General features: G+C 59.1%; 235 protein-coding genes, 2 tRNA genes, 1 other RNA gene, 1 pseudogene and 1 riboswitch (1 of these 240 cut by a window edge). Of the genes and pseudogenes, 113 read left to right on the top strand and 126 right to left on the bottom strand.

All coding sequences use genetic code 11. From position 1 onward, the window contains the following. A protein-coding gene (gene rplI / locus ACFSAG_RS09330) for a 50S ribosomal protein L9 (protein WP_381513903.1) crosses the window boundary here: on the top strand, positions 1-216 show its end. The gene continues 456 nt to the left of window position 1, outside the view; the window shows 216 of its 672 coding nt (coding positions 457-672); its start codon lies beyond the left edge, outside the window; its stop codon occupies positions 214-216. Between the two features lie 145 nt (positions 217-361). On the opposite strand, the gene ACFSAG_RS09325 is transcribed toward rplI, so the two are convergent. From ACFSAG_RS09325 to ACFSAG_RS09295, 7 genes are all read right to left on the bottom strand, one after another. Beyond that, positions 362-2,602 (bottom strand): YadA-like family protein, encoded by a 2,241-nt coding sequence (locus ACFSAG_RS09325; protein ID WP_381513900.1) that lies wholly within the window; start codon positions 2,600-2,602, stop codon positions 362-364. 120 nt (positions 2,603-2,722) lie between these two features. Further along, positions 2,723-3,877 (bottom strand): helix-turn-helix transcriptional regulator, encoded by a 1,155-nt coding sequence (locus ACFSAG_RS09320; protein WP_381513898.1) that lies wholly within the window; start codon positions 3,875-3,877, stop codon positions 2,723-2,725. A gap of 108 nt (positions 3,878-3,985) precedes the next feature. Continuing rightward, entirely contained in the window at positions 3,986-4,417 is a 432-nt protein-coding gene (locus ACFSAG_RS09315; protein ID WP_374613752.1) for a potassium channel family protein, read from the bottom strand. Continuing rightward, positions 4,410-5,810: a TrkH family potassium uptake protein gene (locus ACFSAG_RS09310; RefSeq protein WP_381513894.1), complete on the bottom strand. Its 1,401-nt coding sequence runs from the start codon at positions 5,808-5,810 to the stop codon at positions 4,410-4,412. Before ACFSAG_RS09310 ends, ACFSAG_RS09315 begins: the two co-directional genes overlap by 8 nt. A gap of 54 nt (positions 5,811-5,864) precedes the next feature. Next, positions 5,865-6,485, bottom strand: a complete 621-nt coding sequence (gene folE, locus ACFSAG_RS09305; protein ID WP_374613894.1) for a GTP cyclohydrolase I FolE — start codon at positions 6,483-6,485, stop codon at positions 5,865-5,867. Between the two features lie 108 nt (positions 6,486-6,593). Then, positions 6,594-7,247 (bottom strand): fructose-6-phosphate aldolase, encoded by a 654-nt coding sequence (gene fsa, locus ACFSAG_RS09300; RefSeq protein ID WP_374613756.1) that lies wholly within the window; start codon positions 7,245-7,247, stop codon positions 6,594-6,596. A 93-nt stretch (positions 7,248-7,340) separates the two neighbouring features. Next, complete coding sequence (locus ACFSAG_RS09295; RefSeq protein WP_381513890.1) at positions 7,341-8,018, bottom strand: DUF4197 domain-containing protein; 678 nt, start codon at positions 8,016-8,018, stop codon at positions 7,341-7,343. Between the two features lie 117 nt (positions 8,019-8,135). On the opposite strand from ACFSAG_RS09295, the gene ACFSAG_RS09290 reads away from it, so the two are divergent. The 22 genes from ACFSAG_RS09290 to ACFSAG_RS09185 all read left to right on the top strand — a co-directional run bounded on the left by ACFSAG_RS09290 (position 8,136) and on the right by ACFSAG_RS09185 (position 30,362). Then, entirely contained in the window at positions 8,136-10,322 is a 2,187-nt protein-coding gene (locus ACFSAG_RS09290) for a primosomal protein N' (protein ID WP_381513887.1), read from the top strand. A 52-nt stretch (positions 10,323-10,374) separates the two neighbouring features. Further along, complete coding sequence (locus tag ACFSAG_RS09285) at positions 10,375-12,483, top strand: transglycosylase domain-containing protein (RefSeq protein WP_381513884.1); 2,109 nt, start codon at positions 10,375-10,377, stop codon at positions 12,481-12,483. Between the two features lie 74 nt (positions 12,484-12,557). Then, positions 12,558-14,081 (top strand): S1C family serine protease, encoded by a 1,524-nt coding sequence (locus tag ACFSAG_RS09280; RefSeq protein WP_381513881.1) that lies wholly within the window; start codon positions 12,558-12,560, stop codon positions 14,079-14,081. Between the two features lie 44 nt (positions 14,082-14,125). Next, positions 14,126-15,940, top strand: coding sequence for a cobaltochelatase subunit CobT (cobT, locus tag ACFSAG_RS09275; protein ID WP_381513878.1), 1,815 nt, complete (start codon positions 14,126-14,128; stop codon positions 15,938-15,940). A gap of 64 nt (positions 15,941-16,004) precedes the next feature. Next, entirely contained in the window at positions 16,005-16,676 is a 672-nt protein-coding gene (locus ACFSAG_RS09270) for a nitroreductase (protein ID WP_374613767.1), read from the top strand. Between the two features lie 68 nt (positions 16,677-16,744). After that, positions 16,745-18,175: a cysteine--tRNA ligase gene (gene cysS / locus ACFSAG_RS09265; protein ID WP_381513875.1), complete on the top strand. Its 1,431-nt coding sequence runs from the start codon at positions 16,745-16,747 to the stop codon at positions 18,173-18,175. A gap of 36 nt (positions 18,176-18,211) precedes the next feature. Continuing rightward, on the top strand, positions 18,212-19,156 hold the full coding sequence (locus ACFSAG_RS09260; protein WP_381513873.1) for a D-2-hydroxyacid dehydrogenase: 945 nt from the start codon (positions 18,212-18,214) through the stop codon (positions 19,154-19,156). An 88-nt stretch (positions 19,157-19,244) separates the two neighbouring features. Next, positions 19,245-19,637 carry a nuclear transport factor 2 family protein gene (locus tag ACFSAG_RS09255; protein WP_381513871.1) on the top strand — a complete coding sequence of 131 codons (393 nt, stop codon included), beginning with the start codon at positions 19,245-19,247 and terminating at the stop codon, positions 19,635-19,637. Next, the gene (locus tag ACFSAG_RS09250; protein ID WP_381513868.1) at positions 19,637-20,335 is read left to right on the top strand and encodes an HPP family protein; all 699 of its coding nucleotides are present in this window, start codon (positions 19,637-19,639) and stop codon (positions 20,333-20,335) included. Before ACFSAG_RS09255 ends, ACFSAG_RS09250 begins: the two co-directional genes overlap by 1 nt. A 188-nt stretch (positions 20,336-20,523) precedes the next feature. Beyond that, on the top strand, positions 20,524-21,513 hold the full coding sequence (locus ACFSAG_RS09245) for a TerC family protein (RefSeq protein ID WP_374613775.1): 990 nt from the start codon (positions 20,524-20,526) through the stop codon (positions 21,511-21,513). 12 nt (positions 21,514-21,525) lie between these two features. Next, the gene (locus ACFSAG_RS09240) at positions 21,526-22,308 is read left to right on the top strand and encodes a universal stress protein (RefSeq protein WP_381513865.1); all 783 of its coding nucleotides are present in this window, start codon (positions 21,526-21,528) and stop codon (positions 22,306-22,308) included. 128 nt (positions 22,309-22,436) lie between these two features. Further along, complete coding sequence (locus ACFSAG_RS09235) at positions 22,437-23,012, top strand: NifU family protein (protein ID WP_381513862.1); 576 nt, start codon at positions 22,437-22,439, stop codon at positions 23,010-23,012. Positions 23,013-23,034: 22 nt separating this feature from the next. Continuing rightward, on the top strand, positions 23,035-23,631 hold the full coding sequence (locus ACFSAG_RS09230) for a malonic semialdehyde reductase (RefSeq protein WP_381513860.1): 597 nt from the start codon (positions 23,035-23,037) through the stop codon (positions 23,629-23,631). Between the two features lie 18 nt (positions 23,632-23,649). Further along, complete coding sequence (tsaB, locus tag ACFSAG_RS09225; RefSeq protein ID WP_381513857.1) at positions 23,650-24,267, top strand: tRNA (adenosine(37)-N6)-threonylcarbamoyltransferase complex dimerization subunit type 1 TsaB; 618 nt, start codon at positions 23,650-23,652, stop codon at positions 24,265-24,267. Then, positions 24,264-24,725 (top strand): ribosomal protein S18-alanine N-acetyltransferase, encoded by a 462-nt coding sequence (rimI, locus tag ACFSAG_RS09220; protein WP_381513853.1) that lies wholly within the window; start codon positions 24,264-24,266, stop codon positions 24,723-24,725. Before tsaB ends, rimI begins: the two co-directional genes overlap by 4 nt. Positions 24,726-24,889: 164 nt before the next feature. After that, entirely contained in the window at positions 24,890-25,294 is a 405-nt protein-coding gene (locus ACFSAG_RS09215; protein WP_374613898.1) for a Ros/MucR family transcriptional regulator, read from the top strand. 90 nt (positions 25,295-25,384) lie between these two features. Then, positions 25,385-25,807 (top strand): Fur family transcriptional regulator, encoded by a 423-nt coding sequence (locus ACFSAG_RS09210; RefSeq protein WP_298597898.1) that lies wholly within the window; start codon positions 25,385-25,387, stop codon positions 25,805-25,807. Between the two features lie 37 nt (positions 25,808-25,844). Then, positions 25,845-26,579 carry a lysophospholipid acyltransferase family protein gene (locus ACFSAG_RS09205; protein WP_381513848.1) on the top strand — a complete coding sequence of 245 codons (735 nt, stop codon included), beginning with the start codon at positions 25,845-25,847 and terminating at the stop codon, positions 26,577-26,579. 9 nt (positions 26,580-26,588) lie between these two features. Beyond that, on the top strand, positions 26,589-27,905 hold the full coding sequence (miaB, locus tag ACFSAG_RS09200; protein WP_381513845.1) for a tRNA (N6-isopentenyl adenosine(37)-C2)-methylthiotransferase MiaB: 1,317 nt from the start codon (positions 26,589-26,591) through the stop codon (positions 27,903-27,905). A gap of 33 nt (positions 27,906-27,938) precedes the next feature. Continuing rightward, positions 27,939-28,901, top strand: a complete 963-nt coding sequence (locus ACFSAG_RS09195; RefSeq protein WP_381513843.1) for a PhoH family protein — start codon at positions 27,939-27,941, stop codon at positions 28,899-28,901. Then, on the top strand, positions 28,894-29,397 hold the full coding sequence (gene ybeY / locus ACFSAG_RS09190; protein WP_381513841.1) for an rRNA maturation RNase YbeY: 504 nt from the start codon (positions 28,894-28,896) through the stop codon (positions 29,395-29,397). The genes ACFSAG_RS09195 and ybeY overlap by 8 nt, the downstream gene beginning before the upstream one ends. A gap of 29 nt (positions 29,398-29,426) precedes the next feature. Next, entirely contained in the window at positions 29,427-30,362 is a 936-nt protein-coding gene (locus ACFSAG_RS09185) for a hemolysin family protein (protein ID WP_374613785.1), read from the top strand. Here ACFSAG_RS09185 and msrA read toward each other — a convergent pair whose 3' ends face one another. Together msrA and ACFSAG_RS09175 are read right to left on the bottom strand one after the other, a co-directional pair. Next, positions 30,363-30,956, bottom strand: a complete 594-nt coding sequence (msrA, locus tag ACFSAG_RS09180) for a peptide-methionine (S)-S-oxide reductase MsrA (RefSeq protein ID WP_381513838.1) — start codon at positions 30,954-30,956, stop codon at positions 30,363-30,365. 54 nt (positions 30,957-31,010) lie between these two features. Further along, positions 31,011-31,694, bottom strand: a complete 684-nt coding sequence (locus tag ACFSAG_RS09175) for an MOSC domain-containing protein (protein ID WP_381513836.1) — start codon at positions 31,692-31,694, stop codon at positions 31,011-31,013. A 71-nt stretch (positions 31,695-31,765) separates the two neighbouring features. On the opposite strand from ACFSAG_RS09175, the gene ACFSAG_RS09170 reads away from it, so the two are divergent. From ACFSAG_RS09170 to ACFSAG_RS09160, 3 genes are read left to right on the top strand one after another with little or no spacing between them, the layout of a single operon-like run. Then, a complete protein-coding gene (locus ACFSAG_RS09170; RefSeq protein WP_381513834.1) occupies positions 31,766-32,929 on the top strand; it encodes a glycosyltransferase family 4 protein in 1,164 nt (387 codons plus the stop codon). Continuing rightward, a complete protein-coding gene (locus ACFSAG_RS09165; protein WP_381513831.1) occupies positions 32,926-34,248 on the top strand; it encodes a replication-associated recombination protein A in 1,323 nt (440 codons plus the stop codon). Before ACFSAG_RS09170 ends, ACFSAG_RS09165 begins: the two co-directional genes overlap by 4 nt. Then, positions 34,245-35,231 carry an NADPH:quinone oxidoreductase family protein gene (locus ACFSAG_RS09160; protein ID WP_381513828.1) on the top strand — a complete coding sequence of 329 codons (987 nt, stop codon included), beginning with the start codon at positions 34,245-34,247 and terminating at the stop codon, positions 35,229-35,231. The genes ACFSAG_RS09165 and ACFSAG_RS09160 overlap by 4 nt, the downstream gene beginning before the upstream one ends. A 77-nt stretch (positions 35,232-35,308) precedes the next feature. Here ACFSAG_RS09160 and ACFSAG_RS09155 read toward each other — a convergent pair whose 3' ends face one another. Further along, positions 35,309-35,764 carry a hypothetical protein gene (locus ACFSAG_RS09155; protein ID WP_381513825.1) on the bottom strand — a complete coding sequence of 152 codons (456 nt, stop codon included), beginning with the start codon at positions 35,762-35,764 and terminating at the stop codon, positions 35,309-35,311. A 120-nt stretch (positions 35,765-35,884) separates the two neighbouring features. Here ACFSAG_RS09155 and ACFSAG_RS09150 point away from each other — a divergent pair, with 120 nt between their 5' ends. The 7 genes and pseudogenes from ACFSAG_RS09150 to ACFSAG_RS09120 form a co-directional block, all read left to right on the top strand. Beyond that, a complete protein-coding gene (locus tag ACFSAG_RS09150) occupies positions 35,885-36,478 on the top strand; it encodes a TetR/AcrR family transcriptional regulator (RefSeq protein ID WP_381513822.1) in 594 nt (197 codons plus the stop codon). Between the two features lie 135 nt (positions 36,479-36,613). Next, the gene (locus ACFSAG_RS09145; protein ID WP_381513819.1) at positions 36,614-37,870 is read left to right on the top strand and encodes a mechanosensitive ion channel; all 1,257 of its coding nucleotides are present in this window, start codon (positions 36,614-36,616) and stop codon (positions 37,868-37,870) included. Positions 37,871-37,966: 96 nt separating this feature from the next. Continuing rightward, entirely contained in the window at positions 37,967-38,839 is an 873-nt protein-coding gene (locus tag ACFSAG_RS09140) for a hypothetical protein (protein ID WP_381513816.1), read from the top strand. A 24-nt stretch (positions 38,840-38,863) separates the two neighbouring features. Next, positions 38,864-38,939: transfer RNA gene (locus ACFSAG_RS09135), tRNA-Thr, on the top strand. A 180-nt stretch (positions 38,940-39,119) separates the two neighbouring features. After that, positions 39,120-39,602 carry a (2Fe-2S)-binding protein gene (locus ACFSAG_RS09130; protein WP_374613840.1) on the top strand — a complete coding sequence of 161 codons (483 nt, stop codon included), beginning with the start codon at positions 39,120-39,122 and terminating at the stop codon, positions 39,600-39,602. After that, positions 39,602-41,851, top strand: coding sequence for a xanthine dehydrogenase family protein molybdopterin-binding subunit (locus ACFSAG_RS09125; RefSeq protein WP_381513811.1), 2,250 nt, complete (start codon positions 39,602-39,604; stop codon positions 41,849-41,851). Before ACFSAG_RS09130 ends, ACFSAG_RS09125 begins: the two co-directional genes overlap by 1 nt. Then, positions 41,848-42,351: pseudogene (locus tag ACFSAG_RS09120) on the top strand (nucleotidyltransferase family protein); the annotation flags it as partial. The gene ACFSAG_RS09125 and the pseudogene ACFSAG_RS09120, both read left to right, overlap by 4 nt. 26 nt (positions 42,352-42,377) lie before the next feature. Here ACFSAG_RS09120 and ACFSAG_RS09115 read toward each other — a convergent pair. The 3 genes from ACFSAG_RS09115 to ACFSAG_RS09105 all read right to left on the bottom strand — a co-directional run bounded on the left by ACFSAG_RS09115 (position 42,378) and on the right by ACFSAG_RS09105 (position 44,867). Then, positions 42,378-43,379, bottom strand: a complete 1,002-nt coding sequence (locus tag ACFSAG_RS09115) for an XdhC family protein (RefSeq protein ID WP_381513808.1) — start codon at positions 43,377-43,379, stop codon at positions 42,378-42,380. 200 nt (positions 43,380-43,579) lie between these two features. Then, the gene (locus ACFSAG_RS09110; protein ID WP_381513805.1) at positions 43,580-44,350 is read right to left on the bottom strand and encodes a hypothetical protein; all 771 of its coding nucleotides are present in this window, start codon (positions 44,348-44,350) and stop codon (positions 43,580-43,582) included. Between the two features lie 91 nt (positions 44,351-44,441). Further along, on the bottom strand, positions 44,442-44,867 hold the full coding sequence (locus ACFSAG_RS09105; RefSeq protein WP_381513802.1) for a hypothetical protein: 426 nt from the start codon (positions 44,865-44,867) through the stop codon (positions 44,442-44,444). Between the two features lie 252 nt (positions 44,868-45,119). Between ACFSAG_RS09105 and ACFSAG_RS09100 the strand changes: the two genes are divergently transcribed. The 8 genes from ACFSAG_RS09100 to ACFSAG_RS09065 are packed head-to-tail and all read left to right on the top strand — an operon-like array spanning position 45,120 to position 53,954. Continuing rightward, complete coding sequence (locus ACFSAG_RS09100) at positions 45,120-46,028, top strand: SDR family NAD(P)-dependent oxidoreductase (protein WP_381514131.1); 909 nt, start codon at positions 45,120-45,122, stop codon at positions 46,026-46,028. Positions 46,029-46,038: 10 nt separating this feature from the next. Further along, entirely contained in the window at positions 46,039-47,232 is a 1,194-nt protein-coding gene (locus ACFSAG_RS09095; RefSeq protein ID WP_374613849.1) for an acyl-CoA dehydrogenase family protein, read from the top strand. Between the two features lie 9 nt (positions 47,233-47,241). After that, positions 47,242-48,438 (top strand): CoA transferase, encoded by a 1,197-nt coding sequence (locus ACFSAG_RS09090; protein WP_381513799.1) that lies wholly within the window; start codon positions 47,242-47,244, stop codon positions 48,436-48,438. Further along, complete coding sequence (locus tag ACFSAG_RS09085; RefSeq protein WP_381513797.1) at positions 48,435-50,000, top strand: acyl-CoA dehydrogenase family protein; 1,566 nt, start codon at positions 48,435-48,437, stop codon at positions 49,998-50,000. Before ACFSAG_RS09090 ends, ACFSAG_RS09085 begins: the two co-directional genes overlap by 4 nt. Positions 50,001-50,015: 15 nt before the next feature. After that, the gene (locus tag ACFSAG_RS09080; RefSeq protein WP_381513794.1) at positions 50,016-51,227 is read left to right on the top strand and encodes an acetyl-CoA C-acetyltransferase; all 1,212 of its coding nucleotides are present in this window, start codon (positions 50,016-50,018) and stop codon (positions 51,225-51,227) included. A gap of 5 nt (positions 51,228-51,232) precedes the next feature. Beyond that, positions 51,233-52,384 carry an acyl-CoA dehydrogenase family protein gene (locus ACFSAG_RS09075; protein ID WP_381513791.1) on the top strand — a complete coding sequence of 384 codons (1,152 nt, stop codon included), beginning with the start codon at positions 51,233-51,235 and terminating at the stop codon, positions 52,382-52,384. Next, positions 52,384-53,223, top strand: a complete 840-nt coding sequence (locus ACFSAG_RS09070; RefSeq protein ID WP_381513789.1) for an HTD2 family dehydratase — start codon at positions 52,384-52,386, stop codon at positions 53,221-53,223. Before ACFSAG_RS09075 ends, ACFSAG_RS09070 begins: the two co-directional genes overlap by 1 nt. Beyond that, positions 53,220-53,954 (top strand): enoyl-CoA hydratase/isomerase family protein, encoded by a 735-nt coding sequence (locus tag ACFSAG_RS09065; RefSeq protein WP_381513785.1) that lies wholly within the window; start codon positions 53,220-53,222, stop codon positions 53,952-53,954. Before ACFSAG_RS09070 ends, ACFSAG_RS09065 begins: the two co-directional genes overlap by 4 nt. Positions 53,955-53,961: 7 nt before the next feature. On the opposite strand, the gene ACFSAG_RS09060 is transcribed toward ACFSAG_RS09065, so the two are convergent. Both ACFSAG_RS09060 and ACFSAG_RS09055 read right to left on the bottom strand, forming a co-directional pair. Further along, positions 53,962-55,092 carry a zinc-binding dehydrogenase gene (locus ACFSAG_RS09060; protein WP_381513783.1) on the bottom strand — a complete coding sequence of 377 codons (1,131 nt, stop codon included), beginning with the start codon at positions 55,090-55,092 and terminating at the stop codon, positions 53,962-53,964. A gap of 96 nt (positions 55,093-55,188) precedes the next feature. Next, a complete protein-coding gene (locus tag ACFSAG_RS09055) occupies positions 55,189-55,404 on the bottom strand; it encodes a hypothetical protein (RefSeq protein ID WP_381513781.1) in 216 nt (71 codons plus the stop codon). A 76-nt stretch (positions 55,405-55,480) separates the two neighbouring features. Between ACFSAG_RS09055 and ACFSAG_RS09050 the strand changes: the two genes are divergently transcribed. Beyond that, positions 55,481-56,410 carry a DMT family transporter gene (locus ACFSAG_RS09050; RefSeq protein ID WP_381513778.1) on the top strand — a complete coding sequence of 310 codons (930 nt, stop codon included), beginning with the start codon at positions 55,481-55,483 and terminating at the stop codon, positions 56,408-56,410. On the opposite strand, the gene ACFSAG_RS09045 is transcribed toward ACFSAG_RS09050, so the two are convergent. Then, positions 56,379-57,194, bottom strand: coding sequence for a carbon-nitrogen hydrolase family protein (locus tag ACFSAG_RS09045; protein WP_381513774.1), 816 nt, complete (start codon positions 57,192-57,194; stop codon positions 56,379-56,381). The genes ACFSAG_RS09050 and ACFSAG_RS09045 overlap by 32 nt on opposite strands. A gap of 268 nt (positions 57,195-57,462) precedes the next feature. Here ACFSAG_RS09045 and ACFSAG_RS09040 point away from each other — a divergent pair, with 268 nt between their 5' ends. From ACFSAG_RS09040 to ACFSAG_RS09020, 5 genes are all read left to right on the top strand, one after another. Continuing rightward, positions 57,463-57,711, top strand: coding sequence for a hypothetical protein (locus tag ACFSAG_RS09040; RefSeq protein WP_374544208.1), 249 nt, complete (start codon positions 57,463-57,465; stop codon positions 57,709-57,711). 138 nt (positions 57,712-57,849) lie between these two features. Next, the gene (gene galE, locus ACFSAG_RS09035; protein ID WP_381513770.1) at positions 57,850-58,848 is read left to right on the top strand and encodes a UDP-glucose 4-epimerase GalE; all 999 of its coding nucleotides are present in this window, start codon (positions 57,850-57,852) and stop codon (positions 58,846-58,848) included. Between the two features lie 38 nt (positions 58,849-58,886). Further along, a complete protein-coding gene (gene hslV, locus ACFSAG_RS09030; protein ID WP_374613870.1) occupies positions 58,887-59,453 on the top strand; it encodes an ATP-dependent protease subunit HslV in 567 nt (188 codons plus the stop codon). A gap of 19 nt (positions 59,454-59,472) precedes the next feature. Further along, positions 59,473-60,771 carry an ATP-dependent protease ATPase subunit HslU gene (gene hslU, locus ACFSAG_RS09025; protein WP_381513766.1) on the top strand — a complete coding sequence of 433 codons (1,299 nt, stop codon included), beginning with the start codon at positions 59,473-59,475 and terminating at the stop codon, positions 60,769-60,771. Between the two features lie 49 nt (positions 60,772-60,820). Beyond that, positions 60,821-61,219: a GFA family protein gene (locus ACFSAG_RS09020; protein WP_381513763.1), complete on the top strand. Its 399-nt coding sequence runs from the start codon at positions 60,821-60,823 to the stop codon at positions 61,217-61,219. A 34-nt stretch (positions 61,220-61,253) separates the two neighbouring features. On the opposite strand, the gene ACFSAG_RS09015 is transcribed toward ACFSAG_RS09020, so the two are convergent. Beyond that, a complete protein-coding gene (locus ACFSAG_RS09015) occupies positions 61,254-64,124 on the bottom strand; it encodes a M16 family metallopeptidase (RefSeq protein ID WP_381513760.1) in 2,871 nt (956 codons plus the stop codon). Positions 64,125-64,172: 48 nt separating this feature from the next. Further along, entirely contained in the window at positions 64,173-64,931 is a 759-nt protein-coding gene (locus ACFSAG_RS09010; RefSeq protein WP_374613877.1) for a competence/damage-inducible protein A, read from the bottom strand. A gap of 64 nt (positions 64,932-64,995) precedes the next feature. Between ACFSAG_RS09010 and map the strand changes: the two genes are divergently transcribed. Further along, entirely contained in the window at positions 64,996-65,823 is an 828-nt protein-coding gene (gene map, locus ACFSAG_RS09005; protein WP_381513757.1) for a type I methionyl aminopeptidase, read from the top strand. A 27-nt stretch (positions 65,824-65,850) separates the two neighbouring features. Here map and argC read toward each other — a convergent pair whose 3' ends face one another. The 3 genes from argC to ACFSAG_RS08990 are packed head-to-tail and all read right to left on the bottom strand — an operon-like array spanning position 65,851 to position 69,098. Further along, the gene (gene argC / locus ACFSAG_RS09000) at positions 65,851-66,786 is read right to left on the bottom strand and encodes an N-acetyl-gamma-glutamyl-phosphate reductase (RefSeq protein ID WP_381513754.1); all 936 of its coding nucleotides are present in this window, start codon (positions 66,784-66,786) and stop codon (positions 65,851-65,853) included. Then, on the bottom strand, positions 66,783-67,670 hold the full coding sequence (locus ACFSAG_RS08995) for a C40 family peptidase (RefSeq protein ID WP_381514128.1): 888 nt from the start codon (positions 67,668-67,670) through the stop codon (positions 66,783-66,785). Before ACFSAG_RS08995 ends, argC begins: the two co-directional genes overlap by 4 nt. 36 nt (positions 67,671-67,706) lie before the next feature. Then, a complete protein-coding gene (locus ACFSAG_RS08990) occupies positions 67,707-69,098 on the bottom strand; it encodes a leucyl aminopeptidase family protein (RefSeq protein WP_381513752.1) in 1,392 nt (463 codons plus the stop codon). A gap of 40 nt (positions 69,099-69,138) precedes the next feature. Here ACFSAG_RS08990 and ACFSAG_RS08985 point away from each other — a divergent pair, with 40 nt between their 5' ends. Continuing rightward, the gene (locus ACFSAG_RS08985) at positions 69,139-69,765 is read left to right on the top strand and encodes a hypothetical protein (RefSeq protein WP_381513749.1); all 627 of its coding nucleotides are present in this window, start codon (positions 69,139-69,141) and stop codon (positions 69,763-69,765) included. Between the two features lie 6 nt (positions 69,766-69,771). Here ACFSAG_RS08985 and ACFSAG_RS08980 read toward each other — a convergent pair whose 3' ends face one another. Together ACFSAG_RS08980 and rimO are read right to left on the bottom strand one after the other, a co-directional pair. Next, positions 69,772-71,304, bottom strand: coding sequence for a flavin-containing monooxygenase (locus tag ACFSAG_RS08980; RefSeq protein WP_381513746.1), 1,533 nt, complete (start codon positions 71,302-71,304; stop codon positions 69,772-69,774). Between the two features lie 82 nt (positions 71,305-71,386). After that, positions 71,387-72,772 carry a 30S ribosomal protein S12 methylthiotransferase RimO gene (gene rimO, locus ACFSAG_RS08975; protein ID WP_381513743.1) on the bottom strand — a complete coding sequence of 462 codons (1,386 nt, stop codon included), beginning with the start codon at positions 72,770-72,772 and terminating at the stop codon, positions 71,387-71,389. Positions 72,773-72,838: 66 nt separating this feature from the next. On the opposite strand from rimO, the gene ACFSAG_RS08970 reads away from it, so the two are divergent. Then, on the top strand, positions 72,839-73,240 hold the full coding sequence (locus ACFSAG_RS08970) for a DUF1761 domain-containing protein (RefSeq protein WP_381513740.1): 402 nt from the start codon (positions 72,839-72,841) through the stop codon (positions 73,238-73,240). Positions 73,241-73,249: 9 nt separating this feature from the next. On the opposite strand, the gene surE is transcribed toward ACFSAG_RS08970, so the two are convergent. Continuing rightward, positions 73,250-74,014, bottom strand: a complete 765-nt coding sequence (gene surE, locus ACFSAG_RS08965) for a 5'/3'-nucleotidase SurE (RefSeq protein ID WP_381513737.1) — start codon at positions 74,012-74,014, stop codon at positions 73,250-73,252. A gap of 93 nt (positions 74,015-74,107) precedes the next feature. Beyond that, positions 74,108-75,385: a serine--tRNA ligase gene (serS, locus tag ACFSAG_RS08960; protein WP_381513734.1), complete on the bottom strand. Its 1,278-nt coding sequence runs from the start codon at positions 75,383-75,385 to the stop codon at positions 74,108-74,110. A gap of 148 nt (positions 75,386-75,533) precedes the next feature. Between serS and ACFSAG_RS08955 the strand changes: the two genes are divergently transcribed. The 3 genes from ACFSAG_RS08955 to dksA all read left to right on the top strand — a co-directional run bounded on the left by ACFSAG_RS08955 (position 75,534) and on the right by dksA (position 77,599). Beyond that, positions 75,534-76,493, top strand: a complete 960-nt coding sequence (locus ACFSAG_RS08955; RefSeq protein ID WP_381513731.1) for a hypothetical protein — start codon at positions 75,534-75,536, stop codon at positions 76,491-76,493. A 107-nt stretch (positions 76,494-76,600) separates the two neighbouring features. Then, on the top strand, positions 76,601-76,729 hold the full coding sequence (locus tag ACFSAG_RS08950; protein ID WP_381513728.1) for a hypothetical protein: 129 nt from the start codon (positions 76,601-76,603) through the stop codon (positions 76,727-76,729). Positions 76,730-77,134: 405 nt separating this feature from the next. After that, positions 77,135-77,599 carry an RNA polymerase-binding protein DksA gene (dksA, locus tag ACFSAG_RS08945; RefSeq protein WP_374615220.1) on the top strand — a complete coding sequence of 155 codons (465 nt, stop codon included), beginning with the start codon at positions 77,135-77,137 and terminating at the stop codon, positions 77,597-77,599. 46 nt (positions 77,600-77,645) lie between these two features. On the opposite strand, the gene ACFSAG_RS08940 is transcribed toward dksA, so the two are convergent. The 5 genes from ACFSAG_RS08940 to ACFSAG_RS08920 all read right to left on the bottom strand — a co-directional run bounded on the left by ACFSAG_RS08940 (position 77,646) and on the right by ACFSAG_RS08920 (position 83,158). After that, complete coding sequence (locus ACFSAG_RS08940) at positions 77,646-79,136, bottom strand: M48 family metalloprotease (protein WP_381513724.1); 1,491 nt, start codon at positions 79,134-79,136, stop codon at positions 77,646-77,648. 101 nt (positions 79,137-79,237) lie between these two features. Next, positions 79,238-80,185: an acetyl-CoA carboxylase carboxyltransferase subunit alpha gene (locus ACFSAG_RS08935; protein ID WP_381513721.1), complete on the bottom strand. Its 948-nt coding sequence runs from the start codon at positions 80,183-80,185 to the stop codon at positions 79,238-79,240. A gap of 31 nt (positions 80,186-80,216) precedes the next feature. After that, entirely contained in the window at positions 80,217-81,155 is a 939-nt protein-coding gene (locus ACFSAG_RS08930) for a tyrosine recombinase (RefSeq protein WP_381513718.1), read from the bottom strand. A 7-nt stretch (positions 81,156-81,162) separates the two neighbouring features. Then, positions 81,163-82,980, bottom strand: coding sequence for a hypothetical protein (locus tag ACFSAG_RS08925; protein ID WP_381513715.1), 1,818 nt, complete (start codon positions 82,978-82,980; stop codon positions 81,163-81,165). A gap of 1 nt (position 82,981) precedes the next feature. Further along, complete coding sequence (locus tag ACFSAG_RS08920) at positions 82,982-83,158, bottom strand: hypothetical protein (protein ID WP_381513712.1); 177 nt, start codon at positions 83,156-83,158, stop codon at positions 82,982-82,984. Between the two features lie 72 nt (positions 83,159-83,230). Here ACFSAG_RS08920 and ACFSAG_RS08915 point away from each other — a divergent pair, with 72 nt between their 5' ends. Continuing rightward, the gene (locus tag ACFSAG_RS08915) at positions 83,231-83,776 is read left to right on the top strand and encodes a shikimate kinase (protein ID WP_374615214.1); all 546 of its coding nucleotides are present in this window, start codon (positions 83,231-83,233) and stop codon (positions 83,774-83,776) included. After that, positions 83,776-84,882 carry a 3-dehydroquinate synthase gene (aroB, locus tag ACFSAG_RS08910; protein WP_381513708.1) on the top strand — a complete coding sequence of 369 codons (1,107 nt, stop codon included), beginning with the start codon at positions 83,776-83,778 and terminating at the stop codon, positions 84,880-84,882. Before ACFSAG_RS08915 ends, aroB begins: the two co-directional genes overlap by 1 nt. Here the strand turns inward: aroB and ACFSAG_RS08905 are convergent. Genes ACFSAG_RS08905 through ACFSAG_RS08885 form a run of 5 tightly spaced genes read right to left on the bottom strand, consistent with a single transcriptional unit; the run spans position 84,879 to position 89,707 of the window. Beyond that, positions 84,879-86,660, bottom strand: coding sequence for a monovalent cation:proton antiporter-2 (CPA2) family protein (locus ACFSAG_RS08905; protein ID WP_381513705.1), 1,782 nt, complete (start codon positions 86,658-86,660; stop codon positions 84,879-84,881). The genes aroB and ACFSAG_RS08905 overlap by 4 nt on opposite strands. Beyond that, positions 86,660-87,103 (bottom strand): iron-sulfur cluster assembly scaffold protein, encoded by a 444-nt coding sequence (locus ACFSAG_RS08900; RefSeq protein WP_381513702.1) that lies wholly within the window; start codon positions 87,101-87,103, stop codon positions 86,660-86,662. Before ACFSAG_RS08900 ends, ACFSAG_RS08905 begins: the two co-directional genes overlap by 1 nt. A gap of 1 nt (position 87,104) precedes the next feature. After that, the gene (locus tag ACFSAG_RS08895; RefSeq protein ID WP_381513698.1) at positions 87,105-87,629 is read right to left on the bottom strand and encodes a CvpA family protein; all 525 of its coding nucleotides are present in this window, start codon (positions 87,627-87,629) and stop codon (positions 87,105-87,107) included. Positions 87,630-87,638: 9 nt separating this feature from the next. Continuing rightward, positions 87,639-89,003, bottom strand: a complete 1,365-nt coding sequence (gene radA / locus ACFSAG_RS08890; protein WP_374615209.1) for a DNA repair protein RadA — start codon at positions 89,001-89,003, stop codon at positions 87,639-87,641. Between the two features lie 44 nt (positions 89,004-89,047). Beyond that, positions 89,048-89,707, bottom strand: coding sequence for a nitroreductase (locus ACFSAG_RS08885; RefSeq protein ID WP_374615208.1), 660 nt, complete (start codon positions 89,705-89,707; stop codon positions 89,048-89,050). Between the two features lie 197 nt (positions 89,708-89,904). Here ACFSAG_RS08885 and ACFSAG_RS08880 point away from each other — a divergent pair, with 197 nt between their 5' ends. Beyond that, positions 89,905-92,247, top strand: a complete 2,343-nt coding sequence (locus tag ACFSAG_RS08880; protein WP_381513690.1) for a patatin-like protein — start codon at positions 89,905-89,907, stop codon at positions 92,245-92,247. On the opposite strand, the gene ACFSAG_RS08875 is transcribed toward ACFSAG_RS08880, so the two are convergent. The 3 genes from ACFSAG_RS08875 to dnaK all read right to left on the bottom strand — a co-directional run bounded on the left by ACFSAG_RS08875 (position 92,234) and on the right by dnaK (position 96,289). Beyond that, positions 92,234-93,127, bottom strand: a complete 894-nt coding sequence (locus ACFSAG_RS08875) for an MBL fold metallo-hydrolase (RefSeq protein ID WP_381513688.1) — start codon at positions 93,125-93,127, stop codon at positions 92,234-92,236. The genes ACFSAG_RS08880 and ACFSAG_RS08875 overlap by 14 nt on opposite strands. 65 nt (positions 93,128-93,192) lie before the next feature. After that, positions 93,193-94,317 (bottom strand): molecular chaperone DnaJ, encoded by a 1,125-nt coding sequence (dnaJ, locus tag ACFSAG_RS08870; RefSeq protein ID WP_381513685.1) that lies wholly within the window; start codon positions 94,315-94,317, stop codon positions 93,193-93,195. A 67-nt stretch (positions 94,318-94,384) separates the two neighbouring features. After that, a complete protein-coding gene (dnaK, locus tag ACFSAG_RS08865) occupies positions 94,385-96,289 on the bottom strand; it encodes a molecular chaperone DnaK (RefSeq protein WP_374615203.1) in 1,905 nt (634 codons plus the stop codon). A gap of 190 nt (positions 96,290-96,479) precedes the next feature. On the opposite strand from dnaK, the gene ACFSAG_RS08860 reads away from it, so the two are divergent. The 4 genes from ACFSAG_RS08860 (at position 96,480) to ACFSAG_RS08845 (ending at position 99,276) form a co-directional block, all read left to right on the top strand. Next, positions 96,480-96,965 carry a copper chaperone PCu(A)C gene (locus ACFSAG_RS08860; protein WP_374615202.1) on the top strand — a complete coding sequence of 162 codons (486 nt, stop codon included), beginning with the start codon at positions 96,480-96,482 and terminating at the stop codon, positions 96,963-96,965. Beyond that, the gene (locus ACFSAG_RS08855) at positions 96,965-97,447 is read left to right on the top strand and encodes a vgr related protein (protein WP_381513682.1); all 483 of its coding nucleotides are present in this window, start codon (positions 96,965-96,967) and stop codon (positions 97,445-97,447) included. Before ACFSAG_RS08860 ends, ACFSAG_RS08855 begins: the two co-directional genes overlap by 1 nt. Further along, positions 97,447-98,025: a hypothetical protein gene (locus ACFSAG_RS08850; RefSeq protein ID WP_374615200.1), complete on the top strand. Its 579-nt coding sequence runs from the start codon at positions 97,447-97,449 to the stop codon at positions 98,023-98,025. Before ACFSAG_RS08855 ends, ACFSAG_RS08850 begins: the two co-directional genes overlap by 1 nt. 93 nt (positions 98,026-98,118) lie before the next feature. Beyond that, on the top strand, positions 98,119-99,276 hold the full coding sequence (locus tag ACFSAG_RS08845; RefSeq protein ID WP_381513679.1) for a PrnB family protein: 1,158 nt from the start codon (positions 98,119-98,121) through the stop codon (positions 99,274-99,276). Here the strand turns inward: ACFSAG_RS08845 and ACFSAG_RS08840 are convergent. Next, positions 99,273-100,667 carry an MATE family efflux transporter gene (locus ACFSAG_RS08840; protein ID WP_381513676.1) on the bottom strand — a complete coding sequence of 465 codons (1,395 nt, stop codon included), beginning with the start codon at positions 100,665-100,667 and terminating at the stop codon, positions 99,273-99,275. The two genes, ACFSAG_RS08845 and ACFSAG_RS08840, sit on opposite strands and share 4 nt — an antisense overlap. 129 nt (positions 100,668-100,796) lie before the next feature. Between ACFSAG_RS08840 and ACFSAG_RS08835 the strand changes: the two genes are divergently transcribed. Both ACFSAG_RS08835 and ACFSAG_RS08830 read left to right on the top strand, forming a co-directional pair. Continuing rightward, positions 100,797-101,465 (top strand): CDP-alcohol phosphatidyltransferase family protein, encoded by a 669-nt coding sequence (locus ACFSAG_RS08835; protein ID WP_381513673.1) that lies wholly within the window; start codon positions 100,797-100,799, stop codon positions 101,463-101,465. A 46-nt stretch (positions 101,466-101,511) separates the two neighbouring features. Continuing rightward, entirely contained in the window at positions 101,512-101,976 is a 465-nt protein-coding gene (locus tag ACFSAG_RS08830) for a hypothetical protein (RefSeq protein ID WP_381513670.1), read from the top strand. Here the strand turns inward: ACFSAG_RS08830 and grpE are convergent. Beyond that, positions 101,973-102,575 (bottom strand): nucleotide exchange factor GrpE, encoded by a 603-nt coding sequence (grpE, locus tag ACFSAG_RS08825; protein WP_381513667.1) that lies wholly within the window; start codon positions 102,573-102,575, stop codon positions 101,973-101,975. The genes ACFSAG_RS08830 and grpE overlap by 4 nt on opposite strands. Before the next feature lie 13 nt (positions 102,576-102,588). After that, a complete protein-coding gene (gene hrcA, locus ACFSAG_RS08820) occupies positions 102,589-103,629 on the bottom strand; it encodes a heat-inducible transcriptional repressor HrcA (protein ID WP_381513664.1) in 1,041 nt (346 codons plus the stop codon). A gap of 81 nt (positions 103,630-103,710) precedes the next feature. On the opposite strand from hrcA, the gene rph reads away from it, so the two are divergent. Genes rph through ACFSAG_RS08800 form a run of 4 tightly spaced genes read left to right on the top strand, consistent with a single transcriptional unit; the run spans position 103,711 to position 107,120 of the window. Continuing rightward, complete coding sequence (gene rph, locus ACFSAG_RS08815; protein ID WP_381513661.1) at positions 103,711-104,424, top strand: ribonuclease PH; 714 nt, start codon at positions 103,711-103,713, stop codon at positions 104,422-104,424. Next, positions 104,421-105,059 (top strand): RdgB/HAM1 family non-canonical purine NTP pyrophosphatase, encoded by a 639-nt coding sequence (rdgB, locus tag ACFSAG_RS08810; protein WP_381513658.1) that lies wholly within the window; start codon positions 104,421-104,423, stop codon positions 105,057-105,059. Before rph ends, rdgB begins: the two co-directional genes overlap by 4 nt. Next, positions 105,056-106,216 carry a radical SAM family heme chaperone HemW gene (gene hemW / locus ACFSAG_RS08805; RefSeq protein ID WP_381513655.1) on the top strand — a complete coding sequence of 387 codons (1,161 nt, stop codon included), beginning with the start codon at positions 105,056-105,058 and terminating at the stop codon, positions 106,214-106,216. Before rdgB ends, hemW begins: the two co-directional genes overlap by 4 nt. A 13-nt stretch (positions 106,217-106,229) precedes the next feature. Next, positions 106,230-107,120, top strand: coding sequence for a tyrosine recombinase XerC (locus ACFSAG_RS08800; RefSeq protein ID WP_381513652.1), 891 nt, complete (start codon positions 106,230-106,232; stop codon positions 107,118-107,120). Here ACFSAG_RS08800 and ACFSAG_RS08795 read toward each other — a convergent pair. Genes ACFSAG_RS08795 through rsmI form a run of 4 tightly spaced genes read right to left on the bottom strand, consistent with a single transcriptional unit; the run spans position 107,077 to position 109,937 of the window. Next, positions 107,077-107,709 (bottom strand): DedA family protein, encoded by a 633-nt coding sequence (locus tag ACFSAG_RS08795; protein ID WP_381513649.1) that lies wholly within the window; start codon positions 107,707-107,709, stop codon positions 107,077-107,079. The genes ACFSAG_RS08800 and ACFSAG_RS08795 overlap by 44 nt on opposite strands. Before the next feature lie 6 nt (positions 107,710-107,715). After that, positions 107,716-108,684 carry a glutathione synthase gene (gene gshB / locus ACFSAG_RS08790; protein ID WP_381513646.1) on the bottom strand — a complete coding sequence of 323 codons (969 nt, stop codon included), beginning with the start codon at positions 108,682-108,684 and terminating at the stop codon, positions 107,716-107,718. A gap of 18 nt (positions 108,685-108,702) precedes the next feature. Continuing rightward, a complete protein-coding gene (locus ACFSAG_RS08785) occupies positions 108,703-109,059 on the bottom strand; it encodes a YraN family protein (protein ID WP_381513643.1) in 357 nt (118 codons plus the stop codon). Further along, positions 109,056-109,937, bottom strand: a complete 882-nt coding sequence (gene rsmI / locus ACFSAG_RS08780; RefSeq protein WP_381513640.1) for a 16S rRNA (cytidine(1402)-2'-O)-methyltransferase — start codon at positions 109,935-109,937, stop codon at positions 109,056-109,058. Before rsmI ends, ACFSAG_RS08785 begins: the two co-directional genes overlap by 4 nt. 4 nt (positions 109,938-109,941) lie before the next feature. On the opposite strand from rsmI, the gene ACFSAG_RS08775 reads away from it, so the two are divergent. Together ACFSAG_RS08775 and tadA are read left to right on the top strand one after the other, a co-directional pair. Further along, a complete protein-coding gene (locus ACFSAG_RS08775; RefSeq protein WP_381513637.1) occupies positions 109,942-111,153 on the top strand; it encodes a penicillin-binding protein activator in 1,212 nt (403 codons plus the stop codon). 11 nt (positions 111,154-111,164) lie between these two features. Continuing rightward, positions 111,165-111,620 carry a tRNA adenosine(34) deaminase TadA gene (gene tadA, locus ACFSAG_RS08770; protein WP_381513634.1) on the top strand — a complete coding sequence of 152 codons (456 nt, stop codon included), beginning with the start codon at positions 111,165-111,167 and terminating at the stop codon, positions 111,618-111,620. On the opposite strand, the gene yghX is transcribed toward tadA, so the two are convergent. The 7 genes from yghX to ACFSAG_RS08735 all read right to left on the bottom strand — a co-directional run bounded on the left by yghX (position 111,617) and on the right by ACFSAG_RS08735 (position 118,258). Continuing rightward, the gene (gene yghX, locus ACFSAG_RS08765; protein ID WP_381513631.1) at positions 111,617-112,507 is read right to left on the bottom strand and encodes a YghX family hydrolase; all 891 of its coding nucleotides are present in this window, start codon (positions 112,505-112,507) and stop codon (positions 111,617-111,619) included. The two genes, tadA and yghX, sit on opposite strands and share 4 nt — an antisense overlap. A gap of 2 nt (positions 112,508-112,509) precedes the next feature. Then, complete coding sequence (locus ACFSAG_RS08760) at positions 112,510-113,310, bottom strand: LytR/AlgR family response regulator transcription factor (protein ID WP_374615182.1); 801 nt, start codon at positions 113,308-113,310, stop codon at positions 112,510-112,512. Further along, positions 113,307-114,461, bottom strand: coding sequence for a sensor histidine kinase (locus ACFSAG_RS08755; RefSeq protein ID WP_381513626.1), 1,155 nt, complete (start codon positions 114,459-114,461; stop codon positions 113,307-113,309). Before ACFSAG_RS08755 ends, ACFSAG_RS08760 begins: the two co-directional genes overlap by 4 nt. Positions 114,462-114,647: 186 nt before the next feature. After that, the gene (locus ACFSAG_RS08750; protein WP_374615180.1) at positions 114,648-115,070 is read right to left on the bottom strand and encodes a DUF3617 domain-containing protein; all 423 of its coding nucleotides are present in this window, start codon (positions 115,068-115,070) and stop codon (positions 114,648-114,650) included. A gap of 157 nt (positions 115,071-115,227) precedes the next feature. After that, positions 115,228-116,148, bottom strand: coding sequence for an Hsp33 family molecular chaperone HslO (gene hslO, locus ACFSAG_RS08745; RefSeq protein ID WP_381513622.1), 921 nt, complete (start codon positions 116,146-116,148; stop codon positions 115,228-115,230). Next, positions 116,148-117,074 (bottom strand): ornithine carbamoyltransferase, encoded by a 927-nt coding sequence (gene argF / locus ACFSAG_RS08740; protein WP_381513619.1) that lies wholly within the window; start codon positions 117,072-117,074, stop codon positions 116,148-116,150. The genes hslO and argF overlap by 1 nt, the downstream gene beginning before the upstream one ends. Continuing rightward, positions 117,071-118,258: an aspartate aminotransferase family protein gene (locus ACFSAG_RS08735; protein ID WP_374615177.1), complete on the bottom strand. Its 1,188-nt coding sequence runs from the start codon at positions 118,256-118,258 to the stop codon at positions 117,071-117,073. Before ACFSAG_RS08735 ends, argF begins: the two co-directional genes overlap by 4 nt. Positions 118,259-118,493: 235 nt before the next feature. Here ACFSAG_RS08735 and ACFSAG_RS08730 point away from each other — a divergent pair, with 235 nt between their 5' ends. Further along, entirely contained in the window at positions 118,494-120,272 is a 1,779-nt protein-coding gene (locus ACFSAG_RS08730) for a hypothetical protein (protein ID WP_381513614.1), read from the top strand. A gap of 6 nt (positions 120,273-120,278) precedes the next feature. Here the strand turns inward: ACFSAG_RS08730 and ACFSAG_RS08725 are convergent, their stop codons facing one another. The 4 genes from ACFSAG_RS08725 to ACFSAG_RS08710 are packed head-to-tail and all read right to left on the bottom strand — an operon-like array spanning position 120,279 to position 121,845. Continuing rightward, positions 120,279-120,698: an OsmC family protein gene (locus ACFSAG_RS08725; RefSeq protein ID WP_381513610.1), complete on the bottom strand. Its 420-nt coding sequence runs from the start codon at positions 120,696-120,698 to the stop codon at positions 120,279-120,281. Beyond that, positions 120,688-120,810 carry a hypothetical protein gene (locus ACFSAG_RS08720; RefSeq protein ID WP_374615329.1) on the bottom strand — a complete coding sequence of 41 codons (123 nt, stop codon included), beginning with the start codon at positions 120,808-120,810 and terminating at the stop codon, positions 120,688-120,690. Before ACFSAG_RS08720 ends, ACFSAG_RS08725 begins: the two co-directional genes overlap by 11 nt. A gap of 15 nt (positions 120,811-120,825) precedes the next feature. Next, positions 120,826-121,452 carry a glutathione S-transferase family protein gene (locus ACFSAG_RS08715; protein ID WP_381513605.1) on the bottom strand — a complete coding sequence of 209 codons (627 nt, stop codon included), beginning with the start codon at positions 121,450-121,452 and terminating at the stop codon, positions 120,826-120,828. 9 nt (positions 121,453-121,461) lie between these two features. Next, positions 121,462-121,845 (bottom strand): GFA family protein, encoded by a 384-nt coding sequence (locus ACFSAG_RS08710; RefSeq protein ID WP_381513603.1) that lies wholly within the window; start codon positions 121,843-121,845, stop codon positions 121,462-121,464. 97 nt (positions 121,846-121,942) lie between these two features. Between ACFSAG_RS08710 and ACFSAG_RS08705 the strand changes: the two genes are divergently transcribed. Further along, complete coding sequence (locus tag ACFSAG_RS08705; RefSeq protein WP_381513600.1) at positions 121,943-122,152, top strand: hypothetical protein; 210 nt, start codon at positions 121,943-121,945, stop codon at positions 122,150-122,152. 21 nt (positions 122,153-122,173) lie between these two features. Here the strand turns inward: ACFSAG_RS08705 and ACFSAG_RS08700 are convergent, their stop codons facing one another. Further along, positions 122,174-123,001, bottom strand: a complete 828-nt coding sequence (locus tag ACFSAG_RS08700; RefSeq protein WP_381513597.1) for a division plane positioning ATPase MipZ — start codon at positions 122,999-123,001, stop codon at positions 122,174-122,176. Between ACFSAG_RS08700 and ACFSAG_RS08695 the strand changes: the two genes are divergently transcribed. Further along, complete coding sequence (locus ACFSAG_RS08695) at positions 122,964-123,212, top strand: hypothetical protein (RefSeq protein WP_381513594.1); 249 nt, start codon at positions 122,964-122,966, stop codon at positions 123,210-123,212. The two genes, ACFSAG_RS08700 and ACFSAG_RS08695, sit on opposite strands and share 38 nt — an antisense overlap. A gap of 25 nt (positions 123,213-123,237) precedes the next feature. Here ACFSAG_RS08695 and ACFSAG_RS08690 read toward each other — a convergent pair whose 3' ends face one another. The 5 genes from ACFSAG_RS08690 to glmU form a co-directional block, all read right to left on the bottom strand. Beyond that, the gene (locus tag ACFSAG_RS08690; RefSeq protein WP_381513591.1) at positions 123,238-124,848 is read right to left on the bottom strand and encodes a flavin-containing monooxygenase; all 1,611 of its coding nucleotides are present in this window, start codon (positions 124,846-124,848) and stop codon (positions 123,238-123,240) included. A 96-nt stretch (positions 124,849-124,944) separates the two neighbouring features. After that, a complete protein-coding gene (glmS, locus tag ACFSAG_RS08685) occupies positions 124,945-126,768 on the bottom strand; it encodes a glutamine--fructose-6-phosphate transaminase (isomerizing) (protein ID WP_374615320.1) in 1,824 nt (607 codons plus the stop codon). Continuing rightward, positions 126,769-127,203: a type II toxin-antitoxin system VapC family toxin gene (locus tag ACFSAG_RS08680; RefSeq protein WP_381513587.1), complete on the bottom strand. Its 435-nt coding sequence runs from the start codon at positions 127,201-127,203 to the stop codon at positions 126,769-126,771. After that, positions 127,149-127,421, bottom strand: a complete 273-nt coding sequence (locus ACFSAG_RS08675; protein WP_374615318.1) for a ribbon-helix-helix domain-containing protein — start codon at positions 127,419-127,421, stop codon at positions 127,149-127,151. Before ACFSAG_RS08675 ends, ACFSAG_RS08680 begins: the two co-directional genes overlap by 55 nt. 42 nt (positions 127,422-127,463) lie before the next feature. Continuing rightward, positions 127,464-128,807 (bottom strand): bifunctional UDP-N-acetylglucosamine diphosphorylase/glucosamine-1-phosphate N-acetyltransferase GlmU, encoded by a 1,344-nt coding sequence (glmU, locus tag ACFSAG_RS08670; RefSeq protein WP_381513582.1) that lies wholly within the window; start codon positions 128,805-128,807, stop codon positions 127,464-127,466. Between the two features lie 62 nt (positions 128,808-128,869). Here glmU and ACFSAG_RS08665 point away from each other — a divergent pair, with 62 nt between their 5' ends. Then, positions 128,870-129,541: an HAD family hydrolase gene (locus ACFSAG_RS08665; protein ID WP_381513579.1), complete on the top strand. Its 672-nt coding sequence runs from the start codon at positions 128,870-128,872 to the stop codon at positions 129,539-129,541. Here ACFSAG_RS08665 and ACFSAG_RS08660 read toward each other — a convergent pair. The 6 genes from ACFSAG_RS08660 to ACFSAG_RS08635 all read right to left on the bottom strand — a co-directional run bounded on the left by ACFSAG_RS08660 (position 129,538) and on the right by ACFSAG_RS08635 (position 134,662). Further along, on the bottom strand, positions 129,538-130,635 hold the full coding sequence (locus ACFSAG_RS08660) for a nucleotidyltransferase domain-containing protein (RefSeq protein ID WP_381513576.1): 1,098 nt from the start codon (positions 130,633-130,635) through the stop codon (positions 129,538-129,540). The genes ACFSAG_RS08665 and ACFSAG_RS08660 overlap by 4 nt on opposite strands. Further along, complete coding sequence (locus ACFSAG_RS08655) at positions 130,632-131,486, bottom strand: HprK-related kinase A (RefSeq protein WP_381513573.1); 855 nt, start codon at positions 131,484-131,486, stop codon at positions 130,632-130,634. Before ACFSAG_RS08655 ends, ACFSAG_RS08660 begins: the two co-directional genes overlap by 4 nt. Next, positions 131,479-131,775: an HPr-rel-A system PqqD family peptide chaperone gene (locus tag ACFSAG_RS08650; protein ID WP_381513570.1), complete on the bottom strand. Its 297-nt coding sequence runs from the start codon at positions 131,773-131,775 to the stop codon at positions 131,479-131,481. The genes ACFSAG_RS08655 and ACFSAG_RS08650 overlap by 8 nt, the downstream gene beginning before the upstream one ends. Positions 131,776-131,817: 42 nt before the next feature. After that, positions 131,818-132,222 carry a hypothetical protein gene (locus ACFSAG_RS08645; protein WP_381514125.1) on the bottom strand — a complete coding sequence of 135 codons (405 nt, stop codon included), beginning with the start codon at positions 132,220-132,222 and terminating at the stop codon, positions 131,818-131,820. 143 nt (positions 132,223-132,365) lie between these two features. Then, positions 132,366-132,968, bottom strand: a complete 603-nt coding sequence (locus ACFSAG_RS08640) for a hypothetical protein (protein WP_381513569.1) — start codon at positions 132,966-132,968, stop codon at positions 132,366-132,368. A gap of 128 nt (positions 132,969-133,096) precedes the next feature. Further along, positions 133,097-134,662 (bottom strand): OprO/OprP family phosphate-selective porin, encoded by a 1,566-nt coding sequence (locus ACFSAG_RS08635; protein ID WP_381513566.1) that lies wholly within the window; start codon positions 134,660-134,662, stop codon positions 133,097-133,099. A 217-nt stretch (positions 134,663-134,879) separates the two neighbouring features. Here ACFSAG_RS08635 and ACFSAG_RS08630 point away from each other — a divergent pair, with 217 nt between their 5' ends. After that, positions 134,880-135,785, top strand: coding sequence for an SDR family NAD(P)-dependent oxidoreductase (locus ACFSAG_RS08630; RefSeq protein WP_381513563.1), 906 nt, complete (start codon positions 134,880-134,882; stop codon positions 135,783-135,785). Here the strand turns inward: ACFSAG_RS08630 and ACFSAG_RS08625 are convergent. Continuing rightward, complete coding sequence (locus ACFSAG_RS08625; protein ID WP_381513560.1) at positions 135,782-136,351, bottom strand: TetR/AcrR family transcriptional regulator; 570 nt, start codon at positions 136,349-136,351, stop codon at positions 135,782-135,784. The two genes, ACFSAG_RS08630 and ACFSAG_RS08625, sit on opposite strands and share 4 nt — an antisense overlap. A 138-nt stretch (positions 136,352-136,489) precedes the next feature. Between ACFSAG_RS08625 and ACFSAG_RS08620 the strand changes: the two genes are divergently transcribed. From ACFSAG_RS08620 to ACFSAG_RS08610, 3 genes are read left to right on the top strand one after another with little or no spacing between them, the layout of a single operon-like run. Further along, entirely contained in the window at positions 136,490-136,774 is a 285-nt protein-coding gene (locus tag ACFSAG_RS08620) for a c-type cytochrome (RefSeq protein ID WP_381513558.1), read from the top strand. Next, on the top strand, positions 136,771-138,168 hold the full coding sequence (locus ACFSAG_RS08615) for a D-arabinono-1,4-lactone oxidase (protein WP_381513555.1): 1,398 nt from the start codon (positions 136,771-136,773) through the stop codon (positions 138,166-138,168). Before ACFSAG_RS08620 ends, ACFSAG_RS08615 begins: the two co-directional genes overlap by 4 nt. Next, the gene (locus ACFSAG_RS08610) at positions 138,165-139,415 is read left to right on the top strand and encodes an alanine racemase (RefSeq protein ID WP_381513552.1); all 1,251 of its coding nucleotides are present in this window, start codon (positions 138,165-138,167) and stop codon (positions 139,413-139,415) included. The genes ACFSAG_RS08615 and ACFSAG_RS08610 overlap by 4 nt, the downstream gene beginning before the upstream one ends. On the opposite strand, the gene ACFSAG_RS08605 is transcribed toward ACFSAG_RS08610, so the two are convergent. Then, a complete protein-coding gene (locus ACFSAG_RS08605) occupies positions 139,412-139,756 on the bottom strand; it encodes a DUF2794 domain-containing protein (protein ID WP_374614890.1) in 345 nt (114 codons plus the stop codon). The genes ACFSAG_RS08610 and ACFSAG_RS08605 overlap by 4 nt on opposite strands. Further along, on the bottom strand, positions 139,753-140,469 hold the full coding sequence (gene epsC, locus ACFSAG_RS08600) for a serine O-acetyltransferase EpsC (protein ID WP_374614888.1): 717 nt from the start codon (positions 140,467-140,469) through the stop codon (positions 139,753-139,755). The genes ACFSAG_RS08605 and epsC overlap by 4 nt, the downstream gene beginning before the upstream one ends. 185 nt (positions 140,470-140,654) lie before the next feature. On the opposite strand from epsC, the gene ACFSAG_RS08595 reads away from it, so the two are divergent. Further along, positions 140,655-141,560 carry a hydrogen peroxide-inducible genes activator gene (locus ACFSAG_RS08595; RefSeq protein ID WP_381513547.1) on the top strand — a complete coding sequence of 302 codons (906 nt, stop codon included), beginning with the start codon at positions 140,655-140,657 and terminating at the stop codon, positions 141,558-141,560. Here the strand turns inward: ACFSAG_RS08595 and ACFSAG_RS08590 are convergent. Genes ACFSAG_RS08590 through recF form a run of 5 tightly spaced genes read right to left on the bottom strand, consistent with a single transcriptional unit; the run spans position 141,557 to position 145,586 of the window. After that, positions 141,557-141,994 (bottom strand): molybdenum cofactor biosynthesis protein MoaE, encoded by a 438-nt coding sequence (locus ACFSAG_RS08590; protein WP_381513544.1) that lies wholly within the window; start codon positions 141,992-141,994, stop codon positions 141,557-141,559. The two genes, ACFSAG_RS08595 and ACFSAG_RS08590, sit on opposite strands and share 4 nt — an antisense overlap. Continuing rightward, positions 141,991-142,242 carry a molybdopterin converting factor subunit 1 gene (moaD, locus tag ACFSAG_RS08585; RefSeq protein WP_381513541.1) on the bottom strand — a complete coding sequence of 84 codons (252 nt, stop codon included), beginning with the start codon at positions 142,240-142,242 and terminating at the stop codon, positions 141,991-141,993. Before moaD ends, ACFSAG_RS08590 begins: the two co-directional genes overlap by 4 nt. Before the next feature lie 2 nt (positions 142,243-142,244). Beyond that, positions 142,245-142,817 (bottom strand): CDP-diacylglycerol--glycerol-3-phosphate 3-phosphatidyltransferase, encoded by a 573-nt coding sequence (gene pgsA, locus ACFSAG_RS08580; protein WP_374614883.1) that lies wholly within the window; start codon positions 142,815-142,817, stop codon positions 142,245-142,247. A gap of 40 nt (positions 142,818-142,857) precedes the next feature. Next, positions 142,858-144,492 carry a tetratricopeptide repeat-containing sulfotransferase family protein gene (locus ACFSAG_RS08575; protein WP_381513538.1) on the bottom strand — a complete coding sequence of 545 codons (1,635 nt, stop codon included), beginning with the start codon at positions 144,490-144,492 and terminating at the stop codon, positions 142,858-142,860. A gap of 11 nt (positions 144,493-144,503) precedes the next feature. Next, a complete protein-coding gene (gene recF, locus ACFSAG_RS08570; RefSeq protein WP_381513535.1) occupies positions 144,504-145,586 on the bottom strand; it encodes a DNA replication/repair protein RecF in 1,083 nt (360 codons plus the stop codon). Positions 145,587-146,159: 573 nt separating this feature from the next. Between recF and ACFSAG_RS08565 the strand changes: the two genes are divergently transcribed. Further along, a complete protein-coding gene (locus ACFSAG_RS08565) occupies positions 146,160-146,336 on the top strand; it encodes a PspC domain-containing protein (RefSeq protein WP_374614880.1) in 177 nt (58 codons plus the stop codon). Positions 146,337-146,481: 145 nt separating this feature from the next. After that, complete coding sequence (locus ACFSAG_RS08560) at positions 146,482-146,817, top strand: PilZ domain-containing protein (RefSeq protein WP_381513532.1); 336 nt, start codon at positions 146,482-146,484, stop codon at positions 146,815-146,817. A gap of 8 nt (positions 146,818-146,825) precedes the next feature. Here ACFSAG_RS08560 and ACFSAG_RS08555 read toward each other — a convergent pair whose 3' ends face one another. The 4 genes from ACFSAG_RS08555 to ACFSAG_RS08540 are packed head-to-tail and all read right to left on the bottom strand — an operon-like array spanning position 146,826 to position 149,845. Further along, positions 146,826-147,722, bottom strand: a complete 897-nt coding sequence (locus tag ACFSAG_RS08555) for a carbon-nitrogen hydrolase family protein (RefSeq protein WP_381513529.1) — start codon at positions 147,720-147,722, stop codon at positions 146,826-146,828. Continuing rightward, complete coding sequence (locus ACFSAG_RS08550; protein ID WP_381513526.1) at positions 147,719-148,306, bottom strand: GNAT family N-acetyltransferase; 588 nt, start codon at positions 148,304-148,306, stop codon at positions 147,719-147,721. Before ACFSAG_RS08550 ends, ACFSAG_RS08555 begins: the two co-directional genes overlap by 4 nt. Before the next feature lies 1 nt (position 148,307). Then, positions 148,308-148,718, bottom strand: coding sequence for a ketosteroid isomerase-related protein (locus ACFSAG_RS08545; RefSeq protein ID WP_343904024.1), 411 nt, complete (start codon positions 148,716-148,718; stop codon positions 148,308-148,310). Further along, a complete protein-coding gene (locus ACFSAG_RS08540; RefSeq protein WP_381513520.1) occupies positions 148,715-149,845 on the bottom strand; it encodes a beta-ketoacyl-ACP synthase III in 1,131 nt (376 codons plus the stop codon). The genes ACFSAG_RS08545 and ACFSAG_RS08540 overlap by 4 nt, the downstream gene beginning before the upstream one ends. Positions 149,846-149,968: 123 nt before the next feature. Here ACFSAG_RS08540 and ACFSAG_RS08535 point away from each other — a divergent pair, with 123 nt between their 5' ends. Further along, complete coding sequence (locus ACFSAG_RS08535) at positions 149,969-150,574, top strand: lysophospholipid acyltransferase family protein (RefSeq protein WP_381513517.1); 606 nt, start codon at positions 149,969-149,971, stop codon at positions 150,572-150,574. Next, complete coding sequence (locus ACFSAG_RS08530; protein ID WP_381513514.1) at positions 150,571-151,377, top strand: DUF1295 domain-containing protein; 807 nt, start codon at positions 150,571-150,573, stop codon at positions 151,375-151,377. Before ACFSAG_RS08535 ends, ACFSAG_RS08530 begins: the two co-directional genes overlap by 4 nt. A gap of 21 nt (positions 151,378-151,398) precedes the next feature. Here the strand turns inward: ACFSAG_RS08530 and ACFSAG_RS08525 are convergent, their stop codons facing one another. Further along, a complete protein-coding gene (locus ACFSAG_RS08525) occupies positions 151,399-152,682 on the bottom strand; it encodes a cytochrome P450 (RefSeq protein ID WP_381513511.1) in 1,284 nt (427 codons plus the stop codon). Positions 152,683-152,765: 83 nt separating this feature from the next. Here ACFSAG_RS08525 and ACFSAG_RS08520 point away from each other — a divergent pair, with 83 nt between their 5' ends. Then, a complete protein-coding gene (locus ACFSAG_RS08520; protein WP_381513509.1) occupies positions 152,766-153,188 on the top strand; it encodes an ion channel in 423 nt (140 codons plus the stop codon). Here ACFSAG_RS08520 and ACFSAG_RS08515 read toward each other — a convergent pair whose 3' ends face one another. Beyond that, entirely contained in the window at positions 153,189-154,025 is an 837-nt protein-coding gene (locus ACFSAG_RS08515; RefSeq protein WP_381513506.1) for a hypothetical protein, read from the bottom strand. It abuts the gene before it with no gap. An 81-nt stretch (positions 154,026-154,106) separates the two neighbouring features. Here ACFSAG_RS08515 and ACFSAG_RS08510 point away from each other — a divergent pair, with 81 nt between their 5' ends. The 3 genes from ACFSAG_RS08510 to ACFSAG_RS08500 all read left to right on the top strand — a co-directional run bounded on the left by ACFSAG_RS08510 (position 154,107) and on the right by ACFSAG_RS08500 (position 155,442). Then, positions 154,107-154,463 (top strand): hypothetical protein, encoded by a 357-nt coding sequence (locus ACFSAG_RS08510; RefSeq protein ID WP_381513503.1) that lies wholly within the window; start codon positions 154,107-154,109, stop codon positions 154,461-154,463. A gap of 62 nt (positions 154,464-154,525) precedes the next feature. After that, positions 154,526-154,828, top strand: coding sequence for an alkylphosphonate utilization protein (locus tag ACFSAG_RS08505; RefSeq protein WP_374614868.1), 303 nt, complete (start codon positions 154,526-154,528; stop codon positions 154,826-154,828). Continuing rightward, positions 154,828-155,442, top strand: coding sequence for a hypothetical protein (locus ACFSAG_RS08500; RefSeq protein ID WP_381513501.1), 615 nt, complete (start codon positions 154,828-154,830; stop codon positions 155,440-155,442). The genes ACFSAG_RS08505 and ACFSAG_RS08500 overlap by 1 nt, the downstream gene beginning before the upstream one ends. Positions 155,443-155,452: 10 nt before the next feature. Here ACFSAG_RS08500 and ACFSAG_RS08495 read toward each other — a convergent pair whose 3' ends face one another. From ACFSAG_RS08495 to ACFSAG_RS08480, 4 genes are read right to left on the bottom strand one after another with little or no spacing between them, the layout of a single operon-like run. Further along, a complete protein-coding gene (locus ACFSAG_RS08495; RefSeq protein ID WP_381513498.1) occupies positions 155,453-155,833 on the bottom strand; it encodes a VOC family protein in 381 nt (126 codons plus the stop codon). A 38-nt stretch (positions 155,834-155,871) separates the two neighbouring features. Further along, complete coding sequence (locus ACFSAG_RS08490) at positions 155,872-157,212, bottom strand: amidase family protein (RefSeq protein WP_381513496.1); 1,341 nt, start codon at positions 157,210-157,212, stop codon at positions 155,872-155,874. 12 nt (positions 157,213-157,224) lie between these two features. Next, the gene (locus ACFSAG_RS08485; protein WP_381513494.1) at positions 157,225-157,662 is read right to left on the bottom strand and encodes a hypothetical protein; all 438 of its coding nucleotides are present in this window, start codon (positions 157,660-157,662) and stop codon (positions 157,225-157,227) included. A gap of 55 nt (positions 157,663-157,717) precedes the next feature. Beyond that, entirely contained in the window at positions 157,718-158,083 is a 366-nt protein-coding gene (locus tag ACFSAG_RS08480) for a hypothetical protein (RefSeq protein ID WP_381513492.1), read from the bottom strand. A gap of 157 nt (positions 158,084-158,240) precedes the next feature. Between ACFSAG_RS08480 and ACFSAG_RS08475 the strand changes: the two genes are divergently transcribed. After that, positions 158,241-158,372: a hypothetical protein gene (locus ACFSAG_RS08475; RefSeq protein WP_374614862.1), complete on the top strand. Its 132-nt coding sequence runs from the start codon at positions 158,241-158,243 to the stop codon at positions 158,370-158,372. Positions 158,373-158,403: 31 nt separating this feature from the next. Here ACFSAG_RS08475 and ACFSAG_RS08470 read toward each other — a convergent pair whose 3' ends face one another. Both ACFSAG_RS08470 and ACFSAG_RS08465 read right to left on the bottom strand, forming a co-directional pair. Beyond that, positions 158,404-159,612 carry an MFS transporter gene (locus ACFSAG_RS08470; RefSeq protein WP_381514123.1) on the bottom strand — a complete coding sequence of 403 codons (1,209 nt, stop codon included), beginning with the start codon at positions 159,610-159,612 and terminating at the stop codon, positions 158,404-158,406. Continuing rightward, complete coding sequence (locus tag ACFSAG_RS08465) at positions 159,567-160,496, bottom strand: hypothetical protein (RefSeq protein WP_381513488.1); 930 nt, start codon at positions 160,494-160,496, stop codon at positions 159,567-159,569. The genes ACFSAG_RS08470 and ACFSAG_RS08465 overlap by 46 nt, the downstream gene beginning before the upstream one ends. 128 nt (positions 160,497-160,624) lie before the next feature. On the opposite strand from ACFSAG_RS08465, the gene ACFSAG_RS08460 reads away from it, so the two are divergent. The 3 genes from ACFSAG_RS08460 to ACFSAG_RS08450 all read left to right on the top strand — a co-directional run bounded on the left by ACFSAG_RS08460 (position 160,625) and on the right by ACFSAG_RS08450 (position 163,256). Continuing rightward, the gene (locus tag ACFSAG_RS08460) at positions 160,625-161,272 is read left to right on the top strand and encodes a DUF2726 domain-containing protein (RefSeq protein WP_381513486.1); all 648 of its coding nucleotides are present in this window, start codon (positions 160,625-160,627) and stop codon (positions 161,270-161,272) included. Between the two features lie 92 nt (positions 161,273-161,364). Then, positions 161,365-162,411: a hypothetical protein gene (locus ACFSAG_RS08455; protein WP_381513483.1), complete on the top strand. Its 1,047-nt coding sequence runs from the start codon at positions 161,365-161,367 to the stop codon at positions 162,409-162,411. 110 nt (positions 162,412-162,521) lie between these two features. After that, a complete protein-coding gene (locus ACFSAG_RS08450) occupies positions 162,522-163,256 on the top strand; it encodes a GGDEF domain-containing protein (RefSeq protein WP_381513480.1) in 735 nt (244 codons plus the stop codon). Positions 163,257-163,293: 37 nt separating this feature from the next. Here the strand turns inward: ACFSAG_RS08450 and thiC are convergent, their stop codons facing one another. Continuing rightward, positions 163,294-165,156: a phosphomethylpyrimidine synthase ThiC gene (thiC, locus tag ACFSAG_RS08445; protein ID WP_381513477.1), complete on the bottom strand. Its 1,863-nt coding sequence runs from the start codon at positions 165,154-165,156 to the stop codon at positions 163,294-163,296. 36 nt (positions 165,157-165,192) lie between these two features. Next, a riboswitch (TPP riboswitch) is annotated at positions 165,193-165,301 on the bottom strand. Between the two features lie 32 nt (positions 165,302-165,333). Between thiC and ACFSAG_RS08440 the strand changes: the two genes are divergently transcribed. Next, on the top strand, positions 165,334-165,603 hold the full coding sequence (locus ACFSAG_RS08440; protein WP_381513474.1) for a DUF167 domain-containing protein: 270 nt from the start codon (positions 165,334-165,336) through the stop codon (positions 165,601-165,603). Here the strand turns inward: ACFSAG_RS08440 and ACFSAG_RS08435 are convergent. From ACFSAG_RS08435 to ACFSAG_RS08405, 7 genes are all read right to left on the bottom strand, one after another. Further along, entirely contained in the window at positions 165,600-167,813 is a 2,214-nt protein-coding gene (locus tag ACFSAG_RS08435; protein WP_381513472.1) for a putative bifunctional diguanylate cyclase/phosphodiesterase, read from the bottom strand. The genes ACFSAG_RS08440 and ACFSAG_RS08435 overlap by 4 nt on opposite strands. A gap of 88 nt (positions 167,814-167,901) precedes the next feature. Continuing rightward, on the bottom strand, positions 167,902-168,897 hold the full coding sequence (locus tag ACFSAG_RS08430; protein ID WP_381513469.1) for an alpha/beta hydrolase: 996 nt from the start codon (positions 168,895-168,897) through the stop codon (positions 167,902-167,904). 27 nt (positions 168,898-168,924) lie between these two features. Continuing rightward, positions 168,925-169,671, bottom strand: a complete 747-nt coding sequence (locus ACFSAG_RS08425) for an META domain-containing protein (protein ID WP_381513466.1) — start codon at positions 169,669-169,671, stop codon at positions 168,925-168,927. A 66-nt stretch (positions 169,672-169,737) separates the two neighbouring features. Next, on the bottom strand, positions 169,738-170,532 hold the full coding sequence (locus ACFSAG_RS08420; protein ID WP_374614851.1) for a class II aldolase/adducin family protein: 795 nt from the start codon (positions 170,530-170,532) through the stop codon (positions 169,738-169,740). A 23-nt stretch (positions 170,533-170,555) separates the two neighbouring features. Further along, positions 170,556-171,143 (bottom strand): HD domain-containing protein, encoded by a 588-nt coding sequence (locus tag ACFSAG_RS08415; protein ID WP_374614850.1) that lies wholly within the window; start codon positions 171,141-171,143, stop codon positions 170,556-170,558. Between the two features lie 77 nt (positions 171,144-171,220). Continuing rightward, on the bottom strand, positions 171,221-171,913 hold the full coding sequence (locus tag ACFSAG_RS08410) for a hypothetical protein (protein ID WP_381513463.1): 693 nt from the start codon (positions 171,911-171,913) through the stop codon (positions 171,221-171,223). After that, positions 171,913-172,185: a hypothetical protein gene (locus tag ACFSAG_RS08405; protein WP_381513461.1), complete on the bottom strand. Its 273-nt coding sequence runs from the start codon at positions 172,183-172,185 to the stop codon at positions 171,913-171,915. Before ACFSAG_RS08405 ends, ACFSAG_RS08410 begins: the two co-directional genes overlap by 1 nt. Positions 172,186-172,325: 140 nt before the next feature. Between ACFSAG_RS08405 and ACFSAG_RS08400 the strand changes: the two genes are divergently transcribed. Continuing rightward, positions 172,326-172,493 (top strand): hypothetical protein, encoded by a 168-nt coding sequence (locus ACFSAG_RS08400; protein WP_381513458.1) that lies wholly within the window; start codon positions 172,326-172,328, stop codon positions 172,491-172,493. A 494-nt stretch (positions 172,494-172,987) separates the two neighbouring features. Here the strand turns inward: ACFSAG_RS08400 and ACFSAG_RS08395 are convergent, their stop codons facing one another. Beyond that, on the bottom strand, positions 172,988-173,617 hold the full coding sequence (locus ACFSAG_RS08395) for an SOS response-associated peptidase family protein (protein ID WP_381513455.1): 630 nt from the start codon (positions 173,615-173,617) through the stop codon (positions 172,988-172,990). Positions 173,618-173,856: 239 nt separating this feature from the next. On the opposite strand from ACFSAG_RS08395, the gene acnA reads away from it, so the two are divergent. Continuing rightward, positions 173,857-176,535, top strand: a complete 2,679-nt coding sequence (acnA, locus tag ACFSAG_RS08390) for an aconitate hydratase AcnA (RefSeq protein ID WP_381513453.1) — start codon at positions 173,857-173,859, stop codon at positions 176,533-176,535. Between the two features lie 56 nt (positions 176,536-176,591). Here acnA and ACFSAG_RS08385 read toward each other — a convergent pair whose 3' ends face one another. From ACFSAG_RS08385 to ACFSAG_RS08360, 6 genes are all read right to left on the bottom strand, one after another. After that, positions 176,592-178,448 carry an acetyl/propionyl/methylcrotonyl-CoA carboxylase subunit alpha gene (locus tag ACFSAG_RS08385; protein WP_381513451.1) on the bottom strand — a complete coding sequence of 619 codons (1,857 nt, stop codon included), beginning with the start codon at positions 178,446-178,448 and terminating at the stop codon, positions 176,592-176,594. A gap of 5 nt (positions 178,449-178,453) precedes the next feature. Beyond that, positions 178,454-180,106, bottom strand: a complete 1,653-nt coding sequence (locus tag ACFSAG_RS08380; protein ID WP_381513448.1) for a carboxyl transferase domain-containing protein — start codon at positions 180,104-180,106, stop codon at positions 178,454-178,456. Between the two features lie 53 nt (positions 180,107-180,159). After that, positions 180,160-181,764, bottom strand: coding sequence for an AbgT family transporter (locus ACFSAG_RS08375; protein ID WP_381513445.1), 1,605 nt, complete (start codon positions 181,762-181,764; stop codon positions 180,160-180,162). A gap of 74 nt (positions 181,765-181,838) precedes the next feature. Then, entirely contained in the window at positions 181,839-182,258 is a 420-nt protein-coding gene (gene ribH / locus ACFSAG_RS08370) for a 6,7-dimethyl-8-ribityllumazine synthase (protein WP_374614841.1), read from the bottom strand. A 5-nt stretch (positions 182,259-182,263) separates the two neighbouring features. Beyond that, on the bottom strand, positions 182,264-183,532 hold the full coding sequence (gene ribB, locus ACFSAG_RS08365; protein ID WP_381513441.1) for a 3,4-dihydroxy-2-butanone-4-phosphate synthase: 1,269 nt from the start codon (positions 183,530-183,532) through the stop codon (positions 182,264-182,266). Between the two features lie 97 nt (positions 183,533-183,629). Continuing rightward, the gene (locus ACFSAG_RS08360) at positions 183,630-184,247 is read right to left on the bottom strand and encodes a TetR/AcrR family transcriptional regulator (protein WP_381513438.1); all 618 of its coding nucleotides are present in this window, start codon (positions 184,245-184,247) and stop codon (positions 183,630-183,632) included. Positions 184,248-184,299: 52 nt separating this feature from the next. On the opposite strand from ACFSAG_RS08360, the gene ACFSAG_RS08355 reads away from it, so the two are divergent. After that, positions 184,300-185,736: an 8'-apo-carotenoid 13,14-cleaving dioxygenase gene (locus ACFSAG_RS08355; RefSeq protein WP_381513435.1), complete on the top strand. Its 1,437-nt coding sequence runs from the start codon at positions 184,300-184,302 to the stop codon at positions 185,734-185,736. 18 nt (positions 185,737-185,754) lie between these two features. After that, positions 185,755-185,997: a hypothetical protein gene (locus ACFSAG_RS08350; protein WP_374614837.1), complete on the top strand. Its 243-nt coding sequence runs from the start codon at positions 185,755-185,757 to the stop codon at positions 185,995-185,997. Between the two features lie 8 nt (positions 185,998-186,005). On the opposite strand, the gene ffs is transcribed toward ACFSAG_RS08350, so the two are convergent. Beyond that, positions 186,006-186,100, bottom strand: an RNA gene (ffs, locus tag ACFSAG_RS08345) — signal recognition particle sRNA small type. A gap of 166 nt (positions 186,101-186,266) precedes the next feature. On the opposite strand from ffs, the gene ACFSAG_RS08340 reads away from it, so the two are divergent. Next, entirely contained in the window at positions 186,267-186,611 is a 345-nt protein-coding gene (locus tag ACFSAG_RS08340; RefSeq protein WP_374614836.1) for a PilZ domain-containing protein, read from the top strand. A gap of 6 nt (positions 186,612-186,617) precedes the next feature. On the opposite strand, the gene ACFSAG_RS08335 is transcribed toward ACFSAG_RS08340, so the two are convergent. Together ACFSAG_RS08335 and ACFSAG_RS08330 are read right to left on the bottom strand one after the other, a co-directional pair. Beyond that, positions 186,618-187,628: an inorganic phosphate transporter gene (locus ACFSAG_RS08335; protein ID WP_381513430.1), complete on the bottom strand. Its 1,011-nt coding sequence runs from the start codon at positions 187,626-187,628 to the stop codon at positions 186,618-186,620. 14 nt (positions 187,629-187,642) lie between these two features. Beyond that, positions 187,643-188,287, bottom strand: coding sequence for a DUF47 domain-containing protein (locus tag ACFSAG_RS08330; RefSeq protein WP_374614834.1), 645 nt, complete (start codon positions 188,285-188,287; stop codon positions 187,643-187,645). 188 nt (positions 188,288-188,475) lie between these two features. Here ACFSAG_RS08330 and ACFSAG_RS08325 point away from each other — a divergent pair, with 188 nt between their 5' ends. The 7 genes from ACFSAG_RS08325 (at position 188,476) to phoB (ending at position 195,015) form a co-directional block, all read left to right on the top strand. Further along, positions 188,476-189,465, top strand: coding sequence for a sensor histidine kinase (locus ACFSAG_RS08325; protein ID WP_381513427.1), 990 nt, complete (start codon positions 188,476-188,478; stop codon positions 189,463-189,465). Positions 189,466-189,530: 65 nt separating this feature from the next. Next, complete coding sequence (locus ACFSAG_RS08320; protein WP_381513424.1) at positions 189,531-190,580, top strand: substrate-binding domain-containing protein; 1,050 nt, start codon at positions 189,531-189,533, stop codon at positions 190,578-190,580. Positions 190,581-190,598: 18 nt separating this feature from the next. Further along, positions 190,599-191,981, top strand: coding sequence for a phosphate ABC transporter permease subunit PstC (gene pstC / locus ACFSAG_RS08315; protein WP_381513421.1), 1,383 nt, complete (start codon positions 190,599-190,601; stop codon positions 191,979-191,981). Continuing rightward, positions 191,974-192,855, top strand: a complete 882-nt coding sequence (pstA, locus tag ACFSAG_RS08310; RefSeq protein WP_381513418.1) for a phosphate ABC transporter permease PstA — start codon at positions 191,974-191,976, stop codon at positions 192,853-192,855. The genes pstC and pstA overlap by 8 nt, the downstream gene beginning before the upstream one ends. Positions 192,856-192,859: 4 nt before the next feature. Continuing rightward, positions 192,860-193,630, top strand: coding sequence for a phosphate ABC transporter ATP-binding protein PstB (gene pstB, locus ACFSAG_RS08305; protein ID WP_374614829.1), 771 nt, complete (start codon positions 192,860-192,862; stop codon positions 193,628-193,630). Between the two features lie 9 nt (positions 193,631-193,639). Continuing rightward, positions 193,640-194,335, top strand: coding sequence for a phosphate signaling complex protein PhoU (gene phoU / locus ACFSAG_RS08300; RefSeq protein WP_374614828.1), 696 nt, complete (start codon positions 193,640-193,642; stop codon positions 194,333-194,335). Further along, positions 194,332-195,015 (top strand): phosphate regulon transcriptional regulator PhoB, encoded by a 684-nt coding sequence (gene phoB / locus ACFSAG_RS08295; protein WP_374614827.1) that lies wholly within the window; start codon positions 194,332-194,334, stop codon positions 195,013-195,015. The genes phoU and phoB overlap by 4 nt, the downstream gene beginning before the upstream one ends. 3 nt (positions 195,016-195,018) lie before the next feature. Here the strand turns inward: phoB and ACFSAG_RS08290 are convergent, their stop codons facing one another. The 3 genes from ACFSAG_RS08290 to groES all read right to left on the bottom strand — a co-directional run bounded on the left by ACFSAG_RS08290 (position 195,019) and on the right by groES (position 197,624). Further along, a complete protein-coding gene (locus ACFSAG_RS08290; protein ID WP_381513413.1) occupies positions 195,019-195,567 on the bottom strand; it encodes a pseudouridine synthase in 549 nt (182 codons plus the stop codon). A 93-nt stretch (positions 195,568-195,660) separates the two neighbouring features. Further along, a complete protein-coding gene (groL, locus tag ACFSAG_RS08285; protein ID WP_381513411.1) occupies positions 195,661-197,304 on the bottom strand; it encodes a chaperonin GroEL in 1,644 nt (547 codons plus the stop codon). A gap of 32 nt (positions 197,305-197,336) precedes the next feature. Then, positions 197,337-197,624, bottom strand: coding sequence for a co-chaperone GroES (groES, locus tag ACFSAG_RS08280; RefSeq protein WP_374615346.1), 288 nt, complete (start codon positions 197,622-197,624; stop codon positions 197,337-197,339). A 272-nt stretch (positions 197,625-197,896) separates the two neighbouring features. Here groES and ACFSAG_RS08275 point away from each other — a divergent pair, with 272 nt between their 5' ends. Genes ACFSAG_RS08275 through ACFSAG_RS08250 form a run of 6 tightly spaced genes read left to right on the top strand, consistent with a single transcriptional unit; the run spans position 197,897 to position 201,448 of the window. Then, positions 197,897-198,187 carry a BufA1 family periplasmic bufferin-type metallophore gene (locus ACFSAG_RS08275; protein ID WP_381513408.1) on the top strand — a complete coding sequence of 97 codons (291 nt, stop codon included), beginning with the start codon at positions 197,897-197,899 and terminating at the stop codon, positions 198,185-198,187. An 18-nt stretch (positions 198,188-198,205) separates the two neighbouring features. Continuing rightward, positions 198,206-199,108 (top strand): MNIO family bufferin maturase, encoded by a 903-nt coding sequence (gene bufB / locus ACFSAG_RS08270; RefSeq protein WP_381513406.1) that lies wholly within the window; start codon positions 198,206-198,208, stop codon positions 199,106-199,108. Then, the gene (locus ACFSAG_RS08265) at positions 199,092-199,820 is read left to right on the top strand and encodes an HvfC/BufC family peptide modification chaperone (protein WP_381513403.1); all 729 of its coding nucleotides are present in this window, start codon (positions 199,092-199,094) and stop codon (positions 199,818-199,820) included. The genes bufB and ACFSAG_RS08265 overlap by 17 nt, the downstream gene beginning before the upstream one ends. Positions 199,821-199,822: 2 nt before the next feature. Continuing rightward, positions 199,823-200,287, top strand: a complete 465-nt coding sequence (locus ACFSAG_RS08260; RefSeq protein ID WP_381513401.1) for a DoxX family protein — start codon at positions 199,823-199,825, stop codon at positions 200,285-200,287. Between the two features lie 29 nt (positions 200,288-200,316). After that, positions 200,317-200,811 carry a sigma-70 family RNA polymerase sigma factor gene (locus ACFSAG_RS08255; RefSeq protein WP_381513398.1) on the top strand — a complete coding sequence of 165 codons (495 nt, stop codon included), beginning with the start codon at positions 200,317-200,319 and terminating at the stop codon, positions 200,809-200,811. A gap of 1 nt (position 200,812) precedes the next feature. After that, entirely contained in the window at positions 200,813-201,448 is a 636-nt protein-coding gene (locus tag ACFSAG_RS08250; RefSeq protein WP_381513395.1) for an NrsF family protein, read from the top strand. On the opposite strand, the gene hisF is transcribed toward ACFSAG_RS08250, so the two are convergent. The 4 genes from hisF to hisB form a co-directional block, all read right to left on the bottom strand. Beyond that, the gene (hisF, locus tag ACFSAG_RS08245; RefSeq protein WP_381513392.1) at positions 201,449-202,216 is read right to left on the bottom strand and encodes an imidazole glycerol phosphate synthase subunit HisF; all 768 of its coding nucleotides are present in this window, start codon (positions 202,214-202,216) and stop codon (positions 201,449-201,451) included. A 118-nt stretch (positions 202,217-202,334) separates the two neighbouring features. Beyond that, the gene (gene hisA, locus ACFSAG_RS08240) at positions 202,335-203,063 is read right to left on the bottom strand and encodes a 1-(5-phosphoribosyl)-5-[(5-phosphoribosylamino)methylideneamino]imidazole-4-carboxamide isomerase (RefSeq protein ID WP_381513389.1); all 729 of its coding nucleotides are present in this window, start codon (positions 203,061-203,063) and stop codon (positions 202,335-202,337) included. 13 nt (positions 203,064-203,076) lie between these two features. Next, positions 203,077-203,694, bottom strand: a complete 618-nt coding sequence (gene hisH, locus ACFSAG_RS08235; protein WP_381513386.1) for an imidazole glycerol phosphate synthase subunit HisH — start codon at positions 203,692-203,694, stop codon at positions 203,077-203,079. Then, on the bottom strand, positions 203,687-204,280 hold the full coding sequence (gene hisB, locus ACFSAG_RS08230) for an imidazoleglycerol-phosphate dehydratase HisB (RefSeq protein ID WP_381513383.1): 594 nt from the start codon (positions 204,278-204,280) through the stop codon (positions 203,687-203,689). Before hisB ends, hisH begins: the two co-directional genes overlap by 8 nt. A 104-nt stretch (positions 204,281-204,384) precedes the next feature. Between hisB and ACFSAG_RS08225 the strand changes: the two genes are divergently transcribed. The 4 genes from ACFSAG_RS08225 to gmk all read left to right on the top strand — a co-directional run bounded on the left by ACFSAG_RS08225 (position 204,385) and on the right by gmk (position 207,223). Next, complete coding sequence (locus ACFSAG_RS08225) at positions 204,385-204,858, top strand: SspB family protein (RefSeq protein ID WP_374614693.1); 474 nt, start codon at positions 204,385-204,387, stop codon at positions 204,856-204,858. Beyond that, positions 204,855-206,246, top strand: a complete 1,392-nt coding sequence (gene fumC / locus ACFSAG_RS08220) for a class II fumarate hydratase (RefSeq protein ID WP_381513381.1) — start codon at positions 204,855-204,857, stop codon at positions 206,244-206,246. The genes ACFSAG_RS08225 and fumC overlap by 4 nt, the downstream gene beginning before the upstream one ends. 37 nt (positions 206,247-206,283) lie before the next feature. After that, positions 206,284-206,481 carry a hypothetical protein gene (locus ACFSAG_RS08215; RefSeq protein WP_374614691.1) on the top strand — a complete coding sequence of 66 codons (198 nt, stop codon included), beginning with the start codon at positions 206,284-206,286 and terminating at the stop codon, positions 206,479-206,481. 100 nt (positions 206,482-206,581) lie between these two features. Beyond that, positions 206,582-207,223, top strand: a complete 642-nt coding sequence (gmk, locus tag ACFSAG_RS08210; protein WP_374614690.1) for a guanylate kinase — start codon at positions 206,582-206,584, stop codon at positions 207,221-207,223. Here gmk and ACFSAG_RS08205 read toward each other — a convergent pair. The 13 genes from ACFSAG_RS08205 to ACFSAG_RS08145 all read right to left on the bottom strand — a co-directional run bounded on the left by ACFSAG_RS08205 (position 207,220) and on the right by ACFSAG_RS08145 (position 218,492). Continuing rightward, on the bottom strand, positions 207,220-207,753 hold the full coding sequence (locus tag ACFSAG_RS08205) for a hypothetical protein (RefSeq protein ID WP_381513377.1): 534 nt from the start codon (positions 207,751-207,753) through the stop codon (positions 207,220-207,222). The genes gmk and ACFSAG_RS08205 overlap by 4 nt on opposite strands. A gap of 51 nt (positions 207,754-207,804) precedes the next feature. Beyond that, a complete protein-coding gene (locus ACFSAG_RS08200; RefSeq protein ID WP_381513374.1) occupies positions 207,805-208,500 on the bottom strand; it encodes an ATP12 family chaperone protein in 696 nt (231 codons plus the stop codon). A 2-nt stretch (positions 208,501-208,502) separates the two neighbouring features. Beyond that, positions 208,503-208,739 carry a hypothetical protein gene (locus tag ACFSAG_RS08195; RefSeq protein ID WP_374614687.1) on the bottom strand — a complete coding sequence of 79 codons (237 nt, stop codon included), beginning with the start codon at positions 208,737-208,739 and terminating at the stop codon, positions 208,503-208,505. After that, positions 208,736-209,401, bottom strand: coding sequence for an HAD-IA family hydrolase (locus ACFSAG_RS08190; RefSeq protein ID WP_374614686.1), 666 nt, complete (start codon positions 209,399-209,401; stop codon positions 208,736-208,738). The genes ACFSAG_RS08195 and ACFSAG_RS08190 overlap by 4 nt, the downstream gene beginning before the upstream one ends. Then, entirely contained in the window at positions 209,398-210,015 is a 618-nt protein-coding gene (locus ACFSAG_RS08185; RefSeq protein WP_381513368.1) for an FMN-binding negative transcriptional regulator, read from the bottom strand. The genes ACFSAG_RS08190 and ACFSAG_RS08185 overlap by 4 nt, the downstream gene beginning before the upstream one ends. Further along, complete coding sequence (locus ACFSAG_RS08180) at positions 210,015-211,163, bottom strand: RluA family pseudouridine synthase (protein WP_381513365.1); 1,149 nt, start codon at positions 211,161-211,163, stop codon at positions 210,015-210,017. Before ACFSAG_RS08180 ends, ACFSAG_RS08185 begins: the two co-directional genes overlap by 1 nt. Further along, positions 211,160-211,537 (bottom strand): fluoride efflux transporter FluC, encoded by a 378-nt coding sequence (locus ACFSAG_RS08175; RefSeq protein WP_381513362.1) that lies wholly within the window; start codon positions 211,535-211,537, stop codon positions 211,160-211,162. Before ACFSAG_RS08175 ends, ACFSAG_RS08180 begins: the two co-directional genes overlap by 4 nt. A 54-nt stretch (positions 211,538-211,591) precedes the next feature. Further along, positions 211,592-212,107: a hypothetical protein gene (locus ACFSAG_RS08170; protein WP_381513359.1), complete on the bottom strand. Its 516-nt coding sequence runs from the start codon at positions 212,105-212,107 to the stop codon at positions 211,592-211,594. A 130-nt stretch (positions 212,108-212,237) separates the two neighbouring features. After that, positions 212,238-213,023 carry a hypothetical protein gene (locus ACFSAG_RS08165; protein WP_381513357.1) on the bottom strand — a complete coding sequence of 262 codons (786 nt, stop codon included), beginning with the start codon at positions 213,021-213,023 and terminating at the stop codon, positions 212,238-212,240. Between the two features lie 179 nt (positions 213,024-213,202). Then, on the bottom strand, positions 213,203-213,742 hold the full coding sequence (locus ACFSAG_RS08160; protein ID WP_381513354.1) for a hypothetical protein: 540 nt from the start codon (positions 213,740-213,742) through the stop codon (positions 213,203-213,205). Between the two features lie 115 nt (positions 213,743-213,857). Continuing rightward, positions 213,858-216,368 (bottom strand): penicillin-binding protein 1A, encoded by a 2,511-nt coding sequence (locus ACFSAG_RS08155; RefSeq protein ID WP_381513352.1) that lies wholly within the window; start codon positions 216,366-216,368, stop codon positions 213,858-213,860. 64 nt (positions 216,369-216,432) lie between these two features. Further along, positions 216,433-217,218, bottom strand: coding sequence for a TIGR03084 family metal-binding protein (locus ACFSAG_RS08150; RefSeq protein WP_381513349.1), 786 nt, complete (start codon positions 217,216-217,218; stop codon positions 216,433-216,435). Further along, on the bottom strand, positions 217,218-218,492 hold the full coding sequence (locus tag ACFSAG_RS08145) for an acyl-CoA dehydrogenase family protein (protein WP_374614677.1): 1,275 nt from the start codon (positions 218,490-218,492) through the stop codon (positions 217,218-217,220). Before ACFSAG_RS08145 ends, ACFSAG_RS08150 begins: the two co-directional genes overlap by 1 nt. A 198-nt stretch (positions 218,493-218,690) precedes the next feature. Here ACFSAG_RS08145 and ACFSAG_RS08140 point away from each other — a divergent pair. Continuing rightward, positions 218,691-218,767, top strand: a tRNA-Arg gene (locus ACFSAG_RS08140). Positions 218,768-218,830: the final 63 nt, after the last annotated feature.

The following is a 218,830-nucleotide window of genomic DNA, read 5'->3' as shown; positions in this document are numbered from 1 at the left end:
CTGCAGAAGGATGGCGTCAACGTTATCGATCAGATGTTCGAAGACGAACAGGCTGAACTTGCGGCACAGGCTATCGAAATGGCTGAAGCTCGTGAAGCTGCTGCTGACGAAGCTGACGCTGCAGAAGCTGCGCGTATCGAAAAGCTGAAGGCTGACCAGGAAGCTGCCAAGGCTGCCGAAGGCCTTTCGGCTGACGCAGGCGAAGACGAAGCCTGATAGCTTTTCAAAAGCCAAACAAAAGGCCGCCCCGTCGCAAGACCGGGCGGCCTTTTTGTTTGCGGGCCGGAACTGTCGCGCCGGCCCGCACAGTTCGGGAACACCCCGGGAGACTGCTTGGAGATACCCCGAACTTTGCGCTTGGCTAAAATTCCCCAGTGAAGCCGACGCGTGCCGCGGTGCTTTTCCCGCCCGAGTAGGAAACTCCTCCGGTAATCGCGAACGGGTTTTCCATATTAGCCCGCAAGGCAACCGAAACACCGATGGCCTGCTCGCCTCGATACGTCGCCGCGTGGACGCTGTAGCTGAACTTTCCAACCTCGGTCGGCATCGGAGCGGCAACCAGCGCGACCGCAGCCGCAGTTCCCCGACGGGCGTCGCGCCGATCGCGGTCAGACAGTGCGAACAACTCCCCTATCTGCGCGCTGTGCGTCGCGGTGATGGACTGCAGGGCGGGAATTGCGCCGATGCTAAGCGACTCCAGAGCTGTCAGGCGGCTGTTCTGGTTGGTGTTGACGACTTGGATCGCCGCGATTTGCGTATCTTGGACCGTGTTTTGTGCCGCTGCCGCATTGGCGACCGTCAGCGCATTATTGGCAGTCGTTTGCGCTGTGCCAGCATTGGCAAGCGCCGTATTGGCAGTAGCCTGTGCCGTGGCGGCATTTGCGAGAGCCGTATTTGCAGTAGCCTGCGCCGTCGCAGCACCGGCCGAAGCACCGCCGACAGCAGCATTCAACTGCGAAACATTGACCGCATCGGTAGCCGCCGTTCCCGCTGCAACATTGACAACCCGCCGTTCCGACCCGGCCGCACCGACCGAAACGGTGTTGGCCTGATCGGCTATAGAACCAAGACCCAAAGCAACGGAATTATCCGCAGATGCCGTTCCACCTAGTGCGACAGAACTGACCCCACTCGCATTTCCCTGGACGGCTAGCGAATTTGCTCCCGATGCGGATGAGAAACCACCGATGGCGATTGAAAAGCTGCCCGTTGCCTGTGCGTTCGGGCCCAGCGCAATGTTGCTAGCCTGATTGGCGAATGCACCTGTACCCACGGCAACGGCGTCAACACCCTGTGCCAATGCTCCGCCCACCGCAACGGAGCCCTGCCCGCGGGCTGTCGCCGCCTGCCCCAATGCCGTTGCATTAGCGCCGATGGCACGGCTTGCACTGCCCAGGCTGGTAGCACCGACCCCCGATGCCTGCGCTGTGGCACCAAGGGCTACGCCGTTATTCGATACTGCAATCGCGCTATAGCCCGCTGCCAGTGCGTTTGCGCCTGACGCAACGGAAAGCGGGCCCAAAGCAGAAGAGAATTCCCCCTCCGCCAGCGAACCGTCGCCATAGGCGACCGACGACGTTCCAAGTGACTGCGATCGTGGGCCAATGGCAGCGGAATTGGGGCCAATCGACTGCGCAGTGAAACCTACTGCGATGATTTGATCGCCGGCCGCCCCGGAATTATTGCCGACTGCCACTGATTTGACGCCAGCGGCTATCGAAAGAGTGCCGACTGCAGTCGATTCAGTCACGCGGGCTTGTGCACCAGCACCGACTGCAGTTGCTAGAACTCCGGTAGCTCTTGCTCCCCTGCCGAGCGCGGTTGCGTCAACGGCATTGGCGTTGGAAAAGCCTCCTAAAGCGACAGCACCTTGGCCAGTCGCCTGCGCCACCGTGCCCATAGCAACCGAGTTGCCACCATTAGCTGTGGTTTGAGTCGGTGTGCCGACCGGCGCAGCGATACCGAAAACGGACTGATAGCTGGAGCCGATGGCAATATTGCCATTGGTATTGTTGGTGGTCAAACCGTCCGTTCCACCTGCCAATGCCGCCGAGCCGGTGGCAATATCTCCATTGCCGAATGCTCTGCTGCTGAACCCGTTCGCTACGCTGACAAGCCCGGCCGCCCGGCTGAATGTCCCGGTAGCAGTGCTACTGTTGCCGCTGGCTTCACTGGCAAAGCCGTTGGCTGTGCTGAGCTCCCCACTGGCCGTGCTTGTGTAGCCGTTTGCCGTTGCGCCTTCGGCGCTGGCTGCCGCACCGAAACCTGTTGCTGTTGTATAGTTCGCTGTTGCAAAACTCGAGCTGCCAGTTGCAGTGCTCGCCGTTCCAGTTGCCGCACTGCCGCCGCCCGTCGCGGTACTGGAAATTCCGCTTGCGGTGCTGTTCGTACCCGTGGCGGTGCTGAAACCGCCGCTGGCGTTTGTGCCATTGCCGGTCGCTGTTGCGCCGATGCCGGTTGCCGACGAATTGCTTCCGCACTCGGTCGATAACGGATTTGGCCCATCATTACATTCCGGTGTCGCATCCGCCCATGCTGGCGTTGTCATTCCCACACCCATGACCGCCGTCGAAAGCGTAAGGATCAGTTTTAGATTTTTCATGGTCAGTCTCCCGTTCAGAAAACGGCGGAGAGGATGAACGGGTCGGATCATGCCTCTCGCGCCGATGGATGGAGACTATTTTCCACCGACGTGCATCTCGCTGCCCAAATGGGTAGGAAATCAGACTGTTGTCACAAAATTATCGATCGGGCTTTGCCATTCGAGGGGCGCTTCGTGCAACAAAGCGGCAAGCTCTGCCTGCCTGCCCACTCCGGTCTTGGCGAATACGCCTTTGATCAGGAAACGCGCGGCATTGATCGACACACCCCTGTCGTTCGCATATTCCTCCAGCGTCCTGCCGTCAGCGATATATGCGGCGATCTTTGCCTCCGAAGGGGTCAGGTCAAACCAGTCTCGCAGCCGCTCGACAATCTCGACCGAGACGTCGCGCCGTCCACCGCCGACCAGCAACAATGCAGCGCCCCCGTTCGCTCCGGCAAGATCGTTTGCGACATTGGGTTCGACCCGCATCGCAACCAGAAACGTCGTGCGAGATTCATCGGTAATGGCAACCGTTTCAGTCCGTTTCGCTCCGTGACCCTTGGCCAGTTTTTCCAGCCGTGATCGAACTTGGCGGTCGGCAAAATGCAATCGGTGCTGAATTTGACGTACACCTTGCGTTCGCTCCAACCATTTCTGTGCTCTGGGGTTTGCGTGCAGCAGTTCCATATCAGGACCGAGCGTCAGGATGATCGACGGCGAAGCGTCTAGCCCTGCTTCGGCGTTGGCTGCACGCAAATCCGCTTCGCCGATCCGTCGACTGATCCGGGAAGCGCGCTGGATATGTGGCACCAGCCGCGTCACCGCATGGCGCAATATCGATGTATCGCCCACATCGGGCGCTGGCATGCACAGGCCCAAATGGTCCTGCCCGTGGCGATCAAGCGACGCGATAATCGCAACCTCATCCTCCCAGTTGGCAAGAAAATTGGTATAGAAATCGTGCTGTTTGAATAGCTCGCGCGGGACGATTTCATCGCTGTGCACAACCTTGCCAACCGGAAGGGCGTGGCCGTTTACGCTCCAAGGCTGGCGGCCGGCGAACATCGCGATATACCCGGCGCGAGCGAACTCATTGACACCCGCCGCTCCGATAAACCGCCCTGTGGCAGGATGCAGCCTCTCCCACACCAACATGGCGACATCCCAACGGGGCGGGCTGAAATGGCTGATCAGCGAGGTAAGGGCAACATCCCAGTGCGATGGCACCAGTGCCGCTTCATAAACATCGGATACGACGGCATCAAAGGCCGCCAGCAACTTCTGTTCGCCCATGACCATAAGTTTATCACTGAGCAGCCCAGTTGGATAGCGACAAATCCGTTGAATTTCGAAAGAGTTAGTGGCGAGATGTGCCCGTCAATGCCTCTGGTAAATGTCCGATCACGCTCCGCAAAGCTGTTCCGCCAAAGCATGACCCATATCGGCCTCGGGAAAGACGACTTTGGAAACACCCAACCGCGTCAATATCAATCCATGCTGCCGGGTCGAGGCTTTGGCCCAGATATCCTTTATGCCCAATTCTTGCAGTGCGAGAACCGATAGGACGCTGCCCTCTAGGCTGGCTCCGATAGCAACCACGGCATAGTCCACCTCGTTCACACCAAGGACGCGTAGCGCTTCTGAGTCGGTGGAATCGGCCTGGACCACATGTGGCAGGTCATCTGCCAGTTTTTGGACAATCTCCGCATTCTCATCGATGCCAATCACCTCATGCCCCAGTTCGACAAGGCGCAGCGCAACGGCTTCGCCGAAGCGGCCAAGGCCGATCACTGCGACATTCTTTTTCTCTGCCGACTTTGCGCGCTTAGCCAATGAGGACCTCCTCTTTCGGATAGTGATAATATACAGGCTTGCTGCGCGATGCGAGCGCAGCGAACAAGGTGATTGGCCCGACACGACCTACGAACATCAGGAAAATGATCAGATATTTGCCGGGATCGGTGAATTGGGCTGTGATGCCGGTGGAAAGACCCGTTGTCGAAAAGGCCGAAATCGCCTCAAACATCACGTCGCGCGATGGCAGATGGGGTGATACCGCTACAAGCAGATATCCCAGCCCCATTACCAATATGGCGCCCAAAATGACCACGGATATCGCCCGCCGCTGATTATGCTCGCCAATGCGGCGTCCAAAGGCCTCGACATCGGGTTTGCCGCGTATTTCAGACCAGACGATCAGCAAGACAATCATCGCCGTCCCCACTTTGATGCCGCCCCCGGTGCCCGCACTGCCCCCTCCGATAAACATCAGGAAACTTACGAGCATCAGCGATTGATCGGAAAGCGATGCAGTATCGATTGTGTTGAAGCCGGCGGTTCGCGAGGTCACCGACAGGAAAATTCCGTTCAATACATGGGCGTGCGGCGCCATTGCGCCCATTGTCGCCTCATTATCCCACTCCAGAATGATGAACAATATTGCGCCGCCAATCAGCAAGATTGCGAAACCGAGTACAGTCAGGCGCCCGTGCAGGCTGATCCTGCGCCAGCCGCGTTGTGTCCAAAGATCGCGGAATACCGGATAGCCGATGCTGCCGGCAATGATTGTCGCCATGACCGGAATCAGGAAGAACCAGTCAGCTTGGAAGCGGACAAGATTGTCAGGCCACAATGTCATCCCCGCGTTGTTGAACGAGGCGATAGCCATGAACAGCGCGTGGCGTATCGCCTCCTCCAGCCCATAATCATGGCCTGCCACAAGCCAGAAGAGCAACCACATCGCAAGGATCGCCTCTACCGCTATGGTGAAACCGATGATCAGCCGCAGCAACGGGCGGACGTTACCCGGCGTGATCCCGCTATTCTCGGCGGCTAATCCGCGCCGAATGCCAAAGCCCATCGTTCGGCTAAACAGCGCCACGATCAGAACCGACGCAGACATGATGCCAAGGCCGCCGAGCTGCACGAGAATGAGGATTATCGTTTCGCCATAAGCGGACCAGTGGCTGGCGACATCAAACACCGTCAGCCCGGTAATGCAAAGCGCCGATACGGCAGTGAACCAGGCATCGACGAAGCGCACAGGTTGTCCGCTTTCGGTTGCGCCCGGAAAGCTGAGCGCGGTTGCACCAATCAGGGATACGACAAGGAAAACCAGCGCGACAACTTGCACCGGTCGTGCGAACAGCAGGTTGAGAAGGCGGTCGACGGTGCCGACTGCAAGCCTTTCGACCAGATGTTCGGGATGCAGTTTCCGGTCGCTCAAGACTTTCCCCTTATCCGCAATAGCTTACCGGCTATGTACGTTAAGGGAAAGCCCTCAATAGCCCATCAGGCTCATCACTTCCTTGCGGCTGCGGGTATCGTCGAGGAAACAGCCGAGCAATTTCGACGTCACCATGTTCACGCCATGCACCTTCACCCCACGTCCGGTCATGCAGCCATGCTGCGCCTCGATGACAACCGCAACGCCCTCGGGCTTCAGATTGTCCCAAATGCAATTGGCGACCTCTGCGGTAAGCCGTTCCTGCACCTGCAGGCGGCGGGCAAATCCGTGGAGGACGCGCGCGAGCTTGGAGATGCCGACAACGCGATCGGTGGGCATATAGGCAATCGATGCCTTGCCGATGATCGGCGCCATATGGTGCTCGCAATGCGACTGGAACGGAATGTCCTTAAGCAGCACCAGTTCATGATAGCCGCCCACCTCTTCAAAAGTGCGCGAAAGGTGCAGCGAGGGATCTTCGGCATAGCCGGCGCAATATTCACGCCATGCGCGGCCCACGCGGCGCGGCGTATCGAGCAGGCCTTCGCGGCTCGGGTCGTCACCGGTCCAGCGGATCAGCGTCTTGATCGCGTCGAGCACTTCATCGGGAACGACAACCTTGCCGCTCTCGTCAATCTCGTCTTCATAATGGATGTGCGCGATGGGAAACACCATTTCGGGCTTGTTCATACGATCCTCCTGCCGTTCTATGCCGGCTAATGAAGGTTCAGGTTAAAACCGCCCGCCTTTCCTTTCCATACAGCCAAAGGCCTTTAGGGCATATCACCCGATGGCTTGGCCAGTCTTCGCCCAATCGGCGAGGAATCCTTCGATACCCTTGTCGGTCAGCACATGCTTGAACAGGCCTTTGATTACCGAGGGCGGTGCAGTCATAACATCGGCACCGATTTTTGCAGCTTCGAGCACATGGATACCGTGGCGCACGCTGGCGACCAGGATCTCGGTATCAAAGCCGTAATTGTCGTAGATCAGCCGGATGTCGCTGATCAGTTGCATCCCGTCAAAGCCGTTATCATCATGACGGCCAACGAAAGGCGAGATGAAGGTTGCGCCAGCCTTGGCCGCGAGCAGTGCCTGGTTGGCTGAGAAGCACAAGGTCACATTGACCATCGTGCCATCGCTTGTCAGCGCCTTGCAGGTTTTCAGGCCATCGATGGTCAGGGGCACCTTGATGCAGACATTGTCGGCAATCTTGCGAAGCACTTCGGCCTCTTTCATCATGCCCGCATGGTCGAGCGCCACGACCTCGGCAGATACCGGGCCATCAGTCAGCCCGCAGATTTCCTTGGTGACTTCCATGAAGTCGCGACCGGATTTCATGATCAGCGACGGGTTGGTGGTCACACCATCGAGCAAACCGGTTGCGGCCAGTTCCTTGATGTCATCAATCTCGGCAGTGTCGGCAAAGAATTTCATGGGGCAACAGCTCTTTCATGGAGGTTGGAATCACTCCATCGCCTATAGGCAAAAGCAGCGGCCTTTGGACAGCGATTATTGCCCCGCCCTGCTCTAGCGGAGCAGGCCAAACACCCCGATCAACAATGGATCGTTCGCCTTTTGCGGATTGGTGCGAATTGCTTCCTCTTCAAGGCCTATGGCTGCCCAAATCGCATCATCGGCCTTGCGGGTGATCTCCTGCCCCAACGCGGCCATATCAAAGCCGGTTACCGATTGGACCGCGCGATTGATAACCTGGTCATCAAAGATGCGAAGTCCCTCGGCCACACCCGGCAACATTGCATCGAAAAGTGCGATCCCCATCTTTCCGCGCAGGAACTGCGTCGCCGCGCGCGGGCCGCCGCGTACGATCTGGTCTGCAGCCTCGATGCTCATCATCCGGATCGTGTCCGCCACCAATGGTGCTGCCCGCTCCGCACCCCTTTCCGCCGCCCGGTTCAACTGGCGCTGCAACCGGTCGCGAAAGGTCTGGCTTTGCAGGATGGCGGCCAACAGGGTGCCGCTGCGGCTGCCAAAGCGATCAGGCAAGGCAATGCGCGCGACCGAATGGTCGTAGAAACCGCCGGGTTGCAGTAACAGCGCGAAAGCGTTTTGCGATGCCAGTGTCAAAAGCCTGCGGATTACCTCGGTCAGGCTATAGCGCGGCCCCATCTGGCAACCGGGCAGCGCCAGTGTGATTCCGGCAGCCCCCGCCAACAGCAACTTGCGCCGGTCGAACATCATGGTCATCGCGCATCTCCTATTTTTCTTTTGCTATAACGCCAGAATATCAAAAGAATTCCATCTCTAACATGAACAAGAGGCTGCAGGCGTGACGCAGGCCATATGCCACCCTATATCGACCGCATGAATCGCCCCAAACCCGCTGGCAAACGCGTTCGCGTGATACTGCTTACGCAGGTGATCGGGCCGCTCGACTATCGCCTGCCCGACTGGATGGACGTGCAAGTGGGTTCGGTGGTGGTGGTGCCGCTGGGCCCGCGCAAGATGGTTGGCGTGATTTGGGATGAAGGCGTTTTCGGCGATGAGGTGGTTGAGGAACACCGCCTGCGCAACTTGCTGGAGGTGGTCGATGTGCCGCCAATCAAGACTGGATTGCGTCGGCTGGTCGACTGGGTGGCCGACTATTATCTTTCAAATCATGCCGCGGTGCTGCGTATGGTGCTTTCCTCATCGGCAGCCCTGTCAGCAGGGGGGACGGTAACCGAATATCGGCCATCGGGGGTTGAACCAGCGCGGCTGACTCCGCAACGCGCCGCCGCGCTCGATGCTTTGGTCGATGCGCAAGGGCTGGTGCGTGAACTCGCCGATCAGGCCGGCGTCAGCGAGGCAGTGATCCGTGGCCTTGTAAAAGCCGGCGCGCTTGAGCCGGTGACGGTCAGCATCGATGCACCCTTTGTCGCGCCTGATCCGGATCACGATCATCCAGAATTATCCGACCTTCAGGAAGCCGCCGCTAAGGTGATGCGTGATGCGGTAAAGGCAGCGCAGTTTGAGCCCATTGTGCTTGATGGAGTCACCGGTTCTGGTAAAACCGAAACCTATTTCGAGGCGGTTGCAGAAGCCTTGAAGAATGGAAAGCAAGTCCTTGTCCTGCTTCCAGAAATTGCCCTGACCCAACCCTTTCTGCAACGTTTTGAAGCGCGTTTTGGCGTTGAGCCTGCAACCTGGCATTCGGGCATGAAGCAATCGCAGCGCCGCCGCGTCTGGCGCGGGGTGGCAGAGGGGCGGGTGCAAGTAGTGGCGGGTGCCCGATCGGCGTTGTTCCTTCCCTTCGCCAATCCGGGGCTTATCGTCGTCGATGAAGCGCATGAAATCAGTTTCAAGCAGGAAGATGGCGTTCGCTATCATGCGCGCGACGTTGCGGTGATGCGCGGCAAGTTCGAAGGCTTCCCGGTCGTGTTGGCAAGCGCAACCCCTGCGCTGGAAAGCCGCCACATGGTGTCCATCGGGCGGTACAAGGGCCTTGAAATCCCCTCCCGCTTCGGTGCTGCCAAGATGCCGCGCATCGCAGCGATTGACCTGACGCAGGACCAACCCGAGCGCGGCCACTGGATCGCCCCCACCTTGCTTAAAGCATTGGAGGAGCGACTCGAACGCGGCGAACAGAGTCTCTTGTTCCTCAATCGACGTGGCTATGCGCCGCTCACCTTGTGCCGAAATTGCGGGCACCGGTTCGAATGCCCCAATTGCACCGCCTGGATGGTCGAACACAGGCTGGTCCGCCGCCTCGCCTGCCACCATTGCGGGCATGTGATGCCACCGCCCGATGCCTGCCCCGAATGCAGCGCAGAAGACAGCCTCGTTCCCTGCGGACCCGGCGTTGAGCGCATATGCGACGAGGTCAACCGGCTGCTTCCCGAGGCACGGACGATTGTCGCAACCTCCGATACCTTATGGTCCCCGGAAAAAGCTGCCGAATTTGTCGCGCTAGTCGAGAACAAAGCCGTAGACATCATCATCGGCACGCAATTGGTCACCAAAGGTTATCACTTTCCCGAACTCACGCTGGTTGGCGTCATCGATGCCGACCTCGGCCTTGAAGGCGGCGACCTTCGTGCTGCCGAACGGACATTCCAGCAGATTGCACAAGCGGCGGGCCGCGCCGGACGCGCTGAAAAACCGGGTGAGGTCTTCATTCAGACACGCAATCCTTCGCATCCTGTTATCGCGGCACTTGTCGATGGAGATCGGGACGGATTTTACGACGCGGAGACCGAGCAGCGCCGCCGCGCGGGTGCGCCACCCTTTGGGCGCTTTGCCGCGATCATCATCAGCTCCGAAGATGAACGCGAAGCGATTGAGGCGGCGCGCGCGGTGGGAGGCTCCGCCCCCGAAGTCGAAGGCATGCATGTATATGGCCCCGCCCCTGCCCCGCTCGCCATGCTGCGAGGACGCCACCGGCAGCGGCTGCTGGTCCACGCCCAACGCTCGGTCGAGTTGCAAGACATCATGCGCGCATGGCTGGGAGGCCTCGAATTTCCGCGCGGGGTCAGGATCGGTGTCGATGTTGATCCATACAGCTTCCTGTAATCTGATTTTTGCTCTACCCTTGACCGTCTTATTCCTATAATACAGGGTATCGATGCTTTTCAGGCGACCCAAAACCCCACCCATCTCCGACATCGACAGCAAATTGGCTGCGTTCGACCGCGCCTATGCCGGCATGTTCCCCAACGAACCCAAACCGTGGGAGGAAGCTGCGGCTGCGGCAACGACCGAATCTTCAGGCAAACCATGGCTGATGGGCAAAACGCGCTGGTGGTGGTTCAGCCGTGCCGGTGCGGCCGTGATGTTGCTTTTCATCCTGATTGTTTTCTGGCTGGCGGTAACCGCACCGCTTTCCAAGTCGCTGCAGCCGATCGCACCGCCGCGCATCACCTTGCTGGCATGGGATGGCACGCCGATCGCGCGCAACGGCGCCATCGTCGACAAGCCGGTCGAGGTGAAGAAGCTGCCCCCGCATGTTGTACAAGCATTCCTTTCGATCGAAGACCGGCGTTTCTATTCGCATTGGGGTGTCGACCCGCGCAGCATCGCACGTGCGCTGTGGAGCAACACCTTTGGCAGCGGCATCCAGCAAGGCGGCAGCACGATCACCCAGCAGCTTGCCAAATTCACCTTCCTGACGCCCGAAAAAAGCCTGACACGAAAGGCCCGCGAGGCCCTCATCGCCTTCTGGCTGGAAGCTTGGCTGACCAAGGACGAAATCCTCGAACGCTATCTGTCGAACGCCTATTTCGGCGACAATATCTACGGCCTGCGCGCCGCATCGATGCATTATTTCTATCGCAAACCCGAAAATCTGACGCTGTCGCAAGCCGCGATGCTCGCCGGATTGGTGCAGGCGCCGAACCGGCTTGCCCCCACCCGCAATCCGCAGCGCGCGGCAAAGCGAGCCAAGCTGGTCTTGAATGCGATGGTCGCGACGGGCGCAATAAGCGAAGCGAAGGCCGACGCCACACCCATCGCGAAGATCGATGTGCGCTATAAGGAGACGCTGCCCACCGGCACCTATTTCGCCGATTGGGCAATGCCGCAGGCGCGGCTTGATGCCGAAACCGGCTATTCTGATCAGGTCATCCGCACCACCCTCGATTCCCGCCTGCAGAACATCGCCCGCAAGGTCATCGCGCGCGCACCGCTCGGCAACGCACAGGTGGCGCTGGTCGCCATGCGCCCCAATGGCGAAGTCGTCGCCATGGTTGGTGGCAAAAGCTATAAGGAATCGCCCTTTAACCGTGCCACGCAGGCCAAACGCCAGCCCGGTTCCACGTTCAAGCTGTTCGTTTACACCGCAGCCCTGCGCAGCGGGATGACACCCGACAGCAAGGTCGATGACAGCCCGATTATCGAAGGCGATTACCGCCCGAAAAACTACAGCGACCGTTATCGCGGCGAGATCACCTTGAAACAGGCTTTTGCCCAATCAAGCAATGTCGCCGCAGTTCGCCTCTACAACCAACTTGGATATAGCGCTGTGGCTCGCGCCGCGAAGGATCTGGGTGTGCAGAGCCCGCTGACCCGCGATGCCAGCCTTGCCTTGGGCAGTTCGGGCATGACCTTGCTTGAGCTGACATCAGCTTATGCCGGGGTTGCCGGCAACAAATGGCCCGTCGAACCGCGCGCCTTTGTTGCAGAAGAAGAAGGCTGGTTTGGCTGGCTGCTCTCTGCTCAACGCAGCTTCAGCAATGCCCAGCACAAGGCCCTGCTTGAACTATTGGGTGCCACGGTGAACCAGGGAACCGGGCGCGCGGCGCGGCTATCGATACCTGCATATGGCAAAACCGGAACCAGCCAGGACTATCGCGATGCGCTGTTTGTCGGCTTTGCCGGAGATCTGGTTGTCGGGGTTTGGATCGGCAATGACGACAATACCCCGCTGCGCAACATCACCGGAGGAGGCCTGCCCGCCCGCATATGGCGCGATTTCATGAGCCAGGCGGTGAAGGGCGCTGGACCAAGGCCAAAGCCCAAGCCCGCGAAGGAGCCTGATCCCACCGGACCGATCGAGCCGCTCGACTTGCCGGACATTCCCGAACTGCCCGTGAACATCAACGGGACCGAGGTTCGCGTTGATCCCAACAAGGGGGTGACGGTCAGCGGCCAGATCGAAGGCGTGCCACTCGATGTGACCGTGGGCCGGAACGGTATCGATGTGCGTCCGCGCGAAGAACCGGCAAGGAAGCAATAGGCAATTCGGCACTTAGCATTGAACGAAGGCTCGATTTGTGGTCGATGTGGTCACGGGGCTGAGGAGATTCGCACGTGCGGAAGTTTTTGATCGGCCTTTCTATTCTGGTTTCGGCATTGTTGATGCCGTCACTCGCCCATGCCGATCCCGAAGATATCGCAGCCTCCAGCCGCAGTGTGGTGCGCGTCGTGGTGTTTCCAGCCTCGGGCGGAAACATCCCCATCGGCCACGGCTCTGGAATTGTCGTAACGCCCAATCGCGTACTCACCAACGCCCATGTCGTTTCTGACGAAGAATATGATGGAGCGATCCGCCTTGTCATCGTCCCCTCGGATGGCGGCCAGGCAATTTCGGCGGAGGTGGTCGACCGCTCTCCACGAAACGATCTCGCGCTTGTCGCGTTGAGCGATGGCAACCGCCTGCCTCCGGCAACCTTTTTCAGCGGTCCGGTCGGCGATGGCGCCGATGTGTTCGCCATCGGCTATCCGGGCGGAGTCGATATTGCACAAGGCCTCAACATGGATGATGTGCTCCGTCCGCAAATACCCGTAAAAACGCGAGGCAATATCTCTGCCGGGCGATCGGCCAAGGATTTTGAAACCCTGCTCCACACCGCAGCCATTGGCGGTGGCAATAGCGGCGGACCACTGGTCGATGCATGCGGGCGGGTGCTGGGCGTCAACAGCTTTGGCAGCCTTTCAGATGGCAGCGACGCTGAGTTTTTCTTTGCCATTGCGCAAAGAGAAGCAGCCGCATTCCTGCGCCGCAATAATGTCGCCTTCCGCAGCGTTGATGTGCCCTGCCTGTCGCGCGCCGAAATGACGAGGGCAGAAGCCGAACGCGAAGCGGCGGAACGGGCGCGCATCCAGGAAGAAAACCGCCTCGCTGAATCCGCGCGGAGCAAGAGCTTTGCCGAAGCGCGTCGGCAAGTCGAATATGACATCATCGAAACCCGCGACAATCGGTCGATGTTGACGGTTATTCTGGTCTTCCTTGCCCTGGGTGCTGCCGGCAGCGCATGGCAATTGCTCGAACGCGAACGGCGCGACCATGCAAAGATGGCCGGCGGCGCTGCCGCGGTGATGGTGATTGTAGCGTTGATCGTCTGGTTCACCCGCCCCAGTTTTGCCGAGGTCGATGAACTTACCAAGGCACGCCTGACCGATACCGAGGACCCTGCAGCTCCGGCAGAGGTCGCACAGGAAGGCAAGCTCACTTGCGTCATCGACCGCAGCCGCAGCCGGATCACTGTCTCCGACACCAACGACGTTCCGTTCGAGTGGACAAACAATGGCTGCGTCAATGGCCGCACCCAATATGTCGAAGATGGCAATCGTTGGGTCCGCACTTTCGTGCCGAGCAATGAGGAACAGGTCTCGATTGTCAGCTTCCAGCCGGGCAACAGCACTTATCGCATCGAACGCCACCTGCTTGGTGCCGAAGCGATGAAGCAGGCACGCGATGCGCGTAACCAATATGATGTGAAAAGCTGTTCAGCCGATCCGGCAACGATCGAAAAGGTGCAGGCGATGAACAGCGCGGTCCGCCAGTTGTTGCCGCAGCAACCCAACGAACTGCTGACCTATAACTGCAACTGAAACTTTGCGTCGCTGAATTTTGCCGTTAAGGCCCTGAGTCGAAAATGGCAGACAATTCTCCCCTCGAGCAGTTCAAGCAGGTGCTTACCGGCACGGCGCGTGCGATTGCGCAGGAGCCGGAGATCGAGCTTGCCTTTACTGCGGACGCCCCCACCCAAGCGGGCAAGAATTTCCGCGTACCGATGCCGGGCCGTTCGCTGCCGCCTGAGCAGATTGCCGAAGCGCGGGGTTTCGCAGACAGTTTCGCCCTACGCCTCAAGCATCATGATGCCGCACGCCATGCGGCTTTGCGCCCGCACGAGGCGATGGCAGGCGCTGCATTCGATGCCATAGAGACCGCGCGGATCGAGGCGCTTGGATCGCGGGCGATGGAGGGCGTCAAGGGCAACCTCACCCACTCGCTCGAGATGCGGCTGCGCACCGACCCGATTTCGCGCGCTCAGGCCGCAGAGGAAGTTCCCATCTCGACCGCGCTTGCCTTGATGGTGCGCGAACGGCTGACGGGGCAAGCGGTGCCGGAAGGTGCGGCTCAGGGTGTTGACCTGCTCCGCGACTGGATTGAGGAAAAGGCTGGAAAAGATCTTGATGCTCTCGGCCTCGCGCTCCACGATCAGGCCGCCTTTGCCTCGCTCGCGCAGACGATGCTCGAGCATCTCGATCTTACCGAAGGCGAGATTGAGCCCAATGATGCCGATGAAGGCGGCGATGAATCCGAGCAGGAACAGGAACAAGACGGCGAAAGCGAAGACGAGGGCCGGGGCGAAACCGGACAAGCCGAAGCCCGCGCGCAACCGCAAGAAGGCGAAGGCGAGGAATCCGAGGCCGACTATGACTCGACCGACATGGACGACATGGACGATGCCGACGGCGACATGGGCGAAGACGGCATGCAGCCGGTCAACCCGCAACGCCGCAACTGGGATCACATGCCAGAGAGCGACTATAAGAGCTGGACGACCAAATATGACGAGGTTGTCGGCGCGACTGATCTGGCCGATGAAGATGAACTCAACCGGCTGCGCGCTTATCTCGACCAACAACTGTCAGGGCTGCAAGGTGCGGTAACGCGCCTTGCCAACCGCCTGCAGCGCCGCCTGATGGCGCAGCAGAATCGCAGTTGGGATTTCGACCAGGAAGAGGGGCTGCTCGATGCCGCGCGCCTCGCCCGTATTGTTGTCTCGCCGGGAAGCTCGCTGAGCTACAAGGTCGAGCGCGATATTGAATTCCGCGACACGGTGGTGACGCTCTTGATCGACAATTCGGGCTCGATGCGCGGCCGCCCGATCAGTATCGCCGCAATCAGTGCCGATATCATGGCCCGCACCCTCGAACGCTGCGGGGTGAAGACCGAGATTTTGGGCTTCACCACCCGCGCATGGAAAGGCGGGCAATCGCGTGAAGACTGGCTGGCAGCCGGACGCCCTGCAATGCCTGGCCGCCTCAACGACCTACGCCACATCGTCTACAAAAAGGCCGACGAACCCTGGCGGCACGCCCGCCGCAACCTCGGCCTGATGATGCGCGAAGGATTGCTCAAAGAGAATATCGATGGCGAAGCCCTGCTGTGGGCACACAACCGCCTGATCGCTCGCCCCGAAGACCGCCGCATCCTGATGGTGATCTCCGACGGTGCACCGGTTGATGACTCAACTCTCTCGGTCAACCACGGCGGCTATCTTGAACAGCATCTGCGCCGCGTGATCGAAATGATCGAAAGCCGCAGCCCGGTACAACTCGTCGCCATCGGCATCGGCCATGATGTCACCCGCTATTACCGCCGCGCCGTCACCATCATGGATGCCGAGCAACTAGGCGGAACGATGATCGAGCAATTGGCTGGATTGTTCGACGAGGAATAGGCTTGCAATTCTGCCACGGCATGACATTCATTTAATCAAACGATTAAATCAATGGGAGCCGGATATGAATGTAAGCGAAGCCGTTGCCAGCCGCCGGTCGGTGCGTGAATTTCTGGATAAGCCGGTGGACAAGGCTTTGCTCGAACGCATCCTGCAAAAGGCCCAAAATGCGCCGTCAGGCGGCAATACGCAGCCGTGGAATGCCGTAATGGCGACCGGCGAACCACTCAAGAAATTGCTGGCAGCGGTCGCTGAAGTCGTTCCCCAGGGCCCTGCCGCTCATAAACCCGAATATAACATCTATCCTCCCGAACTCGATGGCCGGTACAAGGACAGCCGCTTTGGCGTGGGCGAAGCGATGTATGCCGCACTCGACATTCCCCGCGACAACAAGATGGCGCGGCTGATGTGGTTCGCGCGCAATTTCCGAGCCTTTGATGCACCCATCCTGATGCTGGTCCACACCCCGCGTTATATGGGCCCGCCGCAATGGTCGGATATCGGCATGTGGCTGCAGACCGTAATGTTGCTGCTGCGCGAAGAAGGGCTTGATAGCTGCGCGCAAGAGGCGTGGGCGATCTACACCCCGCAAATCCGGCAATGCTTCCCGATCCCCGATGACCATATCTTCTTTTGCGGAATGGCGATTGGGTATCGAGATCCCGATGCGCCAGTAAACAACTTCCCCGTTCCGAGGGCACCATTGGAGGAAGCAATCAGCTGGGAGGGTTTTTAAGCCCCCCGGCTGTGCTTGGCAGACGAGTCACTTGACCTTGCATCGGGCGTAAGCCATCGGCTTTTGCCATGTCCGACCTGAAGCTCTTCAACAGCCTGACCCGCCAACTGGAAACTTTCCAGCCCGTCCACCCCGGCGAGGCGCGCGTCTATAGCTGTGGTCCCACGGTCTATAATTACCCGCATATCGGCAATATGCGCGCCTATGTCTTCGCGGACACTTTGGGTCGCGTGCTGAGCTACAAGGGTTACAAACTAACCCACATCATCAACATCACCGATGTCGGGCATCTTACCGACGATGCCGATGCGGGTGAGGATAAGATGGAAAAGATGGCCGCCGAAAAGGCGCAGTCCATCTGGGATATCGCGCGACACTATACCGAAGCCTATTGGGCCGATGTGAAGGCGCTGAACATCCGGCAGCCGGCCAAATGGTCGATTGCCACAGACTATGTGCCGCAGATGATCGAATTCGCCAAAAGCATTGCGGACAAGCATTGCTATGAACTCGATAGCGGGCTGTATTTCGACACCTCGACTGTATCCAATTACGGCGCGCTCGCACGTGCGCAGACCGACGAAGGCGAAGGCCGGATCGAAGCGGTAGAGGGCAAGCGCCACGCGGCGGACTTTGCCATCTGGCGCAAAACACCGCCGGATGAAAACCGCCAGATGGAATGGGATAGCCCATGGGGCCGCGGCGCGCCCGGCTGGCACCTTGAATGCTCGGTGATGTCGGGCGACCTCCTCGGCTTTCCCTTCGATATCCACACCGGCGGCATCGACCATCGCGAAATCCACCATCCAAACGAGATCGCGCAGAACCAGGCGCACACTTGTTCCGACCATTCGGGCGCACGTATCTGGATGCATAACAATTTCCTGATCGAACGCAGCGGCAAAATGAGCAAGAGCGCGGGCGAATTCCTGCGCGTACAATTGCTAATCGATAAGGGCTTCCACCCTCTCGCCTATCGCCTGATGTGCCTGCAGGCGCATTATCGCAGCGAACTGGAATTTAGCTGGGATGGGCTGGTTGCGGCATTCACGCGGTTGAAGCGGATGGTGATGGCGGTTTCGCCATTAAAGGGAACCGAAACCGCCAGCGAAGTAACCGACAAACGGTTGATCGACCTGTTTGCAAAGTTCGACGCGGCGGTTTCGGATGACCTGAACACCGCCATTGCCTTGACGGCATTGGAAGAGACGCTGTCACTCAAAAAGATAGACCAAGGCCAAAAGCTGCTTGCCATCGCGCAGATGGATGCGGTGCTGGGCCTTGAGCTTTTGCATATCGAACGAGCTGATCTGCGCGTTCGTCCCAAGAATGCAGTTGTCACGGAGCCGGAAATCGAAGCCATCCTTGCCGAGCGCAGGGAAGCCCGTGCGAACAAGGATTTCGCGGCCTCAGACCGCATCCGCGATGCCCTTACCGCCAAAGGTGTAGACGTGATGGATGGTGATCCGCTGGGGTGGGACTGGAAGCTGGAAATCTAGTTCCAACTACCGCAAGTCATTGGGGAGGAAAGATTAGTGACCAAAACCAAGTTCGTAGCATCCAGCCTGATCCGTTCGATGATGGAACCGCGCTTGCCCGACTGGATCGAGCCGCATTGGTATGTGACCAAGGAAGAGGCGCTCGAACTTGCGCCACTGGCCGAAATCGGCTGGTTCGACATGTATGACAAGAAAGACATGGCGGCGATCATCACCGCCGCGACCAACCTCAAATGGCTCAACAGCATCTATGCAGGTGTTGACGGCATGCCGCTTGCTGAACTCAAAAAGCGCGGCACCAAGGTCACCAATGGCGCAGGTATCAATGCGATCACCATCGCCGAATATGTCGTCATGAGCATGCTCAACATGGCCAAAGGATATCGGGAGGTGGTGCGCGCGCAGGAACGGCATGAATGGCTGATGGATTCGCCGGGCAAGGTCGAACTCTACGGATCGAAAGCCCTGCTGCTTGGCTATGGTGCCATTGGAAAGCTGATCGAAGAACGGTTGAAGCCCTTCAATGTCGACGTCACGGTAGTGCGCCGCACACCGGGGCCATTCAGCCTTGCGCCCGATGCTTGGCAGGCGCGGTTGGGCGAGTTTGACTGGGTCATACTTGCCGTTCCCGCGACTCCGGAGACGGAGGAGATGATCGGCGCAGACGAACTTGCAGAGATGAAGCAGAGTGCGGTGCTGGTGAATATCGCCCGTGGATCAGTGGTCGACCAGGATGCATTGGTGCAGGCACTGCGCGACAAGCAGATTGGCGGCGCCTTCCTCGATGTCACCACACCCGAGCCGCTGCCCGCTGATCATCCGTTATGGGACCTCGACAATTGCCAGATCAGCATGCACCTGTCTGGCCGCGCGCAGGACAAGATGTTCGTTCGATCCGCCGAGCGCTTCCTCGAAAACCTCAAACGCTATCATAAAGGCGAAAAGCTTGAGCCATTGGTGAATTTGGACTTGGGTTATTAATTACCGCAGTGCTGAGCCTGTCGAAGCACGTTTTACGGACAAGCGCCCTTCGACAGGCTCAGGGCTACGGTTTGGGAGGATAGAAAACATGCCGCACAACCCCGCAGAAATATGGCACCGCGTCGCGCTATCCAAGGATGTCGGTGAGATCGAAAAAGTCCTGCACGACGATTGCGTTTTCGAAAGCCCTGTCGTGCACACCCCGCAGCGCGGCAAGGCGATCACATCCCAATATCTGGCCGCTGCAGGCCATACGCTGGGAAACGATGCCTTCCGTTATGTCGGTGAATGGCATCGCGAAAACAGCACGATCCTTGAATTCACGGCAGAGATTGACGGTATCAAGATCAACGGCATCGATATGATTTCGTGCGATGACGACGGCCTGATTACCCATTTCAAGGTGATGGTGCGCCCGTTGAAGGCCGTGAACATGCTGCACCAGAAAATGGGCGAGATGCTCGAAAAAATGAAAGGCTGATGCAGCGCCTGCGGATTTTTGTGCCTCTGCTTGCCGGGGCCAACTTGCGCGACCGGAGCGGCGCAGCCTTTGGCGCGGCTTTGGGCGTGCTGGTTGCAGGGCTGGTCGGATTGCTCGTTGCGCGTGCGTTGCCGGATTTTCCCTTCCTTATCGCGCCCATCGGGGCATCGGCGGTGCTCGTCTTTGCCGTTCCCGCCAGCCCGCTCGCCCAGCCTTGGCCGGTATTTGGCGGAAATATCGTTTCGGGTTTGGTGGCAGTGGCGATCGTGCATGCCGTCAGCAACCCCATATTGGCGGTTGGCCTGGCGGTCGGGCTCGCCATCATGGCGATGTCGCTCTTGCGCTGCCTGCATCCGCCCGGCGGGGCAGTCGCAATAACTGCGATCATGGGCGGCAAGGCAATCGTGGCTGCAGGCGTCCTTTATCCGATTACCTTGGTAGCCGCCAATTCTGCCGCGTTGTTGTGCATTGGATGGCTGTTCCACCGCTTTTCAGGCCACAGCTATCCTCATCAGCCCGTTCCCCTCGCCGCAGCCCCTGCCCCAACCGGCCTGCTGCGCGAAGATATCGACCAGGCAGTTGAGGAAATCGGCGAAACCTTTGATATCGACCTCAAGGACCTCGAAAACCTGTTGCTTCGTGCCGAAACGATCGCGGCGCAAAGGCGGGATGGGACCGGCGCAGAATATTCGATTTGAGCGGCTTCGCTTCGATACAGTTAAATTCCCAGTTGAAATTTACTGCATAATCCCTAAATGCACCCTCGATCCGGGCCCCTCTGGCGCATGCGGCGGCATGCGTGATGTCGGATTAATCATCCGAAAGCGCGACACGCGGCGCAACCTCCACCTCTAGGGGTGGATTGGACACATTAGGGGCCCTTTTGATGGATTTCCTGTTCGATATGTTTTTGGGCACGCCGGTCTGGTTCTGGCTCGCCTTCCTAGGCATTGTCGTCGTCCTGACGGCGTTTGACCTTGGCTTCCTGCACAAGGAAGACAAGGAAATGGGGATTTCCGAATCCCTCAAACTTTCAGCCTTTTACATCAGCATCGCATTACTGTTCGGCCTTTGGGTCTGGTATGCGAAGGGTGCTGACCTGGGGATGAAATATTATACCGGCTTCTTCATCGAAAAGGCGCTATCGATCGACAATGTCTTCGTGATCAGCCTGATTTTCACCTATTTCGCTATTCCGGCAAAATATCAGTACCGCGCGCTCCTGTGGGGTATCATCGCGGTGATCGTGCTGCGCGGCATCATGATCGCGCTGGGCGCTGCGTTGGTTGAGCAATTCTACTGGACGCTGTATCTTTTCGCCGTCTTCCTTGTCGGCACCGGCGTTAAAATGCTTTTCACCGGCGACCAGGAAATGGACGTTTCCAAGAACCCGGTCGTGAAGTTCATGAACAAGCATTTCCGGGTGACCAAGGAACTGCATGGGCAGAAGTTCATCGTAAAGGTGCAGGACGAAAAGACCGGCAAGATGGTGCGCGCGATGACGCCGCTTTTGCTGGCGCTGATCGTCATCAACCTTGCAGACCTTGTATTCGCGGTGGATTCGGTTCCGGCGATCTTTGCGATCACCACCGACACCTTCATCGTCTACACCTCTAACATTATGGCGATCCTTGGCCTGCGCGCACTTTACTTCGCGTTGGCAGCGATGGTGCACCGCTTCCATTACCTGAAGTTCGCGCTGGCTCTTGTGCTGATATTCATCGGATCGAAGATTTTCATCTCCGACTTCCTGATGGGTGGTGCCAAATTCCCGCCCGTGCTTAGCCTTGCCGTCACCTTTGGCCTGATCCTCGGTGGCATCCTGTATTCGCTTTGGAAAACCAAAAGCGAAGAAGCTTCGGCGTCAGCGCATTAAGGGAGAACTCAAATGGCTTTACATTCAATTTTCCTCTTTGCGCCTGCCGAAACCGCAATAGCTTCCAAGGGGCCTGCAGCATTCGCGATAGCTCTTGCAAAAGCGCATGGTGCCAATTTGACGATCTTCTCCGTGGCGACTGACGTTACAACGCCCGAAAAAAATGTGGATGCAGGTGCGATAGCAGCTTCGCTGAAATCGGCGGCAGATGCATCAGGTGTTCGTTGCACATTGGTGACCGAACATTCACATGCAATTGGTGTTCATGAGGCTGTCGCCGAACATGCTCGTCTCCATGACCTGAGCATTACAGGGTGCAACAGCGCAGGTCTGCTGAGTGAAAAAATCATCGCTGAATATCTGATGTTCGAAAGCGGACGTCCTGTAATAGTGGTGCCGGCAAACTATGAAGCCCCTTATCAAAAGGGCCCGCTCGCAATAGCTTGGGACAATAGCTCTGCAGCGGCACGTGCACTTGGCGATGCCATAGCGTTATTCGCGCCTGATCAGGTGCAACTGCTATCGATCGAAGGCGAAAAGCCATTGCCGACCGATTTGGATACCGCGCAACTTGTGGAAGTGATTGGCCGTCGATCGACCAATGCAAGCCATCGTTTTGCGCCTCTGTCCGCTCGTAGCATTGCTGCAGCGTTGCAGGAGGAAGCGAAAGCGAATGGGTGCGGCCTGCTCGTCATGGGTGCATTCGGTCATACACGGCTGAGACGCTTTGTTCTGGGCAGTGCGACCTCCGATATTCTCAAGAACAACCAGATGCCGACTCTCCTCTCCCATTAACCGGTCGGCATAAGAACATAACGAAACGCGAGAACTTGGCCCCGCTCCATCATTGGAGCGGGGTTTTTCTTTCTTCCCAAACAGGAAAAGGGGTTGCCCTGCGCCGATGGCCTCCCCAAATGGCAAGCATGATCATCGAGACCGAACTGACGCCCAATCCGGCGACCATCAAATTCCTTCCGGGATGCACCGTGATGGACGCAGGGACCCGCGATTTTGCCGACCCGGAAGAGGCGGAAGCCTCGCCCCTTGCCGAAGCCCTGTTTGGCCTTGGCGATGTTAGCGGCGTCTTCTTCGGTCGCGATTTCATTTCGGTCACCGCTGCCCCCGGCGCTAGCTGGGCCGATTTGAAACCTGATGTGCTTTCGATCCTGCTCGATCATTTTTCGGCAGACATGCCGCTTTTCCACGCGCCAAAGGCAGGTTTCAGCGTGCCCGCACCCGACGCCGAATATCCACTCGATGATCCTGCCGATGCGGAAATTGTCGATCAGATCAAGGAACTGATCGAAACCCGCGTTCGCCCAGCGGTTGCCAATGATGGTGGCGACATCATCTATCGCGGTTTCCAGCGCGGCGTCGTTTACCTGCAGATGCAGGGTGCCTGTTCCGGCTGCCCGTCTTCGACGGCAACGCTCAAAAACGGCATCGAACAGCTTTTAAAACATTATGTGCCCGAAGTGACCGAAGTCCGCGCGGCCTGAAAACGAACCTGGGGGAATTTCCATGCCTGTAAACCAGCCGCTGAACGATGCTGCACTTGACCAGCTGTTCCGTACCGCGCGCACCTATAATGGTTATCTCGACACGCCAGTATCCAACGAACAGTTGGAAGCGGTCTGGGAATTGATGAAATTTGGCCCGACTTCCGCCAACTGCCTGCCCGCCCGCATCATCTGGTGCGTGAGCGAAGAGTCGAAGCAAAAACTCGCCGCATTGGCTATGCCCGCCAATGGGGAGAAGATTCTCAGCGCACCGGCCACTGCCATCATCGGCATGGATATGGAATTTTACGAAAACCTGCCCGAGCTGTTCCCGCATACCGATGCACGCAGCTGGTTCGTCGGCAATGATGCACTGATCGAGAAGACAGCGTTCCGCAACAGCAGCCTGCAGGGCGGCTATTTCATCCTTGCTGCGCGTGCACTCGGGCTTGATACCGGGCCGATGTCGGGTTTCAACAATGACGCGGTCGATGCGGAATTTTTTGCAGGAACGAAGGTCAAATCGAATTTCATCTCGACAATTGGCTATGGCGACCCGGCAACTATTTTCGACCGCAGCCCGCGCCCTGAATTTGCCCGCTTTAACAAGATCGTCTGATCGTCTACGCGGCGTCGCGTGAGACGGCTGGTTATCGATACCGCTTCGCGCGCCTGCTCGGTTGCGCTGTTCGAAGGCTTGGAATGCGTCGCTGCTTTTCATGAAGTGATCGGCCGTGGGCATGCTGAACGACTGGTGCCGATGATTGCCCAACTGCCAGACCGCGGGCTGTCAGATTGTATTTCGGTGAATGTCGGACCGGGAAGTTTTACCGGAATCCGGGTTGGCATATCCGCTGCCAAGGCGCTGGCCCTTGCATGGAATGTGCCTTGCGAAGGCTATAGCAGCCTTGCCCTTTTGGCTGCGTTCGCTCGTGACAAAGTGGGTGCTGACAATCCAGTCGATGTCGCAATCGAGGGTGGGCATGGCGAATATTACTTCCAGCCTTTCGATGCACACGGCAATGCGTTGCAATCGGCGCAATCGCTGGAGCCTGAAGCGGCTGTGCAAATATCTAAAGCAGACATAGTGGTTGGTGATGCGGCTGACGCGCTGGCGGACATGAAGAGGCATGGCACCGCCATCGACGCCCTACCCGATGCAAGACGCTGGCCGCTTATAGCGGGCGTCGCCCCATTAGCAGCGACAGCCGCCTATGTGCGTCCACCCGATGCCAAATTGCCGGGAGGCAGATGACCGGCCTGCAGATCATGGAAGGCGATGCTCGCGACGTTGCGGCCATCATGCCGGTGATGGATGCCGCCTTTGACCCTGCATTCGGCGAGGCCTGGACTGCCGGGCAGTGCCTATCGCTATTGACGGTTCCCGGATCGACTTTGGTGCTGGCGGAAGTCGGGCCCAAAGTAGTCGGCTTTGCCTTGACGCGCTGGATACTTGACGAGGAAGAACTTCTGATGATCGGCGTCCATCCAGAACATCAAAGACAGCGCATAGCACATAATTTGCTATCCTTTATTTTGCGCCGAGCCCGCGAGCATAATCGTACCCGGATCTTCCTAGAAGTAAGATCAAACAATCCTGCGTCTTTATTCTACAAAAGTTTCGGATTTGAATATTCTGGTACACGTAAAGGCTATTATCGCGGTGATAATGGCGTGCGCTATGATGCGACAACTATGACATTGAACCTTTGACATAGTTCCATTCTGGTTTAATCATCTACCCAAGCAGAGAATATTTACTAAGATTTGATATTGAATCTTATGTTGTAAAATGCTCTACTACCCTTGCTGTCATAAAACAAAACAACGGGTATGGGAGAATAGTTGTGTCCGAAGATACGAACGATTCAAATGAAATGTTGATTACGCTGACTGCAGACATTGTTGCTGCGCATGTCAGCAACAATAGCGTCGCGGTCTCTGACTTGCCGTCGCTGATTTCCAACGTGCACGGTGCGCTTGCAGGCTTGTCCTCGGGCGGATCCGCGCCTGAGGTGGCACTGGAACCTGCAGTTCCGGTCCGCTCGTCGGTGAAGCGGGACTATATCGTCTGCCTTGAAGACGGTAAGAAACTGAAGATGCTCAAGCGCCACTTGATGACGCATTATGGCATGACCCCCGACGACTATCGCGCAAAATGGGGCCTTGCTGCCGACTATCCGATGGTCGCGCCAGCTTATGCCGAACAGCGCCGCGATCTTGCAAAAGCGATCGGCCTTGGCCGCGCTCCGGGATCGGGCCGGAAGAAAAAGGTGAAATAATCGCAATCCTGATGTGATTTTTAAGGGGCCGGCAGGGTGTAGCCGGCCCTTTTCATTGACGAATCCCGGCACGAGACTAAATATCGTTCCATGGAAACCAGGATTGACCTTGAAGCGCTTTGCGCTGAACGCGGCCTCAGGATTACCGATCAGCGTCGCGTTATTGCGCGCGTGATTTCTGACGCTGACGATCATCCTGATGTGGAAGAATTATATCGCCGCGCGTCGGCGATCGATCCCAAGATTTCGATCGCAACCGTGTACCGCACAGTGCGCCTGTTCGAAGAAGCAGGCATTTTGGATCGTCACGACTTCGGTGACGGACGTGCGCGCTATGAAGCCTCTCCCGAGGCGCATCACGACCATCTGATTGATGTCGAAACCGGTAAGGTCATCGAATTTGTCGATCCCGAACTCGAAGCTTTGCAAAAGGTGATTGCCGAGAAACTGGGCTATCGCCTCGTCGACCATCGCATGGAGCTTTACGGCGTTGCTATCAGCCGCGACGATTAAGCAACGCAACCCGATTGCCCTGCTGTTGGGGCAATTGATGTTCGCAGCCCGCCTGCTGCTGATGGTGGCGTCGCTTTTGGTCGGGTTGCTCCTTCACAATATCTGGCGCTTGTTCCGCCTGCCCTCCCCTTGGCCACGGCTTTTCCTGCTGTCGATCAGTTGGACCGCGGGGATTGCAACCGCAACGCGTGGTGAGCGTATCCGTAAAAATGTATTCTACGCGGCCAACCATCATAGCTGGATCGACATCCCGGTAATGTCGGGTGTCACGGGCTGCACCTTTGTCGCCAATGATGGCATCGAAAAATGGCCGTTGATCGGCTGGCTGTGCACGATCAACAACACCATCTTCGTCAGTCGGGAGAATAGACTGAGTGTTGGCGACCAAGTTGACGATCTGCGCGAAGCGATGAGCGGCGATCAGCCGGTCACGATTTTCCCCGAGGGCACCACGCATGACGGCTCAGGCCTGCTGCCGTTCAAGCCCTCCTTGTTTGCAGCGCTCGTTCCGCCGCCCAAAGGTATGCTCGTCCAGCCGGTGTTCCTGTCTTATGGGGAGCATACGCGCCGCCTGTCATGGGTGGGCGAAGAGGGGATTGTCGAAAATTTCTGGCGGATCATGACCTATGTTATGCCGGTAACGGCTACGCTGCACTTCCTCGAACCCTTTGATCCTTCGCATTATCCCGATCGCAAGGCGATTTCCGCCGAAGTTCGGCACCGGATTGCAGAGGCAATGCAGGCTGGCGACCGCTATGGCCGCGATGTATAGCGCCGCGCCATGAGCAACGAGTCGCCCAAGACCTTTCACGTTAAAAATTACGGCTGCCAGATGAACGTCTATGATGGCGAACGCATGGCAGAGATGTTTGCCGCGCGCGGCATGGAGGCATCGGACAAGGAGGATGCCGACCTTGTCATCCTCAACACCTGCCATATTCGCGAAAAGGCGGCCGAAAAGGTCTATTCGGAAATCGGTCGTCTGCGCCGCGATGACGGCAGCAGCCCGATGATCGCAGTCGCTGGCTGCGTCGCACAAGCCGAAGGCGGAGAGATCAGCCGGCGCGCACGCGAAGTCGATATCGTCGTCGGCCCACAGGCCTATCACAAGCTGCCCGAAATGGTCGATGCAGTCGCAAAGGGCGAAAGCAGCGTAGACCTCGACCTTCCCGGTCTCGATAAATTCGCCGTACTGCCCAAGCGCCGCAAGACCGGCCCGACCGCATTCCTGACGGTACAGGAAGGCTGCGACAAATTCTGCACCTATTGCGTGGTGCCCTATACGCGCGGCGCGGAAATCAGCCGCCCCTTCGCCGAGCTGGTTGATGAGGCCAAGGCGCTGGTCGATGCAGGCGCAAAGGAAATCACGTTGCTCGGCCAGAATGTGAATGCCTGGGGTGATGGCGATCAGGATCTGGGCACGTTGATCCGCGCGCTCGACAAGATCGACGGCCTGCACCGCATCCGCTACACCACCAGCCACCCCAACGACATGACCGACGGGCTGATCGCCGCGCATGCCGAGGTCGAAAAACTGATGCCTTACCTTCACCTTCCCGTGCAGGCTGGCAATGACCGCATCCTGAAAGCCATGAACCGCAGCCACTCGCGCGACAGCTATTTGCGGATCATCGAGAAAGTCCGTGCTGCGCGACCCGATATTGCGCTTTCTGGCGACTTCATTGTCGGTTTCCCCGGCGAAACAGATGCCGAGTTCGAAGACACGCTGAGCATTGTGCGGGAAACGGTCTATAGCTACGCCTATTCGTTCAAATACAGCCCGCGCCCCGGCACCCCTGCAGCGACGATGGATGGTCAGGTTGCCCCGGAAGTCGCCGATGAGCGGTTGCAACGGCTTCAGGCGTTGATTTCCGAGCAGCAGGCAGCCTTCAACCAAGGCACATTGGGTAAAAGAACCTCGGTTCTGCTCGAAAAGCCGGGCAGACTGGAAGGCCAGTTGATCGGCAAATCGCCTTGGCTACAATCTGTGCATATCTTGGCACCGGGGCTTTCCATCGGCGATATAGTCGAGGTAGACATTGTCGAAGCAGGACCACTGAGTCTCAAAGGAGAAATGCTGATGAAGGTCGCAGCTTGAATGGCCAAAAGGGCGCAAGCGCAAGCCGGCGATATGTCGCGGCTCGAAATTACCTTCGACCGCCCGCACCTCATCAACACCGTATTTGGCGAATTTGATCGCAATCTTGTTGCCATAGAAAACCGATTGGGCGTCTATATTTCCGCGCGTGGCAATCGCGTGCAGATAGAAGGCGAAGCCAGCGCCATTGCCCGCGCCCGTGATGTGCTGAACGACATTTACAGCCGCGTGATGCGCAATGAGGAGATTGATCCTGAAGCCGTACAAGCGATCATTTCGATGAGTGCCGAGCCGACACTCGACGGTATCGTCCGCAAGGATGACGGCGGCGCGCCAGAGGTGATGATCCGCACGCGCAAGAAAACGCTCGTGCCGCGCTCGGCAACGCAGGTGCCCTATATGCAGGCGCTTGCCCGCGATGAAATCATCTTTGCGTTGGGCCCGGCAGGAACCGGCAAGACCTATCTGGCTGTCGCGCAGGCTGTCGCGATGCTGATTACGGGTGCGGTTGACCGCCTTATCCTATCACGCCCAGCAGTTGAGGCGGGCGAACGGCTCGGTTTCCTTCCTGGCGATATGAAGGAAAAGGTCGACCCCTATCTGCGGCCGATTTACGACGCGTTGCACGATACATTGCCCGTCGAGCAGGTCGAGCGGCGCATCGCCAGCGGTGAAATCGAAATCGCTCCCCTCGCCTTCATGCGCGGACGCACGCTTTCCAATGCCTTCATCATCCTCGATGAAGCGCAGAACACAACGCCTGCACAAATGAAGATGTTTCTCACCCGTTTCGGCATGGATAGCCGCATGGTGATCTGCGGCGACCCCAACCAGGTCGATATTCCCGGCGGTGCAACCTATTCCGGGCTCAACGATGCTGTGCAGCGGCTTGAGGGGGTTGAGGGCATCACGACCATCCGTTTCAACAGCAGCGACGTCGTCCGCCATCCATTGGTCGGACGGATTGTCGACGCCTATGAGGGGCCGAATGCTTGAGGTCGATATCGACCGGACGCGCGATTGGGATGGCCAGACCGATTGGGAACGCATAGCGGAAGACGCTGTAAAAGCAGCCTTTTCGGTTTCGTCACACGGTCATCTGGCAGAAGCACCCTTCACGATTTCGATCAGCATCCGATTGTCAGACGATGGCGAAGTTCATGAACTCAACCGCAATTGGCGCGGCAAGGACAAACCGACCAATGTCCTCAGCTTTCCCATGCTCAAGCAGGACGAACTCGATGCACTGGCCAATACCGATGATGGTGAGGTACTGTTGGGCGACATGATATTGGCGCATGGCGTCTGCGCCGCTGAAGCGGTCGAAAAGGCTATACCGTTAACGCAGCATGCCACGCACCTGATCGTCCACGGTACGCTGCACCTGCTTGGTCTCGATCATATCGACGATGCCGAAGCCGAGCAAATGGAGGCATTGGAGGTAAAAACGCTTGCATCGCTGGGCATCGGCAATCCATATAGCGACCATTGAAAACAGCTGGAGGCAGCAAAGCCAATAATATGCCGGAGGGCGAGAGTAGTAACGGTTTACGACCGCGCAAGGACGAAACCGAGGAAGGCCGAATATGGCTGCGCTTGAAGGCGCTGCTTTTCGGACGCAATCATGAACCGACGCTGCGCGAGCAGCTCGAAGAAAAAATCGCAGAACACGAGGAAGATGTAGAGGAAGGCGAAGCGCCCGATTCCGAAGGCGACCTTTCGGCGATTGAGCGCGAGATGGTTCGCAACCTCCTACATTTTTCAGAGCATCGCGTCGACGACGTGATGGTTCCGCGCGCCGACATTTTGGGCATCAAGGACGATGCTAGTTTCGATGAAGCCGTCGCAGCGTTTGCCGAACATGGCCACAGCCGCATGCCGGTCTATAAGGACACGCTCGATAACATCACCGGCATGATCCATGTGAAGGATATCTTCGCCGTGCTGGCCGAGGGCAAGGAAAAGCCTGAGAGTCTGGAGGCGTTCATCCGCCAGCCGCGCTTCGTACCGCAGAGCATGGGTGTCATGGAACTGCTCGACGAAATGCGACGCACCCGCACCCATCTCGCGATCGTGATTGATGAATATTCGGGTACCGAAGGCCTCGTCACGATTGAAGACCTGGTCGAGGAAATCGTCGGTGAGATTGAAGACGAGCATGACGATGAGCCCGAAGCTTTATTCACCGAAACCAACCCCGGCATCTGGGAAGCCGATGCGCGTGCCGAACTCGATGACCTTGCCGAAGCGCTGGATGAAAAACTCGCCGAGGTCGACGAAGATGTCGATACCATCGGCGGGCTCGCCTTTGTGATTGCAGGCCAGGTGCCCGATGTCGGCGACATGCTTGTGCATGCCGAGAGCGGCTGGAAAATCGAGATTGTCGAAGGCGACGAACGCCGCGTCACCCGGGTGCGTTTGCACCGGCCAGAGGTGATCGGCGCCGCAGCTGGCTAGTCATTTCCCCCACACTTCCGCCAGCCGATCATCGCGGCCACAGCGGCTGCGATAGTATCGGTAGCGGAGGGGGTTTTTCTTGTAATAGTCCTGATGATAGTCCTCGGCGCGATAAAATGGTGCGCGGGTTATGATCCGGGTGGCAAGATCGCGTTTGAAATGCGCGACCAGATATTCGCGCGATGCATCAGCCGCTTTGCGTTCAGCCACACTGGATGGGAAGATCGCCGCGCGATAGCTTTCGCCCTTGTCACAAAACTGGCCCTCGGCATCGAAGGGATCGACATTGCGCCAGAAAACCGAAAGCAGGTCTGAATATTTCACCTTTGAAGGGTCGTAGGTCACTAGAACCGCTTCATAATGCCCGGTTCCCCCTGCACTCACCTGCTCATAGCTCGGGTTGCGCACGCGCCCACCGGTATAGCCCGATACAACATCGACGACGCCATCGACCTTTTCGAAATCCGCTTCGGCGCACCAAAAGCATCCCATCGCAAAAATGGCGGTCGCGCGTTTGTCTGTCTCGGGCTTGGCGGAAACTGTCGCGGACGACACCACCATCAAAGCAGCCAGAAAGATACTCCGTCTCTTCATCACACCACGCTCCGCTACATATTCGCTGGTGGCGAGGCTCAGGTTACAGCTTCGCTATTCAAGTGATGCGAGCAATTGCTGCGCACGCCACCGCCAATGGACCGCGAGCGTCTCCATTTCCGCCAATTCTTGCAATGCGGCATTTGCCCCGTCCATCCGGTGCAATCCACCGATCAACAGCTGGAAGGCGCGCTCAACGGTCCAGCCATGGCGCGCACGTTCGAATTGTTCGATGGCATCATCGGGTTTCACACGGCCCACCTCGATCACCCTAAAGTAATAGCCGCTCCGCCCTGTTTGGATGACCGCCGCAGTCATACCCTTCATCCCGAAATGATGGTCAATTTTCCAGCATGGCTGGCGCCCCTGGCTGATTTCAACCAAGGCCTCACCGATCCGGAACCGGTCACCTATCTGAACACGGTCTTCGGTCATTTCGAGGGCCGAGATATTCTCTCCAAACCCGCCCAAACGGCCAAGATGGGGATGCGGCTCATGACCTGCCTTGGTAAGATCTGCCTCCCACAGCGGATAATGTTCGCCAGGGTAGAAATGTACCGCCTTGTCCTCTCCGCCATGCACGGTCGGGTCACCCACGCGATCGCCCTCAAATCCTGTAAAGGTCAGATAGACGGGTCGGTCGACCGGACGCCGTGAACCGATCGCACTTTCCTCCCCTTCCCCCCTGAACAGAACGGGTTTTCCTACCAGGAGCGCATCGATGCTGGTCGTAATCATGGCGAAAGCTTAACTCCGGGCGCGCGGCTTGGCCATTGGCAATCGCGATTGCGATGTCTAATAGGCTGCGGATGCAGACGGCGGACCTTCGCATAGCCCTGTTCAGTGGCAATTATAACTATGTGCGCGATGGAGCAAACCAAGCGCTCAACCGGCTGGTAGGCTATTTGCTGCGGCAAGGTGCACAGGTTCGTGTTTATTCCCCGACGGTCGACGAACCTGCATTCCCTGCCACAGGGGACTTGGTTAGCGTGCCTTCGATGGCGATTCCCAACCGCCCCGAATACCGCATCCCGCTCGCCCTATCGGGCGCGGTGAAAAAAGACCTTGAGAATTTCGCACCCAATGTCGTCCATATTTCTAGCCCGGATCGCGTTGCACGCAAGGCGGTGAAATGGGCACGCAAACGGCAACTGCCGGTTTTGGCGTCGGTCCACACCCGTTTTGAGACCTATTTCCGTTATTACAACATGTCGTTCCTCGAGCCATTGGTTGAGGCGTGGCTGCGCACATTGTATCGCAAATGCGATGCGCTGGTCGCTCCATCGGAGTCGATGGCGCAAGTGCTGCGGCAGCAGCGAATGAATTACGATATCGATATCTGGTCGCGCGGTGTAGACCGCGACATTTTCGATCCCTCGCGCCGCGATCTGCAATGGCGGCAAGCCTTGGGAATTGATGATGACATGCCGGTGATTGGGTTCCTTGGCCGATTGGTGATGGAAAAGGGCCTTGATGTCTTTTCGGATACGATTGACCAGCTAAAGCGCCGCAATGTGCGGCACAAGGTGGTTGTGGTGGGCGAAGGCCCCGCGCGCGGCTGGTTTGAAACCCGGCTGCCCGATGCCGCCTTTGTGGGTTTTCAGGGCGGAGCGGACCTTGCGCGCGCAGTCGCCAGCATGGACATGCTGTTCAATCCCAGCGTGACCGAAACATTTGGCAATGTGACCTTGGAAGCAATGGCCTGCGGCTTGCCCGTGGTAGCCGCCAAGGCGACCGGCAGCCAAAGCCTTGTCGACGACAACCGATCGGGCAGGTTGATCACCCCCGGCGCGATTGCGCAATTTGCCGAAGCATTGCGCAGCTATTGCGAAAGCCCTGCCCTGCGCGCCGAGCATGGCGCGGCAGGCGAGCAGCGCAGCCTCGACTATAGCTGGGATGCGATCAACCAGGCAGTCGCAGACACCTATATCCGCCTGATCCGCCAGCGCCGGACCGAGGCCAAAGGCGCGTGAGCGACCTTTTCGGCGATACTCCAGCAAATACACCCCAGGGCATTTCCGCAAACAGCCCGCTTGCCGATCGCATCCGTCCGCAATCGCTGGCTGAGGTTGTCGGGCAGGAACATTTGACCGGGCCCGATGGCGCAATCGGGCGCATGGTGGCGGCTGGGCGGCTTTCGTCGATGATCCTTTGGGGGCCACCGGGAACCGGCAAGACTAGCATTGCACGCCTTTTGGCCGATGCGGTCGGCATGCATTATATGGCGGTGTCAGCGGTTTTTTCTGGCGTAGCCGATCTTAAGAAAGCTTTTGCCGAGGCCGAGCAGGTTGCCCGCACCGGCAAGGCAACCCTGCTGTTTGTGGACGAAATCCATCGTTTCAACCGTGCGCAGCAGGATGGGTTCCTGCCCTTTGTCGAGCGCGGCATCGTGACGCTGGTCGGGGCGACTACCGAAAACCCCAGCTTCGAACTCAATGCCGCCTTGCTGAGCCGCGCGCAGGTGCTGGTGTTGAAGCGCCTTGATGACGCGGCGCTCGCCAAGCTGCTCGACCGCGCGGAAACGGTTGAAGGCAAACCCCTGCCGCTGACCGACGATGCGCGGGCCGCCCTGGTTGCGAGTGCCGATGGCGATGGACGCTTCCTGCTAAACCAGGCCGAAACACTTTTTGCCATCGCACCGACGGACAAGCCGCTCGATCCGCAAGCCATGGCCGCGCTGCTCCACCGCCGCATGCCGGTCTATGACAAGGATCGCGAAGGGCATTACAATCTGATCTCTGCCCTGCACAAATCGATGCGCGGATCGGACCCACAGGCGGCGCTTTATTGGCTGGCACGTATGCTGGTGGCGGGTGAGGAACCGCTTTACGTGCTGCGGCGGATAACACGCTTTGCCGTGGAGGATGTCGGCCTTGCTGATCCGCGCGCGCTCGAACAGTGCATCGCGGCCAAGGATGCGTTTGAGTTTCTCGGGTCACCCGAAGGCGAATTGGCGATCGTGCAGGCCTGCCTCTATTGCGCCACAGCGCCCAAATCCAACGCAGCCTACAAGGCGCAAAAGGCCGCATGGCGATTGGCAAAAGAAACGGGTTCGCTGATGCCGCCCGCCAATATCCTGAACGCGCCGACAAAGCTGATGAAGGATATCGGTTATGGCAAGGATTATGCCTATGACCATGATGCCGACGAAGGTTTTTCCGGGGCAAATTACTGGCCGGAGGAAATGCAGCCAGCCGAACTTTACAAACCGGTCCAACGCGGGCTGGAGGCCAAGATCGCAGAGCGACTGGCCTATTGGGAAGGGCTGCGCAGGGAGAGGAAGAGGAAATGAGTTATCGCGCCGCCGTTTGCACGGCACTGACCGGGCCTGACAGTATCCAGATTGAAACAAGGGATCGCAGCCCGCTCAAACCCGGTGAAGTGCGCATTGCGATCAAGGCGGCGGGGCTCAACTTCCCCGACTTGCTGATGACCTATGGCAAATACCAGTTCCGCCCCGATCCGCCGTTTGTGCCGGGCATGGAGTTTTCGGGTGAAGTGATCGAAGTTGGCTCTGAGGTAACCGGATGGAAGCCTGGTGATGCCGTGATGGGTGGCGGCAAAGGAGATTGCATCGCCGAAGAAGCGGTCGTGCCTTCGAGCGCGCTGGTTTCAAAACCCGATGCACTTTCATGGGAAGAAGCCGCGTGCTGGCGCGCGGGTGGGGTTACCGCCTGGCATGCATTGCACGACAAGGCCGATTTAAAAGCTGGCGAAACATTGCTCGTTCTTGGCGCCGCTGGCGGCGTCGGCATGGCAGCGGTTTCGCTGGGCAAGCATCTGGGCGCAATTGTCATCGGCACCGGCTCCAGCCCTGAAAAGCGCGAGGCGATCTTGGCGGCTGGCGCTGATCATGTGCTCGATCCTGCCGACCGCGAACTGGCCACCAAAGTGAAAGAACTGACCGGCGGTAAGGGCTGCGACGTCGTGTTCGATCCGGTGGGCGGTGATTTGTCGATCACGGCGACGCGTGCCATCGGCTGGGGTGGTCGCTTCCTGATTGTCGGCTTTGCCAGCGGGCTCACGCCCAGCTTCCCCGCCAACCATGCCTTGATCAAGGGCTATAGCCTGATTGGCCTGCGCGCGGGCGAAGCGAGCCGCCGCGATGCCGACCTCGCGGCGCGTACTGCGGTCCACCTTCGCAACCTCGCCGAAGCCGGCGTCATGCGCCCCCATATTTCCCACCGATTGGGATTGGATAAAACGCGCGAAGCTTTGCTCGTTCTGGAACGGCGCGAAGCGATCGGTCGCGTTGTTGTAACAATGGAAGACTGAACCCGGCGGGTCGCTAGCCGGGTCCAGTCTTGTCGCTCGCAACACTGTTATCGTTCGAGTGCAGCAGGCTTATCTTGTTACTGGTTGGTACGAATTTGACCGCTCGTCCGGCGTTGTCCTTCACCGGCTTTGCGCGGTGTCAGCTTCGCATCCCTGAAATGCTTGCCACGTGGCGCCTGACTGGAGTTTTCCAGAGGTTTTTCGCCAGCCTTGCGGACGCTCATCGTTCCTTGGCGGATATGCGCATCCGCCCGTCCATCGCCATTGATATCGCCAGCAGCAACCTGCGGCTTTGATCGGGGTGCGGGTGGCGGAACATCGGGCGATATATCCGATGCCTTTTGCACTGCAGGAAGTAACAGGCCCTTTTGTGGTTCAGCGGGTTTTGGCGCGATATCCTTAGGCGCCTCACCGGTTGACGCGGCCGCGTCACCTTTGATGCCTTCATATTTCATATAAATCGCGCTGTGCGCTGCTCCGATCATGCCGAATGACAAGGCCACAGCCACCAGCCAATCCTTTTTCCTGTTCATATCAACTCTCCTTGAATTTTCTCCCCAACCGGGAATGAGAGTAAAATAGAGTATTACTCTAGAGTGTCAATCTACTTTTTCCTTGCTTGTTTTTCCCGACCGTTTGATAAGGGAGGCATAATGACTGCCGCCAAGCCAAAGACCCGCGACCGCATCCTTGCCTCCGCACGCGAACTGTTTTTTTCCAAAGGCTTGGATGAAACCTCGATAGCCGAGATCTGCAAACATTCGGGTGTCTCAAATGGCAGCCTGTTTCACCATTTCCCGACCAAGGAAGCGATCGCACTCGAAATCTTCGTCAGCATCCGCCGCCATTATTGGGAACATGTGATCGCAGCGATGGAGGCCGAGTCGACTGTTCCAGCAGCCGCCGAAGCTTCGGTGCGCGCGGCCTTCGACTTCCAGAAACGCTTCGCCGACGAATATACGTTCATGCTCGACACCGCCGCGGCTCCTTGGGTACTCAAGCATACGACCGCATTGAAGGATCTGAACGCCGCCTTTGTCGAACGCGCCATGGGGTGGGCGGCACCCTATTTCATGAAGGGCGAATTGCCGGCACTTTCAATACACACTTTTGGCGCGCTGATCTTTGGCCTGCCGCAATGGATTGCCCGCGAAGCACGGGCCGGATTGTCGGTGCCCGACATAGAGATTGTGACCGAAGAATTGGCCGGTCTGATGCGCAAGCTTTTTACCGTTGAGGGAAAATAGCGAGTCAAATCATTGCTTTGACTCATAAAATTGCTGCGCAGCATAAAGTGCAGCAAAAATTTGCCAGAGTCTTGATTCTATGGTAAATTCCGTTCGCTTCTAGGCCCTTTGGGTCGCATTATGGGGGGAGCGAAAATGGATAGTTTCCAAATAGCGGGTTACGCATTCGATCGAGTTCTATTCATGGAGTGGGCGGAGAAGATATTCTTCGCCCTTGTTATTTTGGGAGTGACCTGGGCACTGGCAAAAGGTGCAAAATGGACCTTTGCCAAGATGGTGGACCAGATACCGTTCCTGCGGCGCGGGACGTCGAATGGCGAAAGCGTCGGCATGGCGCTTGGCAAGATCGTATCACTGCTCGTCTGGCTGTTCGGTCTGCTGGCGGTGCTGCAGCAATTGGGCTTTGATAGCGTCATTACGCCGGTTCAGGGGCTTTTGGGCAACTTCATCGGCTATCTCGATAACATCGTCTTTGCCGCAGCCATCTTCTTCATCGGCTCGATGATTGCAGGCATTGCCCGTGACCTGGTGGTGACGGCATTGGGAACGGTGGATTTCGACAAATGGGCCAATAAGGGCGGCGTCGAAGCTGTGACAGGTAACAGCGCCATCACCAAGACGATCAGCACGATTGTCTATGTGCTGGTGATCATTCCCGTTGCGATTGCATCGCTGCAAATGCTCGAAATCTCGGCCATCACAGAGCCGGCGATGAACCTACTCAACATGGTGTTCAAGGCCATTCCGTTGATAGTCGGTGCCTGCCTGTTGCTCGGCATCGGCTTCGTCATCGCACGCTGGGTCGCTTCGTTGATCCGCGACCTGCTGCCCAGCCTGGGTGCAGACCGCGCAATCAACGAACTGGGCATCCTTCCCGAAGGGCGCACGGCTTCGGGAGTGATTGCCACCATCGTGACCATCGCAATCATGATCTTTTTTGCGATCGCGGCAACCAACATGCTTGGTTTCCCGCAACTGACCAGCATCCTTGAAACAGTGTTGGCGCAGGCTGGCAATGTCGTCTTTGGTGCGGTGTTGATCGCGCTTGGCGTATTGATCGCCAATATCCTTCGTAACCTGATCGCCGATGCGACCGGGCCGGGGATTGCGTCTAACGTGACCTACTGGATCACAACGGGCCTCTTCGTCTTCATCGGCTTGAAGCAGATGCAGATTGGCGGGATGATAGTTGACTACGCCTTTGGCGCGCTCGCCATCGGTGCAGCAGTTGCCTTCGCCCTCGCCTTTGGCCTTGGTGGCCGCGATGCCGCCGCGCGGATGCTGGCAGAATTGCGGGCTCCTGCAGCGCCAGTGGTCAAGAAACCTGCCGCATCGCTCGCCGCCAAGACGGTGAAGCGAGCCCCGGCGCGCAAGGCACCGACGAAGAAATAAGCTGCCTTTACCGAAGCAGCCAATTGGGGCGGGGGAAACCTCGCCCCCTTTTATTTGGGCCTTCCAATCATAGTGCTCAGCGCACATATCCAGCCCATGCGCCGCTTTTCCCGCTTCGTTTGTATCGATTGGTCAGGTGCAGTCGGCGAACATCCACCCGGGCTGGCTCTTGCAATGATCGGACAGGCGGGCGCTCCTGAACTGATAGCGCCCAAGAAGCGATGGTCGCGCCAAGCAGTGCTCGAATGGCTGCATGGCTTGGCCGATGCACGCGAAGACATTTTGGTCGGCCTCGACCTGTCGCTCGGTTTTCCCTTTATCGATCGCGGCAGTTTCTTTCCGCAATGGGATGGCAGCCCCGATAGCGCCCGGTCGCTATGGGAATGCATCGACAGATTGTGCGCCGATGACCCGCATCTGGCCGCTACCAGCTTTCTGCGCCATCCCGAGGCGCGCCGCCATTTTCGCCATGCAAAAGGCGATACAGGCGATCTGTTCGAAGGCAGCATCGGCCGCCTGCGCGAAGTCGAGCGCCACCAACGCGTGAGCAAGCAGGCAAACAGCTGGAGCTGCTTCAATCTGGTAGGCGCGGGGCAAGTCGGCAAAAGCTCGCTCACCGGGATGCGGATGATGCACCGGTTGGAAAAGCGCATCCCTGTCTGGCCGTTCGATCCGATACCCGATTCTGGCCCCGTGATTATCGAGATCTATACCAGCATGGCGGCGCGCGCTGCTGGCCTTCCTGCCAATACGAGCAAGATTCGCGACCTCGCCACGCTGGAACGCGCGCTCTGCGTTTTTGAGGCAGACACGCCCGCGCAACTCGACCGGGTGGACGACCACGCCACCGACGCCCTGCTGACCGTGGCATGGATGCGCCAAGCAAGCACCGTTCCGGCGCTGTGGACGCCGCAACTGCTGACCCCTGAAATTGCGCAAACTGAGGGCTGGACCTTTGGGGTGCTATGACGCTAAAGGGCCAGCCATCGGTGTGCCGGCTTAGCTCAGTTGGTAGAGCACCTGATTTGTAATCAGGGGGCCACGGGTTCGAATCCTGTAGCCGGCACCATTTTCCCATCAGCATGATTTTGGTTTGAACCGCCCACCGGCTCCCTGGCCTGTCCTCCCCAACCTATGTTCGTTCGCTGCATCACCAGATATGCATCAAGCATTTGGAAGCACTGGAGCATGGCTCCTTTGAAAAAGTCTGCTATGAGCAATGTAATAGGAGAAGTTGAAGGGGCGAGATGTGGCGATCGATCTGAATGTTAATGGAAAAGCGGTATCGGTTGAGGCCGAACCGGACACCCCGCTTCTCTGGGTTTTGCGAGAGGATGTTGGCCTGACCGGCACCAAATTTGGTTGCGGTGTTGCGGCGTGCGGTGCCTGCTCTGTCCATGTGGACGGCCAGATCACCCGTTCGTGCAGCATCGCCATCGCCGATGTTGCGGGCAAGAATGTGACAACGATCGAGGGCCTGAAATCTGCCGATGGAACGCTTCACAAGGTACAGCAGGCGTGGATCGACGCGCAGGTGCCGCAATGCGGTTATTGCCAGTCGGGCCAGATCATGGCTGCGGTTGCGTTGATCCAGCAGACCGGCCGTCCCACCGACGCGCAGATTGACGAGGCGATGACCAATATCTGCAGGTGCGGCACCTATCCGCGCATCCGCAAGGCAATCCGCGCAGCCACAGGGCAGGCAGCGGCCGCGGTGAAGGGAGCGGCATGATGGCAGACAATCCCAATCCAGCCATGGAAGAAGCCGCAGCGGTTCCCGCCAAGAAAAAAGGCGTCAAGCGCCGTGCATTCCTGATCGGCGGTGTTGCCGTCGTCGGCGCAGGACTGTTCGGTATCAAGCTCGCGGACAGCAACGCAGCGAAAAAGGCGGTCGAACTGACCACCAGCAAGGGTGAGTATAATTTCGCGACTTGGCTGAAAATCGCCGAGGATGACCAGATCACTATCTATTCGCCGCACACCGATATCGGGCAAGGATCGAACACCGGTCTGGCACAAATGCTGGCCGAGGAGCTCGATGCCGCTTGGGACAAGGTCAAACTGGTCTCTGCACCTGCCGAGCCCGCCTTTGCCAATACCGGCCTCGGCCGCGGTTTCCTTGCCGAAATGACCGGCCAGCCGGGCATTATCGAGGGCATCCCGCAATCCTTCCTGTCGTTCATCGCGCGATCGATGAACCTGCAGATCACTGGTGGGTCGACAGCCTTGCGCTTCACCGGGCAAAAGACCTTCCAAATGGTCGGAGCGGCGACGCGCGCAGCGCTGGTCGAGGTTGCGGCCAAACGGCTGGGCGTGCCCGGGACCGAACTGGCCACCGCTGACAGCAAGGTGATCCATGCCAAATCGGGCAAGACGCTGCGCTATGGCGAACTGGCGGCAGAGGCAGCGACGCTCTCGCTCGACAGCAATCCGAAGCTCAAAAACCCCAAAGATTACAAGATAATGCGCCAATCTATGCCGCGGCTCGATTTGCCTGCAAAGGTCGATGGCAGCGCGCAATATGGCATGGATTTCAAAGTGCCCGACATGCGCGTTGCGACAATTATGGCCGCGCCGGTGCGCGGCGGAAAGCTGACCTCGGTCGATCCTGCACCGGCAATGGCGGTGAAGGGTGTCGAAAAGGTCGTCAAGCTCGACAATGCCGTTGCTGTGATCGCCAAAGGCTATTGGCCTGCGCTCAACGGATTGCGTTCTCTGTCACCGCAGTTCAGCGACGGCGGCAATGCCGGCTTCTCGACCGCTTCCATCTTCAAGGCCTATGACGACCTGATCGCCAAAGGCGAACCTGATGGTGAAGCAGGCGAAGGCGAAGTCCAGGCAGCACTTGGCGCCAACCCTATCCAGGCGAAGTATCAGGTGCCTTTCCTCCACCATGCAATGATGGAACCTTTCGCGCTCACCGCGCATCACAAGGATGGAAAGCTCGACATCTGGGGCGGGATGCAGGATCCGCTCGCCACGAAAATGCTTGCGGTTGAGGTGTCTGGGCTTGATGCCGACAATGTTACTTTCCACCCGATGCTGATCGGCGGCAGCTTTGGCCGACGCCTTCCCATGTATATGGAAATCGTCGAGCAGGTGACCCAACTGGCGATGCAATTGCCCTATCCGGTAAAGCTGATCTGGAGCCGCGAAGAAGAGGTACAGCAAGGTGCCTACCGCCCGCAAAGTGCGGCAATCCTGAAGGGCGCACTTGGTAAGGATGGCAAGATCGCCGCCTATCTCAACGACTATGCGCAAACCGAAAGCGCAGAGAGCGAGACGACCTTCATCTACGACCTGCCGGTCGTGGCACGGCGGCATTATGAATATGCGTCGAACCAGCAGAGTGGCGCTTGGCGCTCAGTCAATTCGACGCAGCAAGGCTTTTATAACGAAAGCTTCATGGACGAACTGGCGCATGCTGCGAAGGCTGACCCGGTCGAATTCCGCCGCCGGCACCTGAAGCCGGGTTCACGCCACCTCAACGTGCTCGATGAAGTCGCAAAACGCAGCGGCTGGGGCACGCCAACGCCTGAAGGAGTTGCGCGTGGTGTCGCGATTATCGAAAGCTTCAAGACGATCGTCGCGCACGTTATCGAAGCGTCGATCAAGGAAGACGGCAGCCCCAAGGTGCTCAAAGTAACGACCGTTGTCGACGCAGGCAGCATCGTCAATCCCGATGGCGCGGCGGCGCAGATTGAGGGCGGGACGATCATGGGCCTGTCCTCGGCGATTGGTGAGGCGATCACGCTCGACAAGGGCGCGGTGCAGCAAAGCAACCTCACCGATTATCCGATCCTGAAGCTGGCCGATGCCCCCCCGGTGCACGACATCCATTTCATCGAAAGCGGCGCACCTATGGGCGGAATTGGTGAACCGGGCGTTCCCCCGGCTGCCCCGGCTTTGGCCAATGCGCTATTTGCCCTGACAGGCAAGCGCATCAGGTCGCTGCCGCTTTTGACGCAGGCGAAGGTTTGAGCACACTGCCCGGCACGGCGCTGAACAGCTGGTCCGCAATCGTCCTTGCAGCTGGTGGCAGCAGCCGTTTTGGCGCGCACAAACTGTTGGCAGATTTGGCCGGAGGGCCGGTGCTCAGGCGAACCGTGGCCGGCATATGTGCCGCTGGATTCTGCGAAACCATAGTTGTCGCCGGTGCAGAACATAGCGCCGTTGCCGCCTCACTCCAGGGGTTGGCTTGCAAATTGGTCAAGGCCTCCAACTGGTCGGATGGCATGTCCGCGTCGATCCGTGTCGGCATCGAAGCCTTGCGTAACGATATTGAAGGCATTTTTCTTTTCCTGGGCGACATGCCGCTGGTGCCGGTTGCCCTTTGCGAAGAGTTGGCCCGATTAGCTGAACAGTCGGGCTACGCTGCCCGCCCACTACACGGCGATTTGCCCGGGCATCCGGTTGCTTTTGCGCGTTCTGCCGTACCAGATCTCACCCGATTGAGCGGCGATACGGGTGCGGGATCGCTCCTCCGGCGATCGGGCGCAAAAATCGCCTATCTGCCAACCAATGATGAAGGCGCGATACTCGACGTTGATACGCCGGCCGATCTCCCTCGCGCCGAGCGGCTGTGGAAATCGCGTTTCACTTCAGACATGATGGACAATGCGATGTCGCGCGGCGATTTGCCAAAGCCGTGAAGCCCTATCGGCGCACACAACCTTCCGATGTCATTCTCGCTGACGCCCAATTGCTGCAATCGTTCGATCCGCCCTTGCAGTCGGCTGCGCGCTCCGATCGCTCCCACATAAAAGGCATCTGAGGAAAGCGAGGCCGCCAGCAAAGTCTCATCGCTTTCCCGGTCATGCGTAACCACGGCAACCGCAGTCCAGCGATCCAGCGGCAGGTTTTCGGCTGTGGCCGAACGCAGATACTCGATACCGGCAATCGGAGATTCTGCGGGTCCGCCCGGGTCAACCAACACAGTTTCGATTTCGAGATGTACGGCAAGCGCTACAAGCGCAAAGGCCGTCGCATCGCTGCCGATCACGACCAGCCTTAATGGCGGCTCGATATAGGCTGAGAAGTTGGTGCCATCCCATGGCTGTGTCGGCACCCCAGAAACATCGGAAAAGCTTGCTTTACGGGTTTCCCCGTTGCTCTGCCATGATACTGGTTTCCGCTCGCGATACCCCGACAGCAGTGTGCAAATTGCAGGATCGTCGATGTTCGCAGGCTCCACCAAGACCGAAATGCCTGCACCGCAAGCCAGCTTTATATCAAACCAGGGGCTACCCTCGCCATAACGCAACAGCCGATGCGTGTTGGTGGCGATGACTTCGCGCCCATGGCGAGCAATATCGTCCTCGACGCAGCCACCGGACAGGAATCCCCAATGTTGCTGCTGTGTAATCAGCATCTGCGCGCCTACTTCACGCGGCGACGGGCCATCGGTCGCAACCAGGGTGGCGATGGCAAAGCGATTGAGGCCGTTTGCCTGCCCCAGCAATAGCGGACGGATATCGTCAGCAATGTCTTCAGCGCGGTAATATGTCAAAGCTTGCTGTTCCCGTATCCCAGGCAGGATGCGTTGTTTACGACAAACGGGAGTGCTGTCCAGCCGTCAGATTTGAGGCGCCAGATGCAGGGCAGCCGAGCGGCCGCATTTTCCTGTGGACGGCGCTGCATGCCTCCGCCTGATGCCTCTTTCGTGGTGAAGCATCAGGCATTGGCAATAATCAGCGCCCAAACGGAAGCTTAGAAGCGGAACAGCAATTGCACCCCGCCGCCAAGATCGGGGCTGCCATCGGCAAAACCGGTATATCCATAGCCTTGCAGACGCAATTTTTCGTTGAGCTTGTAGGTTAGGGAGGCGGTCGCCTCGCTTACATCTGGAGATGTGAGCGTTGCACCTTCGCGCCAGTCATAATCAAGGCCGATGGTAAGGTCATTGGCGCCGAAATAAATGCCGCCGCCGGCCAGCCAAACGTCACGCAAGGCGAGGATATCGCTTTTGCCATTGAAACGTCGGCCGCCATAGGCAGCGATGCTGACGTCGCCAAAGCTGTGCAACAATTCGCCCTGCGCGGTGAAATCGGTGCTGCCGGTGCCGAGGAATTTGGATTCCGAGGCCGTTGGCAGCTTCGCCTTGCCGACAAAATCAAACCAGGTCGTTTCGGCAATCGGCAGTGAATAACCAGCCGTCAGCCAGAGGTCACCAAGGCCACTGCGCGAAGTGGTCGCGCCGCCGGGGGTCGACGTGCCGCCACCTTCACCGGGGATGACACCCGAAGGCCCTTCAGCATGCACATAGGAAATCGCCGCTTTCACATAAAAGCGATCAGCCTGATATTTGATGCCGACTGGAACCGACAGGTAATCGGTATCCTCAACATCGCCATAATCACCCGATGAATAATCGATGCCGGTGTTGATCTGGATATAGGGATCCTCGGCCTGTGCCGGGGTTGCGATTAGCATTGTTGCAGCGAGTGCGATTGCCGAAGCGGCTGTTGCTGGATTTTTCATGATATTCCCCCTGAATGTCCTGATGGGATGTAAACAGTCGTGCGCCCCGGTTTCGAGGGCGCACGACATGAAACTTGGGTGCAAAATCCGATTAGTTCGGACGCCCGGGCCTATCCGGTTTTTCCGGTTTCTCGGGCTTTTCCGGCTTCTCTGGTTTTTCCGGCTTTTCCGGTTTCTCAGGCCTTTCACCCTTTTCCGGGCGATCTGCGCGTTCATGGGTTACCACCGCGCGGCTGCCATCTTCCTTGGTGATCGTGTGCACATTGCCCGATGGCGTAGTAACTGTCTGCACCGTTCCGGTTTTCACCGTTTCAAGGACAGGCGTTCCATCTTCGTTGAACAGAGGTTCGCCATTCTCATCGACGGCCTGCCGTTCTTCGGTAATGTCCTCGCGGGTCACTGCGGCACCCGGCTTGGTTTCAGGTGCATCAGGCACCTCGGTATCCTGCGCCTGACCAGTGGCAAATGCCGCAAAGGCGAGCATGGTTGCGCTACCCGTCAAAATTATCTTTTTCATATTGATATCCTCTTGCTTGGGAACGCGTTTTCGGTCGTGCACACAACCTTAACCGCAGCTTTCATCGCATCATTAACGCGACGGCCGGAAGACGAACTGCGACGAGTTGTTACATTATGTGACATTTGCTGATTAAGCAAATTGCATCGCCGCGTTGAGAAAATTGCCTTTGGGGCTTCACGAATCCCTTCGGCTTCGCCAAGGCTTAATCGCTCGCTTAAACCAGCAGCTATGGAGAGACTTGCGATGGGAATGCTTGAAGGCAAGGTCGTGGCCGTAACGGGCGCAGGACGCGGGGTTGGCCGGGAAATCGCCCTTCTTTGCGCCAAACATGGCGCGGCGGTGGTGATCAACGATCCGGGTGTCGGCGGCGGCGGTGAAGGCGGCGATGCAGGGCCAGCGCAGGAAACCGCAAACGACATCATCGCGGCTGGTGGCAAGGCCATCGCCAATCTTGCCAGTGTGGCCGATCCTGCTGGCGCAACATCCATCATCGAAGACGCGGTGAAGAATTTCGGCCGCATCGATGCAGTCGTCAACAATGCCGGCATCCTGCGCGACACCATCTGGCACAAGATGAGCCATGAGGATTGGCGCGCGGTTATCGACGTGCATCTCAATGGCAGCTTCAACGTCTCCAAAGCAGCAACGCCCTATTTCCGTGAGCAGCAGTCGGGCAGCTTCATCCATTTCACATCAACCAGCGGCCTGATCGGCAATATCGGGCAGGCCAATTACTCGGCGGCCAAGCTGGGTGTTGTCGGCCTTTCGCAGTCGATCGCACTGGATATGGCCCGCGTCGGCGTGCGTTCAAACTGTATCGCGCCCTTCGCCTGGAGCCGGATGACCGCCTCGATCCCGGCCGAAACGCCCGAGCAAAAGGAACGCGTCGAGCGGTTGAAGACGATGAGCGCGGACAAGATTGCGCCTTTGGTCGTCTACCTTGCCTCGGACGCATCGAAGGATGTGTCGAACCAGATATTCTCTGTGCGCAAGAACGAGATCGTGCTCTACAACAAGCCACGCCCCATCCGGTCGATGACCAAAGTGGAAGGCTGGACGCCGGAGAGCATCGCCGATGAACTGATACCTGCTTTCAAGCCCAGTTTCGCCCGTGCCGATGAAGTTTCGGCGCATGTATTCCCTTACGACCCCATCTGAGGAGCAAGTGATGAGCAACCCCGGCCAAGGTAATCCAGGGATGGATCCAGAAATTTTCGAACAGTTTATCGACCAGCTTCGCCGTTATGTGCGCGAACGGCTGATCCCCGCTGAAGAAGATGTGATCGCCAACGATGCGATCCCTGACGATATCCTTGCAGAAATGCGGGAAATGGGGCTGTTTGGCATCACCATCCCTGAGGAATTTGGCGGCGCCGGGATGAATATCAGCCAGTATATCGAAACGGTGAAGCAGCTCGCGTATGCGGCCCCGGCCTATCGCTCGACCATGTCGATCAATGTCGGGATGACGGGAAGTGCGATCAAGAATTTCGGCACGGCGGAGCAGAAAGCCCATTGGCTGCCACGCATCGCGAGCGGAGAGATTGCCTGTTTCGGCCTCACCGAGCCCGGAAGCGGATCCGACAGCGCGGCGATGCAGACCTTCGCCGCCCGTGATGGCAATGGCTATGTCTTGAACGGCACGAAGCGCTACATCACCAACAGCCCTCACGCCAAAATCGGCCTGATCATGGCGCGCACCTCAAAAGAGGCACTGCCCAAAAACGCCCATGTCTCATGCTTCATCATCGACATGGACAGCCCCGGGATCAGTGTCGGCAAACCCGACAAGAAGATGGGCCAGGCCGGCGCGCATATTGCCGATATCATCATGGAGGATGTCAAAATCCCCGGTGATGCACTGGTCGGTGGCGAAGAAGGCCGCGGGTTCCAGATCGCGATGCAGAGCCTCGACAATGGCCGCCTTTCGGTTGCCGCGATGGGCGTCGGCATGGGCCGCCGCATCCTCGACACCGCAATCCGTTACGCGACCGAGCGCAAAGCCTTTGGCGAGCCTATCGCCAATTTCCAGCTCATCCAGGCGATGCTGGCCGATAGCGAGGCTGAGCTATACGCCGCCGAGTGCATGATCGCCGATGCCTGTGCACGTGCTGATCGCGGCGAAGTGATCTTGCGCAAGGCCGCTGCTGCCAAGCTGTTTGCAACCGAAACCTGCGGCCGCGTCGCCGATCGCTGCGTGCAAATCTATGGCGGCGCCGGCTATCTGGCGGAATATCCTGCCGAGCGTTTCTTCCGCGATGCCCGCATCTTGCGCATCTACGAAGGCACCAGCCAGATCATGCAGTTGCAGATCGCCAAGCACCTGCTGCGCGAGTTCGAACGCGAAGGCGCGGTCTGGTAATCAAGGCCGATGTATAATCTCCTCAACGGCCTGTCGGTAATCGAAGCGTCCAGCTTCGTCGCCTCCCCCACCGCTGGATTATATCTGGCGCAGATGGGGGCAGAGGTCATCCGCGTCGACCAGATTGGCGGCGGACCGGATTTCCGCCGCTGGCCGGTGACCGAGGGGAATGACTCGCTCTATTGGGAAAATCTCAACCGCGCAAAGAAATCGGTCGCGCTCGATCTGGGTTCGCCACAAGGGCGCGAGTTGCTGCAGGAACTGGTGCGCAAGACGGGGCAGTTCGTCACCAATTTCCCGGCAGAAGGCTTCCTATCGCACGCAAAATTGGCCGAGGGCCGGGCCGACCTGGTTACCGTGCGCGTCATGGGCTGGGCCGATGGCTCGCCCGCGCTGGATTATACAGTGAACAATTCGGTCGGTTATCCGATGATGACCGGGGCCGGACCGGATCCGGTCAACCATGTGCTTCCTGCATGGGATTTGCTCACCGGGGCCTATGCCGCCTTTGCGATGCTTGCAGGCATCCAGAAGCGTGCGCAGACCGGCGAAGGCCTTGAGGTGCGCATACCGCTTTCGGACGTCGCCATTGGCACCGTCGCCAATCTGGGCGGCATTGCCGAGGTGCTCTACACGGGCTCAAACCGGCCCCGGCTTGGCAACGCCGTTTATGGCTTGTTCGGCCGTGATTTTGTGACCGCCGATGGCGTGCGCACGATGATCGTTGTCGTCACGCCCCGGCAATGGGCCAATCTTGTCGACGCGCTCAGACTCGAAAGCGCCGTTGCGGCGATCGAGGCCGAACGCGGAGTGAGTTTCGCAAAGGATGATGGCCTGCGGTTCAACCATCGCGACGCGCTTTATCCGCTGTTCGAAGCCGCGATTGGTGCGCGTGCGCATGCCGATCTTGCAGCTGCCTTCGACGCTGGCGGGATTGTTCATTCGGCCTATCGTACCATGCGTGACGCTGCCAACGACCCTGCTCTGGTGGCCAATAACCCCGTGTTCGGGACGGCCGAGAACCCATCGGGCTTTAACTATCCGGCAGCAGGCAGTTTTGCGACCGTGCCGCAGCTTGATCGCCAAGCCCCGCAACCCGCACCACGCAACGGCGCAAACAGCGAAGAGATACTCGCCGAACGGCTTGGCCTGTCGTCGGGTGCAATCGCTGCCCTGATCGATGCCGGAACCGTGGGGCAGGCATGAACGACGCGCTGACCCTCGCCGAAAGCTATGCCGCAACCGCGCGGGCAGTGGTTCAGGAAAGGGTCGCCGCCACCTCTCTCGATGCCAAGCAACATATCGCCCATGGCTATGCTTGGATCGAAACCAGCGTCGAGGCATTGCGCGCATTGCAAATATGGGGGGCGCGGCAGAACGGTGAAGCGGAAAAGCTGGTTGTTGCCATCGGCACCGGCGAAACGCTTGCGCAACTGGCGGGCGGGCTGCCCATGGGGCAGAATGAATTTATCCGCCCCGGCGATTTCGGGCTAGACAGCCATGTCGCTGCACTGCTTGCGGCGGCACAGGGTAACAGCGCGGCCAACCGGGCGCGGCTGGTCGAACTGCTGGCCGAGGGCGCGACCATATCCGACCGGTTAGACGATGAACTGCTCGATACCATCCGCGATCAGTACCGCCGCTTTACCGATGACCGTATCCTGCCGCAGGCGCATGGCTGGCACCTCGCCAACGCGCTGATCCCCGACGATATAATTGCCGAAATGGCCGACCTGGGTACCTTTGGCGTCTGCATAGCCGAGGAATTTGGCGGTCTTGGTCTTGGCAAGCTGGTGATGTGCGTCGTCACCGAGGAGCTATCGCGCGGCTGGATCGGGACCGGTTCGCTCGGCACGCGCAGCGAGATTGCGGGCGAACTCATCATGATGGGCGGCACCGAGGCGCAGAAACAACATTGGCTGCCGCGTATCGCATCGGGCGAGATATTGCCGACGGCGGTATTCACCGAGCCGGACACCGGATCCGACATGGCCAACCTGCAAAGCCGTGCAACGCGAACCGCAGATGGCTGGGAAATCAACGGCGCGAAGAACTGGATTACCCATGCCGCGCGCACCGACCTGATGACGATGATGGTGCGCACTTTGCCCGATGTGAAGGGCTATGCTGGGCTGTCGATGCTGCTGGTGCCCAAACCGCGCGGAACCGAAGAGACCCCCTTCCCTGCCGAAGGAATGACCGGCAGCGAGATCGAAGTCCTCGGCTATCGCGGGATGCGCGAATATGCTTTGCAGTTCGATGGCATGAGGGCCCCTGCTGACGCGCTTCTTGGCGGAGAGGAGGGCCAGGGTTTCAAGCAATTGATGCGCACCTTTGAAGGCGCACGCATCCAGACCGCAGCCCGCGCGGTTGGTGTTGCCCGGCGCGCTATCGAACTGGCCTTCCAATATGCGCTTGATCGCAAGCAGTTCGGCCAATCGATCATCCGATTCCCGCGGGTCGCGGACAAGCTGGCGATGATGGTGACCGATATGGTGATGGCGCGCGAACTGACCTATTTTGCCGCCCGCGCCAAGGATAGCGGCAAGCGCTGCGATATTGAGGCGGGCATGGCCAAGCTGCATGCCGCCCGCGTTGCCTGGGCCAACGCCGATGCCGGGCTGCAGATCCATGGCGGCAATGGTTATGCGATGGAATATGAAATCAGCCGGGTGCTGTGCGATGCCCGCATCCTCAACATTTTTGAAGGCGCAGCCGAAATCCAGGCGCAGGTCATTGCGCGCGGCAAGCTGCAAGACCGCAATTAGCAAAGGAAGATAAACATGACACTCCGTCGCGCTGCTATCGTTGCCCCCATCCGTACTGCCGTCGGAAAATTCGGCGGGTCGCTATCCTCGATGACTGCAGGTCAGTTGGGAGCTGTGATACTCAAGGCTCTGATGGAGCGTACAAAAATTGATCCGTCTCGTGTCAATGATGTCATCTTCGCCCAAGGCTATGGCAATGGCGAGGCGCCATGCATTTCGCACTGGTCGTGGCTGTTGGCAGGCCTTCCCGAAGAGGTGCCGGGTTACCAGCTTGACCGTCGCTGCGGCTCTGGACTGCAGGCAATCGTCAACGCGGCAATGATGGTGCAGACCGGCGTTTCGGATGTGGTGGTTGCGGGCGGCTGCGAGAGCATGTCCAATGTTGAACATTACACCACCGATATCCGCAAGGGCGTCCGCGCCGGCAACCTAACCCTCCATGATCGCCTCACCCGAGGCCGCGTGATGAGCCAACCGATCGAACGCTATGGCGTGATCAGCGGGATGATCGAGACGGCCGAAAATCTTGCCAAGGATTGGAATATCAGCCGCGAAGCTTGCGATGCCTATGCCGCGCGCAGCCACCAGCGGGCGACCGCCGCCTGGGCCAATGGCCTGTTTGCCGACGAGTTGGTCCCTGTCCAGATCCCCCAGAAAAAAGGCGACTCGATCATCTTTGACCATGATGAGGGCTATCGCGCCGATGCCAGCGTCGAAACGCTCGGCGCGCTTCGTGCAATCGAAGGTGGCGTCGTGACTGCGGGCAATGCCAGCCAGCAGAATGACGCTGCGGCTGCCTGTCTGGTGGTAGCCGAAGACAAGCTTGAGGAACTCGGCCTTGAACCCATCGCCTATTTCCACAGCTGGGCCGCTGCGGGCTGCGACCCCAGCCGCATGGGTTATGGCCCCGTCCCAGCGACCGAACGGCTGTTCGCGCGCAACGACCTGTCGTGGAACGATATCGGCCTCATCGAACTCAACGAAGCCTTTGCGCCGCAGGTGCTCGCCTGCCTTAAGGGCTGGGGTTGGTCAGATGATGACAGCCGCCACGATATGCTCAACGTCAACGGATCGGGCATATCGCTCGGCCACCCGATTGGCGCGACCGGCGGTCGCATCCTTGCGAACCTGACCCGCGAAATGCAGCGCCGCGATGTGCGTTATGGACTTGAAACCATGTGCATCGGCGGTGGCCAGGGCATAGCTGCAGTCTTTGAAAAGGCATAAGCGCGATGCAGGATTATACCGCCATCCGCGAAGAGGTCGCTAAGCTTTGCGCACAATATCCCGGCGAATATTGGCGCGCAAAGGATAAGGTGCGCGAATATCCCTCTGAATTCGTCGCAGCGCTTGGCGAGGCAGGCTATCTCGCCGCGCTGATCCCCGAAGAATATGGCGGCGCCGGACTTCCCCTGTCGGCAGCAGCAGCAATCCTTGAGGAAATCCAGAAACAGGGCTGCAATGGCGGCGCCGTGCACGCGCAAATGTACATCATGGGCACCGTCTTGCGCCACGGAAGCGAGGAGCAAAAGCAACGCTATCTTCCCAAAATCGCGACCGGCGAACTCCGCCTGCAGGCCTTTGGTGTCACTGAGCCGACTAGCGGCACCGATACGTTGAGCCTGAAGACCGTCGCCAAGCGTGAGGGCGACAAATATATCGTCAACGGCCAGAAAATCTGGACGAGCCGCGCCGAGCATTCCGACCTGATGCTGCTCCTTGCTCGCACCACCCCGCGCGAGGAAGCCGCGAGCCGCACCGAAGGGCTTTCGGTTTTCCTTGTCGATATGAAGGAAGCGCTGGCTACGGGTTCGCTCACCATCAATCCCATCGACACGATGATGAACCATGCGACGACGGCGGTGTTCTTCGACAATATGGAAGTGCCCGCCGCCAATCTGATTGGCGAAGAGGGCAAGGGCTTTCGCTATATCCTGTCAGGCATGAACGCTGAGCGACTGCTGATTGCGGCCGAGTGCATCGGCGATGCCAAATGGTTCATCGAAAAGGCGACCGCCTATGCCAAGGAACGCGTGCTGTTTGGGCGACCGATCGGCCAGAACCAAGGCGTGCAATTCCCTATCGCGCGCGCCTATGCGCAGATGCGCGCTGCCGACCTGCTGGTACAGGAAGGTATCCGCAAATATGAAGCCGGCGAGAATTGCGGCGAGGAGGCCAATATGGCCAAGATGCTCGCCGCCGAAGCAAGCTGGGCCGCAGGCGAGGCATGTGTACAGACGCATGGCGGTTTCGGCTTTGCCGCTGAATATGATGTCGAACGCAAGTTCCGCGAAACCCGGCTCTATCAGGTCGCGCCGATCAGCACGAACATGATCCTGTCCTTTGTCGCCGAGCATGTCCTAGGCTTGCCGAGGAGTTATTGATGGGTGCGTGGGATGCATGGATTGGCCGCCAGATGGTGCAGCAGGATCGGCTAACCCCTGCCCTGCTGCAACGTTTCCGCTCAACAATCGACAGCGATCAACGCGGTGATATTGCGCCTCAAGCGATCCACTGGGTGCTTTGCACCCCGGAAGCGACCACCGAGCAACTGGGCATAGACGGCCATCCGCAGCGCAGCGACAGCCCGGACAGCTTCTTCCCGCCTGTCCCCCACCCGCGCCGCATGTGGGCGTCAAGCAAGGTCGAGTTCCTCGCCCCGATCGCGGTCAATGCCGAGATAGAGCGCATCTCGACCATCGCCTCGATCAATGAAAAGTCAGGCAGCACCGGCAGCCTCGTCTTTGTCGATGTAGCGCATGAAACCAAAGCCAATGGCGAATTGGCAATCAAGGAACGGCAAACGCTGGTCTATCGCGAAGCAAACACGGCAAAGCCGGCACCTGCGCCCGAACCTGTCGCCATCAATTTCGACGAATGGGATTTCCATCACACCTTGGTGCCTAATGAGGCGTTGTTGTTCCGATTCTCGGCAATCACCTTCAACACGCATCGTATCCATTATGATGCGCCCTACGCGATCAACGAAGAGGGTTATCGCGGATTGGTCGTGCATGGCCCGCTAACATCTTCGCTGCTCCTCGACCTCGCCGCTCGTCAGTTTGGCGCAAATGCAGTCAGGCAATTCGCTTTCCGCGCCCAAAGCCCCGCTTTTGCAGGCGAACCACTCCATCTGGTCGGGCGGCGCGAAGGCGATGCGCTTGTATTGGCGGCACTCAATCCGGCGGGGCAAACCGTCGTCGCAGCGGAAGGAAGCTTATGACCGACTTGGTAACCCGCGAGGACCGTGATGGCATTGCCATCCTGTCGTTGAACCGCCCTGACAAGCGCAATGCACTCAACATAGCGCTGTGGGTTGAACTGGAAGCGCACATAAATGCGATCCGTGCAGCGGGCGAAGCGATCGGTGCAGTCATCCTGCGCGCCAACGGGCCGACATTTTGCGCGGGCAATGACCTGAAGGAGCGCGGCGTCGAACTGCCACGTCCCAATTTCCAGGCTTCGATCGTGACTGCGCTTGCCACCCTGCCCCAGCCCGTCATCGTCGCGGTACAGGGCGGCTGCTACACCGGCGGGCTTGAGCTCGCGCTGGCGGGTGACATCATATTGGCGAGCGAAAACGCCGTCTTTGCCGACACGCATGGCAAATTTGCACTGGTTCCAATCTGGGGGATGAGCCAGCGCCTGCCGCGCCGCGTCGGCCAGTGGAAAGCACGCGAGATGAGCTTCACCGGACTTCCGGTTTCAGGGACAGAGGCTGCGCGCATCGGCCTTGCCAACCACGTCGTGCCCGATGCCGAACTCGACACCAAAGTATATGAATTAGCCGCTGCCATCGCCGCGCAAAGCCGCCACAGCGTCTTTGCCTATAAACAGCTCTATCAGGAACAGGCTGACCTGCCGCTCAATGCCGGCCTAGCCCACGAAGTGTTCAACAGCGCGGGCGTGGGGCCGGATTTCCTTGAACGAGTTAGCGGCCAGTTCGGGAAGTGATCGCAGCTTACGGCCGGATCAGATATTTCTCGCCCGTTTTCTTCGCGTTATAGGCCTGCATCGTCGCGACATCGACTGCCTGCTCCAGGCTGACTTCATGGCTGTAATGGCTCTTGAAGGTCGTGGTCAGTTCAGCCGCAACGCGGGCACGCATCCGGCCGACGATTTCTGGGCCGGCTTTAGCCATGAACGGTGTAAGCAGCCAGCCGCTCAGGCTCCAAGTCAGGCCGAAATTGCGGTTGAGGATGGTCGGGCCCACATCGAGCGCGCCATAGATATAGACCTGCTTCATTTGGTCCGAACCATAGCGGCTATAGGTAGACATGCGGCGTACCGCAGCAGCCTCCATCGCGCCCAATATCTGGCCGGAAAGCTTGCCGCCGCCAATCGGATCGAAGCCAAGGAAGGCCTCGGTTTCGGCAATAGCTGCGGTCAATTTTTCGACAAAATCGTCATCGTTGGAATTGAGCACGATTTCCGCACCGATGCCCTTCAGAAGGTCAACCTGCGCCTGGCTGCGCACGATATTGATGAGGGGAATGCCATCGGCCTTGCAAATCTTGACCAGCATCTGGCCAAGGTTTGAGGCAGCGGCAGCATGGACTATTGCCTTATATCCCTCAAGCTTCATGGTTTCCACAAAACCTAGCGAAGTCAGCGGGTTGACGAAGCAGGATGCGCCATCTTCGGGTGCAGTTCCATCGGGAAGGGGCATGCACATTTGCGCGGCAAGGCAGCGATATTGGGCATAGATCTCACCGCCAATCAGCGCGACAGTCTTGCCCATCAGCGCCTGTGCTTCGGGCGCTGCACCGGCGGCAACGACAACACCGCAGCCTTCATTGCCGATTGGCAAGGCTTGCCCGATGCGGCCTGCCATGAAGCGCACTCCCGCTTCGGGCACATTCATTGCGATGCCGGGAAGGCCGGCACGCTCGATCGCACGCGCACTGGTCACATCGGCTGCACCGACCATCAGGCCCAAATCAGACGGGTTGATCGGGGTGGCCTGCACCTTCACCACCACTTCATGGTCCTTCGGCGTAGGCATGGGTAAGTCGGCCAGATAAAGCTCCAACACCCCTTCTGGCTTAACTTCGGTCAGCATGGTGCGATTGGTTGCGGGCAGGTCAGACATGTTTCTCTCCTCTTGCGCGACCCGGATTCGGTTCGCGTTTGAAACTGGGTTAGCCCAACCCAGCGCCCGCTTCAACGACGCACTTTCCGATTAAAATCAGCCGGCTTTGACCGCGAGAACCGCAGCAATCAGTGTTAACCCCATGGCGAATACGCTTAGGCCCGTCCAGGGAACGAAGCCCACATGATCAAGGCGGTCACGCTTTTGCCGCCTTCGGTCTGCCAGCACGAAAAGCACCGATGCGATCGCAGACAGCACCGCGATCACGCCCCACATGTGGAAATTCCAGTTTTCAGACAGCCAGTCTAACATCGCCGCCAAATGGCCAAGCCCGCCGGCCATTGCAAGGGGCTAGACGCAGGCCATTATCTGCCTATGCACGCGAAGCATGGCGGCGAAGTTTTCCGATACCGAGACATCCCCACGACCGGTGCTCGGCATCCTGTTGCGGCTAGCTGCAATGGCCATACTCAGCCTGATGTTTGCGTTGGTGAAACTGGCGGGTGAACGTGGAATTCATCTCACTGAAAGTCTGTTCTATCGCCAATTGGCGGGCCTGCCGGTGGCAATTGCGTGGTTATGGTGGACGGGTGCCTTGGCATCGATCCGTACAACGCGACCCTTGCAGCACGGGATAAGAATGGTTTTGGGCGCCTCCGCGATGGCGCTCAATTTTTCCGCCATGCTTTTGCTACCCATGGCCGAAGCCACGACCTTTGGTTTCGCAGCGCAGATATTCGCAACGATCCTGGCAGCATTGCTGTTGGGCGAACCAACGGGGCGTTATCGCTGGGGCGCTGTGGCACTGGGATTTGTAGGCGTTTTGATTGCGCTGCAACCTGGCGGAGAGGCCATTCCGTTACAGGGCGCGGCAGTTGCGCTGGTGGGCGCGCTCGTAACAGCCGGCGTCATCATCCAGCTGCGCCGGATGGCGCAAACAGAGCCTGCCGGCGCGATTGTCTTCTGGTTCAGCCTGACGTCGCTGGTACCGTTGGGGATTGCCGTTCTGCTTTTCGGGAAAAACCATGACGCCGAAAGTTGGGCCATATTGGCAGGATTGAGCCTTGCCGGGGCTGTTGCGCAAATCCTGCTCACAGCTTCGCTTCGCCACGCTTCGGTGGCTGCAATCATGACGATGGATTATAGCGCTCTGCTGTGGTCTGCATTCATAGGCTTTGCCGTATTTGGTGAGATACCGAGCTATTCCATATGGCTAGGTGCGCCTTTGATTATTGGCGCCGGCCTCATCATTGCATGGCGCGAACAATATCTGGCGCGCAAGCGGGCTATGGAAGCGGCGGAATATCCCTTCGGTTGAGGTGGACCGGGATTTGCGCCCGCACTTCGGCAACGCGTGCGAGATCGAGGTCAGCAAAGCCCACCCCCTCGCTTTCGCCCATATCGAGCAGAACTGTTCCCCACGGATCAACGACGAGCGAATGGCCATAGGTTTCGCGACCGTCCTCATGCTTTCCGCACTGAGCGGCGGCAATCACGAAGGCAGCGGATTCAATCGCCCGGGCGCGCAGCAGTACATGCCAATGTGCCTTACCGGTGGGAACGGTAAATGCGGCTGGAACCGCAAACACGGTCGCGCCCGCTTGTGCCAACCGGCTGTAAAGATCAGGAAAGCGCATATCATAGCAAATGGTCAGCCCCATTTTGCCAAGCGGTGTGTCAGCCAGCACAGGACCATCGCCACCCTTATAAGCCGATGATTCGCGCCACGATTCGCCGGTGGACAGGTCGACATCAAACAAGTGCATCTTGTCATATCTGGCAACGATGTGACCGCTATCATCAATGAGCAGCGATCGGTTGGCCCGTCGCCCGTCCGCTGATTCCAAAGGTAGCGAACCGCAATGAACCCAGATCTGCTTGTCCTTTGCAGCCTGGCAGAGCATCTTCAAAGCCACACTCGACTCTTCCGCGACGATGCTCTGCGCCGAACGGACCCGATCACGATCTATCAGAACCGACATTTCGGGAGCTAAATATATGGACGCTCCTCCCGCCTTGGCCTCTGCAACGCCCCCTAACATCGCAATGCAATTGTGCTCCGTGTCGATGCCGCTGTTCATTTGGTGGACTGCAATTCTCATTTTCAGCAACTCCCGATCGGCTCGTCGCCGGTTTAAGTCAGCTTATCCCAACTCTTCGAATGACGGTAATATGGATGCAACAATTAGTTGGATTTCGACTTGGTAGACGTCGCGGCGTTGCTGTGTCACTTGTGCAACAATCATTCAAGTCAGGCAGAGAAAATGAATTTTTTCAAATTGATTGCCGATTCCCGGGTTGCGCCAAAACAGAGTTTGTGCCAGTAGGGTCGCGGTGTGTTTAAAACCACATTCAAAAAGGAGCCAAAAAATGCGTTTCGGTAAAGTTTCGCTCGCTGCAGTGGCTGCTGTTGCTCTCGCCGGTGCCCCGGTGGTTGCTCAGGCTGCTGCTCCTGCAAAACCGGTCGCTGCAAAGGTGCAGCGCGCTGGTGCCGCTAAGGAAGAAAGCAAGCTCGGCGGTGGTAGCGGCGTTATCGTCGCCGTCCTCGCTGCTGCTGCAGTTATTGCAGGCATCGTCATTGCCGCTGGCAACGACGACGACGCTCCGACCAGCCCCTGAGCTCGGTCTGAGATTGAAAGGAAAGGCGGCCTAGAGCCGCCTTTTTTTTAACTTTTGCAGACGTAATTCTCGATTTTCTGAGGGAATCCGGACGTAGATGTTAACCAAAGAATCATCGACTGCCGCTATCGGAATCGCATGACCAAGCAGCTCAAAGTTCTCGTCACCGGTGGTGCAGGCTATATCGGAAGCCACGCTGTCCTCGCGCTCAAGGATGCCGGCCACCAGCCGGTGGTGATCGATAATCTGGTCACCGGATTTCGCTGGGCAGTGCCCGAAGACGTCCCATTTGTTGAGGGCAATATTGCCGACGAGGAACTGGTTGCATCGACGCTGCGCGCACATGCCATCGACGCCATCATGCATTTTGCGGGTTCGATCATCGTCCCCGAATCGGTCGAGAACCCACTCAAATATTATCGTAATAATACCGCCGCGAGTCGCAGCCTGATCGATTCGGCTGTGCAGGCGGGGATCAGGCATTTCATCTTTTCATCGACCGCCGCAACCTATGGCATCCCCGAATCGAGCCCGGTCCGCGAAGATATGCCCAAACTACCCATCAATCCCTATGGCATGTCGAAATTGATGACAGAATATATGCTGCGCGATGTCGCAGCTGCGCACGATTTCAACTATTGCGCGCTCCGCTATTTCAATGTCGCAGGCGCAGATCCGCAGGCGCGCACCGGCCAATCAACCGCAGGCGCAACGCATTTGATCAAGGTCGCGGTCGAAGCAGCCCTCGGCAAACGCGATTCGGTCGCCGTGTTCGGTACCGACTATTCCACGCCCGATGGCACAGGCGTTCGCGACTATATCCATGTCAGCGACCTCGCAGCAGCTCATGTCATCGCGCTCGAGGCATTGGTTGCCGATCCCGGCACCAGCCACACACTCAACTGCGGCTATGGCCATGGCTATTCGGTGATGCAGGTGCTTGATGCGGTTGATCGCGTTACAAACCTGACGATCACGCGTAAAATCGAGGGCCGCCGCGCAGGCGATCCCGATGAGCTGATTTCGGACAATCGTGAAATCAAGGCGCGCTTTGGCTGGCAGCCCAAATATGACGATCTCGACACCATCGTCAGCCACGCGCTGCAATGGGAACGCAAATTGAGCGAGCGCGGCTAGACTTGCACTGCTGGCCCATGCGCCCCATATCCGGGGCCATGGACAATCAAGCACATAACAACCCCTCCACCTGGTATGGCACGACGATTCTCTCGGTCCGCAAGGGCGGCAAGGTGGTGATCGCAGGCGACGGCCAGGTTTCGATGGGCCAGACGGTGATGAAACCCAATGCCAAGAAGGTCCGCCGCCTGCATGATGGCAGCGTGATCGCGGGATTTGCAGGCGCCACGGCAGATGCCTTCACCCTGTTCGAACGATTGGAAAAAAAGCTGGAGGCGCATCGCGGCCAGTTGATGCGCGCCGCGGTCGAACTGGCCAAGGATTGGCGCACCGACAAATATCTCCGCAATCTGGAAGCGATGATGATCGTCGCCGATAAGGAAGTGACGCTGATCCTGACGGGCAATGGCGATGTGCTGGAGCCGTTGGATGGCATTGCTGCAATCGGATCGGGCGGCAATTATGCGCTCTCCGCGGCCCGTGCACTGATGGATTATGAAGCCGATGCCGAAACGCAGGCGCGCCACGCGATGAAGATTGCCGCCGAAATCTGCGTCTACACCAACGACCAGTTGACGGTCGAAAGCATGGACAGCGTCAGCTGATCCGCAGGAACCCCATATAATGAGCCAGAACCTTACTCCCAAGGCGATTGTCGCCGCATTGGACGAACACATCATCGGCCAGGCCGATGCCAAGCGCGCGGTGGCTGTCGCATTGCGCAATCGCTGGCGCCGTCAACGGCTTCCGGCAGAATTGCGCGACGAAGTGACGCCCAAGAATATCCTGATGATCGGCCCCACGGGTTGCGGCAAGACCGAGATCAGCCGTCGCTTGGCCAAACTGGCCGACGCGCCCTTCATCAAGGTGGAAGCGACCAAGTTCACCGAGGTTGGCTATGTCGGCCGCGATGTCGAACAGATTGCCCGCGATCTGGTCGAAGAGGCGATCCGGCTCGAAAAGGACCGCCGCCGCGAAGTCGTGCGCGAAGCCGCCGAGGCGGCTGCCATGGAGCGCATTTTGAAGCCCTTGGCCGGTGAAACCGCTAGCGAGGCGACGCGCGAGGCATTTCGGCAGCGCATCCGCGACCGGCACATGGACGATGTCGAGATCGAAATCGAAGTTACCGATGCCCCGCGCATGCCGATGGAAATCCCCGGAATGGGCGGCGTCGGCATGATCAACATCGGCGAGATGATGGGCAAGGCGTTCGGCCAGAACAACCAGAAGCGCCGCAAGATGAAGGTACCCGAAGCCTGGGCCAAGCTGGTAGATGAAGAAACCGAAAAGCGCCTCGACCAGGATGATGTTGCGCGCACTGCCATCGCAGATGCAGAGGCAAACGGAATTGTCTTCCTCGATGAAATCGACAAGATTGCCGTCAGCGACGTGCGTGGCGGTTCGGTCAGCCGTGAAGGTGTCCAGCGCGATCTGCTGCCCTTGATCGAAGGCACCACCGTCGCGACCAAATATGGCCCGATGAAAACCGACCATGTGCTGTTCATCGCCAGCGGTGCGTTCCATGTCTCGAAACCGAGCGACATGCTGCCCGAATTGCAGGGGCGCTTGCCGATCCGAGTCGAACTGACCGCGCTGACCCAGGAAGACTTTGTCCGCATCCTTTCGCAGACCAAGGCCAATCTGCCGCACCAATATGTGGCGCTGCTGGGTACCGAAGATGTCGCGCTCGAATTCACCGATGATGCCATCGCAGCGCTCGCCCGTATCGCCGCACAGGTGAATGAAAGCGTTGAGAATATCGGCGCACGCCGGCTGCAAACGGTGATGGAACGCTTGCTTGAAGACATCAGTTTTGACGCCGAAGACCGCAAAGGCGAAACGATCAAGATCGATGCCGCCTATGTCGAGCAACAGCTATCGGGCATTGCCAAGGACGCCGACCTTTCCAAATATGTTCTATAATTGTTCTCATTTTCCTGCTATATGAGTCGCTGCAGGAAGGAGACATTGCATGACATATCAAGGTGGCTGCCAATGCGGCGCTGTGCGTTATGAAGTGAGCGGCGAACCCCAGCATGTGGCGCTTTGCCACTGCAACGATTGCCGCAAATCGTCTGGCGCCCCGATGGTCGCATGGGCGGCCGTTACCGATGCACAGTTCAAGCTGGTTCAGGGTGAGCCAGTGACGTTCAACTCTTCGGGCTCTGCCATGCGCAGTTTTTGCCCCAAATGCGGGTCGGGCCTTTACTATCGCAACGCGGAGTTCCTACCCGGTATTGTCGACATCCAATCTGCAACACTGGATGATCCCAACGCCTTGCCGCCATCGGCACATATCCAGGTTGCAGAACGGCTGGGTTGGATGGAAACCGCGCACAGCCTGCCATCATTTGATCGGTTTCCGGAATAGGCTAACTCCCCTTTCCCGCAAATGGGAAGGAGGATCAGCGCGAAGCCACCGCCTCTGCATCAGGCTCGACCACCATCGTCCATGCCTTTGCATCGACCAGATATTTGCGCGCCAGAGCCTGTAGCTGTTCGGGGGTTACCTTGCTGTAATCGCTATACAATCGACCGAGCGCTTCATAGCGCGCGGCATTGTAGGTCGCGCCTTCAAGTTCGTTCATCCAGAACAAATTCCCGGTGGTTGCACGTTCGACATATTGCAGGATCGGCTCGAGCGAGCGTTGCAACTCGTCCGGGCTAACCGGTAATGCCGCAAGGTCGGCCGCGACCGATTTGGCGAAGGCAAAGAAGCGGTCGGTATCCTTGGGCTGCATCTGGCTATAGGCCATCAGGAACCCGCCCGAGGTGAATTCATCGGGCCAGGTCGCAGTCGCATCCGGGCTGTAACTGGCCGCCTGTTCGGAACGGAATTTTTCGAACAATCGGTCGCGGAACAGCGCCGCAAGCACTTCGAGTTGCCGGGCTTCGGCGATCTGCGCCAAACCGGCTCCTGTCGGCCAGCCGATGACAGCCGCCATCTGGTCCTTGGGGCCTTTATGGATAAAGCGCAGCGGTGTCGCATTGGCCGCCGGAAACACGACTTGCGCGGCCTTTGCCGAAATGGCTGCGGCCGTACGTGGCTTCATCGCGCCAACAGTCGAACACAACACTTCCAGCGCCTGTTCGGTTTCAAAATCACCGAACAGCAATACCTCTACGGGGCCGCTGGCAAGCAGAGGCTCCCAGAATGACCGAAAGCTCTTGCCATCCAATTTGCTGACTTCTTCGGGCGTCGGGATTTTCCAGCGCAGGTCGTTGCCCGACAGGCGGTATTGCAACTCGCGCTGCAGCACTGCGGTCGCCGACATATCGAAACTGCGATATGTCGATATGGCGAGCGCCTTTTCACGTTCGAGCGGCGCGACATCCCAATTGGGATTTTCCATCTTGGTCGCGATCATCCGCAACTGGTCAGCAAGATCCTCGGGTCGCGTCGTCGCGCTATATTCGAACGCGTCATTGTCGACATTGAAGCCCAGTTCGATACGTCGCCCATTGAGCAACTGGTCGATCTGGGTGCGGCTGAACTTGCCAACGCCGCTTTCGCTGATCACGCCCGGGCCCGACCACATCAGACCCGCCTTTGACGGATCAAGCGCCTGATAGCCGCGGCCAAAGCGCACAAGCACCCGCACCTGCCCGCTTTCCGCCTTGTTGGGGAACAGCAAGGCACGCACACCGTTGGAAAGTTCGACCGACTCCATCTCAAGTCGTTGCAGCCGGTTGCGCGCTACAATCTGCGACGGCGCCCCCAGCTTGGGCAAATCATCGAATGTGATGGCATTGCCAGCAAGCCGAACCGACGATGCCGCCGATACCGGATCGGTCAACGCCTTGGCCAGACGGACGTCCGCATCGGCACCGTCGTCCACCGGCGAGGTACGCAAGATGCGCACGGCATCTGCGGAAAACAGCGCCTTGGTGGCCGCAAACAGTCGCTCTGGCGTGAACTTGCCGCGCATATTTTCAAACACGCCGACAACGGTATCGGGCGCGGCAATCGTTTCGCGTATGTCGACCGCCTTGACGATATCGTCAGCCTGTTTCGCCGCCGCCTCGAACGGATAGCTGTCGCGCATGGTGCGAAGCGCATTGCCGAAAAGCGTTACTTCGCGGTCGATATCGGCCTGCGACGGCGGCGTGCTGACCGCATCTTCGATGATCGCGCGCACATCGGCCACCGCCTGCTGCCAGTTGTCGCCTATAGGGGTGATGATGACGGTCGTCGTGTCGGCGCTGCGCGAAATATCTTCCTGCCCGACCTCGGCCAGGCTGAAGGTCGATCCGGCGCGTGCCTGCGCCACCAAGCGGCGATTGACGATCTGTTGCGCGAGCGCATCGACCAGCAATTGTTCGTTATAGGCGATGGTATCATCGACCTTTTCCCAAGGCCGGGCATAGATGATCGCCACATTTGGCGGCAGGGTTGGTGCAACCACCGTCTTGGCTATGCTGCCACCCGGGTTGGGGCGACCGAAATCGGGATCGGGCACGGCAGCGCCCTTCCCTTTCCAGCCGCCGAAATGTTTTTGCACCAGCTTTTCGAGCTCTGCCGGATCGGCATCCCCCGCAATCGAAACCACCAGCTTTTCAGGCCGATACCAACGGCGGTGGAATTCGCGCAGGCCCGCCGCTGTTGCCGAATCGAGGCTGGCGATCGAACCGATCGTCGAACGGTTGGCCAGCCGCTGCCCCTGAAAGGCATGCTGGCGCATCGCTTCGCCCAAGTCCATTCCCGCACCAGCGGATTCGCGCAGTTCTGCCTGCACGATGGCGCGCTCTGCATTCAGCGCGCTTTCGGAAATATTGGGCGCGCGCACCATGCCCGAAAGCAGCTTGAGCGATTCATCGAGCGTCGCGGGTGAACTGTTCGGCAGGTCTAGCTTGTACACCGTCTGTGTCGGTGTCGTCTGTGCATTGCTGTCGCTGCCAAAGGTGACGCCGAAGCGCTGCCAGATGCGCTTGGCCTCTCCATCGGGCACATGTTCGGATCCGCGAAAGGCCAGATGCTCCATCAGGTGCGCAAAGCCGAGTTCATTTTCTTCTTCATGCAGCGACCCGGCATCTACGCGCACGCGGATCGAAACCTGGCCTGCTGGCACGACATTGCGCTTCACCGCATAGCGCACACCATTGTCGAGCACGCCGAAGGTCCAGCTGGTATCAACCGGAACATCGCTATTCTCGTAAAGCCAGGGGGTCTGCGCCGCCTTGGTCACAGTGGCTTGGGGCGTTTCCGCGAAAGCTGTTTGAGCCGGGATCAAAAGCGCGAGCGCGGTCGCGAGGCGAAGGCTATGGTATAATTTCATCGCCTGCCGTCCTGTCGGCCAGCCGATTGATCCACGATGAACGAGACGTCAAATCCCGCCATCAACGGTTTCATAGCCAAGCCCCGCCAATCCCGATTTCAACGCCTCGGTGCAAGCAGCCAGTTGGTGCGGATCGGTTGAACGGATAACGAAATTTGCCCCCACCCGGCCTTCGCGGAAAAAGGGATAGCTGCCGATCTGGCAGCCTTCATGCGCCTTTTCGGTATCGCCGAGCAGCTTTGCAATCTCGCTTTCTGCCACCCAGCAGCCAATCTGGTGCGAAAGCAGCGGCGCGCCTCCTTCAAGTGTTCCGGTCAGCGCGTCGAGCATGCCTGCCGTGATATGCGGCACGCCCGCCATGATAAAGATGTTGCCGGTCTTGATCCCCGGCGCGCCTGACATCTTGTTCGGGATAAGGTCCGCACCTTCGGGCACCCGCGCCATGCGCAGCCGCTGTTCGGTAACGCCGCCACGGGTTTCGTAATAGCGTTCAAGGATTTCCTTGGCGATGGGATGCAGCACCACCGGCACGCCCAATGCCTTTGCAATCGCATCGACAGTGATGTCGTCATGCGTCGGCCCGATCCCGCCGGTGGTGAACAAATAATCGTTGCGCGCACGCAGTATGTTCACCGCCTCGACAATCGCATCCTCTACATCAGGCACTACGCGCACCTCGCGCAGGCGAATGCCCTGCACATTGAGCCAGAGCGCGATCTGGCTGATATTCTTGTCCTGCGTGCGTCCGGAGAGGATTTCGTCGCCAATGATGACGAGCGCGGCGGTATATATACGATCTGAACTCATGGAATCGGGCATAGCCGCAAAGACTCCCCTCGCAAAGCACGGATAAAGCGCCTATATGCGCCGCATGAACCAATATGTTGCCGTTACCGCCGCAGAGGCCGCCATCCCGCGTGATGGGGTGATTAAACTGCATGGCGAGGAAGCCTTTGAAGGCATGCGCAAGGCGGGCCGCCTGGCTGCCGAAATTCTGGACGCGCTCACCAGCTTTGTCGTTCCCGGCATCAGCACGCAGGATATCGACGATCTTGTCCGCGAAATGACGCTGAAGGGTGGCGGTATTCCCGCAACGCTCGGCTATCGCGGCTATACGCACAGCTGCTGCACCAGCATCAACCATGTGATCTGCCACGGCATCCCTTCGGACAAGAAGCTGCGCGACGGTGACATCGTCAATATCGACGTCACCCCGATCATCGATGGCTGGCACGGCGATACCAGCCGCATGTTCCTTGTTGGCGATGTGCCCACAAAGGCGAAGCGGCTGGTCGATGTGACCTATGAATGCCTGATGCTCGGCATCGAACAGGCAAAGCCCGGAAACCGCATCGGCGATATCGCCCATGCGATCCAGACCCATGCCGAGGCGCACCGTTATGGCGTTGTCCGCGAATTTTGCGGGCATGGGCTGGGGCGCTTGTTCCACGACGCCCCTGAAGTCGTCCACGCCGGCCGCCCCGGCACCGGTCCGGAGCTGAAATCGGGCATGATCTTCACCATCGAACCGATGATCAACATCGGTAAACCGCACGCCAAGGTGCTCGACGATGGCTGGACAGCGGTAACCCGCGACCGCTCGTTAAGCGCGCAGTTCGAACATAGCATTGGCATTACCGAGGATGGCTGCGAGATCTTTACGGCAAGCCCGAAGGGGCTGCATAAGCCGCCTTATTGAGGTTGGTTGTTGGCGCGAAAGCGGGGTCTAAACCCGCAACCCACTCACCTCATCCAACCCCGCCATGATGTTCAAATTCTGCACGGCAGCACCGCTCGCACCCTTGCCCAGATTGTCTAGCATCGCCACGAGGCGCACCTGATCGCCCTTGGCTGAGGCGAAAACGAAGAGGTCGAGCCGGTCAGAAGGCGCCTCTGCCTTGTGGATCAGCAATTCGGACGGTGCGGCGCTGGAATGCACCTTGACCACCGCCGAACCCGCATAATGCCCCTCCAGCGCAGCGCGGAGCGCGTCGGCATTGGCGGCACCGGGCATTGCGGCCAACGGCAGCGGCACTTCGACCAGCATCCCGCGAAACGCCTGCACCACCGCCGGGGCAAAAATGGGCGCGTGTGCCAGCCTGGCATGCTGCTGCATCTCGGGCACATGCTTGTGGTTGAGATCAAGGCCATAGGCGCGGAAACCGATGTCGCTTCCCTCCCCCTCAAACCGTTCGATCAATGCTTTGCCGCCGCCTGAATAGCCAGACACGGCATTGACGGTATAGGGCCAGTCAGCGGGGATCAGCCCTGCCGCCACCAATGGCGCGACGAGGCCTAGAAAGCCGGTCGGGTAGCAACCCGGATTGGAAACAAAGCGCGCCGCTGCGATCCGTTCATGCTGGCCTTTTTTGAACTCGGCAAAGCCATAGGCCCAGTTGGGATCGACACGGTGCGCAGTCGAGGCGTCGATCACGCGGGTGCGATCATTGGCGATCATCGCCACCGCTTCCTTCGCCGCATCGTCGGGCAGGCAGAGGATGACGAAATCGGCATCGTTCAATGCCTCGCGCCGCGCGACGGCATCCTTACGCTTATCCTCGGGCAAGATGATTTGCGCAAATTCGCTGCGGCCTGAAAGCCGGTCAGCGATTTCGAGGCCGGTGGTGCCAACCGCGCCGTCGATGAATACCGATTGGGTCACAGCTTTACACGCTTCCGCGCCAGCACCGGCGCTTCATGCTCGGCAAAGCGCGCGGTTGCATCGGCCAGAGGCTCTATCGAAACTGCCATGGCAGCGCCATTGGCGTGGATCAGGTTGCTCTCGTCCGCCATGATGCCGACATGGCCGGGGAAAAAGACGAGGTCGCCGCGCTGCAGCTTGTCACCAGCGCCCAGTTCTTCGCCAAAGCCAGCTTGCTGCATATCGGCGTCGCGCGGAGCTTTGATGCCATTGAGGCCAAAAACCAGCTGGACCAGCCCCGAGCAATCGAGCGCGTCGCCGCTGCGCCCACCCCAGCTATAGGGCACGCCGACCAGCTTTTCGGCCAGATCGGCGGGCGATCCTTCGACCTTGCCGGGTTCTGACAGATGCGCGGCCGGAAGCCAGCCACCTTCGCAGGCAAGGAACTTGCCGCATTCGCTGGGTTCGCCGCAGACGATCTGCGCCCCCATCGGATAGCGTGCGAGCACCGGCGCCTTGATCGAGGGCTGCGTTACCAACAACGTCGCAGGTGCGCTGACCACATGGGTGGCGGTGAAATCATCGCCCAGATCGGCAAAGCGCAGATAGCCGAGATATTCGTCGTGCATGCAATAGCCCCAGGCCCATTCGCCTGCGACATCGAGCACGGCAAACTCTTCGCCATGCATCAACGCGCTGACCGGCATTGAGGAGAGATGCGGTTCGGCATGGATTTCCGTAACCGGCGCGATACCGGTGCGCAGCATCGGCACCGCATAATGCGGCGCGAACAGTTTTCCGGCGAGCTTGATGTCCGCCAGATCGCCACGGATCGGCGTCGTGCGCTTGTCGCCTTCGATGCTATGCCCGCTCAGGCGATAGGTCGCGCGTTCTTTGGGTGCCATATCGGCCAATTTTGTTCCCCTGACTTTGCGCGCCCTTTAGCGGACGGGATAGGCCTGCGACAAGTAGCGATAAACGGCACGCAGCCCTAGCGCCTCCCCGCCCTTTGGCCGCCCGGCTTTCGCGGTGGGCCGCCATGCAAAGGTATCGAGATGCGCCCATCGCACCTCATCGGGCACAAATTTCTGCATGAACAAAGCTGCGGTTATCGCACCGGCAAAGCCGCCGCCTGCATTGGCTGTATCGGCAATGTCGCTATCGAGCATGTCGGCATAGGGCTTCCATAGCGGAAGCCGCCACAACGGATCGGCTACATCCTTGCCCGCAGCCAGCAAGGCATCGGCCAGTTCATCATCATTGGCAAAAAGCGCAGGCAAATCAGGGCCTAGCGCCACGCGTGCCGCACCGGTGAGTGTTGCGAAATTGACGATCAGGTCTGCTTTATCCTCCACCGCCTTGGCCAATGCATCGGCCAGGATCAGCCGCCCCTCGGCATCGGTATTGTCGATCTCGACATGGATGCCAGCGCGGCTTTTGACGATATCGCCCGGGCGCAGCGCGCCGCCCGATACGCAATTCTCCACGGCAGCAACCAGCAAGTGCAACCGCACCGGCAAATGCGCCTTCATGATAAGGTCGGCGAGCGCCAGCGCATGCGCGGCTCCGCCCATATCCTTTTTCATCAGCCGCATGCCGACCGCGCTCTTGATATCGAGCCCGCCCGAATCGAACACCACGCCCTTGCCGACAATGGCGACGCGTGGGTGGCGTTCGTCACCCCATTCAAGCTCAATCAGCCTTGGCGCATAGTCGCGCGACGCCGCCATGCCGACAGCGTGGATCAGCGGATAGCCGGTTTGCAGTTCATGCCCCTTAGTGACATGCAGCTTGCCTTTGTGGGCCTTGGCGAGCCGTGCCGCTTCGGCCTCCAGCTCTTGCGGCCCAAGATCGATGGGCGGGCGGTTGACCATGTCCCGCACCAGCGCCGTCGCCTCTGCCTGACGAACGGCATTTTCAATCCGCCCCGGCTCGCTCGTAAACAAGATGCGCGCGCCCTTCAGCTTGGGTTCGCTGCGATATTCGTCAAAGCGATATTGCCCTAGCAACCAGCCGAGCAACGCGTCGCCGGTTTCCGCACCTTTCAGCCGGTACGTACCTTCGGGTAGCGCCTCGGCAGCTTTGGCGAGCGACCAATGCTCGAGCTTTGCCGCATCGGAAACAATCAGTGCCGCCTTCCAATCCTCGCTGCCCGGGATGTGCAGGATGGCGAAATCCCCCACACTGCCATCGAATTTCTGCGCCGAAGCCGCCGCACGCACCGGGCCGGGCTGGGCTGAAAACCAGTCTGCAAAGCCTTCTTTTGAAATGATTTCTATTTCGGTTGCGGCTTGCCCGCTATCGGGCTGGATCAAATTGCTATAGTCAGTCATCCAGTCTTGATAGCGTCATCGATTCAACAGGAGAAGCATAATGGCCCCCAGCGCAGATTTTCTGAAGCGCTTGCCTCTCGTGCTGCTTTTCTTGCTAGCCGCCTGTTCGTGGAATGAACCAGCGGTTGTCGATGTTCCCAAGGAAATCGATGTTGCATCAGGAGCATTTGTCGCTGCGGTTCAGAAGGGCGAGCAACAAGCCGCATCCAAGCATGTGGCACCGACGGCGCAGGACGAACTGGCGGCGCAGTTCGCATCCGATTCCAAGGCATTGAAGGCCGCTCCCAAGCTCACCCCACGCTTCATCACCTACAAGCCAGCATCGATGATGGGGCCTGAGGATACCGAAGTCACCATCATCTATGCCGCGCACACAAACAGCGAATGGACAACGATGGAAGTGCGTTTGTTCCGCCTTGGCGACGAGCCCTATGAAGTCGATTACTGGAAAGTCGGCACTGATACGCCGGTAGCCAAAAGCTACACGCCTGATCTGCGACCGATGTTTGGCATATTTGCGGCAATCGCGGGCGTTATCGTGGTGCTAGGCATTGCGCTTATCGGCACCATCCTGTGGATTGTCCGCCGCAAACCGCACATCGTTTCCCCGCCGGTGGAAAGCGAGCGGCGAGCCGCAGCGATTACCACCCGCGAAGCTAGCGAATAACGGGGTTTACTCAGCCGCCTCAAGCATAGGCTCTGATGCGCTGGCCACCGGCTTGGCGATTTCGCCTGCCTTGGTGAACTGCATCACACCATCTTCGATCGGATCCTCGGTCAGGATTTTCTTCTCGGCCTTGTAATCCTGCAGCACGCGCCAGGGATGGCGATCGCCATTTTTGGGCAGCTTGTCGAACGAGCGCGCAAAATAGCCAGCGGAGAAATCGTCGACCCACGGCAGGCGAGGCATATCAGCATCTTCGAGATGCGGATTGGCGATCGGCGTGCCCTTTGCGTCCATCGTCTTGAGCAGGCGGCAAACATAATCGGCGACAATATCGGTCTTCAGTGTCCAGCTGGCATTCACATAACCAAAGACACTCGCCATATTGGGGATGTCGTTGAACATCATGCCCTTATAGCTGACATGCTCGCTCGGCTTGGTTGCGCGGCCATCGATGCTGAGATTGGTCTTGCCCATCATCACAAGGTTGAGGCCGGTTGCGGAAACGACAATATCCGCCTCGAGCTCGCGTCCCGACTTCAGCTTGATACCGGTCGGTGTGAACCGCTCGATATGATCCGTCACGATTTCGGCTTTGCCAGCTGAAATGGCGTCGAACATGTCGGCATCGGGGACGAGGCAAAGCCGCTGCTCCCACGGCGTGTAAGGCGGCTGGAAATCCTTTTCGAAACTCGGATAGTCCGCCGGCAGCATTTTGCGCGCCATTTCGAGCAGGCGCTTGCTCACCTTCTCCGGCTTGTTACGCGCCATGTTGTAAGTGAAGCGCTGCATCGCGATGTTGCGCCAACGGGTGATGTTGTAAGCCCACATATCGGGCATGATTGCGCGCAGCGTATTCGCAAACCAGTCACGGGCCGGGCGCGAGACCATATAGGTCGGCGTGCGCTGCAGCATGTACACCTTCTCGGCGTTTTGAGCCATGACAGGCACGATGGTGACCGCGGTCGCACCAGAACCAATGACGACCACTTTCTTGCCGGCATAGTTCAGGTCTTCGGGCCAATGCTGCGGGTGGATGATGCGGCCGGTATAGTTGGCTTCATCGGGGAATTCGGGGCGATAGCCCTGATCATAATCATAATAGCCCGTGCACATGAACAGGAAGTTCGCCGTGAATTTGACCTCGGCACCGTCCTCTTCGCGGTGGGCGGTTACCGTCCAGCAGGCCTTTTCGGTCGACCAATCGGCGCCCATCACGCGGTGGCGAAACCGGATGTGCGGAGTGATGCCATATTCATCAGCGGTTTCATGGACATATTTGTGGATCGCCGGGCCGTCCGCAATCGCCTTTGCCTCGGTCCAGGGTTTGAACCGGTAACCCAGCGTGTGCATGTCCGAATCCGAGCGGATGCCGGGATAGCGGAACAGGTCCCAGGTTCCGCCCATATCGGCGCGCTGTTCGATTACCGCAAAGCGCTTGTCCGGGCATTGCATGGTCAAATGGGCCGCCGCCGCAATGCCGGAAAGCCCCGCCCCGACAATCAGGACATCAAATTCTCCACCATGCTGTTTTGCCGACATCGGCCGTCTCCTCTACCCGTACTTTAACTGTGCGTTTAAAAGGAAACTTACTTACATGGTTGCAGATTGCAACCCACTTGCATCAGTTTGCTACAAGCGCTCCGAACAGATCGTGCTCGTCGGCATCTTCTATTGTAACTTCAACAATATCGCCGGATTGCAGGTGTGCGGGCACATCGCGCAGGAAGACATTGCCATCGATTTCCGGGGCATCGGCCTGGCTGCGCGCGGTTGCACCGATGCTGCCATCTTCATCAGGCTCGCCCACTTCATCGATGATAACGGGCAAAACGCGACCGACCTTGGCAGCGAGTTTCGCGGCGCTGATCGCAGCTGTCTTTTCCATGATCCGCTGGTACCGCTCTTCCTTGATCTCTTCGGGCACGGGGTTGGGCAGCGCATTTGCCGCCGCTCCTTCAACCGGCTCAAAACGGAAGGCGCCGACACGGTCGAGCTGCGCCTCTTCCAGCCAATTGAGCAGATATTGGAAATCGGCCTCTGTCTCGCCCGGAAAACCGACGACAAAGCTCGAACGGATTGCGATATCGGGCGCGATGCTGCGCCAGTTACGGATGCGTTCCAAAACCTTGGCTTCGTTCGCAGGGCGCTTCATCGATTTCAGCACCGATGGTGCTGCATGCTGGAACGGGATATCGAGATAGGGCGTCAGCAGCCCCTCCGCCATCAGCGGAATAACATCGTCCACATGCGGATAGGGATAGACATAGTGCAACCGCACCCATGGCGCCTTGCCTTCAGAGGTACGCAGCTGTCCCAGTTCGCGCGCAAGATCGGTCATATGCGCGCGCACCTGGCGGCCTTTCCACTCGCGGGCTTCGTGCCGGGTATCGACACCATAAGCCGATGTATCCTGGCTGATAACCAGCAGCTCCTTCGTACCCGCAGAGACGAGCTTTTCGGCTTCGCGCAGCACGGCATCGACCCGGCGGCTGGCCAATTTGCCGCGGAGCGAGGGGATGATGCAAAAGGCGCAGCTATGGTTGCAGCCCTCTGAAATCTTGAGATAGCTGTAATGGCGCGGCGTCAGCTTCAACCCGCCTTCGGGGACGAGGTCGATAAACGCACCGCGGGCTGGCGGCGCGGCCTGATGCACGGCAGCGACAACATCTTCATACTGATGCGCGCCGGTAACGGCCAGAACCTCCGGGAAACGGGCGCGGATCAGTTCAGCCTCATTGCCCATGCAGCCGGTGACGATCACGCGACCATTTTCGGCAATGGCCTCACCGATCGCCTCCAGGCTCTCTTCCTTTGCGCTGTCGAGAAAGCCGCAGGTGTTGACGAGGACGACGTCCGCGCCTTCATAATCGGGCGACATTGCATAGCCGTCCGCGCGGAGCTTGGTGAGGATGCGTTCGCTGTCGACCAGCGCCTTGGGACAACCAAGGGAGACCATGCCGACCTTGGGTGCCGCTTCAATCTTTGTTGCCATGATGGGCGCGCGCATAGGCCTTTTTGCGCCGCTTGTCACCAGAGCGTTTGCAGCGCATTATGGCGTCGGGAGGAAACGATCATGGCAAATGCAAATCTGTTGGCAATTATCGTTGCAGCCGCGGCAGGCTTCCTTGTCGGCGGGATCTGGTACGGGCCATTGTTTGGCAAGGCGTGGCAGCACGAAATCGGGCTTTCTGACGAGGAAATCAAATCGTCGAACATGGCCAAGATTTTCGGGATCACATTCCTGTTCAGCCTGTTATCGGCGGTCTTCCTGGGCCATTTGCTGGCGCATTTCGACACCGATTTCCAGCGTACCATGATGATTTCGACCGGCATTGCCATCGGCTTCATCGCACCTGCTATCGGCACAAATTACCTGTTCGGCCGCAAATCGGGAAAATTGTTCGCGATCGACGCGGGTTACTGGATTGTGTTCTACGCCGCGATGGGGCTGGTCTTCGCGCTATTGGGTGCTTGAGCGGGCCGTTCAGGAAAAAGCGGCGCGCAAAGTTGCGAGCGAGTCGCGGTGCGTGAGGTCGAGTTGCAAGGGCGTGACCGAAATATAGCCGTCTTCGACCACCTCGAGGTCGGTGTCATGCCCTGAGGTGTGCTCCACCCCGTGCAGGCCGAACCAGTAATAGTCATAACCACGCGGATCGGTGCCTTTGACGATCGAACCGCGGCTGTAATCGTGGAAGCCCTGGCGAACGACCTGGATTCCCTTGACCGCTTCGGGTGCAATCGCCGGAAAGTTGACGTTCACCAATGTGCGTGGAACGAACGGCTGGTCGAGCAGCGGGGCCAAAACCTTCGCACCCCAAGCCTCCGCAGCCGAAAATGGCACCGCATCACCCATACCTTCCTTGCCGTAAACCTGGCTCATCGCGATTGCACGAACGCCGGCGAGAGCGCCTTCCATCGCGGCTGAAACGGTACCCGAATAGGTGATGTCATCGCCCAGATTGGCACCACGATTGACGCCCGACAGGATCAGGTCGGGTTTTGCATCCTTCATCACTACGCCGAGCGCGATCATCACGGAGTCGGTAGGCGTCCCGGTCACTGAAAAATGCTGGTGGCCATGCTGGCGGATACGCACCGGGCGGGTTAGCGTCAGCGAGTGGCCTGCGCCCGAATTTTCCTCTGCCGGTGCAACGATCCAGATATCGTCGCTGAATTCGCGAGCAATCTTTTCAAGAACCTTGAGCCCCGGAGCATGGACGCCGTCATCATTGGTGAGGAGGATACGCATTTGGAATTCCGTTTCATTCATAACCGTAGCGCTGAGCCTGTCGAAGGGCGCTTGTCGGCAAGATGTGTTTCGACAAGCTCGGCACTGTGGTGTTTATTGCGGCGTTAGTAACTCAATCCCGCCCATATAGGGCTTCAGCACATCGGGCACGGTGACACTGCCGTCGGCGTTCTGGTAGTTTTCAAGCACCGCAACCAGCGTGCGGCCCACGGCAAGGCCCGAACCGTTGAGGGTATGGACGAAAACCGTGCCCTTGCCTTCTGCGGGGCGATAGCGCGCGTTCATCCGACGGGCCTGGAAATCGCCGCAGTTCGAGCAGCTCGAAATTTCGCGATACAGCCCCTGCCCCGGCAACCATACCTCAAGGTCATAGGTCTTGCGGGCACCGAAACCCATGTCGCCGGTGCACAAAAGCACCTTGCGATAAGGCAGGTTCAACGCCTGCAACACGCCTTCGGCCGCTGCCGTCATCCGCTCATGCTCAGCCGCGCTGTCTTCCGGGCGGGTGATTGAAACCAGTTCAACCTTCTCAAACTGGTGCTGGCGAATAAATCCCTTGGTATCCCGGCCTGCAGCGCCTGCTTCCGAACGGAAACAGGGCGTCAATGCGGTCATGCGGATAGGCAGCAGCGCCTCGTCGAGTATCTGTTCACGCACGCTGTTGGTGAGTGAGACCTCGGCAGTCGGGATCAGCCAGCGACCATCTGTCGTCTGGAAATTGTCCTCGGCGAATTTGGGCAACTGCCCGGTGCCGAAAAGCGATTCCGTGCGCACCAGATAAGGCGTTGCGCACTCGGCATAGCTGTTGGCGGTGGTCTGGTGATCGAGCATGAACTGACCCAGTGCACGATTGAGCCGCGCCATCTGCCCGCGCAGAAAGGTGAAGCGCGCACCCGAAATCGCAACACCGGTTTCGAAATCGAGCCCCAGTTTCGGGCCGATTTCGCTATGGTCCCTGGCTTCAAAGTCGAATGCACGCGGGGCGCCCCAGCGGCTGACTTCGACATTGTCATTTTCGTCTGCACCCTGCGGCACGTCGTCAAATGGCAGGTTCGGGATTGAGGCAAGCAGGGCATCAAGCTCGCCCGATACCGTTCGCTCCTGCTCCTCCAACTGCGGCAGCTTTTCCTTAAGGCGGCTGACATCGGCCTTCAGCGCCTCGGCGGTCGCTATATCGCCCTTACCCATGGCCGCACCGATCGCCTTTGATGCCTCGTTGCGGCGCGACTGCCCGTCCTGCAGCTCTGTCAGCACCGAACGGCGGCGCTCGTCGAGTGCAAGGATTTCGGCAGATGCAGCCGCCGCGCCCCGGCGCGCCAGTGCTGCGTCGAACGCGGCTGCATTTTCACGGATATATTTCAGGTCGTGCATGGCCAAGGCCTATGCCGAGCGGCAAGCCCCTGTGCAAGTGTGATATGTGCACGCACGACAAACGAAAAAGGGCGGCCCAAAGCCGCCCTTTGTCGATTTGTAGCTGTTTTGTTGCGGTTAGGCTGCTTCGGCCTCTTTCCTCTTCGCATTGCGGCGGCGGGCGAACAGGCCTGCTGCCGCTGCACCGAACAGTAAGACCATCGGCGGTGCTGGAACATCGGTTCCGCCGGTGCTGCTCGAACTGCCACCGCTCGAGGACGAGGATGAACTTGAGCTCGATGACGAGGAGCTTGACGAGCTGCTGCTCGAAGACGAACCGCTCGACCCGGTCGAACCGGTGCTGGTGCTGCCGCCAAAACTGGAAGAACCGCCAGAGGAACTGCTCGAGGAGCTTGAGGAAGACGAGCTGCTCGACGACGACGACGAACCGCTGCTTCCCGAGGATCCGCTTGAGCCGCTCGATCCGCTGCTACCCGATGATCCGCTCGATCCGGACGAGCCGTGTGAACCACCCGAACTGGTGCCAGGCTTTCCACCGGTGCTGCCACCACCCGATGAAGAGCTGGAGGACGAGCTGCTCGAGGATGAGGAGCTGCTCGACGACGAAGACGAGCTTGATGAGCTGGTGCTGTTATTTCCGCTCGAGGTAGAGACATTGCCCGACGAGGTGGAAACATTGCCGCTTGAAGTCGACACGTTGCCGCTCGATGTGGAGACATTACCGCTCGAAGTCGAAACATTGCCTGACGAGGTCGACGAAGAACTGCTTACCCCCCCGGTCGAGGTCGATACATTGCCCGAGCTGGTGTTGCTGTTGTTGTTATTGATGGTGATGGTGATGCCACCTGACGTGCCGTCGACGGGGATATCCACATCGTCATCATCGCCATCGTCACCGCCATCATCCTCGCCACCAGAAGATGTCGAACCGGTGCTGCCAGGATTGATGTTGATCGTGTTGGTCACGCTCGACGATCCGCCGCCACCGCCTGAGAAGCCGCCGAAGAAGCCACCCCCAAAACTGCCGCCAAAGCCGCCACCGATGACCACGGGTACACCGCCACCACCGCTGCTGCCGACATCACCCATTGGGGGGAGCGGCGCATAAGGGATCGGCATCGGCATGCCCTGCGCGATAGCGACTGGCTGCGGCATGCATGTGGTGGTTGTCGTACGAACGACCTTGCGGACCCGCTTCACCTTGCGGACAGGTGCATGGGCAATCTTGCGCGCCTTGACGACCTTTTTCTTGGCCTTGTGCACCTTGACCTGAGCAGGTGGCTGATCTGCAACCTGCACAGCGCCACCGCCGATAAGCGCGCCACCGCAAGTGCAGGCGCATAGCTTCGCCAATGCCATTCGTACTGACATAATGTTTGCCTCTTTAGTCCAAGGGGCGCTGCCACCGCACGCCCATGTGACGGTGGCTTTCCCCTATGCCCGGCCATCTTTCGGTAAGCCTTCGCATTCCGCAATTGCATTAACCCTACTGAAAGCAGCAATTCCCCAAAAAATCAGCGTTTCATTATGTAAAATAAGGAGAACGTCCCGATGTGGAACTGTTTGACGCCCTATCGGTTAACTCTGATCACAGTTTGAAGGACTTATCCGTTGAGATTTCCACAAGCAGTTTGCCGATACGGAATTTGCCGCTTGTGTGGCCATAGGGCCGAGTCTATAGCGCCCGCCAAGAGAGGGATTGTGGGCGGAAACTCCCGCATATAGCCGTTTTTCGGTGGAGAAATTGCAATGCATGCAAGCACTCAAGTGCAAGATAAATCTGAAAAAATCAGCGAATTGGAGAGCGACCTAGACCCCGATTACGTTCCGTCTGACGACGAGCCGTTCATGAATGAAAAGCAGTTGCGGTTTTTTGAATTGCAGTTGCTTCGGTGGCGCAAGGAAATTCTCGATGAATCAAGGGGCACGCTGAACCAGCTGCAGGATGGACCCATCCGCGAGCCCGACCTGAATGACCGCGCATCGAGCGAAACCGATTGGGGAATCGAACTGCGCACACGCGATCGCCAGCGCAAACTCATTGCCAAAATCGATGCTGCGCTTCGCCGGATCAAGGAAGGCGAATATGGCTATTGCCAAGTGACCGGCGAACCTATTTCACTCGCCCGACTGCGCGCGCGCCCGATCGCGACCATGACGCTCGAGGCGCAGGAGCGCCACGAACGCCAGGAACGCATTTCGCGCGACGACTGATCTGGAATATCCGGCGCCTGCCTAGGCAAGAGCGCCGGATTTCCCTTTAATATGTAACGATTTTCACCTTCTGCCCGGCAGTCAGGCTTGCATTGCCGGATAGACCATTGAGCGCGAGGAAGCGCTCGGTCTGGTAATTCCGATACGCCATGCGTGCAGCCAGGGTCGCAACCGTATCCGACCTTCCGACCGTCACCACGCGGATCTTGCGCGGCTTGATCGCCGCCGCCTCTCGATCGGTCAGGCGCGTCACGCTCTCAAACATCGAGGTGAAGGGCGTGCTGTTGGCGGGCGAAATGGTCACGAAGTGGAAAGCCTGGTTGGACTTCCATTCATAAGCGAATACAGTCAGCCGCACGACACCCGATTGCTGGGTCTGGACATTGGCAGAGGCATAGAATGCCGGAATACCGTTGATCGTGGTTTGCTGGATCTGGCCATAATTGACCTGCTGCTGTTCGCCGACCACCGCCTTGAAAGCCGCATCGATATAGGCCCGGCGGTCACCCGTATAAGCCTGTGTCGTAAACAACGCTTTCCCGCCATTGCCGTTGATCGACACGGCCTGTGAACTGTTTGACATGCCAAAGCCCGCAGGAACGGCGAAGCGCAGCCGCAGTTCGGGATGCATGAATTCCTGACCTTCGATCACGCCTTCCTTGGGATCGTCATCATAGAGCATTCCGTCGATCGCGCGCAGGTGGACATCGGCATTACGCACCGTGCTCGCCGGATATTTGCGGGCATTGGTTGCCGCACGCACCACGCGGCGGGCCGGATCTGGGTGGGTGCTGGCCCATTCAGGCACGGAATGGCTATTCAGCCCGGCAACACGCGTGTCGACGGCGGTTTGCAATGCCAGCGCATTGAGCATCGAAGACATTGCCAGCGGATCATAGCCAGCCTTGCTGAGATATTTGATGCCAAGGTCGTCAGCCTGTTCTTCCTGGCTGCGCGAATATTTGAGCGTGAATATCTGCGCCAAAGCGCCGGAATATTCGCGGGCGACGCCGCCCAGCGCCCCGGCTAGTCCGCCATTATCCCCCAGCATCGCACCGCCAATGGTGCCGATTGCACCAAGAATATTGGCTATGGTGGCACGTTGCTGGCGCTTTTTGCTGTGCCGTGCAGCCGTGTGCCCGACTTCATGGCCAAGGACACCTGCCATCTCCGCTTCGCTGTTGCTCAGCGCAACCAGCTGGCGGGTGATGTAGACATAGCCGCCCTCAATCGCGAAGGCGTTGTTCACTGCTGAATTCAGGAAGGTGACAGTGAATTCGCTTTCGCTGTTCGCAAGCCCCGATTGCAGCGCAATCCGTTTGCCGACGCGCTCAACATAGGCGGTTTGCGGGCTTTGATAGGCGCCGCCAAATTCCTTTAGGATCTCGGGATGGTATTTGGCACCATTGGCCTTTTCCTTGGCGGTGAACGGAAGGGGTTCGCTGCTCTTGGATTTGGCGGCTTGTGCATTTTGTGTCGACGCGCAGCCGAGAATGAGTGTCGAGGCTGCGATGCTTAAAAGCAGTTTGTTGGGCACGGCGGACTCCTTTCGCTAAACGTGCTTACTAACACGTAATAACCGGCCCGAACGTAAATTGTTGCTGCTGGACCGGCCATGAACCAGTCAAGAATTTGCTGTCAGAACTGCCCCATTGCGAGGAATTTCGCGTGACGTTGCCTGGTCACTTCCGCACGGTCCAGCTTTTCGAGTTCACCCAGCGATTGCGACAATGCCTTGCCCAGATTCGCGCAGGCTTCCGCGTGGTCACGGTGCGCACCACCCATCGGTTCGGGGACAATCGCGTCAATGATGCCGAGCGATTTGAGATCGGCCGCGGTCACTTTCATCGCCTGTGCCGCGTCAGCAGCACGATCATTGGTGCGCCAAAGGATCGACGCGCAGCCCTCGGGTGAAATAACCGAATAGACGGCATGTTCGAACATCAGCACGCGATCGGCGGCGGCAAGCGCAACCGCGCCGCCCGATCCGCCTTCGCCCACGATGCACGAAACCAGCGGTACGCCCAGCTGGAGGCATTTTTCGGTGGAGCGCGCAATCGCCTCTGCCTGCCCGCGTTCTTCGGCCTGCACGCCCGGAAACGCGCCCGAAGTGTCGACAAGCGAAATCACCGGCAGTCCGAAACGGTCCGCCAGTTCCATCAAACGGATCGCCTTACGGTACCCCTCCGGCTTGCCCATGCCGAAATTGTGGCGCAGGCGGCTTTCGGTATCGTCGCCCTTTTCATGCCCGATCAGCACCACGCGACGGTCACCCAGTCGCGCAAATCCGCCCAAAATGGCCTTGTCATCGGCAAAGGCACGGTCCCCCGCCAAGGGCAGGAAATCGTCAAACAGGGTTGCGACAAAATGCTTGAAATGCGGCCGCTCCGGATGGCGCGCCACTTGCGTTTTCTGCCAGGGCGAGAGCTTCGCATAGGTATCGGCCAACAGCTTGTCGGCTTTCACGCGCAATTTGCGAATTTCGCTGGCTGCATCGATTTCGGTTTCACCAGCCGTTTCTTCCAGTTCCTGGATACGGGCTTCGAGTGCGGCGATCGGCTTTTCGAAATCGAGATAAACTGTCATGCGTTGCCGATAGAAGTTGTAACGAGCCGGGTCAACGAGAGAGCTTGCGTTTGGCAAGCGGATGGCGCTGGTTCACCAGTTCGACCAGCTTCGATGAATCGACATGCGTGTAGATCTGCGTGGTCGCAATGTCGGCATGGCCCAGCATCGCCTGCAGCGCCCGAAGATTGGCTCCGCCCGCCAGCAGATGCGTGGCAAAGGCATGACGCAATACGTGCGGACTAACCTTTGCAGGATCGATGCCCGATTCCGCGGCCAGTTCGCGGATGATCTGGAAAAGGCGGATGCGGCTGATATGCACATCGCCCTTCCCCGCCGCCTGCGCCGCGCGCGAAGGGAAAAGGAATTTCGATTCCTTGGGCACAAATGCTTGCCAGGCACCGACAGCCTGACGGGCGCGGTCGGATATCGGAACCAGCCGCTCTTTCGATCCCTTGCCGATCAGGATAATATAGGGCCGATCACGCACAATCGATGCGCGCGGCAAGGCAACGAGTTCAGATGCGCGCAGACCGGACCCATAAAGCAATTCGACCAGCGCCGCTAGGCGATAGTCGAGCGGTGAGGGCCTCGGCTTTGAAAGCCGGGCATCGATCGACGCAAAGATCGCCTCCACTTCGTTGATGTCGAGAATTTTGGGCAATGCCCTGCTCTGAACCGGGCGAGGCAATGCAGCGGATGGGTTATCCTCGCGAAACCCCTCCTCTTCGAGGAAGCCGAAAAAACCGCGAACCGCAGCGGCTTTTCGGGCAATCGAACTGTTGGCAAGGTGCGACCAACCCGTCGTCAGCAGTTGAAGCTTGCCCTTGCTGGTCGATGCCAGTTTTCCAGCCAGCATTTCAGACGCCGCTGCAAGGTCGCTGCGATAGGCGAGAAGCGTATTGCGCGCCACACCACGCTCTGCGGCGAGCATTTCAAGGAAGCGCTCAATCAGGTCAGCATCGGTGCCAAGCTGTTTATGGCTGTTCAAAGTGGCTTCAACTCCAGCTGACGGCCTCTGCAGCAATCATGCGTGCTTCGCCATCAAGGCCCACCTGCCGCAACGCACGCACAATATGGAACAAATGGTGGGGCGGGATATCCTGCCATCCTTCACCCTGCAATGCAGCGGCAGCCAGCAGGACAACCGTTCCGCTTTCTCCACGCTGCGCCGCTGCGGTTATGGCACGCGACCATGCGGTCTGCTTTCGCACATTGGTGCCCAATGTTTCCGAAAAGCCCCCTACAGCGCCTGCCTCGACCCGACCAAGGCCAGCAAGGCCGGCGAGCAGGAATTTCGACTTTAGGTAATCGTCGCTGTCGTCGTTGCTGCGAAAATCGTCGAGTTCGCCCTCGTCGACGCTTCCCTGCCAGCGCGGTGCGGCGCAGGCGAGCAAGCCCCAACCTAGCGAGCCATCCTCGACAATCGAGGCCCAGCGGATGGCCTGCCGGTCAAAGCCTGCAGACAGCATTGAGGCTATCAGCCGGTCTGCATCGCCGGCATGGTCGGCACTTGGCGCAACAAGCGCGGCCGCACGCGCGGTCAACACCAATGCCGATTGCCGTTCAATCGGGTTTGAACCGCTATCCCAAATATCGGCCATTGCGCCAATCTTCGCGGCATCGTCGCGCCCGGCATAAGCGGTCTGCAGCAATTCACCGCGCGATTTGATCTGCGACGGAGCATCGGGGTCTTCAAAAGCGATGCTGTAAATATCTACCAGTGCGCGATTGGAAAGCACGCCCATCGTCGCTGCCGCCGGTGCCGAACGCATCTTGGATGCCAGCGTCGCGGTCGGCAATTGCGCGACCCAGCCATTCACCTGCTTTCCGGCCTCTGCATAAAGCGATTCCGGCGGTTCCACCCCTGTGGCTTGGCCGATGCCATGCCGCCAGGTCGAAAAACCCTTGGCATTTTCCCATTCGATTTTCACCGAACGGCGCCCCTGGACCCCCGCCCCCACGGCCTTTTCGCCAAGCAGCAAGTCGGTGCCCTTCATCCAGCCCTGCGCCCGCGCCTGGTTAATGAGAGCGGTTGCCCTGCCCTGTTCCCCAGCCAGCGATGCGCAAATCGGCTGCGCCATGCGCCATGTCGGGTCGCGGGTAACCCGCGCCCCTTCCTCTGCCACCGGGCACATTGCCGACAGGTCGGCATTGGCGAGGAAAATCGGCATCGAAACCTGGTAAAGCCGCTTGGTATAGCGATCCGGATCAACCTGCTGGACAAGTTGGCGCGCAACCACAGCGTCGCCCATCCGCAGCAACAGCCAACTGCGCTCAGCGGTCCAATCGGCTCCGTTGACATTGGCTGGTGTATTGGTGCGGCTGGCGAGCAGGCGGCGAACCATGATCGTGCCCCAGCGCGATGCCAGCGGGCCATTGGTGCGCTGGATAACCTGCGTCAGGAATTTGCCATCCATCGCGCCAAAGGCGTCGGCAGGAAAGCCGCCGGAAATGTCGGTAAACAGGCCGACTGCCTTTAACGAACGCCGCGCAGTCGGCGGCACGTCATAGCGCGGTTCGGTATCTTCTTCCTCTTCGTCCTCTTCCTCATCGGCCTCTTCGTCAGTCGCGCCGGTATCGGTACCCGCAGCGGTGCTGCTGACAGGTGAACCCGGCACAGCCTCGGTCGGTCTCGAGGTTGAAGGGTTGGAAGCGGGCGGAGCGGGCCGCGCTGTTGGCGGCGGTGGCGGATCGTTAAAGCCGGGCGGCAGAAGCGATTCCGGTCCCTGCTGGCCGAGTACGGGTATCGTATAGACCAGTGCTGCAAGACCTGCCGTCGCGCACAGGAGCGTTGAAATCCGCTGCTTCGCCATGTCAGTCTTTTACACTCTCTCCGTCATTCACCGGCGGGATTCCCGGCTGAACCTCGATTTCGACCAGCCGTTGCGGCTGTTCGCTACCCAGCCATTCGAAGAAAAAAAGCGCCGCGACAAGCACAATCGGCACCAGCAGCCACAGCCAGACGTATCTGCCTTTCGGCTTGTCTTGCACTTTTCCTCCTGAATCCGACATTTGGCAAAGGGCTTTCCGGCACGGATTAGCCGATATATAGCGCGCATCGCAATGGCTTCGCGACCGGATGACACAAGAGTTACAAATGGCGGCTTGGACCGTTCAATCGTGCTTGTCGGCATGATGGGCGTGGGCAAGTCCACCATCGGGCGTTTGCTTGCCGGAAAGCTCAATCTTGAATTTGTCGATTCGGATGAGGAAATCGAAAAAGCTGCAGGCATGCCGATTTCCGAAATATTCGAACGCTTTGGCGAACCGGGTTTTCGCGACGGCGAAAGGCGCGTCATCGGCCGCCTGATTGCCGAAGGACCCAAGGTGATTGCGACAGGCGGCGGTGCGTTCATCAACGATGAGACGCGCGGGCTTATCAAGGAGAAATGCCGTTCTGTATGGATCGATGCAGATCTTGATGTGCTCGTCGATCGTGTATCGCGCAGGAACCACCGGCCGTTGCTCGTCGGCAAGGACCCCCGACAGGTGCTGACCGAGCTATCGGAAAAGCGCACCCCCTTTTACCAGGAAGCGGATATCCACGTCCGCAGCGATTCCGGGCCGCATGCCCGCACCGTGAACCAGATATTGGAGGCATTGGCCTGATGGACAGGATTACAGTCGGTCTCGAAGGGCGGCCTTACGACGTGCTGATTGGGCAAGGCTTGCTGGCGCAGGCTGGCGAAATGCTTGCCCCTTATGCGCGTGGCGGCCGGCTGCTGATCGTTACCGACACCCAGGTTGGTCAGCATGTGCTGCCCCTATTCGCGGCTTCCCTGCAGCAAGCCGGGATTGGCTATGCAGCGCATCTTCTTCCTTCGGGTGAGGGCGCAAAAAGCTGGCCAGAGCTGGAAAGGCTGGTTGATTGGCTGCTTTCGGAGCATGTCGAACGCAGCGACCATATCGTCGCGCTCGGCGGCGGCGTTGTCGGCGATATCACCGGCTTTGCGGCGCATATCGTCAAACGCGGCTGCCATTTCGTGCAGGTGCCGACAACCCTGCTCTCACAGGTCGACAGCAGCGTGGGGGGCAAGACCGCAATCAACAGTGCCGCTGGCAAGAATCTTGTTGGCGCATTCCACCAGCCATCGCTGGTATTGATTGATCCCGACGTGCTCGACACGTTGCCACGCCGCGAATTGGGTGCAGGCTATGCCGAGGTGGTGAAATACGGCCTGATCGATGCGCCCGATTTCTTCGACTGGTGCGAAACCAATATCGATGCCTTCATGGCTGGCAACCCCGATGCCCGTCGCCACGCCATCGCACGTTCGGTAGAGGCCAAGGCGCGCATCGTGGCCGCCGATGAAAAGGAACTGACAGGCACACGCGCGCTTCTCAATCTTGGCCACACCTTCGGCCATGCGCTCGAAGCGGAGACAGGTTACTCCGACAAACTCTTGCACGGTGAAGGCGTCGCGGCAGGAATGGCGCTTGCTTTCCGCTATTCCGTTCGTCGCGGCCATTGCCCCACGAGTGATGCGGAACGCGTTTCAGCTCATCTTGAGAAAGCGGGATTACCGACCAGCTTAAGCGCCGCGAATGTCGATACCAGCGGCGAGAAGCTCGTCGAACATATGCTGCACGACAAGAAAAAGAGCGGCGGCACGCTGCCCTTCCTGTTGGCCAATGGGATCGGCAAGACTTTCCTTGCAATGGATGTCGACCTGTCCGACGTCGCTGCTTTCCTCAACGAAGAACGTAGTCGCTAACCCTCGTCGAGATAGAAATCGTCGGAATCGGTAACGCCAAAGCTGTGGCGCGATCCGGCGCGCAGGTTCCCGGTCTTGAATTGCGCTGTCAGCCGCTGGAGGTCGCGGCGGCGGAATTCGGCAATCGCCTTCTCCCTGACATCGGCGCTCACTGCAAGCTGGCTCAAAGCTTCACTCGCCATATGCACTGAAGATTCAAATACTTCACGAACGATGCTGATATTCTCTGTCGGCATCAATTCAAGCATCTGGCGACGATCAAAAGCCCGGACAAAGAGCCGCGCATTGGGGAAAGTCTCGCGCACCGGCATCAGGCTTTCGGCATCGATCGATCGGTCGTCCATGCAGAAAAGGATGGCGTCCGCCTCATCCGCACCCGCCCGGTGGAGAAGGTCTATCCTTGTGCCGTCGCCGTAGAAAACCTTGCGGCCGAATTCGCCCGAAACATCGATCTGCTCAGGCTTGATATCGATGATTGTGATTGAAAGCCCCGCAGCCTGCATGATCTGCCCGACCGTCTGGCCGAAACGGCCATGGCCGACAATGATCACGCTGGCCTGTTCCGCCAAGCCCGGATCGTCAAGTTTCACATCGACCGGCAATTTGTGCGCCGCCAGCCTGCCGGCCAGAATCATCAGGAAGGGCGTGGTTGCCATAGACAGGGTGACCACCGCACCGAAGAGGCTTGCCGCCTCCGGCTCAATCAACAACGCCGATTGCGACGCTGCGAACAACACAAAGCCGAATTCACCGCCTTGGCTGAGCAGCAAGGCCATGATCATCGCCGCCCTGCTGTTGAGGCCGAAAAGGCGACCCAGCCCGAACATGATCGCGGTCTTCACAAGTACCAAGGCGGCTGCCAGCCCGAATATCAACAACGGCTGTTCAACGATGACATTGAGATCGAGCATCATGCCAACAGCAAGGAAGAACAAGCCCAGCAGGATCGAACGGAACGGGTCGATGTCCGCTTCCAGCTCGTGCCGATAGGGCGATTCGGCCAGCATCACGCCCGCGACAAAGGCACCCAATGCCGCCGAAACACCGATCGATTGCATCAACGCCGCGCTGGCGCAGACCGCGAACAGCCCGGTCACGATGAACAATTCGCGCTCCGAAACCCGGCCGACGAGGCGCAGCAAGGGCGAGAGGATATAGCGGCCGGCAAGGATCAATCCGACAATGGCGAGCACCGCATAAATGGCGAGCGTCAGCCCGCTCGGCGCGCCTTCGGGTGCCGGTGCGCGCGACAGGGCAGCGACAATGGTCAGCAAGGGAACGATCGAAATGTCCTGAAACAGCAGGATGGCGAAGCTTTTCTCACCATAATCGGTCTTCAGGCGCCCACGCGATTGCAGCAGCGGCAGGACCTGCGCAGTTGAGCTGAGCCCCAAGGGCAGGCCTAGAACCAATGCCGCTTCCCAACTGAACGGCAGCACCGAATATATGACTGCGAACATCGCAAGCCCGCACAGCGCCACCTGCAGCGGCCCGAACAGCAATATGTCGCGCCGCATGAACCATAGTTGCGATGGCGACAGTTCGAGCCCGACAAGGAATAGCAGCAGGATGATGCCGACTTCGGCAAAACTCAGGATCGTTTCGGGATCGCCGGTCAGCCCCAATCCATCAGGGCCGATGATTATCCCGGCAACAAGATAGCCAAGCACGGCGCCAAGGCCGAGCTTGCGAAAAATCAACACCGAAACCAGCGCCGCGCCGAGCAGCAGCGCACCCATTGTCAATATATCGGCGAGGAAATGGTGCCCATCTTCCATCAGCCTATCTCATCCAGTGCAGCGATCAGGGCGTCGAAGGGAAGCAAGATCGCGGCATGACGTGCAGGATGCGCGCGTGCAGACTGGAACACCGCAAGTTCGGGCCAAAGCCCGTCAAACTCACCCTCACCAGATAGCGCCGATGCCAGTCCAGCGCGCGTCGCTGCAATCGCACTCTGCTTGCTGCCGATCCCCAACTGCCACAACAAAGCTGCAGATGCTTGCCCCATGGCGCACGCTCGCCCGCGAAAAGCGAGTTCTGTGATGGCTCCTCCTCCATCACAGCGTAGATCCACCGTCATCTCGCTGCCGCAAACAGGCGAGCGCTTGCTCGCGCTGGCTTGCGGGTTTTCCAGCCGGTCGTTGTGCGGAAGGCTTGCGGCGAGCCGCAACATGTCTTTGGTGTAAAGTTCAGGCTTTTTCGACATCGAAGGCGCGGCCATTTCAGCCGACATTTTCACCCTCGCCGGTCGCATCTTGCTGCCGTTCGCGAATGAAGGATGACAAGGCATCGCCCGACGCATTGAGCAGCGGATAGGTGCGCGACTTGGTCATCCAGTCGGGGCGCTTCGATGCACTGCCATAAGCGACATCGTAAAGCAGCACGAGAAGCAGGAAGAGCAAGGTCGATCCGATCAAGCCTTTGACAGCACCAAATCCGAAGCCGAGGACACGATCAAACGGCCCAAGCACGGATTTTCGGCTTTTTTCACCGATCTTCGCGGCGGCCCAGCGGCCCAGGGAATATGTGATTACGCCCACTGCAATGAAAGCCAGCACCGCGGCGCCAGCTTCGGTTCCTACGGGACCATAAAGCCATTCGGTTGCCGGCGCGTGCAGGAACTTGATGGCAATAACAATCAGGAACCAGACCAAGAGGAGCAAAACCTCTTGCGTAAAACCGCGCATGAAGCCGAAGATCGCGCCCGAGCCGATCAGGAACAGCACAATGATGTCGAAAGCGGTCATGCCGCTTGGTTAGTCCCGCCCGAGTATATGGTCAACGAGATTGGCAAGCGTGCGGAACTGCTTGAGTTCCATTCCGCCCGTATCCTGAACCGACGGCGGCACCAACGCGCGCTGGAAACCGAGCTTTGCCGCCTCTTTCAGACGCAGCCCGGCATGCGCCACCGGACGGACTTCGCCGGACAGCGAAACTTCGCCAAACAGCACGGCATCGGAGGGTAGCGGACGCTCGGCCAGCGCAGACACCAGCGCCGCGGCCACCGCAAGGTCCGCCGCCGGATCAGAAATCCGATAGCCGCCCGAAATGTTGAGATAGACCTCTGCCGTCGAAAAGCTGAGCCCGCACCGCGCCTCAAGCACCGCGAGGATCATCGCCAGTCGCCCGCTATCCCAGCCGACAACCGCGCGGCGGGGCGTGGCCCCGCTCGATAGCCGCACGGTAAGTGCCTGAATCTCGACGAGCACCGGCCGCGTGCCTTCGAGTGCGGGAAAAACTGTCGCCCCGGTCACCTGCTCTGCCCGATCGGTCAAAAACAGCGCGCTGGGGTTGCCAACTTCGGCAAGGCCGCTGTCGGCCATCGCGAAAACGCCAATCTCGTCGGTGCCGCCAAAGCGGTTCTTGTTGGCGCGCAGAATGCGATATTGGTGGCTGCGTTCGCCTTCAAAAGCGAGCACGGTATCGACCATATGCTCAAGCACGCGCGGGCCTGCAATGCTGCCATCCTTGGTGACATGGCCCACCAGCACCAAAGCAGTGCCGCGTTCCTTGGCAAAACGGATCAGTTCTTGCGCCGAGGCACGCACCTGGCTCACCGTTCCCGGCGCGCCTTCAATGAGGTCGCTGTGCATCGTCTGGATCGAATCGATGATGAGCAAGGCGGGCGGCTTTGCCCCGCCAAGCGTGGTCAGGATATCGCGCACCGATGTGGCCGCCGCCAGTTGCACCGGCGCATCGCCCAGCCCCAGCCGCCGCGCGCGCAGCCGTACCTGATCGACCGCCTCCTCACCCGAAATATAGGCAACGTCGAGTCCGCGCTTTGCAAGGTTGGCCGCGGTTTGCAGCAGCAAGGTCGATTTGCCGATCCCCGGATCGCCGCCCAGCAATGTCGCCGATCCGGCCACAAGGCCGCCGCCTAAGGCGCGATCAAACTCGGCGATTCCGGTCGAGGCCCGATCGGGCAGCTTGATATCGCTGTCGAGCCCGACCAGCCCGACATCGCGCCCGCCATTTTGCAGATGATGTTTCAGCTCGAATACGGTCGCGCCAGCCTCTTCGACCAGGCTGTTCCACGCACCGCAATCTTCACACTGCCCCTGCCAGCGCGGCGCGACGGTGCCGCATTCCTGACAGACAAATCGCTTTTTGGGTTTCGCCATGCCCACCTATGTATCAGAACATAGGTGGAACACCAGCGTAAAAATCAAAAGCCGTGGAAGGTGATCTGCTCGTCCAAAGGCACACGTTCACGCTCAAAACCGTTCACCGAGTCGCTTTCATCGCGATAGCCGATAGCAAGGCCGCAGAAGAGGAGCACATCTTCACCAAGCCCCAACTGGTCTTTGATCGTCTTGCCATACATGCCCATATATTCCTGCGGGCAGGTATCGAGGCCTTCCTCACGGCAAAGCAGCATGATCGTCTGCAACCACATGCCCGTGTCGGACCATTGAGCTTCCTTCATGAATTTGGGGAAGTGGCAGAGCAGCAGCACCGGCGCACCGAAGGAAACGAGGTTTGACTGGACAAAATCGGCACGCTGTTTGCCATCGTCTCGGGCAATTGCCATCGCGCCATACATGGCAGCGCCTACGGCCTGTAGCCGTGCCTTATATTTGTCGTACTTGCCGGGTTCGGAAAAATCATAGTCCATCGGATCATCAGGCTGCGCAGCCATCAGCCGTTCCTGCAGCGCCTTCAGCGGCGCACCCGTCAGAACCTGCGCTTCCCATGGCTGGAAGTTGCAGCCCGATGGCGCCATGCGCGCCTTTTCCAGGATGCGCTGGATGACTTCGAACGGCACGGGCTTGTCCAGGAATGACCGGATGGAACGACGAGTGGCAACGGCTTCAGATACGTTCATAATTTCTCCCCTATTCTGCTTGGAGCCAGGCTTGCCTTGAACAGCGCCGCACACTCCTCGCCGCCCGATTTAACCGATCGATTAAATCCCGCAACTGCTAAAATACCTGTAGTGGCCGATGTCTGCTTTGAGCGCATTCCCAACCAAAGCGGAGACAAAGGCTTGCACCCCCTGCCCCGCGCTGCCACATCTTGGGTATGCGCGAGAAGGAACTTCGGCTGGCCCTTATCTGCTATGGCGGGGTGAGCCTTGCGGTCTACATGCACGGCATCACGCGCGAAATCTGGCACCTTGTGCGCGCCAGCAGGGCCTTCCTCGAAGACCAGCCGGCAGGCGGCGGCAGCGAGGATGTGTATCGCGAACTGCTACAGCTCATCGAGGCGAAATCCGGAACCAAGCTGCGTGTACTGACCGATATCATCGCCGGGGCCAGCGCGGGCGGGATCAACGGAGTTTTTCTTTCGCAGGCAGTGGTTACCGGGCAATCGCTCGAACCGTTGACCGACCTTTGGCTGCAAAATGCCGATGTCGAGGTGCTGCTCGATCCCGATGCGCGCCCACTGTCTCGATTTTCCAAATTCTGGGCTGCACCGATTGCTTGGGCCGTGTTGCGCAGGCGGGGTGGCACTGTCGAGCAAACCGTTTCAAGCGAAGCGCAAGACGAAGTAGCCACCAAGCTGTCAGGCTTTGTCCGCGCCCGATGGTTCCAGCCACCATTTGGCGGCACCGGATTTTCCGCGCTGCTGCTCGACGCGCTACAAGCCATGAAGCAGCAAGGCGTCACGCGGCCGTTATTGCCCGCCGGGCAGCCGCTCGACCTGTTCGTTACCGTCACTGATTTCCACGGCCATCGCGAGAAATTGCGCCTCAACAGCCCATCAGACGTCAGCGAGACCGAACACCGCATCACCATCGGTTTTTCGACCCGCGGGCAGGATCCGGGGCATCTTGCCCCCCCCGCCGAGCTTGTCTTTGCCGCGCGCGCGACCGCAAGCTTTCCGGGGGCTTTTCCACCCTTCAATGTGCGTGAACTCGATGGCTTGCTGCTGGCCCGTTCGATTGCATGGAATGGTCGCGACGCATTCCTGAAACGCATATTGCCGCAACAGTTTGAAGCCGGAACGATCGAAGACAGCTTCCTGATTGATGGTTCGGTGCTCGCCAATGCGCCTTTCGCACAGGCGATTGGAGCGCTGCGCAACCGGCCTGCGCGGCGCGAAGTCGACCGCCGCTTCGTCTATATCGATCCCAAACCCGGCATGCCCAGTTTCCGTGTGCGCGGACGAAATCGCGCCGCCGATGGCCCGCGCAAGGCACCCGGCTTTTTCGCAACAATCTTTGGTGCCTCATCCGATATCCCGCGCGAACAACCGATCCGCGACAGTCTGAACGCCATCGAAATGCGTTCCGAGCGCATTGCCCGCATGCGCGAAATCACCGACCATCTGGAGGTCGAGGTCGAGCATATGATCGAGACAATGCTTGGCAAGACATGGTTCCTGACCAAGCCGACGCCGCAGCGACTGCACAAATGGCGGCTGACGATGCTCGAAAAATCGGCACTGGCGACGGGTTATAGCTATCCCGCTTATGCCCATTTGCGAATGACGGGGTTGCTTGATGAAATCGTGGCGACCGCGCGCCGCGTCTGCCCCGATGCCCCGACTGACCATTGCCACCAACTGCGCGCGGCTTTGTGGGGCGAGATCTGCCGACGAGGGTTGGACCGCATTACGGGCCCCAAGGGCAAGGTCATGGCCGCTGCATCGATGCGCTTTTTCCGTGAACAGGATGTGCGCTTCCGCATTCGCCGCCTGCGCTTCATCGCCCGCAAACTGGCCGAGGATGTTGAGGTGCTGGCCGATGTTCCCGTGGCAGTTGCAGACCGGTTGCGGCAGGCCATTTACGCCTCGCTCGCCCATTTCCTCGAAGTTGAAACCGCCGAATATCTTGGCGTCGATGTGGCCGAAGCCGTACGCCATGGCGTCGAGAACCCTGGCGCATTGCTGGACATGCTGGCGGCGCGACGAAATCTGGAGGCTGCCGACGCAGCAACCGACGCCGCGCTCAACGCTGCGCTCGCCAATGTCCCCGATGCAGCGACCCGCTCCATCCTGATGGGTTATCTGGGTTATATCCTTTACGACATTGCAACCCTGCCCTTGCTACAGGGCGAAGGGCTGGACGAATTCGACCCGATCAAGGTCGATCGCATTTCCCCCGATGATGCCACGACGATCCGCAAGGGCGGGGCCGCCGCCACGCTCAAGGGTATCGAGTTCAACAATTTCGGTGCCTTCTTCAGCCGCAGCTATCGCGAGAACGACTATCTGTGGGGCCGCCTGCACGGCATCGACCGGTTGGTCGATATCGTGCTTTCCTCGATGCCGGGTACGCTATCTGCAGAGCAGGCCGAGGTCTTGGCGCTGAAAAAGAAGGCGTTCGAAGCCGTATTGGAGGCCGAAGCCCCCAGACTGAAACGCATCCAGCCGCTGATCGAGGAGTTGCGCGCGGAGATTGCGGCGATCAAGCCGGTTTGAAAGTCCCATAGACCATCTCGACAAACCGGTCGGCGGTGATGAAACCGCTGGGATTCACACCAAAGCCGTCCGCCGGTTTCATCGCTTTCACTTCTTCAAGCGATTTGCCCGCTTTTACGGCTGCCTCAATCTTGCCGACAATCGCCACCAGCATGTCGCGATAGGCCTGCAAGTCGGCCTTGCTAGCAACTGCGCCGTGGCCGGGGATGATCTTGGTCTGGTCATTCGCCATGGCCAAGACCTTGTCCGCCGCCGCAATTACGCCGCGCACATCGCCGCCGCTGCTGCGATCGACAAAGGGATAGCTCATCTTGTGAAAGAAGAGATCGCCCATATGGATGACGTTCGATTTGGTCCAGTGGACCACGCTGTCACCATCCGTATGCGCGGGTGGAACCGATATGACGCGAACTTCTTCGCCATTTAGGTGAAGCTTCAGCCCCTCGGCATAAGTGATGACAGGCAGTGCCACCTTGGGGCTCGCCTTGACCTCGCCAAAAGGCGTTTTCTGGTTGGTTGCCATGCGCACGCGGACATTGTCATGCGCCATGATCACGGCGCCCGCCTTCCCGAAATTCTCATTCCCGCCGCTATGGTCGCCATGCCAGTGGGTATTGATCAGAAATTTGACCGGGCTTGCACCCAGCGCTGCAACCGCTGACTGGATCTTGGGGGTCAAGGGCGCAAACTGGTCATCGATCAACACGGTACCGTCTTCGCCATGCGAAACGCCAATATTGCCGCCTGCGCCGAACAACACCGAAACACCGGGTGCCAGATTTTCGGATTTTACCTCAACCTTGCTGAAATCCTGCTGGGCTTGCCCGGGGGCTGCCAGTGCGAGTGCAGTTGCTGCAACCAAAAGTCCGCGTTTGAACATCTTCCGCCTCCTGTTCGACTATGGGGCGGATGTTAGCGCGGACTGGTTGTTACTGCGAGCGAAACCTATTCGGTGAGATCGTCCCAGAATTCCTTGACCTTGTCGAAGAAACCGCGCGATTGCGGGCATTCTTCGCCGGTCTCGGTTTCGCGGAATTCACGCAGCAATTCCTTTTGCCGTGCGGACAGTCGCGTGGGTGTTTCGACATCGATCTGGATGACAAGGTCACCCCTGCCGCGGCCTTGCAGCACCGGCATGCCCGCCCCGCGTACGCGCAACTGCTTGCCCGACTGGATGCCCTCGGGGATGGTCACATTGTGCTTGCTGCCATCGGGCCCCGGGATTTCAATCTCTCCACCCAAGGCTGCGGTCGTGAAGCTGATCGGCGCACGGCAGAACAAGGTTGTTCCGTCGCGCTCAAACACCTTGTGCCGCGCGATATGCATGAAGATGTAGAGGTCGCCCGCTGGCGCGCCATTCGGCCCAGCCTCACCCTTTCCGGCTACGCGTATGCGGGTGCCTTCATCGACGCCGGGCGGGATGGTGACTTCGATTTTCTGCCGCACATCGACGCGGCCTTCACCGCCGCATTTGCGGCATGGATCCTCGATGACTTCGCCGCGGCCATGGCAGGTCGGGCAGGTTCGTTCGACCACGAAGAAGCCTTGCTGCGCGCGCACCTTGCCGTGCCCGCCGCACAGATTGCATCGGCGAGAGCCGGTTCCCGGTTTGGCACCGCTGCCATCGCAATCGTCGCATTTCGCGGCGACATCAATCGCGATTTCGGTGGTGCGTCCGTGAAACGCGTCTTCTAGGCTGATTTCCAAATCATAGCGCAGGTCGGCACCACGCACTGGCCCGCGTTGCCGACCGCCGCCAAAGGCATCGCCGAAAAAGCTTTCGAAAATGTCGGAGAAATCGCTGAAACCGCCGCCTTGGCCACGTCCGCCCATCCCGCCATTTTCAAACGCAGCCTTACCATATTGGTCATATGCTGCCCTTTTCTGCGGATCTTTCAGCACTTCATAGGCTTCGTTGATCGCCTTGAAACGTGCTTCAGCGTCAGCATCCCCGGGATTGCGATCCGGGTGATATTGCATCGCCATGCGGCGATAAGCGGATTTCAGCGTCTTTTCATCCGCCGTCCGCTCGCATTCGAGCAATTCGTAATAATCTATGTCGAGGCTCACGACCGATGTCCCTCCATCGTGCAGCCGTCACCACGCTGCGTGCGGGTGTGACGGCCACCGGTAATCATCAGTCTTTCTTGTCTTCGTCGACTTCGGAGAATTCGGCATCGACAACATTGTCATCCGCCGGGGCTTCTTCCGAAGGCGCAGCAGAGGCACCTGCAGCCTGCTCCTGTTCGTAAATCGCCTGGCCCATCTTCATCGCCGATTGGGCAAGGGCGTTCGACTTTTCCTTCATCGCTTCAGCATCGCCACTCTCGATGGCTGTCTTGGTTTCAGCAAGCGCAGCCTCGATTTCAGACTTCAGCCCAGCATCGATCTTCGAACCATGCTCTTCGAGCTGCTTCTCGGTCGTGTGGACAAGGCTTTCGGCGTTGTTCTTCGCCTCAGCTGCCTCGCGGCGCTTCTTGTCTTCTTCGGCGAACTGCTCCGCATCCTTGACCATCTGTTCGATGTCAGCATCGGACAGACCGCCCGAAGCCTGGATCTTGATCTGCTGTTCCTTGCCGGTGCCCTTGTCCTTGGCAGTCACGCTGACAAGGCCGTTGGCGTCGATATCGAAGGTCACTTCGATCTGCGGGACGCCGCGCGGTGCGGGCGGAATGCCGACAAGGTCGAAATTGCCCAGCAGCTTGTTGTCCGCAGCCATTTCGCGCTCGCCCTGGAAGACGCGGATGGTAACCGCATTCTGGTTGTCTTCCGCGGTCGAATAGACCTGGCTCTTCTTGGTCGGGATCGTCGTGTTGCGGTCGATCATGCGGGTGAATACGCCGCCCAGCGTTTCGATACCCAGCGACAGCGGGGTCACGTCGAGCAACAGCACGTCCTTGACGTCGCCCTGCAGCACGCCCGCCTGAATGGCAGCGCCCATGGCAACGACTTCGTCAGGGTTCACGCCGACATGCGGTTCCTTGCCGAAAAAGCCCTTCACGACTTCACGGACCTTGGGCATGCGGGTCATACCGCCGACCATCACGACTTCGTCGATCGCATCGGCCTTGAGGCCAGCGTCGGCAAGCGCCTTTTTGCAAGGGTCGAGCGTGCGCTTGATCAGGTCGTCGACCAGCTTTTCAAGGTCAGCGCGGCTGATATTCTTGACGAGGTGCTTCGGACCGTTCTGGTCAGCCGTGATAAACGGCAGGTTGACTTCGGTCGTCTGCGCCGAAGAAAGTTCGATCTTCGCCTTTTCCGCAGCTTCCTTAAGGCGCTGCAGCGCGAGCTTGTCCTTGGTCAGGTCGATGCCTTCGGCCTTCTGGAAATCGGCTGCGAGGAATTCGACAAGCTTGCTGTCGAAATCTTCACCGCCCAGGAAGGTGTCACCGTTGGTCGACTTCACTTCAAACACGCCGTCACCCACTTCGAGGATCGAGATGTCGAAGGTACCGCCACCAAGGTCATAGACCGCGATTGTCTTGTTCTCATCCTTGTCGAGGCCATAGGCCAGCGCTGCCGCGGTCGGCTCGTTGATGATGCGCAGCACTTCAAGACCTGCAATCTGGCCGGCATCCTTGGTTGCCTGGCGCTGTGCGTCGTTGAAGTAGGCGGGCACGGTGATGACTGCCTGCGTCACGGTTTCGCCTAGATAGGCCTCTGCCGTTTCCTTCATCTTTTGCAGGGTGAAGGCGCTGATCTGCGACGGGGAGTAATCTTCTCCGCCGGCCTTGACCCATGCGTCGCCATTCTTGCCCTTGACGATGTCATAAGGGACGAGTTCCATGTCCTTCTTGGTCATGGGATCGTCAAAGCGGCGGCCGATAAGGCGCTTCACCGCAAAAATCGTGTTGTCCGGATTGGTCACCGCCTGGCGCTTGGCGGGCTGGCCGATCAGGCGCTCACCATCTTTCGCAAAGGCGACGATTGACGGCGTGGTACGCGCGCCTTCCGCATTTTCAATAACCTTCGGCTGGCCGCCTTCCATCACAGCAACGCAGCTGTTCGTGGTGCCAAGGTCGATACCAATAACTTTTGCCATTATTTATTACCCCGATAACTAGATTAGCCCTGTCTATGGCTGGCGGCCCCATCAGGCACCGCTGCCAAACATGCGAGGGCGATATAGGTGGCAAATTGCTTGGCACAAGGCTTTGCCCTCCCTACATTGTCAAAAAGGCGGGCAATGCCCCGTTATTGAACGGAAAAGTCGAACCGGAGAGAGCGAGTATATGTTGAAGATGCGTGCAAGACTTGGCCTGCTGGCAGCGCCCTTGCTGGTCCCGTTCCTCGCAAGTTGCGGCCCGACCCCGCAGCTTCGCGTGCATGACGCAGTCATCAAACTGAACCCGGTGGATAGCAATCCCTCGGCAATGTACTTCACCGTCCGCGGCGGGCCGACCGATGTTTACCTGATGTCCGTCACCTCGCGTTCGGTATTGCGCACTGAAATGCACGAAAGCGCGGTCGATCCCGAAACCAAGGTGATGGCGATGCGAAAGCTGGACCGTGTGCTGATCCCGGCGGATGGGAAGGTCGAATTCAAGCAGGGCGGCAAGCATGTGATGGTCTGGGGCGTCAATCTGGTCGGTCGCCGATTGGGCGAGGTGGAGGCGCAGTTCCTCTTCTCCAACAATGAACGCATCGTCGTGAAAGCGCGAGTAGAGGAAATGGACGGCCGCGAGCCTGATGAAAAAACCGGCCATAGCGGCCACTGATGTTCGGGCCGCACCCTTCCGGTCGGCCAATGACGGCGCGCGAGATTGAACTTGCGCGATCCATATTCCACGACGCGATTGATTATGCGCGGGTGCGGATCCACAAACGCAAATGGTGGTGGTTCCAGCCGCGCAGGATCACCATGGCCCCCGACGGCCATCTGTGGTTCCACCCCGGCAGCAACCTGTTCTGCGACGATTTCTGCGACCGCGACCTCAAGCTGCGGGGGCTTTTCATCCATGAACTGGTGCATGTGTGGCAGCACCAGAAGGGCATTTTCCTGCCGCTAAAGCGGCATCCCTTTTGCCGCTATGATTACAGCCTGAAACCGGGCTGGACCCTCGAACGCTATGGCATTGAACAGCAGGCTGAAATCGTGCGCCATTATTTCCTGCTAAAGAACAAGGCGCAGGTCCCCGGTGCGCCGCCCTTGGCGCAATATGAGGGCATATTGCCATTTAGAGCGAAGGCAGGCGCATAATGATGTCGCAATTTGAATTCATTTTTTCGCTCTACAGCCTGCTTCTCGGCCTCTCGCTCGTCGAACTGCTTTCCGGGCTTGGACGAACAGTCAAGGCACGGTTGCATGTCGATGAGGAGGCGAAGGCAGGATATCGGATCGGCTGGCTGACGCCGTTGCTCGGCCTGTTTGTGATGCTCGATCTTTTATCCTTTTGGGGTGCCGCATGGGCAGTGCGCGATATCATCGCCGTATCCGGTGGCTGGATGATGGGTACGATGCTGTTTGCCAGCGCTTACTACCTCGCCGCACACCTTGTTTTCCCCGAATCCATCCCGAAAAATGGTGACCTTGATCCACATTATTTCCATGTCCGACAGATCGTGCTGGGAATGCTGTTCGCTCTGCTACTCGTCCAGCTGACCTTCTATTTCACCGAACCAACTTTGTACGCACGGCTGGTCAATCCGCAGGCACTGATACTGACCGCCGTTTTGATCGCGCTGATGACGGCGGCTTTTTTCGTCAAATCGAAAGTCATGAATATCATAGTGCTGAGCGCCCTGATTGTACGCTACGCTGCGGTCTATCTGATATGAGGTTGACGCCATAGTCCAGCTTGCGCCAACAAGTTTCATTTGATACCAATTTGGCAGAGGTGGCCCAACCCGCACCTCGCCCAAGAGACTTCCATGAAACTTGAAGATTTCGGCCTCACTGCAGAGCGTGGCTTTCTCTCAACCTATGAAATCGATGGCATCGAACTGCCCTCTGGCTTTGATGAAATGCTCGATGCGGCGGCCAGCCTTTCGGGGCTGATCACCTCAGGCCGGGTGCGGCATTTCCTTCGCCAGGTAGGGCATCCCGACATGGCGCATTTCCTTGCGAGCGCCAGCGACGAACAGGTGCGCACCGCGATGGTGCATTACAGCTTCCTCGTGCAGGCCTATGTCTGGGGTGAGGCAGAGGCGCCGACCACCCTTCCCGCGAACCTCGCCATTCCGATCTGCGCCATTGGCGACCATCTGGGACTGCCGCCTTTGCTGCCCTATTCGGGCTATGTGCTCGACAATTGGTACCGGCTCGACAAGAGCGGCGCCATCAGCCTTGATAACATCGCAATGCACCAGAATTTCCTCGGCGGGCAGGATGAGAACTGGTTCGTCCTCGTCCATGTCGCGATTGAGGCAGAGGCTGGCCGTGCGCTGCAATTGGCGACCGAACTGGTCGATGCGGCCGCACAGCAGGATGCTGCAAAGGTCGAAGATTTGCTGGTCCAGATGCATGGCGTCTGGGATGCGATGAACGCGCATTTCGATCGCATGCCCGAACGCTGTGATCCTTATATCTATTACCAGCGCGTCCGTCCCTATATCCACGGTTGGAAAAACAACCCGGCGATGCCCGAAGGCCTGATCTATGAAGGCGTCACCCAATATGCCGGCAAGCCGCAGGCCTTTCGCGGGCAGACGGGTTCGCAAAGCTCGATCGTGCCGACGATGGACGGGCTGTTCCAGGTGGTGCACGAAAGCGATCCGCTGCGTGAATTCCTCGATGAACTGCACGCCTATCGCCCGCCCCGGCATCGCCGCTTTATCGAAGCGGTGCGCGATGCGAGCACCCTGCGCGATTTCGCCAAGACGCAAAACCAGTCGCTCAAGGATGCGTTCAATGCCTGCGTCGAACAGGTGGCGCGCTTCCGCACCCGGCACCTTGAATATGCGGCGAGCTATATCAACAAGCAGGCCCCGTCAGGCGCGGGCAACGATACCGATGTCGGCACCGGCGGCACGCCGTTCATGAAATATCTGAAAAAGCATCGCGACGAAAATCGCGCCCAGACAATCTAAACCGTTGGAACAAGGTTCAGCCGGTGGCGCATCAGCCACCGGCTGAGCACCAATGCGGCGACAATTCCAAGGCCGAGGGCAAGGCCGATCCATATACCTACGCCGTCATAACCCCGGTAAAAGGCCAGCCAGGCACCAAAGCCCAGCCCCACAACCCAATATCCGAACGCAGCAAACAGCATTGGCCAGGTTGTATCCTGAAGCCCGCGCAACATGCCCGTGCCCACCACTTGCGCGCCATCGACGATCTGGAAAATCGCGGCGATGATCAGGAACGAAACGGCAAGCCGCAAAACCTCTGCATTGCCTTTCAATTCGGAGTCGAGGAAGAAACCGGCCAGCGTTCCGGGGATCGCCCAGATCAACACTGCCATTGCTGTCATGAACCCCACGCCTAGTGCATAGGCCGTCCATCCCGAACGGCGGATCGCCTCGGCATCGCGCCTGCCATAGCCCAAGCCGACCCGTACCGTCGCGGCCTGTGCCAGGCCCATCGGCACCATGAAGGTCATCGATGCAATCTGGATCGCCACCGCGTGCGCCGCCGCGGCCTCAATGCTGATATAGCCCATCAGGAAAATCGCGGCGGCGAAGACCATCGCCTCAAATCCCATATGCAGGCCGATGGGAAAGCCCAGTTTCCAGATCGTGGCAAAACGCTGCCAGTCAGCGCGCCACCAGCGGCCGAAAAGATGATAGCGGCGGAACTTCGGATGCCGCATTGCGATCACAGCGAGGAAGAGGAACTGGAACAGGCTGGTCAACGTGCTGCCAATACCCGCACCCACCAATTCCAGACGCGGAAGGCCGAAATGACCGAAAATCAGGCCATAATTGACCACCGCATTGACCACCACGGCAGCAAAACCGGCCACCATCGTCCATTTGGGCAGCTCAAGCGCAGCCATGAAACTGCGCAACGCGACCACACCCAATTGCGGCCATAACAGCCACATGATGGCGCGCATGAACTGGCCAGTGTCGTCGGCAAGCCTTTCAGGTTGCCCCGCCCATGCCAGGAAATCGCCGGTGAACCACAGCACCGCCCAAATCGGGATACAAACAAATGTCGCTGACCACATTGATTGGCGGAAGGTGCGGCGGATATCGCGCACCGAATAGGATTTGCGACCAAGCTCGGCCGCCATCAACGGCGACCCTGCGATGACGATGCCAATCCCGACCAGCATCATCGCGAACAATATGCCCGTGCCGAGGGCAGACGCAGCCAGCGCATCGGGGCCGAGCCGCGCGAGCAGGAAAACGTCGGTCGAGTTGATCAGGACCATGGTCACGTTGGTCAGGATCAGCGGCCAAGCAAGCACCATCGTCGCACGAAACTCGTCGCGCCAGGGGGACTGGCGGTCCTGACGGATTGCCGCTGTGGCCATGTCGTTCGAATAGCGCAGCAAATTCCCTGCGGCTAGTGGGCCCTTGGCTTCCCGCTTTACAACTTGCGCTTTTGCTTGGCGTGTAACAAAAGCGCAACAAATGGGGGTGGGCTGGAAGGATAAGAATAAGTGACCGCTCCAAAACGCATCCAGGAAAATCTGACAGCCGCCGTCGAGCGCCGCCTGCTCAATTGGATTTGCGCCCGCCTGCCTCTGTGGTGGACGCCGGATCGGCTGACGGCCCTGGGCTTTTTCGGGGCGGTACTGATTGCTTCTGGTTACATAGCGAGCAATTGGGGCCGCGATTGGCTGTGGCTTTCGGTTTTTGGTTATTGCCTCAACTGGTTCGGGGATTCTCTCGACGGCAGCGTCGCCCGCTATCGCAAGATCGAACGCCCCAATTACGGCTATTTCATCGACCACAGCCTCGATGCGCTGGCCAATACGCTGTTCATCCTGGGTATGGGCCTCAGCCCCTATATGCGGATGGATACCGCGCTTTTCGGGCTGAGCGGTTACCTGCTCCTGTCGATCCATACCTTCATCTCTGCCAAGATTTTCGGCGTGATGAACCTCACCTATCTGGGCGGTGGCCCGACCGAGGTGCGAATGATGCTGATCGTGCTGACCATCTGCATGTATGTTTTCGGGCCCGAAGCCGCCATTCACTGGCCGGTTGCAGGCCAGCTGTTCTCACCATTTGATATTTATGCCGTGGTCTTGGGCTTTTTGCTGACTAGTATTTTTGTATTTCACACGACGCAAAAGGGAGTCGAGTTGTTCCGTAAGGGTCGGTGACGCAATTTTTACTTAACATTCACTGGTTGTGCGTCAAAATGTTTCTATGGATATTACTAGAGATACTTGTTCACCGACCGTAACGACGCCAAAAGATGAATGTCACATTTGGCGTAGCAAATTTTTTGACCAGTCTGCACGTTGCGAAACCAGACTCCGTCGGACATTTCTTGCCGTAAAACCTGCGGATGCAGTGCCTCACCAATTCAAGGCCGTTGCCATTGCATTAAAGCAGCCCAACGCGGGTTATGAATGCGACGAGAAACTCTCTGCAATTGTTGACGAAATTTTGCCGTTGATCGAACTTCGGGCTTATCTTGCACACTCTGCCATGAGGTTGATGGCGCTCGAAGGTGACCACGTTGTGGCCTTTGCCCATGCGGGCGGAGACCAAGAATATGGTCAGAAAGTTATGATGCTAACTACTGCTCAACGCGCCAACGCACTCAAGAAAATGACCAGTCTTGCAGATCGACTTAAAAGATACCTCCAAGCCGTTCGCGAAAATTAGGCGTCCGGCTTCTTAGCCACCCCGACCATCGCGGGCCGCAACAAGCGGTCTTTGATCATGTATCCCGCCTGCATTTCGGCAACCACGGTGCCCGGCTCGGCATCCGCAGTCGGGATTTCGACCATAGCCTGGTGCTGGTTGGGATCAAGCGGCAGGCCCATTGCGGCGATGCGGCTAATGCCGTGCTTGGCGAAAACACTTTCCAGCTCGCGGCCGGTTGCTTCCAGCCCGGTGACCAGTGGCTTCATCTTCTCATCCTCACGCATTTCGGCGGGGATGGCTTCGAGAGCGCGGGTGAGGTTGTCCGAAACCGATAGGATATCGCGGGCAAATCCGGTCGCGGCATAGGCGCGCGCATCAGCAGCTTCTTTCTCCATGCGGCGACGCACATTCTGCACCTCTGCCTGTGCATAGAGGATATCCTGCCGCGCGGTTTCCAGCTCGGCTGCCAGCTTGTTCAATTCCTCCGCTGCGCTGTCAGCAGAACCAGCGTCGCCCTTCAGATGTTCGGGCACGCCTTCCAGTTCCTGTTCAGCCGCTGCGTCCATATTATCCTTGTCGTTCATAATCGCCCCGAATGTCTTTTGTTGCACGCGCATATAGGCGCTCGCTTCATTTCATCAAGCGGCTGAGGGCCTGTGCAGTGAAATCGACCATCGGAACGATGCGGGCATAGTTGAGGCGGGTGGGGCCGATTACGCCCACCACACCAACGATCTTGCCGCCCTGATCGCGATAGGGCGCAGCGATGACCGAAGAGCCCGAAAGCGAGAAAAGATTATTCTCCGAACCGATGAAGATGCGCGTCGCCTGCGCCTCACGCGCGCTATCGATCAGGCGGGCGATTTCTTCTTTATTCTCAAGCTCATCAAGCAATTGACGGACGCGATCGAGATCGGCGGCGGTTTCATCGAGCAGGTTGGATTGCCCGCGCACGATCAGCACCGGCCGGTCATTGGCGTCGAGTGACCAGACCGCCAGCCCCTTGCGCACCAGCTCCGCACTTGCCTGGTCGAGCGCTGCCTTTTGCCCGCGTATCTCGGCATCGAGCCGCGCAAGCGCTTCGGACAAGGTGAGCCCCGATAGCCGCGCGCTAATGTAATTTCCCGCCTCAACCAGTGCGCCATCGCTTACCGACGGTGTGATTTCGACCAGACGGTTCTCAACGCTTCCATCGGCACCGACCATGATCGCCAGCGCCTGCGTGCCCGAAAGGCGCGCGAAACTGAACTGCCGCAATACCGTTTCCCGTTTCGGCACCATCACCACGCCAGCACAGGCCGAAAGGCCGGAGAGTGCGGCTGTCGCCGCCGCCAATGCGCTTTCGATCGGGCCGCTGGTTTCGATGCGCGATTCAATCGCCCGCCGCTCGTCCGCCGTGGGCTCGGCCGCCTGCATCATGCCATCGACAAACAGGCGAAGCCCCTGTTCGGTGGGCATGCGCCCGGCACTGGTGTGCGGCGCGGCGAGCAAGCCAGCCTCTTCCAGATCCTGCATCACATTGCGGATCGATGCCGGCGAAAGGTTGAGCCCGCCAATTTTGGACAGCGTTCGCGATCCCACCGGCGCACCCGATTCCAGATAGCTTTCGACGACGATCCGGAAGATCGTGCGCGTGCGATCATTAAGTTCAGATATGGGCTGGCTGTTCACAGCCTAATAGTTAGCGTGCCTGCTATGCAAAGCAAGGCTGCCAAGCTATGGCGCTCGCAAACCCCGTATCAGGAGAATAAAATGCGTCCCTCAGGCCGTGCCGCAGACGAAATGCGCACCATTGCAATCGAAACCGGCTTCACCAAACATGCCGAAGGCAGCGTCCTCATCAGCTTTGGCGACACCCGCGTTCTTGTCACCGCCAGCGTCGAAGACCGGCTTCCGCCATGGCTGCGCGGCAAGGGTGAAGGCTGGGTGACCGCCGAATATTCGATGCTCCCCCGCGCGACGCACACGCGTGGCCAGCGCGAAGCAGCCAAGGGCAAGCAATCGGGCCGCACGCAGGAAATCCAGCGGCTCATCGGCCGTTCTTTGCGCGCCGTTGTCGATCTCAAGAAATTGGGTGAATTCCAGATCACCCTCGATTGCGACGTGTTGCAGGCCGATGGCGGCACGCGTACCGCAGCAATCTCTGGCGCATGGGTTGCGCTGCGCCTCGCGGTCAACAAACTGATGGCCGAGGGCAAGGTGGCCGAAGACCCGATCACCGGCCGCGTCGCTGCGATAAGCTGCGGCGTCTATCAGGGTACACCAGTGCTCGACCTTGATTATATCGAAGACAGCTCCGCCGATGCCGACGCCAATTTCGTGCTGATCGAAGGTGGCAAGATTGCCGAGGCGCAGGCGACCGCCGAAGGCGCACCCTATGACGAGGAAGCATTGCTCCGTCTCCTCCGCCTCGCGCGGATGGGCTGCGACCGTATCTTCGCTGCACAGGCGGATGCGGTGAAGTGACGCACAGAAAGCTGTCCCCCGGAAAACTGGTCATAGCCAGCCACAATGTTGGCAAGGTGCGCGAAATCCGTGCGCTGCTCGAACCCTTCGGGATCGAACCAGTGTCGGCGGGTGATCTGGGCCTGCCCGAACCGGAGGAGACCGGCACGACCTTTGCCGAGAATGCGTTGCTAAAAGCGCATGCCTCGGCACAGGCCTCCGGCCTGCCCGCTTTAGCCGACGACAGCGGTTTGTGCGTGGCGGCTCTCGGCGGAGCGCCGGGGGTCTACACCGCGGACTGGGCCGAGAAACAATGGTTCGAGGCGCAGGCCCTGGGCGGCCCGGGGCGCGACTGGTATCTCGCCATGGGCAAGGTCGAGGGAAAACTTGCCGAGCAGGGCCCCGATGTCGATCGCAGCGCTTACTTCACTTGCACGTTCGCCCTCGCCTGGCCCGATGGGCATGAGGAAGTGTTCGAGGGCCGGGTGCAGGGCACGCTTGCCTGGCCACCGCGCGGAACGATGGGTTTCGGCTATGATCCGGTGTTCGTGCCGCTGGGCCACGACCAGACTTTCGCCGAACTCGATCCCGCTGAAAAGCACGCGATGAGCCACCGGGCCGATGCCTTCCGCAAGTTGGTCGAGGCATTGTTTTGAGCGAGGCACTGGCCCTTTATATCCATTGGCCATTCTGTATTTCCAAATGCCCCTATTGCGATTTCAACAGCCATGTGCGTGATCAGGTGGACCAGGCGGCATGGCGCAAAGCCTTGCTCGCCGACCTCGCACATGAGGCGCGGCTGACCGAAGGACGCAAGCTGGGCTCAATCTTTTTTGGCGGCGGCACACCCTCACTGATGCCACCCGAAACAGCTGCTGCGCTGATCGATGCGGCACAGCGGCATTGGGGGTTCGCGGATGATATCGAGATCACCCTTGAGGCCAACCCCTCCTCGGTCGAGGCGGCACGTTTTGCAGAGCTGGCGTCGGCTGGAGTAAACAGGGTGTCGCTCGGTTTGCAGGCGCTTGATGATCAGGTGCTCGAATTTCTGGGCCGCGCGCACCGGGTGGATGAAAGCCTCGCCGCGCTCGAAACCGCACAACGGCATTTCGGGCGGGTCAGCATCGACCTGATCTATGCCCGACCCGACCAGTCGGCTGCGGCCTGGGATGCCGAACTGGCGCGCGCCATCGGCTTTGGCACCACGCACATGTCGCTCTACCAATTGACCATCGAACCCGGCACCCGCTTCGCCACCGATGTCGCCAAACGGCAATGGCAACCACTCGACGATGATGCAGCGGCTGATCTGTATGAGCTGACCCAGACGCGGATGGAAGCAGCCGGCCTTCCCGCCTACGAAATCAGCAACCACGCCGCCCCCGGGCAGGAAAGCCGCCACAACCTCGCTTACTGGCGCTACCAGGATTATGTCGGCATCGGGCCCGGCGCGCATGGACGGCGAACCGGAATGGCGACGCAGCGGCACCGCAAGCCGGAGAATTTCCTCTCCGCCATCGAACGCAACGCGCATGGCCTGCAAAGCGAAACCGTGCTCGATCCGGCCACACAAGCGATGGAGGCGCTGCTGATGGGCCTTCGTCTGCGCGAGGGTGTGGATATCTCCGCACTGAGCGACCGTTTTGCTATCGATTCCGGTGATTTGGTTGATTGGGCCGCTGTGGATAAGCTTGAGGCACTCGGCTTTGCTGATCGGGAGGGATTCCAATTGGCTATCACTCCCAAAGGCTTCCCGTTGCTCGACGCCATCCTGCCGCAAATCGTTGCGATTGAGCCGACGCCCGACGCCTGATAGCATCGCCGCCATGGCCGATACGCTGATCGCCGAATATCGTTCCTACCTTGCGGATAATCGCCGCCGGTCGATTCACAGCGTGCGCGCTTATGTGGCGACGGCGGAGCGATTGTGCGAATTCCTGACCGAGCATCTGGGTGAGCCTGCCAACCGCACTACGCTTGCCAAGGCCGGTGCAGCCGACCTGCGGGCTTTCCTCGCCAACAGACGGGGCGATGGGCTCACCAACCGCTCAACCGCGCGTGAACTATCCGCCGTACGCAATTTCCTGCGTTTTGCGCTTGGCGATGAAGCCGCGATCCCCGCGCTCAAGGGCCCGCGCGTACAGCGCAGCCTGCCTCGGCCGGTTGATCCCGAGGCGGTGCTGGCGCTGGCGGGCGATGCTGCCGATAGCGCCAGCGATAGCTGGATCGGCGCGCGCGACTGGGCGGTGCTGCTGCTGCTCTATGGCTGCGGGCTGCGCGTCAGCGAGGCGACCGGCCTTACCGGCGATGTACTGCCGCTCGGGCAGACGCTGCGCGTTACCGGCAAGCGCAACAAGACTCGCATCGTGCCTTTGCTCGATGGCGTGCGCGAAGCGATCGAGGGATATCTCGAACTCTGCCCATACCCGCCTGCAAAGGGTGAGCCGCTGTTTCGCGGGCGGCGCGGCGGGCCATTATCCCCTGCGCTGATCCGCCGCGCGGTCCAAGGTGCGCGCAAACGGCTTGGCCTGCCCGAAAAGACCACGCCGCATGCGCTGCGCCACAGCTTTGCGACGCATTTGCTGGCGGGCGGCGCGGATCTGCGCAGCTTGCAGGAATTGCTGGGCCATGCCAGCCTGTCGTCAACGCAGGTCTATACCGCGGTCGATACCGCTATGCTTCTGGATGAGTATCTGAACGCGCATCCACGGGCTTAGGTTTCCACCGAACAAGCCGCCACACATAGGTCACGACAATCGCCACGATCACCAGCGTCGAGAGCGGCCCGAGCCATTTTTCGACATCGTCGAACTGCGAGCCGAGGAAATAGCCAGCGCCCGCCAATGCTGCGCTCCACCCCGCAGTCCCGATGGTGGAAAACACAAGGAAACGGCGCAGAGACATGCCGAAAAGGCCGGCCGGTATCGAAATCAGCGAGCGCAGGGTCGGGATCATCCGCGCGACCAGAACGATCGTCGATCCATAGCGTTCGAAAAGCCGTTCACCGCGCTCCACCTCTTCCCAATCGAGCGTAAGCCAGCGGCTATATTTATCGATGAAGACATGCATCCGCGCTTCACCGAACTTGATCGCCAGCCAGTACCAGAACCAGTTGCCGAGCATCGCACCGGCGGTGCCCGCGGCAATTGTACCCGTCAGCGTCATATTGCCGCGCGAAGCGGAGACACCGGCGACCGTCATGATCACTTCTGATGGCACCGGGGGGAAAACGGTTTCAAGCAGCATCAGGAGTGCAACACCCCAATAGCCGGCCCAATCGACCAGTCGGATTATCCAGTCTTCCATAGGAGATCAGCTCGCTTTGCGTTCCTTGAGGCGCAGCTCGATTGCATCCCAGATTTTTCCGGGCGTGTCGGTGCCGTTGAAACGATCGATGGCGACGATACCTGTCGGCGAAGTCACGTTGATCTCGGTCAGCCACTCGCCGCCAATCACATCGATGCCGACAAAGATCAGCCCCAATTCCTTGAGGCGCGGGCCCATCGCAGCGCAGATTTCCTGCTCGCGCGGGGTAAGTTCGGTTGCCTCGGCGCTGCCGCCGACAGCCAGGTTCGAACGGAATTCGCCTTCGCCCGGGCGACGGTTGATCGCACCTGTGACTTCGCCATCGATCAGCACGATGCGCTTGTCGCCCTTGGCCACATCGGGAAGGAAGGGTTGCACCATATGCGGTTCGGGCCAGGTGCTGTTGAACACCTCAAACAGCGCGCCCAGATTGTCGCCCTCTGCCGGCACGCGGAAGATCGCCTTGCCGCCATTGCCGTGCAGCGGCTTCACGACGACCGCGCCATGTTCCTTCTGGAAGGCGCGCACCTCGTCGGTCGAACGGGTGATCAGCGTCGGCGGCATGAAGCGACGGTAATCGAGCACCATCACCTTTTCGGGCGCATTGCGGACGCTGACGGGATTGTTCACCACCAAAGTCTCATGCTCGATCCGCTCAAGCAAATGCGTCGCAGTGATGTAGCCGACATGGAAAGGCGGGTCCTGCCGCATCAGCACGACATCAACGTCCGATCCCAGATCGATCCTTTTGGGTTCGCCAAATCGGTAATGCGCGCCGGCTACTCGCTGCAGGTCGTATACCGGATGGGCAAAGGCGGTCAGACGATCATTGGCGTCGAGAGTGAGCGTGCCGACCTCATAGTGCCAGACATCATAGCCACGCGCCTGCGCCGCGAGCATCAGCGCAAAGCTGCTGTCGCCATTGATGTTGACCCCTGCCATCGGGTCCATTTGCACCGCAACGCGCAAGCCCATCTGTCGCCCTCTTCTTTTCTATCCGTGCCAGACGTTCACCAGATGGTGCGGCAAGCGCCAAGGTGCAACCAATATCACATCAATCCGCATATTTTCCGCACCCTTACCGTAACGCGGCAGCAATTGTTCGGCCGCTGCGGCGACGCGACGCAGCCGCCAACTGTCAATCGCAGTCGCCAGATCAAGTTGCTTCGTACGGGCTTTGACTTCGATGAAGGCAATGGTCTTTCCGCGCCGGGCGACGAGGTCTACTTCGCCCCAAGGGGTTTTGAGCCTTTGGGCGACGATCCGCCAACCCTGCAGCCGCAACCACCAAGCAGCAATCGCTTCGCCACGGCGGCCCCTTTGTTCAGCACGTTCGCGACGCCCACTCATGCGCCCGATTTGAGGGCCATTGCGCGCTCGTAAACCTCTGCCCGATCAACGCCGAAGCGTTTGGCGATGTCCTTTGCGGCCTTTGCGGGCGGCATGCTTTCCAGAGCTATCTTTAGCGCGCCTTCATAGTCACCTACCTCGTGCGCTGCTTCAGTGGGCGGACCCACAACGACCACGATTTCGCCCTTTGGTTCGACCTCAGCATAATGATCGGCCAATTGGGGCAGCGTTCCCGAAACCACTTCTTCGAACTTCTTGGTGAGTTCGCGAGCAACAACGGCGTCGCGCGGCCCCAATATCTCCGCCATTGATTGCAGCGACGCACCAAGCCTCGGGCCGCTTTCGTAAAACAACAGCGTAGATTTTACATGGGTAAATTCTGCCAACACATCGGCGCGTGCCTTTGTTTTAGAAGGAAGAAATCCCGCAAAAAGGAATCGGTCGGTGGGCAGTCCCGAGATCGACAAAGCGGCAATCGCCGCGCTTGGCCCCGGGGCAGTGCTGACCGTTATTCCAGCCTCGCGCGCGGCACGCACCAATTTGTATCCGGGGTCGGAAATCAGCGGGGTTCCGGCATCCGAAACCAGCACCACGACCCCGTTTCGCGCTGCTGCGAGCAAGCTGTCCCGATCGGCCTCGCTGCTATGGTCGTGATAGGGCCGCATACGCTTTTTCAGCCCCAGATGATGGAGCAATTTGCCTGTCACCCGGCTGTCTTCCACCGCCACCAGATCGGCGGCGCGCAGCATTTCTATCGCCCGTTGTGACATATCTGCCAGATTGCCGATCGGGGTCGCGACGATGTAGAGACCGGACTCGATAGCCTTTGCCGGTTTTTCCGGCTCAGATGCAGAATAATCATAAAGGTCGGAGGACATGGACATGACCATTGCAGCAAGCTTGGCTGCGCCGCAAGCGCAGTCGGATAGGATCTGGTCGACGGCGAAACGCGCCACTGCCCTTTTCGCCCTGATCTTCCTCGCCGCGTGCCAATCGGTCATTCCAAAGGGTGGGCAGCGTCCATCTGGCCCGCCGCCGGTTGAATCCCCTGATCCGGGCAATGTCGTGCTGTCTGACGGAGATCGCCACCGGGTGGCCCTGCTGCTGCCGGTAAGCGGCGCGGACGGCGATGTTGGCCAGTCGATTGCCAATGCAACCACACTCGCCCTTCTCGACACCCGCAACACCAATATCCGCATGACGACCTATGACACCGCGCTTGGGGTGGATGCTGCGGTGAAAAAGGCAGTTGCCGATGGCAACAAGCTGATCCTTGGTCCGCTGCGCAGCGACGATGTGGTCGCGGTCGCCAATGTCGCGAAGCCCGCTGGTGTTCCGATGATCAGCTTTTCCAACGATGTCGGCGCCGCAGGACAGAATGTCTTCCTGCTCGGTCACTTGCCCAACCAGTCTATCGACCGGGTGGTGAAATATGCCAAGGCGCAAGGCTATACCCGCTTTGGTGGTATCGTGCCCAAGTCGGTCTATGGCCAGCGCGCGCTTTCAAACCTCACCAACTCGGTGCGCGGCGCGGGTGGTACGCTGGTTTCGATCCAGGAGATTGACGGCAGCGCCGCCTCCATCGATGCCGCCGCGCGGAAACTGACGGCCGCCGGCGCGATCGACGCAGTGTTGATTGCGGACAATGGCCGCGTCGCTATCGCGACCGTCCCCGCACTGCGCCGGGCCGGCCTTAGCAATGCCAAGATCCTCGGCACCGATTTGTGGAATATCGATGCCACCGTCGCCTCCAACGCCGGGATGCGCGGCGCTTGGTTCGCCAGCGTTTCGGACAATATGTTCCGCCAATATGCCGACAAATACCGTGCGCGCTTCGGCCAATCACCGTCGCGCCTGTCCAGCATGGGTTATGACTCTGTGTTGCTCGTCGCGCGCGTCGCGCAGGATTGGAGGGTCGGAACCCGCTTCCCGGTCGCCCGGCTGACCGATGCCGATGGCTTTATCGGCATCGACGGGGCGTTCCGCTTCCTCGGTAACGGCATGTCCGAACGTGCGCTTGAAGTGCAGGAGGCGCAGGCAGGCAAATTTGTGACCATCGATCCCGCTCCGCGCGGTTTCACGCCGGCGAAGTAGCCGCGCGGCCAATGCCGATCGAGCAAGCCCGCCGCTTCATGGAAGCCGCGCTCGACCTTGCCCGCGAGGCAGCAGCTGCGGGCGAGGTGCCGGTGGGCGCGCTGGTCGTCAAGGATGGTGCGATTATCGGGCGCGGGGCCAACCGCCCGATTGCCGGCCATGATCCCACCGCGCACGCCGAAATCATGGCGATGCGCGAAGCCGCCACGCATCTGGGCACCGACCGGCTCACCGGCTGCGACCTGTGGGTCACACTCGAACCCTGCGCCATGTGTGCCGGGGCCATCGCCCACGCCCGCATTGCCCGCCTATATTATGGCGCCAGCGACCCAAAGGGCGGTGCGGTGGAGCATGGGCCGAGATTGTTTGAGCAACCGACCATCCACCACCGGCCTGAAGTCTATGGCGGGATTTGTGAAGACGAAGCTGCCGAACTGCTGAAAGCGTTTTTCGGCGCGCGGCGTTAGCGCAAATGCTTCCCGAAAAACGCCATCGTCCGGCTCCACGATAGCTCGGCTGCTGCCTTGTCGTAACGCGGGGTAGTGTCGTTGTGGAAGCCGTGCTGCGTGCCGGGGTAATAGTGCACCTCAAACGGTTTCTGGTGCGTCAGCAGAGCCGTCTGATAGGGCAAGGCCCCTGCGTTGATGCGCTCGTCATTTTCGGCATAATGGATCAGCAGCGGTGCCTTGATCGAAGGCACCTCGGCTGCGGTCGGTTGGCGGCCATAATAGGGCACCGATGCCGCAAGTTCGGGACAGGCCACGGCAAGCGCATTGCAAATGCCGCCGCCATAGCAAAAGCCGACGGCACCGACCTTGCCAGTCGATTTCGCGTGCAGGCGCAAATAATCGAACGACGCCACCCAATCTTCGAACAACTTCCTGGGATCGAGCTTTGCCTGCAATTCCCGCCCCTTGTCGTCATTGCCCGGATAGCCGCCTACCGAGGTCAGCGCATCGGGCGCAAAGGCGAGATAGCCGGCCTTTGCAAGGCGCCGTGCTACATCCTCAATATAAGGGTTGAGGCCGCGATTTTCATGGATCACCAGCACTGCAGGCAGCTTGTCCTTGGCCTTCGCCGGCATGGCGAGCAGGCCCGAAATCGCTCCATGGCCCTTGGGGCTAGGTACCGACGGCCGTTCGGTTCGGATGGCCGGGTCATCGGGCTTCACCTGCTGCGCCAGCGCATAATCGGGGCGCAACTGGTTGAAGATCATCGCGCCTGTCACACCTGCAGCGGCATATTTCGCTGCGCGCTCGATAAACTCACGCTTGCTCAGCTTGCCGTGCACATAGCCGTCGAAAATCTCGAGTATCGCCGGATGAAAATCGGCGGCGGTTTTGCGCCCGGTCATCGTCAGTGCACGAAGCGGGCAACCACGTCGCGATAGCTGCGGCTGACCTTCACCTGTGCGCCCGATTCGAGTATCAGGAAGCATTCGCCATTGGTGTGCGGCTTCACCTGCCGCACGAGATCGAGATTGACGATCTTTGAACGGTGCACGCGTTGGAAAGTGCGCGGGTCGAGGCGCTTTTCGAGGTCCTTCATCGTTTCGCGCAGGATCAGCGAATTGTCAGCAGTGATGATGCACATATAGTCGCCCGCTGCCTCGATACGCTCGATCGTGTCGACATCGACGCGGAAAATCTGACCGCGATCCTTGACGTTGATCAGCTTCTCGAACCGACCGCTCGAAACCTCTTCCTCCGCTGGCGGCAGGTTTTCGGCGGCCTCAGGCGCAACTTCGCTGATCACATTGCGCAGACGCTCCACCTCTTCGGCGGTACGTTTGTCGGCAAGGCGCTGACGGACGCGCTCCATCGTATCAGCAAGCCGATCGGGTTCGACCGGCTTCATCAGATAATCGACAGCCTGCGCCTCGAACGCCTTGATCGCATGCTCGCTATAGGCAGTGACAAAGACGAACAGCGGCGGATCGATATCCATAACCCCCTGCACCACCGAAAAGCCGTCAAAGCCGGGCATCTGGATGTCAAGGAAGACCAAGTCGGGCTTCAGCGTCTTGATCTTGCGGATCGCCTCCCGTCCGTTGAGGCAGGTGGCGACGATTTCGACATCGTCAAAGGCTTCCAAGCGGAGTTGGAGACCTTGGGTTGCCAATTTCTCGTCGTCGACGAGGATTGTGCGGATAGTCATGCGGTTACTGCTCCTTGAACACCGACGCCCGCTGCTGCTGGTGCGCCGATGGCTTTTGTTTCGCCCCCGCTGTTTTCGGTCTGGTAGGGAAATTCGATCACTACCTCAAATCCCCCACCGCTCCTTGTATAACTGTCAAAGCGCTGCTCATCGCCATAGGCCTGCAACAAACGCTCGCGCGTGTTTGCCATGCCTACCCCTGTAGACAATTTGGGGTCTGGAGTGCTCCCCTGCAACCCCGGCCCTGAATCCGACACAATTATTCGCACCCGCTCGCCAATCCGGCGGGCGTTGATCGAGATATCCGCGCCCTCTTCCTGCGGCGTCACCGCATATTTAATCGCATTCTCGACCAATGGTTGCAGCAACAATGAAGGTACGAGGGCGTCTTTCACGCTATCCTCAATATCGAATTCGGTGCGCAACCGATCCTCGAAACGCATCTTCTCGATATCGAGATAGAGTTTGAGCGTTTCGACTTCGCTGGCCAGCGAAACCTTTGCCGTGGTCTCATTGATCAAAGTGAAACGCAGGAATGATGATAGCCGCGACAGCATCGCATTGGCCTGCTCGGTCTGCTTGAGTAGCACCAGGGTCGAGATGCTGTTCAATGTGTTGAACAGGAAATGCGGATTGAGCTGGTAACGCAGCATGGTGAGCTGGGCGCTAGTCGCCGCGGCCTCGAGCCGCAAAAGCTGGTCCGCTTGCTCTTCCGCTCGGACGAAATAGTTGATTGCATAATACAGCGCCGACCAGGCCACGAGCAACACGCCGTTGATGAAGATCGCGCCGACCATCAACTGGGCGAAAGGCGTTTCATCCGCACCTTCGCGGATCGTCTGCAGCACCCAGACGTCGATATAGGCGTAGATCAAGGTGGCGAGGATGACCGAGACGCCGGTGACGCCCCAGGTCAGGATCGGACGCCGATCAATGACGTTGCGGAAAACAACCGATAAGATCAGCGAAACCGAAAAACCGGTTACAGCGGAAATCAATACGGGGACGAGCGCGCTGAACGGTTGCCCGTTGGCAATTGTCGACGCGCTGCGGACCAACGCCGCCCCGCCCCAGCCTGCGCTGTGCAGGTTCCAGAACGCCCTGTTCTTGTCGGAAAAGAAGGGCTGGTCACCCAGTTCGAGTACGGCCATGGCCAATGTCTAGCGCGATTTTACGGCCGCATGAAGCCCTTGTTTCGCTTTTCGACCAACGTCACGGCAAAGAAAAGGGCCGCTCCCGGAGGAACGGCCCAGTATGGCATATAGCCAGTTAGGGAGGAAAGCGTGCCCAATATCAATGGCACAATCCCCTTTTAGCAAATCATGGTTAAAATAGGCTTAACGCGGGCAAGTACCCGTGCGGCGACCTTCGACCGAGAATGAAAAAGGCGCGCCGTTGCGAATACCCTGCGACTGGATCTGGATCAGGCGCGGCGATTCCTTGCGGATCGTCGTCAGGCCCTGCCCCGCACCCTTGCAAGTATAGCTGATGGTAACCGAGGTTTCACTGGTGCGGACGACAAAGTGGCTGCACTGCGCAGAATTGCCATGCTGGATTTGCACGAGCTGGCGGGGCTCACCAAGGCAGAGCTGGTTCGTCGCGATGGTCGAGGCACCGCCGCCAACCGCCCTGAACTGCCATAGTCCGCGCTCGAGCGTTTGCAGCAGGTCCGGTGCATCGGCCTGCGCAGCAAATCCTGCCGCTCCTGCGCCCGCCGCCAGCAACGTGGCGGCAACCAGCCTGATATTGGAAAATTTCATAGCGTGCGTTCCGTCGTTTCACTTTCCCCAGCGACCCGACCCGATCTTATGTTGTTCGACTATAGACGTCAGATTGTAACGATGCGTCCGATAAGGCGTTGTGTATGAACGACGAATGACATGAATCTGGTTAATCGCGGCTGAATGACACGAAAATTCAGTTGTTGAGGCTGACCAGACTGATCGGAAATTTGCGCGAGCAGAACTCGCAGTTGACGACGATATCGCCAGCATCGTCGGCCATTTCGGCACGTTCGCTGGCGGGGAAACGGGCAATAACGTCCCGGATATGGTCCGGATCGCAGCGGCATCCTTTCGACATATACTGGCCTTCGGAAATGCGGACCTCATCCTCGTCGTGGAAAAGGCGCCAGGCAATTTCTTCCAGCGGCAACGCCGGATCGGCCAGTTCTTCGGGCTTCACTGTTTCAGAAAGGATGCGGACATGCTCCCAATCCGGATGGTCGCCGCGCGCGGCAATGCGTTCGCGCCCCTCTTCGCCATCGGGAAGATGTTGCACGAGCATGCCACCCGCGATGCAGCGTCCATCGACATGGCTGATCGCAATGCGGATGAAAGTCGGGATCTGTTCCGACTGGTCGAAATATTGCATCGCCGCTTCGGAAAGATTGGCCCCTTCGAGCGGGACAATCCCCTGATAACGCCCGCCACCTTCGGCTTCGGGAAGCGGCCGGTCGAACGTGACCGCGAGATAGCCTTTGCCAAATAGCGCGAACAGGTTGGGATCGGCCGGCACCTCGGCAAGGCGGGCCATGTCGAATTGCGCATATCCGCGCACTGCACCATCGATGTAATCGCAGACGAGCAGCGAAATCGGGCCATTTTCGGTCTGCGCCTGGATCGTCAACTGGCCTTCGCGTTCCTTCAGCGTGGTGCCAAGCAAGGATGTGAGCACGAGCGCTTCGGCAAGGATCTTTTCAACCGAAGGAGGATAGGCATGCGCCGACAGCACATCGTTGAGCACGGTATCGAGCCGCACCAGCCGCCCGCGCGCATTCAGCGCCGGAATCGAAAAGCGCAAAGGCTGGTCGCAACGCGTTTCCGACTGTGCAGCCATCAGATCTTGCCAAAGCACCAGAGCAGGATCGATTTCTGGGCGTGGAGGCGGTTTTCCGCTTCATCCCAGATTACCGATTGCGGACCATCGAGCACATCGTCGGTCGCCTCTTCGCCGCGATGCGCAGGCAGGCAGTGCAGGAATTTGGCATCGGCCTTTGCCCCTGCCATCAACCGCTCATTGACCTGATAGGGCATCATCGCAGCAATCTTGTTATGTGCATGTTCCTGGCCCATCGACACCCAGGTATCGGTGACGACAACATCCGCGCCCGCCACGGCCTCTGCCGCGTCGCGGGTTATCGTGATGTTCGCCCCTCTGGCGCGGGCCTCTTCGATGAAGGTCGCATCGCTGTCATAGCCTTGCGGCACGCCGATGCGCACGTTGAACTTCATCAACCCGGCGGCTTCAACGATCGAATTGAGCACATTGTTGCCATCGCCCAGCCAGGCAAGCTCTAGCCCCGGCAGCGCCTTGCCATGCTCGACCAAAGTCAGCAGGTCGGCAACGATCTGGCAGGGGTGCGAAAGGTCGGTCAGGCCATTGATTACCGGGGCGCTCGAATAAGCCGCCAGTTCCTCGATCTTGGCATGGTCATCAGTGCGGATCATGATCGCATCGACATAGCGCGAAAGCACGCGCGCGGTGTCGGCGATGGTTTCACCACGGCCAAGCTGCATCTGGCCAGAGGCCATGAACATGCTGTCGCCGCCCAATTGCTTGATCGCCATTTCGAACGAGGCACGGGTGCGGGTCGAATTCTTCTCGAATATCATGCCCAGCGTATGGCCAGCGAGCGGAGCATCGCCGTCCGCCTTGCCCTTCGGCCAGCCTGCACGCGCCGCCTTGCGGTCGATCGCATCGTTGATCATCGCCGCAATGGCATCCGCCCCCGCATCAGCGAGATTGAGGAAATGCCGGGTCATGCCTCTGGCCGGACATAGTCGGCAGCGCCTGCCGACAGTTTTTCCATGAAGGTCGCGATATGGCTTTCGTCGATGTTGAGCGGCGGAAGCACGCGGAAGGTGTTGTCGCCCGCAGCCACTGTCAGCAAACCGTGATTGTCACGCAGATGTGCCACAAATGCACGCGCCTCATGCGTCATCATCACGCCAAGCATCAGGCCTTTGCCGCGCACGCCGGTGAACAGGTCGGGATAGTTGCCGATGAACTGCTCGATCGCCGTGCGCAGTTTTTCGCCCGTGGTGCGAACCTGCGCGAGGAATTCGTCATTCGCGACAACATCCCAAACCGCCTGTCCGGCAGCCATGGCGAGCGGGTTGCCGCCATAGGTTGAACCATGCGTGCCGACGACCATGCCGCGCGCCGCCTTTTCGGTGGCAAGGCATGCGCCAAAGGGGAAGCCCCCGCCAATGCCCTTGGCCGAGGCCATGATATCCGGGGTGATGCCATATAGTTCATGCGCGTAAAGCGCGCCTGTGCGCGCGACGCCGCACTGCACCTCGTCGAGGATCAGCATCAGGTCATGTTCGTCGGCCAGCTTGCGCAGGCCCTGCATGAATTCATCCGAAGCGGGGCGGATGCCGCCTTCGCCCTGGATTGGTTCGACGAGGAAGCCCGCCGTGTTCGGCCCCATCGCTGCCTTCGCACCTTCCAGATCGTCGAAATCGACATATTTGAAGCCCTGCAAAAGCGGCAGGAAGCCCTTGTGCATCTTCTCCTGATTGCTTGCCGAAATGGTTGCCATGGTGCGGCCATGAAACGCATTTTTGAAAGTGATCAGTTCATATTTATGATCGTTGCCGACCGACTGGTGATAGGCGCGCGCAGTCTTTATCGCGCATTCGACAGCCTCGGCGCCGGAATTGGTGAAAAAGACGGTGTCAGCGAAAGTGGTATCCACCAAGCGCTGCGCAAATGCCTCGCCCTGCGGGCTGCCATACAGGTTCGACACATGCATCAGCGTCGCTGCCTGTTCCTGGATCGCCTTGGTCAGGTGCGGATGGCCATGGCCCAAGAGGTTGACTGCAATGCCGCTGGCGAAATCAAGCGCGCGGCGGCCGTCTTCGGAAATGAGCCAGGCACCTTCTCCTCGCACCGGCCGGAACCCGCAACGGGGATAGACGGGCATCAAGGGGGTGATCGACATGGCTGGGTCCTTTCCGTTTAGCCAAAAAGCGAAAAGCGGCCCCCTAGGAGGCCGCTGACGTCTAAAGCGGCGGTATAGAAGTGCAGACAGGGCAAATCAAGCCGCAGCGACATGGGCTGACCGAACCGGTTCTGCCGCAAACCATACAAGCCGTTACAAGTTTGCATTACGCGCCTGCTTCAGTTAGTCTTAACATAACGGGTTCGCAAAACATTCGCTGAATGGGAGATTTTCCATGAAGTCTTTTGCGCGCTCATTGCTTTTCACAGCAGCTCCGATCGTCTTGCTCGCAACCGCCCCAGCGGCGAGTTCGCGATACGAACCCGTATTTGACAGCCTGAAAGCGCTCGGATCGATTTGCGGCCAGCGATTGGCGCAAAGCCCGATGCGGCTGAGTCCAGCTCAATACCGCATGGCCTATGAATATGCGCAAAAGGCCAGCCCGGCAGCAGGTGCAGTGCCGCTCATCCAGGGCCTCGAAAAAGTCAGCATGCCCATCGGAACCAGCAACGAAAAGGCCCGGCAGTTTTTCAACCAGGGCCTCGCTTTGACCTACGGCTTCAACCATGAAGGCGCGATCCGATCATTCCGCGCAGCGCAAAAGCTCGATCCCGAATGTGCGATGTGTTTCTGGGGAGAGGCCTATGCCTATGGCCCCAATATCAACGCCCCAATGGATCCCGAAAGCATCGCCCGCACGATGGTCGCGGTTGAACGCGCGACGCAATTACGGGCCAAGGCGGCAGATTGGGAACGCGCCCTGATCGAAACGCTTCCCGTCCGGTACAGCCCCGATAGCAATGCCGACCGGGCGGCACTCGACATGGCTTATACCAATGCGATGCAGATGTTGGCACAGCGCTTCCCAGGCAATGACGATATCGCCGCGCTCACCGCGGAATCGATCATGAACACCCGCCCCTGGGATTATTGGGAGGCCGACGGCCGGTCAAAAGGCGATATCGCAAAAGCGGTCGGCCTGATTGAAACGGTGCTGACGCGCAATCCGGAACATCCGCAAGCCATTCACCTCTACATCCACCTGATGGAATCCTCGAGCGAACCGGCAAAGGCGGAGGCTGCCGCCGACCGGCTGGCCAAACCATTGATGCCCGGCTCGGGCCATCTGGTCCACATGCCGGCGCACCTCTACCACCTCATCGGCAGATATAAGGATTCGATCGATGCCAATGTGGCAGCCGCCAAGGCTGACGAGGCATGGTTTGCGCAATCTGAAGACTCGGGCATTTACCGATTTGGCTATTACCCGCACAATGTCCATTTCATCGTCATGTCGGCGCAAATGGGCGGTGCAAAGGATGTCGCGCTAGAGCAATCAAAGCGGCTGAGCGGCATTTTAGGGGTCGAAGTTGCGATGGCTTTGCCATGGGTGCAGGTGATCTACGCCGCCCCCTATTTCGCGCATGCGCAATTCAGCTCTGCCACCGAAATCTTGGCCCAGCCGGCGCCCGATACAAGGCTGCCTTATGCGACGGCGATGTGGCATTATTCACGCGCAATCGCGGCGGCGATGAAGGCCGATGCTACTGCGACCAATCGCGAAATTGCCGAAATCCGCAAATTGCGTGAAACGGTCGATTTTGCCCCGATGGTTGCGGCGGGCGTTCCTGCGCCGGATCTGTTGCTGCTTGCCGAAGAAGTTGCGCAGGGACGCATCGCCTATAGCCAGAAACGATATCAGGACGCGGTGGCACATTACACGACGGCCACCGAAATCGAGAGCCGCATTCCCTATATGGAGCCGCCTTATTGGTATTATCCGGTGCGCCAATCGCTGGGGGCGGCGCAGCTTGCAATGGGCGATGCTGCCGCCGCGCGCCAAAGCTTCCTGTCCGCGCTCGTCAAATCGCCGAATAATGGCTGGGCGCTATACGGGCTCGCTGAGGCGCAACGGCGCCTTGGTGACAAGCCAGCCATGCGCGGCACATTGAACGCGCTCGACAAGGCCTGGATGGGCAAGGATCGCAAGGCACTGCGGCTGTCGAGGCTGTAATCGCCTTTAGCCCAGCAATGTGTTGATATTGATCTGGTTGGTCAGTGTCCGGTGTACCGGGCATTTCTCGGCGATCTCGATCAGCTTGGCCCGCTGTTCATCATTGAGTGGCCCTTCCAGGCGGACAACGCGGTCGATCATGTCGACGGGCTTGCCGTCATTCTCGCCGGCCCGTTCCTCCTTCGAATGCTCAAGCGTCACATGCACCTTTTCGAGCGGCCAGCCCTTGCGTGCAGCATACATTTCGAGCGTGATCGAGGTGCATGCACCCAGCGCCGACAGCAGCAGTTCATAGGGCGTTGGGCCATTGTCCGTGCCTCCGACATCTTTGGGCTCTCCCGCCGCCCATTGATGCACCCGCGCCTTGATCAACTGGGCGTAAGTCCCCTCAGAGCTTTCGACCGTGGCGCAAGGATTATCCGTCATTCTGTTGATCCTTTTCGCGTTTGGCAGCGTCAATCCGGCGCTGGAGATAACCGTAAAGCAACAGGTGCACGGCAACCAGAAGCAACACGACGATGATCACAATTTTGAGCATGCTCGCCTCCATCGCTCAGGCTGGCGGATTGAAGGGTTGGCAAATCGTCTGGAAAACTTCCATCGCTTCGCACCGATCGGCCAGATCGGCCAACGCCGGAACCGCCGTCCGGTCAATCACGCCGGGATGCGCTTCGCCAACAAAGCGGAGTGCGCAGGCCGTGGCGATATCGGCATGGCCGATCATCGCACCTCCCCAATAGGGGGTCGACTGCGCAGCCCGCTCGCTCTCCAGCATGGCAAGCGCGCCACCAATCTGCGCGCGGCAGCGATCGATCCAGACGTCGGACGACACATCGTGCAGTTTCATCTCGTAGAACAGGCTGACTGCCTTGTCGGCAATTCCGCATGCCAGGGCACATATGCGCAAGGCATCGCGCCGTGCCGGGCCAGACGGGGCAATCAGCGCGCGGTCGGCGCCTGCGCATTCATCCAAATAGTCCAGTATCAAATGGCTTTCCATCAGCGCCACCCCGTCGTCGCAGACCAGTGTCGGCACGCGGCGCAGCGGATTGATCTCTGCCAATCGACCGGCATCGCCGAATACCGACCAGGTGCGATGCTCATAATCGATGCCGTAAAGTGCCATCGCGATGGCGACTCGACGGACAAAAGGTGAGTCATATTGGCCGATCAGGATCATCGCGGCAGGTTACTCCAAATTCGCGCGGGCCGCATCCCAGTTTTGGCCGTCAAAGGTGCGGATCAAAGGATCAATGCCATGCCCGGGATCAAGGCAGCGGTAATTGACGCTCCATGCTTCGGGATGCGATCGCGGCTGGTAGAATGATTTGACCCCGCAAATCGTGCAAAACAGATGCTCTGCCGCGCCGGTACCAAAGCGATAGGAAGTCAGCGATGCGCGCGGTGTCTGCAATTCGAAATCGCGATGCGGCACGATAAGGTGCAGAAAACCAGTGCGACTGCAGATCGAACAATTGCAGTCGAGCAGTTCGACCTGCTTGCTGGGCAATGTGAAGCCGAAACGCACCGCGCCGCAATGGCACCCGCCGGTGATCAAGCCTTCCTTGCCCATGCCCTGTTGTCACCCTGCACCCGTGCCGCGTCAAGCGCCGATGCGTTATTCATGCCCCCGTTAATCACTCGAACAGACTTCGCGCCTACAGCCGCACGTGTCAGGAGTAGTTCCCATTAAATTCATTACCCTTCAATCGCGTGGCGGCAATTACCTCGTCGTCGCATCGAACATCGCATGGCTGCGCACCGCCGAAAATGGCCAAACCCAGATCGGCATCGTCGGCGGCTCACCCCTGCTGGTGACCGGAACGATTGAGGAAACCGCGGCGCTCATCCTTGCGGAAACCGGCAAGGCCATCACCTGAACCACAAAAGCGTAGATGGGGTTAGCTCGACCCGTCGGCGGCGGCGGGTGCAATCGCCTTGTTCAATGCAGCGCTTGGCAGGTTGAGAGCGCGCAGCATCGCCCAGATTTCCTCACGCGCATTGGGTTGGGGCTTGCCGAGTTCAGGTATTGCCTCAAGGTCGAACAAAGTGAGCCCCATCGGAAACAGCTCGCGATAGGTCACGCGCTCGCGAAGGCCCGGCACCAGCCGGAAACCGGCGACCGGTGCAATCTTTTCCAGCGCGTCGAGCACCTTGCGTTCATTCTTGGTGGCAAAGTTGCGCGAGCGGTTCTGCATCACCACCCAATCGAGCGCCTTGGGGCGGATCGCCATGCCCGGTTCCTTCAGATGCTCAACCAGCCGGGCAAAATTGCCGAGCGTGCGGAGCTCGCCGGTGCGCGGATCGATTCGGCCGAGCATGTCGAGATCGATGAAACTGTCGTTCACCGGCGTGATGATCGTATCCGCCATGAAGATCGCCTTGCGCGCGATCGGCGAGTCATGCCCGCCAACATCGATGATGATAAAGTCATGGTGGATGCGCGCCATGCGCAGCTTTTCCTCCAGCTCATTCTCATTCTGCTGGGCGAGCAAAATCTGCTCAGGCCCCGGTAGTTTCACGCCATATTCGCGCTCGCTTTCCTGCCGCGCCCATAGCGCATGGTGCAGCGTCAATTGCCGCAGGTCGACGTCGAGCGCGGCAACGCTCTCCCCCGCATTGCACAAGGCGATGCAGGTGTGGAAGGCGCTTGTAGATTTGCCTACGCCGCCCTTTTCATTGGCAAAGACGATGATGTGGCCGCGCTGCCCCGATGCCGGATATTTCATCCATGCAGGCGTTTCCTGCACCGGATCGGGAAAGGCAGGCGTGCTGTCGAACGCCCTATATTGCGGCGGTGAAGAAATCGGTGGCGGCGGCCATTGGCTGGGCGCAGTCGCATGCGGCGGCGGCAGTGCCAACCGCTTCGGCTTTCGCCGGAAAAGGCGCGCAAAGAATCCCAATGGCCATTACCTCCGAGACAGCGGTGATGGCGAATAGCCGGCCTTGTTTCAAGGCCGACGCGCTATCCCTGATCCGCCAGTTTCAGTTTGAAGCCCATATAGGCATTGGCCGCTATCGCCGCACACAGGTCGCGATACGCCCCGACGCCGCCGGCATAGGGCATGAACACGCGCGGCTTACCCGGAATGTTGGCACCGAGATACCAGCTGTTGGCGTAGTTATAGACGGTGTAGTTCGACACCTCATTCACATGCTCGACCCAGAATTCCTGTGCATGTGCGGTGGGTTCGATCTCGACCATGTTGCTGTCGCGCATGAACACGAACAAGTCGGCCAGCCATTCGACATGCTGCTCAATCGACACCACCATGTTCGACAGCACCGACGGACTGCCCGGGCCGGTAATCGTGAACAGGTTGGGGAAACCTGAAACCATGATACCCAGATAGGTCTTTGGCCCTTCGGCCCAACTATCAACCAAAGTGCGACCTTCTCGGCCCCGGATATCCATGCGGGTCAACGCACCGGTCATCGCATCAAAGCCGATGGCAAAGATGATGGCATCGACCTCATATTCCTTCTCGCTGGTCGCGACACCCTTTTCGGTGATCGTATCGAGCGGGGTTTCATTGAGGTCGACAAGTTCGACATTGGGCCGGTTGAAATTCTGGTAATAGCCGGTGTCGACGCACAGACGTTTTGCTCCGAAGGGATAGTCTTTCGGCGTCAGCTTTTCCGCGACCTTGGGATCGCGTACGATTTCGCGGATTTTCTCCGCAGCGAACTGCGCGACGAGGGCGTTGGAGGCCGGATCGGACGATTGGTCGGCGAATGCCCCCAATATGGCAAATCCACCGTCGGCCCAGCGTTCTTCATAGACCTTGCGGCGCTCATTATCGCCGGTTTCCGAGGCTTTTTGTTCATTGGGTACCGACGAGAGGAACCCGCCAAGCGTCTGCCGTTGCGCCATCCGGTTCTCTGCGCGGTTGGCTAGCCAATTCTTGCGGACCTCCGGATTGGCCGGACCATTGTGCGCGGGCACGCTGAAATTGGGGGTGCGCTGGAAAACGTACAACTGCCCCACCTGCCCCGCAATTTCGGTGATCGACTGGATCGACGACGAACCCGTACCGATGATCGCAACGCGCTTGCCCGAAAGATCGACGCCCTCATGTGGCCAGCGGCCGGTGTGATAGGTCGGCCCGGCAAAGCGCTCCTGCCCCGGGAAATTGGGTTCATTGGGAACCGAAAGGCAACCCGTCGCCGAAACGCAGAAGCGGGCATGGACGCTATCTCCATTTTCGGTATCGACCCGCCACAGATGGTTGGCAGCATCATAATGCGCCGACTTCACCCGCGAATTGAACTGGATATCGCGGCGCAGGTCAAAGCGGTCGGCTACATGATTCAAATAACGCAGGATCTCCGGCTGGCTGGCATAGCGCTCGGTCCAGACCCATTCCTCTTCCAGCTCGGGGCTGAAGGAAAAACTATATTCCTGGCTCTCGATATCCACCCGCGCGCCGGGATAGCGGTTCCAGTACCAGGTTCCGCCAACATCATGCCCGGCCTCAAAAACCTTCGCACTCAGGCCAACCTCGCGCAGCTTGTGGAGCATGTACATGCCCGCCATACCCGCACCGATGATGATGACGTCATAATCGTATTTCATGTGTTTCCTCTCCCCTTGATCCAGCCACGCCGGTTAAAGCGCGACAGAATCACCCGGCAGGATACACAAAAAGGGCAGATGCCAAAGGGGTAGTTGCTACTCCACCGTAACCGACTTCGCCAAATTCCTCGGCTGGTCCACATCGGTGCCTTTCGCGCAGGCGACATGGTAAGCGAGCAGCTGCACCGGCACCGCATAGACAAGCGGCGCGATCAGCGGGTGGACCGAGGGCATTTCGATGGTGGCGAGGCAGCCTTCGCCCGCTTCGGCCAGACCTTCGGCATCCGAAATCAGCACGATCTTACCGCCGCGCGCGCGCACTTCCTGCATGTTGCTGACGGTCTTTTCGAACAACGGCCCGCTGGGTGCGAGGACGATCACCGGCACAGCCTCGTCAATCAAAGCAATCGGGCCGTGCTTCATCTCTCCGCTGGCATAGCCTTCGGCGTGGATATAGCTGATTTCCTTAAGCTTCAGCGCACCTTCGAGCGCGAGGGGGTAATCGGGGCCACGGCCGAGATAGAGCACGTCGCGCGCCGGCGCGATCAGGTGCGCCATTGCGGCGATATCCTCATCATGTGCCAGCGCAGCATTGAGGGCAGCAGGGGCCTCGATCAGGTGGCGGACGATCTCGCGTTCCTCCTCCGCCGATAGCTTGCCCTTCACCAGAGCGAGGTGGGCGGCGAGCGCAGCAAGCACAGCGAGCTGGCAGGTAAAGGCCTTGGTCGATGCAACGCCGATTTCCGGCCCGGCATGGGTGGGGAGGAGCAGGTCCGCCTCACGCGCCATGCTCGATGTCGGCACATTGACGACGACCGCGATGGTCTGCCCATTTTCCTTACAATGCTTGAGCGCAGCGAGCGTATCGGCCGTCTCGCCCGATTGCGAAATGAACAGCGCAAGGCCGCCCTCTTCGAGCACCGGATCGCGGTAGCGGAACTCCGACGCAACATCGATGTCGACTGGCACGCGGGCAAAGGTTTCGAACCAATATTTGGCGACCATCCCGGCATAATAGCTCGTACCGCAGGCGACGATGGTGATGCGCTTCACGCCCGCCAGGTCAAAATCCATCTGCGGCAGCGCGACCGTCTGTTCGAGCGGCCGGATATAGGAAGAGAGCGTCTGCGCAACCACGGTGGGCTGCTCGAAAATCTCTTTCTGCATATAATGGCGGTAATTGCCCTTTTCGATCGCCGCCGCCGATACGCCGCTGGTGGTGATTTCGCGCTGGACCGGATTATTATCCTTGTCGAAAATCTGCGCACCTTCCTTGTAGATGATGACCCAGTCACCTTCCTCCAGATAGGCGATCTTCTGCGTCAGCGGCGCGAGTGCCAGTGCGTCCGAACCCAGATAGGTCTCGCCATCGCCATAACCGACGACCAAGGGCGAGCCGAGCCGCGCGCCGATCAGGAAATCTGGGTTCTCGCGAAAGGCGATGGCGAGCGCAAAGGCACCGCGCAGTTGCGGCAGCACCGCCTTCACCGCCTCGGTCGGCGATTGCCCCGCCTCGATCTGTTCGCTGACAAGATGCGCGACGACTTCGGTATCGGTCTCGCTCTCGAACGTGCGGCCACGCGCCGTCAGTGCATCGCGCAGCGGCTTGAAATTTTCGATGATGCCGTTGTGGACCAGCGCGACTTCGCCGGTCGCATGCGGGTGCGCGTTGCTCGTGGTCGGCGCGCCATGGGTCGCCCAGCGGGTGTGCGCAATGCCGATATTGCCGGGTGCCGGATTGCCGGCGAGTTCCTTGACGAGGTTGTTGAGCTTCCCCTCCGCACGGCGGCGGATCAACTGGCCGTCAAGCACGGTGCACACGCCCGCGCTGTCATAACCGCGATACTCCATTCGCCGAAGGCCATCGACCAGACGGTCTGCCACTGCTTCCTTGCCGACGATGCCAATAATGCCACACATTTATTTTGTTTCCTTTGGAGCTTTGTATGGAACGCGGATACCCGGCATTTCAGCAGGGAAGTCCTTTGTATTTCTTGTGACCAAGATCCGGCCTGACACCTGCGCCGAAGCCAGGATGATTGCATCTGATGATTTCAGCGATTTACGCTGATGCCGAAGTGCTGCCGCGCGACGACCGATTTCTTCATCGATTTCGCACATTGCAAACAGACGAAGGAATTCCTCCGTTTCCTTTGTCGCTTCATCGGGAACGCCGGACATAACCTCTATCCATGTTATCCGGCTGATCCATGCACGGGTTACGCTGCGCACTTCAGCCCATGCTGCCGGCCTGTTATGCAGCATGTCGATAATGATGTTCGTATCGAAAAATCGCTCGCTCACGTGGCTTTTGATTTCTTTTTGGGCGGCGTCAGGTCGCTCACATCCGGCCATTCGCCGCGAAGCTTGCGTTCATATTCAAGACCATCCACGTTCGATCCATGTCGCTCCCATAGGCCGAAATATTTTTCAAACCCTTCCTTGCCACTCGCCTCCAAATAATTGGATACGGCTTCGCGCAATACAGCCGCGCGTGACTTGCCTTCGCGCTTGGCGATTTCATCCAGCTTGCGAACATCTTCGGCCGGGACATCAACGAGGAATCTGCCCATAATGATATACTGATATCATATCATGATATCATGTCAAGCGATTCACTTCCCTTGCTTCTTTTTCCGCATCGTATCGTGGAAACGATCGGCCCAGCCGGGCTTCATCAGCTGCTCTGCGCGGACCATGCGGAGTTCGCCATCGGCCACATCGCGTGACACTGCGCTGCCCGCTGCGACTATCGCATCGCGTCCGATCTTCACCGGGGCGATCAGGGCTGAGTTGCTGCCAATAAAGGCCCCCTCGCCAATCACTGTCTGATATTTGAAATAGCCGTCATAATTGCAAGTGATTGTACCCGCGCCGATATTCGCCTTGGCACCGATTTCGGCGTCGCCCAGATAGGTCAGGTGGTTGGCCTTGGCACCTTTCCCCAGATGCGCTTTCTTGGTTTCGACGAAATTGCCGATCTTGGCCTTTTCCTCGAGCACAGTGCCGGGGCGGAGCCTTGCAAAGGGTCCAACTTCGCAACCCTCGCCAATCACCGCGCCTTCGATATGGCTGTTCGCGCAGATCTTCACATTATCGGCCACGCGCACTCCAGGACCGAAGAACACATTGGGTTCGATCGTGACATCACGGCCAAGCTGTGTGTCGTAGGAAAACCACACCGTTTCAGGCGCGATCAGGCTGGCGCCATCGGCCATCGCCTGCACGCGGCGGCGTTTCTGCCATTCGGCCTCCATCGCGGCCAGTTCGCCGCGGCTGTTGATGCCGGTCACGTCATAGGGATCGGTTTTGACGACATGGCAATGCCGCCCGTCCTGCACCGCGATGTTGACGATATCGACGAGGTAATATTCGCCCGCCGCATTATTGTTGGTGACGCGCGCGAGCAGCGCAAACAGATCCTGGGCGCGCACCGCCATCAGGCCCGAATTGCACAGCTTCGTCTGGCGCTGCTTTTCGGTGGCATCCTTGTGCTCGACCATCCATTCGATGCGGTCGCCGGTTGCAACGATGCGGCCATATTGCAGCGTGTCTTCGGGTTCGAAGCCAAGCACGACAACTTCGGGGCGATCATCGCTGTGCAGCCGATCGATCATCGCTTGCATCGTTTTTGTCGGCACAAAGGGAACATCGCCGTAAAGGATCAGCACATCGCCATCGAAATCCTTGAGCGCGCTTTCCGCCTGCTGCACCGCATGGCCGGTGCCGAGCTGCGGTTCCTGCACCACCGTCTCCGCACTGTCGCCAAGGGCATCGCGCAGCTGGTCTGCCTTGTCGCCGACGACGACCACCTTCTTCGCAGGCTCCAGCGCATCGACGCTCGCCATCAGGTGCATCAGCATCGGGCGCCCCGCAATCGGGTGCAGCACCTTGTGCAGTTCGGATTTCATGCGGGTACCCTTACCCGCGGCGAGGATGATGGCGGCGATATTGCTCATGCGCCAAGGCTTTAGAAGCAAATGGTTGCAGTTTCCAGAATTTGCGGACAGCTAAAGACGATATGACAAAATTCCCCTTCGACATTGTCGGCTTCGATCTCGATGGCACGCTGCTCGATACCAGCATCGAGCTTGCCGCCTCGCTCAACCATGCCCTGCAAAGCATTGGCCGGCCGCCGATTGCCACCGATGGCGTCAAGGCGCTGGTCGGGATGGGCACGCGGCACATGCTGACTTTGGGGCTGCAGCAATCGGGCGAAGCCGACGAGGAAACCATCCGCGCGCTCCACCCTGTTCTGATCGATCATTATCGCGCCAATCTGGGCAGCAATTGCCCGCCCTTTCCGGGCCTGGTCACAGCGATCGACGCGCTAGAGGCTATGGGCGTCAAACTGGCGGTGGTGACCAACAAATTTGAAAGCCTCGCGGTCGAACTGCTCGGCAATGTCGGGCTGGCGGAGCGGTTCGTCACCATCATCGGCGGTGACACGATGGGGAAAGGCAATGGCAAGCCCAAGCCCGATCCGATCCACGAAATGATTGCACGCTGTGGCGGTGGCCGCGCCGCCTATATCGGCGATTCCATCCACGATGTTCATGCCTCACGTGCGGCAGGCATCCCCAGCGTGGCAGTAGCCTTTGGCTTTCTCAGCCAACCTGCGGAGGAACTGGGCGCCGATGCTGTGATCAACCATTATGACGAACTGGTCGAAACGCTTCACACGCTGGGCTAGCCCTTGCGCCACTTGACCCACAGGTGCCGCGCCAGCATCAATGGCGGCATTCGGAGCCAGTGCGAGCGGATGTAGAATAGCAGCCGGATAAACTTTCGCGTCGGGCGGCCCCAGCCGTCGCGCGCGGTCAGCCGCGCCACATACCATTTATCCTGCCGGTGCCAGCCCGCCCAATCCTTCGGAATTTGGGTTCCATAAAGCTGGTGCGCCAGCCGAACGGCGCGTTCGACGGGTTCGGAGAGCTGGTGCAGCGAAGCGCGCGATCGCAATTGAACCCAGAACTCGGCGCTCGAAAATTGGCCGAGTAGGCAGTGAATATCCCAAAGATTGCGCAAACCCCCGTCCAATTCACCATCGGCAAAGAGATGCGCTGCGCTGTGACAGACCATGTCGGTGGGGGAGAGGGTGTATAATCCTCCCCTCCCGCTTGCGGGAGGGGAGGGGGGAGGGCCTGAAATCCCGTAAGGCTCGCTTTGCTCGCCCCCTCCCCTAACCCCTCCCGCAGGCGGGAGGGGGATAGCCGCGCCCAACATCCCAGCCGCATCCGGCGTCTGCCTAGCAGTCAGCGGCAGGATGGTGTGGTGGACGTCGATCATCCGGTCGCGCTCCTTGTGGATCAGCGGCGGAAGTTCGTGCATATGATCGCGGTAATAGGCGTCGTCATAGGGGTCGGGTTTGACCCATTCCCAACCGGCAGCGAGCAGCGCGGCCTCAACCTGCGGAAGATCGTCGCGCGCCACCAAGATGTCGAGGTCACCAATCGAGCGGCCCTCGCCTGCCTTGAGGCCCGCTGCGACATAAGCTGTGCCTTTGAGCAACACGACCTTGCCGCCATAGCCTGCCAAGGCCCGCCGAGCGCAATCCGCCTCCCACAGCGCGGAGCGGCGCTGGTAATCGGCATTGACCCGCGCTTCGGCAAGTATTTCTGCGACCTTCGGTGGCACCGACTCAATTTTGAGTCGCTCGGCGAGCGTGCCAAGCAACAGTTCGGCGCGCGCCATCGAGAGCAATTCGGTCCAGCCCTGCACATCGAGATCGCTTGCGATCGCGGGATCGCGCAACGCATCGACCAACAGCTTTGCATCGCGGCTCATGCCAGCCGCTCCCACAGCTGTTCGACCAGCGCGACCGCCTCTTCGCCCGACTGATAATCGATCGCGCGCGACGGCACTGATCGGACGAAACGAGTCAGTGTGATGAACCCCGTCTCGCCCAGCGCGACATAGTTGGTCGACGCCTGGGTCAGCCGCATGAAGGTCTCGCCCGGGGCCACCTCGCGCACTTCGCCCGGATAACCAAAGCGCGGGAACAAGAGCAAAGCGGGCGCTCCACCCTGCCCCATCCGCGCGATCGCATCGCCAGGAGGAACCAGATGGCGTATATCGCCCTTGGGCGTGCCCGCCAGCAGCGGCCCAAAGTGACCATCGGGCTTTACCGCCTGCATCGCTGCGATAGCGCTGTTCTTCAGGCTGATCAGGCGCGGGAACGGAACGGCATCGCCACTCACAGGATCAAGCAGCACAAATTCGTCACCCATGAAACGCCAGCCGCGCGATCCGAGCAGCGCAGACAAGGTCGATTTGCCTGAGCCTGACTGCCCCGTCATCACCAGCACCCGACCGTCACGCTCTACCGCGCTCGCGTGGAGCAGCAGGTGCCGCCGCCAGCCCAGCGCCATCTGCAGGTTCATCGCCATTTCCGCCGCAAGCAGGCCCTGCGCCAGTGGCAAGGGCGCAGCATCGGGCAGCATATAATCGCCGCAAATCGCGACCGACGGCCGCAGCCAACGGCGCAGCAAACCGGTTGGCTCCAGCCGCACGCTGAAATCGGTGAATTCCGGCTGCGGATAGTCGCGGTAAAGCTCTGCCATCTGCGCCAAGGGTTCGCGCCATGCCGATCCGATGCGGAAAGCCGCCGGCCCCACCTGCACGCGAAATTCATGCATCGGTAATACGCTCTACCAGCCCGAGTTCGGCCAGCTCCTCCAGCCGCTCGGACAGCACCGCCACTGCATCCGCTGCTCCGCCAAGATCGAACGTCTTGGCCAAGCGTTTGGCCAGTATTGCCGCGTCCACAGCATCGTCACCCATCGCCGCGAGCATCTGCGGCACGGGCTCTCCCACCATATGCGTAATGCCTGAACGCCGCTGGTAAATGAGCGTCATCATGTCGAGTGGTTCGACAAGCCGCTGGTCAGCCGGTTCGGCACGGTAAAGGACTTTTGAACTGCCCACGGCCAATGCCTAACGCATAGCCGTTAAAATTCAATCAGCCGGTCAGCGTGGCATTTGCAGCGATGCGAAACAGGTAAATCCGCTTTGGCCCGCCTGCAGGCGGCGAATGTAGTTCACATAGGCCTGGCTCTGTTCGTAGGTCGTGCCCGGCAAAGTCTGGCCGGAAAGCGCGCGCTTCACTTCCTCACCACTGAAGCGCTGGCCGGTGGCGGTGAAAGAACCGGGTGTATCGGGGGCAACAAGATTGCCGGTGGCATCGATATTCATGCCTGCACCATGCGGGCCGGGCACCGGAATTTCGCAGTTCAGCACCGACCCTGCGGTCTGCGCAAGCGCCGGACGAACCGAAACCACCGCCGCCACGCCCGCTGCACCCAGCATCAACGCGCGTCGGCGCGTCGGCATCTGCATCGCATCATCGTTGTCAGGGATTTCGCCACTCATCATGTGCACTTAGCAAAGACCGCGCAGGAATCCATAAGCCGAATTGTAAAGCCTTTGTGGCGTCTAGTAACGGGACAGGCTGTCTCGCGGCAGTTAACGTGAAAAGGGGCGGAGCCAATGTCCGCCCCTTCTGAATGTCACACCGCTTACTTCGCCGTGTAAGGCAAAGACGAATGGTGCAGCACGATACGCAGCTTGCCTTCGCCATCGCGCACATAGCCCCAGGTCTTGTCAACGGTGGTGACATTGCCCTTGCTATCGGTGAGGCTAACATTGCCCATAGAAATGGCAGAATTGCCGGTGATGATAACACCCGCATTCTGCACCTTGTACGAACGCCAACTCTTGAGCGCGAAGCCGGTGTCATTCTTATATTCCGAATTACCGCCTACAAAATAGGCGAGAGCTCCGTCACGGGTCGTGCGGAAGGTCTGCGGGGCGAGCGTCAAGGTCGGTTTGAACAGCACCGGGCCCATATTATAGCCATAGGCGCTGTCGAGAACGGTTTCGGCGAGCTTCTTCGCAGCGGCAAAACCCTTATTGTCATATTCGGTTGAGATGGAGACCAGGGCGTTGCCCCACGCCTGCTGCGCAGCCTCAACTTCGGCCATGGTGATCGGACTATAGGGCGCTGTGTGAGCGCTCGATCCGTGATTGTGTTGGTGTGTGCCGTGCGACTGGGCCAGCGCTGGCGAAGTGGCCGACACCAGGCATGCGGCCACTGCTACCGAACGTGCGTAACGAAACATAAAACACTCCAATAACTTAAGAGCGTTTCCCCCAGCGCCTAAATGGCATTTTGATACAATGTATCAATGCCGCCATTTACTGCATGACTTCGCTTCGTCGTTCCTTTGGAACGGCTTGGCGTTGTTGATCAGAATTCGATCTGCATCCGAGCCTGGAACAGGTCGACACCATAACCGCGCTGGTCGATCGCCACGGTCGATGTCGGATCGACAAGCGCTGCGATCGGGCCACCTTCGACATCGATGCGACCATAGTTGAGCATGAAGCGGATATAGTCGATCGGATACCAGTTGAAGCCCAGCAGATATCCGGTTTGCGAGCCGCCACGGCCCAGACGGCTATTGAGCGCAGCAAGGCTGGTCGCACCTGTGGTGAAATTATTGGTTAGCCCGTTTTTGAGTGCGGCATCATCCAGATCGACATGATCAATGCGCGCCATCAATTGGAATGCGCCTGAACCGCCCTTGTTGATTGGATTGAGCACCTTGGTGCGGTTCCAGGTGCCATCACCACGCTTGTAACCGCGCGTTTCGCCGGTCAGGAAATAGCCAATCTCGCCATAAGCGCCGAAAAATTCGGGATTGGTCGCGGCAACGATCGCGGAGTTACCGCCCGAAAAGACATCGAGTCCCGAAGCCAGATCGCCTGCCTGATAGGCATCGGCTTTCAGCCATTGTGCTTCACCGGCAAGATACAGCCCTTTGAAGATAGCGGCGGCTTCGACGCCGATGATGCGGTCGCTCTTGGCAGCAAAACTGCCGGTGTCGACAAAACGCACGTCGGTCAATTGCGTGTTGGGCCGGGCACGATAGCGCGCCAATTGGCCGGTCGACGGGTTGTTGACCCCGGCCACACCACCGTTGGAGGCAAATTCGCGATGCTGGTAACCTAACCCGAAATGCAGCTGACCGCCCAGCGCCTTGGGCGCATAAACCAGGCGCGCGGCGCCGATCCAGCCATCATTATCAAAGCTGCTATCGATGCTGTGCGCGGTGAACATCGCAATCTCGGCGCGTACATCGTCATTTTGGCTGTGCCAGGCTACCGCGGCGCCAAGGCGACGGCTGTTGAGGAAGGCATCGTTGAACGCGGCACGCTCAAGGAAGGAGTTGTTGTTCGAACTGCTGACCTGCTCAAGCCCGTTTAGCGTTTCGAAATTGCCGATGCGCACCACAATCGGCGCGTTTGCCGGGCTGTAACTTAGGAAAACATCACCAAAATTGGTGCTGCTGTTGGCAAAATCAGCCTCAACCTTATAGCCGAAACCACCGGGCATCGTGCCTTCGGCACCCAGGCGCACGCGGCGGACACGGCTGTTGAACCCAAGGTTGCGGCTCGCGGCATAATCGCCGGGGATACTGACATAGCCCGCATCATAATGAAGGCGCCCGCGCGGCTTGAAGCTCCAGCCATCGGCGGTCTTGATTTCGGGGGCACCTTTGAAACTGATTTCAGGTGCAGGTTTTACATCGGCTTTTTTCTCCGCAGTTGCGACAGGCGTGGGTGCAGGCGCTGGTGCAGCGGCAGCCTTCTCAACCTTGGCGGAAAGATAAGCCAGTTGCTCCTTCAATGCGGCAACCTCGGCCCGAAGTGCCTCGATTTCGGCATCGTTCGATTGGGCAAGAGCCGGATTTGCAACCAGCATTGCTGCGGTTGCAACACTGCCCATCAATATTTTGCGCGCTGAAATCATGGTGTTTCCCCTGTCCTTTCCCGAATCGCTGTGACAGTTAGATTGCCAATTCGCGTCGTCTTTATGACGGCAATGAGTAGCTTTTGTTACAGTCGCCATTTCCACGCTTTACGCTTGCGTAAACGTAAACGTCATGCCAAGCCGCGCGTCGCAAAATTCCCGGGGTTTTGGAGTCGCTGCCTTGCGCTTCCCTGCCCCATAAATCTGGAGATTGTCGATGACCATCAACTTCAAAGATAAAGTCGCCATTGTGACCGGAGCCGGCGGCGGACTGGGCCGCGAATATGCGCTCGAACTCGCCAAGCGCGGTGCAAAGGTTGTCGTGAACGACCTTGGCGGTGCGCGCGATGGCACCGGCCATTCGGATGCCGCACTCAAGGTGGTTGAAGAAATCAAGGCAGCTGGCGGCGAAGCCATGTCGAACGGCGGCAGCGTCACCGAATATGAGCAGATGGTGGAAATGGTTGCCAAGGCAAAGGAAGCCTGGGGCGGCGTTCACATCCTGATCAACAATGCCGGCATCCTGCGTGACAAGAGCTTCACCAAGATGGAAATGGCTGACTGGAAACTGGTCGTCGATGTCCACCTCAACGGTTCGGCCAACTGCACCAAGGCGGTGTGGGATACGATGCGCGAACAGAATTATGGCCGCATCCTGATGACCGCCTCGTCGACCGGCCTTTACGGCAATTTCGGCCAGACCAACTATGGCGCTGCCAAGCTCGGTCTCGCTGGCTTCACCAAGTCGCTCTATCTCGAAGGCGCGAAATATAATGTGAAGTGCAACACGCTGGCCCCGATCGCGGCAACGCGCATGACTGAAGACATTCTTCTGCCCGCAGCATTTGCAATGTTCGATCCGGTCAATGTCGTTCCGGCTGCGCTGTTCCTGGTTTCGGAAGACGCGCCCGCCAATGTCATCATGGGCGCCGGTGCCGGTTTCTTCCACACCGCAAATGTCACCATGACGCAGGGCATGCTGCTTTCGGGCGATGACCTGTCGCCCGAAGGTGTGGCAGCCAACTTTGCCCAGATCAGCGACCGCACCGGCGAAATCGTGCCCCAGTCGGGTGGCGAACAGTCGATGCAGGCGATGAAACTGCTGCAGGCGAAAGCCGGCTAAAGCAGCAGCGCCCGGATTGCCCGGGCCGCATCTGCCATCACTTCTTCGCGATCGAGTTCGGGTTCGTCGAAAACGAGTTCGATCGCTGCATAACCCAGATCGACCGCCAGCCTGGCCCTAAGCACCAGGCTGGCGCGACCTTTTTGGGGGTTTAGCGCCAACGCACGTTCGGCCAAAGCCTCCGCCAATGCCCGGTGCGACGACAGCCGCACCTCTGCCAATTGCGGCACCGCGCGCAGCATCCGCATCACCCAGGGCCCGCCCGCGCTTTTGCGCGTCAGCTCGACATGGTCGAGCAACGTCTTTGCAATCGTCACTTCATCCTGCGCCGGATCAAGCGCAACCAGCGCATTCTGCGCGTCCATCAACCGTTTGCCGAGCGCGGTCAGCACCGCATATTTGTCTTCGAAATAATGGTAGAGCGTGGGTGGGGTAACGCCTGCACGATCAGCAATCCGGTTGGTGCTGATTCGTTCGACGCCCTCTTCCGCCAGCAACTCCCCCGCCGCGTCGAGCAACTTTTCGTAGGTCGCGAGTGACCGGTATTGGACAGGTTTGTGCGGCATCTCGAAATCCTGCTTGACCTAATATAGTGATAACTATATTTTCTCGATTGGGAAAGGGAATTTATGCGCAAATATATAGCCTTACTGCTCCTGCCATGGCTAGGGGGTTGCGACGAACCGGTACCTTCCGCACAACCAATGACGCCCGAACTGAGTGCCCAACTCTCCCCTGCGGACCCGCGTTTGGCAGAGTTGTATGCAGGATCGTGCAAGGCGTGCCACACGGTGAAGGACTCGCTAGCGCCGCTGACCGGCGATCGTAGCGCATGGGATGCGCGCTGGGCACAGGGCGAAGCGGCCTTGCTCTCCGCCAGCATTCAGGGGAAGAATGGCATGCCGGCGGGCGGACAATGCTTCACCTGTACGCCAGAGGATTTGAAGAGGCTGATCCGATTCATGGCCGGGCGGGAGGATGAACAATGAAGATAGGGCGTCGCGTCTTGTTGGGTGGGGCGGGTTTGCTTGCGCTTGGCGTAGGTGGTTTGGCTGGCCGCCGCATGTGGCTCAGTCGAGAGCTTGAACTTCCCGATGCGATCAATGCCGACGGGCGCGCGCTCTGGTCAAACTGGGCTGGCAACGCTTATGCTTATCCTGCCACCCGGGCAGCACCAGCCAACGAGGCAGAGCTTGCCGCACTTTTGCCAGGGGCAAAGACGCCGATCCGCCCGGTCGGATCGGGGCACAGTTTCACCGAACTGGTGCCTACCGAGGGCACATTGCTTTCGCTCGATCGGTTGAGCGGGCTGGTAAGCCATGATGCGACGGCGATGACCGCCACAGTCAGGGCCGGAACCAAATTGTCGGCGCTTGGGCCATTGCTCGCGGGGATTGGGCAGGAGATGCCCAACCTTCCCGATATCAACAAACAGACGCTGGCAGGCGCACTTGCAACCGGAACGCATGGTACTGGCAAAGGCGTGAAAGCCATTCATGGCGAAGTGACCGCGATGAGGCTCGTCCTGCCCAATGGCGAAGTTGCAGAGTGCAGTCGCGAATTGCGGCCCGAACTGTTCCACACAGCGCGCGTTTCGCTTGGTGCCTTTGGCGTGGTCAGCGAAGTCACCTTGCAGAACCGCCCGCTTGAGCGGGTGAAGAAAATCGTGTCGCTGGTCGATACCGAAGACATGCTGCGCCAATGGCCGGCGCTGGCCGAAAAGCACCGCAACGCCGAATTCCTTGTGCTGCCCTTCACCGGCAAATCGGCGTTGATCACCCACGACACCACGACCGAACCGGTGCGCCCGCGCGGCCCGGATGGCGACACCGATACGCTGATGGACCTGAAATCGCTGCGCGACCTGTTCGAATTCGCGCCCGAACTGCGCAAGAAAGCCGCGCAATCGGCAATGGCCGACATCCCACCGGATATCGCCATCGACGAAGGCTGGAAGCTATTGTCGAATGAACGCCCCGTGCGATTCAAGGAAATGGAATATCACCTGCCGATAGCCGAGCAGGTCGGGGCGCTGCGCGAAATCATCCGCCGGATCGAAAGCGATGCGCGCGGCGTCTTCTTCCCCATCGAAGCCCGCATCATCGCGCCCGACGATGCCTGGCTCTCCCCCTTTTACGAACGCGAAAGCGGATCGATTGCGGTGCATGCCTGGTACAAGGAAGACCATGACTGGATGTTCCGCTTGGCCGAGCCGGTATTCCGCGAGGCGGGCGGGCGGCCGCATTGGGGCAAGCTGCATTCGCTCGGCGCACAGGAATTCAAACAGCTTTATCCACAATTTGCAGAGGCCGACGCCATCCGGCGGTCGGTTGATCCCGATGGCCGGATGCTCAATCCTTTCCTGAAGCGCATTTTCGGATGAAGCGCCGCACCTTCTTCATCGGCGGCGGTGCCTTGATTGCGGCGGGTGCGGGTGCAATGCTGCTGCGCCCGGCAGAGGAGGGAGCGATGCACAGCGATTATTTCCGAAATTTGGCTGGCGCGCTTGGCCGTGCGGGATTGAACCGTCCCACGCTCGTGATCGATCGCCAGAGGTTGGTCGCCAATATCGCGGCCATCCGGCAAAGCGTAGACAAGGCCGGCCTGCCGCTCCGCGTCGTGGCCAAATCACTGCCCTCGCCCAAACTGCTCGATGCCGTACTGGCGGGCATGGGTAGCGACCGGTTGATGGTGTTCAGTGCGGAAATGTTGCTGCAACTGCTGCCAGCACGCCCGCAAGCCGACTATCTGATGGGCAAGCCCCTCCCCACGAGCGAATATGCGCGCGTCATCGACACCGCAGGCAAGGATGCCGTCGGAAACGTCCAATGGCTCATTGATACACCGCTGCGTCTTTCGGAATATGTCGCGGTTGCGAAGGCGCGCGGCGTTCCGCTTAATGCCAGCCTCGAAATCGATGTCGGCCTTCATCGCGGCGGCTTTGCCGATCCGGGCGAGTTGGCCGCAGCCGTTAAAAGCGCGATCGCGGCAAATGCGAAGATTTCCGGCCTGATGGGCTATGACCCGCATGTTCCCAAAATGCCCAGCCCGGACAAGGCCTATGCAGCGACGCAGGATGCTTACAAAAACGCCATCGGGATTTTGAAAGCTGCCGATCTCGACATTTCGGCGATAACAGTCAACGGCGCAGGCAGCCCCACCTTCCGCCGCCATTGCAAGGGCACGGTCGCGAATGAAGTGTCGGTCGGCTCCGCCTTCGTCAAACCCGGCGATTTCGATTATGAAGACTTGGCCGATCTTGCGCCCTCTGCCTTCATCGCAACCCCCGTCCTCAAGGCGAGTGGCGACCAACAACTGCCGGGTCTTGAACCACTCTCGAGCGCGCTCCATTGGTGGGATCGCAACACCGAACGCGGCTTCTACATCCATGGTGGCCACTGGCTCGCCAAACCCGCCTCACCCGAAGGCCTCCAATATTCCAAGCTGTTCGGCCGCTCGTCCAACCAGGAATTGCTCACCGGATCGCGCAAGATCGACTTGAAGCCCGGCGACATCATCTTCCTGCGCCCTGACCAGAGCGAAGCCCTGTTCCTGCAATTCGGCGATATCGCGGTGTTTGATGGCGAGGAAATTGCCGAAAGCTGGCCAACACTCCCGGTGAGCGCCTAACCCTCAACCAGTTTGAGCAACTTTCGCTCCACCGGGGCCAAGACGGGCACCAGTTCGTGGCCGCGTTTCAATACCGCGCCGCCTTCGCCAATCAGCGCCCACATGCCCTGCTTGTTGCGCAGCGAAGGATCCTTGACGATGCGGTATTCGGGGCGCTCGGCTGTGCGGCGAAAGGCGGAAAAGATCGCGGTGTCGCGGCCAAGATCGATGGCATAATCGCGCCAGTTGCCCGCCGCGACCATTCGGCCATAGAGATCCAATATACGAGTGAGTTCGTCGCGTTCGAAACCGACTTGGCGGGCCTGGCGCGCCGCAACCGGAAAAGGCAGAATTGCGCTCAAGCCGACTTGCTACCCCCGCGCTTGCGTGCGGCACTTTTCGCGGCAGCCGCAGCATCGCGTTCCTCCAGCAGTTGCGCCAACCGCTTTTGCATCGTTTCCATTTCGCATTGCAGGATTTCGAGTTTTTGCGTTGCCGGATCGAAGCGTTCGCTGCACGGCGTGCCATAGGGCACAAAATTCTGCGTCTCGGGCTTAACCTCAACCAAGGTCGGCTTGGCCGGGATGCCAACCATGGTCGCGCCTTCGGGTACATCCTTGGTGACAACGGCGTTGGCGCCGATGCGGCTGTTAGCGCCGACGGTGATCGGGCCGAGGATCGCCGCACCAAGGCTGATGATCACATTGTCACCGATGGTCGGGTGGCGCTTGCCGCCCTGGCCGCTGGTGGGATTGGTGCCGCCCAGCGTTGCCCCCTGATAGATCGTCACATTGTCGCCAATCTCGGCTGTCTCGCCAATCACGACAAAGCCATGGTCGATGAAGAAATTGCGCCCGATCGTCGCACCGGGGTGGATATCGATCGCGGTCAGGAAGCGCGCGATGTGGTTCACCAACCGCGCGAGGAAATACATTTCGCCCTTGAACAGCCAGTGCGCAACGCGATGCAGGCCAAGCGCCCAAACGCCGGGATAAAGCAAGATTTCCCAACGGGTGCGCGGCGCCGGATCGCGGGCCTTGATAGAGTCGAGATACTCGACAAAATTTCCAAACATGGCCTTTAACCTCCCGCAACCCGCAGCATGGGCATTTCGCCCGCATTGGCCATTCGTTCAATACATCTGTAAAGTTAAGCGATAGCGCAAATAATTCCAGACCTGTCGGCCTTGGTCAAAGGAAAAACATGGATTTTATCGACCATAACGATTAATTACGGCCTATTAATCGATTGGACCGAAAAATGTCGACCTATCTGCCTACGCTCAAACAGTTGCAATATCTGGTCGCGCTTGAGGAGCATGGCCATTTCGGCAAGGCAGCCGACGCCTGCTATGTGACGCAATCGACGCTGTCGGCAGGCATAAGGGAATTGGAATCGCTCCTCGGCTTGGTGTTGGTCGAACGCACGCGCCGCGTCGTCCGCTTCACCCCGCTCGGCACCAAAATGGTCGCCAAGGCGCACCGCATCTTGCGCGAGGCAGAGGAACTCGCCGATATGGCGCGGGCCGCGGGCAAGCCGCTGGCCGATGAATTGCGGATGAGCGTGATCCCGACGATCGCCCCCTTCCTGCTCCCCCGCCTGCTGCCGTCGTTGCGCAAGAAATATCCCGATCTCAAACTCTACCTGCGCGAGGAAACCAGCGCCGCTGCATGCGAAGCCTTGCACAGGGGACAGGTCGATTGCGTACTGCTCGCGCTGCCTTATGGCTGCGGCGATACCGAGCATGCCAAACTGTTCGACGACCGGCTGTTCGTTGCTTTTCCCAAGGGAGAGCCCGATAATCCGCCCAACACCATCGTTCCCGAAATGATCGATGAATCGCGCTTGCTGCTTCTGGTCGACGGGCATTGCCTGAAAGACCATGCGCTCGCCGCCTGCAACCGGCCCGAACTGCGCGCATCAGCGACGATGTTGGGCACATCGCTGCACACGCTGATCCAGATGGTCGACAACGGCCTCGGGCAGACCCTGGTGCCCGAAATCGCAGTGAAGAACGGGTTGCTCAATGGCACCGAAGTCGAGGCACGGCCACTCGATGCACCGCATGCCAGCCGCGAAATTGCGCTGGTCTGGCGCACCAACAGCCCGCGCCAGCCCGAGTTCGAATTGCTCGCGGAAACGATGCGCGAATTGGTTGTCGCTTAATCCCAGCGCGTAGCGCGTTGGGTGTCGCTGGCCTTGGCCTCAACCCAGACCGCATCGGCGTCACGATATTCCTTTTTCCAGAATGGCGCGTCGGTTTTCAATCGGTCGATAAGGTAGGCGCACGCCTCAAGCGCGGCAGCGCGGTGCGCGGCCGCCGCCAGCACGAGCACGATTGGCTCGCCCACCTCCATCCGCCCGACACGGTGGATAATCGTACAGCCTGCCAATCCCCAACGCTGGAGCGCCTCTTCGCAAATGTCCGAAAGGCTCGCCTCGGTCATGCCCGGATAATGCTCAAGCTCGATCGCGGTCACACCATCGTCGGCGCGCACGATGCCGGTGAAAGTCGCAACCGCACCAACGCCGAGCCGCTCGAGCATTGCAGCTTCGGCCGCAATGTCGAACGCTTCGGTATGGATCGAGACGCGGATCATCCGCCTGTTACCGGCGGGAAAATGGCAAATTCGCTCGCACCGGAAATCGCGGCATCGGCTTTCACCATGCGCTGGTCGAGCGCAAAGCGCAGCTTCGAACGGTCGGCAAATGCTTCGGCATGGCTGGGGGATTGCGACGCCAGCCAATCGAGCGCCTCGGCAACGGTCTGCACTTTGCCTGGAAAGTCGATATCCTCGACATCGCGGCCCAGCGCCTCGCGGACGCGTGCGAAATAGACCAGCCGCATGGTCAATCCATATGCTTGATGCCGACGCGCAGATAGTCCCAGCCGGTGATGATCGTCAGCACCGCGGCGACCCACAACAGGCTGAGCGCGGCCGTTTTCAGAAGCGCCCAATCGGGCAGCGCACCTGCCAGGATCAGTCCGCCAAAGGCAACCAGTTGCGCGGTGGTTTTCCACTTGGCCAGTTGTGAAACCGGCACCGAAACCTGCAACCCGGCGAGGAATTCCCGTAAGCCCGAAACAGTGATTTCGCGCAGCAGGATGACGAGCGCGGCGATGACGTGCCAGCCATCTACATCGCGGGTGAACACCAGCAGCAGGATCACTGCACCGACCATGATCTTGTCGGCAATCGGATCGAGAAACACGCCGAGTTTCGAAACGGTACCCTGCGCCCGCGCCAGATAGCCGTCGAAATAATCAGTGATCCCCATCAGGCAGTAGAGCGCGAAAGCGAACCAGTAATCGATCGGCAAAGGCTGCACGCTTTGCGGCTTGGTACCTGGCCACAGCAGGAACACAAGGATCGGCACCGCGAAGATGCGTGAGAGCGTGAGGATATTGGGCAGGCTCAGCATGTCATCAATTCCTAACGCCAAATGTGCGGAAAAACATCCGCTATTTTCCTGTTGCGGGAACCGCCGGATAAGCCTGCCATAACCCACCGAGTGCATCCTTCAGCGGATCGAGCCATTGCTCATAGGGTTTCCATTGTTCGACACCGTCGCGGTTGATCGGGCGGCGGACCTGCTCGCTCGATGCAGTGCGCACCGCGCGCTTGTTCTGGTGGAAATTGAGGCAGGCCTCTTCGAAAGGAACACCCAGATAATCGAGCATCGCGCGGACTTGTGCCTCGGGCTCTTCAATCACCGCTTCATGAATGACGCGGTGGACGCGGCCCGGCAGCACGACATCGAAATGCGCCATCAGACGAACATAATCTGAATAATAACGCCCCATGTCAGACAGGCTGTAGCTGAAGGCTTGCCCCTTGGCGAAATGCTGGCGGAAATTGGAGAAGCAGCAATCTAGCGGATGCCGCCGCGCATCGATGATCTTTGCATTGGGCAGGATCAGGTGGATGAGGCCAGTGTAAATCCAGTTGTTGGGCAGCTTGTCGATATAGAAGGGTTTATCAGTCTTGCGCTGCACCGCGGTGCGGCGGAGGAACTCGCTCCCCAATTCGGCGAGCCGCTCGCCCGGCATCTCCTTCACCGCATCCACCCAGCCGCTTGGCACCGTTTTGCCCTCACGCAATGCAATTGCCGGCATATCGGGCAGTTCCATCGTGCCTTCGATCTGCGAATGGCTCGCCAATATCTGCTCGAGCAAGGTCGATCCTGCGCGCGGCATGCCGAGGATGAAGATAGGATCGGGGGTCGCATCGCCCTGCCCCGCACGGCTGGCGAGGAATTCGGGGGTCAGTGTGGCGATGATCTTGTCGACATGTCGGGTGACAATGTCTGGATCATAATCGAGCTGGCCGTGCCGGATGGCGTTGGCGCGATCATAATGGCCAAAGGAGGTTTCGGCCTCTCGCCGGTCGTCAAACGCCTTTCCAAGCGCGAAGTGCAGATGCAGCCTGTCATCGTCAGACAGCGCTGCCGTATCGAGCGCAGCCTCCATCGCAGCGATATCAGCCTCATCGAAACGCACCGTCTTCAGGTTCGCAAGGCTCCACCACACCTCGCCCAAAGTTGGCTCGACCTCCAGCGCACGGCGATAGGCGGCAATACCTTCATCCTGCTTGCCGACGGTTTTGAGGACATGGCCGAAACTCATCCACAACTTGGCATGTGTCGGAAAACGATCGGTCAGCGCGCTATAAAGCGCCAAAGCCTCGTCATATTCGCCGATCCGGCCCAGCGCCGCCGCCATAAGGCTCTGCCCGCTGGCATCATCGGCATCAACCTCGAGAACGGTGCCGAGCATCTCGACCGTCTCTTCAAAACGGTTCTGCCGGTACAAGATGCCGGCAAGATTGGACCGCGCTGCCGTGAAATCGGGCGCAAGTTCAATCGCACGCCGCAACAGCGCCTCGCTGTCCTTGAACCTCCCCAGCCGCGCCGCAAGCTGTGCCATCAGGCGGATAGCCGCGACATCAAGCGGATCCTGCCGCAGATGCGCCCGCAGCAACGGCTCTGCGTCGGCCAGCCGGTCCTCGTTGATGGCGAGCGCGGCCTCAATCAACTGCGGATTGCGCATGCCGCGCGCGATATAATGGCTGGCAAGATCAGGGGCGGTTTGCGTCATCGATCCTGCGCTTATCGCATTGCCCCGGCATCGCCAAGCGCGCTGTCGGCGATGTGGAGGCGCAGCGCATCGCTGCCGGCACTGTCAAACAACGCTTCCTCGGTGCCCGTCATCCAAACCTGGCTGCCAGTATCATGAAGCCGCTCGAAAAGCGCCGCACGGCGGCCTGGGTCGAGATGCGCCGCGACCTCATCGAGCAGCAATATCGGCGATGCGCCGCGCAATTCCGCCACCAGAGCAGCATGGGCGAGGATCAACGAAAGCAACAGCGCCTTCTGTTCGCCGGTCGAACAGCTTGCCGCCGGCTGCCCATGGCCATCATGGCGCACAAGCAGGTCGTTGCGATGTGGCCCTGTAAGGGTGCGCCCTGCCGCCCGTTCGCGCCCGCGATTGGCCCGCCAGCCTGCCGCCAGCGCCTCAGCATCAGACACCGTCGCATCCTCCAGCGCTAGCAAAGGTTTGGCAAAGGGTGATGGGGGCATCGCGGCTATACGCTCCGAAAGTTGCGCGACAGTGCGCGAACGGCTGGCAATGATTGCCGCGGCATATTGTGCCATGCTGGCCTCGATCGCTTCGAACCAGGCGGTATCGCCCTGCCCTTCGGACAGCATCCGGTTGCGCTGGCGCAGGGCATTTTCATAACGGCTGCTGTTGAGCGCGTGCGCAGGCTCAAGCGCGAGCACTAACCGGTCGAGGAAACGCCGCCGTGCGCCGGCACCATCCATGAATAACCGGTCCATCGCAGGCGTCAGCCATAATATGGAGAGCCATTCGGCCAAATCGTTGATCGCGGCATTGGCACCATTGATGTGGACGATGCGCCTGCCAGGTGCTTCTGCACTCACCGCGGTGCCCAAATTGCTTTCACCCAGCCGCGCCGAGACGGCAAATCCGCCCGATCCACCCTGCCGTGCCATTTCGTGCAGATTGGCGCGCCGCAGCCCCCGGCCGGGAACCATCAGCGAAACCGCCTCCAATATGTTGGTCTTTCCCGCACCATTCGAGCCATGCAGGATGATGAAGCGCCCCTGCGGGCGAACGCTCAACGCGGCATGGTTGCGAAAATCCGTAAGGTCGAGCCGATCGAGCGCCATAGCCTTGCCCTATCCGAGATGCAGGCCGCGTCAACGCCGATTTGGTGCTCGCCCGGCAAGTTGGCGCAATTTCCACCACAGCCATCCCAAAATATTGGCGTATTTTCCTAATATTCAGGTTCGTAAAATCGTGTTTTTCACGTCGGAAAATTCTATGTAATTGTTTTTAATGTATTTCCTAAAATTGGCACGCCTCCTGCAATAACCTTGGCATCCCCGGAATGATCCGGAACATGAACAAGGAAGGACTTTTAAAATGACCATTTCGACCCGTAACCAGTTCGCTTCGGTATTCGCAGCCATCGCATGTGCATTCCTGACCATCGGCGTCAGCGTTGCTCCCGCAGTTGCTCCTGTAGCCCCCTATCTCGCCTGATAGCGTCACCCAAGAAAGGAATTTGACATGAACGCTTCATCTCGCAACCAACTCTTCTCGATCGCAGCCGCTCTGCTGTGCGCTTTCGTCACGGTCGGGATGAGCATTGCCCCCGCGCTTCCGGGTGGTATCGTCTGATGAACCCGAAGTTCGATCTGCCACCTGTCGTCAAGCCCGTTACTTCAAAGGAAAGCAAAATGACCAAATTGACGCTCGACCGCGCCAACAAGAAAATCTGGGGCGTATGCGCCGGCCTCGCCAACTGGACCGGCATGGATGCCACCGTTGTTCGCGTGATCTTCGTGCTCGCCACTTTGTTCGGCTTTGGCTCGGCCATCCTGATTTACGTCGCCTTGGGGTTGATCCTCGATTGACCCCAATCGACCTTCAGGCTCATATTGTAAAAAGTAGTAACATCTGATCGGTAACCCAAATTTAACGTCCTTGTACTGTTGGGACTTTAACTTTCGCCGTGGTAACCATCATGCAATCGAGGAACTGCACTCAGGACCAGTTTGCATGCCAGATGAAGTTAACAACGCCTACGACGATGAAAATCTCGAATCCCGCCGCTTTGGCCGCGGGGATGTCTACATCCCCATCGACGTGCGCGAATATGCAGGCGGGCGACACAAGGCCCATATGCTCGACCTGTCGCAATCGGGATGCCGGGTCTTTTCGGTAACGCTGTTGCGGCAAGACCGATCGATCTTCATCACCCTGCCGGGATTTGCGCCGCTCGAGGCGGAAGTCGCCTGGAAAAAGCGCGATGAATATGGCTGTGCATTCCTGACCGGGCTGCACCCGGCGATTTACGACCATATCCTCGCGAGCTTCCCCGCGCTGCGCAAATAGGGCGCGACTTACAGCAGGCTTTGCGTCACCACGGGCAGTCCCGCCAAGGCATCGTCGGACTGTTCGGTCCAGTGCCGTTGGTTGAACACCGCCCCTTCGGCACGCACCGCATCGACCTTTGCAAGGTCGACCTCGGCAAACAGCCACATCGGCTGGTCCAGCGCACCCAGAGCAACAACACCATCATCGGGAAAGCCAAGGTCGGGCGGTCCATAAACCCCCGCCGCCCCGCGGTTGCTGTCGAGCGAGGGGCACCAGGGCGCCTCCCCCACCGTCGGCGAATGCACGGCATAGAACTGGTTTTCGAGTGCGCGGGCCTGCGCACCGATGCGCACCCGCCAATAGCCGGTCAATCCATCAGTAGCAGAGGGGACGAGGAGCAATTTCGCCCCTGCCTCTGCCAGCACCCGTGCAATCATTGGAAATTCGCTGTCATAGCAGATCGATATGCCAATCTTTCCCAGCGCGGTATCGAACAGGGTGAGTTCGCGGCCGCCCGAAACGCCCCAGATCTCGCGCTCGAATCGCGTCATCACAATCTTCGCTTGCTCGCCCATCTTGCGGTTGGGCGCAAAAAGGCGCGCGACATTGTGATAGGCATCCCCCACCCGCATCGGGCAAGATGCGGCGCAGATATGGATATGATGCTCGGCCGCCAGCCGTTCATGCGCGGCGTCGATATCGCTGCGATGATCGGATAGCCACGCCAGCGAATATGCCAGATCGTCGCGCGCCTTGGCGTTGGCGGCGGTCAATTCCATGATACCATATTCGGGGAAGAGCGCGAGGCTCGCCCCGCCTGCCTTGGCTTCGGCTACCCAGCGAGCCAGCTTGTCCTCCCACTCGACAAAACTGCGGACTTCGTCGATCGGATATTGCGCGGCGGCGATGGTGAAGGCGCTCATAAGGGGCCGATCCAATATTGCATCTGGTGCGAAACCTCTTCCGCACCGCCGACTTCCTTCCACTCGAAATCGGTCGTGAAGCCTATGATAGGCCGATAGCCGCGCTTTTGCCAGAAGGCATCGAGCGGCTGGTAATCGGCGGGCCTCGCCGGATGGTCGACGGCGCGAACCACCGCGCAGAAACTCGCTTGCACCGCCCCCGCCGTACGTCCCGCCGCCTCACGCTGGTCGAAAAAGGCATGGCCGATGCCCTGCCCGCGATATTCGGGCAGCAGTACGGACTCGCCGAAATAGAAAAGCCGATCGACATCAATCCGGCGCTCAACAAAGGGGCGCTGGAACTCGGCCTTTTGCGCGATCATTGGCGAAGCGGTGGCAGCACCCACTATCCGGTCACCATCAAAGGCGGCGACCAAAGCGGCGTGCGGCGCCGCAGCAAACTCGGCGATATAGTCGCGCTCATAGGCGACATCGCCGTCGTACAGATAGGGAAAGGCGCGAAACACCTCGATGCGCAGTTGCGCCAGATCGTCGAGCGCAGCCGATATTTCCGCACCTGTCAGCGTGCGAACAGCAACCGTCAACTCAGCCCCCGACCTGCCGGATCCAGTCGGCAAGGTTGTAATAGACCGAAACCCGCGAAATCAAGCCGTCGCGCACCTCGAAAAAGGCACCGGCGGGCAGTTCGTACGTCTGCCCTGCGGCTTCGGGCAGGCCTTCATCGGTCGCCAGATATTCGCCATGGACGATGAATTCAGCGGCACCGCGCCGGCCATCCTCGTCGGCCATTAGCACGATGTCGGTCAGCCGTTCCTTGTAGCAACGATCCATGTGCGCAAGGAAAGTGCGGAACGCATCCTTGCCCGATTGGCGATCGCCCTGGTTGATATCGTGCGCGACATCCTCGGTCAGGCAGGCGAGCATCCCCTCGCCGTTGCCCGCATTGAATGCCTCATAATAGCGCCCGAGCAGGGCGAGCGTATCGGCGCGGCTCATGCAACCTTCCGTACGAAGACGCTGCCCGCCGAATAGCCGGCACCAAAGGAGCAGATAAGGCCGATATCGCCTGCTTTCAGGTCTTCGCTATGCTTGTGGAAGGCGATGATCGATCCGGCGCTTGAGGTATTGGCATAGGTGTCGAGCACGGTCGGGCTTTCATCCTCATTCGCCTCATGCCCCAAGACACGCTGCGAAATCAGGCGGTTCATCCCCTGGTTGGCCTGGTGCAGCCACAGGCGGCGCAGCCCGCTGCCTTCAAGGCCAAGGTCGGCGGCATGATCGACGATCATCTGTGCGACCATCGGCACCACTTCCTTGAAGACCTTGCGGCCTTCCTGGACGAACAGCTTGTCGGACTTAGGTCCGCTTTGATCGACAGGCCCCTTGCCTTCGGCGCGGTTCAGGAAACCGAAATTGTTGCGGATATTGTTGCTATACTGGGTCTTCAGCCGCGTGCCGAGGATTTCCCAATGCTGCGCAGGGGCGATGTCCTTCGCTTCGACAAGGATTGCGGTCGCCACATCGCCGAAGATGAAATGGCTGTCGCGATCGCGCCAGTTCAAATGGCCCGAAGTGATTTCAGGGTTCACCACCAGCACCGATTTGGCATTGCCAGCACGGATATAATCGGCGGCAGTCTGGATGCCGAAAGTCGCCGACGAACAGGCGACATTCATGTCAAAGCCGAAGCCGCGCTGCATGCCCAGTTCATGCTGGATTTCCACCGCCATCGCCGGATAGGCGCGCTGCATGTTCGATGCGGCGCAGAGCACGGCATCGACATCGGCAATGTCACGGCCGGCCTTGGCCAGCGCATCGCGGCAGGCGGCAACGCCGATTTCGGCCATCAGCGAAATCTGGTCATTGGGGCGCTCTGCATAGCGCGGTTCCATGATTTCGGGGTTGATGATTGCGGTCTTGTCGATCACATGGCGCGATTTGATGCCGCTCGCTTTCTCGACAAACTCGACCGAGCTGTGCACCAGCGGCTCCGCATCGGGATTGCGCGCATTGTAGAGGTCAACATACGCATTGAAGCTGGCGACCAGTTCGTCGTTCGAAATGGTATCTGTCGGGGTGTAAAGCCCGGTCGCCGAAATGACCGGAGTGAAAGCGTCTGTCATGGGATTCCCGCTGTTTATGTTTTGCTGGCTGTCGACTAGCGCCACCCAATACGGGAAACAAGCTAATTGCTTTTGCTGCGCGCCGAGTCCAGTATCGTCAACAAGAGGGGAGCCACAAAACAGATGGCATTGGAGACGCGTAAACCCAGCCTGCTTTCACGTGGCGTGCGGGCTTTGTTGATGTGGTTTTACAGACGGCAGGGCTGGACTGCGGTGGGTGAAATTCCGGAGCCGCGCCGCTTCATCATCATCGCAGCCCCGCACACATCGAACTGGGATTTCCTCTATTATATCGGCCTGACGCAGACGCTGGGGATCCAGCCGCATTTCATGGCCAAGACCGCTTTGTTCCGATGGCCGATGCGCAACTTCATGCTCGACATGGGCGGGGTTCCGGTCGATCGCAAAAAGGGCGGCAATTATGTGCAGGCTATGATTGACGAGTTCGGCAAGCACAAGGAATTCATGCTGACCATCGCGCCCGAAGGCACACGCGGTGCAGTGCGCAAATGGAAAACCGGTTTCTACCATATCGCCATGGGGGCCAATGTCCCGATGGTCGTCGGCATGATGGATTATGGCAAGAAAACCGGCGGGCTTGGCCCGCTGATCTGGCCGACCGGCGACTATGAAGCCGACATGGCGAAGGTTGCCGAGGTTTATGCCAAGGTGACGCCCAAATTTCCATCGAAGCAGATGGCGAGCATAACCGGGGAGAGCGAAACATGAGTGGTGCATTGACCATGCTGGCAATCAACCTTGCGGTGTTGATGGCAGCGATCCTCTTGCTCTGGGCCTATTCGGTCAAAATCCGTGACGTCTCGTTCATCGATGCATTCTGGGCGTTTGGGATGGTCATCCTTGCCTGGGCAAGCTGGATGCAGATCGATGGCAATGGCCGCCGCGCCGATGTGCTGCTGGCGCTCACCACTATCTGGGGCGTGCGGCTTGCCGTCCACCTCATCACCCGTTGGCGGCGCGAGGGTGAAGACCCGCGCTACAAGAAAATCATGGGCCATGCGATGGAAACCAAGGGGTGGAGCTGGGCGAAGACCGCGCTGCTGATGGTATTCCTGACGCAGGCACCATTGCTGTTCATTACCTCGCTGCCAGCACAGCTTGGTATCTGGGCGAGCGAAGGCGGACGCTGGGTCATGGGCCCGATCGCATGGGCAGGTGTCGTCATTGCGATGATCGGGATCATCTTTGAAACCGTCGGCGATGCGCAGTTGAAGGCCTTCCGCAGCAACCCCGCCAACAAGGGCAAGGTGCTCGACACCGGCCTGTGGCGCTATACCCGCCACCCCAATTATTTCGGCGATGCCTGCACCTGGTGGGGTATCTGGCTGGTCGCGGCGGAAACCGGCCCTGCTGGCTGGGTGAGTATCATCGGCCCGATTTTCCTGACCTTCACGCTCACCAAATGGTCGGGCAAGCCGCTGCTCGAACGCAGCCTCAAAAAGAACCGCCCCGATTATGCCGCCTATATCGAGCGGACCTCGGGCTTCTTTCCCTGGCCGCCCAAGAAATAACCCACCCTTTTTGGGCAGGGGCTATTTCACCAACCAGATCTCGCCATAGCCGTTGAAGGCTGGCGCCACCTTGTGCTTCACCTCGCGGCCCGGCGCGAAGGCAAGGTCGGGGAAACGGTTGAACAGCATTGGCAGCGCGATCTTCGCCTGTGCCTTGCCCAGCCCCGCGCCTAGGCAATAATGCGCCCCGCCGCCAAAGGCGAAATGCTGCACATTTTTGCGTTCGATATCGAATGTCTGCGGATCGGGGTTCATTTCGGGATCGAAATGCACGCCAAACAGCGACATGTGGATGGTATCACCCTTTTTGATCGCCTTGTCGGCAACCTGCATATCTTCATGCGCGCTGCGTAGCACCTGCGACACGGGCGGTTCGACGCGCAATATCTCGTCCATCGCATTGTCGTGCAGGTCTGGCCGCGCGCGGAATTTGGCGAGCTGGTCGGGATGCTTGAGCAATTGCACCACGCCCGCACCCAGCATGTCGGTGGTGGTCGAATTGCCCGCAATCAGCAGCAGGCGGATCAGCAGCACGATATCCTGCGTCGTCAGGCTGTCGCCCTCCTCCTCCGCCTGTGCGAGGCGGGTGATCAGGTCATCGCTCGGCTTGGAACGCCGGATATCAACCTCACGCGCCAGGTAATCGGCAAGCACGGTTGTCGATTCCTCATAAAGCGCGGTCTGCTCCGGCGTGCGGAACGGATTGAGCGCCTGCATGCAGCCCAGTGACCAGCGGCGGAAATCCTTGCGGTCGGCGGGATTGATGCCGAGCAGTTCGGCCATCACCGTCGTCGGCAGCGGAGATCCGAACAGTTGGACGAAATCAAACTCACCCTCGGCTGCATCGATATCATCGGCCAGACCCTTGGCGATTTCCTCGATCCGCGGCAGCAGCGCATCGACCGAGCGTTTGTTGAACGCCTTCAGCACCAATGTGCGTTGGCGCTTATGCTCTGGATCGTCGAGCATCAGGATCGACAATTCCTTGCTGTTCGCACCGTATAGCGTCTTCGAAAAGCTGCCTTCATTGGCCTTGCGCGGGTCGGCGTTGAGATCGCGGTTCTTGATCAGTTCCGAAACCTCGCGCCCGCGGGTCAGGAAATAGCGGCCAAGCTGCTGGTCATGGTGGACCGGATCGGCGGCACGCAACCGATCGAGCGGCACCCAGGGTGTTTCCCGATAGGTCGGATCCAGCGCAGAGAGCTGGTATCCCGTCGGCAACGGCTGTTCTTCGTCTGACATTGAAATCACTACCCCGTGTTTCGTAAATCCACCCGTGATGACGATACGCAGCGGCTGCGCCATTGCAACCATGCATATCATTTTGGCTGCAAACTTGTTTGCCCTGCATCAATTCCTGTTACACGTTGCGATGCTAAGCAATGTCGATGCTGTTTTACCTCGCAATTTCCACCATGATGGTCTTCCTGACCGTGACTATTCACGGCCTTGGCCTCAACCTGCTTGCCCACTTTATTCGCTCTGAAGAGCATGAGGAGCGGGTGCATCATGTGCCAAAGCTTTCGCGCCGCAGCCTGTTTTTCACGCTCGCGCTCGTGCTCGGCCTGTTCGTTTTGCACGGTCTCGAAATCTGGCTCTACGCATTCCTCTTCATGGCGGTCGGCGCAATTGCGACGCTGGAAACCGCAGTCTACTTCTCGACGATCAGCTATGCCGGCATCGGCTTTGACGATAGCTATATCCAGCCCGCTTGGCGGCTCGTGGCAGGGATAGAGGGGATCAACGGCCTGCTGCTGCTCGGCTGGTCCACTGCGTTCTTTGTGACTTTGGTGACACGTTTGGGGCGCTGATCAGCGCGCCGGCATCTCGCGAGTCAACGCCGCCATCGCCCGATAGAGCGAAATCATTTCGGCAAAGTCGAACGCCTGCTTCACCAGCTGCCCATCAGCGAGCGCCAATTCGATTTCGACAGGCACCGGCCCTTTTTGCTGGAGCAGCGCGTCGGTGAAGGCCTTGCCCTCGAAAATCGCGGTCCAGGCGTTCACATCCTCTGCATCCGCCAGCGACTGGTTGACCCATCCGATCGACAAAGGCGGATTTTCGCCCGCGCGGAACAGCACCGATCCTTTGGGCATTCCGCGCTGTTCGGGCCAGTCATAGGCGCTCACCGACAGGCCGAGCAGATATTCCTCATTCTGGTTTTGCAGCACCAGCATGCTCGCCGCCTTGGGCCCGAAACCGGTGGTGCATTGAATTACCGCTGCGGCCCCGCTGCGATAACAGCGCAGTTCGCCCTTGCGCGTGGGATAGGTCGCGGCCGGGGTTGTGCCCGCGAGCGAAAAGACGATGGTATCGCCCTGATACAGCGCGCGGACCTTGGCACCTTCGAGCAGGAAATCCTCGACCAGCGCGATGCCGATCATCTTTCCATAGCCATCAAGCGTCTTGGCGCAGCGCAGCCGTCCGCGAAATTGCGGCGTGGTCACGGTAGAGGGCATCAGCTCTTCACGCACATAACCAAGCTCTGCGGCGCGCTTTGCCATATCGGCGGGCAAGGCATCGGTCACGCTGCACGTCGGTACGGTGCCGCGATCGGCCACTTCCAGCTCGGGATTGGCGAAGGCGGCCTGCCCCGAAAGCAGCGCGAACGCGAACAGCAGGGGGCGGAGCGGCAGCGGAAACCTCATCCGCCAGCCGTTAGCCGCCATGGCTGCTGGCAGCAAGCAGGATGCTTGTTTTCGCCCGCCGCTTTGCGCATAGCGTGGTGGATGATCACGCTTCGCCGCATCAGTTTCGGTTTCGCCGCCCTCCTCGCCGCCAGCGAGGTAGCGCGCTGGATCGGCGACATCCGCCTCATCCCGCTGGTATTCGACGAATTGATCGTTGCCGCCGCACTTACAGCCGCTGCATGGGTTGCACCGCGTTACGGCACCGCCCCGCTTGCCGCGGCCTGGGGCATGTTCAGCGGTCTGATGCTCGGCCTTCTTGTGCCGACGCTCGATCACCTGCTTTTCGGCCCGCCAAAGGTCGGGGCATTCTTTTACAGTATAGTTCTGGCACTCGCCTTTGTCGGCGGGCTTTGGGCGAGCAGCGTAGCCATGCGCCTTGCTTATTCGAAACCGTAGACCGGTTGACGCTTGCCAAGCGCGCTTGCGGGGCGCACAGCGCGTGCCAGAAAGGCGGGGCCATGTCCGACGAAGATTATGTCTATGACGAGGAAAGCGGCGAGTGGCTGCCCGCGTCCGAGCTTGCGGCCAAGCAGGCGGCAGAAAATGCAGTCGAGGTGCGCGATGCCGTGGGCAATATCCTGCAGGATGGCGACCAGGTGACGCTGATCAAGGATCTGACCGTCAAGGGCGCGGGGCAGACGCTGAAACAGGGTACGCTGATCAAGTCGATCCGGCTGACCGGCGACGCGCAGGAAATCGACTGCAAATTTGACGGCATAAAAGGCCTTGTGCTGCGTGCCGAATTCGTCCGCAAACGTTGATGCGACGCCTTGTCCTTATCGCAGCGCTCGCGCTTTCCGCCTGCGCGACAACGCCGCCAGCCAATCCGCAGGATGCATTCTGGACCAATCTTCGTGCGCATTGCGGCAAAGCCTATTCCGGCAAACTCACCAGCGAAGAAGCCGTAGATGCCGATTTCAAGGGCCGCCTTATGCTGATGCATGTGCGCAGTTGCACCGACAATGAAATCCGCATTCCCTTCCACATCGGCCCCAAAGATGGCGACAGCAAATGGGATCGTTCGCGCACCTGGGTGATAACCCGCACGGCAAGCGGATTGCGGTTAAAGCATGACCACCGGCATGAAGATGGCAGCGAAGATCTGCTGACCCAATATGGCGGCGACACAGCCACACCCGGCAGCGCCACTGCCCAAAGTTTCCCCGTCGAAGCCGAGAGCATCGGACTATTCCGTCGCGAAGGACGCGGTGTATCGGTGACCAATGTCTGGGAGGTCGAGATCAGTGACAAACGCGCGGCCAGCCCGCGCTTTGCCTATATCCTGCGCCGTACGGGAGAGAATGCCCGGCTGTTCCGCGTCGAGTTCGATCTTGGCCGTGCGGTGACGCCGCCGCCCCCGCCATGGGGCTTTTAAGCGCTTCGGTTCATTCGATCGGCTTTGGCTGCCACAGCTCTATCTTGCGGCCTTCGGGATCCATGATGTGGGCGAAGCGACCATTGGCTTCATCGGGGAAGGTCTTGACCGGTTCCACCCCATGTTCGGCACAGCGCGCAAGCATGCCGTCAAGATCATCGACCATCAGATTGAACATGAATTCCTTGTCTGACGGGGCGAAATAATCGGTGTCGGCCTTGAATGGCGAAAATACCGTTGCCGCGCCCGGATGCGCAGCGGCGGCGTCGGGCGTGAAGACTACGCCCCATGGTTGAACATCGATGCCGAGCACCCGCGCATACCATTCATTGGTCGCCTCCGGGTCCGCCGATTTGAAGAAAAGACCCCCAAGTCCAAGGATTTTAGCCATGATTCCAGACCTTTCTGCTGGTTAGCTGAGACCTTTTCTTACTGCGTTCCGCACAGTTTCGCAATCTCGCCCGAAAGTGCGACGGCGGTATGATCCTGCCAGTGCGGCGCGATCACCTGGATGCCGATGGGCAGCCCTTCATGCCCGCCAACCGGCACTGAAACCGAGGGCAAGCCGGGATAGGTCGCGAGCCCGATCCACGCAATCTGCGTGTGAAAGGGTGACGGCTGCCCATTCAGGATTACGCGGCGGGCACGCCAATTGGGATCGTCGCTGTGGTGGAAGGCAGTGGTTCCAAAGACTGGTGCAAGGATTGCATCATATTCGCCAAACAGCGCCTGCCATTCGCGCATCCGGTTTGCCTGCTTGTCGAGCAGTTCGAGCCATTCGCGCGCGGTCAGTTCCGGCCGGTCAGGCGAAGGCGGCTGGCGGGCGGCCATCGCGACGTTGAGCAGCTTCATATAGTCGGCATGCATCGCCTCGAGGTCCGGAAGGAGGTCGGTGCGATGCTCGATGATTGCACCTGCATCGGCGGCCTTGTCCGCCGCATGGCGCAGCGCCGCCGCCACGGCGCTATCGAGTTCGGCAACCGGATGGCTTTCGATGAGAAGGATGCGCGCACCTTTCAGCCCGTCGGCACGGGCACGCGGCAACGGCATGGTGCTGGTCAGATCGAGCGCGAGCGCAAGATCATCGGCACTGCGCGCCATCGGCCCAGTCATCGACATCACCGTCGGTCCGCCCTTCATCCCCGGGAAATAGTGCCCGTCAAAGGGAATGGCGCCATAGGTGGGTTTCAGCCCGGTCACGCCGCAGAAATGGCAGGGGGTGCGGATCGACCCGCCAATGTCAGAACCGAATTCGAGCGGTACCATCCCCGCCGCCAGCGCCGCTGCCCCGCCGCCCGAGGAGCCACCGGGCACGCGGCTGAGATCATGCGGATTGTTGGTGCGGCCGTAAATCGGGTTCACCGATTGCAGGTCGGCGAGCGCGACGGGAACATTGGTCTTCCCCAATATCACCGCCCCCGCCGCCTTCAGCCGCTTCACCGCATGCGCATCTTCATCCGCCACGAAATCGCGCGCAAATTCGAAACCCCATGTGGTTTTCAGCCCGGCAATGTCATAGCTTTCCTTGACGGTCATCGGCACGCCGTTGAGCGGCCCGGCCTGCCCTGCCGCCTTCGCTTTGTCGCGCAGCTTCGCCTGCTCTCGCGCGCGATCAAAATCGCGCACCACCACCGCATTGATCGGCCCGTCGAGCGCCTCGATCCGCGCGATTGCGGCCTCGCAGGCTTCGACCGCCGAAAGCTCTCCCCGCGCGATCTGGCCTGCGAGTTCGAGCGCGGTCGGTTCGTTGTGCAACCGTGGAAATGCCATCATCCGTTCCTTTTAATCCGCCTTGGCCATCAGGCCCTTGATAACCAACGCAAAGCCCGCGACCATCGCCAGCGACAGAACAATCAGCAGCACCGTAATCAGGCTTTCTTGCCAAGGTGCGCCCACATGGTCGCCTGCGACGATCGGCATCGTCTGCCGCCCTGCACCCCAGATCGCGCCGAGCAGCACGGTCGCCCAATTGGCGGTGGTGCCAAAGGCGAGCAGGCCAAAGGCCCAGCGCTCCGCCCGCGCGCCCAGATGCACAAATCGCCAGCCAGCGCCGAGCGCGAGCAGCATGATGCCGTTCATCAACCCTTCAAGATGCGCCGAAAGCCCCATGCGCGGATTGGCCATGCTGCCCGAAACAAAGCCGGTGAGCAGTCCCGCCATCACCAGCAACGCGCCCAGCAGCATGAACCGCCGCGCGGTGCGATTGTCTGCACTTTCCATAAATCCTCCCCCTCACACTCTCCGCCGCCGATGCAACAGCAGCGGCGGGCACGAGTCAAGCGGGCGTTACACGGCGGCGCAGCAGGAAGACCAGGAAGCCGATGGTGAACAGCGCATCACCCGAAAGGATAGCGCCCGTTCCCGGTGCAGCGCTTCCCGCGAACACATCGGGGAGCAGCAGTGCGACGATCCCTGCCTTGCCGACGATACCCGCCCACAGCACCGGGCCAAAGCGCGCCGGATCGCGCCCGACAATCGCATAGACGATACCGAAACAGAGCACGAGCAGGCCGACAATCCGGTCGTTCACTGCCGCCGCGCTGTTTGCCAACCCTGCCCCGCCAATCACCAGATTATACGTCGCGGCCGCATAGAAAAACCAGCGCCAGCGCGTGCCCCTGCCATTGCCAATATCGTGCATCGCAATCCCCCTGTGTCGATAGGTTTAGCCGCAAAGCAAGGCGGGTAAAGCGCATGCTGCACCGTTCATGCGCTTTTCATGGCCCTGCTCCGGCAAAAGCGTGTAAGGCACAGCCGCGCTCCGAATGCCTTGGGTCAGTCGCAATAAGGAGCATGTCTTGGAAACCCGACTGATCATTGCCTATTCTTTGATTGCCCTGATGGCCGTGCTGGCCACGATCGGCGGCGTTGCATTTCGCCGCAGCCAATCGCGCAAACAACGGCGCGACCAAGGGCGCGGTGATTATTGATCTTCGGCCCTGAGGCTCCTCTCTGACCCCCTCAACCAAATTCAAACCGGCCCGGCATGCCTTCGGCTATCCGCGCCCGATCGCGGTGGAACCAGCGCCCGGCGAGGAAAAAGGCAGGCAGCGCGAGCAGCGAGGCGACCGACATCGTCATCGCGGCATGGGTGTAAGGTTCGAGGCTGCCCGCATTGCGGAACAGGTCGATCAGCCAGCCCGTGCCGGTAATGCCTAGGCCTAGGCCCACGACATTCAGGCACAATATGTTGAACGCGATCACCGTCGCGCGCGCAGAAGACGGCGAGAGTTCCTGTATGGTCGAAATGGACGGCCCGTAAAAGGCGCACAGGATGAAGATGCCCAGCCCGATGCCCGGCACGAACAGCACCGAATCCGCGGGCAATATGCGGAAGATGACCGAGAATGGCCCGACAATCAGGAACATCCAGAACAGCAGCATCGCCCGGCCCGACTTCCTGTATTTATACCACCAATCGCCGGCAAACCCGCCAAACAGCGTGCCCGCAATCCCCGCGACAACGGTGATATAGCCCGTCAGCTTGGCGATTTCCGCCCGCTCAAAACCGCGTTCCTCGACAAACCAGATCTGGTCAAACGCCGCCGCGCCGACGGCAAAGTGCAGCGCAACCCCGCCACCGATCATCATGCACAAGGCGGGCGATTGCTTCAGCGCCGCGCCGAGCAATTTCATATGCCCGCCAAGGCCCGGGCCATGTTCATGGGCATGCACCGTCGGCACGCGCGGATCGCGCACGAACAGCATCAGCACCGCGAAAAGCATCCCCACCCCGCCGAGCAGGTAGAAACAATTGCGCCAGCCGATGGTGGGGCCAAGATAGCCCGCAACCAGCAGGCTGAGCCCCGCGCCTACCGGCACGCCAAGATAATAGAGCGCCGCCGCCAGCCCCAATTGCGACGGGCGAAAGCGGTCGGCGAGCAGCGAGGTCGCCGCCGGGGTCAGCGCCGATTCCCCAACGCCGATCAGCGCGCGCGGGATTGCCATCGAGACAAAGCCCTTCGCCGCCCCGCTGGCCGCGGTCAGCAGGCTCCACAACGCAATCGCCGCCGCGATCAACCGGCCGCGATGCATCCTGTCCGCCAAAATCCCCATGAACAGCCCGGCAACCGCATAGAAGATGATGAAGAACAGCCCGGTCAGCAGGCCATATTGGGTATCGGTCAGCCCCAGTTCGGGCTTGATGAAATTGGCAAAGCTGGGGAGCAGCTGGCGATCGACGAAATTGAGGATGTTGATGATGATGAGCAGCGAGAGCAGCCCCCATCGCGACGGATCATCCTTTGCGGCACTCTCATCGGCTTGCGCACTGATATCAGCGGACATTTACTCTGCCTCTCCCAATCTCCGCCACCATCATGGGAGAGAGCGGGGAGGATGCCAAGCGGGAAAGTGCGCGCATCGCCGCGCGGCGGGCCATCCATCGATTTATATTCGATGGGCGCGTCCTCTTTCTCCCCCTCCGCCTCCGCATCGACTTCGTCAGAACCCGCAGATTCTTCAGAAAGTAGAAGCGCCGCACGCACCCTTGCCCGCGCCTCGATCTCGCTCTTGCCCAGCACCTCGTCAAAGAAGCATTCCCACAGTTCCTGCGCGCTCAGCCCTTCGTCGATCATTTGCAGGAAGCAGTCGAAACGCACCGCGACCGCCAGCACCTCGGGCAAGGCCGTTGCCGGGTTCACCCGATCGAGCAGCGCCATCGAAAGCCGGGGGTTTTGCCGGGTGTAGGTTGTTACCCCATCCTCGCGCACCCAGCGCGCCTCCTCCCCCTTGATCGCGCTGGTCATCAGATTGTCGGCGACAATCCGTCGCGCGATGATCAGCGCAGCCTCCCACCCCAGGTTAAAGGCATAACCGCGCGCGGTGCGGCGCAGGGCATAGCAACCGCCGCTGCTCATCCCCACGCTGCGTATGGCTTCGGCGGCAACGCCATTGTCGGCCAGATGCGCAAGGCAAGCCGCCTGCCGCCCCGCGCTCCACCCATCGGCGCGCGATTCATAACGCAGATAAGCCGCCGCAGGCAGCCGCGCATCGGCATCGCCAACCAAGGGGGAAATTGGCGGGAGGGGATTTGGCTGGGGGGAGGTGTGCATATCCATGTCCTTTAATGAAAAGGACTTGGGCTAATTTATCTGGCCTGATGTAGGACAGCGAAATCTGGGAAATATCCGCCCAAATATGTTGACCATTTATTGACCATCGCCCTAGTATAACTGCCAATATGCCGCCTGAATTAGTTGCCCTTATCGACAGGCCATTCATCCTTTTGGCCGTACTGACCGTTGGCGCCTTGATTGGCATTGCCGTGGAACGATTGGTGGAGGGGCAGAAACGCGCCGAACGCCGCGCCTATTGGAAGGGGCGCAATTCGGGCCAGCGCGGCAGCAAGCCGGTACAGCTCAAGAAAGACGGACTGGCGGAAAAACCCGGCGGCAATGGTGCCAATGCGACCGACCAGCTTGCGCGCGTGATGATTGCCGATTTCTCATCCCGCCCGCTGCTCAACCGGCCAGAGGCGAACCTGTTCAAGGCGCTCGACGCCGCCGTGATCGCGCGCAACCCGCGATGGCAGGTGATGGCGCAGGTTTCATTGGGGGAGTTCCTGACCAGCCCTGACAAGGAAGCCTATGGCGCAGTCAATTCAAAGCGCGTCGATTTCGCGCTGATGGACCCGGACGCCCGCGTCGTCCACGCGATCGAATATCAGGGCAGCGGCCACCACCTCCCCGGCAGCAGCGCCGCCGCCCGCGACGCCGTGAAAAAGGAAGCGCTGCGCAAAGCAGGGATTGGCTATCACGAAGTGGTCGCCGGCCACACCACGGCAGGAGAGTTGAAGCGGTTGGTGGAGAAGTTGGTGCCGGGGGAGTAAAGCAGCCTCGATCCAAACCACTTCAGTAATTTACTTGTTATTACTTTGGTACATTCCGATATAAACTTTATCAGTATTTTTTGGACTGCCAAATGAAAGATAGTTTTGAATTCGACATCGAAGCAGTCAAAAGAGCAATAAATGCTGCGGCTCAACAAGAGCACGAACGAAAAAAGCGATGGGGTGCGCAGGGCCCACCAGTGAATAATGTATTTCGAGGATCTAGACTTGTAGCCGCTTACAATGAGCTACTAAGTATTAGGCCTGATGCAACCTATCACGATTTTCTGATGCTGTATCTGCAACGGATTTTTGGAGCAGAATGGTGGCATGAAGAAACAAATAAGACTGAAGATAAGCGCCATGCTATCGTGAGTTGGTACATCGCCTGCGAGCGAATGATGCTCGAACAGAGCAAAGGTGAGGCTGTTGTGCACAAACGCCCCATGCCTACCGAAGCAGCGAATTTACTCCGGCTTGCCTTCGATCTCCATCAAATCAGGCATCTAGGGTTGCTGTTACCAAGTATGGTCAAAAGGCTTAAAGTAATTCAGCAATTTCAAGGTGCTAGATATGAAGTTGCTGTTGCAGCAGCATTTGCACGCGCAAACTTCAACATTGAATTAGAACCAGAGGGTAAAGGGCCAGAGAAGCGCTGCGAGTTCTCGGCAACTCATATCCCGACAAATCATAGATACTCAGTCGAAGCAAAGAGCCGGCATCTGCCGGGGGTTTTGGGTCAGCCAATTGCAACTCCAACAGTCAAAGAAGAGCCGTTCGTTGAAAGTTTGGTCAGAAAGGCGCTGGATAAACATGCGGAACATCAGAGAATTATATGTATTGATGTAAACAGACCACATCGTAACGATGATCTAATTCCAGAATGGACCAGCTATCTTCGAAATCAAATTAATATGATGGAGAAAAAGAACTATGGATCTGCACTTATAATTTTTACTAATTCTCCTTTTCATTTTTTTGAACCAGGCGCTCCTGCTCGAGGTCAAAAGACCGTAATAATGGGACTAGCAGAACCAAAGTTCCAACCCGATAATTTATCTGAAGTTCAAAAATCGTTTCCAGGAATAGTAGAGATAGCAAATCTCTTTCATCTACCTGTTCCAAGTGTCTGGGATTAAACACCCCACCCCTACCCAAAATTTTAACCCCTTTTACCGCATAATCCCGCTTTCCGGCCGGGCTCGCGCAATGTGGCTTGGTTGTGGTCGTTAATGTGTGGATGGACGACATGAATTGGGGTTCGACGAAATTGCGGTTGGTGCTGGTGGGGATTGGCGTTGTGGCCTTTTCCGTCATCACCTCGCTGCTCGCGACGCACGCCAGTTTCACGATGAGCGAACAGGTGTCCTATCGCGATTCCATGCTGGTCGCGCTGGTCATCCCGCTGCTCGTTGCGCCGCCATCCTATGGCTATGTCGCCTGGCTCAGCTGGAAATTGAAAAAGGCCAATGAACGGCTCGACAGCCTGGCGCACCAGGATCCGCTGACCGGGCTATCGAACCGCCGCGCCTTTGTCGATGCGGCGACTGCGCGGCTTTCCGAAGGCAGCGCGCAAATCCTCGCGATGATCGATATCGACCATTTCAAGCGGATCAACGATCGTATCGGCCATGCGGGTGGAGACAATGCGTTGAAGCACGCCGCAGACCTGCTGCGCCGGTCCGCCCCCCAGGATGCGCTGCTCGCGCGTTTGGGCGGGGAGGAATTCGGCCTACTCTTTGCCCTGCCCGCAGACGATGGCGGCGCTGCCACATCCGCCGCCGCCGCGCATGTGGAGGCGATGCGGCTGCAACTGGAATCGCTGCCGCTGATCACCCCGCAGGGGCGGATCGATGTGACCGCCAGCTTTGGCCTTGCCATCGCGCGCGCCGATGAAACGCTAGACACGCTGCTCAGCCGTGCCGACCTTGCGCTTTATGCGGCGAAGCATGCCGGCCGCAACCGGCTGCACATGGCGATGTAGGCTGCGCGGCGCCGACCTTCTGGGTCAGCGCCCGACCTCAATCATGCTCGCGCCCGCCAGCGCCGAGATAAAGCTCCCGCCCTGTCTCGTCATAGACCTTGCTCATCTCTGCCATGCCCGCCTCGGCATCCTCTGCCGCGACAAAGCCGTCCGCCGGCTGGTTTTGCAGCTTGGCAAATTCGCGCACTTCCTGGCTGATCTTCATGCTGCAGAATTTCGGCCCGCACATGCTACAGAAATGCGCGGTCTTTGCGCCTTCCGCCGGCAGCGTCTGGTCGTGATATTGCTCCGCCGTATCGGGATCGAGGCTGAGGTTGAACTGGTCGCGCCAGCGGAATTCGAAGCGCGCCTTCGATAGCGCATCGTCGCGCACCTTCGCCGCCGGGTGGCCCTTGGCAAGGTCCGCCGCGTGCGCCGCCAGCTTGTAGGTGACAACGCCAACCTTCACATCGTCGCGGTCGGGCAGGCCCAGATGCTCCTTGGGCGTGACGTAGCAGAGCATCGCCGTGCCGTACCAGCCGATCATCGCAGCACCAATGCCGCTGGTGATATGGTCATATCCCGGCGCGATATCGGTGGTGAGCGGCCCGAGCGTGTAGAAGGGTGCCTCGCCGCACGCCTCCAACTGCTTGTCCATATTCTCCTTGATCTTGTGCATCGGCACATGGCCGGGCCCTTCGATCATCACCTGCACATCCTGTTCCCAGGCGCGCTTGGTGAGCTCGCCCAGCGTGTAAAGCTCGGCGAACTGCGCTTCGTCATTGGCATCGGCGATGCTGCCGGGGCGCAAGCCGTCACCCAAGGAATAGGCAACGTCATAGGCCTTCATGATCTCGGTGATCTCGTCAAAGCGTTCGTAGAGGAAGCTTTCCTTGTGATGCGCAAGGCACCATTTCGCCATGATGCTGCCGCCGCGGCTGACGATGCCGGTCACGCGCTTTGCCGCCAACGGCACATAAGGCAGGCGCACGCCCGCATGGATGGTGAAATAGTCGACGCCCTGTTCGGCCTGCTCGATCAGCGTGTCGCGGAATATTTCCCAGGTCAGTTCCTCGGCAATGCCGCCGACCTTTTCGAGCGCCTGGTAGATCGGCACGGTGCCGATGGGTACGGGCGAGTTGCGGATGATCCATTCGCGCGTGTCGTGGATGTTGCGCCCTGTTGACAGGTCCATCACCGTATCCGCGCCCCAGCGGATCGACCAGACCATCTTGTCGACTTCGCTCGCCACGTCAGACGCGACCGCGCTGTTGCCGATATTGGCGTTGATCTTCACAAGGAAGTTGCGCCCGATCGCCATCGGTTCGCTTTCGGGGTGGTTGATGTTGCTGGGGATGATCGCCCTTCCCCGCGCCACTTCATCGCGTACGAATTCGGGCGTCACATAATCGGGGATTGCCGCGCCAAAGCTTTCGCCGTCGCGCACATATTCCTTGAGCCGCGCCCGGCCGAGATTTTCACGCTCCGCGACATATTCCATCTCGGGCGTGATGATGCCGCGCCGGGCATAGTGCATCTGGCTGACATTCATGCCGGGCTTGGCGCGCAGCACCTGTTTCTTCACATTGGGAAATGGCGCGACGCCGCCGCTACGGTCGGGGCCAAGCTGGCCATTATCTTCGGGGCGGACCGCGCGCTGTTCCTTATGCTCGACATCGCCCCTGCCAAGGATCCAATGTCGGCGCAGTTCGGGCAGGCCTTCCGATATGTCGATGCGGGCATTGGGGTCGGTATAGGGACCGCTGGTATCATAGACGCGCACCGGCGGCTCACCGCTCGAGGGTTCGAGGTAAATCTCGCGCATCGCGACCTTCAGCGGGCCGACATGGATCTTTTTCGATCCCCGAATGGGGCCGGTGGTGACTGCAGGTTGCTCTGTGCGTGCGGGGGCGTCGCCCATGGATAGTCTCCTCGATGGGCGGTGGGGAAATGGCCTTGCGATGCAGCCTTCCCTCCCTCCGCCCGTGCTAACGGGTTCAGGTTCAACGGGTCGGATGGTGCTTACCCATCCCTCTCAGCCACAGCAGGCTCCCCGGGGATGTTGCAAGAATAGGCCGCTTGGCCCTAACTGTCCAGCATGACAAACCCCTCTCCACAGGAAATCCGCGCGCTGGCCGATGCCGGGGGCATATTGGCGCTGCGCGTGGTGCCGGGAGCGAAGGTGGAGCGGGCCGCGATAGAGAATGGCGCGCTCAAGCTGTGGACGCGCACCGCGCCCGAAGATGGCAAGGCTACCAAGGCCGTGCTGGCGCAGTTGGCCGTGCTGCTGGGGGTTTCGCCGCGTGAACTGGAACTGGTTTCAGGGGCAACTTCGCGCGAGAAACGCGTGCGCCTGCCTGCGGCTTAAGGGGCTTTCCAGTCGCTGACCGTGTTGAAGGCGGGAATGCTCTTCTTGGTCTTTGGCCGCTCAATCTCGTCATAATAACCGGGGGGCAGGCTGGTGATCGGAACGCCCGCAGCCGCCATCATATAGGGCGAGACACGGCGGCTGGTGCACAACCCGCCATTGCCGTCGCTGACCAGCCTTTCTTCAAATTCAACACCCTGCTGTATTCCGTTTGAACGGACCACGGTTGATACCGCCAACTGCCCATCGCCAAAGTCGATCACGAATCTTGTGCCCACCGGTACATCGACAATGCCCTCGATCAGCGCGCCGGACATTGAAAGGTTGCGCAGCACGATCTTGTAATAATGGTCGTCATGGATCGCGCCGATCTTGCGGTACATCGAAAGTCGGTCGCTACGCTGCACCGCCGGGCCTGATGGTGCGATTTCCCATGCCCCTGCTTCGCATTTTTCCAGCAGCACATCATTGCCCACCGGTTGACTATAGACATAGCCCTGCACATGGCTGACGCGCAGATCGCGGATCAGCGATAGCTGATCGAGCGATTCAATCCCCTCTGCTGTGGTTTCCATCCCCAGCGCCTCGGCCAGTGCGACAATTGCGGAAATGATTGCCCCGTTGCGCGATTCCGGCTGCGTCGCGTCGCGTACAAAGCTCTGGTCGATCTTGATCTTGTCAAACGGCGCGGTCTTCAGATAGCCGAGCGAGGAATAGCCCGTTCCGAAATCGTCAAGCGCAAGGCGCACGCCCAATTTCTTCAATTCGGCAAACATCTTGTCGGTATCTGCACCATCCTGCAGGAAAACGCTTTCGGTGATTTCCAGCTCCAGCCGGCCGGGCGGCAGGCCGGAATCGGCAAGCGCCGACGAAATCAGCTGTGGCAGGGTATCGCTGGCGAATTGTATCGGTGACACATTGACCGCGACCTTCATCTTGCCCGGCCAAGTTGCTGCCTCCTGGCAAGCCTTGCGCAGCACCCACTCACCCAGGTCGGTAATCAAATTGGCGTCTTCGGCAATCGGGATGAACAAAGCGGGTGAAATATTGCCGCGCTCCGGATGTTTCCAGCGGATCAGCGCTTCAAAGCCGGTGACGATGTTGGTCTGTGCGGCAACAACCGGCTGATAGGCAACCCACATCTGCCCATTGACCAGCGCATCGCGCAGGTCTTCCTCCAGCACGCGGCGGTCTTCGGCAGCTTGCAGCAGGTCGCTCGAATAGAAACGAAAACGCCCGCGGCCCGATCCCTTGGCGGAATAGAGCGCAAGGTCGGCGCTGCGGATCAGATCCTCGCTCGACTGCCCGTCAAAGGGGCTGACCGCAATGCCGACCGACGCGCCGATGATGCAGCGGCTGCCATCAATCGAATAAGGTTGTGAAAGGCTGCGAATGATGCGGTCGGCAAGGTCGCCCAAGGCGCCGCGATCATCCTCGTCGGGCATAATGATCTGGAATTCGTCACCGCCCAAGCGGCCGATCTTTTCGCGATCACCCACGGCACGAACGAGGCGGTCCGCCACTTGCTTCAACAACGCGTCGCCCGCCGGGTGTCCCAGCGTATCGTTCACCTGCTTGAACCGGTCGAGGTCGATCAGCATCACCGCACAGGCGCGCTTTTGAACCTGGAACGCGGCAACGGTTTTCTCCAGCCGCCGTGCCATTTGATAACGGTTGAGAAGGCCTGTCAGCGAGTCATAGGTTGCCAGCCGGTCATTGTCGCGCGCGGCAATGCGCTGCGAAGTGATGTCGGTGCCATTGCCACGGAAACCGGCAAAATTGCCCTTGTTGTCGAAAAACGGGCTGCCCGAAACCGACCACCAGATTTCGTCCTCAATACCCCCAGCCTGCAGCGGCAGGTTTTCAAAGCTCGACTGCCGCATCATCAGGAAGGGCAGGCTGCGCTGGCGATCCTCGACATCCTCATTCTTGCGGAAAATTTCCACCAGATGCTTGCCGAGTATCGCACTCGGTTCCATCCCGAGCTGCTCCGAAATCGATGCGGTGATATAGGTTAACCGGCCATCGGCATCGGTCGACCAGAACCAGCCACGCCCGCTTTCTTCAAAACTTTGCAGCAGCAGCAGGGCATCGCGCGAAGATGCCGGCACTATCGCCGGTGCCGCGCTCTGGCGCATTTTTTCCAGCAGCCTGCCACCGGCAGAGCCGTCGGCTTTGGAAGCCTTCCAAGAAAATTTCGCTGCGCCCATCAACTACGTATCCCACACGGATTTCCGCAGCGGGTTAGCCACCTAGTCTTTCAGAAGGGTAAATTGTAAGGTTAACATCATGTAAAATCTACATAGTTTTCCGGTCGAGCGTTTCGAGCCATTTCACCGTTTCGGCCAGCGCTTTCTGGCCCGCCTCTCCATCAAGATTGAACTGATATTCGTGGCCCAGCGGCGGATCATGGTCGGGCGGATAGAACAGACTGGTGACAGTAACGCCCTGCGCCCGCAACTGCCGGTCAAATTTCACCGATTGGGGACCCAGCGGATCTGCATTGCCAGCGCTGATGAAAGTCGCCGGAAATGCCGGGGTCAGGTAATTGCCGACCGAAAAAGTCTCGAAACCCGGAACATCGCGCCATTCGCGCTTTCCGCTGTACGACCAGATCACCGTGCGGATGAACCAGCCACCAAAACCGCCCGCATCGGGATCGAGCATCGCGGCATCGAACACGCCGCAATGGAGCAGCGCGCCTTTCATCTCCGCAGGCGTGATCGGTGCCGTTATGCCGACCTTGCGCGCATAGTCTGGCGCGGTGACGATATTGGCGAGTTGGGCCGCGACATGCGAACCTGCGGAATCGCCCGCAAACACAAAGGCATCGCCATTGATACCCAGCTTTCCGGCATTGCGGTCCAGATAGGCAATGGCTTTTGCAAATTGCCGTGTCGGGGTCGGATAAGTCGCGGTCGGAGCGATGGTGTAATCGACATTGACGACAGCAAAACCCTTGCCAGCAAGGATTTTCAGGTAGTTTTCGATATCGCCGCGCCTGCCCGAAACAAAACCGCCACCATGGATCCAGACGATCGTCGGACGCGCCGGATCGAGCTGCGCAGGGCGGTAAATGTCGAGAAGCGCGTCGCGATCGGCGGTGTCATAGCGCAATGCGCGTTGCGCGGTCACATTATCGGGCAGATGCTTCACCAGCGCATCGGACGCCGTCTTCGCCCCATGGTCGAACAGCATGCGGATCGCCCAGACACTGGGCCAAGGCGTGATGTAGAGGACGGTGACTGCAGCCAGCGCGACTATCGCCACCAATGCGAGCAGGAATTTTTTCATGCGCCCACTCCCCTCCTTCTGTTCACGCTAACCGGGCGGCAATGCTTCCCAGGTGTAGATGCCGGCATCGGCCATAAGTGAGAGGCTGAGCGTCGTGCCGCGGATGGTGTAGCTGCGGACGAAGCCGAGATCGCGGGCGATGGTTACGTCCATCGCGCCCGGCTGGCACATCGCGCGCGTCATCGCCCCGCCGCTGATCGCAAGGCCCCCGCCGGTGGGTGAACTGGGCGTTGCTTCCCACTTGCCCATCAGCCGGTTGCAATCGAGCTGCGCCGCCAGCGAACCGTCGCTGGCGAAATTGAGCACATATTTTTCCGGATTGGGCGGAATCTTGGTGCCGATGCTGTCGTCCATCGACTGGAACTGGACCAGCCGCCATTTGGTGCCGGGAAGCCCACGCGTTACCGGCGGCGCGACAGGCAAGACCTGCGGCGGGTTGTCGGGATCGATCTCGAAACACTCGTTGCTCGCGCCCGAAGGCTCGGTCCAGGTCACATCCTTGCCCTTGCCGCGCAGGCTGTGGCCTTCTCCGGCATAGGCATAGCCCGATCCGCTGACTTCCTGCTTGAGTGAATAGCTTGCCGCGCCGACCGAGAGCTTGGCCGCATTGCCGGTAAAGGCGACGTCGAACCTTTTGCCATTGCCGCACTGGAAGGTGGCTTCAATTGCCTCGACGGGCTTGGCGAGGTCGCCCTTGTCGTCCTCTGGGCCGCTATAGGAAACGCACCCTGCGAGCAGCATGCTGCCCGCCAGTGCCATTGCAACCATCCGCATTCGCATCTCCTGCTTCAAGAGTGAAAGCTTATGCAGACCGCTGCCCCCGCGCGGTCCGAGGGGAAATCAGTTTTTGTAGCTGGGATCGATCCGATCAAGCTTGCGCAGCAGCGCGGGCCAGGCAAGGCTTTGCGCCACCATCGCCATGCCCCCCGGCGGCGATTGGGTTTCGACCTTGCCTTCGACGCCCTGCGGCGGGGTGTGCAGATTCTCTCGGCCTGCCGAGAGCATCTTCACCTGCGCATCGCAGGCACGCTCAAGGAAATAGAGCCGCATGAAGCAATCGGCGACGCTCTGCCCCACGGCCAGCGTGCCGTGGTTCCTGAGGATCATCGCATGTTTCTCGCCCAGATCCTCGACCAGCCGCTCGCGCTCATCAAGGTCGGTCGCGATGCCTTCATATTCGTGATAGGCGACATTGTGCTTGGCGATCATCGCGGTCTGGGTGTGCGGCAACAGCCCTTCGGCCATCGCACTGACAGCCTGGCCAGCAGGCGTATGCAGGTGCATCACCGCATGCGCATCCTCGCGCGCCATGTGGATGGCGGAGTGGATGGTGAAACCGGCGGGGTTCACCGGATGCGCGGTCGGCACCACCGGCTGCCCGTCGACATCGATCTTGACGAGCGAGGAAGCGGTAATCTCCTCAAACATCATGTCATAGGGGTTGATCAGGAAATGATGCTCCGGCCCCGGCACGCGGGCAGACAGGTGGGTGAAGATCAAATCGTCCCAGCCATAAAGCGCGACCAGCCGATAGGCAGCGGCCAGATCGACGCGGACCGCCCATTCCTCTTCGCTCACCGTGTTGCGGATATGGTCGTCATTGGCGGCGGTTGCCGTGTTCATCATTACGGACATGTGTCTCTCCTGAAATCCTGATCCTATTCCATCGCCCGCTTATATACGCTGGTCTTGGGCTTCTCGAACAGCTTCATCACCATCGGCTCAAAAAATTCAAGCGGAAGGGTATCATAATCGGGGTCGAAAGCCGGGCAGTCATATTTCTCGATGAACTCGGCGGTCGCGGCATAATAAGGATGGTCGGCATATTGGTCACGCATGTTGCGATCGAGGCCGAGATAGTGGAAGAAATTATAGCCTTGGAAAATGCCATGATGCTGCACGATCCAGTGGAGCTCTTCTGAAACGAAGGGCTTCAGGATCGCCGCGGCAATATCGGGATGGTTATAGGCGCCCAGCGTGTCGCCAATATCGTGGAGCAGCGCCATCACGACATATTCCTCATCACGGCCATCGCGATAGGCCCGCGTTGCCGTCTGCAGGCAGTGGGTCAGCCGGTCGACCGGAAAGCCGCCAAAATCGCCATCGAGCAAGCGCAGATGATCGAGCACCCGCGCGCCGCCATTGGCCGAAAAGGGCTTCATATGCGCGCGAATGATATCCCAGTCTTCCTGGGTACCCTCGGTCATGGTGCGGAACTGCGCGCTCTTTTCCAGCAGGTCGGTCATTAATGCTCTCCTCTTGGAAAGCAGGATTCACTGAAACGCCCCCAAATGCAAGGGGGGAGAGCGCGATTGGCGGCACCCTACCCCTTATTGCCTTCGTGCAGCATCTGGTTGGTGACGCCGGGGCGCAGCGGCGCGTCGCAGCGGATGCACACGCCCTGCCGGTCGGCATCGATGAACAGCCGCTGGCGCATCGCGGTGAGCTTTTCCTCCAGCTTCTTTCGCACCATCGCCGGTTCTTCCTGCCGGAATTTCTTGCCCCAACCGTCAAAGCGCCAGCCGGCCTGATATTCCTCAAATGTCAGCACCGCCTCGGAATTCCCGGCGAGTTTGCCGCCCGTCATGTCGCCGCGTTTGATCAGCAGGCCGAGCATTGCATCCGAAGGTTCGATCTTGCGCTCATATTCCTCCCCCTTGCGGATGATGATCGTCTCGCGCCCCTCCACCGCGCGCTGATAGGCAATGGCAATCAGCCCCTGCTGCGAACGTTCAAGCGCATCCTCCCACGCAGCCGCAAAAGGGGGGTAGCGCCGCTGCGCCCGCCGCGCCGCCACGGCAGACATCCCCGCCACCCGCGCCGCATCCTTGACGCAGCCAGTATGCGCCAGCGTATCGAGGAAGCGCTGCACCCGGTGCTGGTTCCAGCCATCATGCCGCTTCGGATAACCCGGCATCAACGCCTTGAAATTGATCCGCGGCCCGCCGGGAATATGCTGCGGCGGATTGGCGGAGGCAGCGGCCAGATCATCCTCCGGCTTTCGGCGCCGCGCCATTACCGATCCTCCTCTGGGCAATCATGCGCATCACCATCGTCGAGTATGGAGAAATAGCAGGGCGCGCAAAAGCCGAGCGCCTTCAACTCGGCAGCAGCCCAATCAAATTCCTGCCGCAGGTCGTGCAAATATTCGACCAACTGATCCATCCGCTCGCTCTTCGCCAGTTCGTAGAGCATCGCCTGCAACCCAGCCAATTTGGGCGATAGAGGGATGGGTTGATTAGGCGCAGCGCGCGGCGTTTTTCGCGGTGGAGGTGGCGGGGCAGGCATGGCAGCGATTCCTTTCCGGTTAGAGAAACGAATCAGACGTAACCTATATGGTTATATGTAGGACAGAGGTTTATTCTTCATGCATCGGTTCATGAGAGGTGTATTACACGTGTCATCAACTCAAAGGAGGTGGAGCGGTTATGAACAGACATGCCCGTAACGGCATTTTTGCTGGACTGGTTGCTGGCATTATTGCGGCCGTTTTGAATTGGGACGGAAAACCTATTGTTGCCGCGTCGGCCATATTGTTTGGAGCACTGATCGGTTGGTTGATCGGAGCCTACATTAGCAAGCGAAATACTTTGTGATCAGTTTATCCACAAGTTCGCGAAATAGGGGTTTGCAGAATCATTTGAGTCGCCTGTAGAATCGACCCTGACAGTCACGTCACCACTTTCCTGAACCTCCACCTCAAGCCCCTTATTGCGGCGAGGGGCAAGAGGCTCCTCGGAGGGCTGGCCTCAAGCCAGCGTCAGGAAAAGAGGAGGCGTATATGTTGCGACGTGTTCACGTTCGTGCATATTTGCGCTGGCGCTTAGGCCGTTTGGAGAGTGTGTGTCACCACACTCGCCGGTGGCCGCGCCAGCACGCATTTGAGTTTAACTAAGCTCTAACTCACCTCAGTGACGTGGCTGTCACCCGCCCGTTGTTTGGGTCTAATTAGTTCCTATAAACCGGCACGGATTCTTCTCAAAGCAAAAGTTTTCAACAAGCATAAAGATTGCTTTATGCTTAGGAAAAACCTCTGCTTACATTGAATCGTATTCTACTTATGCGGCCTTGCTGACAAAGTTTTTCGAAACTACCCCACCCCCATCAACTGCGAAGGATAGGGCAGCGCCAGTGCGCGGGCGTCCGCTTCGCTGCCTTCCAGCCAGCGGGCATAATCGCTTTCGTGCAGGATCACCGGCATCGCCTTTGGGTGCAGCGGGGCGACCAGCGGGTTGGGCTCACAGGTCAGGAAGGCAAAGACCTTTGCCCCATTTGCGTCGGCGCGCCACAGGCCGGCAAAGGCGCCGATTGGCCGATCCTTTAGTGTGAACCAATGTTCTTCGCGGCCAGCGCCGATTTTCGGCTCTGCAAAGCGGGCGAAGGGGACGAGGCAGCGTTGATGCGGCCGCGCCAGCATCGATCGCCAGAATGGGCTATCAAGGTTCCTGATATTGGTGACATATTTGATCACCGTCGTTCCCGGCCGCTTGCCGGGCAGCGACAGCGGCACACCCCATGCCATGATGTCGGCAAAGGCGCCCCCGCCCTCCTTATGTACGCCCTCTTGCCGCACAACCCACGCCTTGCGCCGCGGCCAGACATCGGTTTCGACCGCCTCTGCCTCTGGCGGCAAGGGCGCCTTCAAATCCCATGCGATAAATTCGCGCCATGTCGAAAGCTCTGCCTGGATTTCGGGGCTGTTCGCATAATGGTTGCACATAGGTCGGATGGTAAGCCGTGGCGGGTGAATTGCAATCAGGCTCCCCCTCTTGCCCCACAACCCATGTTCGGCTAGGCCGCGCGCGAAAGTCGAATCTCCCGCTTCTGCGCTGGTTTGATGGCCCTCACCGACTGGTCCACCCTGCCGTCCGTCGACAGGCTCAGGACTAGCGGTTGTGTAAAAGGCGCTGTCTTCCCCAATCCCGCGCATGGGCACCGAACAAAGAAGGGGTAATTACCATGACCGCCGTTGGACAAGACTCGCTTGGCACCCGCTCGACATTGAATGTCGGGGGGAAGCAATATGCCTATTATTCGTTGAAAAAGGCGGCGGAAAAGCTGGGCGATGTATCGCGCCTGCCCTTTAGCATGAAGGTGCTGCTCGAAAACCTGCTGCGTTTTGAAGATGGCGGCTTCACCGTTTCGACCGCCGATGCCCAGGCGCTTGTCGATTGGCAGAAGAACCCCACCGAAAGCCAGAACGAGATCCAGTATCGCCCGGCGCGCGTGCTCCTTCAGGATTTCACTGGCGTTCCTTGCGTCGTCGACCTTGCCGCAATGCGCGATGCGATTGCAAAGCTGGGCGGCGATACCAGCAAGATCAACCCGCTCGTCCCCGTCCACCTCGTCATCGACCACTCGGTGATGGTTGATGAATTCGGCCACCCCAAGGCGTTCGAGCAGAATGTGGAGATCGAATATTACCGCAACGGGGAGCGTTATGACTTCCTGAAATGGGGTTCGAAATCGCTCGACAATTTCAAGGCGGTTCCCCCGGGCACCGGCATCTGCCACCAGGTGAACCTTGAGCATATCGCACAGGCCGTCTGGACCTCGCAGGATCAGAGCGGCGCGACCGTCGCTTACCCCGACACCTGCGTTGGCACCGACAGCCACACGACGATGATCAACGGCCTTGGCGTTCTTGGCTGGGGCGTGGGCGGCATCGAGGCAGAGGCCGCGATGCTCGGCCAGCCGGTATCGATGCTGATCCCCGAAGTCGTCGGCTTCAAGCTGACCGGTTCGCTGCCCGAAGGCATCACCGCGACCGACCTCGTCCTCACCTGCACCCAGATGCTGCGCGCGCATGGCGTGGTTGGCCGCTTCGTCGAATATTATGGCCCGGGCCTTGCCTCGCTGACCCTCGCCGACCGCGCGACGCTCGCCAACATGGCGCCCGAATATGGCGCGACCTGCGGCTTCTTCGGCATCGACGACAAGACGCTCGACTATATGCGCCTCACGGGCCGCAGCGAAGACGCGATCGCGCTCGCCGAGGCTTATGCCAAGGAACAGGGTTTCTGGATCGATCCCTCGGTCGAGCCGGTATTCAGCTCCACCCTCGAACTCGACATGTCGACCGTGCAGCCCTCGCTGGCGGGGCCAAAGCGCCCGCAGGACAAGGTCGTGCTGTCGAACGTCGACGATGTGTTCAACAAGGACCTCGCCGAAGTTTACAAGCATGACGGCTTCAAGCGCGTGCCTGTCGAAGGCAAAGCCCATGACATCGGCGACGGCGACGTTGTGATCGCGGCGATTACCTCGTGCACCAACACCTCGAACCCGGGCGTGCTCGTCGCGGCGGGCCTCGTCGCCAAGAAGGCGAATGAGCGCGGCCTCAAGCCCAAGCCCTGGGTGAAGACGTCGCTCGCGCCGGGATCGCAGGTCGTCACCGACTATCTGGTGAAGGCTGGGTTGCAGGAGCATCTCGACGCGGTTGGCTTCAACCTTGTCGGCTATGGCTGCACCACCTGCATCGGCAACTCCGGCCCGCTGGCAGAGCCGATTTCGAAGGCGATCAACGGCAATGATATCGTCGCCGCCTCGGTCCTTTCGGGCAACCGCAACTTTGAAGGCCGCGTCTCACCCGATGTACGCGCGAACTTCCTCGCTTCGCCGCCGCTGGTTGTTGCTTACGCGCTCAAGGGCACGGTGACCGAGGATTTCACCACCACCCCGATCGGGCAGGACAAGGATGGCAACGACGTCTTCCTCAAGGACATCTGGCCCTCCAACGCCGAAGTCCACGACCTGATGACCGCGAATATCAGCCGCGAAATGTTCGAGGCGCGCTATGCCAACGTCTATAAGGGCGACGAGCATTGGCAGAAGATCAACGTCGAGGGTTCGGAAACCTACCAGTGGCGCGCAGGCAGCACCTATGTCGCCAACCCGCCTTATTTCGAGGGCATGAGCATGACCCCGGCCCCGGTTTCGGACATCATCGAAGCCAAGCCGCTCGCGATCCTCGGCGACTCGATCACCACCGACCACATCAGCCCCGCCGGCAGCATCAAGGCAGACAGCCCGGCCGGAAAATGGCTTATGGAACATCAGGTCAGCAAGTCAGACTTCAACAGCTACGGCGCCCGCCGCGGCCACCACGAAGTCATGATGCGTGGCACGTTTGCGAATATAAGAATCAAGAACGAAATGGTGCCCGGAATCGAAGGTGGCATGAGCCGTTATGGCGATGGCCCTGCCGAACCGATTTACGACGTAGCGATGAAGCACAAGGCCGACGGCACACCGATGGTTGTGATCGGCGGCAAGGAATATGGCACCGGATCGTCACGTGACTGGGCGGCGAAGGGTACCAACCTGCTCGGCGTCAAGGCCGTTATTGTCGAAAGCTTTGAGCGTATCCACCGTTCGAACCTTGTCGGCATGGGCGTTTTGCCCCTGCAGTTCAAGGAAGGCGAAAACCGCCAGAGCCTTGGCCTCGATGGCGATTGCAGCTTCACCATCACCGGCGTCGCCAATTTGAAGCCGCGCCAGACGGTGACAGTCAAGGTTACCCGCAAGGATGGATCGACCTTCACCTTCGACGCGCTGTGCCGCATCGATACCGCCAATGAGCTGGAATATTTCCTCAACGGCGGCATCCTGCACTATGTGCTGCGCAAGCTGGCTGCCTGATCGGCCACTGTCGTTGAGAATGAAGAGGGCCGCGGATTTCGCGGCCCTTTTTCGTTTCAGGCTGCGTCTTCGATCCGCGCCAGTAACGCCTCAACCTGCACCTGCGCACCGGCGACGGCGTTAAGCTCTGCCACCACCCCGTCAAATGGCGCGGTGAGCGTATGCTCCATCTTCATTGCCTCGAGGGTGAGCAGTTTCTGACCCTTGGTCACCGCCTGCCCCGCCGACACGTCGACCGCGATGATGCGGCCCGGCATGGGGGAGAGGATGGTGCCATCGCCCGCTACCCCGCCATGCGCGCCTTCGTGGCGATCGAGCGTGTAGCGGCGCGCGAATCCGCCGGTGAAGGCGAGGACATCGCGCGCAGGCTCGGCCACATTCACTTCGTCGATCGGCACTTCATAAACCGTACCCGCATCGTCGCGCAGACGTGCCACCGCGTGCGCTGCAGCATTCATGCGGAAACCGAGCGCACCGCTCCAAGGCCCTTCGCCCGGGCTGGCAGCGAGAAGCGCCGCGACTTCGGTCAATTCCTCAACCTCCGCCTCAATCGGGTGCACCAGTTCGTCGCCATCGCGCCCGATTAGGCCGGTATCGACATCGCCCAAGAGGAACTCGGGGTGACGCAGCAAATTGCCGAGGAAGCCGGCGTTGGTTTTGACTGGCCAGACTTCGGTATCGTCGATGCCCGCCTCAAGCCGCGCGATGGCCTCGTCACGCGTTCCGCCATGCGCAATCAGCTTGGTGATCATCGGGTCGTAAAAGGGGGAGACTTCGCCGCCCTGCTCCACCCCGGTATCGACGCGCAGATTTTCGGGCAGCACCAGATGTTCGAGCTTGCCGATGGAAGGGAGGAAGCCCTTTTCGGGATCCTCGGCATAGAGTCGCGCCTCCATCGCCCAGCCGTTGATGCCAAGCTGCTCCTGCGTCATGGGCAGGCGTTCGCCGCTCGCGATGCGCAACTGCCATTCGACCAGATCAACGCCGGTAATCGCCTCGGTCACCGGATGTTCGACCTGCAGGCGGGTGTTCATTTCCATGAACCAGATACGGTCGGCGCGCAGCCCTGCCGAAGCATCGGCGATGAACTCGATCGTGCCCGCGCCGACATAGTCGACTGCCTTGGCGGCGCGCACGGCCGCTGCGCATAACGCTTCGCGCGTTTCGGCATCCATACCCGGCGCAGGCGCTTCCTCGATCACTTTCTGGTGGCGGCGCTGGAGCGAGCAATCGCGCTCGAATAGGTGGACAATCTGGCCGTGGCTGTCACCAAACACCTGCACCTCGATATGGCGCGGGCGCTGGATATATTTCTCGATCAGGACATGGTCGTTGCCAAAGCTCGCCGCCGCCTCACGCCGGCAACTGGCGAGTGCATCGGCAAAATCCTCTGGCCGTTCGACCAGCCGCATCCCCTTGCCGCCGCCGCCAGCGACTGCCTTGATCAGCACCGGATAACCGACGCCATCGGCTTGGATCGACAGGAAACCCGCATCCTGGTTGCTGCCCATATAGCCCGGGGTCACTGGCACACCAGCCTGCTGCATCAATTGCTTGGCCGCATCTTTCAGGCCCATGGCGGTGATACTCGCCGGGTTGGGGCCAACCCAGACCAGCCCTGCGCTGATCACGCGCTGCGCAAATTCCGCATTTTCAGAGAGGAAACCATAGCCCGGGTGGATCGCCTCAGCGCCAGTCGCGCGCGCGGCATCGATGATCTTTTCACCCACCAGATAGCTTTCGCGCGCGGCAGAGGGCCCGATATGCACGGCATCATCAGCCAAGCGCACATGCAGCGCGTCGGCATCGGCATCCGAATAGACCGCAATGGTGCGGATACCCATGGCCCGTGCGGTGCGGATGATCCGGCAAGCAATTTCGCCACGATTGGCGATGAGGAGGGATTGGATCATTTGCATTACATCCTGAACACGCCAAAGCCGCGATCTTCAACCGGCGCATTCAGCGTCGCCGCGAGCGCCAGCCCCAGCACGTCGCGTGACTGTGCAGGGTCAATAATCCCGTCGTCCCACAGCCGGGCCGTCGCGTAGTATGGATTCCCCTCATCTTCATATTTCTGGCGGATCGGAGTCTTGAAGGCTTCGGCCTGTTCAGGGCTCCAGCTTGCGGCATCGCGGTGCACTGTTGCCAGCACCGAAGCCGCCTGTTCGCCGCCCATCACGCTGATCCGCGCATTGGGCCAGCTGAATAGGAAGCGGGGCGAATAAGCGCGCCCGCACATGCCATAATTGCCTGCGCCAAAGCTGCCGCCGATCAGCACAGTGATTTTGGGCACCGTCGCGGTGGCGACGGCGGTGACCAGCTTTGCGCCATGCTTGGCAATCCCCTCTGCCTCATATTTGCCGCCGACCATAAATCCGCTGATATTCTGCAGGAACAGCAATGGAATTTTGCGCTGCTGCGCCAGTTCGATGAAATGCGCGCCCTTTTGCGCGCTCTCGCTGAACAGCACGCCGTTGTTGGCGAGGATCGCGACCGGCATCCCCCAGATATGGGCGAAACCGCAAACAAGGGTGCTGCCATAGAGCGCCTTGAACTCATGAAATTCGCTGCCATCGACAAGGCGCGCAATCACCTCATGCACATCATAGGGTGCGCGGACGTCTTCGGGGATGATGCCGTAGAGTTCCTGCGGATCATATTTGGGCGGGCGAATGCCCCCCTCCCGCATGCGGGAGGGGCTGGGGGAGGGCCAGTGCTGGGATGACTCAGGCCCTCCCCTAACCCCTCCCGCAAGCGGGAGGGGGATGTGCGAAACAATATCCCTCACGATGGTCAGCGCATGTTCGTCATTCTCGGCCAGATGGTCGACCACGCCAGATTTCTTGGCGTGCAGGTCTCCCCCGCCGAGATCCTCTGCGCTGATTTCCTCGCCCGTTGCCGCCTTCACCAGCGGTGGGCCAGCGAGGAAGATCGTACCCTGTTTCTTCACGATCACCGTCTCGTCCGACATCGCCGGCACATAGGCTCCGCCTGCGGTGCAGCTACCCATCACGCAGGCGATTTGCGGGATCGCCTTCGCCGACATGTTCGCCTGGTTGAAGAAGATGCGGCCGAAATGTTCGCGGTCGGGAAAGACCTCTGCCTGGTGCGGCAGGTTCGCCCCGCCACTATCGACGAGGTAGATGCACGGCAGCCGGTTCTCCATCGCGATTTCCTGCGCGCGAAGGTGCTTCTTCACCGTCAGCGGATAATAAGTGCCACCCTTCACCGTCGCATCGTTGCACACGATCATGCACTCACGCCCCGACACACGGCCGATACCGGTGATTAGGCTCGCGCCGTGCACATCGCCTTCGTACATGCCGTTGGCAGCGAGCTGGCCAATCTCAAGAAAGGGCGCGCCGGGATCAAGCAGCCGTTCGACACGATCGCGCGGCAACAGCTTTCCGCGCGCCACATGGCGTTCGCGATGCTGCTCTGGCCCGCCGAGCGCGGCCTGTGCCACCTTGGCGCGCAATTCCTCTGCCAAGGCGCGGTTGTGCGCGGCGCGGGCCTGGGTTGCCGGATCGTCGGCATTATAGCTGGTCGATAAGACAGGTGCGGTCATGCGCCCATCTATAAACAGTTGGTCGCCAAGCGAAACGTAATTTTATTACGCGGCTATTGGAGTACGCCCCCGGGCGGCACGTAATGCACCTGCGCCCCCGGGCCGAGCGGCAGATCCAGCGCGACCCAGCCCACCGTCATCGCAATGCCCGCCGCCATGAAACACAGCGCGTAAGGCAGCATTAGCGATAGCAAGGTGCCGACACCCACATCGCCATCCCAGCGCCGGGCAAAGGCGAGGATGAGCGGGAAATAGCTCATCAGCGGGGTCATGATGTTGGTGTAGCTGTCGCCCATGCGATAGGCAGCGGTGGTCATTTCAGGGCTGATGCCCAGCAGCATGAACATCGGCACGACCACGGGCGCGAGCGCGCTCCATTTCGCGCTGGCGGAGCCGATGAAGAGATCCAGAACCGAAGAGAGCAGCAACACGCTGACCAACAGGAACGGCGCGCTAAGCCCGAAGTCTTTCAAGAAAATCGCACCGTCAATTGCCAGAATCGGGCCCAGCCGCGACCAGTTGAACATCGCCACGAAATGCGCGGCGAAGAATACAAAGACGATATAGGGCGCCATCGACCTGATGCCGTCTTGCATCATGCGCAGCGCGTCATTGCTCGATTTCACGCTGCCCGCACCGATGCCAAAGGCAAGGCCGGTGCTTACAAAGAGCAGGAAAAAGCCGGCGATCAGGGCCGAATAGAAAGGCTGCATCTGCGCCGTGCCTTCCTTCGTTTCATCGAGCAGCGGGGTATATCCGGGCAGCAATGACAGTGCAGCGAACGCGCCGACGACGAGTAACGCGGTCAACCCGGCCAGGCGCAGGCCCTTGCGCTCAGAAGGGGTGATTTCGGATTTGGCAAGTTCCGCCCGCAGCTCCTCATCGGGTTCCTTGCCCCACGCGCCAAGGCGCGGCTCGATGATGCGGTCGGTGACGAACCAGATGATGGGCGTGAAGACGATCACGATCGAAAGGATGAACCACCAATTGCCAACCGGGTTCATTGTCCATGCGGGATCGACAATGCGCGCCGCCTCTTGCGTAAAGCCGAACAGCAGCACATCGATCTGGCCCGGGGTGATGTTGCCCGCATAACCACCGGAGACAGCCGCGAATGCCGCCGCCAGCCCGACCAGCGGATGGCGCCCGACTGCGGCATACAGGATGGCAGCCAGCGGGATGAACACGACATAGGCCGCATCCGACGCATGGTGCGAGACCATGCCTATGATGGCGACCAGCGGCGTCATGATGGCGCGCGGCGCGTTGCGCAGCGAACCGCGGATCAGTGCGGAGAACAATCCTGCCTTCTCGGCCACCGATGCACCCAGTACAATGACCAGTACCAGACCCAGCGGGGCAAAGCCCGACATCGTCTTGGGCATCTCGGTCAGCAACCGCGCGATATTTTCTTCGTTGAACAGGCTGGTCGCGCGATAGGTGAGAACACCGTCCTTGAGTTCACCCCATTGCGGCGCTTCCTTGCCGGTATAGGGCAGCGAGGCAGACCAGCCCAGCAAGGCCCCGACCTGCGAGAGGATCATCAGGAAGAGGATGAGCCACACGAAAATCATGATCGGATCGGGCAATTTGTTGCCGAGCCGTTCGATCGCATTGAGAAATCCGCGCTGGCGGAGCTGGTCTTGGGAACTGGTCATTCGGACATCCATAAATGTTTAGCCCGCCAAGTGCATGGCAGGCTAAATGCTAATGTCCCCGAATGAAAACGGCCCTAGCCGAAACGGTTGCGCAGGTCCAGCAGGGCGATGGCGGCCTTTGCAGCTTCGCCGCCCTTGTCCTTCTGGCTCGGATCGGCGCGGACGATCGCCTGTTCTTCATTTTCGACCGTCAGGATGCCATTGCCGATGGCGACGCCATCCATGGTCAGCGCCATGATGCCGCGTGCGCTTTCGCCGGCGACGATCTCGAAATGATAGGTCTCACCGCGGATGACGACGCCGATGGCGACATAGCCGTCATACATGTCGCTCTGGTCAGCGAGCGCGATCGCGCCTGGAATTTCGAGTGCGCCGGGGACGGTGATCACCTCCACCTCATGCCCGGCAGATTTGAGCGCTGCCTTCGCCCCTGCGACCAGCATGTCGTTCAAATGGTCGTAGAAACGCGCTTCAACGATCAGGAATTTTGCCATTATTCTTACTCCGGAATGGGGCGTTCGCCGACGACGTGGATGCCATAGCCTTCAAGGCCAACAACGGTACGGTGCGAATTGGTGAGGAGGACCATATCGTGCACGCCCAGATCGGCAAGGATTTGCGCGCCAATACCATAGACGCGCAATTCGCCGCCCTCCGGCTTGGTGCCGCCCACTTCATGCTGCAGGCTTTGCGGGCCGCTTGGCATCAACAGCACAATCAGGCCGCGGCCTTCCTTGCCGATTTCGGCCATGCAACGCTGCAGGGTGCGCTTGCGCGGACCCGATCGGCCAAGAACGTCATCGAAAATCGAAATGGCATGCATGCGCACCAGCGTGGGTTCGTCGGGAAGCACCTTGCCCTTTTGCAGCACGACATTGGTGCTGCCGTCGATCTTGTTGCGATAGGTCATCGCGCGCCATTCGCCACCATAGTCCGACTGGAAGGCGCTCTCGCTAGCCTTCTCCACCAGATGGTCGTTGCGCATGCGATACTCGATCAGGTCGCGGATCGTGCCCATCTTCAGCTTGTGCATCCGCGCAAAAGCGACAAGATCATCCATCCGCGCCATGGTGCCATCATCCTTCATGATCTCGCAGATCACGCCCGATGGGTTGAGGCCGGCGAGGCGGCTGATGTCGACCGCAGCCTCGGTATGGCCAGCACGCACCAGCACGCCGCCATCGCGCGCGGTCAGCGGGAAGACGTGGCCGGGTGAGACGATATCCTCTGGCCCCTTGGAAGCATCGACAGCGACCGAGATGGTGCGCGCACGGTCCGCGGCACTGATGCCGGTGGTGACACCTTCCTTTGCCTCGATTGAAACGGTGAAGGCGGTTTCCATGCTTTCGCGGTTCTCGCTTGCCATGGGGGCAAGGCCCAGTTGGCTGCACCGCGCCTTGGTCATCGCCAGGCAGATCAGGCCGCGGCCATGCGTCGCCATGAAATTGATCGCATCGGGCGTCGCCATCTGTGCCGGGATGATCAGATCGCCTTCATTTTCACGGTCTTCATCATCGACCAGGATATACATGCGGCCATTGCGCGCTTCCTCAATGATTTCCTCGATTGGCACGAGCGCGGGGCTATCGTCGTTCGAGAATAGATAGCTTTCAAGTTTGCGCAGCGTTTCCGCCGTCGGGTTCCAATCGGGCGCGTCAAGGTCGCGCAAGGTATTGGCATGGAGCCCAGCGGCGCGGGCAAGGCCCGAACGCGAGAGTCCACCTTCGGTGACAAGGTTGCGCAGCTTTTCGATCAATTGGGTCGACATTTCACATTCCCGTGAGAATCACACCTCTTGTAGCGAGGTAACACCTTGCTGATTTCACATCATGATGTGAATGTCAAAGCCCAAACTTCACATTTCATTATCGCGACGTCGCGATGCCTGCCGAGGCGCTATTGACCACCGCATCGATGACAGCCTCGTCAACGGGGACCTGATTGTCGAGCATCAACATTGCCAATCCATGTACGATCGACCAAGCCCGAAGCGCTGCGATACGGCGATGTTCCTGGGTCGCCCCCGCCGGCACCAAAGCCGCAATATTCTCGCGCAACAATTGCAGCGCGCTATTGTCTCGATCTGGCTGGATATCGAGGAAATCGACTGCGGGGCGCGTGGTCATCATCATCCGGAACAAGGTGGGGTTATCGAGCGCAAAACGCACATAAGCCCTGCCAACCGCATCAAATCCGGGTCGCCCGCCGCCGGATTTCTTCATGGCCTCTACCTGCAACCGCGCAAGTTCGCGCCCACCCTCGTCACACAAGGCCCCCAGCAAGGCGGCTTTATCCGGAAAGTGGCGATAGACAGCCGTCGCACTCACACCCACCATCCGCGCAATTTCGCGCAGGCTGACCTCGTCGGCACTACGCGTTTTGAGCATTTCCAGCCCGGCCTGAACCAGCGCAACGCGCAGATCACCATGATGGTATCCACGCTTGGAATTTTCGATGTTGACACTGTTATCTTTGCCCGACATGTTATCGCTGTAAACATTGCCGAGTCGAATGGCAAGTGCGAGGAGAGCAGATATGGCGAGCGCAGTCGAAACCCTTATCCGTGGCGTCGTGACCAAAGGTGTTATGAAAGTAGCGGAGTTCAACCGCGATCATCGCAAAGCCCCTGCTTCCCATCCTTACCTGACCGGCATCCACACACCTATGGAAGCCGAACTGTCGCTGGATACCTTGCGCGTGACCGGTTCAATTCCGGCTGATCTCGATGGTCGTTACATCCGCATCGGCCCCAACCCCATCGACCCCAATCCCGCCGCCTACCACTGGTTCCTCGGTGACGGCATGGTGCATGGCGTGCGCCTGAAGGACGGCAAGGCGTTGTGGTATCGCAATCGCTGGATACGTTCCAAATCGGTGAGTGCCGCTTTGGGTGAGCCCCCTGCCCCCGGCCCTCGCAATGAACGCTTCGACACCGTCAACACCAATGTCCTCGGCCATGCAGGACAGACTTGGGCCATTGTCGAGGCGGGTGGCTTTCCGGTGCGTATAGACGAGGAACTCAACACGATCGCGCACGACCCATTTGGCGGCACGCTGCATTATGCCTTTTCAGCGCATCCCCATCTCGACCCCGATAGCGGAGAGATGCATGCCATCTGCTACAAGGGCGATGTGCAAGACCGCATCTGGCATGTTGTCGTCGATGCCAGCGGCAAGGTGGTGCGTGAGGAACCGGTGGCGGTCAGCAATGGCCCGATGATCCATGATTGCATGATCACCAAAAACTATGTGATCATCCTCGACCTGCCCTGCACATTCTCAATGAAGGCGCTGATTTCGGGCCATCCTTTCCCCTATCGCTGGAATGCCGAGCACAAGGCGCGCGTCGGATTGCTGCGCCGTGATGGCAAAGGCAGCGATACGATCTGGTGCGACGTCGATCCCTGCTATGTTTTCCATCCCTGCAATGGGTACGAAACCCAAGATGGCAAGGTCATCCTTGATGTGTGCGCGCACGACCAGATGTTCCGGCCAGATGCAGCGGGCCCGGATTCCAACCGCGTCCCGTTCGAACGTTGGACCATCGATCCGTCAGCGCAAAATGTAACGCGGCGGGTCGTGGACGAAGCCTCACAAGAATTCCCCCGGCCCAATGAAGACCGGATCGGCAAATCCTATCGCTATGCCTATGCGATGTCGCTGCCAGACGGTTTCGATGCAGCCTCTCCCAACCAGTCGAAATTGTTCAAGCATGATCTGGTGGCCGGGGGCAAACAGGTACATGATTTCGGCGCAGGCCACATCCCCGGCGAATTTGTTTTCGTACCTCGTAAAGGCGGCGAGGCGGAGGATGATGGCTGGCTGATGGGCTATGTCGTCAACACAGGCGACGAAACCACCGACCTTGTGATCCTGAACGCACTGGATTTCGAAGGCGCGCCGGTAGCGATCGTGCATATCCCGCACCGCATCCCGCCGGGTTTCCACGGCAATTGGGTTGCGTCAAACTGAAGCAATGGAAATGTAAAAATGACGATATTTACCCTCTCCCTCCTCCTCGCCCCGCTACCGTTCCTGCTGCCGGTCGCCATCGTCTGGTTGGTCCAGCACGGCAAACGCGAACGAGCTCTCATCCGCGCTAATGCCGAAGTTGCACCGCTGAACGCGCAAATTCGAAAACTGGAACAACGGCTGGCCACGGTCGAGGCGCTGGTGATCGAACCTGGCTATCGTTTGACGCATCAAATAGAGGCTTTGCGCGACGCCGCGTGATAGTTGGGGAATTAGGAGCCGGATGACCCGCCGAAAAATCGTTACGGCTGCTTCCGTCAGGATCTGACCGGGTTGGCGACGACAGCGCCCATCCGACTCCCGCGGCGCATATGGCAGGTGCGCGGTGAAATTTCAAGTTCGCCCTGCAAAGGATAAATGTCTTTGATTTCTGTAGCTTGGCTGGGAAATCGGCGATTAACCATAGCTAGGGGCACCAGATTAACCCTGCGCGCGCACGATGCATGGTCCAACGACCAGGAATTTGTGCCATGAGCATTTCTGAAACGGCAGACCCGACTTCGCTTCGTTACGACCAGGCAGCTCTTGAGGATCGCTGCGCGCCGCGCATCAAACTGCGCATCCCGGCGATGCTGCGTCCGTCGGGAAACACCAGCTTTGCCGTTGTGGTTACTGACCTTTCGATCGCCGGTTTCCAATGCGAAGCGCTGACCGGAATGCCCGCAGGTGCGCGATGCTGGCTGGCGCTACCCGGCCTTTCGCCGATCGAATCGCAGCTGATCTGGAACAACGGACGCGCGGTTGGCTGCGCCTTTGTGAACCTGATGAATCAGGCGGTGATGGATTCGATTATCCGCCGTTTCGTTCTGGCCTGATCGCGGTCAGAACAACCGCGTGAGCAGATAAAAACTTGCGCCGACGGCCGCCGAAGCCGGCACCGTCAATATCCAAGCTGTCAGCAAATTGCTTGCAACCCCCCAGCGCACCGCCGAAGCTCTGCGCGCCGTGCCGGCACCAATAACCGCACCGGTAATGGTGTGCGTTGTCGACACAGGGATTCCCAGCGCAGACGCGGTAAACAGCATGATCGAACCGCCCAACGACGCGCTGAAACCCTGGTGCTGCGAGAGCTTTGTGATCTTGGTTCCCATCGTTTCGATGATCTTCCACCCACCGCACGCTGTTCCAAGGCCTATCGCAATATAGCAACTGATCGCCACCCAGTGCGGGACATGGAATTCGCCCTTCAGATATCCGGTCGAATAGAGCAGCACCGCAATGATACCCATCGTCTTTTGAGCGTCGTTCAATCCATGGCTGAGCGAATAAGCGGCAGACGATATGATGTGCATCACCTTCATCCCGCCTTCGGCCCTGCTTGCTTGTGCATTTCGGAGAACCCAGGAGCTGCCGAGCATAACCAGCATCGCCAGGATCATGCCCAGCGTCGGCGAGAGGAAGATGAAGACGACAGTCTTGTTGAGCCCTGCCCATTGCACCGCACCAAAACCGTTGGCCGCGACGCCCGATCCGATCAGGCCGCCCACCAATGCATGCGATGATGAGGACGGAATACCTTTTATCCAGGTCAGGATGTTCCAGAACATCGCCCCGCACAAAGCGCCGAAAACCACCGCCGGCGTGACAAGGTCCTTGTCGATCAGGCCTTTTCCGATCGTGTCAGCCACCTTGTGTAGCCACGGGAAATAAAGCGTCAGGAAGTAAGCCGCAAAGTTGAAAAATGCCGCAAACATCACCGCGTGAAACGGCTTCAGCAATTTGGTCGAAACAATTGTCGCGATCGAGTTGGCGGCGTCATGCAAGCCGTTCAAAAAGTCGAACAGAAGCGCCAATATGATCAAGCCGACGAGTAGCGGAAAGGCGAGTTCCATTTGGGCCTCCCGGCTCAGGCGTGATCGATGACGAGACCGTCAATCTGGTTGGCGACATCCTCAAACTTGTCACAGACCTTTTCGAGGTGGCGGTAAATCTCGTTCACGACCACGAATTGTGTCGGATCGGATTTGCCATGTTCCTGAAATGCCTTGCGCAGACCGGTGAAGTTCAGTTTGTCTGCGTCACCCTCCAGCTTGACGAGGCGCGCGGTCAGTTCATGCAGTTGCTTCGCGTTGCCCGTAACGTCTCGCAGCAGAGGAAGGGCCTGGTCGATAATCGCCGAAGCCTCGACAATGATATCCGCCATCCCCACCATTTCGGGCGTAAACGTCGTCACGTCATAAAGTTCGGCCGCACCTGCAGTCTGCTGCATCTGGTCGACAGCATCGTCCATCACGCCAATCAGGGCCGTGATCGCACCTCTATCGAAGGGTGTCAGGAATATCCGGCGCACATCCTGCAAGACTTCGCGGATGATATCGTCAGCCTTATGCTCTTCATCCTCGATCGTCTTGATATGGATGGCAATATCCGGCCCGCCTCGCACAAGCTTTGCCAAAGCCTGCGAACTGGCCACGATGGTTTTGCCATGTGCCTCGAACTGCTCGAAAAAATTGCCGGTGCGCGGCAACAACTTTTGAAACCAAGCGAACATGTTTCCCCCTGAACGCCGAAATTTGTCGGAGCGCGAATCGCCCTCTTGCTGTGTCGTTTGGCTGTAATGTTATTGTCATAAAACTGTAACACTAACTGCGAGCCGCGATGATTATTTTGCAGCGAGGCAATCTTCACATCGGCGCACTTCGCGATTGAGGTAATCCTGCACTTGGCTAGAATGGCGAAATGGCCGAAAATGCGAAACAGTTACTGTCGTTGATCGAAATACCCATTCTGCTTGTGCAGGGTGAGCGCGTGAATTTTGCCAATGCGGCGGCGCAAGCGCTGTTGGGCAACCATATCGAGCAACAGGATATCCGCATCGCCCTGCGCGATCCCGAAGCGCTCGCCTTGATCAAGTCGCCCGAAGGTGGCCGCGCCAAGGTTACCGGCCTGTCGGTGCGTGGAAGTGTTTGGGAAATGGTTTGCAGCCCATTGGCAGATAATATGCGTCTGATTTCACTGCAGGATCAATCGGTACAGGTGAGCGTCGCACGGGCCCATGCCGATTTCGTTGCCAATGCGAGCCACGAATTGCGCACGCCCCTAACGGCGATACTAGGCTATGTTGAGACCCTTTCAGATCCTAAAGCCGGGGAAGATGCAGCCACCCGCCAACGTTTCCTGGACATCATCAAGCGCGAAGCGACGCGGATGCAATCACTGGTATCGGATTTGATGTCATTGTCGCGGATTGAGGCAGTGCGCCACGAAGTACCATCGGACGAGATTGAAATGGTCAGCCTATGCCGGGAGGTGATTGGCGAGCGACCGCACGAAGTGGAAATCCGGTTTGACGCCAATACCGATAGTGCTGTCGTCACAGGCGATCATGGTCAACTTGCCCAGGTCGTCCGCAATCTCGTCGACAATGCCGAAAAATATGGTGGATCGGAAAAAGGCGTTTTGGTGCAGCTCGAGGCGAGCGATCGGGGATGGCTTACCTTGAGCATCACCGATCATGGTGAGGGAATTGCCCCTGAACACCTGCCCCGTTTGACCGAGCGTTTCTACCGCGCCGATACAGGGCGGAGTCGGGCGGCAGGCGGTACCGGGCTTGGCCTTGCGATCGTCAAACATGTTGTCGAACGGCATCGCGGCCGTTTCGATATCAGCAGCCGACCTGGCGAAGGAACCACCGCGACGATCATGCTTCCACAAATGAAATCGGGATGAGTCTCAAAACTGTAACATGATTGTCGCATTTGGCAGGCCAGTCATAGAGTTGAAAGGTTCTTGCAATGCGTAAATGGGCTTTTGTAGCACTGGCATCGGCCACTGCACTTACTGTATCGGCATGCGGCGGAGGCGGCTCGGGTAGCAATGATACCCGCGATTTCCTGCGCGTTGTGGGCTCCTCCACAGTTTATCCTTTTGCCACTGCAGTTGCCGAAGCAACTTCGAAGGCAAACCCTGACATGAAATCGCCGGTAATCGAGTCGACCGGCACCGGCGCGGGCATGAAGCTGTTCTGCGGTGGCGTGGGTTCGCAACACCCCGATATTGAAATGGCATCGCGCCGCATGAAGAAATCCGAATATGAAGATTGCGTCAAAAATGGCGTGAAGGACATTGTCGAAGTGCAGGTCGGTCTGGACGGCATTGCTTTTGCCGAAGCCACCAATGGCCCGGAAATGAAACTGACACCGGAAGACGTGTACAAGGCACTTGCCGCCACGCCTTATGGCAAGCCGCAGACTGCGAAGAATTGGAGCGATGTGAACCCGGCCCTGCCCGCCATCCCCATTCTGGTTTATGGTCCGCCGTCCACCTCGGGCACTCGCGATGCATTGGCCGAATTGATCCTGACCAAGGGATGCGAAGCCGACCCTGCGATGAAAGCCCTCAAGGATAGCGACAAGGACAAGCATAAGGATCTGTGCACCAAGGTTCGCACCGACGGCGCCTTTGTCGAACAGGGCGAGAATGACAATCTTATCGTCCAGAAGATCGCGGCAAACCCGAAGTCCATCGGCATCTTCGGCTTCTCCTTCCTTGAAGAGAATATGTCGAAGATTAAAGGCATCCCGATGTCGGGCGTGATGCCCACATATGAAAGCGTTTCGGATTTCTCCTATCCTGGTGCCCGCCCGCTCTATCTTTATGTGAAGGCTGCACATGTGAAGGCGATCAAGTCACTTGCGCCGTTCCTGAACGAATTCTCAAAAGCCTGGGGAGCCGATGGTTATCTGAAGGCCAAGGGCATGGTTGTTGCGCCTGAGGATGTTCGCACGAAGAATGCCGACGTCGTCGCAAAGATGACGTTGATGGACGCAAGCGGCCTTAAATAAGCCGGAAAGTCGGGGGCAATGCCGATAACATTTCTCTTGATCAGCGTGATTGGCCTGGGCGTTATCGCCTGGGCCATGTCACGTGCCCGATCAGCCCATTTTGCGCCGGTTGCCGGGAAGCTTAAGCTCGCCCTGCCGGGTCATTATGGGTTGTATGCCGCCATCTGGACCGTGGTTCCAGCCCTGCTTGTCGCATGGTTGTGGACCTTCATTTCGCCCGGATTGGTGCAAGGCGCGATCCTTGCGGATCCTGCCGCCGCGGCGTTGCCAGCATTTGATTTCGAACGCGATACGGTTCTGAACGAAGCATTTGCATTGGCGCAGAACCCCAACGCTTTTGTTTCTGATCCCATCGCGCAGCAGCTCGCCCCCGTTATTGCAGCAGCGCAATCGAAATTCGGCTGGATGGGGGCGGTATTGTCGATCATCGCTGCGCTAGCAGGCGGTGCATTTGGATATACCCGCGTTAAAGCAGGCTTCCCCGCACGCACCCGTATCGAGCGGATCGTGCTTGGCGCCTTGCTGCTGGCTTCGTTCGTCGCAATCGTCACAACGGTTGGCATCATCGCCTCGTTGATTTTTGAATCGGCACGCTTTTTCTCGATGGTCAGCCCCATCGATTTCCTGTTCGGAACCAACTGGACGCCCGATACCATGGCCTCTGCCACGTCAGATATGGGTGACGATCTTGGCGCGGTTCCCTTGTTCTGGGGCACCTTCTTCATCGGTGCTGTGATCGCGATGCTGGTGGCCATTCCCTTTGGCCTGATGAGCGCGATTTATCTGACCCAGTATGCCAGCCCGCGAGCGCGCAGTATTCTGAAGCCGATGCTCGAAATTCTCGCCGGTATCCCGACCGTGGTATATGGTTATTTCGCGGCGCTTACCGCTGCACCATTCATCCGCGATCTTGCCATGGCCGTCGGCATCACCAACGCGTCGACCGAAAGCGCCTTGGCGGCTGGCTTGGTAATGGGCGTGATGATCATTCCGTTCGTTTCTTCAATGGCGGATGACAGCATTGCCGCCGTACCGCAGGCGATGCGCGATGGTTCGCTCGCAATGGGCGCGACCACTTCGGAAACAATCAAGAAGGTACTTATACCCGCCGCACTGCCCGGCATCGTTGCCGGTGTGATGCTCGCAATCAGCCGCGCCATTGGTGAAACCATGATCGTCTACATGGCCGCCGGTGCTTCGGCGAACCTTTCAGCCAATCCGTTCGAGCGCATGACGACGGTGACCTATCAGATCGCCGCCCTGCTCACCGGCGAAGGCAGCTTCGACCACCCGACCACCTTGTCTGCATTCGCACTTGGCCTAGTGCTGTTCATCGTGACCCTCATCCTCAACATTGTTGCACTGCGCGTCGTGAAGCGCTTCCGGGAGGCGTATGAGTAACTGGCAATCCCCCGAAGCCTCGGCCCGGCTGAAAAAGCGTTACGCCGCCGAACGTCGCTTCAAGGCGCTGGGCCTGGTCGCCATCGTTCTGTCGATGTCCTTCCTTGCCGTTCTGCTATTCACCATGCTGAAGAACGGCATATCTGGGCTCGACTGGGCATTCCTGTCGGGTTCGGATTCAACCGATCCAGCCAATGCCGGCGTGTGGAGTGCTGTCAAAGGCTCCATCCTTACGATGCTCGTCACCTTGGCACTGGCATTTCCGATGGGTGTGCTGGCGGCCATATATCTGGAAGAATTCGCGCCACGTTCGCGCTGGGTCGATTGGGTCGAAGTGTCGATCAACAATCTTGCCGCGGTTCCTTCGATCATCTTCGGCCTGCTCGGTCTCGCAGTTTTCATCCAAGTGATGCACCTGCCGCGTTCCTCACCACTGGTTGGCGGCATGACGCTGGCGCTGATGACGATGCCTGTCATCGTCATCGCCGGGCGCAACGCCATCAAGGCTGTGCCCCCATCGATCCGAGATGCGGCGCTGGCGGTTGGAGCGAGCAAGGTTCAAACGGTTTTCCACCATGTATTGCCGCTGGCACTTCCCGGCATTTTGACCGGCACCATCATCGGCATGGCACGCGCGCTCGGCGAAACAGCACCTTTGCTGATGATCGGTATGCGTGCGTTCGTCTCGACGCCTCCGGGTGGGGTCACGGATCCGTCATCGGTACTCCCGATGCAGATTTTCCTGTGGTCGGATGAAGTCGATCAGGGCTTCGTACAGAATACCTCAGCCGCCATCATTGTGCTGTTGTTCGTGCTTATCGCCATGAACGGCATCGCTATCTATCTTCGCAACAAATTCGAGACTCGCTGGTAGGATCATGTCTGAAAACTCCAATCTCAAAATCTCCACCCGCGGCGTGAACGTCTTTTACGGCGAGAAGCAAGCGATCCGCGATGTCTCGATCGACATTGCGACCGAACATGTCACCGCGTTCATCGGCCCTTCGGGCTGCGGCAAATCGACGTTCCTGCGGACGTTGAACCGCATGAACGATACGATTGCCGGCTGCCGGATCGAGGGCGAAATCAAGCTTGACGGCGAAGACATTTATTCGAGCGGGATGGATGTGGTTCAGCTGCGCGCACGCGTCGGGATGGTGTTCCAGAAGCCCAATCCGTTCCCCAAATCAATCTACGAAAATGTCGCTTACGGCCCGCGCATCCATGGCCTTGCTGCCACCAAGGCGGACATGGACGCCATTGTAGAAAAATCGCTGCGCCGCGCCGGCCTGTGGGACGAAGTGAAAGATCGCCTTGCCGATGCAGGCACTGCGCTTTCCGGCGGCCAGCAGCAACGACTCTGCATCGCACGCGCCATTGCCGTTAGCCCCGAAGTCATCCTGATGGACGAGCCTTGCTCTGCGCTCGATCCGATCGCGACGGCGCGCATCGAGGAACTGATTGACGAGTTGAAGGGCCGTTATGCCATCGTCATCGTCACCCACTCGATGCAACAGGCCGCCCGCGTTTCACAACGCACCGCCTTTTTCCACCTCGGTTCGATGGTAGAATATGGCGAAACATCGACGATCTTCACCAATCCGCGCGAAGAGCGCACCAAAGACTATATAACCGGTCGTTACGGATAAGGACCCGACATGGCAGAAAACCATACCGTCAAGGCATTCGACGAAGATATCAGCAAGCTGCGCGGCCTGATTGCCGAAATGGGCGGGCTCGCCGAAGTGGCGATCGCCGATGCCATCGACGCGCTCGTCAACCGCGATGAGGCCAAGGCCAAGCTTGTGGTTGCATCGGACGCAAAGCTTGATGCTCTCGAAGCCGAAGTCGACCAACTCGCCATTCGCATCATCGCCTTGCGCGCGCCAATGGCAGACGACCTGCGTGACGTGATCGCGGCGCTTAAAATCTCAGGCGTTGTCGAACGTATCGGCGACTATGCAAAGAACATCGCCAAGCGTGTTGGCGATATGGGCGCGAAAGGATCGATCGAACCTTTGACGCTGATCCCGGCGATGGCAGAAATTGCGCAGGGCATGGTTCGGGATGTTCTCAACGCTTACGCATCGCGCGATTCCCATCTGGCTGTCGAAGTGATCGCGCGTGACGAAAAACTCGACAACTTCTACAACAGCCTGTTCCGCAATCTCGTTTCGCACATGATGGAAAATCCGGCGACGATCAGCACCGCGGCGCATCTGCTGTTCATCGCGCGCAACCTGGAGCGTATTGGCGACCATGCCACCAATGTCGCGGAGATGGTCTATTATGCGGCAACGGGTCGCTATTTCACCGATCGCAGCGGCGCGGTGCGCGTCGAAGACGACGCATGACGCCGAAAATCCTGATAGTTGAGGATGAGCCTGCGCTCGCCGAACTTCTGTCTTGGACGTTCGAGAGCGCGGGATTTGCCGTCGAACAGACCGCCGATGGCGAAGAAGCATTGCTGATTGCCGAGGAGTTCGGACCCGACATAGTCATCCTCGATTGGATGATCGAACAACTGCCGGGCATCGAGGTTTGCCGTCGCCTGCGCAAACGCAAGGAAACGGCATCGATCCCGATCATCATGCTGACAGCACGTGGCGAGGAAGAGGACCGTATCCGCGGGCTTGAAACCGGCGCCGATGACTATGTCACCAAACCCTTTTCTCCGCGTGAATTGCGCGCCCGCGTCGAGGCGGTATTGCGCCGCACACGTCCTGCAATAACTGGCAGCACGTTGGTGGTTGGCGATCTGGAGCTTGATCCGGTTGCTGTGCGGGTAAAACGCGATGGCGTTCAGATCGCCCTCGGCCCGACCGAATTCCGTTTGCTACGCCATTTCATGGAACGGCCGGGCCGCGCCCAATCGCGCAGCCAGTTGCTCGACGCAGTTTGGGGGCATGACAGTGACATCGAATTGCGCACGGTAGATGTGCATATCCGCCGTTTGCGCAGCGCCATCGAAATGCCAGGCAGGGAAGACCCGATCCGCACAATCCGTTCGGTCGGATACGCATTGGACAGCTGAAAGCTAAACGCGGATTTCGCGCCACTCGCCAGGTGCCAGACCTTCGACTGTCCAATCGCCGATCGACCAACGCACCAAACGCAGCGTCGGAAAACCGACCGCTGCTGTCATCCGTCGCACTTGGCGATTTCGTCCCTCGCTGATGGTCAGTTTGATCCAGCAATCGGGCACCGATTTGCGAAAGCGCACCGGCGGATCGCGTTGCCATAGCTGCGGATGGTCAATCCGTTCGGCTTTGGCTGGCTTCGTCATCCCGTCTTTCAGCATCACACCTTTGCAGAGGCGATCCAAAGCGGCATCGTCGATCTCGCCCTCGACCTGCACCAGATAGCTTTTGGGCATCTTGTGCCTTGGATCGGCGATGCGTGCCTGCAGCCTTCCATCGTCGGTGAGCAGCAGCAGTCCCTCGCTATCGCGATCAAGTCGCCCCGCCGGATATACCCCAGGCACCTGGATATAATCCGATAGCGTCTCCCGCACACCATCGCTGCCGCGATCGGTAAACTGTGAGAGAACACCAAAAGGTTTGTTGAACAATATCAGGCGCGACATGGTGGCATCGGTCTAGCAGCTATGCCCAAATAGGAAAGGCCGGCGGGTCTCCCCACCGGCCTTCGATGTTTCAGCTGGTGCTGAACGACGGACTTAGAAGTCCATGCCGCCCATGCCGCCCATGCCACCGCCCATCGGCATAGCCGGGGCCTTGTCTTCCGGAGCATCCGCGATGGTTGCTTCGGTGGTGATCAGCAGGCCGGCGACCGATGCAGCATCCTGCAGTGCGGTGCGAACAACCTTGGTCGGATCGATAACGCCCGACTTTACGAGGTTTTCGTAAGTGTCGGTTGCAGCGTTGAAGCCCTGGGTTTCATCGCCTTCGCGCAGCAGGTTGCCCGAAACGACCGCACCGTCATGGCCGGCATTTTCAGCAATCTGGCGGATCGGAGCGAGGATCGCCTTGCGGATGATGTCGATACCGCGTGTCTGGTCGTCATTTGCACCCTTGAGGCCGTCAAGCGCCTTGGTTGCATATAGCAGAGCGGTACCGCCGCCGGGGACGATGCCTTCTTCGACAGCTGCGCGGGTAGCGTGCAGGGCGTCATCGACGCGGTCCTTACGCTCCTTCACTTCGACTTCAGTCGCACCGCCAACCTTGATCACGGCAACGCCGCCAGCAAGCTTTGCAAGGCGTTCTTGCAGCTTTTCACGGTCATAATCGCTGGTGGTGGTTTCGATCTGCGCACGGATCGCTTCGACGCGAGCCTTGATCGCATCGGCTTCACCCGCACCGTCGACGATGGTGGTGTTGTCCTTGTCGATCGAAACGCGCTTGGCTTGGCCGAGCATGCCGAGCGTAACCGACTCAAGCTTGATGCCCAGATCTTCGCTGATCATTTCGCCCTTGGTCAGGATCGCGATGTCTTCGAGCATCGCCTTGCGACGATCGCCGAAGCCCGGAGCCTTGACGGCAGCGATCTTCAGGCCACCACGCAGCTTGTTGACGACGAGGGTAGCAAGCGCTTCGCCTTCGACGTCTTCCGCGATGATGAGAAGCGGACGACCTGACTGCACGACAGCTTCGAGGATCGGCAGCATTGCCTGCAGGTTCGAAAGCTTCTTCTCGTGGATCAGGATATAGGGGTTATCCAGCTCGACCGACATCTTTTCGGTGTTGGTGATGAAGTAGGGCGAGAGGTAACCACGGTCGAACTGCATGCCTTCGACAACATCGAGTTCGAACTCGAGGCCTTTGGCTTCTTCGACGGTGATGACGCCTTCCTTGCCGACCTTTTCCATGGCTTCGGCGATTTTTTCGCCGACTTCACGGTCGCCATTGGCAGAGATGATGCCGACCTGTGCGATTTCTTCCGAGCCCTTGACCGGGTTCGAACGCTTTTTCAGGTCTTCGACAACAACATTGACTGCCTGGTCGATACCACGCTTCAGGTCCATCGGGTTCATGCCCGCAGCAACCGACTTCATGCCTTCGCGAACGATCGCCTGGGCCAGAACGGTTGCAGTGGTGGTGCCGTCACCAGCAGCGTCGTTGGCCTTGGAGGCAACTTCGCGCAGCATCTGGGCGCCCATGTTCTCGAACTTGTCCTTCAGTTCGATTTCCTTGGCGACCGAAACACCGTCCTTGGTGATGCGCGGTGCGCCAAAGCTCTTGTCGATAACGACATTGCGACCCTTGGGACCCAAGGTAACCTTCACCGCATCGGCGAGGATATCAACGCCGCGCAGGATGCGTTCACGCGCATCGCGGCCAAATTTCACGTCTTTTGCAGCCATGATTTTGTTCCTTCAAATATATGCAGCTGAAATCAGCCGATGATTCCGAGAATGTCCGATTCTTTCATGATCAGCAGGTCTTCGCCGTCGATCTTGACTTCGGTGCCCGACCACTTGCCGAACAGGATCTTGTCGCCGACTTTGACGTCCAGCTTGATGCGGTCGCCATCTTCATTGTAGGCGCCTTCGCCAGCGGCGACGATTTCGCCTTCTTGCGGCTTTTCTTGAGCGCTGTCGGGGATGATGATCCCGCCAGCGGTTTTTGCTTCGGCCTCGACGCGACGGACGAGGACGCGGTCATGCAACGGACGAAATTTCATGACATGCCTTCCTTTTATGGTTGATGACGCAAGGGGAAACCCAGTGGCGCACCCCCACGCGCCTGAAACACTATTAGCACTCACCTTTATCGAGTGCTAACGGGGCCCAGATAGGGATTATGCCGGTTGCGTCAAGCACCGGTGAGAGAAAAAATTTTGCGCCGTCGGTAACTTTGCGGCGCTTTGCCCCGAACCTCCTGTCGAGACGCCTGTTTGGCGCTCTCTACGCCAGCCCCCTGGCTCCATTCTTATGTTGAATAGTTGGAGGATTTATGACTGCATCCGTTTTGAAAATTGCTGCCGCTGCAGCCGCTCTTTCCGCCGCAGCCTCGATCGCGACTGCTCCGGCAACTGCTGCCAAGCCTGCGCAGGAAAAATGCTTTGGTGTGGCGCTAAAGGGCAAGAATGATTGTGCTGCCGGCCCGGGCACCAGCTGCGCCGGCACCTCGACCGTCGATTATCAGGGCAATGCCTGGAAGCATGTTGCCAAGGGCAGCTGCGTGAAAATGGGCGGTACGCTGACCGCGCATGCCGGCAACGCCAAGCCGGTAGCGAAGAAGTAATCGCCCGAGTTTTTGCGGATGGACCAATTGACAAACGCTGGCAGCTATCAGGCACCGTTCTCTACCCTCTCCCCCAAAGCGGGAATCGGGCTAAAACCCCAGCATTATGATATCATTTTGAATGTCGACCCGATCATGCACCCCCCGGCATGGGTCGAGGTCCATCCGCAAAACTATTTCTGCGAAGGGGGGCCGCCACACCGATGGCTGTCTGCAGTCGCCGAACGCTATCCCCTCAGTTTCCACTCGGTCGGTTTGTCGCTCGGCAGTGCCGATGGCCTGATAGCCGACCAGCTCGACCGCCTGGCAGCATTGTGCGACCGATATCAACCCGCAATGGTTTCCGACCATTTGAGTTTCAGCGGCAATGCGCATGATCGCTTCGCCGACCTGCTTCCCATTCCCTACACATTCGAAGCGCTTGACCATTTTTCGGCGCAGGTGGATCGCGTCCAGCAGCGTTTGGGTCGGCAGATGCTGATCGAAAACCCATCCTGCTATGTCGCTTATGCGGACAATGACTATTCGGAGCCCGAATTCCTCGCGCATTTGATCGCCAAAACAGGTTGCGGCCTGCTGCTCGATATCAACAATGTGGTGGTCTCAACGGGCAATCTGGGCGGAAATCCGGGCGCGTGGTTTGCGCAGGTCGATCCGGATTGGGTGGGTGAAATTCATCTAGCCGGCCATGCCACCGAACTTCATGACAGTGGTCCACTATATATCGACGATCATGGCAGCCCGGTCGGCGACCTTGCATGGACGCTGTTTGCCGAATTTGTCTCGAATCATGGACCAAAACCCACATTGATCGAATGGGACACGAACACCCCGGCCTATCCAGTCTACATGGCCGAGGCGCACAAGGCACAGGCGATACTCGATAGAGCGCTGGAGCGGCACGATGCCGTCGCTGCTTGAAGCCCAGCGCAACTTTGTTGGCACCATCAACGAAGGGCCATCGGCGCTCGATCCCGCTCTATTTGTCGGCGATGCGGATCGCATAATTCTGGGGCTGAAGGCGCATGCGAACACGATAAGCCATGCCCGCCTCGTCGCACTCGAACAAAGCTTCCCGATGCTGCACCTCGAGTTGGGCAATAGTGCATTCAATTTGCTATCGCGCGAATATGTCGAGACGCCGGCTGCCCGTGCGTTCGACCTCAACGATATTGGCAAAGGCTTTGTCGCATTTCTGGAGCGATGTGAAATCGCCGCAGCCATGATCGACCTAGCCGCAATCGAATGGGCCTGGCTCGAAAGTTTTCATGCCACAGATGCTATGCCGATTGGGCTGGACCGGCTTGCTAGGCTCGATGAAAGTTTGCTGCTGGACTTCAAGGTTGCGCTGCATCCTGCTGTTCGACTGCGCCGGTTGCAGGCGCCCTTAGTCCAATCGCTGGCAGAGCTGGCAGTTGACGGCAATCCCGCATCGATCCTGATCGCCCGGCCTGAGGCCGAGGTGCGATTGTTGGCCCTCGATGCAGCCGGTACTTTGCTAATCGAAAAAATGTCGTCGCCGGTTTCAATCGGTAACCTTTTATCCCTCGCTTGCGAACATGGCCATGAAGCCGACCCTATCGGGCCGGTACTGAATTTGATCGGCGCCGGTGCGCTGATAGCCATGGAGTAGATATGTTGCAGGCCCTGACCCAAAGCTATGACCGCGCCGTCGCGATTGTTTCCGGAAAACTCCCTGAATCGCTGGCGCTGTTGTTTGTCCGCATTGCGCTGGCCGGCATTTTCTGGCGGTCGGGCCGAACCAAGGTCGAGGAAGGCAGCCTGCTTTCGGTGAGCGACAGTACGCTGACGCTTTTCAACGAAGATCCGTTCAACAAGGTTCCTCTGTTACCCAGCGATTTTGCGGCCTATCTTACAACCTATGCCGAGCATGCCCTTCCTATCCTGCTGGTTTTCGGACTTTTCACACGCCTTTCGGCGTTGGCATTGCTGGGGATGACAATGGTCATCCAGATTTTCGTTTTCCCCGACGCATGGTGGCCGGTGCACAGCATGTGGGTTGCGGTCGCGCTGGTGCTGATCGTGCGCGGGGGTGGCCGCCTGTCGGTTGACGCATTGCTTACAGGTCGCCGCGCATGATTGCCAATGAGGAGGGGTTGCGACGCCTGATGCGCCTGTCGCAAGGCGGTGACAAACAGGCCTATGCAATCCTCCTTGAACAATGTGGTGCCTGGTTGGCGCGCTATTACCGACAGAAAATTGCACCCGACGCGATCGACGATCTGGTGCAGGAAACGCTGATGTCGCTTCATCGCAAAAGAGCGAGCTATGATCCCTCCCGACCTTTCCTGCCCTGGCTTGCCGCTATCGCGCGCTATCGCTGGGTTGACCGGCTACGGCAGGCATACCGAAATGAAGCCGATTCAATCGGCAACCACGATCCATCCGAGGATAGCCATGAAGAAGTGGTTGCAGCCAAGATCAGCATCGACCGTTTGCTCGACCTGATTCCTACCAGCCAATCCGACGCGATCCGCTGCATGAAAATCGAGGGATTGAGCATCGCAGAAACCTGCCAGCGCACCGGCCAGTCCGAAGCGTTGGTCAAAGTGAACATACATCGCGGATTGAAAAGACTTTCCGCACTTGTCGAGAGTGAGTGAAATGAAACAGGGATTTAGCCTGGACGATCTGGTCCACGATCTGGAACCGGTGCGTCCGTTCAACATGGTGCGCGCGATTGCATCGGTGGGCGCAATTCTAGCCGCGGCGGCTGCGCTGATCATATTGTCAAAGGGCATGCGCGCCGATGTGATGGCAGGCGATCCGGAGCCGATGTTCCTGATCCGGGCAGGCCTGCTCCTGCTGCTTGGCGGCGGATGCGGCTGGGCGGTGCTCAGCATGGCTAGCCCTGCCGTCGGCAAGCACGGGCAATCGTGGAAGATGGCGCTGGCAGCAGCCGCATTATTCCCGTTGGCCGCGCTGGTCATCGCGATGACCGGACGGGTCGAAGTCGCCATGTCCAACATGCGCTACGGGCTCGATTGCATGGCTTTCAGCGGCATTGGCGGTTTGGCGACAGCGATTCCGATGGTGCTTTCATTGCGTCGCGGCGCGCCGACCAACCCCGAACGCGCTGGATGGCTGACGGGTGTTGCCGCAGGCGGGCTGGGCGCTTTTGCCTATGGCCTGCACTGCCCATTCAACGATGTGGTCTATATCGGCGTCTGGTATTCACTCGCCGTGGGCGTTTGCGCGTTGCTCGGCCGGCTGATCGTGCCGCGGCTGATCCGCTGGTAATCAGCCGCGCGCTGGCAGCCCTGCTGCGCGCAGAGCAGCGTGAGCTTCCGCTATGCTGTAAGTGCCAAAGTGGAAGATTGAGGCCGCCAGCACCGCGCTGGCATGGCCCTTGGTCACGCCTTCGACCAGATGATCGAGCGTCCCCACCCCGCCGCTGGCGATAACGGGAATGTCGACAGCATCGGCGATGGTGCGCGTGAGTTCGAGGTCGAAGCCGATCTTGGTGCCGTCACGGTCCATGCTTGTGACCAGCAGTTCACCTGCCCCCAGTTCGGCAAGCTTCAGTGCATGTTCGACAGCGTCGATGCCGGTCGGCTTGCGCCCGCCATGAGTGAAAATCTCCCACCCATCGCGGCCGTCGGACCAGCGCTTGGCATCGACCGAGGCGACGACGCACTGGCTGCCGAAACGCTCGGCGATATCGGCCACAACCTCGGGCCGTGCGACAGCCGCGCTGTTCACCGCAACCTTGTCTGCCCCGGCCAGCAACAACGCCCGCGCATCTTCGCTTCTCCGTACCCCGCCACCGACGGTCAGCGGCATGAAACAGACCTCTGCGGTGCGGCGCACGACATCGAGGATCGTGTCACGCCCTTCATGGCTGGCGGTGATATCAAGGAAGCACAGCTCGTCCGCGCCCGCCTCGTCATATGCCTTGGCCTGCTCGACCGGATCGCCAGCGTCCTTCAGGTCAACGAAATTGACTCCTTTGACCACGCGGCCATTGGCAACATCGAGGCAGGGAATAACACGGATGCGGACGGTCATATTCCCCCCTCCCGCGAGCGGGAGGGGTCGGGGGAGGGCCAGACATGGAAAGGACCGTTTTCAGGCCCTCCCCTAACCCCTCCCGCTCGCGGGAGGGGGACATTGTCCGTTCCGACCATCATGCCCGGTTCGCTATCGCAATCGCCGTCGCCAGATCGAGGCGGCCATCGTAAATCGCCCGACCGGTAATCACGCCCTCAATCCCGTCCTGCGCGTGCAGGCTGAGAACGTGGATTTCATCAATTCCTTTCACTCCGCCGCTGGCGATCACCGGAATATCTACCGCGCGCGCGAGGTCGACCGTCGCGTCGATATTGCAGCCGGTGAGCATTCCGTCGCGCCCAACATCGGTGAAAAGCAGGCTGGCAACGCCCGCATCCTCAAACCGGCGGGCAAGATCGATAACCGGCATGTCCGATTTCTCGGCCCAGCCTTCGGTGGCGACAAAACCGTCGCGCGCATCGACCGCAACGACGATGCCATTTTCGAACTCGCGCGCCATATCCCTGACGAATTGCGGGTCTTTGAGCGCAGCTGTGCCGATCACCAGTCGCGCAACGCCCAGATCGAACCAGCGCTCGACCGTCTCGCGGTTGCGGATGCCACCGCCCAACTGCACATAGCCGGGGAAATTCTCGATGATGTATTCGACTGCCTCGGCATTTTCGGGCTTGCCTGCGAACGCACCATCAAGGTCGACAACATGCAAATGCTCCGCACCAGCCTCTGCGAAGAGCAGCGCCTGCGCCGCCGGATCGTCGGCATAGACGGTCGCGCGGTCCATATCGCCTTCGGCAAGTCGAACGACCTGGCCGCCTTTAAGGTCGATGGCGGGGAAAACGATCATGCCAAATCCTTCTTCATGGGCGCCACTCCAGAAAGCGCGCCAGCATCGCTATGCCATAGCTCTGGCTCTTCTCAGGATGGAATTGCACCCCAAGGATATTGTCCTTTGCCACCGCCGCCACACGCGGGCCGCCATGGTCGGTCGTTGCCAGCACATTCGCCTTATCGGCGGCGTCGAAATGATAGCCGTGCAGGAAATAGGCCTCCCCGGTCTCCACCACTGGATGCGCACCATGCAGGGTAACATCGTTCCAGCCCATATGCGGAACCTTCAGGCCCGGCGCAGGTTCAATCGCGCGCACCGTGCCGCCGATCCAGCCCAGCCCCTTGGTGCTGCCATGCTCCACGCCTTCATCCGCGAGCAATTGCATACCGACGCATATACCCAAAAACGGCGCTGCATCGCGCAGCACGCGCTGCTCCAACGCTGCGATCATACCGTCGATACCCGAAACGCCATCCATGCAATGGGCAAAGGCGCCAACGCCGGGGAGAACAATGCGCTCCGCACCGGCGACGACATCGGGGTCAGCGGTCACAGCAATATCCGCCGCCCCCGCCGCCTTCAGCGCGTTTCGAACCGATTGGAGATTGCCCGCGCCATAGTCGATCAGCGCGACGCGCTCAGCCACCTAATATCCCCTTGGTCGAGGGGATCGCCCCGCCCTTGCGCGGATCGATTTCCACCGCCTGCCGCATCGCACGGGCAAAGCCCTTGTAGATGCTCTCGGCGATATGGTGGTTATTCTTGCCGTAAAGAAGCTCGATATGCAGCGTCAGCCCCACCGCATCGGCGATCGAGTGGAACCAGTGCTCGAACAACTCGGTATCCATCTCGCCCAGCCGCTCCTGCGTGAAACCAGCCTTCCAGACGAAATAGGGGCGGCCCGAAATGTCGAGCGCAACGCGGCTCAAGGTTTCGTCCATCGGCGAATAAGCACTGCCATAGCGCATGATCCCGCCCTTATCGCCGAGCGCCTTTGCAATCGCCTGCCCTATGGCGATGGCGCTGTCCTCAGCGGTGTGGTGCTGGTCGACATGCAAGTCACCTTTGATGCGGCAATTGATGTCGATCATCGAATGGCGCGAAAACTGTTCGATCATATGATCGAGAAAGCCGATCCCGGTCGAAATGTCATATTGGCCGGTGCCGTCGAGATTCACCTCGACCGCAATTTCGGTTTCCTTGGTGTTCCGGTTTATCGAGGCGGTGCGCATGGCTGTGCGCTATAGGCCGATAATGGCCAAGTGCAAGCCTGTGCGCCTATCTTGGGCTAAAGTTCAACTTGATTTCAACGCGCGGTCAGTCCACCAAGGCGCGCATGAGCGACGACGCCCCAGACAGCCTGATTCCCTATGACGATGTCGTGCAGGAAGCCCTGCGTGCGGTGGTGGGGCGCGTGTTGGGCGAAGTCGCGGTCAGCGGCCTGCCCGGCGACCATCATTTCTACATTACCTTCAAGACCCGCGCGGCCGGTGTGAATATCCCGGTCCACCTGATGGAGCGTTTCCCCGATGAAATGACCATCGTGATGCAGCACAAATATTGGGACCTGAAGGTGGGTGAGGATTATTTCGAAGTAGGCCTGTCATTCAGCCAGGTTCCTGCGCATCTGCATATTCCCTTTTCGGCGATTACTGCCTTTGTCGATCCGGCAGTTGATTTCGCGCTGCAATTCCATGTCGACGCCGAATCCGGCCCCGAGCCGCACGAACAGGCCGAAAATGACGGACCGACCATCGAGCAGGAAGACGGCTCGAACGTCGTTACAGTGGATTTCGGACGCAAGAAGTGACCGGGGCAACCCGCAGCGAAAGCGACAGTTTCGGCCCTATAGATGTTCCTGCCGAGGACTATTGGGGCGCACAAACCCAGCGCAGCATCGGCAATTTCCCGTTTCCGCCGCAGGAGCGGATGCCGCTGGGGATTGTTTACGGCCTCGCCCATGTCAAACGCGCCGCGGCTATGACGCATAAAGCCTCAGGGGCGATGTCGGCAGAGGTTGCAGATGCAATCGTCGCGGCAGCCGATGCCATCCTTACCGGAAAACATGACGACCAGTTTCCGCTGACCATCTGGCAGACGGGCAGCGGCACGCAATCGAACATGAACGTCAATGAGGTGATTGCTGGCATCGCCAATGAGGCGTTGACGGGTGTGCGCGGCGGCAAGTCGCCGGTGCACCCCAATGACCACGTCAATATGGGCCAGTCATCCAATGACAGTTTCCCGACTGCCATGCATATCGCGGTCGCAATCGCTACGCACCGAGAGCTGCTACCCGCGATTGACCGTTTGACTGATGCACTCGCGCAAAGGGCAAAGGCCTGGGTCGACATCGTCAAGATTGGCCGCACCCATATGCAAGATGCGACCCCGCTGACATTGGGGCAGGAATTTTCAGCTTATGTTGCGCAGTTGATCGCCGCGAAAAACCGCATCGAAGGTGCGGTGCTGCACAATGTGCAAAAACTGGCGCAGGGCGGCACAGCAGTGGGAACGGGTCTCAATGCTCCGCAGGGTTTCGATTCCGCCATCGCGGCAGAGGTGACGAAGGCGACGGGCATTGCTTTCGCCCCCGCGCAAAACAAGTTTGAGGCGCTCGCCACGCATGACGGGCTGGTATCGTTCCATGGCCAACTCAATACCCTCGCCGTCAGCCTGACCAAGATCGCCAACGACATTCGCCTGCTCGGCTCAGGCCCGCGCTCGGGCCTTGGCGAACTCAATCTGCCCGAAAACGAACCCGGCAGCTCGATCATGCCTGGCAAGGTGAACCCCACCCAGTGCGAGATGCTGACCATGGTCGCGGCGCAGGTGATCGGCAACCATCAGGCGGTGACGGTGGGCGGGATGCAGGGGCACCTTGAGCTGAATGTGTTCAAGCCGCTGATTGGTGCCAATGTGCTGCGCTCAATCGAATTGCTCAGCATCGGCATGGAGACTTTTGCGAAGAACTGCATCGACGGGCTGGAACCCAATCGGGAACGTATTGCGGAACTGGTCGACCGTTCGCTGATGCTCGTCACCGCGCTGGCACCGATAATCGGCTATGACAATGCCGCCAAGATCGCCAAGCACGCGCACCAGAACGGCCTGACGCTGAAGCAATCCGCGCTGACGCTCGGACTGGTTGACGAGGCGACTTTCGATGCCCATGTCAGGCCGGAAGACATGGTGTAATTATCCACACCACCCTGTGGAAAAAGGAGTTATCCACATGCCCCTGTTGAAAACCATTGCCGGTGCTGTTGTCGGAGAAGTTGTTGGTCGCAAGCGTGGCCATGGCCTATTGGGCGCTGGCCTCGGCATTGCTGCCACCCGGATTGCAACGCGATCGATACCGGGTGCATTGCTGGTCGGCGGTGCACTTTTGGCCAAAACGGTTTACGACAAACGTAAGAAGCGGAAGAGCTAGAACTTTCCAGTCTCGATTTAACGTCGTTAACGGCGTTCCGGACTTGCCTTATTGCTAAAACCCGCTTGACGCCCCGCCCACTCTTCGACCAGTAGCGGCTATGGCTGGTTCCCATAATCAACTCGAGCGCCGCGGGCTTTTGTTTGTCCTTTCATCGCCTTCTGGCGCGGGCAAATCGACATTGTCGCGCATGTTGCTCGAGTCCGAACCGCAAATCGCGCTTTCGGTGAGTTACACTACCCGCCCTCCCCGGCCCGGCGAGATTGATGGTGTGCATTACCATTTCACCGATGTTCCGACTTTCAAGGCCATGGCGGCGAATGGCGAATTCCTTGAATGGGCGCATGTATTTGGACATCGCTATGGCACGCCGAAGGGCCCGGTCGAGGCCGAACTGGCGGCGGGCCGCGATGTGTTGTTCGATATCGACTGGCAGGGCGCACAGCAGCTTTATCAGGAAGCCGGCCCCGATGTCGTGCGCGTCTTCATCCTGCCTCCTTCAATCGAGGAGTTGGAGCGCCGCCTGCATGCGCGCGCGCAGGATAGCGATGCCGTGATTGAGGAGCGGATGGCGAGGGCGAAATCCGAAATCGGCCACTGGGATGGCTATGATTATGTCCTGATCAACGATGATGTCGAACGCTGCTTTGCCCAGGTACGCCAGATCCTGACTGCAGAGCGCCTCAAGCGGCGCAGGCAAAAGGGCCTGATCGGCTTTGTCCGGGACCTCGTCGCCAGCTAAAGCTCTTCGGGCAGTGGTTCGTCATATAGCCGCCCCATAAATTCGTCGCTGTTGCGTGCAAAAGGATCGAGCGCAACGACATTGCCGTCCTTGAACAGCAATTGGAAATCGCCGCGCCAGCGCCGACGCCAGGCGACAAAATCCTCAACCGCATAGCGCCGTTCACGGCCATCCTCATCATAGGCAATCGTGCGGCCGCGCATCCGAAGCGATAGTTTGCGCAGCCGATAGACCAACAGCCCTGCATACACCGCGCCCGCCCCAAAAATGAAGGATAGCCACCAGGCAACCCGCATCTGGAATTCGGCATCCGAGCGTGCCGAGCCTACGAAAATCCAGACCCAGCCAATCAACGCAGAAATTGCTGCACTGCCCAGAAAGGAAAACCAGTGCATTCCCCCGGGCCGTAAAACCATCCAGCCTGGCTTGGATGTGCCGGGAACCAACAAGACGGTTATTAGGAGCAGCACAAACGCCACTCCAACGGCCATCAGAGGCAACAGCCCCTCAATCGTTACATAAGCCTGCATCGCCCACTCCTGCGCAGTGGGCTGACGATAACATAAAAATTCAATTTTGCGTTAAATGCGGAGCAGTTCGAGGAAGTGGGCAGCGTGTAAAAACTCTGCCTCACGATCTGACCGGTTCTTTTGCGCCCAATAGTCGGCACCCCAATTCTGTTCCTGCCACAATTCTTCAAGGCACACCACCTCCCACAGCGCAGCGGGTGTTCCAGCGCGCTCCACAATGGCGAGTACCGCGACGAGTGATCCGGCGAGATGCGCCAATTTGGCCATTGCCGCCAACTCAAAGGTCCCGCGCGCGAGCACGGCGGCACGCAATTTTTCAAGCGTGGCTTCAGGCTGCGGTTGGTGGAGCACACCATGGACGATACGGAACGAAACATCGTAGCGACCCTGCGCCCATTCGAGCCAGGGGCCCCAGATTTCCGCCTGTTTGGGTGCGAGCGGTTCGTCAGGCTCGGCGCGATAGCAAAAAGCGTCGCTTTCCGCATAGGCCGCGATCGAGGCAGCGAAGGCGGCACGATCGGGTGCAACATGATCGATTGCCGCATTGGCAAAACCTGTCATCGGCATCGCTGCAGGGTCGATCTCTTCTGCTACCCCCTCCCACTCGGCAACCACCGCATCTGCCAACGCCTTGGTTGGCAGGTAGAGTTCGTTGCGCATAGGCGTTTTGAGCGCTCGCCCATCAAGGCGGATGCCATAACCGTAGGTGCCCTGTTCAAGGCCAACACTTTTCCAAAATCGCCGCATGTTCAGCCCTGCCCGGCGTCCTTCTTGTTCCAGCTTTTCTTGAGCAAAACGGGAAGAAGGAAAAATTCGATCATTCCCAGGATCAGGAAGAAGTATCCCAGCAGTGGCGGGAAATCGGGAAACAGGCGCCCGGCACTGATCGCAAGGCCCAACATCACAATGACTGCCCCCGAAAAGCGCAGCAGGTTCAAAATTATGAACCTCTGTTTCGCCTGCATTTCGCGTTCTTCACTGTTCATGATCGCCCTTCCAATGCCTGCATCAGCTCTTCCATCGTTTCGACCAGATGATCGGCGCCCGCCTCTCGCAATTCATCCAGCGGATGATAACCCCAGGAGACGCCAATAGTGCGGCAACCAGCCGCTTTGCCCATATGGATATCGTAAACCGTATCGCCAATCATCACAGCATTTGCCGCATCGACCCCGGCATCGGCCAGGGCCTGCCAGACCATCGACGGGTGCGGTTTGGATGGATGCCGGTCAGCCGTCTGCAACGTCACGAACAGGCCCTTGATGCCATGATGATCAAGGCAGCGATCGAGCCCGCGATCGGACTTGCCAGTCGCTACGCCGAGCAGCCAGCCATTCTCGTCCAGTTCGCTCAACACGGCAGCCATTCCGTCGTAGAGCGGCTCATCGACCAAGCCGTTTCCGCGCAGCGTGAAAAATGCCTGCTTGTAGCGCTCGGCCATATCCTGGTGCAGGCTATCCTCGGCATCGGGCAGTAATTGCCGCATCGCCTCTACAAGGCTGAGGCCGACGATGCGCCGCGTCGCATGGCGTGCCGGCGGCTGCAGGCCCGCTTCTTCAAACGCATGCTCCATTGCCATGCAAATATTGGCCTGGCTGTCGACCAGCGTGCCATCGCAATCGAAAATGGCGAGGCGCAATGCGGTCATGCCACCCATTCCCGCATCAGATGCGCCAGCGCACGCTTTCCCAGCTTTTCCAGTTGATCGGCAACGCGCAGCCGTTCGGCCTCGCTCTTATTCTGCGACAGTTTGAAGGTCGGTCGCCACGCACGAACCTCCATTTCAAAACCCGTAATCGCGGTAGTCAGCTTGTCAAAATAGGCCGCGTCCATCTTGTCGCGGGTCCATGGCTTTTTGGGTGCCAGTCGGGCTTCGTTGACGGCGCTCAGATCGTCTAGCAGCGCAACAAGCCCGTCATGATCCATCTTGCGGACCGGCCCTTCCAGTTCGATGCTGATATAGTTCCACGTGCCAACCTGATTTTCGCCTTCATACCAATCAGGGCTGACATAGGCGTCTGGCCCGTTGACCACCACCAACGCTTCGCTGCCATGCAGATGGCGGGTGAGCGCATTGCCATTGGCAAGGTGGAATTGAATCGCGCCGTCGCCGGTGGAAAAGAGCGCAGTTTGGGCAACGCGCGGTCCATCAGGGGTTTGGACGAAAACCATCCCGAAACCGATTTCCTGCACCAGCGCCTCCATGATCGCGCGCTGGTCGGCATCGCTGCCAGGCAGGCGGAATTTGGAATTTGGGTGCATTATTTCTTTCGCCCCTTGGTAGGCGCCTTGTTCCGACCGGGTTTGGCCATCGCTTTGGCAGCACCCCGGCTGCGCCGTTCGCCCTTGCGCTCTTTCCGCGCATCCTTGGCGCGCGCGGCGGCTGCCCGGCGCTTGGCTTCAAGGGTTTCAGATTTCTTGGGTTCGTCGAGCAAGAGCGCGTCACCGATTTCCAGATCAAAGCCCAAATCAGCAAAGCTATTCGCCATATGCGGGGGCAAGTCTGCACGCACATCAACCTGCCCGCCATCAGGGTGGTCGATGCGGATACGCCGCGCATGCAGGTGCATCTTGCGGCTGATAGTCCCAGTCAGGAAAGCATCCTTGCCGCCATATTTGCCATCACCGACAATGGGATGGCCGATGGCTGCCATGTGCACGCGCAACTGGTGGGTGCGGCCTGTATAAGGCTGCAATTCCACCCAGCAGCATCGATTGCCCGCTCGTTCGACCACGCGATATCGGCTGCGCGACGGCTGCCCCTGTTCCTGGTCGACATGCATCTTTTCCCCACCTGTGCCAGGCTGTTTGGCAAGCGGCAGGTCGATGAAACCGTCATGAATATCGGGAACGCCGACGACAAGTGCCCAGTATACCTTGCGCGCGGTACGCGAGGAAAAGGCCTTGGAAAAATGGGCTGCGGCGCGCGGCGTGCGGGCAAGCAACAGGGCGCCTGACGTATCCTTGTCGAGCCGGTGGACCAGCTTTGGCCGTGTCTCAAGTTCGAAGCATAAAGCATCGAGCAGGCCATCGACATGCTCTGCGGTTTTCGTGCCGCCTTGTGTCGCAAGGCCTGGCGGCTTGTTGATCACCAATGCTGCCTTGTCCTTGTGGATCACCAGACTGCGGGCGAATTCTGCGGTCTCCTCGCTGATTTCGGGGCGGACGCGTTTCGGCCGTGCATCGGCAACCGGCTCCGCGGGTGGCACGCGGATTTCCTGCCCTGCTTCGATGCGATCGCCGGGGGTGGCGCGCTTGCCGTCCACACGTAGCTGGCCGGTGCGCGCCCAGCGCGAGACGATGTTGAAGCTGGCGTCGGGCAGATGCCGCTTGAACCAACGGTCCAGTCGGATACCGTCATCTTCGGCATCAACGACAAAGCGGCGGATGCTTTGGCTGTCCTTGCTCATGCCATCACCGCCCGACCGAGGCCAAGCCCGATAAACAGCGCGAGCAGTGCGAGAAGCACCGAAGCCAGCGCATAGCCGCCTGCCAGCGCGATTTCGCCACGCTCGACCATTTGCGCCATTTCAAGGCTGAAGGCACTGAATGTGGTGAAGCCGCCTAGAATGCCGACACCGGCGAAGAGACGCACATTCTCTCCCGCATCCCCGTTCCGCAACACAAATGTTGCGAGCAATCCCATCAACAACCCACCCAGCAAATTAGCTGCAAAGGTTGGCCAGGGCCAGCCATGCGCCGTCACAGGAAGCGCACGCGCCAAGCCAAAGCGCGCGGCTGCCCCAATGGCACCGCCGGTCATCACAAGGATATAAGACTGCATTGCCCCTGCATTAGCGATAGAATTGGGGAAAAACAGCCCCGTATCTTGCTAACGTCAGTCGACGCGCTTCACCCGGCGCAGTGGGCCATTGCCAACCTTCATCATATAGCCGCCGGCGACGCCCTTTTTGATGGTGATCGACAGGCCTTCGCGCAGGAAGGTAGTCAAGGCTTCTGTGGTTTGCCAGGTTCCACCATCGGGTATGGTGAACTGCCATTTGCCCAAGCCCAATTCACGGACGGATTCGAGCGTTGTCTTGATTTCTTTGAGCTCGTCTTCTTCTGCGCTGTCATCCCCGTCGAAGAAGGGCAAGTCAGGAAGCGAAAAGCCGAAAAGCGAACGACGCGTCTTGCGAACATCGCTGCGATCCAAAAGGACAACCTCTTTCGCTAAACGTGCCTTTTCAAATTCAGAGCTCGACCTGTCAAAGCATGCCAGGCGCGCAGCGGTATCTTCGATCGAACGGCAGGCCAGAAGGTCGGTATAAGCTTTGGGCGGCGCTTCATCATCTGCATGGGCCGGCAAGGATGCCATCAGCACGGCAGGAAAAGCAAAAAGAGCAAGGCGCATGGCAATTCTCCACTCCGAACGCGCTAACTATATGGTGGAATCCATCCGCTTCCTAGGACAGAGTTTGGCCACCAAAGAAATGGGGGGCAAAAGCCCCCCAGTCGTTTCGGTTGCGAAACAGGAAGAATGATCAGCGGCCATTATTGGCCACAATGTCGACTGCAGTGCCTCCGCCCTTGAGCGCAGTCAGGGTAATCACATAAGCACCGCCATCATTATCGCGCACGCCGCCGAGCATATGTTCGCCATCACGAATTTCATAATCGGCGGTGAAACCCGAACGTTTTGCCCGCGTGTAATAATAATCAACGACCGCCTGCCGAGCCGCACCTGTGGTGAAACTGACAACACGGATATCGCAGATGCCGCCTTCAACACCCGCCGCTTCCTTCACTCGGCCATTTGGATAGACCGGGAATTCGGTCGGCATGCGCGCCGCCCAACCAGCGCCATATTGCAGTTTCGCCTCACAAGTGCCCTTACCGCGTTTCACACCTTGCGCTGCGGCCCTTGCCTCCAATGTCTCCCCGCGATTGGCTGCGCAATCATTGCACTCTTCAGCGCCAACGACGCGCGGCTTGGGTGCGCGCATCAGCTTCGCATTGGCAAGTTCCTCTGCCGAGGCGGTTGCACCTTCATAGCCGCTGTCAGATGGCTTTTTGCCATCGAATGGGCTGTCGCCTGCCCGCACCATATTGGCGTTCGATTTGCCTGCGAGGTCCGGGTCGACCAGTATCTTGTCTTGCACCGCGCCGGTCATTGCGGGGTCGGAGCCCTTGCCGACCAATTTTTCATCAAGTGCAGCGACATCGTCTCCGCCTTCGCTCCCCCCGCCGCAGGCAGACAGCATCAAAATGCCGCCGCCCAGAGCCAGAAGCGCGACGGTTTGGCCAAATTTGTGTTTCCTGATCTGCATGTTCATGCTCCGGATTAACTGTTGCCCGTCTGGCTGCGTCGCATGATGGCGCAAATCCAGTGACAAACAAGGTTAACCGGAGTTCCGAAGCCACCGATCCAATTGATTTTACAATGGAATACAAACCCTGTGCCAGCGAGAGACATCCGCCAGCCAAGGGTTAAGAATTGGCGGCAGTGTTATTTGACCATCCCGCGATACGAAATAGTGCCCTCTGCACCCGGCGCGATCGGCTTGGCGAAAATCCAGCGCACATGGGTCACATCTTCTGCCGCTGCCGCACGAAGTGTTGCTGCGGCGCCATCCTCGCCAGCCACCAACACTTTGAGATCGGCCAATTTACCCCAGCTTTTGCCGCCATCGACCGATACTTCGGCCCAATCCTCTGCAACCGACACGAACTGGACCGGCCCGGGCATCGGATTGACTGCGCGAAAATCCGCCGCCGGTTCCGAACCCTTGTTCACATAGCGCAAAGTGAAAACCACCCTGTCGCCGGGTACGACGATCACGTCCTTGGGTTGTTTGAGGACAATCCGTTCTTTGCCATCCGCGCCGATTTCCTGCCGCTCGATCATTGCCTCGCTCGACAACGCTACCGAATTGGAAAGCAGCATCACCGGCGCTGCCATCGCAGGCGTAGCCAATAGAGAGGCCGCACCCAAACCGACAAAGGTAGTTGCGACAGCAATGGCTATGTGGTTGAACTTGCTATTCATTTTTGCTTCCCGAGTTTCAGGCATGACCATTTCTTCGCGGGAAATACTGAAGAAAAATGGTTAAAGGGTGGTAAACTTAAGGGCTTTGCGGTGCAGAGTTTACAACCGCTTGCGCCTAGTAAATACCGCCTTCTTTGGTCATGAATTCCTGGTCGCGCTGGGCGCTGCTTTGCCCGCTTGCCCCGGCTCCATCGGATGCCGTCGAAGCTGCTGCTTCCTTCTTCTTCGGCTTGTCGTCGCGTTTCTCTAGCTCATCCTGCCGGATCGTCCGCTTCGGTTCTGTTTCTGCCGCAAAGGCTTCCCAGATCACAGAACCCTTGGGGTCGTTATCGTCAGGCCAAGCACCATAGACACGTTTACCTGATTTGCGGTCGATGCGAACCAAGCGCACACCATTGGGTGCGGTGAAGGGTAGCTTGGGGAGGCCGGCATAGGCTTGGCGGGCGAACTGTTTGAAAATCGGTGCAGCAATCGAACCACCTTGTGCATAGCCACCCATGTTGCGCGGCTGGTCAAAGCCCAGATAAACACCCGCAACAAGGTTCGGCGAACCGCCGACAAACCAGACATTGGTCGGACCATTGGTCGTCCCCGTCTTGCCGAACAGCGGCCGATCAAGATCGCGCAGGATGGTTGCCGTACCGCGCTGGATCACGCCTTCGAGCATATGTACAACCTGATAGGCCGTCACCGGATCCATCACCTGTTTCCCACCCGGCTTGAAGCGCGGCATGGGCTTTCCATCCCAATCCTTCATATTGCAGCCTTTGCAAGGCTTCCAATCCTTGGGCCAGATGACTTTGCCGGTGCGCGACTGCGCAAAATCGATAACCGTCGGTTTCAATTCACGCCCATGGTTGACCAGCATTGAGTAGGCGTTGGTCATCTTGAGCACGGTCGTATCGCCTGCACCCAGGGCATAAGAGAGATAAGGCGGGTAATCCCCGATGCTCATCGCCTTGAAGGTTTTCACGACATTTTCCATGCCGGAATCGCTCGCTGCACGAACCGTCATCAGGTTGCGCGATTGCTCCAGCCCCCAGCGCATCGTCTGCGGACCCGCCCCGCCGCCGCTAAAGTTGCGGAAACATTTTTGCCCAAGCGATGCGCCCTGCCACACGCAATAGGGTCCATCAACGATGATCGAAGCCGGCGTCATGCCACTGTCGATCGCGGTCGCATAAACAAATGGCTTGATCGTCGAGCCGGGTTGGCGCTGCGCCTGTGTAGCGCGGTTGAAGCTGGAAATGCGCGAGTCAAAACCGCCTTGCATCGCCAGCACGCGCCCATTGACCGGGTTTTGCACGACCATCCCGCCGCCGACTTCAGGAACGGTGCGAAGTTGATAGGCCCGGCCACCCATCGGCGCGACCGCAATAACATCACCTGCCTTCAATGCCGCAGGTGCAACGTTCAAAACGCCGGTGTCGCCATCGGCAAAGCCTATCTCCGCACCGCCACCGCGTTTGCGGATAGCAACCGCAATGCGCCAGTTGCTGTAACCGATCCCGATATTGGAACTGGCCAAGCGCGATTGCCATTTGCCATCGTCCATCGGAATGGTGGCAATCGGTTTGCTCCATGCGCGACCACCATGATAGCGCAGCAGGCCGTCGCGTAGCGCCTTCGATGTCCATTCCTGATATTCAGGATTCATCGACGAACGCACCCACAACCCGCCTGCATAGACACTAAAGGGGCCTTGCTCGGCAGTCTCGCCGAACTGCTCAATCAATTGGCGGCGAACTTCCTCGGCAAAATAGCCACCCTCATTCTTGTATTGCTGGCCTTGCCGGGGAATGAGCCCGAGCGGCATCGCCTTGGCCTGATCGGCGCGGGCGCGCAATACCCAGCCGTTGGAGACCATTTCCTCCAAAATCCAGTTGCGGCGTCCGATGGCGGCGCGCGCATGTTCGGCACGGCTGTAACGCTCCGGCGCTTTGGGCAAGGCAGCCAGAAACGCCATTTCGTGCAGTTCGAGTGCATCCACGCTCTTGCCGAAATAGGCCTGCGCCGCCGCTTCGACGCCGAACGCCTGACGGCCAAGCGCGATCTCGTTCATATAGAGCGAAATGATCTGCTGCTTGTTCAACGCGCCTTCGATGCGATAGGCAAGGATCGCCTCTTTGATCTTGCGCGTGTAGCTATATTCGTTGGTCAGCAGCAGGTTTTTCGCCACCTGCTGCGTGATTGTCGACGCCCCGCGCGAGCGGCCCGAGCTCGTCAAATTGTCGAAAACCGCGACAACAATGCCGATATAATCGATGCCGCCATGGCTGAAGAAATTCTTGTCCTCTGCCGACAGATAGGCGCGGACGAGCATCGGCGGAAAATCGGCATAATCGAGTTGTACCCGGCGTTCGCGCGCATAGCTGTGGAACGGCTCGCCGTTGATGTCGCGCACCACGGTGGGCAGCGGCGATTCATATTCAACCAGCGCCTCGGCATCGGGCAGATTGCGGAGCAACACGGCCCACAGCAGGATATAACCGAGCACCAGCCCGCCGACCGCATAGGCACCCAAGCGGAACCATTTCTTCTGCCAATTGGCCTGAAGCTGCTCCCATAGCCCTCCCGCGCTTCGGGATAGCTTGTATCTCACATTGGTCGGCGCACTCTCGTCCATCGCCCGTCTCTCTAGCGGATTCGTGGCAAGCGTCCAGAACCTTGTCGATGGGATGAGAGCTTATTTACGCCTTGTGGCGCGCACCCACTGGGGGCGGATCCTGCGGCGGACCGGCAAAACATTGCGCGATCGCCATCCAGCGCGTCGCGACGGGGCCACTAACCTTAAGCGATGTATCACCGATATTCCGGCATTGCGTGACGACCTGGCAGAATTCGGAAGCACTGCCTTCGATCAGGTCTTCACCCTCGCCATATTCCCAGATCGCACCCGATGGCGCGGTGAGTTTCAGCCGTGGCATCGGGCCCGGTGGCTCTTCCTTGCGGTTCTTGAAGGTCCAGCCATAGGTGTTGACGCCTAACCGCACGATATTGCCGATGCGATCAGCATCGACGCGATCTACACCTAGCGCATCATACACGGCTTGCGCGTGCGCCCAGGTTTCCATCAGACGGGCCGTGATCGAACTGATCACGCTCATGTCCGGCCCCACCCACAGCACCCGCATTTTCGGATCTGCATTGGCAAAGCGCGGTGTCATCTCGCGGACCTGCGCTATCCAGGCATCGCGCAGCTTTGTGCCTGAAAGCCCTTCGAGATGTTGCTTTTCGAAATCAGGCAGTCGACCGCCGCGAATGCCGGCTGCCATTTGCCCTAGAAACGCCCGGAAAGCTTCCGCGTCGCTCAGCGCCAGATCAGCGGCGATATTCCAGACGTGCAGGTGGCGCAGGACTTCATCGATCGTCCACCCCTTGAACAGGGTTGGCTTCGCATAGTCCGCATCTGCAAGCGGCGAGAGCAAGGCGTGGATTGCCTCGCTCTGGTCCCGAAAATCCTGCGCTTGCTGCATCAGCCCTTGCTCATGAAGCCGAACAGATGGCCGGCCACCTTGCGCATCTGGATTTCTTCCGCACCCTCGGTGATGCGATAGCGGCGGTGATGGCGATAGATATGCTCAAACGGTTTGTGCCGCGAATAGCCGATACCACCATGCACCTGCATCGCCCGGTCAGCCGCATCGCAGACAAGGCGGTTTGCGCGATAGTTGCACATTGAGATTACGTCGGAGAGCTGCTTGGCCACTTCGGGCTTGGGCATGGTATCCATCTTGGCGCTGGTGGCATAGATCAACTGCCGCAGCATCGCTGCCTCGGTGTGCAGCTCAACCAGCGGGAACTGGATCGCCTGGTTGACCGCAAGCGGCTTGCCAAAGGGCTTGCGTTCCCGCGCATATTTGACCGCTTCGTTGATGCAATATTGCGCCGCACCCAGTGACGATGCAGCCTGCCGGATGCGGTTTTCGTGCACGAAATGCTGGGCGAGAGCGAGGCCATAATCCAGATCGCCGAGAACCATATGCCCCGGGATCCAGACGTTCTTGAGCGCAACCTTGGGATGGTCGGTCGGCATGTTGAACGTCCAGAGATATTCGCCGACTTCGAAACCTGGGGTGTCTGCCGGAACGAGGAAGCAACCTATGCCTTTCGCATCGCCATCCTTGCCGCTGTGGCGGGCGAAGACCATGCAATGCGAATGATGGTGCGCACCGGTGGTCCACATCTTGTTGCCGTTGATCAGCCAGCCATCGACCCCATCGCGTTTTTCCGGAACCGCGCGGGTATCCATCCAGGTCGCGTCCGATCCATGATGCTCTTCGGTGAGGCCAAAGGTACAGCGCATGCGCCCTTCAAGCATCGCCGGGATATATTCCTGCTTCTGCTCTTCGGTACCGAAATCGCGGACCATGAGCGGCTGGACGAGGTTGCCGACGATCGAGCTTTCGTTCTGAAGATCATTGTGCAGACCAAGGCCCTTTTGCGCGAGATGTTCGCGGATGCAGGCCATGGCGAGGTGGCTGCCATTCTTGCCGCCAAATTCGACCGGCAGGTTGAAACGATAATGCCCTGCCTTGTCGGCGCGGCGGCGCATTTCGACCAGCAATTCCTCCCATTCGCGGCGCGGCAGGCCGTTATTGTCCCAATCGGTACGCGCCCATTCGCGGCGATGGTCAAAGAAACGGTTGTTATCGTCCTGATTCTGCAACGGCACGATCTCACGCTCGATGAAGTCATCAAGCTCGGCCAGATAATCAGTAATTTCCTTGGGGATTTCGAACAATGTCATGACAGCCTCTCCACTCTCTTTGTGTGGAAGGTTGACCGCACCGCATCGCGAGTCAAGCGCAATTTAATCGCGCGATTAAATTTTTGCCGTTTTGATTTGCCACAATGACAGCGGTTGAGCCCCGCGCGGCGCGCAGAAAAAAGGCTAGCGACTTTTTGCCGTGCCTGCTAACCGGCCGACTTCGCAGCCTGCCTGCACGCACCCATAGCTCAGCTGGATAGAGCGTTGCCCTCCGAAGGCAAAGGCCAGAGGTTCGAATCCTCTTGGGTGCGCCATTTGCGTACAAAACCAAGAACAGGCGGATGCTGGCCAAGTTTGCCCGCAAGCGCAGTACTCAG

The sequence above is a fragment of the Sphingorhabdus buctiana genome (genome assembly GCF_042680825.1).
GTDB classification, from domain to species: domain Bacteria; phylum Pseudomonadota; class Alphaproteobacteria; order Sphingomonadales; family Sphingomonadaceae; genus Sphingorhabdus_B; species Sphingorhabdus_B buctiana.
This window is presented reverse-complemented; position numbering and strand designations above follow the sequence as displayed.

What these genes read in the sequence shown, in the direction of transcription:
- ACFSAG_RS09325 (WP_381513900.1), bottom strand. Translation starts at nt 2,602, where the DNA reads ATGAAAAATCTAAAACTGATCCTTACGCTTTCGACGGCGGTCATGGGT.
- ACFSAG_RS09320 (WP_381513898.1), bottom strand. Translation starts at nt 3,877, where the DNA reads ATGGGCGAACAGAAGTTGCTGGCGGCCTTTGATGCCGTCGTATCCGAT.
- folE (WP_374613894.1), bottom strand. Translation starts at nt 6,485, where the DNA reads ATGGTGTTTCCCATCGCGCACATCCATTATGAAGACGAGATTGACGAG.
- fsa (WP_374613756.1), bottom strand. Translation starts at nt 7,247, where the DNA reads ATGAAATTCTTTGCCGACACTGCCGAGATTGATGACATCAAGGAACTG.
- ACFSAG_RS09295 (WP_381513890.1), bottom strand. Translation starts at nt 8,018, where the DNA reads ATGACCATGATGTTCGACCGGCGCAAGTTGCTGTTGGCGGGGGCTGCC.
- ACFSAG_RS09290 (WP_381513887.1), top strand. Translation starts at nt 8,136, where the DNA reads ATGAATCGCCCCAAACCCGCTGGCAAACGCGTTCGCGTGATACTGCTT.
- ACFSAG_RS09285 (WP_381513884.1), top strand. Translation starts at nt 10,375, where the DNA reads ATGCTTTTCAGGCGACCCAAAACCCCACCCATCTCCGACATCGACAGC.
- cobT (WP_381513878.1), top strand. Translation starts at nt 14,126, where the DNA reads ATGGCAGACAATTCTCCCCTCGAGCAGTTCAAGCAGGTGCTTACCGGC.
- ACFSAG_RS09270 (WP_374613767.1), top strand. Translation starts at nt 16,005, where the DNA reads ATGAATGTAAGCGAAGCCGTTGCCAGCCGCCGGTCGGTGCGTGAATTT.
- cysS (WP_381513875.1), top strand. Translation starts at nt 16,745, where the DNA reads ATGTCCGACCTGAAGCTCTTCAACAGCCTGACCCGCCAACTGGAAACT.
- ACFSAG_RS09255 (WP_381513871.1), top strand. Translation starts at nt 19,245, where the DNA reads ATGCCGCACAACCCCGCAGAAATATGGCACCGCGTCGCGCTATCCAAG.
- ACFSAG_RS09250 (WP_381513868.1), top strand. Translation starts at nt 19,637, where the DNA reads ATGCAGCGCCTGCGGATTTTTGTGCCTCTGCTTGCCGGGGCCAACTTG.
- ACFSAG_RS09245 (WP_374613775.1), top strand. Translation starts at nt 20,524, where the DNA reads ATGGATTTCCTGTTCGATATGTTTTTGGGCACGCCGGTCTGGTTCTGG.
- ACFSAG_RS09240 (WP_381513865.1), top strand. Translation starts at nt 21,526, where the DNA reads ATGGCTTTACATTCAATTTTCCTCTTTGCGCCTGCCGAAACCGCAATA.
- ACFSAG_RS09235 (WP_381513862.1), top strand. Translation starts at nt 22,437, where the DNA reads ATGATCATCGAGACCGAACTGACGCCCAATCCGGCGACCATCAAATTC.
- ACFSAG_RS09230 (WP_381513860.1), top strand. Translation starts at nt 23,035, where the DNA reads ATGCCTGTAAACCAGCCGCTGAACGATGCTGCACTTGACCAGCTGTTC.
- rimI (WP_381513853.1), top strand. Translation starts at nt 24,264, where the DNA reads ATGACCGGCCTGCAGATCATGGAAGGCGATGCTCGCGACGTTGCGGCC.
- ACFSAG_RS09215 (WP_374613898.1), top strand. Translation starts at nt 24,890, where the DNA reads ATGTTGATTACGCTGACTGCAGACATTGTTGCTGCGCATGTCAGCAAC.
- ACFSAG_RS09210 (WP_298597898.1), top strand. Translation starts at nt 25,385, where the DNA reads ATGGAAACCAGGATTGACCTTGAAGCGCTTTGCGCTGAACGCGGCCTC.
- ACFSAG_RS09205 (WP_381513848.1), top strand. Translation starts at nt 25,845, where the DNA reads ATGTTCGCAGCCCGCCTGCTGCTGATGGTGGCGTCGCTTTTGGTCGGG.
- miaB (WP_381513845.1), top strand. Translation starts at nt 26,589, where the DNA reads ATGAGCAACGAGTCGCCCAAGACCTTTCACGTTAAAAATTACGGCTGC.
- ACFSAG_RS09195 (WP_381513843.1), top strand. Translation starts at nt 27,939, where the DNA reads ATGTCGCGGCTCGAAATTACCTTCGACCGCCCGCACCTCATCAACACC.
- ybeY (WP_381513841.1), top strand. Translation starts at nt 28,894, where the DNA reads ATGCTTGAGGTCGATATCGACCGGACGCGCGATTGGGATGGCCAGACC.
- ACFSAG_RS09185 (WP_374613785.1), top strand. Translation starts at nt 29,427, where the DNA reads ATGCCGGAGGGCGAGAGTAGTAACGGTTTACGACCGCGCAAGGACGAA.
- msrA (WP_381513838.1), bottom strand. Translation starts at nt 30,956, where the DNA reads ATGAAGAGACGGAGTATCTTTCTGGCTGCTTTGATGGTGGTGTCGTCC.
- ACFSAG_RS09175 (WP_381513836.1), bottom strand. Translation starts at nt 31,694, where the DNA reads ATGATTACGACCAGCATCGATGCGCTCCTGGTAGGAAAACCCGTTCTG.
- ACFSAG_RS09170 (WP_381513834.1), top strand. Translation starts at nt 31,766, where the DNA reads ATGCAGACGGCGGACCTTCGCATAGCCCTGTTCAGTGGCAATTATAAC.
- ACFSAG_RS09160 (WP_381513828.1), top strand. Translation starts at nt 34,245, where the DNA reads ATGAGTTATCGCGCCGCCGTTTGCACGGCACTGACCGGGCCTGACAGT.
- ACFSAG_RS09155 (WP_381513825.1), bottom strand. Translation starts at nt 35,764, where the DNA reads ATGAACAGGAAAAAGGATTGGCTGGTGGCTGTGGCCTTGTCATTCGGC.
- ACFSAG_RS09150 (WP_381513822.1), top strand. Translation starts at nt 35,885, where the DNA reads ATGACTGCCGCCAAGCCAAAGACCCGCGACCGCATCCTTGCCTCCGCA.
- ACFSAG_RS09145 (WP_381513819.1), top strand. Translation starts at nt 36,614, where the DNA reads ATGGATAGTTTCCAAATAGCGGGTTACGCATTCGATCGAGTTCTATTC.
- ACFSAG_RS09140 (WP_381513816.1), top strand. Translation starts at nt 37,967, where the DNA reads ATGCGCCGCTTTTCCCGCTTCGTTTGTATCGATTGGTCAGGTGCAGTC.
- ACFSAG_RS09125 (WP_381513811.1), top strand. Translation starts at nt 39,602, where the DNA reads ATGGCAGACAATCCCAATCCAGCCATGGAAGAAGCCGCAGCGGTTCCC.
- ACFSAG_RS09110 (WP_381513805.1), bottom strand. Translation starts at nt 44,350, where the DNA reads ATGAAAAATCCAGCAACAGCCGCTTCGGCAATCGCACTCGCTGCAACA.
- ACFSAG_RS09105 (WP_381513802.1), bottom strand. Translation starts at nt 44,867, where the DNA reads ATGAAAAAGATAATTTTGACGGGTAGCGCAACCATGCTCGCCTTTGCG.
- ACFSAG_RS09100 (WP_381514131.1), top strand. Translation starts at nt 45,120, where the DNA reads ATGCTTGAAGGCAAGGTCGTGGCCGTAACGGGCGCAGGACGCGGGGTT.
- ACFSAG_RS09095 (WP_374613849.1), top strand. Translation starts at nt 46,039, where the DNA reads ATGAGCAACCCCGGCCAAGGTAATCCAGGGATGGATCCAGAAATTTTC.
- ACFSAG_RS09090 (WP_381513799.1), top strand. Translation starts at nt 47,242, where the DNA reads ATGTATAATCTCCTCAACGGCCTGTCGGTAATCGAAGCGTCCAGCTTC.
- ACFSAG_RS09085 (WP_381513797.1), top strand. Translation starts at nt 48,435, where the DNA reads ATGAACGACGCGCTGACCCTCGCCGAAAGCTATGCCGCAACCGCGCGG.
- ACFSAG_RS09080 (WP_381513794.1), top strand. Translation starts at nt 50,016, where the DNA reads ATGACACTCCGTCGCGCTGCTATCGTTGCCCCCATCCGTACTGCCGTC.
- ACFSAG_RS09075 (WP_381513791.1), top strand. Translation starts at nt 51,233, where the DNA reads ATGCAGGATTATACCGCCATCCGCGAAGAGGTCGCTAAGCTTTGCGCA.
- ACFSAG_RS09070 (WP_381513789.1), top strand. Translation starts at nt 52,384, where the DNA reads ATGGGTGCGTGGGATGCATGGATTGGCCGCCAGATGGTGCAGCAGGAT.
- ACFSAG_RS09065 (WP_381513785.1), top strand. Translation starts at nt 53,220, where the DNA reads ATGACCGACTTGGTAACCCGCGAGGACCGTGATGGCATTGCCATCCTG.
- ACFSAG_RS09060 (WP_381513783.1), bottom strand. Translation starts at nt 55,092, where the DNA reads ATGTCTGACCTGCCCGCAACCAATCGCACCATGCTGACCGAAGTTAAG.
- ACFSAG_RS09055 (WP_381513781.1), bottom strand. Translation starts at nt 55,404, where the DNA reads ATGTTAGACTGGCTGTCTGAAAACTGGAATTTCCACATGTGGGGCGTG.
- ACFSAG_RS09050 (WP_381513778.1), top strand. Translation starts at nt 55,481, where the DNA reads ATGGCGGCGAAGTTTTCCGATACCGAGACATCCCCACGACCGGTGCTC.
- ACFSAG_RS09045 (WP_381513774.1), bottom strand. Translation starts at nt 57,194, where the DNA reads ATGAGAATTGCAGTCCACCAAATGAACAGCGGCATCGACACGGAGCAC.
- ACFSAG_RS09040 (WP_374544208.1), top strand. Translation starts at nt 57,463, where the DNA reads ATGCGTTTCGGTAAAGTTTCGCTCGCTGCAGTGGCTGCTGTTGCTCTC.
- galE (WP_381513770.1), top strand. Translation starts at nt 57,850, where the DNA reads ATGACCAAGCAGCTCAAAGTTCTCGTCACCGGTGGTGCAGGCTATATC.
- hslV (WP_374613870.1), top strand. Translation starts at nt 58,887, where the DNA reads ATGGACAATCAAGCACATAACAACCCCTCCACCTGGTATGGCACGACG.
- hslU (WP_381513766.1), top strand. Translation starts at nt 59,473, where the DNA reads ATGAGCCAGAACCTTACTCCCAAGGCGATTGTCGCCGCATTGGACGAA.
- ACFSAG_RS09020 (WP_381513763.1), top strand. Translation starts at nt 60,821, where the DNA reads ATGACATATCAAGGTGGCTGCCAATGCGGCGCTGTGCGTTATGAAGTG.
- ACFSAG_RS09015 (WP_381513760.1), bottom strand. Translation starts at nt 64,124, where the DNA reads ATGAAATTATACCATAGCCTTCGCCTCGCGACCGCGCTCGCGCTTTTG.
- ACFSAG_RS09010 (WP_374613877.1), bottom strand. Translation starts at nt 64,931, where the DNA reads ATGAGTTCAGATCGTATATATACCGCCGCGCTCGTCATCATTGGCGAC.
- map (WP_381513757.1), top strand. Translation starts at nt 64,996, where the DNA reads ATGAACCAATATGTTGCCGTTACCGCCGCAGAGGCCGCCATCCCGCGT.
- ACFSAG_RS08995 (WP_381514128.1), bottom strand. Translation starts at nt 67,670, where the DNA reads ATGGCACCCAAAGAACGCGCGACCTATCGCCTGAGCGGGCATAGCATC.
- ACFSAG_RS08990 (WP_381513752.1), bottom strand. Translation starts at nt 69,098, where the DNA reads ATGACTGACTATAGCAATTTGATCCAGCCCGATAGCGGGCAAGCCGCA.
- ACFSAG_RS08985 (WP_381513749.1), top strand. Translation starts at nt 69,139, where the DNA reads ATGGCCCCCAGCGCAGATTTTCTGAAGCGCTTGCCTCTCGTGCTGCTT.
- ACFSAG_RS08980 (WP_381513746.1), bottom strand. Translation starts at nt 71,304, where the DNA reads ATGTCGGCAAAACAGCATGGTGGAGAATTTGATGTCCTGATTGTCGGG.
- rimO (WP_381513743.1), bottom strand. Translation starts at nt 72,772, where the DNA reads ATGCGCGCGCCCATCATGGCAACAAAGATTGAAGCGGCACCCAAGGTC.
- ACFSAG_RS08970 (WP_381513740.1), top strand. Translation starts at nt 72,839, where the DNA reads ATGGCAAATGCAAATCTGTTGGCAATTATCGTTGCAGCCGCGGCAGGC.
- surE (WP_381513737.1), bottom strand. Translation starts at nt 74,014, where the DNA reads ATGCGTATCCTCCTCACCAATGATGACGGCGTCCATGCTCCGGGGCTC.
- serS (WP_381513734.1), bottom strand. Translation starts at nt 75,385, where the DNA reads ATGCACGACCTGAAATATATCCGTGAAAATGCAGCCGCGTTCGACGCA.
- ACFSAG_RS08950 (WP_381513728.1), top strand. Translation starts at nt 76,601, where the DNA reads ATGGGCAATCTTGCGCGCCTTGACGACCTTTTTCTTGGCCTTGTGCAC.
- dksA (WP_374615220.1), top strand. Translation starts at nt 77,135, where the DNA reads ATGCATGCAAGCACTCAAGTGCAAGATAAATCTGAAAAAATCAGCGAA.
- ACFSAG_RS08935 (WP_381513721.1), bottom strand. Translation starts at nt 80,185, where the DNA reads ATGACAGTTTATCTCGATTTCGAAAAGCCGATCGCCGCACTCGAAGCC.
- ACFSAG_RS08925 (WP_381513715.1), bottom strand. Translation starts at nt 82,980, where the DNA reads ATGGCGAAGCAGCGGATTTCAACGCTCCTGTGCGCGACGGCAGGTCTT.
- ACFSAG_RS08915 (WP_374615214.1), top strand. Translation starts at nt 83,231, where the DNA reads ATGGCTTCGCGACCGGATGACACAAGAGTTACAAATGGCGGCTTGGAC.
- aroB (WP_381513708.1), top strand. Translation starts at nt 83,776, where the DNA reads ATGGACAGGATTACAGTCGGTCTCGAAGGGCGGCCTTACGACGTGCTG.
- ACFSAG_RS08905 (WP_381513705.1), bottom strand. Translation starts at nt 86,660, where the DNA reads ATGGAAGATGGGCACCATTTCCTCGCCGATATATTGACAATGGGTGCG.
- ACFSAG_RS08900 (WP_381513702.1), bottom strand. Translation starts at nt 87,103, where the DNA reads ATGGCCGCGCCTTCGATGTCGAAAAAGCCTGAACTTTACACCAAAGAC.
- ACFSAG_RS08895 (WP_381513698.1), bottom strand. Translation starts at nt 87,629, where the DNA reads ATGACCGCTTTCGACATCATTGTGCTGTTCCTGATCGGCTCGGGCGCG.
- radA (WP_374615209.1), bottom strand. Translation starts at nt 89,003, where the DNA reads ATGGCGAAACCCAAAAAGCGATTTGTCTGTCAGGAATGCGGCACCGTC.
- ACFSAG_RS08885 (WP_374615208.1), bottom strand. Translation starts at nt 89,707, where the DNA reads ATGAACGTATCTGAAGCCGTTGCCACTCGTCGTTCCATCCGGTCATTC.
- ACFSAG_RS08880 (WP_381513690.1), top strand. Translation starts at nt 89,905, where the DNA reads ATGCGCGAGAAGGAACTTCGGCTGGCCCTTATCTGCTATGGCGGGGTG.
- ACFSAG_RS08875 (WP_381513688.1), bottom strand. Translation starts at nt 93,127, where the DNA reads ATGTTCAAACGCGGACTTTTGGTTGCAGCAACTGCACTCGCACTGGCA.
- dnaK (WP_374615203.1), bottom strand. Translation starts at nt 96,289, where the DNA reads ATGGCAAAAGTTATTGGTATCGACCTTGGCACCACGAACAGCTGCGTT.
- ACFSAG_RS08860 (WP_374615202.1), top strand. Translation starts at nt 96,480, where the DNA reads ATGTTGAAGATGCGTGCAAGACTTGGCCTGCTGGCAGCGCCCTTGCTG.
- ACFSAG_RS08855 (WP_381513682.1), top strand. Translation starts at nt 96,965, where the DNA reads ATGTTCGGGCCGCACCCTTCCGGTCGGCCAATGACGGCGCGCGAGATT.
- ACFSAG_RS08850 (WP_374615200.1), top strand. Translation starts at nt 97,447, where the DNA reads ATGATGTCGCAATTTGAATTCATTTTTTCGCTCTACAGCCTGCTTCTC.
- ACFSAG_RS08845 (WP_381513679.1), top strand. Translation starts at nt 98,119, where the DNA reads ATGAAACTTGAAGATTTCGGCCTCACTGCAGAGCGTGGCTTTCTCTCA.
- ACFSAG_RS08840 (WP_381513676.1), bottom strand. Translation starts at nt 100,667, where the DNA reads ATGGCCACAGCGGCAATCCGTCAGGACCGCCAGTCCCCCTGGCGCGAC.
- ACFSAG_RS08830 (WP_381513670.1), top strand. Translation starts at nt 101,512, where the DNA reads ATGGATATTACTAGAGATACTTGTTCACCGACCGTAACGACGCCAAAA.
- grpE (WP_381513667.1), bottom strand. Translation starts at nt 102,575, where the DNA reads ATGCGCGTGCAACAAAAGACATTCGGGGCGATTATGAACGACAAGGAT.
- rph (WP_381513661.1), top strand. Translation starts at nt 103,711, where the DNA reads ATGCGTCCCTCAGGCCGTGCCGCAGACGAAATGCGCACCATTGCAATC.
- ACFSAG_RS08800 (WP_381513652.1), top strand. Translation starts at nt 106,230, where the DNA reads ATGGCCGATACGCTGATCGCCGAATATCGTTCCTACCTTGCGGATAAT.
- ACFSAG_RS08795 (WP_381513649.1), bottom strand. Translation starts at nt 107,709, where the DNA reads ATGGAAGACTGGATAATCCGACTGGTCGATTGGGCCGGCTATTGGGGT.
- gshB (WP_381513646.1), bottom strand. Translation starts at nt 108,684, where the DNA reads ATGGGCTTGCGCGTTGCGGTGCAAATGGACCCGATGGCAGGGGTCAAC.
- ACFSAG_RS08785 (WP_381513643.1), bottom strand. Translation starts at nt 109,059, where the DNA reads ATGAGTGGGCGTCGCGAACGTGCTGAACAAAGGGGCCGCCGTGGCGAA.
- rsmI (WP_381513640.1), bottom strand. Translation starts at nt 109,937, where the DNA reads ATGTCCTCCGACCTTTATGATTATTCTGCATCTGAGCCGGAAAAACCG.
- ACFSAG_RS08775 (WP_381513637.1), top strand. Translation starts at nt 109,942, where the DNA reads ATGACCATTGCAGCAAGCTTGGCTGCGCCGCAAGCGCAGTCGGATAGG.
- tadA (WP_381513634.1), top strand. Translation starts at nt 111,165, where the DNA reads ATGCCGATCGAGCAAGCCCGCCGCTTCATGGAAGCCGCGCTCGACCTT.
- yghX (WP_381513631.1), bottom strand. Translation starts at nt 112,507, where the DNA reads ATGACCGGGCGCAAAACCGCCGCCGATTTTCATCCGGCGATACTCGAG.
- ACFSAG_RS08760 (WP_374615182.1), bottom strand. Translation starts at nt 113,310, where the DNA reads ATGACTATCCGCACAATCCTCGTCGACGACGAGAAATTGGCAACCCAA.
- ACFSAG_RS08755 (WP_381513626.1), bottom strand. Translation starts at nt 114,461, where the DNA reads ATGGCCGTACTCGAACTGGGTGACCAGCCCTTCTTTTCCGACAAGAAC.
- ACFSAG_RS08750 (WP_374615180.1), bottom strand. Translation starts at nt 115,070, where the DNA reads ATGAAATTTTCCAATATCAGGCTGGTTGCCGCCACGTTGCTGGCGGCG.
- hslO (WP_381513622.1), bottom strand. Translation starts at nt 116,148, where the DNA reads ATGGCTGCACAGTCGGAAACGCGTTGCGACCAGCCTTTGCGCTTTTCG.
- argF (WP_381513619.1), bottom strand. Translation starts at nt 117,074, where the DNA reads ATGACCCGGCATTTCCTCAATCTCGCTGATGCGGGGGCGGATGCCATT.
- ACFSAG_RS08735 (WP_374615177.1), bottom strand. Translation starts at nt 118,258, where the DNA reads ATGTCGATCACCCCCTTGATGCCCGTCTATCCCCGTTGCGGGTTCCGG.
- ACFSAG_RS08730 (WP_381513614.1), top strand. Translation starts at nt 118,494, where the DNA reads ATGAAGTCTTTTGCGCGCTCATTGCTTTTCACAGCAGCTCCGATCGTC.
- ACFSAG_RS08725 (WP_381513610.1), bottom strand. Translation starts at nt 120,698, where the DNA reads ATGACGGATAATCCTTGCGCCACGGTCGAAAGCTCTGAGGGGACTTAC.
- ACFSAG_RS08720 (WP_374615329.1), bottom strand. Translation starts at nt 120,810, where the DNA reads ATGCTCAAAATTGTGATCATCGTCGTGTTGCTTCTGGTTGCCGTGCAC.
- ACFSAG_RS08715 (WP_381513605.1), bottom strand. Translation starts at nt 121,452, where the DNA reads ATGATCCTGATCGGCCAATATGACTCACCTTTTGTCCGTCGAGTCGCC.
- ACFSAG_RS08710 (WP_381513603.1), bottom strand. Translation starts at nt 121,845, where the DNA reads ATGGGCAAGGAAGGCTTGATCACCGGCGGGTGCCATTGCGGCGCGGTG.
- ACFSAG_RS08695 (WP_381513594.1), top strand. Translation starts at nt 122,964, where the DNA reads ATGATGTGGCCGCGCTGCCCCGATGCCGGATATTTCATCCATGCAGGC.
- ACFSAG_RS08700 (WP_381513597.1), bottom strand. Translation starts at nt 123,001, where the DNA reads ATGAAATATCCGGCATCGGGGCAGCGCGGCCACATCATCGTCTTTGCC.
- ACFSAG_RS08690 (WP_381513591.1), bottom strand. Translation starts at nt 124,848, where the DNA reads ATGAAATACGATTATGACGTCATCATCATCGGTGCGGGTATGGCGGGC.
- glmS (WP_374615320.1), bottom strand. Translation starts at nt 126,768, where the DNA reads ATGTGTGGCATTATTGGCATCGTCGGCAAGGAAGCAGTGGCAGACCGT.
- ACFSAG_RS08680 (WP_381513587.1), bottom strand. Translation starts at nt 127,203, where the DNA reads ATGGCCGGATGTGAGCGACCTGACGCCGCCCAAAAAGAAATCAAAAGC.
- ACFSAG_RS08675 (WP_374615318.1), bottom strand. Translation starts at nt 127,421, where the DNA reads ATGGGCAGATTCCTCGTTGATGTCCCGGCCGAAGATGTTCGCAAGCTG.
- glmU (WP_381513582.1), bottom strand. Translation starts at nt 128,807, where the DNA reads ATGAGCAATATCGCCGCCATCATCCTCGCCGCGGGTAAGGGTACCCGC.
- ACFSAG_RS08665 (WP_381513579.1), top strand. Translation starts at nt 128,870, where the DNA reads ATGACAAAATTCCCCTTCGACATTGTCGGCTTCGATCTCGATGGCACG.
- ACFSAG_RS08660 (WP_381513576.1), bottom strand. Translation starts at nt 130,635, where the DNA reads ATGAGCCGCGATGCAAAGCTGTTGGTCGATGCGTTGCGCGATCCCGCG.
- ACFSAG_RS08655 (WP_381513573.1), bottom strand. Translation starts at nt 131,486, where the DNA reads ATGCATGAATTTCGCGTGCAGGTGGGGCCGGCGGCTTTCCGCATCGGA.
- ACFSAG_RS08645 (WP_381514125.1), bottom strand. Translation starts at nt 132,222, where the DNA reads ATGATGAGTGGCGAAATCCCTGACAACGATGATGCGATGCAGATGCCG.
- ACFSAG_RS08640 (WP_381513569.1), bottom strand. Translation starts at nt 132,968, where the DNA reads ATGTTTCGTTACGCACGTTCGGTAGCAGTGGCCGCATGCCTGGTGTCG.
- ACFSAG_RS08635 (WP_381513566.1), bottom strand. Translation starts at nt 134,662, where the DNA reads ATGATTTCAGCGCGCAAAATATTGATGGGCAGTGTTGCAACCGCAGCA.
- ACFSAG_RS08630 (WP_381513563.1), top strand. Translation starts at nt 134,880, where the DNA reads ATGACCATCAACTTCAAAGATAAAGTCGCCATTGTGACCGGAGCCGGC.
- ACFSAG_RS08625 (WP_381513560.1), bottom strand. Translation starts at nt 136,351, where the DNA reads ATGCCGCACAAACCTGTCCAATACCGGTCACTCGCGACCTACGAAAAG.
- ACFSAG_RS08620 (WP_381513558.1), top strand. Translation starts at nt 136,490, where the DNA reads ATGACGCCCGAACTGAGTGCCCAACTCTCCCCTGCGGACCCGCGTTTG.
- ACFSAG_RS08615 (WP_381513555.1), top strand. Translation starts at nt 136,771, where the DNA reads ATGAAGATAGGGCGTCGCGTCTTGTTGGGTGGGGCGGGTTTGCTTGCG.
- ACFSAG_RS08610 (WP_381513552.1), top strand. Translation starts at nt 138,165, where the DNA reads ATGAAGCGCCGCACCTTCTTCATCGGCGGCGGTGCCTTGATTGCGGCG.
- epsC (WP_374614888.1), bottom strand. Translation starts at nt 140,469, where the DNA reads ATGTTTGGAAATTTTGTCGAGTATCTCGACTCTATCAAGGCCCGCGAT.
- ACFSAG_RS08595 (WP_381513547.1), top strand. Translation starts at nt 140,655, where the DNA reads ATGTCGACCTATCTGCCTACGCTCAAACAGTTGCAATATCTGGTCGCG.
- ACFSAG_RS08590 (WP_381513544.1), bottom strand. Translation starts at nt 141,994, where the DNA reads ATGATCCGCGTCTCGATCCATACCGAAGCGTTCGACATTGCGGCCGAA.
- moaD (WP_381513541.1), bottom strand. Translation starts at nt 142,242, where the DNA reads ATGCGGCTGGTCTATTTCGCACGCGTCCGCGAGGCGCTGGGCCGCGAT.
- pgsA (WP_374614883.1), bottom strand. Translation starts at nt 142,817, where the DNA reads ATGCTGAGCCTGCCCAATATCCTCACGCTCTCACGCATCTTCGCGGTG.
- ACFSAG_RS08575 (WP_381513538.1), bottom strand. Translation starts at nt 144,492, where the DNA reads ATGACGCAAACCGCCCCTGATCTTGCCAGCCATTATATCGCGCGCGGC.
- recF (WP_381513535.1), bottom strand. Translation starts at nt 145,586, where the DNA reads ATGGCGCTCGATCGGCTCGACCTTACGGATTTTCGCAACCATGCCGCG.
- ACFSAG_RS08565 (WP_374614880.1), top strand. Translation starts at nt 146,160, where the DNA reads ATGACCAAATTGACGCTCGACCGCGCCAACAAGAAAATCTGGGGCGTA.
- ACFSAG_RS08560 (WP_381513532.1), top strand. Translation starts at nt 146,482, where the DNA reads ATGCCAGATGAAGTTAACAACGCCTACGACGATGAAAATCTCGAATCC.
- ACFSAG_RS08555 (WP_381513529.1), bottom strand. Translation starts at nt 147,722, where the DNA reads ATGAGCGCCTTCACCATCGCCGCCGCGCAATATCCGATCGACGAAGTC.
- ACFSAG_RS08545 (WP_343904024.1), bottom strand. Translation starts at nt 148,718, where the DNA reads ATGAGCCGCGCCGATACGCTCGCCCTGCTCGGGCGCTATTATGAGGCA.
- ACFSAG_RS08540 (WP_381513520.1), bottom strand. Translation starts at nt 149,845, where the DNA reads ATGACAGACGCTTTCACTCCGGTCATTTCGGCGACCGGGCTTTACACC.
- ACFSAG_RS08535 (WP_381513517.1), top strand. Translation starts at nt 149,969, where the DNA reads ATGGCATTGGAGACGCGTAAACCCAGCCTGCTTTCACGTGGCGTGCGG.
- ACFSAG_RS08530 (WP_381513514.1), top strand. Translation starts at nt 150,571, where the DNA reads ATGAGTGGTGCATTGACCATGCTGGCAATCAACCTTGCGGTGTTGATG.
- ACFSAG_RS08525 (WP_381513511.1), bottom strand. Translation starts at nt 152,682, where the DNA reads ATGGCGCAGCCGCTGCGTATCGTCATCACGGGTGGATTTACGAAACAC.
- ACFSAG_RS08520 (WP_381513509.1), top strand. Translation starts at nt 152,766, where the DNA reads ATGCTGTTTTACCTCGCAATTTCCACCATGATGGTCTTCCTGACCGTG.
- ACFSAG_RS08515 (WP_381513506.1), bottom strand. Translation starts at nt 154,025, where the DNA reads ATGAGGTTTCCGCTGCCGCTCCGCCCCCTGCTGTTCGCGTTCGCGCTG.
- ACFSAG_RS08510 (WP_381513503.1), top strand. Translation starts at nt 154,107, where the DNA reads ATGATCACGCTTCGCCGCATCAGTTTCGGTTTCGCCGCCCTCCTCGCC.
- ACFSAG_RS08505 (WP_374614868.1), top strand. Translation starts at nt 154,526, where the DNA reads ATGTCCGACGAAGATTATGTCTATGACGAGGAAAGCGGCGAGTGGCTG.
- ACFSAG_RS08500 (WP_381513501.1), top strand. Translation starts at nt 154,828, where the DNA reads ATGCGACGCCTTGTCCTTATCGCAGCGCTCGCGCTTTCCGCCTGCGCG.
- ACFSAG_RS08495 (WP_381513498.1), bottom strand. Translation starts at nt 155,833, where the DNA reads ATGGCTAAAATCCTTGGACTTGGGGGTCTTTTCTTCAAATCGGCGGAC.
- ACFSAG_RS08490 (WP_381513496.1), bottom strand. Translation starts at nt 157,212, where the DNA reads ATGGCATTTCCACGGTTGCACAACGAACCGACCGCGCTCGAACTCGCA.
- ACFSAG_RS08485 (WP_381513494.1), bottom strand. Translation starts at nt 157,662, where the DNA reads ATGGAAAGTGCAGACAATCGCACCGCGCGGCGGTTCATGCTGCTGGGC.
- ACFSAG_RS08480 (WP_381513492.1), bottom strand. Translation starts at nt 158,083, where the DNA reads ATGCACGATATTGGCAATGGCAGGGGCACGCGCTGGCGCTGGTTTTTC.
- ACFSAG_RS08465 (WP_381513488.1), bottom strand. Translation starts at nt 160,496, where the DNA reads ATGCACACCTCCCCCCAGCCAAATCCCCTCCCGCCAATTTCCCCCTTG.
- ACFSAG_RS08460 (WP_381513486.1), top strand. Translation starts at nt 160,625, where the DNA reads ATGCCGCCTGAATTAGTTGCCCTTATCGACAGGCCATTCATCCTTTTG.
- ACFSAG_RS08455 (WP_381513483.1), top strand. Translation starts at nt 161,365, where the DNA reads ATGAAAGATAGTTTTGAATTCGACATCGAAGCAGTCAAAAGAGCAATA.
- ACFSAG_RS08450 (WP_381513480.1), top strand. Translation starts at nt 162,522, where the DNA reads ATGAATTGGGGTTCGACGAAATTGCGGTTGGTGCTGGTGGGGATTGGC.
- thiC (WP_381513477.1), bottom strand. Translation starts at nt 165,156, where the DNA reads ATGGGCGACGCCCCCGCACGCACAGAGCAACCTGCAGTCACCACCGGC.
- ACFSAG_RS08440 (WP_381513474.1), top strand. Translation starts at nt 165,334, where the DNA reads ATGACAAACCCCTCTCCACAGGAAATCCGCGCGCTGGCCGATGCCGGG.
- ACFSAG_RS08435 (WP_381513472.1), bottom strand. Translation starts at nt 167,813, where the DNA reads ATGGGCGCAGCGAAATTTTCTTGGAAGGCTTCCAAAGCCGACGGCTCT.
- ACFSAG_RS08430 (WP_381513469.1), bottom strand. Translation starts at nt 168,897, where the DNA reads ATGAAAAAATTCCTGCTCGCATTGGTGGCGATAGTCGCGCTGGCTGCA.
- ACFSAG_RS08425 (WP_381513466.1), bottom strand. Translation starts at nt 169,671, where the DNA reads ATGCGGATGGTTGCAATGGCACTGGCGGGCAGCATGCTGCTCGCAGGG.
- ACFSAG_RS08420 (WP_374614851.1), bottom strand. Translation starts at nt 170,532, where the DNA reads ATGTCCGTAATGATGAACACGGCAACCGCCGCCAATGACGACCATATC.
- ACFSAG_RS08415 (WP_374614850.1), bottom strand. Translation starts at nt 171,143, where the DNA reads ATGACCGACCTGCTGGAAAAGAGCGCGCAGTTCCGCACCATGACCGAG.
- ACFSAG_RS08410 (WP_381513463.1), bottom strand. Translation starts at nt 171,913, where the DNA reads ATGGCGCGGCGCCGAAAGCCGGAGGATGATCTGGCCGCTGCCTCCGCC.
- ACFSAG_RS08405 (WP_381513461.1), bottom strand. Translation starts at nt 172,185, where the DNA reads ATGCCTGCCCCGCCACCTCCACCGCGAAAAACGCCGCGCGCTGCGCCT.
- ACFSAG_RS08400 (WP_381513458.1), top strand. Translation starts at nt 172,326, where the DNA reads ATGAACAGACATGCCCGTAACGGCATTTTTGCTGGACTGGTTGCTGGC.
- ACFSAG_RS08395 (WP_381513455.1), bottom strand. Translation starts at nt 173,617, where the DNA reads ATGTGCAACCATTATGCGAACAGCCCCGAAATCCAGGCAGAGCTTTCG.
- acnA (WP_381513453.1), top strand. Translation starts at nt 173,857, where the DNA reads ATGACCGCCGTTGGACAAGACTCGCTTGGCACCCGCTCGACATTGAAT.
- ACFSAG_RS08385 (WP_381513451.1), bottom strand. Translation starts at nt 178,448, where the DNA reads ATGATCCAATCCCTCCTCATCGCCAATCGTGGCGAAATTGCTTGCCGG.
- ACFSAG_RS08380 (WP_381513448.1), bottom strand. Translation starts at nt 180,106, where the DNA reads ATGACCGCACCTGTCTTATCGACCAGCTATAATGCCGACGATCCGGCA.
- ACFSAG_RS08375 (WP_381513445.1), bottom strand. Translation starts at nt 181,764, where the DNA reads ATGACCAGTTCCCAAGACCAGCTCCGCCAGCGCGGATTTCTCAATGCG.
- ribH (WP_374614841.1), bottom strand. Translation starts at nt 182,258, where the DNA reads ATGGCAAAATTCCTGATCGTTGAAGCGCGTTTCTACGACCATTTGAAC.
- ribB (WP_381513441.1), bottom strand. Translation starts at nt 183,532, where the DNA reads ATGTCGACCCAATTGATCGAAAAGCTGCGCAACCTTGTCACCGAAGGT.
- ACFSAG_RS08360 (WP_381513438.1), bottom strand. Translation starts at nt 184,247, where the DNA reads ATGTCGGGCAAAGATAACAGTGTCAACATCGAAAATTCCAAGCGTGGA.
- ACFSAG_RS08355 (WP_381513435.1), top strand. Translation starts at nt 184,300, where the DNA reads ATGGCGAGCGCAGTCGAAACCCTTATCCGTGGCGTCGTGACCAAAGGT.
- ACFSAG_RS08350 (WP_374614837.1), top strand. Translation starts at nt 185,755, where the DNA reads ATGACGATATTTACCCTCTCCCTCCTCCTCGCCCCGCTACCGTTCCTG.
- ACFSAG_RS08340 (WP_374614836.1), top strand. Translation starts at nt 186,267, where the DNA reads ATGAGCATTTCTGAAACGGCAGACCCGACTTCGCTTCGTTACGACCAG.
- ACFSAG_RS08335 (WP_381513430.1), bottom strand. Translation starts at nt 187,628, where the DNA reads ATGGAACTCGCCTTTCCGCTACTCGTCGGCTTGATCATATTGGCGCTT.
- ACFSAG_RS08330 (WP_374614834.1), bottom strand. Translation starts at nt 188,287, where the DNA reads ATGTTCGCTTGGTTTCAAAAGTTGTTGCCGCGCACCGGCAATTTTTTC.
- ACFSAG_RS08325 (WP_381513427.1), top strand. Translation starts at nt 188,476, where the DNA reads ATGGCCGAAAATGCGAAACAGTTACTGTCGTTGATCGAAATACCCATT.
- ACFSAG_RS08320 (WP_381513424.1), top strand. Translation starts at nt 189,531, where the DNA reads ATGCGTAAATGGGCTTTTGTAGCACTGGCATCGGCCACTGCACTTACT.
- pstC (WP_381513421.1), top strand. Translation starts at nt 190,599, where the DNA reads ATGCCGATAACATTTCTCTTGATCAGCGTGATTGGCCTGGGCGTTATC.
- pstA (WP_381513418.1), top strand. Translation starts at nt 191,974, where the DNA reads ATGAGTAACTGGCAATCCCCCGAAGCCTCGGCCCGGCTGAAAAAGCGT.
- pstB (WP_374614829.1), top strand. Translation starts at nt 192,860, where the DNA reads ATGTCTGAAAACTCCAATCTCAAAATCTCCACCCGCGGCGTGAACGTC.
- phoU (WP_374614828.1), top strand. Translation starts at nt 193,640, where the DNA reads ATGGCAGAAAACCATACCGTCAAGGCATTCGACGAAGATATCAGCAAG.
- phoB (WP_374614827.1), top strand. Translation starts at nt 194,332, where the DNA reads ATGACGCCGAAAATCCTGATAGTTGAGGATGAGCCTGCGCTCGCCGAA.
- ACFSAG_RS08290 (WP_381513413.1), bottom strand. Translation starts at nt 195,567, where the DNA reads ATGTCGCGCCTGATATTGTTCAACAAACCTTTTGGTGTTCTCTCACAG.
- groL (WP_381513411.1), bottom strand. Translation starts at nt 197,304, where the DNA reads ATGGCTGCAAAAGACGTGAAATTTGGCCGCGATGCGCGTGAACGCATC.
- groES (WP_374615346.1), bottom strand. Translation starts at nt 197,624, where the DNA reads ATGAAATTTCGTCCGTTGCATGACCGCGTCCTCGTCCGTCGCGTCGAG.
- ACFSAG_RS08275 (WP_381513408.1), top strand. Translation starts at nt 197,897, where the DNA reads ATGACTGCATCCGTTTTGAAAATTGCTGCCGCTGCAGCCGCTCTTTCC.
- bufB (WP_381513406.1), top strand. Translation starts at nt 198,206, where the DNA reads ATGGACCAATTGACAAACGCTGGCAGCTATCAGGCACCGTTCTCTACC.
- ACFSAG_RS08265 (WP_381513403.1), top strand. Translation starts at nt 199,092, where the DNA reads ATGCCGTCGCTGCTTGAAGCCCAGCGCAACTTTGTTGGCACCATCAAC.
- ACFSAG_RS08260 (WP_381513401.1), top strand. Translation starts at nt 199,823, where the DNA reads ATGTTGCAGGCCCTGACCCAAAGCTATGACCGCGCCGTCGCGATTGTT.
- ACFSAG_RS08255 (WP_381513398.1), top strand. Translation starts at nt 200,317, where the DNA reads ATGCGCCTGTCGCAAGGCGGTGACAAACAGGCCTATGCAATCCTCCTT.
- ACFSAG_RS08250 (WP_381513395.1), top strand. Translation starts at nt 200,813, where the DNA reads ATGAAACAGGGATTTAGCCTGGACGATCTGGTCCACGATCTGGAACCG.
- hisF (WP_381513392.1), bottom strand. Translation starts at nt 202,216, where the DNA reads ATGACCGTCCGCATCCGTGTTATTCCCTGCCTCGATGTTGCCAATGGC.
- hisA (WP_381513389.1), bottom strand. Translation starts at nt 203,063, where the DNA reads ATGATCGTTTTCCCCGCCATCGACCTTAAAGGCGGCCAGGTCGTTCGA.
- hisB (WP_381513383.1), bottom strand. Translation starts at nt 204,280, where the DNA reads ATGCGCACCGCCTCGATAAACCGGAACACCAAGGAAACCGAAATTGCG.
- ACFSAG_RS08225 (WP_374614693.1), top strand. Translation starts at nt 204,385, where the DNA reads ATGAGCGACGACGCCCCAGACAGCCTGATTCCCTATGACGATGTCGTG.
- ACFSAG_RS08215 (WP_374614691.1), top strand. Translation starts at nt 206,284, where the DNA reads ATGCCCCTGTTGAAAACCATTGCCGGTGCTGTTGTCGGAGAAGTTGTT.
- gmk (WP_374614690.1), top strand. Translation starts at nt 206,582, where the DNA reads ATGGCTGGTTCCCATAATCAACTCGAGCGCCGCGGGCTTTTGTTTGTC.
- ACFSAG_RS08205 (WP_381513377.1), bottom strand. Translation starts at nt 207,753, where the DNA reads ATGCAGGCTTATGTAACGATTGAGGGGCTGTTGCCTCTGATGGCCGTT.
- ACFSAG_RS08200 (WP_381513374.1), bottom strand. Translation starts at nt 208,500, where the DNA reads ATGCGGCGATTTTGGAAAAGTGTTGGCCTTGAACAGGGCACCTACGGT.
- ACFSAG_RS08195 (WP_374614687.1), bottom strand. Translation starts at nt 208,739, where the DNA reads ATGAACAGTGAAGAACGCGAAATGCAGGCGAAACAGAGGTTCATAATT.
- ACFSAG_RS08190 (WP_374614686.1), bottom strand. Translation starts at nt 209,401, where the DNA reads ATGACCGCATTGCGCCTCGCCATTTTCGATTGCGATGGCACGCTGGTC.
- ACFSAG_RS08185 (WP_381513368.1), bottom strand. Translation starts at nt 210,015, where the DNA reads ATGCACCCAAATTCCAAATTCCGCCTGCCTGGCAGCGATGCCGACCAG.
- ACFSAG_RS08180 (WP_381513365.1), bottom strand. Translation starts at nt 211,163, where the DNA reads ATGAGCAAGGACAGCCAAAGCATCCGCCGCTTTGTCGTTGATGCCGAA.
- ACFSAG_RS08175 (WP_381513362.1), bottom strand. Translation starts at nt 211,537, where the DNA reads ATGCAGTCTTATATCCTTGTGATGACCGGCGGTGCCATTGGGGCAGCC.
- ACFSAG_RS08170 (WP_381513359.1), bottom strand. Translation starts at nt 212,107, where the DNA reads ATGCGCCTTGCTCTTTTTGCTTTTCCTGCCGTGCTGATGGCATCCTTG.
- ACFSAG_RS08165 (WP_381513357.1), bottom strand. Translation starts at nt 213,023, where the DNA reads ATGCAGATCAGGAAACACAAATTTGGCCAAACCGTCGCGCTTCTGGCT.
- ACFSAG_RS08160 (WP_381513354.1), bottom strand. Translation starts at nt 213,742, where the DNA reads ATGAATAGCAAGTTCAACCACATAGCCATTGCTGTCGCAACTACCTTT.
- ACFSAG_RS08155 (WP_381513352.1), bottom strand. Translation starts at nt 216,368, where the DNA reads ATGGACGAGAGTGCGCCGACCAATGTGAGATACAAGCTATCCCGAAGC.
- ACFSAG_RS08150 (WP_381513349.1), bottom strand. Translation starts at nt 217,218, where the DNA reads ATGCAGCAAGCGCAGGATTTTCGGGACCAGAGCGAGGCAATCCACGCC.
- ACFSAG_RS08145 (WP_374614677.1), bottom strand. Translation starts at nt 218,492, where the DNA reads ATGACATTGTTCGAAATCCCCAAGGAAATTACTGATTATCTGGCCGAG.